Raw genomic sequence first — 230,686 nt, 5'->3', positions numbered from 1 at the left:
TTAAGAACATTTACTCATATTAATCTGCCATATTCCATTATCTGCTATAATTTTCATTGAACAGATTAATAACTTCATAATAATGTTTTTATTAATTATGCTTTAATATTTATAAATCATAATAAACAGTTTTTAAAAGGCAGGGGTAACGATGAAATATGTTAGTATTCGAAAAAAACTACTGTTCACACTCTTAAGCATTTCTTCTTTATTTAGCATTGCTCTTATTGTTATTCTTTCATTCGCTATGAACCAAGCAAGTGAAATTGAAACGTTAAAAAATGATGTATCAAAAAGAGCAACAATTTTAAAAGAACGTGGTGATTGGTTCCAAGCACAAGTTGCTGGTTTACAAGAATATTTACTATCACACGATCAAAAAGGATTGGATAAATTCAACCGAGAAGGAAAAAAACTAGCCGATACTAGAGAGAAAGTAACAAATGATAAAAAACTCCCAGAAGGAATGAAAGAAGCGATTTTAATGGGGGCAAAATGGCGAAGTGTCGTAGATAATGAAGTTCTTCCTCTCGCCCGCGAAGGAAAATGGGACGAAGCATCCAAAATCGCTTTAGCTCAAACCGATTATGTAAACGATCTTTTAAGTCGTTTTACGAAATATGCAAATGAAGAAAATGATAAGCGTGACGCATTAATTGCTGACGTAGAGTCTTCTTCAACTCTTATTCAATATATTATTTTCTTCTCACTCATTACATGTACAGTAACTTCGATTTTATTAGCATGGTGGTTCTCTGGTAAACTCGTTAGACCAATACGACAAATTGATGAGAAATTAAAAGAATTAGCTTCTCAAGATGGCGATTTAACTGCTAGATTACACGTAACGAGTAAAGATGAAATTGGTGATATCGCCAATTCCTTTAATCAAATGCTCACTAACTTACAACGTATAATAAAACAAGTGCAACAAACATCAATAAGTGTAAAAGAAGCGTCTGAAAATGTGTTTATCGAAACAACTGCGTCTATGGAAAACACCGCAAAAACCGAAGAAACTATGAATGCTCTTGAGCACAATATTCGTTCACAAGTTTCCAGCATCGAAGAAAGTTCAACTGCAATGGATGATATGGCAACGAGCGTTCAGCGTATTGCAGAATCTGCCTCTTCTGTTGCTAGCTTAGCTGTTACAGCTTCAGAAAAAGCAGATAGTGGGAATAAAGTCATTGAGAAATCTATTACACAAATGCATACCATTAACGAAGCTGTTAACGCTACATCACAAGTAGTAGAGCGACTTATTACACATACGAATCATATTGATACCGCACTTCAGTCCATTTCTAATATCGCGGAACAAACGAATTTACTCGCTTTAAATGCTTCAATTGAAGCTGCTCGTGCTGGTGAACATGGAAAAGGATTCGCTGTTGTTGCCGACGAAGTACGAAAACTTGCTGAACAATCTCAGCTAGCAGCAACTGACATTAACCATTTACTTCATCAAATTCAAGCAGATACAAAAATAGCAAATGAAATGATGACACAGGGGCAGTCAGAAGCGTCTGAAGGAATTACAGTTATTCGCACCGCTGGATCTTCATTCTCAGAAATTGTTAACCACATTAACAAAGTCTCTACACAAATGCAAGAAATGTCTGCAACTGCTGAAGAAATGGCAGCAAGTTCTGAAGAAATGAATGCAGCTTTAAATAACATCGCTTCTATTTCAAATGAGGTTGCCGCCGAAACATCACGCACAGCAACTTCAGCTGGTGACCAAGTAAACAAAATGAGTGTCGTTGCCAAAAAAGCGTCTGAAATGAAAAATACCGTACAAGAACTTGAAGTTCTCGTTTCTCATTTCAAAACAAACGTTTAAAGCGCAACTTGTATTTATACTTCTATGAGCTCTAAATTGTTAGAAAGAGAGATTTATAGTCTCTCTTTTTTCGCTTTAAAATATCTCTTTCTATCTCTCATTCAGTCTGCTATAATTCCTAATGGAAAGAAGAAAGCTTTATTCCAACTGGAGTAAAGCTTTCTTCCAATTTTTTTACATTTATTAATTCTAATACTAAGATTTTACCAAGGAGGCTTTTAATCATATGAATTTTGTAAGTATCAGGAAAAAACTTATGTTCATGATGGGAACAATCTGTGCTTTATTCGGAATTGCCTTAACTTTTATTTTATACTTCGCCATTGATCAATCACAGAAAGCTGAAGCACTACAAAAAGAAATCTCCCCACTTGCAACAGAATTAAAAAATCGTGGCGACGCTTATCAAGTACAGCTTTCTGCTTTAAGAGGTTATTTACTACAACATGATCAAGTCGAATTAGACAAGTTTAATGAGATGAGTAAACGTCTAGAGGATTCAAAAGATAAACTTCTTTCTAATCCAAATATTTCTCAATCCGTGAAAGATACAATGAATTTAGGGTCCACTTGGAGAAAATTTATTGAAGAGAAAGTTTTCACTCTTGCAAAAGAACAAAAGTGGGAAGAAGCTGTACAAGTAGCTTATGCGGAAAATGGTACTGTTTATAAAGTAATTGGTGATTTCGCAAATTACAGTAATGAACAAGCTAAATTACGTGAACAAGCAATCGAAAAGATCGATAAATCTTCACTACAAATTAAATATGTTATCTTCCTATCACTTGTTATTTGTATTATCGTAGCTATCATTCTTGCATGGTGGTTCTCTGGTAAACTTGTAAAACCAATTCAACAAATTGATAGTAAATTAAAAGAATTATCATCTCAAGAAGGTGACTTAACAGCCCGCCTACAAGTAAATAGTAATGATGAAATTGGTACGATCGCAACATCATTTAATAAAATGTTAGAAAACCTACAACATATTATTAATCGTGTTCAAAAAACATCTATGGAAGTACAAACCGCTTCTGAAAATATGCTAGAAAAAACAAATACATCACGTGAGGCGACAATAAGAGTCCAAAGCTCGATGTCCAACTTAAATGCGAGTATTCAATCTCAAGCCTCTAGCATGGAAGAAAGTTCAACGGCAATGGACGATATGGCAGTAAGTGTTCAGCGCATTGCTGAATCTGCTTCATCTATAACTGAACTTGCTGTAGCTACATCTGAACAAGCTAACGACGGAAGTACTGTTATTCAAAAATCCGTTTCACAAATGACAACGATACACGACGCTGTAAATGCTACGTCAGAAGTCGTCGAACGTCTAATCACTCATACGAAATATATTGATACAGCTGTACAATCTATTTCTAATATCGCAGAGCAAACAAACTTACTTGCTTTAAATGCATCTATCGAAGCAGCTCGTGCTGGCGAACAAGGAAAAGGCTTCGCTGTCGTAGCTGACGAAGTTCGAAAACTTGCTGAACAATCTAAAACAGCAGCAACAGATATTAACCAATTACTACATCAAATTCAACAAGACACTGAAACTGCGAGCTCTATGATGTCACAAGGCCGTTCTGAGGCATTTGAAGGCATTCATGTCATTCGTGAAGCTGGCAATTCTTTCACAACAATTGTGGAGCAAGTAAATAAAGTATCTACTCAAATGCAAGACATCTCAGCAACTGCTGAAGAAATGGCTGCAAGCGCTGAAGAAATGAACGCTTCACTGAATAACATCGCTTCTATTTCGACTGAAGTATCTAGTGAAACAGCAGCAACAGCACAATCTGCTGAGCAAAAGGTCATTACTATGAATGAGATGACTGTAACTGCTAGACAAATGAAGCAAACAGTTGAAGAATTAGATCAACTCGTATCTCATTTTAAAACGGAATAGCTTTCAAAAAATCCCTCTTTCAAAAGGGATTTTTTTGAGCTCATTTCCTGCACATTATACACATTTCCGTTATAATGAGAATCGATATCATTAATATGTAGGAGGTGCTACTGATGTCACAAGAAGCATTTGAAAATAAATTATATGCCAATTTAGAAGCTGTTATTGATCCTGAACTAGGTGTTGATATCGTTAATCTTGGATTAGTTTATGACGTTACAGCAGATGAAAATAATAATGCTGTCATTACGATGACGATGACTTCTATCGGTTGTCCAATGGCTGGGCAAATTGTATCAGACGTAAAAAAAGTATTATCAACGAACGTACCTGAAGTCAATGAAATAGAAGTAAATGTCGTTTGGAATCCACCATGGTCTAAAGAACGCATGTCACGTATGGCGAAAATCGCATTAGGTATTCGCGACTAAATAAGTAAAACTTTAATCATTCGCGAATAGCGAGATAAAGAAAAGACCTGACATTCTAGTCAGGTCTTTTCTCTAATTATTTTACGCCTACTGCATCATAAGCTTTCGTTACAGCTTGTACAGCTTTAGAATTTTTACCATATAAATCTTCAGCTGACTGAAGAGCAGCTTGACGCATCATCTTAAAGTCAGAGTTTGCAGTTAAATATTTTGTAAGAGCACGGTAATAAATTTTTTCTGTCGCTTCACGGCCTACTCCAGTTACTTTCACGCCATAATGCTCGCCGCCGTCAGATACTAAATATGCAGCTTTATTGTTAATACTACTGTTAATATGAACGCCGCCATTATCAGCTGTTCCAGTGTAGCGTTTATTGTAATGATCTGGGTAACCTTCACCTGGTTTTAATGGATTTGGAATAGATGCTGGATCTTTCAGAGAACGAAGTGCATCACCAGGTTTTCCAGGTGTATAAATGTCAGCACCTAAATCCCAGCTCTTCTTCTCAACCATAACACCCATAATATCAGATAACGATTCATTTAACGCACCTGATTCATTTTTATAAACAAGATTTGCTGTATGCTCAGTTACAGCATGCGTTAATTCGTGACCAATAACATCTAGTCCAGCAGATAATGGAATGAATGTTTTACCATCGCCATCACCATACATCATTTGCACACCATTCCAAGCTGCGTTATTCCAACTTTCTCCAACGTGAACAGTAGAAATAAGCTTCGCGCCTTTATCATCGAAAGAGTTACGATTAAATGTCTTTTTGTAGTAATCATATACTTTTCCTGCATTTACATGCGCATCAACCGCTGCTTTGTCATCAAAGAATTTATTTTTACTTTCTACTTCGACACCTGTATATCCGAACCATTGTGAGAATATATTAAACCAGTTTTCATCCATATTCTCTGCATCAAACGTATGAACACCTTGTCCACGCTTCCCATCGAATAAGTGGAACGCTCCGGTTTTCTCATTTTGAGCAATTTCAAATGATTGTCTAGCGCCTAATACTCCGTAACCAAATCCTGTAATGTGATCTACAGCGTTATATTTCTCAATCACATTTCCATTCGTTGCATCAACAAAATAATGCCAATAGCCTGGAGCTGGTTTTGAAATCGATGCTTTAACTAAATATGCAAGATAGTAGTTTCCATCTTTTTCATACACATATAAATCTTTTTTCACACCGTCATAACTCTTTACTTTACCAATTTCTTTCTCAATATCTGCCTTTGCAATTGTTTCTGCTTGTTCCGCACTAATGCTTGCAGCTGTAGGAATATTTTTATCATCTAACTTCGGAATAACTTGTCCGAAGAATGCTTTTACATTATTTTCTTTATCTAGTGTAACAGTTTGATCTGAACCATACACAGGAATGTTATTATGTTTTTCAACTAACTTCACGTGTGTTGTGCCAGATTCAGCATCTTTTTCTTCCCCAACGACATTGAAATGTTTATCAATATTTCCTGCTAATTTGAACATATCTTTCTTACTCTCTAAATATTGAAAGACCGTCTCTTTTTTATCTAGTCCTTCCGGTGCTTTCCATTCTTCACCTATGTATGCAGGTGTTTTAAATTCTTGATGATATTGAATTTTTTGTTCTTCCGCTTTCGTTGTCGTTGCCCCAAACGCTCCAAATCCCCCGGCGATAACAGTTAACGCTAATGCTGATGAAATGACTTGCTTTTTCACTATAACATTCCCCATTCCCATAAAGATTTTTGATACTTTTATAAAATTCTGATTTTTCAAACCAATACCTCTACCAAAAATTTGAGAAACATTTTTCAGACAATTCCAATCAAAAAAGAGGATATCCTATCGGATACCCTCTTTTCTTACGTATCTTATTGTTTTTTCAATTCAATTGCTAAATAGTGTGATTGCTCTTTCGCTTCAATATGAATTTCTTCTTCAATCGCTTCTGCTGCATCACGCATAACAAGTGTCTCACCATTTATTACACTACTTCCTTCAATTTGAACAAGATACAATTGACGACCTTCTTTCACTGGAAAATGAATTTCTTTTCCAGCATCTAACGATAAAGAATATAAATTCGCATCTTGGTGAATTTGAATTGGTGCCTCTCCTTCTAGTGCAGATACCATGTGAAACCATTCATTTTCACGCTTGCTCCAATCAAATTTAAACTCACCATAGTTTGGTTTATGATCCGCACGGTCTGGTAAAATCCAAATTTGTAATAAACGTAGTGTTTCATTTCCTAAATTATGCTCACTATGAAATACACCTGTGCCAGCACTCATATATTGAACATGTCCACGTTCAATTGTTCCTCGGTTCCCCATGCTATCCTCATGTGTTAAAGCACCATCTACAACGTACGAAATGATTTCCATATCGCGGTGCGGATGCATATCAAAACCAGTTTGTGCCGCTACTAGGTCATCGTTAATTACACGCAATGCTCCAAAGTTCATGTTATTTGGGTTATAGTAATTTGCAAAAGAAAAATGAAAATGTGTATTTAGCCAACCGTGATTTGCTCTTCCCATATTTTTATGATCAACTTTTCTAAACATATCCTTCACCTCATATTATCTCGAATTCAAGATTTATTTTAAAATTTTTTCTCACTGTAATTTTTTTAGTAATTGTAATAATTGTTGTTGTTCTTCTACATTTAAATTTTGAAACTGCTCTGCTTGGAATGTCTCTTGAGGCGGAACGATTTCTTCATATAAACCTTTTCCTTTTTCTGTTAACGAAATATATTTTGTAGTCCCCTCTTGTTCACGACGAATCCACTCAAGCTGCTCCATTTTATTTAAAAGCTGCGTGATATTTCCCTTCGTAACAAATAACTTATTTCCAAGCTCTTGCTGCGTTAAACGATCATGCACTCCAACTTGAGCTAGCACATCAAACTGAGCCGCAGATACATTCCATTCTTTCAAATGCTGATTCGTCTCACGAATACTTTTATTATAAAAACGTGATAAACGAAACCATAATAGTAATCCGAGTCTATCTTCTGTTTTCATTCTATCACCTCGCTCGTTTTATACCATTAGTTTAGAACTAAACTTCATAGAAGTCAATCACTTACTTTTAGTAATCAACAAAGAAAGCACAGCGCCATTTCTCCACTATGCTTTACATTAACTTTCTATTTTTATATTCATCTAACTTCCTCTCCGCGAACTTTCTTGCATCTTTCTCAATCCATCTATCTTCGTACAATTCACTTCCAACATACAATACTTCCCTCTTATGTTGCATCGCATGGCGAAATTCATGCAGTAGTGTTTTGAGCACTTGCTCATACTCTTCCCACATACAAACAAAAATTAATTGTTTTTCTTTATGATAAAAACCACCTACCGGAAATAGAAACTCTTCTTCCTCTTCCCCTAACGATAGAAGTACATGATTTGCATCACACGTATCACAAAAAATAACTGGCGTTTTACATACTTCAATAAGTGAAAACAAATCATCTCTTAGCCTTTTGACATCCCAAGGAAGCTCCGAATCCAACACATACCAATTCTCCACCTGTTGATATACATTTTGAAACTGGAGTTCCATTTCTCTTTATTCCCCTTTCCAAGCACCCTTTCCCTATATGTATGCCACAATATGGTAAATATTAAACATATTCTTTCATCCTTGAAAAAATGCCAATAAAAAAAGAATCTATATCGGCATAGATTCTTTTCCATAATCAATTTTTCATCAATATCTTTTACTTTTATTTTTAAAATTTAGCTAGCCTTCGTATCCCACTTAAAGATTTTATTTAAAAATTTATATACATTCTTTGACTCTTTCGTCAGAAGTGGACCTAAGATGGATAATATAAGCACGTATAGTGCTGAGAATGGTTTCAGTACTGACATTAAACCACCGGCGATACCGATATTGGCCATAATGATAGAGAATTCTCCTCTTGAAACGATTGTTAATCCAATATTTGTTGACGCTTTATGAGATAATCCAGCTTGTCGCCCTGCAATCATTCCTGCTACAAAGTTTCCGATGATTGTAAGAAGGACAGCACCTAACGTTAACCATATCGCTCCGCCCAATGAGAACGGATCAATACTTAATCCGAAACTGAAGAAGAAAATAGCTCCGAAAAAGATACTAAATGATGTAATGATAAAAAATATATTACTTCTCATTTTCAAACTCTCAAGACTTACTTTCCATAAAGTTTCTTCTTTCAAATCATCCCCTCTTTCTCGCTTTATATTTAGTTTTTTAAAATGTAAATAATTCTAAAAATATTATAATGTAACATAATACTAGCATAAAATACGTTTAAGTAACGTAATTTTTTAGAAAAATTGATTCTCGTATATTTTTTGCATATAATTTTCTTATTATGAAAAAAAGGAAGTGTATTATATGGTTGATATCTTTAGCAGATTCCTTGAGATAACGAATAATATTTTATGGTCATATATTCTTATTGTAATGCTAATCGGCTTCGGTCTTTATTTCTCTTTTAAATTGAAGTTTGTCCAAATTACTCATTTCAGTGAGATGATCGGTTTAATTAGTAAAGGATTTAATCGAAAAGAAAAAAAGAAAGATAGCATCTCCCCGTTTCAAGCATTTTGCTTAAGTGCAGCAGCACGTATCGGTATCGGAAACTTAGCTGGTGTAGCACTAGCCATTTCAATGGGTGGACCTGGCGCAGTATTTTGGATGTGGTTTATCGCTATCCTTGGGGCAGCTACTAGTTTCGTAGAGTGTACGCTCGCGCAAATTTATAAAGTAAAAGATGGAAGCAGGTTCCGTGGTGGTCCAGCATATTACATGGAAAAAGGATTAAATAAACGCTGGATGGGTGTTTGGTTTTCATTTCTTATTACAGTTGCGTACGGATTAATTTTCAATTCTGTACAAGCAAACACTGTAACAATAGCATTTGAAAATGCTTTTGGACTAGAGCGAATAATCGTAGGAGCTCTATTAGCTTTATTAGTTGCCGTTATTATTTTCGGTGGTATCAAGAGCATTTCACGTATTACAGAATTGATTGTTCCTCCAATGGCAATTATTTATATCGGTGTGGCAATTTTTGTCGTTATTAACAACTTCACCATGTTACCAAGCATTTTTCTGGAAATATTTAATGGTGCATTCGGTTTAGACCAAGCTATCGCTGGTGGTATTGGAGCAGCAATCAAGTTCGGAATTCAGCGCGGTTTATTCGCGACAGAAGCAGGTATGGGTAGCTCTCCTAACGCAGCTGCAACATCAGATGTATCTCACCCTGTCAAACAAGGACTTGTTCAAGCATTAGGTGTTTTCGTAGACACATTCTTAGTATGTACATCAACAGCATTTATCGTATTATGTTCTGGACTTTACAAAGGAACAAATTTACAAGGTATCGAATTAACACAAAATGCACTTAGTTCACAAATCGGACCGTGGGCAAGCACTTTCTTAGCGATTATTATTTTCCTATTCGCATTCAGTTCTTTACTAGGAAACTACTATTATGGTGAAACAAACATTGCATTCATTAAAGAAAGCAAAACATGGTTAATGATTTATCGTGTTGCAGTTGTCGGCATGGTATTCTTCGGATCAATCGCTGCCCTTCAAACAGTTTGGAGCTTAGCTGATTTATTCATGGGACTAATGGTATTCACAAACTTAATTGCCATCTCATTCCTAAGCAAGTTCGCCTACGCAGCATTAGTAGACTATATTAAGCAAAAGAAACAAGGAAAAGATCCTGTTTTCGTTGCAAGTTCTATCCCTGGCTTACAAAACACAGAATGCTGGGATGGACAAGATGTAGAAGAAAAACAGAAGGCTGTGTAATAATTAAAAGCAGAAGCGGCTCGTTCAGAATCGCAGGGCACTTTAAGCTCTCGACCTTGAAGCGCTTTTTGCTTCGAGCGAGAGAGCGAAATGGCCGGAGATTCTAGCCGCTGGAGCTGGATATCATTTAAAGCAGAAGCGGCTCGATTAGAACAAGAGCTATATATTTAAGAAAATTCCTATTACTCCACAGTAATAGGGATTTTTATTTACAACAGTTCATAATTTGTTTAAATTAATTCCAGTAAAAAGGTTGATTTATAAGAATTACTAGATTATAATAATTATAAATTAGTAACCCTTATAAAATACAAACTCAAAAGGAGATTGATCATAATGAACAAACAAGTAATCGAAGTATTAAACAAACAAGTAGCAGACTGGAGCGTTTTATTCACAAAATTACACAACTTCCATTGGTACGTAAAAGGACCTCAATTCTTCACATTACATGAGAAATTCGAAGAACTATACACAGAATCAGCTACTCACATCGACGAAATTGCAGAACGTATTTTAGCAATTGGTGGTAAACCAGTAGCAACAATGAAAGAATACCTAGAAATATCTTCCATTCAAGAAGCAGCTTACGGAGAAACTGCAGAAGGGATGGTCGAAGCAATTATGAAAGACTACGAAATGATGCTTGTCGAACTGAAAAAAGGCATGGAAATCGCTCAAGGCTCTGACGACGAAATGACATCTGACCTACTACTAGGCATCTACACAGAACTAGAAAAACATGCTTGGATGCTACGTGCGTTTTTGAATCAATAATAGATTTAAAAGCGGAGGTGGCTCGTTTAGCTCTAACTGGCTAAGGTTCTTTCACATAGAAGGCGCTTTTTGCCTTCTTATGTGGAAGGTTCTTAGACACGAAGAGCTAGCCACCGAAGCTGGATAATAAACTAAAAGCGGAGGTGGCTCGCTCAGAGTCGCAGGGCATTGGAGCTCTCGATCTTGAAGCGCTTTTTGCTTCGAGCGAGAGAGCGAAATGACCGGAGATTCTAGCTGCTGGAGCTAGATAATAAATTTAAAGCGGAAGCGGCTCATTCAGAGTTGCTTTTTTCTATGGGATAATCGCGCAGAAATTATATCAGCGCCTCTCTCCTCTACTTTTATCAATATATTACAATCCCTTTTATGTTAAAATATAGGAAACACCCTTTAGTAAAATAGATCCAAAAAGCTTTTCCATATTCATCATTTACTACTTAAATGGCGGGAGTGGTTCAGTTGAAAGACTACTTAATTAGAGCATTTTTTGCGTTAATAACGGTTGGGATTGTCTTACTTATAGCTAATATTTTCAATATACGTATCGAGGTTAAAGACTACGCTTTCCTCGTTGTTGTAGCAATTGGTGGCGGCTGGGGTGGCTGGTACCTGTATAAAAAACAAAGTAATCAAAGTGATAAAGGCATTCCAAAGTAATATGGAATGCCTCCTTTTATTGCCGTCTATAATAAATAATGAAATTCAAACCGCTAATACAGCCAATCAAAATAAACATACAAAACGATTGTACATCTCCACCTAGATTATACTCATCAACGATAAATCCAGACATAAACAACGTTATCGCTGAAAGACCGATACATAATATCGAAATAAACCAAAGCGAAAATTCATTAATTAGCTTTTTCTTCTGTCTTAAATCAATTAGTATAACAAGAATAGATGCTGCTAAAATACTTTTAAAAACAGGACGTAAATACACAAACTCCTCCATCTATTTCTCCTTTTCCAAAAACATTACATCTCAACATTAACATTTTCAACCAATTTAAAAACACATGCCTTTTCAAAGTAAAATGACATGTGTTTCCAAAAATATCTATAAAATTGCATTATGATAGTTGCTTCCACTTCGTTCCTAAAACAGGACGCTCGTAATTTTGTATCTTGTGAATGAGTGTATCTGCCGTCTCAGCGGCAACTATTAACTCTTTATTTGATGGGTTCATAAATCCTTCTTCAGCTGCACGTTCAACCATTTGCAGAATTGGCCCATAAAAGCCTTTTATGTTCAATAAACCAACCGGCTTATTATGTATACCAATTTGTGACCAACATACAACTTCAAATAGTTCTTCAAACGTTCCGTATCCGCCTGGCAGTGCAATAAAAGCATCCGCAAGCTCCGCCATTTTCGCTTTACGTTCATGCATCGTTTCTACTTCAATTAATTCTGTTAATCCTGTATGTACAATTTCTCCTCGGAATAGACCTCGCGGCATAACACCTGTTACACGCCCGCCTAAACGAAGAACTTCGTTTGCCACTTCTCCCATTAATCCAACGCATGAACCGCCATATACGAGCTCATACTCGTTCTCAACAAACATTCTTCCTAACTGAATTGCCTGCTCTTTAAACTCTGGTCTCTCCCCTAAGTTGGAACCTGCAAACACACAAATCTTTCTCATTCCTACACCCCAAAACTATATATTGTTATGATACAATGAACATTGTACAACATATTGAAGGGATGAGGAAGAAATGGATATCGTCGCATTTCAAAGATGGGTGGAGGAATTTTACGAAAAACGAAGCTGGTCACAGTATAATTCCTTTATTCGCTTAAATTTCTTAACAGAGGAAGTTGGGGAAGTTTCACGCGTTGTTCGCGCTATTGAAATCGGTCGTGATCGTCCTGATGAAGACGCTAAGACAGAAGAAGAGCTAAAACAAGAACTAAAAGAAGAACTTGGTGATGTACTATCTAATCTTATTATTCTTTCACAAAAATATGATTTAGATTTACAAGACATTATGGAAGCACACGTCACAAAGCTTTCGAAAAGGTTCGAAACATCTAAATGATAATATTATCAATTATGATATAATATTCTTGTCACAATACTAAGGGGGATTTTATGTTATCTAAAAAATTGCACGACGCACTAAACGATCAAATGAACTTTGAATTTTACTCTGCCCACGCTTATATGGCAATGGCTGCTTACTGTACAGCCGAGAGCTATGATGGATTCGCTAACTTTTTCCTTGTACAAGCTGAAGAAGAACGCTTCCACGCAATGAAGCTTTACAACTACATTAATGACCGCGGTGAGCGCGCTATTATTACTGGATTTGATAATCCGAATAACGAATATGAGTCTGTACTGAACGCTTTTGAAGTAGCACTTGAGCACGAGCGTGAAGTAACGAAGCGTATTTACAACTTATCTGATATCGCTTGGGATGAGCGTGAGCATGCAACAATTACATTCTTAAAATGGTTCGTCGATGAGCAAGTAGAAGAAGAAGCTTCATTCGATAGCATCATCCAAAAATTAAAACGTATTACAAGCGATTCAAACGCACTATTTATGCTAGATGCTGAATTGGAGAAACGTACATTTACGGCTCCAGCTGAGTAATATTTCAATCACCTTAATGAATGGATTAAGGTGATTTTTTAATTTGTTCTTCTCTAAGCTTAATAAGCTTAGCCACATCTTTCTTATATAGCCTTGAAATTTTTTCAACAAAGTCACTATTAGTAAAAGTCCCATCTCCTTCTTCTACTATGCTTAAATATCCATGTATAAATTTCAAAAACGCTCTAGCATCTTCTCCGGTTAAATGATCAATGTTCTCTATAATCTCATCAAACTCCCTTAAACTATCCCGTTCTTTCAACCTAATTCCCCCTCTCTACATTATTTATCATATCAAAATAAAAAAAGTCGTTTATCCCTCTAGGCGAGAGATAAACGACTTCTTTATTATTTACCCCGCATTAACGGGCAGTAAGACCCCATCCTCAAAATTCAGTGAGGGCAAAGGAGTTAGGTGGGGGATCAACTGCCCGTAAATGCCCGATTGGTGAAGGCTAATAATCCGTGCCCTCCACGGATTAAAGTTTCACTTTATTAAAGCATAACCCCAACGATAATCGCTGATAATATACTTACTAACGTTGCACCATATACAAGTTTTAGTCCGAATGATGATACAACGTTTGCTTGTTTTCCATCGATACTCTTCGTTGCACCTGCGATAATTCCGATAGATGAGAAGTTCGCAAATGACACAAGGAAGATAGATAAAATACCTACTGTACGAGCTGATAAATCGCCAGCTACTTTACCAAGGTCAAGCATTGCAACAAATTCGTTCGTTACTAATTTCGTTGCCATAATTTGTCCTGCTGTTAGCATCTCTGATGTTGGAATGCCCATTACGAATGCTAATGGTGAAAAGACATATCCTAAAATGCTTTGGAATGTGATTCCGAAAATTGAATCGAATACACCGTTAATTGCTGTAATTAATGCTACGAAACCGATTAACATCGCCGCTACTGTTACAGCAATAGAGAAACCAAGCATAATATATTCGCCTAACATTTCAAAGAATGTTTGTTTCTTATCTTCTTGTAATTCTAAAATATCGTCTTCTTCTTTTACTTCATATGGATTAATGATATGAACGATAATGAATCCACTGAATAAGTTTAGTACAAGTGCTGTTACTACATATTTTGGATCAATCATTTTCATATAAGAACCGACGATTGACATCGATACTGTCGACATGGAAGATGCACAAAGTGTGTATAAACGATTTTTCGGTAATTTGCTTAGTTGATCTTTTACTGTAATGAATACTTCACCTTGACCAACAATTGCAGCTGCTACTGCATTATATGATTCTAGTTTTCCTAAACCGTTAATTTTACTTAATAGGAAACCGACTGCACGAATGATAATCGGTAAAATTTTAATATGTTGCAGGATCCCAATTAGTACTGCTAAGAAAATAATCGGTAATAATACCGTTAAGAAGAATGGTGCTTGTCCATCATTTGCTAGACCACCAAATACGAAATTAACCCCTGCTTCCGCAAATTTTAAAATAGCGCCAAACCCATCTGCAATCCCTTTTACTAATACAAATCCGACCTTTGTATTTAGTAAGAAATATGCAAGTACCAATTGAATGACAAGCATAAGTGCAATTGGTTTATATTTAATTTTCTTACGATCTGAACTGATAAGGAATCCTAGTACAAATACTACAAGTAAACCGACTAGAAACATTACTATTTTCATATGTGAATCCTCCACTTTTCCCACGAGTTATTGGTCGTATAACGTATAACGAATGACGTCTGACCATTGATGTTAAAAAAATTTAAAACCCCTAAATACTATTCAACTGTTATCTAAAATCAGTAAGCGTTTACATAAATTGCAATTTATAAAAGGTAGCCTCTTCTCTCCTATCATACTTGAAAGTCTGAAATTGATACCACCTACAAATCAAATTGTAAGCGTTATCTAATCGAAATGCAATATAAATTTAAAAAGATTTTTATATGTTAATATATTCCTAATAAATTGGTTTTTTCATGAAAATTTACCATAAAAAATAGTCCTAACTATGAGCTAGGACCACCCTTTTTTCCCCCGCTTTAACGGGCAGTAAGACCGCCACCTCAAAATTCAGCGGAAACAAAAAAGTTAGGTGGGTGATTAGCTGCCCGTAAAAGCCCGATTGGTGAAGGCTAATAATCAGCGGGGGATAAAGCCCCCCACTGATTAAAGTTTCACTTTATAACATAACACCAACGATAATCGCTGATAGAATACTTACTAATGTCGCACCGTACACAAGGCGTAGACCGAATGATGATACAACATTTGATTGATTTTCATCGATACCTTTCGTTGCACCTGCGATAATTCCGATTGATGAGAAGTTCGCAAATGATACAAGGAATACAGAAAGAATACCAACTGTACGAGCTGATAAATCACCAGCTACTTTTCCAAGATCAAGCATTGCAACAAACTCGTTTGATACTAATTTTGTTGCCATAATTTGTCCCGCTGTTACCATCTCTGCTTGCGGGATACCCATTACGAATGCTAATGGTGAGAAAATATATCCTAAAATAGCTTGGAATGTAATACCGAATATTGAATCAAACAAGCTATTGATTGCTGTAATTAATGCTACGAAACCAAGTAACATCGCTGCTACCGTTATCGCAATTGTAAAACCAAGCATAATATATTCACTTAGCATTTCAAAGAATGATTGTTTTTTCTTATTTTCTAATTTCAGTGTATCTTCTTCTTCTGTAATATCGTACGGGTTAATAATATGAATAATAATGAAACCACTAAATAAATTTAATACAAGTGCCGTTACTACATATTTCGGCTCGATCATTTTCATATAAGAACCTACGATTGACATTGATACTGTCGACATGGAAGATGCACATAATGTATATAAACGATGTTTTGGGATTTTACTTAATTGATCTTTTACTGTAATAAATACTTCAGCCTGTCCAACAATAGCAGCTGCTACTGCGTTATATGATTCTAGTTTTCCTAGACCATTTACTTTACTTAACAAAGTACCAATAGCACGAATAAATATCGGTAAAATTTTAAAGTGTTGCAGAATTCCAATTAAAACGGCAAAGAATACGATTGGTAATAACGCTGTTAAGAAGAATGAAACCTCTCCTTTATTAACAAGGCCACCAAATACGAAAACGATTCCAGCTTCCGCATATCCAAGAAGCGCGCCAAATCCATCTGAAATTCCTTTTACTAAAATATAACCAACCTGTGTATTTAATAAGAAATAAGATAGTGCTAGCTGAATAACAAGCATAATTGCGATTGGTTTGTACTTAATCTTCTTTCGATCGGCACTTATAAGAAAACCGAGTACAAATACAACGAGCAATCCTACAAGAAACATAACAAACTTCATTAATAAAATCCTCCATTTAACTCTTCATTAACGTTGAACGTCTGACCACTCAAAATAAGAAATAATCCGAACTTTCCATTTCTCCTCCAAAACCTTAAACCGGGTAGGAAAGATCATAAAACCTCTTGTTTCAAAGGCATTTTCCATTCTAACATAAATCACAACTCATATCCGCACTTTTCTTTAAAAAATTACATTTTATTATAAAACATTCATGAATGTTCGTCTTTTACTACCTACAAATAGCTAAATAAAACAAAAAATGAGCATCAAGTTTCACTTGATGCTCACCTCATTATACTGCTTTTTCTTTATCTGCTATTTGCTCTTCCCAGCACTCTGTATTTTTCAGACCTGGAATTGCATTCGCATAGAAGACTGGATCTTTTCCTTGTTTTTTTTGCTTTACGTAATCTGATAATGCCGCAAAAGCATACTTAGAAAGGAATACGATTGCAACTAAGTTAATAACAGCCATAATACCCATGAATAAATCTGCTACATCCCAAACGATTTGAATTGTTGCTACAGACCCTAACATAACCATACCAAGTACAGCAATGCGGTATGCATTTAATAGCACTTTACTTCCATTTAAGAACTCAATATTTGTTTCACCATAGTAGTAGTTACCTACTAATGAACTAAATGCAAACAAGAAGATTGCAACCGCTACAAATATAGACGCCCACGGTCCGATATGCTGGCTTAATGCTTGCTGCGTTAATTGAATACCATTTAGATCAGCTGCATTATGCACATCTGATAAAAGAATGATAAATGCTGTACAACTACAAATTAATAATGTATCTGTAAATACCCCTAAAGTTTGAATGAAACCTTGTTTAACTGGGTGCGTTACGTTTGCAGTCGCAGCTGCGTTCGGCGCACTACCCATACCAGCTTCATTTGAGAATAATCCGCGTTTTACCCCTAGTAAAATCGCAGCTCCTAATCCTCCGCCCACTACTTCTTTAATTCCGAAAGCATGTAAGAAAATTTCTTTAAATACATACGGAATTGCCGTAATGTTTGTTACAACAACGAATAATGCTACTGCTACATAAATAATTGCCATTACCGGGACAATCATTTCAACCGCGCGTGCAATACGTTTTACTCCGCCGAAAATAATAACTGCAAGTAAACCAGCCATTACAAGACCCACTAATCTACTATCTGTTTTGAATGCCCCATCAAAAGCAGCCGCTACAGTATTAGACTGTACAGCGTTAAAAATTAATCCGAAACTTACTGTTATTAAAACAGAGAAAATAGCTCCAAGCCAGCGCTTATTTAATCCTTTTTCCATATAATAAGCTGGGCCACCACGGAACGCATTCCCATCTTTTACTTTATAAATTTGCGCTAATGTGCTCTCTACAAATGCAGAAGCCCCCCCAATTACCGCAATTAACCACATCCAAAATACTGCTCCTGGGCCACCTGCTGAAATTGCGATAGCTACACCAGCTAAGTTACCAGTACCTACACGAGAAGCTGTACTCATACAAAAAGCCTGGAACGATGATACACCGCTCTTCTCTTTTTGAGCCTTCCTCGTTTTCGAACTTGCCCCATCCCCAAGCAATCGAATCATTTCACCGAAGTAACGAACTTGGACAAATTTCACACGGAATGAAAAATAAAGCCCTAACCCAATTAACATCGCAATAATGATATATGACCAAAGGACATTATTTATATCTCCAATTACTTTAGCTAAAAAATCCATAATTGCATTGCCCCCTCTTCTTCACAATAAGAAAATTATATTTTAAAAACTCTTAGTAATCAAGAATTTTCGACAAAAACATGTAAGGTTTTCTAACATGTAATTGTTACCATATATGACATACTTATTTTTTCTATACTTAAAACGTGGAAAATAGCACAAACATCCCTACCTATTCAACTGGTTATTTCCAAACTACAAATAGCAAGAAAAACAAACCGAATTGCAATTCACATCATGTATTACAACAAAAAAGATGAGTATCGAATTCAGCTCGATACTCATCTTTTCATTACATTGCTTTTTCTTTATTCGTTACCACCGGCTTATCCCAACACTCTGTATTCGTTAAACCAGGAATAGAATCTGCACTGAAGACTGGATCTTTTCCTTGTTTCTTTTGCCTTACATAGTCTGCCAAAGCAGCATATGCAAATCGGCCAAGAAGTGTAATCGCAATTAAGTTTGTCATTACCATGAGGCCCATAAATAAATCTGCCATACTCCATACGACTTTAAGCGTCGCAACAGAACCGAATAATACCATTCCAACTACTGCAATACGGTAAATTGTTAACCACGTTTTACTTTGTTTAATGAATTCAATATTTGTTTCACCATAGTAGTAGTTTCCTAGAAGTGAACTAAATGCAAATAAGAAAATAATAATCGCTAAGAAACTGCTTGCCCATGGGCCAATTTGTGAACTTAATGCATTTTGCGTTAATTCAATACCTTCTAAATTTGTTGCTTTATATGCACCAGAACATAGTACGATAAATGCTGTTGATGTACATACTAAGAATGTATCTACTAATACGCCAATTGTTTGAATAAAACCTTGTTTCGCCGGATGCGTTACATCAGCTGTTGCTGCTGCGTTCGGCGCACTACCCATACCTGCTTCATTCGCAAATAATCCTCGCTGAATACCATATTTCATTGCAGCACCGATACCGCCACCTACAGCTGAATCTAAACCGAATGCACCTTTAAAGATTTCCGTAAACACATCTGGTATTAAATAGAAGTTTTTAATGACAACAAAAATAGCTACTGCAATATAAATAAGCGCCATTGGCGGAACAATCATTTCCGACATACGTGCGATACTTTTTACACCACCAAAAATAATAACCGCAACTAATGCAGCTAATGCAATTCCAACAATATAACGCTCTAAACCAAATGCATTTTCAAACGCCAATGTAACTGTATTTGCTTGTACTGAGTTAAAAATTAACCCGTAACTAATTGTAATAAGGATAGAGAACCAAATTCCCATCCAACGTTTATTTAAACCTTTTTCCATATAATAAGCAGGACCACCACGGAAGCCACTGCCATCTTTTATTTTATAAATTTGTGCAAGCGTACTTTCTACGAAACTTGAAGACGCTCCGATAATCGCAATAACCCACATCCAAAATACTGCTCCAGGTCCTCCCATAGAAATAGCTAATGCTACACCGGCTAAGTTCCCGATTCCAATACGAGCTGCTGAACTCATACAGAAAGCTTGGAAAGAAGATACACTACCTTTTTTACGTGTCTTTCCAGTTAATCCATCACTCATTAGTCGAACCATTTCCCCTAAATGAGTAATTTGTACGAATTTCAATTTAATAGAAAAATAAAGCCCTAAACCAATTAACATTGCAATAAGAATATATGACCAAAGAATTGTATTTGTTGACGAAACGAATTGTTCCAAAATATTCATACAATTAACCCTCCTTTTCTCCATAAATCGAATTATATTCAAAAAATATTAAAAAATCAACATTATTCGACAACTTTCGATTTCCAAATGTTAGATGTTTATAAATTAACAATCTTTTTATGACTCTCCTCCCTCTAACTGTACATACTAAAATAAAAAATAAATCTACAAACAACCCCATTGACAAAAACACCTACCTGTAACTATAATGATTACAACGGGTTGTAACAAACCTAATTACAATACATTCATTCACTTTCAGATATACACTTTAACAAAACACTTTGGAGGGATTTATTATGAAAATCGGAATTATCGGAGCAACTGGTAAAGCAGGAAGTCGTATTTTAAAAGAAGCATTAGATCGCGGACATGAAGTAACTGCAATCGTAAGAAACGCTACAAAAATTACAGAAGAAAATGTAACAGTTTTAGAGAAAGATGTATTCGCTCTTACATCTAACGACCTACAAGCATTCGACGTAGTTGTAAATGCATTCGGCGCTCCAGCAGGAGAAGAACACCTTCACGTAGATGCAGGAAATGTACTAATTGAAGCTATGAAAGGTGCACCAAATACAAAATTACTTGTAGTTGGCGGAGCTGGAAGCTTATTTGTAGACGAAGAGAAAACAACACGTGTATTTGAGACACCAGGTTTCCCTAATGAATACCTTGCAACTGCTCAAAATCAAGGTAAAAACTTAGAAATTTTGCAACAAACAAACGATATTACTTGGACATTCATCAGCCCTTCTGCATTATTCGCATTAGGAAAACGTACTGGTTCTTACAAAGCTGGAAAAGACAATCTTCTTGTTAACTCAAAAGGTGATAGCTACGTAAGTTACGAAGATTTCGCAGTAGCAGCACTTGATGAAATTGAAAATCCAAAACACGTAAACGAACGCTTCACAGTAGTTTCTGAAGCTGAATAATAAAAAATGCGCATAGATATTGTATCTATGCGCATTTTTATTATAACGTTCCCTTTACTTGTTCTAATCCACTTTGAGGAATGTTAAATGAAACCTCTGTTGAAGCGAATCGCTCTTCTAATTTACTCTTTTAGAATAATGTTACAATTTCGCGAATGAAATCCATTAATTTTAACATGTAAATTTCTTTATTTTTAAATGCCTTTTAAAACACAAAAACATTGTTTTCACCCTCATTAAAATCATCTTGATATAATTTTAAATTTCATATATAAAAAGCATTGGTTAACACCAATGCTTTCATCCTTACCTTTTATATTGACTCGGTTTATGCGGTTCGTTTGGAGTATGTGGTTTATTATTATCATGACCATTTCCTTTTTTCCAACTCACTGATAACTCCGGACTTGTTTCTTCTTCACTGCGCTCAAGTAATACGACTGCATTTTGAATTGTTGGTGTACCTTTATGTGCAATCCCTTGTAGCTTCGTTAATTTTCCTGATACTTTAAAGCTAAATCCACCAGCTGGTGTCTGTTTCGGAATTAAGATGCGGAATTTTTCTCCTACATTGAATTCCGTTTTTGCTTCGCCCTTTTCATTTACAAACTTCGCGCCCACTGGAGCACCTGTTGCTTGCACTTTATACGTTCCACTTTTCGCGTTTGTTTCTACTGTATATAAACCTGTTTCAAAGAAATCATTTTTCAATACTGCTTGTTGTTCTTCTGATGGTACTACACTCATTGTAATTTCTTGCAATTCCTCACTAGCACTTGCCTTCGCAACGATGTCTTTCGTTACTTTTTCTACATTTTTGTTACGGAACTCTAAATCGTTAATATCAATTTGCTTTAACGCATTCCACACCGCAAGCTGCGTTGCGTAATGCGCATCTCTCCAATCAGAAACACCTAATTCTTGTGGACTCTTTTGTGGATATCCATTTAGTAATACGCGGTACACATTAATATCCACTTTCCCCATTTCCGGTAAATCTTGACCGCTGGGAGATTTCAAATCTACATTTAAGCAAAAGGCAATTTTTCCATCTGCTGTTTTAATAAGTTCTGTTCGGATTGGTTTCTTCTTGGACTTGCTATAACTCCAATCCATTTGATACTTCGTATGGTCCATAACTTCTGCGAATGCTTTTTGAAGTGGAAATAATAAGTTCGCAAATACAAATAAAACACTCAAAAAAGCGGCCACTAGCTTGAACAATCGTTTTATATTCATGTTTACAACCCCTTATGAAATAACAAATTTACTACTGTTTATTATTTAGTTAGAAATTTTTTTTATGCATAAGCAAAACAAAAAAGAGTGCAAACTGTTTGCACTCTTTCTCTCCACTATAAGTTTAGAAATCAAAGTTATCAGGGTCTGGACCAACGCGATGATTTTCATTTAACGCATCAATTTTTTCCATATCTTCTTTCATTAATTCGAAATTAAATATATCGGCATTTGCAACGATGCGCTGTTCTTTCGTTGATTTTGGAATTGTGATTACTCCATTTTGAAGATCCCAACGTAAAATAACTTGAGCTGTCGTTTTACCGTGTTTCTCAGCAATTGCTTGTAATGTTTCGTTATCTAATAATTGACCTTGCATAAGTGGTGACCATGCTTCCATTTGAATACCTTGTTCTTTACAGAAAGCTTGTAATTCTTTTTGTGTTAAACGAGGGTGGTATTCTACTTGGTTAATCATTGGCTTGATTTCTGCATCTTTCATTACATCTTGTAAGTGATGGATTTGGAAGTTACTTACACCAATTGCACGTACGCGCTTTTCTTTATAAAGTGTTTCTAACGCTCTCCATGTATCTTTATATTTCCCTTCTACAGGCCAGTGAACAAGATATAGATCTAAATAATCTAGTTCTAATTTTTTTAAGCTCTCTTCGTATGCAGCAATTGTCGTTTCATATCCTTGATCTGCATTCCATACTTTTGAAGTGATGAATAAATCTTCTCTTGAAATACCAGTTGCTTCGATACCTGCACGAATTCCTTCTCCTACTGCTTTTTCATTTCCGTAAATTGCAGCTGTATCGATGCTGCGGTATCCTGCTTTAATTGCTGCTTTTACAGCTTCTACAAGTTCTGGTCCTTCTTCTACTTTAAATACACCTAAACCGAACCAAGGCATTTCCACACCATTATTTAATACTGCTTTACTTTGTAAGTTTTTCATTTTATTTTCTCTCCTTTTATTTTACCTGATCTCTTTTTTCTAATGTCATACTCCACGCTGTTAAAATAACAGCAGCTACTACCATAAGACCGCCTACCCAAGCAGTGTGGATTAATCCTAACGAATTCGTTACAAGGCCACCTATATAAGAACCTAAAGCGATCCCTCCGTTAAATGCGGCAATATTAATTGCTGAAGCAACATCAACCGCACTTGGAACAAAGCGCTCTGCCAATATAACTACATATACTTGTAGCCCCGGAACATTCATAAATGCGAATAGTCCCATGAAAATAATTGTGATTAATCCAGCTACTTTAAATGGCGCTGTAAATGTTAAAACAAATAATATAATCGCTTGGATAAAGAACATGTAAAATAGCGCTCGAATTGGATTATGATTCGATAATTTTCCGCCGACCATATTCCCTATCGCAATTGCAATTCCATAAACTAATAAAATGATGGTAACGGTACTTGCTTCAAATCCTGTTACTTCTTGTAATAGGGGTGATAAATACGTAAATGTTACGAATGTACCGCCGTATCCAAGTGCAGTAATAATGAAAACGAGTAACAGTCTTCCATTTTTAATTAGTTTGAATTGATCACGAAACGATACAGGTACACCATTTTTAAAATTGGATGGGACGAGTATGCTATTCGCGATAAAAGCAATAATTCCAATTACAACAATCGCCATAAACGACGCTCTCCAGCCAAATTGTTGACCGATAAACGTTCCAATTGGCACACCTGTAATAGTCGCAACTGTTAATCCAGTAAACATAATTGCAATGGCGCTAGCACGTTTATTCTCTGGTACAATTGCAGCCGCAATTGTAGATCCTATCGACATAAACACACCATGTGCAAATGCAGATACAATCCTTGCGATAATTAATATAGTGAAGCTTGTTGCTACTGCTGCAATGCTATTACCAATAATAAAAATAACCATAATCCACATTAATAATGTCTTTCTCGACATACTAGCCGTTAACGCTGTTAACACAGGAGCTCCAACCGCTGCCCCTAACGCATATAAGGAAACCGTTAAACCGGCTGTTGTAACCGAAACATTTAAATCTTTTGAAATAGATGGTAATAAACCGACACTAATAAACTCGGTTGTACCAATTCCAAATGCACTAATTGCTAATGCTAATAAAGCAAACATACTTCTTCGATTCGTCTGAACTTCCGAAGATGGTACTGTATATGAACTCAATTGAATTCCTCCTTATTACAAGAAATCCAATCATAATAGTGCGATAAAAAGGCCCTTTTATCTTCTAAAAAATATATTTAATCTCTACAAATGCTATTATGAATGGTTCCACTCTTTTTTTGAAGAACGCACTTTAAAGTACGATAGGCACCAAAAAGTAACATAGTCACTTTTCAGTACCGTACTACTCATTTGCCTCTTACATATGCTATTATGAAACATATTTAACATGATAAAAAGTACGTACTTTAAAGTGCTATAGGTACTAAAAAGTAACATTTGTATAATTTTGCTTACTTTACTCACAAAAGGAGGGTTTTATATGAAGAAATACAATATTCCTGTAGAAGCGACTTTAGAGGTTATCGGCGGCAAATGGAAGGTTGTTATCCTTTGTCACTTAACGAAAGGTACAAAGAGAACGAGTGAACTAAAACGTTTAATGCCTGGTATTACACAAAAAATGTTAACACAGCAATTACGTGAATTAGAAGACGACGGCGTTATTCAAAGAAAAGTATACAATCAAGTTCCACCAAAAGTAGAATATTCTCTTACAGACTACGGTTGGTCTTTAGAATCTATTCTTGATTCTCTTTGTACTTGGGGCGAATGCCATCTTGAAAAAGAGGGTAACACATCAATGCTAATCACAGAAGGTGAATAATAGAAAAAAAGGAAAAAACGAACGTAAATTTGTTCATTTTTTCCTTTTTTTCTTTATATATATGTACATTTCTAGCTGCAACAAAATATTTTATACGCTTTCATACCTTGTCAGTACTACGTTATACACTCAATATCAAATAATTAGGAATCATTTTTATGTTAACATAGGTGTATATAGTATATAATATAGGATATATATTATATACACTTTCCGGTAACGGAGCTTTTCCATTATGCGGACAAGCCATATATCGGACAGTTCATAAATAATAGGTAGGAAATTATGGTTTTGGATTTATGATTTCAGCTTACTTGCTGACATAAATTTAAAGGCATTTTATTGTGCTTTGTGAAACTTTGTATAATGTTTCGCAAGCGTTTACTATCTTACCTATCAAAAATAAGAGTATTGCTATCGTAAAGGAGAATTGGAGATGCCAGAAACTATGACTCAAACAAAGCCAGAACAAGAAACTGTACAAATTTCTGCTAGCCAAGGACAACTTGATGTACTTGATCAGTTGTTAAAACCTGAGGTACAAGAATCATTAACAACACTAGTAGAACAGCTTCCAAAATTAACTGAGCTTGTTAACATTTTAACTAAGTCTTATGACTTCGCTCAAACTGTTGCTACTGATGAAGTATTAAAAAGCGACACTGTTGGTGCAATTACAGAGCTTGTAGAACCTGTAAAAGATACAGTGAAAAGCATGGCTGCTACTGCAATCGAAGCGAAAGATCGTGCTGACGAAAGCAACGAAGTTATCGGCCTATTCGGTCTGTTAAAATTACTAAAAGATCCACAAGCACAAAAAATGTTCCGCTTTGTGAACGCATATCTTCAAATTAGTGCAGAACGTAACAATAAATAATTTAACTTATAACAACAATTAGTAAAGACGGGGGATATCATACTATGTCAAAACAAATTGTCATCTTAGGCGCTGGTTATGGCGGTCTTCTTGCCGCTTTAAACGTACGTAAATATTACAGCAAATCAGAAGCACAAGTTACAGTGATTAATCAATACCCAACACACCAAATCATCACTGAATTACACCGCCTTGCAGCTGGTAACGTGTCTGAGCAAGCAATTGCAATGCCACTTACAAAGCTTTTCAAAGGTAAAGACATCGATCTTAAAATTGCAACAGTTGAGTCATTCTCAGTTGATAGCAAAGAAATCAAACTAGCTGGCGGCACTACTTTATCTTACGATGCACTTGTAGTTGCTTTAGGAAGTAAAACTGCTTACTTCGGTATTCCAGGACTAGAAGAAAACAGCATGGTATTAAAATCTGCTGCTGATGCAAACAAAATCTACCAACACGTTGAAGACCGTATTCGTGAATACGCGAAAACGAAAAACGAAGCTGATGCTACAATCGTAATCGGTGGTGGCGGATTAACTGGCGTTGAGCTAGTTGGTGAGCTTGCTGACATTATGCCTAAACTTGCAAAAAGCCACGGCGTAAATCCAAAAGAAGTTAAACTTCTTCTTGTTGAAGCAGGTCCAAAAATCCTTCCAGTATTACCAGACCACTTAATCGAACGTGCAACTACTAGCCTAGAAGCACGCGGTGTTACATTCTTAACTGGTCTTCCTGTAACAAACGTTGCTGGCAATGAAATCGACTTAAAAGACGGTCAAAAACTTGTTGCTAACACATTCGTTTGGACAGGTGGCGTACAAGGTAACCCATTAATCGGTGAATCAGGTCTTGAAGTTAACCGTGGACGTGCAACAGTTGATGCATACCTACAATCTACTTCTCACAAAGACGTATTCGTTGCTGGAGACAGCGCTGTTGTCTTCTCTCCAGACGGACGTCCATACCCACCAACTGCACAAATCGCTTGGCAAATGGGTGAGTTAATTGGATACAACTTATACGCAGCACTAGAAGGCAAAGCATTCGAAGAGTTTGCACCTGTAAACTCTGGAACACTTGCTAGTCTAGGACGTAAAGATGCTGTTGCTACAATCGGAGCAAGCAATACTCCACTTAAAGGCTTACCAGCATCATTAATGAAAGAAGCAAGTAACGTTCGTTACTTATCACACATTAAAGGTCTATTCAGCTTAGCTTACTAATCTGAATATAAGCCCGAATCATGCCCTGCATGGTTCGGGCTATTTTTATCCGTAATTTTCTCTAACTTATTTATTCGGCAGAAGAATAATATAATCCTTTTAATTATCTAAATTTACTGATTATTTTATGTCTAAATTGTGTATACGAAAGAATGGAAGTATTCTTCCTACTCCCATCCTTTCACACAAACTATTCTCCTAACTTCACAAGGCTGTAGTTCTTCTTCCCTTTACGAATAATAATAAATCGTCCATCAAATGAATTCTCTACCGTAACATCCGTACCCACATCCGTTACTTTTTCGCCATTCATAGAAATAGCTCCATTATTAATATCTTCACGCGCCTGTCGTCTAGATGGCTCAATTCCTAAATCAACTAGCCATTCTACGATATTTTTCGTCTCTTTTGAAGACTGGAATGTTGGCATTTCTTTAAAGCCTTGTTCAATTTCATCGGCTGTTAACGATTTAATATCTCCGCTAAATAACGCTGCTGTAATTTTCACAGCTTGCAGGAATGCTTCTTCTCCATGAACGAATTTTGTCATTTCTTCCGCTAATACTTTTTGCGCTTCACGTTTATGAGGCTCTGTTTCTACCTTCACTGCCAATTCATCGATGCGCTCTTTCGTTAAGAACGTAAAGTATTTCAAGTATTTAACAACATCACGGTCATCTGTATTCACCCAGAACTGGTAAAATTCAAACGGTGTCGTTTTTTCAGGATCAAGCCAAACTGCACCACCTGCTGATTTACCAAACTTCGTACCATCTGATTTCAATAGTAACGGAATCGTCAATCCAAATACTTTTGCTTCGTGCCCTTCTAACTTACGAATTAAATCTAAACCACTCGTAATATTTCCCCATTGGTCACTACCGCCAATTTGCAGTTGAACATCTTCTTTCGTGTATAAATAATGGAAGTCCATCGCTTGCAAGATTTGGTACGTAAATTCTGTGAAAGAGATTCCTGTATCTAAACGACTTGCTACGATGTCCTTTGCTAACATGCTATTAATGCTAAAATTTTTCCCGTAATCACGTAAAAACTCAATAATATTTATTTCATGTGTCCAGTCGTAGTTATTTACCATCTTCACTTCGCTATTTCCGCCAAAATCAAATAGCTTTTTCATTTGTGCTGTTAACGCATCTACATTATGCTGAACTACTTCTAACGTTTGAAGTTGGCGTTCTGATTGACGTCCACTCGGATCACCAATTGTTCCTGTTGCTCCGCCAATTAAAATAACTGGATGATGGCCGGCTAACTGGAACCTCTTCATCATCATAAATGGAATCAAATGCCCGATATGCATACTATCACCAGTCGGATCCACTCCGCAGTAAAGTGAAATCTTTTTCTCTTCTACTAGCTTACGTAAACCTTCTTCGTCAGTCTGTTGATTAACGGCACCGCGCCATTCTAATTCATCAATAATGTTCACCTTTTGTCATCCCCTTTATTTTAAAAAAACAAAAAATCCCTATGTCTATGACATAGGGACGATTATTCACCGTGTTACCACCCAGTTTGTATAAATAGCATAGCCACTCATACCACTCTTAGCAATAATATCGATTGCCAATCCGCTTAGCATTACCTAAGATACTCCAGAGTGTAATTCACAAGTTTGTTTGTGCTAGGTTCCAGCATCCCCTAGCTCTCTCGTTAACAGTGACAAACTGCTACTGGGCTCTTTCAACGTATGTTATTTGTTAAATTATTAGCCATTATATTGAATTGAAAACAAATTGTCAACAATACCAAAATATTATTTTAAAATAATTCGCAATTTCATACGTATGTTTTATTCTTTATCTTCTCCAATAATCCTTACTTCGCGCTCTAACTTCACGCCAAATTTCTCTTCAACTGTCTTTTGTACGAAGTGAATTAAATCGATATAATCTTGTGCTGTTCCATTATCAACATTCACCATAAATCCAGCGTGTTTTAGAGAAACTTCCACTCCGCCAATCCGCTTACCTTGTAGTCCTGATTCTTGAATCAATTTACCAGCAAAGTTATTTGGTGGGCGTTTAAATACGCTACCACATGAAGGATATTCTAGAGGCTGTTTTGACTCACGTTTAAACGTTAAATCATCCATTTTTGCTTTAATTTCTTCACGTACACCTTCTTCAAGTTCAAATCTCGCTTCAAGAATAATATAATGGTTGTTCGCAAATACACTCTTACGATATCCAAATTCAAATGCTTCTTTCGTCAAAGTACGTAGCTCTCCATCACCTGTCATTACGACAGCTTCTGTTAATACAAACGAAATTTCACCGCCGTATGCACCTGCATTCATATATAATGCTCCGCCAACTGAACCTGGAATACCGCAAGCAAACTCAAGACCCGTTAAGTTATGGTCTAACGCAATACGTGATACGTCAATAATTGCAGCACCGCACTGTGCTACAATCGTCGTTCCTGTTACAGTAACACCTGTAATGTGAATTAAACTTACTGTAATCCCGCGAATTCCACCATCTTTAATAATGACATTCGATCCATTTCCTAAAAACGTAACTGGAATATTATATTCGTTAGCATATTTAATAACTTCTTGAATTTCATCATAATTTGTCGGTGCAACGAACACATCTGCTTTTCCACCAACTTTAATATGCGTATGATTCTTTAACATTTCATCTTGTTTCACATGACCTTCAGGCAATACCGTACTTAAATATTCATAAACCTCTTGCATATTCATTTTACGATTCCTCTATTTCTATATTCTTTTTATCCCGTTATACGGGCCCATAATATCCCCACATACATGAACGAACCTAAAGTGGTGGATACAGTGTACCCAAAATCAATTCGAGACACCTATAAACCCCTTAATTTATAAGAGGTGCCACTCATATTAAAATATATATTGCATAATAAAGCAACCCAAATGGGCTACTAAACTTGACATGTCATCAGAAAGACAACAATTTGTAAAATATATTACTTTTTCAAAACACTATCCTTCAGTATCTTACTATACCACACGAAAATAAAGTGGTATTTTTTTGAAATATTTTTTGTTTTCATCAACAAAAAAGATGCTTTTACCTATGTAAAAGCATCCCTTTCCTTACTTATTTTAAATTACTTTTCGTTCTCTTCTTTTTCTTTATCAAACCATAACAGTTCATCGTTATCAACTTCACCATTATAATTGATTAAGATTTCTTCTCCCGCTTTTATATCCTTATAAGCGAAGAAGTTAAACGTATGGTTCTCGAAGACAATATCATACGTTGCATTCGGTGTATATGAATGATTGAATAACATACCGTATCCTAAAAGGATTGCTGTATGATTAATCCCATACTCAAATGCGTAGTCAGCAAGTAATGTTTTCTCAATGTGTTCATGCTGTTCATTCGGATAAGAGATAACTGGTGCTGCGTGTATCAACTCACCTTTTTTAATATCACGAGTTGCAAATACACCTCTATTAAATTCTCCATCACTAAGTTCAGAAGTCTTAACTTCGATCATATGCGTCACCTATATAATTCTTTCTTTGAAGTATTTTATCTCGCTATCCGCGAGGTTCAACTAATAATCAGTAGCTATAGTTGAATTTTATCTCTTTAAGCTTGGCAGAAAACGCGCAGAAAAGCAATTAAATTCCTATCAAGTATTCGTTTAAATGAAAAAAGGCACACACGGTGTGCCCTTTTAAAGTGATATTACTTTTCTAAAATATCTTCTAGCAGCTTCACTTGCTCACTAACAGTATGTAACGTCTTCACTGATGTATCATTTCGATGTTTTTCTTCTTCCACACTTGCTAACACTTCTTCTGTAGCCACCGAAGTTTGCTGGATTACATTGGAAGCATGTGTAACACCCTTTACGATATTCGTCGTTTTAACTTGGAAATTTTCTTGATGATCAACAATTTCTCTCATTACATCATTAATTTCATCAATAAACTTCCCTAAATCCGTTACATTTGTTAAAACACTTACTAGCATTTCATTACATTCTTCTTGTACTCTTTCTGATTTCTCTACCTGTACTTCGACCTTACTTGCTTGATTACTAAACTCCTTCAAAATCCCTTGAATTCTTCCCGCAGAACGATTCGATTCCTCCGCAAGCTTTAATACTTCATTCGCTACAATAGCAAAGCCTTTTCCATGTTCTCCTGCTCTTGCAGCTTCAATATTTGCATTTAAAGCTAACAAACTCGTCTGACTTGAAATATTCGTTATTACATCTACAATTTCATTAATTTGTTTCGATTGCATCATTAAATCTCTAAATATAATTCCCGATTGTGAAACAACATCATTTAAACTTCTCATATTCGCTTCAAAATTTCGTAAAGTATGTACACTACTCTTTGAAATTTCTAAACTTTCATCAACACGAATCGATGCATTTCTTACTTGAGAAATGATTTGTTCAATATTCCCCTCCATATCATTCAATACTTCTACCGAACGATGCATCATCTCTGATTGTGATTGAGTGCCAACTGCCACCTCTTCAAAAGCGAAATTAATTTCACTCATCGACTCCATCGATGTATTCATATTTTGTCTTAAACAATTGAAATTACTATCTAGTTTCACAACCGTTTCCTCAATCAGTCTTTGCGTTTCTTCTAGCTCCTGAGCTTTCCTCATTACTTCTTGCTTCTCATCACTTAAACGCACTAACAGATTAGAGCCAATCTTCGTGACACCCCACATTGCAATCGTAACGATCGCTAACAAGCTTGCAAAGTTTGCCGCTTCAGATGCAGCTGTATAAGCAAAAAACTGCTCCGGCCAATAGCTACAAAGGATAAATGTGATCACAACAGCTATCCCGCCAAGAATTAAAATGAGACGTTCACTTAAATAAATAAGTGAAACCGCTAGTGTAAAGTAGACCATTTGAAATACAGCCGGGCTTTCATTAAAAGCCTGTACCATAATATAAGACATCATAAGCAACATAAATGTCATGATATATTTATACATCGCTTCCATGCTTTCTATAAAAGTAAGAAGCGTTCCAAATACAACGACAGAAATACCACAAACCCAAAACGCTATTGCTCTCTCTGTAAAAATATATCCGTAATACCCAATCGCGATTATTCCAAGGAAGAAACTACAAATCGTAATAAACAGCAATAAATGATTTTTCTGTGATCCTTTCTCAAGGTTAGAAAAACAAGTTTTCTTTAACCATTCCATATATAAAGTCCCACTTTCTACACTTAATTACTTCAACTTAAATACCGCACTCACTGGGTTATGATCACTATTCTCAAACTTTAAATCTTTCCCTTGTACATTTACAATCTCAACATTCGGTGAAACGATAAAGCCATCAATAATCGTAACAAAGTTTTCACCTTCCACATACTTCTTTACATCATCTCTCACCGTCATAACAGACGAATCTACAGCCCACTTAAAGCCACCATCAGTAAAGTCCTTTGGTAACTCTACTAACCACTCAGGACGCTCCTTCACAAACTTCGGATCACTTAATTGAACATCAGAAACTAATTGATTCCAATCTCCGCCCATTATTACGTAATCACCATTTTTATAATGCTTGTTCATATATTCTTTTAAATACTCTACTTGCTGTTTTCTAATTTTCCCGCCTTCATCGTATGCAGACAAATGTAAGTTGACAAGTCTAACATGTTTTCCATTATTAACTGGGATTGTATGTTCAACAATCGCTCGATCTAAATCGAATAAACGCTTCGGCCAAGGTTCCATTCCAGGAAGCTGGAATCTCTTCGCTGTTTGAACTGTATATTTAGAAAATGTACTTAATCCAGCCTCAGCATATCCCATTGGACTTGTAATTGGAACGGGAACCCATTTTGTATCATAGTTCTTTCCGAACGACGAAGCATAATCAAGTAATCCTTTTTTCAAAAATTCATGCCCATTCACATCAAATGATCGAAGTGATTTTATATCAACTTCTTGTAGTAGCGCAAAATCACTATTCTCATTTTGTAAAAACGAAAGCATATTCTTTAAGTTCACTTCAGTCTGTTCTTTACTACTTGAACCAGACCTCTTTCCCCCATCCATAAAGAAGTCTTGCTCCTTATCTAATCCACCATATCCAATATTAAATGTTGTAACTTTAAATTCATTTCCTGTCGCTAATACGCGCTCTTTATTATTTTCCACCTTCAAACTTATAACATCAGCAGGCTGTTCTTTTGTAAGTGTCATATATCCTAAAAAACCACCTACAACTCCCACTCCTACTAAAATACATATAAGTACTATTTTTAATAATTTCTTCAAATAAACGCCCCTTTTCTAAAACACCAAACTTAATTTTCTTTTTTTTCAGTTAACTAAACTGAATGCCAGACATACGAAATATTTTATCATATTAAAAATCTTATATCACTATATTTAGTTTATAAGTAATATTTCTTGCTCTTGAATCATCAAAAATACAAAATACCTCAACTCCTTCACTGGAAATCCAACGCAATGTTTAGTACACTATATGTAATAATCATAGGCGATGGAGTTCGCCATACACGCTGCTTAGCTAATGACTCCTACCAGTATAACTACTGGTAGGAGTCTATTTTTTTGAGCAAGCTATTTAAAGAGGTGAGAAAATTGATTTATATTATCGTGGGCATTTCCGGTATATTAGGAGCCCTTTCTCGTTATTATTTAGGTCTTACTATTCATGAATTTTGGCATCATGCATTTCCACTAGCTACATTACTGATTAACTTAGTCGGCTGCTTCTTATTAGCATGGCTGACTACGTATATCGCTAAGCTCAACATTTTACGTTCAGATGTAATCACAGGCATCGGGACTGGATTCATCGGTTCTTTTACGACGTTTTCAACATTTAGTGTAGAGACTATTCAATTGATACATCATTCTGAGTGGAGCATAGCCTTCTTATATGTATCATGCAGCATACTTGGTGGCCTCGTTATGTCTGGCCTCGGGTATACACTAGGTCATTTCTTAATTAAGAAACATCTTATGGAAGGTGATCACTTATGATAGAAGCTTTATTAGTGGCAACTGGAGGTTTCTTCGGTGCGATTACAAGATTTGCAGTTAGCAATTGGTTTAAAAAAAGAAATAAAACACCATTTCCAATTGCTACGTTTCTCATTAATATAACAGGGGCATTTTTACTCGGATATATAATTGGAAACGGAGTCACTACAGGCTGGCAATTATTATTAGGTACTGGATTTATGGGTGCGTTCACTACATTTTCGACATTTAAGCTAGAGTCCATTCAGCTCTTCAACCGTAAAAACTTTGGTGTACTATTTATATATATAAGCGCAACTTATATAATCGGTATCGCCTTTGCATTCCTTGGAATGAAACTAGGCGGAATATAAAAAAAGAAAGCGACTCTGATCAGTCGCTTTCTTTCATAAGAAGTATGTCCCGCCATATGGAATGGAAAATGAACTAACTGGATACACATTATAATGTACAATTTGCATAGGCGGCTGCGCATACGGCATATACTGACTTTGCATCATTTGCGCTACTTGTGCTTGTTGCTGCATTTGAATGGCCTGATACACAGCATGAATTGTCCCTTACGCTCCTGCCAGCGTAATAACTGCCCCTACTTGTCTACCATTGTAAAAATAATGATTCATCATTATTCAGCTCACTTATTATTTTTCTTCCATATAGTATGTTTCTATTTCATAGTGGGTGTTTTAGCTCATAAAATTCCATTTGTCGTGAGCTAATAATCTATGAGACCGGCCCCACAGATTAAAGTTCTATTTTATTTATTATTGTTTTTTCAACTTTGAAGTAATAAATCCAAATAGTAATACAGCAATACCACTAAATAACAATACGTAACTTACTGGTACTAGGAAAAAGAAAGGTTCTACAAGCAATCCATTATCCGCTACTTTACTAGTTGTGCCTTGTACTAATAAACAAGTAAATCCTAACGATAACAGTACGATAGCTAATAAAAATTTATTTTTCATAATATATTCTCCTTTAACTTCATAATTATTTTATTTATATCCCTTTGGCTAACATCATAATAAGCCCCACCACATTATAAGTCAACAATCTTTTATCGTTTAACAATAAATAATTATTTTGAAACGTAACAAAAAAGACTATAGATAATCATTATCTATAGCCTTTTCACTTCATTATTTCACTCTAAAATATTCCTTCTGAAACATACACATTCTTATCGCATTATGATAGTTACCATCCACGAAAAACTCGTCGAGAAGTTCACCTTCTACCATAAATCCAACCTTTTTATAAACATGTACTGCTTTTTCATTTTCCTTATCCACCACTAAATAAAGTTTATGCATATTTAATACAGAAAAAGCGTAATCCATCGCTAAACGCGTCGCTTCCGCTGCATAACCATGCCCTTGATAATTCGGATCAATAATAATTTGGAATTCAGTTCTTCGATGAATATAATCGATTTCCACTAACTCGACTAATCCAACCATCTCATTATCTTTCTCCAGGATAAAACGGCGTTCACTTTGATCATGGATATGTTTATCATATAAATCCTGCAGCTCCACAAATGCCTCATATGGCTCTTCAAACCAATACGACATAATATGTGCATTATTATTAAGTTCATGTACGAACTTTAAATCTTCTCGCTCTAATGGACGTAATTTCAATTCCTGACTCATTTCTATAACCTCCAAGTAAAAGAAACCTCTTCACTTAATTTCTCAATTTTTTTCAATTTCAAACGCCCTAATTTCATTGTAAACTTTCAAGCAACTTGAAGGTCAAGACATAAAAAGTAGTGCAAACCTATGTCTGCACTACTACTCTTTTCTCAAATCTCTCATGTTTGATATGTATAAAGCAATGACTAATACAAGAATGGATCCAGCATATAATAATGTCTCCATCGGTTCCTCATGGGATACAATAATTAATCGAATTAAAGCCGTAATTCCAATGTAAATAAAATAACGTAATGGGAAATGATAGTTCGATTTAAAATACTTAATGATTAAAGCGATAAACTCGAAGTATAAGAAATAGACGATGATACTTTCCACTAATTTATAAGATGTATACTCTTTTGCTGAAAAAATATACTGAACAAATGTGATTGTCTCATTCACTAAGAAAATTGATAACACAATCGACAATATAATTAAAGCTATATTTAATATCCATTGCAAAACACTAGCTATAAGATGATCAATATTAAATGACTTCATTTTATCTTTAGACTCCCCTTCGTTTAATTACGTATTTATTATAGCAAAATTATGATTGTAGGTGGGTTAAATCACAGGTTCGTCCTTTGTTGTTGCCAGTGTGGGAGATGTTCATTGTTTGGAGGAGTCTTTTAACCACAGAATTTGTAAGATGACGTCGACACATTATACAAACACCTTTCTCTCGATGATATACAACTCTTTTTACCCACTCATCTGTTTCCAAAAAAATTTAAAAGGGGCAAGTTTTGAACTATATATTTACTAGTAAAAGTAGATTACAGCACAATAGCCAATTTTTATTTGAGAAAACATCATCCATTTGTCGATAAAAAATAAAAATGTGAAGGAATTCATAATAAATGAATAGAAAATAGATGTGTTAGATTCAATTACTACTAGTAAAAAACATATTTCACCAATTGACAAAGAATTTTATGATTCTAAGCTAATAAAGACTAACTTATTTCCTCCTAATTTTAGCCTCTCATCTTAATTTAAACTGCTTATACAGTTAAACATTCTTATTGTCGTAGTCATTGTTTAACTTTCAACGTACTTGTACCACACTCACATAAAGACAAGCTTATGTGAATTGAAGTTCATGTAGGATTTTTCCTTATTTTCTAAAGTATAATTGTAATTTCTTTAATAATCTGCACAAAAATTAAATTCTATACGTATATTTAAATTAGAACGACTGTACTAATTATAGGGAGGAGGATTTATTTGAATAAAAGGCGTTATGATAGTGAGGTTACAAAAAAAGATATCATGGAGCATGCATCTCTTTTGTTTTCTCAAAAAGGATATAATCAAACATCAGTCGGAGATATTTCTAAAGCCTCTGGTTACAGCAAAGGACATATATATTATCATTTTAAAAACAAAGAAGAACTATTTGTCCTCTTAGCTCAAGAAACTATGAAAAATTGGTATGAAAAATGGGCAGCAAAAGAATTTACTTATTCAACAGCAACTGAAAAACTATACGGCATCGCAATTCATGTCCTTTATAATTACCAAACGCCTTTATTAAAATCAGGTCAAGAGCTCGCTTCAAATCCAAAATCTAGTCCTGAATCGATCAAGAAATTATTTGATTTAACAATTGTACCAATGAGTACTTATCGAACAATTTTAAAAGAGGGAGTAGAAAAAAAGGAGTTCAAAGATGGTAATCTAGACGAATGGACTATATTGCTAGGAACTTGGCTTGGGGGATTATGTCAGCTCACGAATACGCAAGAGTTAAAAACACTAGAACCTCTGTTTAACCAAGCGATTACAATCTTTTTAAGATCCATAAAAAAAGGGGGAAATAAAAATGAAGATTGGATTAATCGGTGACAGTTTAACTGAAGGTCGTCCAGGAGTGTCCTTTGTGAACATATTAAAGCAAAAATATCCAAGTTATACACTATTAAACTTTGGTAAACCTGGGGAAACGGTTAAAAGTTTGCATACACGATTATCGAAGACCAAGTTGGAGTCAAATTTTGATTTAATCTTCCTTTGGATTGGTGCTAATGATGTTTATTCAAAATTGTTAAAAGTGCAAGCTCAACCAATTGTTGAAGACCATCGAGAATTTAGTGATTATTTCAGTAAAATATTGAATATGGTCATTCCTTTTTCCAAGTACGTTGTTGTGGTTTCACCAGCAATAGTAGGAGAAAACTTAAAAAATCAATCAAATTGCGAGTTAAAGGATTTGTCTTCTATTATTAAAAATATCTCGAATCAATATTTAAATGTTAGTTTTCTGGATATTCAATCGGTATTTGAGAAACGGTTGGCTAACGTACACAGTTCAGACTACATCAGCACAAGTGTTATGACAGTGATGAAAGATGTATTTTTTTATAAGAATCCAATTCGAATCGATCGATTATCCAGTAAGCGAGGCCTTCATTTGACTTTAGATGGGGTTCATTTAAATAGCAATGGTGCTTTGTGTGTGGCAGACGAATATGCATCTATGATAGATCAACTTTTATTCGATAGCAATGGTACCATTCAATCACAATAATAGATTGATTTATGGAGGAAATGTAATGGGAGAAAATAAAAAGATTGCTATTGTCACGGGTGGTGCATCAGGAATTGGAAGAGCTATTTGTCATGAATTATCCTCTCAAAATATATTTGTAGTTATCGCCGATATTAATGAGAGGGATGGAAAGGCGTTCGAAGAAAAACTTAACCAAGAGATTTCAACTTCTAAATTTATGTATGTAGACGTCACTGATTACAACTGTGTGAAACGTGTATTCAAAGAAATATATGAAGAATTTGGAAGGATAGACTATCTATTTAATAATGCTGGAATTTCTATGTACGGTGAATTGTACGATATGTCGCTAGAAAATTGGAAAGAAATCGTTGATATCAATTTATGGGGAGTTATTTATGGTACTCAAATAGGGTATAAAATAATGAAGGAACAAGGGTTTGGACATATAGTTAACACAGCATCTGCGGCAGGGCTTGGTCCCTCTCCAATAGCTTCAGCCTATTCTACAACTAAACATGCTATTGTAGGTTTAACAACTTCTCTTCATTATGAAGCGGAAGAGTTTGGTATTAAAGTAAGTACACTTTGTCCCTCCTTCGTTGATACTCCAATATTTGATGCAGCAAAAGCAATTAATATTGATAAGTCTGCTATAACAAAACAAATGAAAAAACACAAGATGATGTCTCCTCAAAAACTTGCGAAAATTGCCATTAATGGAGTTCATAAAAATAAACCTATAATATGCCCTATGCCATTACGCAAAACAATGGATGTCATATTTACAATCTTTCCTTCAATGCATAATGCATTAGCGAGGTTTGTTTGTAAAGTGGTTAGAGAAGCCAAATATTCATCTAGCTAAATTTTATAATTCCCTTCAAAATAATCCAACAAAATAGGTTGCCCCTTCGTTATGTAGTTAAGAAATACATTCAAGTTGTAATATAAACCAATCAACCAAATATTATTCTAGTCCGTTGGTAAAATGAGACCATTAATAAGTTGGTTTCATTTTTTTGTCCAAAAATAATTATAAAAATAGAAGTATCCACTTTCTTATCTCATTACAATCAAGCTTTGTGCAACATCATCTGTAAGATCCATTCTCCACTTTTGAAAAAGGGATCAAACCAGACGGTTCGATCCCTTTTGTTTTATAATAAATCTCTCTTATTTTTCTACAATACCTTTTTCCTATAAATTTTATGTTAACATAGCTATTGGTTAACTTATCCTGATATATTATGAATTTCCGTTCAATTTATTTAAGATACTTTTATCTATTTTTGTTTGATCCACCTTAGCTATTTTAGAAACAATCCCACGGCGATCTTCCCAATCAATCAAATAATATTGATTTTTTTCCAATTTATTTTGTACGGAAATTTTCAGTTCTCTTTCTTTCCCTTTTTTATCGTACACCTTCTCATCGTAAACATGATACGTAAGAACTTCTCCATTACTCAATTTTTCGTTTTCTACTGTAGAATCCGTCATTACTTTTACATAATATTGTTTAGTTGAATAGTATCCATTCTCTGATTTCAGATAGTAGAAAGCACCTCCTACTATAACTAATAACACAAAAATTCTCATGATCCATTTCATATGATAATACCTAACCTTTCTATTCTACTTGTAGGATTTATATTCATTAACATATAAATCTTCCTTATCTTAAGTATGCTTTATCCATAAAGAGTGTACAATTCAGTTTCCTTACACCTACATTACACTTTTGTAATCCTATTATTTCGGATTACAACATTGTTATTGTTTTATAAAAGAAACGTAATTTTTCCGCAAATAAACAGAACCATCCCCGCGATTTCAGCCATCTTATGCTTCTTATTCTATGAAGGCTCAAAGGTAAATCCTAACAATCACTACAGTTCATCAATTACTTTCGTTCACTTTTGAAGTGCTGGTAAAAAATTTATTAATTCTTCAGGTGATAAACTTGCATAATATTTTTCTGAAACCTGTTGCATATATGATTAGAAGCCCTATTCCAACTTTAAAAATAATGGTTTTTTTGGTTTATTTTCGTTTAAAACTATTTCTTTTCCCATTTCAAAACCCCTGAATATAGTTTAGTTAACTAAACTATATTCAGGGGTTTTGAAAAAGTTGCTGCCTATAAAATATAGACAGCAACTTCAACTAGCGTAGCTATTATGATCTATGTAAGCTACATTATATAATTTGATTTTCTATTAGTTTTTTTGCATACTCATTTTTTGAGCTGCTTCTTTTTTAAATTCTGTAACTAATAAACAGCTATTGGCCCATAAGGACCATTAATAATCTCTATTTTTGTTTCAAAAATATCTGTCAAAAGTGTTGAGTCCATAACCTCTTCTACTGTTCCAAAAGCAGCAATTTGTCCATCTTTCATAGCACAAATTTTATCCGAGTATTTAGCTGCAAAATTTATGTCATGCATGACAGTCAAAATTGTTCTTCCAAATTCATTAGCTGCACGTCTCAAATGCTCCATCATTTGAACAGAACGAGCAACATCAAGGTTGTTCAGCGGCTCGTCCAAAAGTACATATTCAGTCTCTTGGCACAATACCATCGCTACATATGCTCTTTGTCTTTGACCACCAGAAAGCTCATCTAAATATCTATTCTCTAAACTAGTTAAATCTAAGAAATCGATATATTTAGAAATGATAACCTCATCTTCTTTAGTCAATCTTCCCTTTGAATAAGGAAAGCGCCCAAATCCAACTAATTGTCTCACAGTAAGCCTAGTTACAAAATGATTTTCTTGTCGCAATATAGTCAAAATTTTTGCTAAGTCTTTTGATTTGGATTCGGAAACATCCATATTCGCTACCTGAATTTGACCTTCATCCATATCTAAGAGTCTGCCAATCATCAATAGTGTCGTGGACTTTCCAGCGCCATTTGGTCCAATTAAAGAAGTAAAGCCTGCTTTTGGTATTTCAATATCCAAAGGTCCTATTTTTACCTTATCCGTATAGAACTTTTTAACGTTATCAATTTTTATCATAAAGCCCTCTTCCTTAAAACTATAGTTAAAAATATGATTCCACCAAATAATTCAATAATAACTGAAACTACACCTTGAGCATGGAATACATGATACATTAAAAAGTATGCACTCGTCATGATCAAAAATCCTATAGCGAAAGCCATTGGAAAAATATATCTATGATCATAAGTTGATGCCGCCTGATAACTCAAAGTCGCTACTAAAAAGCCGTAGAAAGTAAGTGGCCCAATTAGAGCTGTTGAGATGGACATTAAAATAGCTACTAATACAAGCGTATAAATGACACTAGGTTGATATTTAACCCCGAAAGAAGTAGCAACATCCTTTCCTAGTGACAAAACATTCAAATTCTTAGAATGAGCGAAAATTAATACCGCTACAATTACGATCATAGGAATTACAATAGGAAAATATGCAGGATCTGCATGATTAACAGAACCAAATAATCTTGCTTGTAAAATATCAAATTCTGAAGGCGCAAGTAGTTTTCTCATGAAAGTTGACACAGAATTTAGCCCGGTACCAATAATAATTCCAACTAAAAGCATAAGTTGTAAATTCCCGTATTTACCGGAAAGTAACCATCCATAAAGTATCAAACTCATGAAGACCATAACAACAACTTGGAATAAAAATGATCCAATTCCAGTAAAATTTATTAATGCACTAGCACCAAAGAAGAATATTGTACTCGTTTGAATTGCTGAATAAAGTGATTCGAAACCTAAAAGCGAAGGAGTAATAATTTTATTATTCGTAATAGATTGGAAAGCAACTGTTGACAAGCTATGGCAAACTGCAGCAATAATCATTGCAACAATAGCTACTATCCTTCTCTTAACAACTGGGATAAAAGAAGGTGAATCTATCGGAACTGGATTGTTATAAACTAAAAGTCCATATGAAGAAAGGAGACCTAAAGCAATCAATGTGATCAGTAAAATCCAGTAACGTCTTGCTTCCTTCTTAGAACGAAAAGCACTAGCTGATCTACTTTCATTATGAAGGCTAGAATCGATTTCGACATTTTTTTTATTTCTATATTCTAATGTGATCATCGCAGCCTCCTTGGTTTTCTTTGTCTCAATAAAATAGTAATAAACACGACTGCTCCCACTGTTGCAAGTATTAAAGAAACAGGTACTTCAAAAGGCTGTATAATTGTTCGAGAAATGATGTCACAGGCAGTTATTGACCCCATTCCGATCACACAAACCCAAGGTAAATTACTCCTAAGATCATCACCTCTAAACATGGAAACGATATTTGGCACAATTAATCCTAAGAAAGGTAAGTGTCCAATAACAGCTGCAACAATTCCAACTGCAACAGAAATAAGAGCAGTTCCAAAAAGAACAATTCTATTGTAATTAACTCCAAGGCTTGTTGCGACATCTTCCCCTAGTCCAGCTAAAGTCAATCTATTAGCATACATAAAAATAAGCAAAGTAATGATAACAATTAACCATAAATATTCATATCTTCCTACCTGAACGTTAGCAAATGAACCTACAAACCAAGTTTCAATACTTTGCGTCTTTTGAAAAAGGAGTCCCAAAAAAGTAGACACTGCAGAAATAACTGCTCCAAGCATCAATCCAATAATCGGGACAATTAAAGACGAACGAAGCTTAACTCTTCTTAAAAATAGAAAGAAAATCATAGTTCCTATAAAAGAAAAAATGATTGCACCAGTCATTCTTTGAACTAAAGTCGGTGCAGGAAATAATAAATATACAAAAAGCAGGCCTAAGCCTGACCATTCAATAGTCCCCGTTGTAGTTGGTTCAACAAATCGATTTTGTGTAATGAGTTGCATTACGAGCCCTGCCATCGCCATTGCAGCTCCAGTAAGCATTAATGCAACTGTTCTCGGAACACGAGTTATGAAAAACATCTCCATTCCGTCCTCTTGTCCACGTATATCATAAACTCCAGTAAACAGTGATATAATCCCTAAAATTATAACAACTACAATCGCTATTATAAAAGGTTTTGTCCATAATTTATTGTGATTATAAAACTGGGGTTGAGAAATATTCTCAACCCTAGAAATTATATTTTTTGACACTGTTTCGTACTCCTTTACACTACTTAGCTAAAGTTTTTGCAATATTTCCAAATAACTCTATATAAGTTTGAATTGATTCATTTGTGTAAGTATCTTCTGGTGCATAAATAACTTGTTTTTTAGAAACAGCAGTTGTGTTTTGAAGAGCAGGTGCTTTAGAGATAACATCCTTAGCAGGTGTTGAAGTAGCTGCATCAGATATTGCGGCATCACGATCTAATACGAAAATCCAATCAGGATTTGTTTGTGCAATAGCTTCAACAGAAACGTCATCACCTTTATGACCTGCAGTAGAATTAGAAACTTCTAATGCTGGAACCCAACCGAAAATTTCATACATTGGTCCCCAAACACGACCAGAATGTGGAGCAGCAAAACCAATATTACCACCAGTAACGATAACACTCATAACTTTATCTTTCCCGTTATAAGCAGATTTTGCATTTTCAATAGATTTATCAAAATCAGCCACTAATTTTTTAGCTTCTTTATCTTTATCAAAGATTTTCCCTAAAGCAATTGTAGAATCTTTAAGTCCTTTTACTAAGTTTTCGCCAGGCTTAGTAGCTTTCTCAGAAACATCAACATTAAGATCAATAACAGCTGCATTTGGCACTAATTTTTTGATCTCTTCGTAATGACTAGCGAATCTTTGACCAACGATTACAAGTTCAGGGTTTGCCGCTGCAATAATTTCAAGATTTGGTTCGCGGTGATTCCCAATATTTTGAACTGAATTATCCTTTTTATATGCTGAATCTGCAGGCATGATATCCTTTGGAGCAGCCGCTAATTTAATTCCCCAATCAGCTAAAGTTTCAAAAGTTCTATTATCCAATGCGACTACATTCTTTGGATTTACAGGGACTTTAACAGTTCCATGTGCATCAGTGATTTCAACAGTCTTTGGCTTATCACTGCTATTATCTTTATTAGCCTTTGACGCTTTAGTGTCATTACTTGAATTTGAGCAAGCTACTAACATTAAAGTGAAAATTGCTAGAATACTTACTAATTTTAAAAGCATAGTTTTTTTCATACGTATACTCCTTATAATGTAATTTAGTTTGAAAATGATGACATCCATAGATTGAATTAGATAATAACTGCTATTCACCTAAATCAATATTGATAATCATTTTCATTTGAACTTCCTGTTAATTAGTATAATCATTAATTCTGTGAAAATCTTGTGAATGGTGTGAGTTAATAGAATTAAGCATAATTTGTATACCAAAAGTAATATGTGCCGTCAGGCGTGTTGAGTAACCTTTATTTTACAGAGAATACATGCGAAAGTGTTGATTTTCTTTTCAAGTAGGTACTTTCAGTAGATACGGTCGCGCTAGAGTTGTCCCCTCCACACTAACCAAATAGATGAGCACCTTATAAACCATTTTCATGACCCATTGCCTGATAGAAATATTCTACTTCCGTCTTTTTATATTTCTCAGAAACTATTTGACTATCGGATTTAATAGAAAAAAACGAGTAAAACTGAATGAAACAGTTTTACTCGTTTTTTTCTATTATGACAAACTGCATTTTACCTATTATCTTATTTTTATCATTCAATCATTGAATAGCCCCTGCCATGTATCGTTTTAATATATCTGTCTTTCTTCTCGCACTTTAACTTTTTTCTTACATATCCAATATATAAGTCTACTACATTTGGATTTACTACTACGTTATATCCCCAAACCTGATTCAAAAGCATTTCACGGCTCAATATTGTGTTTTTATTCTTGATTAAAAATACAAGTAAATCGTACTCGCGCTTAGTAAGGGAGAGAGTCTCGCCACCTTTTTTCACAATATGGCTAGATGCATCAACAAAGAGATCTTTAAACTGAAAAAAGTTTGTCCCATTTTGCTCGTTACAGTCACTTCTCCTTAAAATAGCTTGAACCCTTGCTACTAATTCTTCTTTCGCAAATGGTTTTCTTATATAATCATCAGCTCCTGCTTGTAACCCTGTTACGCAATCTTTGCTAGAAATATTGTCAGTCACAATAATGATCGGTGTCATTTTAACAAGTCGTATTTGTCTGCAAATTTCTGGTCCGGATATACTTAATGAATCCCACTCCAATATGATAATATCCCAATCTTGTTCATATATTATATTTAAACCTTGGTTTTCATTGTGAAGTTTTAAAATGAAATGGCCTTCTTGCGTTAGAGCGCTTACGATTTTCTTTGCTGAAGACCGTTCATTTTTAATTACTAACACCTGCCTCACCGATGGTTCACCTCTAATTCAATATAACTTAGTTAAACAAAAAACTATCTTCAAAAAATAATTTAAGATTTATAAATATTAAACCCCTAAAAAATCCATTAAAACAGCTTATTAGGAGAACTCTATATAATCTTACAATAGATATAGATAAAAACACAAAGCATATAAATATTTGAATAAGGTGAAACCTTAATTAACTCTCACCAATTGGGCGTTTACGAGCATCTATAGTATCTACCTGCTTATCATCAATTACCATTTCTTCATTTTCTGTTTCAGGGGTACTGGCTCATTCCCATCAACTTAAGCATTTTATAAAACTACAAAACAAAAAGAACCATAACCTCACCGAAACGGCAAAGTTATGGTTCAAATCATACAATGTCATTTAAAGAATATAATGTTCCTTTATTTAATCATAACTTGTCTATATTTTATGTAACCTGGGCATAAATATAAACTTATGTTTACAGGTAAATAAATCATAACTTGTCTATAATAATAAAAGTTAATCATATAATGCCTTTTATTTCTTTAATAATCCCCCCTTTACTTCTTCTAAAATGAGACTAACGTATCATATTATTTCTTTTGCATAGAGATATAATAGATGAATAATCCCCCTAAAAAATATCAAGTATATGGTAATATAGTAGATATTGGGAGGAGATTTAAATGAATATTATAAATGATTATAAAGTAATCAAGACACTTGGTTCAGGAGCATTTGGTACAACATATCTAGTTGAAAAAGGTAATAACACTTATGCTCTTAAATTAATTAGAGAAAACATAATGATATTAGAAAAAGATGACCTACGTAGAATTGAACGAGAAATAAACATACTCAAGAAGGTGTCTGGTAATGGAACGGTAAAATATGTTGATGATGGTTTATATGAAGATGGACCTGATAAATATCGATATATCGTTATGGAATATATCGAAGGAGAAAATTTAGAAAGCTTTATAAAAAAATCTGGTTCCTTAGCTGTACATATAGCATCAAAAATTATATTTAATGTTTTTAAAGCAATTAATAGTATTCATCTTGCTGGAGTTTTACATAGAGATTTAAAGCCCGCTAATATTATTTTAACTGACGAAAAAGAATATAACGTTACAATACTTGATTTTGGTATCTCAAAACTAATTGATGCAAGCACATTAACAACTACTGGCCAAGGCATGGGAACTTATGCTTATATGCCACCTGAGCAATTAAAATCAGCAGCAGATATTGATTACCGAGCAGATTACTATTCTGTAGGGGCTATTTTTTATGAGCTTCTCACTAATGAAAAACCTCTTCAGATGACAAATCAGCTTGAAGCTATGTATAAAATAATGAATGAGCAACCAATACCTGTTGTGAATAAAGTTCAAAATATACCCATCGAATTATCTCAACTAATTGAAACTTTACTCTTAAAAGAACCATTTCAAAGGAAGTATACTTATAATGAAGTAATGCTCATTTTGGAAGGTCTAATTAAAAGAAAACAAGGAAAAGACTTTACCTATAACCATAAACCTAATTCTCTTGAATTTCTTGTGCTACCACAAAATAACGATGCAAAAACAGTGATACACCTGGACAATCTTGATGGCGCAGTTTTTAATGCACCTTCATTAGTTCGTTCAGATAAAAATTATTTAGAGTTACAAAAGAATGATAATTCTAGGCTAATCGTAGACCCTTACGTACAAACATTAGGATACTCAGCTTTCACAGCTAAAGAAACATACAAAAAATTACCTTATGTGATCAGCAAGTTAAGAAAAGAGACCCCAAAAGACTTCACCTTAGCATCTGATATATTTCAAAGAGCTAAGCAAGTAATGGATTTTCAGCTATTTTACAATAGCGATATCTTATTATCACCAGTTCACTTATATACTTCTGTAAAAGATCCTTGGATTACAACAGATTATAATCTATATAAAGCATCTAAATCTTATTTGGAATCTTTAAATATTAGAAAACCATTATATTATGGGGTATTCCTTAACATTGAAAAATTTGAGGACATTAACGATATTGATCAATTAGTTAATTATATTTCAGCCGCGCAACCTGATGGATACTACCTACAAATTGCTGGAGATTTCGGGACATTAAATAGTAATCATTATTACGCTTATGCCCATTTAGTAAAAATTCTTTCATACAGTAATAAAGAAGTTATAGTCTCAAGAATAAATGATTTTTCATTAGGATTGCTCTCCATTGGTGCAAACACTATCGCTACCAGCTTGGGGCAAGGAGACAGTTTTAAAGAAGAATTCCTGAATAAACATGAAAGTGGAGGGGCAAAGCGCAGATATTATATACCAGAACTAATGGGACTTTATAATGAAAATATCTTGTCAGACATTTTATCCACTAAAATAGGAAAACAATTAATATGTAACTGTTTATACTGTGAAGGTTCTACAGAAATAGATAAACTAACAAGCTTTCACAATACTATCCAACATCACTACACAGTAAAAAAACAACAAATTGATGAATACTCTATACTTTCTAATGAAGAAAGGTTAAGAAAATTTAGCGCTTCAATAGATCTTGCACAACATTACATTAAGGAGATTCTTAAAGAAAAGAAGATTAAAAATCTTAACTATAAACATCTTGGTATATGGAAAGATGTTATTGTAGAGGTATCAAATATGGATCTTCCTCAACCGTCCAGTATTTAAGCTACTGGAAGCCTGTATAATATTTTCTGCAATTCTATATCTCATTACTGGGTCTAAAGGTTGTTTTATATGAGGCTTATTTAAAACTTGTACTTTAGACCCCACTGAGATTAAACCTACATTATATTTTTTAAATTCATTTAGATCTACTCTATGGATATAATCTACATCTAAAGCAACATATGTACTCCGAGCAAACCTTTGGTATCTAATAGCTTGAGCAAGACCTGATTGCCAATTACTTAGTTTCCCTTCAATTGCAACCATATCTGCAGAAAAAATATTAAACGACTTATTCCGAAAATATTTCCCCTCTCTTAAAGTCACTGCTTCAATACTCACTAGATATTTTAGTATTTTATATTTTAACTTCTCAGCAGGTATATAATGATTAGACAATATTTCCTCAAAACTTACACCTTTTCTCTTTTTCCATAAATACATAAAAATTTTAATTTGTTCATTACTTTGGAAATGAACACCATTTCTACTTTCTAAAAATCGTAGAAATTCAGTTTTATTCTTAATGACAATAAGATCTGCAATTCCATAACCACCACCAATTTCTTCAAAAAATAGTTTCTTTTTATATTCATGCTTTAGTCTCTTAATTAAAGCTTCTTCTGTGACAAACATAAAATCCTCCCTATAAATTCACCGCTAATTAACATTTAAATTATATATTACACATACCTTAAATTCCAATAAGTGATTTTATTTGTTTTTCAAACCCTAATTAATTACACACTGTCTTACATTTCATTTTTTGATATATTTTATAAGTCATAACCCAATTCTTTTCTCACCTCATTCCTAAAATCTCGATAATATTTCTGCTTAAAGATAATAGCACGGGGAAATACTTTGCAAATTAATGTGTCAGAAGGATAAACACCCCTATTATGGTAACTATAAATTATCTCCTTTATATCCGTTTTATCTCTTTTGATACGTTCATTCTTAACCTTCGTCTTATAGATCTTATGTCTTTTGATAATTTCATCGCATAATTCAGGATATAACCTTCTCGCTACTTTGTAGCTAACTTCAAGCAGCATCAAAGTTTTCTTCAAACTAATCTTATTCATGAAAGGATCCTTTAGTATATTTTCTAATTTTAATTTTATCCTCTCTTGATTAAAATCCCTTTCATTATCTCTATATAATTTATTCCTTTCAACAATAATAGATATTAATTCTGGAAAATGATATTCAACACTCTTTCTGTTCAATCCTAAAGACTCTGCTACCTCGGTAAAATTCAAACTATTATTATCTTTCTTAATGTAATCTAACAATATTTGTTGAGTGTTCTCGATATCCGGCCAAGGCTCTACTTTCTTTCTAGTTTTCCTTTGAAGATAGGGCATTAACACATCATAATTGTTTTTTTCCATAAGAAGAGAATGAATAGGTATATTTGTTATTTCAGATATCCTACTCCAAAATTCTAATGGTGGCAGATGTTGATTAGCAAACCAAGTTCCAATTCTCTTATTATTAAATGCATTTAAATTATCGGAAAATGCTTTAAAAGAGATTTTATGATTATTTTCTTTAAGATACTTAAAGAACTTCCTTACAGAATGAGTAGTAGGAAAACCATTAATGGAATGGTTCATAGTAAGAAGTTCAGAGTATCCACTCAAGAAATATTTTTCTCTGTTAGTAAGTGATTCCTTATTCCTCTTAATATGTTCCTGCCCCAAAAATGCATTACAGTATGAACAAAATCCAAGTTTGATTTTAGCAGTAAAATATGGAGATGTTCTTCCACATTCATCACATTCATCTTGTAAAGGCATTTTGTGAATTGAACATATCTTTAATTCTTTTAAGTGCCATAATAGTGGTTCATAAATAGGTTTATGATTCAAAGCCCATTCACTAATACAATTAGGGCACCATCGTTTCTTAGAATTAATAATAGCTGAACGCTTGTTCAAAATACCATTCCAATTCAATAAGGAGATTTCATCTAATCTTTTTATATCGGTAAGTGACTCAATGATATCTATTAGATTTTGTGCAATAGTTCCTATGTGATTAACTGTACTCCCATCTAAAAGTTTTTGATGATTAATATTTTTTTTAAAATATGAATAACTTTGCATTCTCGGATAAATATATTCTGTAAATAATGCTCCAACACTAATATTATGAGCACATGCTAGCCGGCAGATATAACTACTTAAACATTCTACCTGTACATTTCCTCTTTCTAACGGTTCCAATCCATACAGTAAACTTCTTTGTGAAAGAATAATCTCATCTGCTTTTTCCTTTATAATACTATGCTTCATTGTAGTTCCCTGCCTACTTTATCACGAATTGGTTTCCTTACACCAACTCCTCTTGCCCTAGTACCTTTGTTAACGGATGAAGGTTCCACTGCTATACCCAATTTATTTCTAATCTCTTTTATTGTTTCTTTTCTTTCAATAAAAAGAGATTCACCCAACATGATTTCATCTAGCAACTTGGAAATTTTATTAATTGATAGAGCTGTTCTTTCCAAGTGCTGTAATGTGAATACATCACTGTTTTCCTCTAAAGAAATTTTTAATGCGCGTACTAACCAATCCTTTAGTATGCCCACACAACCTAACGTTCTTTCATATAAATATTCATACTCATTAATTATCTCATTCGATACTTGAATAGGGATTCTACCCAAAAGACCATTGATGATTCCAATATAATTATTAAGGTCATTATCAATATTTATATCATATCTTGAAAAGTGTACATCCATAGTTCTTCTAGCAAGTTGACCATTCAAATTTACAAAATCTTTTAATTCATAAGTTCCCACCAATAATTGTGGTATCTGTGTTAAGTTCGATAGGGATTTCAAAGTATCTAATTGATCTTTAAAACGCTTTCCAGAGGCCATCTTGGTAAAATGTTGAGCTTCATCAATTATAAATACTTTTGGTTCTCTATAATAAAATGCATTTTCAATCGATTTTCGCAACTCAGGTGCTGTACGAGGACTATGACTACGAACTAATCGCTTATTGGAATTTTGTTCTTCGTTTGTTTTATATAGTATTTTATTGTGAATTAATGGCTCATGCATTACTTCTAAAGTTCGAATATAAAAGTCTTTCCAATTGAATAAACCACTATCTGGAGAAACCAACTCAACTGTTACCAACGGTAATTTCGATTTATTTTCTTCCAGCTCCTTAATAAGGCTCTTGATGATCCTCTTTTGTAATTCCTCTATTAAAGTTGATTTCCCTACACCGGAAGGCCCCATAAGAATAATAATTTCATTTCCTCCTGGTAATTCAATTAATGTTTTTAGTTTAATAAGTAACTCTTCCATCTTAGGATGTAAAATCCGAAGATTTTTAAACCTTTCCAACTCTTCCTTAATTGATATATTGAATTCGTTGTTTTGATACATCTTGCTCACCCCCTTAATCACTATTTTTCATATACTTCAAAATTTGGAATATTACCAAGGTCAATTTCGTTTTGTACGGTCATATCGGTTCGACATTGTTGCGTTTGACTTGTAATTATTTGCTCAACTCTCAAATTTTCCTTATCTTTCATTGATTGTTTTATAATTTTTTCATGTTCTTCGATATTGTTCATAAAAGATGCTATATCCCTAACTGTTATACTCTTTTTATTTTTATATTTGCACCTAATTTCTTCTGTAATAACTTGCAATTCTTTATGAGTTTTTCCATTTAACAAATAGTAATATTCCGAAATGCATTTTATCCATTTGTTATTAACATAAGCATAAAGAATACCTACATTAAACGGGTCATATTTAAGTTCTATCTTTTCTCTCTCACATGAACGAAGCTCATCATTCCAATACCAAATGTTATTGAATACAATCCCTCTTCCCACCTGTACTAGTCCTTTTCCACGAGGGGTAGATGGTAATGTTGCTAAAATAAAACTCTCATCATAATCAATAAAATTTAATTTCCTACTCCCACCTATAGACATTCCATGTTCAAATTGTTCTTGTGGTGTCATATTCAAACTTGAATGTAGCTGGGACTGATAATAATCAATCCACTTATGAAACATCTTTTCTAATGTTGGCAATGTCCAGATTGCATGTTCTTTTGGATTCACGCTCTTAGTAACTCTCCTTACCTCTTTAGTAAGCTGTGTGTTACCTTGAAGGTTGTGTATAAATTTTGTATTTGTTGTACCAAACAATCTCTCAATTATCGATCCGAATCTCGCCTGTGCCGGCGGCCTGTTCTTTTTTGTTATTTCAAATTGAGCACATAACAAGTCAAAATATTTACTATGAAATTCTTTCCCACCGTCAACAACCAGGGTTCTAGGTAATTGATTATGCTTCCTAACACATTCTCTTAAAATCATCATATTTGAGCGGAAACTTGGAAAATCAAATGTTAAATAATGCGCAAGTATTGTTCTTGAATATGCGTCAATTAAGAGCGTCAAATATGGCCTCAATGTATATTTGTTATTTGAATTAGCAAGGACTAATTCAATATCTAATTCCGTATGATCAATATGAGCAATCTCAAACGGGACATCTCCATGCCTCGGTGTATGCTGCTCCAAATACCAATGTTTTACCTGATAGGCTGATCGTTTTCCTTTTCTTTCATTTTCTTTTGTAATACTAGGCAATTTACCAATTCGTTTAGTAAAAGTAACATAGCTAGGGCATGACAATCCAAGTTTTCTACATTCATCTTCTAATAAGTTATACACCGATCTCATATTAACTTGTTTATATGAGAGATAATAATTAGTAATTAACTCTTCAAGTAATTCATCAACCCTCAAATCAATCTTTTTATTTCTATTCCCTCTATTTTTCTTATTGGATATTAACCCCAAGAAGCCATTTCCATAAATTTTTTTCCCTTCTTCAAAAGCTTTTTCCCATCGTTGAATCGTTTTCGCACTGTAATCATGGTCAATTTCCCCCATAATTATCCGATATCTTTTATAGGCTTCTTCTACGTCAGCAATTGACGCGCATTCCAAAATTGATCGTTTACATTCAATCAACTTATTATCAATTATTAGTTCTTCTATATTAGCTAACTTAACAATCTTTTTCTCTAAGAGCTTTCTCATATTTTCTACAGTAATATTAACCATTCGGTTTTCTTCGTCTACCGCTGAAATTGTAAATCCTCCAAAGTTATCGATTCTATATAACCGATTATCCCACCAGAATTTGTCACCTTCCGTTAAACCCAAAGACCTACTGTTAGTATGTTTTGTCTTCACTTGATCTTCAGTAAACATTTCATTGTATATACGCGACATACTTTCATCTATGAAGATATGCACCTTTTCTTGCTCTATCAAGTTAACTTGTCGAAGATTAACATACAAAATACCTTCAGCAATCAAAATGTGCAAATGTTCAGAATTAAACAAGGTGTTGTTCTCTAATAATTCTTTAAACGTTATTCCAAAATTTTGTTTAACTTGTTCCTTCGCAACTTGTATTTTCTCTTTAGATATTAATCCTATATAAGAGTTCTTTAGATACTCTTCAATTAATTTGATATTTCTCTGAAATACCCAATTAATTTCTTTAGAACTTCTAACATTGAAACTTAGCCCGAATCTCGCAGCGTAGCTTTCTCCAGGTGGGCACCGCCATTTATTACACTCATCTTTTACATACCTATTAGGAGATTTTGTGGATAACTTTATTAATTCTTCTTCTGTTTTCCATTCTTCCCAACCAACTTGTTGTTCCTTTATAACAAAAAAGTCCGGGGTATAATTATGACTAATTTTTCTCCCGGACTTCGATTTATATTCCATATAAATTTGATTTGGTTGATCATAATATTCCAGTACAGACGGATCGTATTCCATTTCATAAATAGCTGGTAATTCAACAGTATGACTTTCAAATTGCACAGTAAAGCCCATTTTTCTACTCGGATAAGAACCTGACACATTCCCTCGACCACCTTGAACCTTCCTAAACGGTTCTGATAACCTTATTTCATTTATCAGTTCTTGCGCTTGACTTGATATACTATTCGCTTTAAACCATTCTATCAACTGTTCTTCATCCATCATTTAGATTGCACTCCCTTTCTTATGAAAGAGTAATCTGTACATAACTTGAAATAGTAACTTCTATACGTCCTATTTTTAAAAATACATCGCATTTTTAAAGCTTCTTCAATTTTTTTTCTAGTAGGCATATAACCGTTAACTATTTCTTTTTTAAACTGTTCCTCAATTCTATCTTTGTTTTCCTGAATAAGTAATTTTTCTTTATCATCTTTTATTCGCCTATTATTGGCAGAAATCCTTTCACAATGGTCTGGGAAGTTTGTATATAGATATTTAGTACTACAATTTAATTTTTTAGCTATTTCAACAATTGATCTGTAAGTATCCTTTTCCTTTTCAACCCTAGATAAATAAACCTTAACATAATTTGCACTTAGTTTATGTTTTTGTCTTATTATCTTTACTTGTTTATATTCTCCTTGATTATTTGATATTTTAATTCTATTAGTATCAATATTTCTATAAAAATCAATTACACTAATTCCTAGCTTAAAGCTTATGTCTAGTAATTGATTTAAAGAGGGTTTACTCTTACTATTACACCAATCCCACATTGTGGTTTTGGGTATTCCAACGTATTTTGCAAAATGATTGATCGTATTCCCAAATTGATTTTTTATGATTTTCTTAATACTATCTACCACAATTATTTTCCCATCAAACACTTGATCATGATTTACATGTAGAAACACTCTTTCCAAATCTTTAGAGATGTATATTTCTTTTTCAGATGGCTGCTTAATATTTTGTTCTCCGAAATGTTTCTTTTGACAATACGGACATATTCCTACTTTGCTTTTCCTATGTAAATAAGGAATAGTTTTATTACACGACTCACATTTATCCTGTAATGCAATTGAATGAATAGTACAGGTAGTATATATTGACACACACCATATCAAAGGATAATAATCTTTAAACTGTAAGCATTTTGAACACCAAGACAAACTCTTTTTCACTAAAATTTTTGTACTTAACATCTTTGAAAGGGGAGATAATGTCAAACTATCTATACATTCTTGTCCAGTAAGAACAAGTAAGCAATTAGATACATCCGCTGAACTTTTATCTATACTATTAATAGAATGGGAGCCATCATAAAATCTGTTTCCACCTCTGGCTATTCCATTATTTAAATACGCTTTATTTAAGTTAGGTGCTACTATATACGATATTAAATCTCCTACGTCTATCCTATGCGCCTCCGCTAGCCTTATTATATAGCTTGTCAATGATTCTTGATAAACAAAGCAGGGCGTTCTTGGAATCAAACTATATAGAGTCGTCCTCGGTGATAAGTTCATTTTCCCCCTCCTTAATTTCCAATATTCAAATTATTGTCTCTATATACAATGGATATACTCATCAAATAGCCTTAATTATAAAAAAACGTTAGAATCAAAATTGATTCTAACATTTTTTATAATTTATTATCTTAACTTATCATAAAGGAGCTCAGCCTTTTCTCTGACTGCTCTTTTACGATTGTTAGAACTCGCTTGCAACAATTGACTGACATGATGGTCTTTTATATTTTTGTTATGTAAATCATACATTTGTACAAAATCACACCATCTTTCAATTACATCATTATCCCTAAGTTTTAATAATATAGTTTCATCACCCATAAAGATTTTATTGAAGTAATATTCCCATCTATCATCAGTCAAGTTACCTAAGATTGAATCAATGTATGTTTGGGCATCCCAAGATACACCCCAACTATTTCCTATTTTACATGCTATAGTAGCTGTCATACATTTCCCTAATGCCGGAACAGGAATTGAACTACCTAAATTGAAAAGTAAGTTTGCTGCTGCTGGTTCATTATAAAAATTATTCATTCCTTGATGCACTTCTAGCAAATGATTTGCAGCTTCAATAAATGTATTAGATCTTAAACTTTCTGGTACATAGTCGAAACCTTTAACCTTTAACAAAACAGATTTCAGCGCTCTTACCAATTGTAAGTTTCCTGCATTAGTAACCTCTGCATATGCAAAACCAATTGGATAACGATCATCTGTTAACAAATCTCCCCAAATTCGCGGAATAATACTTACCATATTAGCAAGAACAATTTCTAGTTCTGCTGCCTTTTGGGATTTTGATAAACTTAGCAAAGTTCTCATTGTTGTTCTTTTATAAAAATAAGGACTATTCATTAAAGACTTAAATATCTCATGACTTTCTGATAAAATTTCTCTTCTAAGAGTGTCTCTAAAATTGGTAAAGGATATACTAAAACCATCGTCACTCATTGCTAATACATATTTAATACAATTTTTTATGCATGCTTGTGCCTGTGTTATATCAAGCTCATCTTCAACATCTCTTCTTAAATAATGCTTAAGTAACTCACTACTTTGTAAAAATAAAATTTTAGCGGTCTTATTAATTAAGCCTAAATCAGCACTTAAATTTATAATGTCTACATCCGATAGAAAATCATTTGAATCGGATAAGCTATCCTCATTACGTCCTAGCATTTCAAGTACAAATTCTTTTCCAAATGACATAATTCTATCCCTTAATACCGCTATTGTCCTATTCCATGTATACTCAGTTGCCATATCAAATAGTCCAGCATCAAAAGACACATTTATTCGACCTATTTCTTTTGGAGACAACATATTTATATATCCTGATAATTCATTCACATTAGAAATAGTAGCAGGTATGCTGGCACCATTAGGTGAATCCCATAATACAATTTCATTAGCCAAGTAAATCACCCATCCTTTTGTAGAAGGTATTACCATCCTGTGATAAAAAATATACTCCCTTAATCTTTGGATCTTGTGATGCTAGGACAGTGTGGGCAGCTCTCTTTCTTGCTCCACCTTCTGCTGGTATATCATCTTGAGTTAACGGCTGCTTTTTCACAAAAATATTAAATCCCCTTACCCTAGCAGAACTATCTATTATAGTAATCCCATCCACATTTAACATCTCAAGAAATAATCCTGAAAGACCATAATACGCTTCTGATGATGCAATATCCTTAATATTCATTGCAGTATCTATTATTTTCTCTCCTAGGTCAATAGGATTAGTAAACCAAGTCCCATCTGAAAGAAAATCATTTGGAAATATGTAATCTGAATCAACAACAACACAGATAGTTCCATGAACTTTATATGGTATTATAGATAATAAGTTAGTAATTGCCTTTTCTATAAATCCTTTGTTTAAGGATGGTATATCTGCAGTAATATCATCAATCATGTTATTAAAAATTGCATTAGTTTCTTGACCATGGTCTACTAGTCTAAAGTCGATCATCAAATTATGTTTTCTAATTCCACAAATATTCAACTCAAAGTTACTAATAACTTCTATATCAATGACTCCAAAATCTATAAAATCAGTATCTTCAATACTCAATAAATTTCGCGAAAAGGAAACACCTATAGGTCCAGAAAAAGATCTAATTATACCATATTGTATTTCATGTTCCTCAATATTCACAAAAACATGCCACCCATTATTGCAAAAAGGTATTAAAGATTTTAAAATCTTTTCCATATCAATACCATCTAAACTACCAGTTTTTGTTTTTACAATATATGAATTAGGTACCGTTTCTATTGCCTCATCAATATTGTTTGTTATTATAATTCGAGGGCGAATTTTTTTTCCTTCTTCTTCATAATTACACAATCTTGATAATATATTCAGAAAATTAGTGAGAAACCTCTCACTTACTAAAATATTTTCTAGTTTAAATATTGTCTCTACCTTTTCTCGAACGGAATCATAATGTAGGCGTGTTTCAATCATTAAATTATTCACTCCTAGGACTAATTCAATATACTTGTTTTAGCAAACAATCAAATATATTATATCACCACATTATAGATTATTTAACATATTTTCATTTATTGTGGTAAATTAAGGCTTAATATCTAATCTTAAGAAGGTATATATATTTGAGTAACTTTCTCCTCATTTAACAGGTTTAATCCAACTTCATAGCTTTTAAAAATAGCATTTATTATCCGACATATAAATTAAGATTGAAACATTATGGATATCCATTTATAGATACAGTTATTACAATGAATTAACTTGGTTTCAAATTTAAAAAGTAAGGATTTAGCTTATCAGCCAAATAGGCGAATTGATATATCTTATATGCTAAAAAGAGCTTATATATCCGTTTCATATCTTGATTCAATTAATTTTACATTCCCACAAACCTAAAAAAACACTATTTAATTTCAAAACGGAAAGAATACTAAAATTATTCCACGCTAAGCTAAAAGACATATTTTTGATATCATGATGAGTGATGTAATTTATTATGTAATAGAGGATTCTAAAGGTCCAAAAGGTTATGAGGAATATACTATAGCCACAATCTAAAAATTGGTTTGTATATACATTTAATAGTGATTGAAAATCAAATTTCTCTGCGGATGATATTATAAGGACCTTTAACACATTAGAGGATTTAGCGTATAGCTACTTTGCAAGAAATCTATCTTTAAACACCTGAATAATTAATAATATTAAGCATAAATTGTCTATTAAAAAAATTAAGCATAAGCTGTCCAAATGGACAATTTATGCTTAATTTTACATACAAAAATAAAAAAACCACCAAATATGTATTGGTGGAGACGGTGGGAGTCGAACCCACGTCCAAAAATATCGGCACTTAAGCTTCTACGAGTGTAGTCGATATATTAGCATTTCGCGAACTCTTCAGCCTATCGACAGGCTTCCAAGTTGCTAGTCTGGTTGTTCTCTTCCTTTGTCCTCAGACGGCGAACTCCGGCGTAGTCCACTTAGTTTGAGTCCCTTACCCTACCACATGGACGATGGAGGGAGGAACCTTTAGTGCAATTAAGCAGCTAAAGAAAGATTGTTTTGTTTGCCAATTATAGGCTTTGACGTTTTAACGAGGCCGATCCCCTCGACTCGCAACCTAAGCTCGAACTATCCCTGTCGAATCCGTAACGTCCCCATGATAAAAATGGAGCATACGAAGAAAATATCGTGATAGCTACTAAGAGCTGTTTTTCAATGTGCAACAATCTTACATAAGTTATTATAACATACGCGCTCCATTTTACAAATGTAAATATCTGTATTACATCTTTTGGCGATCACGGAACGCGCGTGCAATTTCACGTTTAGCTTCTTTCTCTTTTAAATCGTGACGCTTATCATATTGTTTCTTACCTTTTGCTAAACCAAGTGCCATTTTCGCAAATCCATTTTTCAAATAGATTCTAACTGGAACTAATGCATATCCTGTCTCTTTTGAAGCACCCGTTAACTTCTCAATTTCTTTCTTATGAAGAAGTAACTTTCTCGTGCGAAGCGGATCATGGTTAAAACGATTCCCTTGCTCATATGTACTAATATGCATATTATGAACCCATACTTCACCATTATGTACACGAGCAAACGCATCTTTCAAGTTCACGCGTCCAGCGCGAATCGACTTAATTTCCGTTCCTTGAAGGACAAGCCCTGCTTCGTATGTTTCTTCAATGAAATAATCATGAAAAGCTTTTTTATTTTGTGCAATAACCTTACCTGTACCCTTTGGCATATAACGTCCCTCCTCTATTTTTACTATTGTAACAAATGTTAATAAAAAGCGAAAGTGGCTCGCTTAGAATCTTTGGACATTGGAACTCCCGACAGAGAAGCGCTTTTTGCTTCGTCCGAGGGAGTGAAATGGCCAACAGATTCTAGCCACTGTAGCTGGATTATACAAAAAGCGAAAGTGGCTCGCTCAGAATGTGAGGTGGATGGAGCTTCTGACCTTGAGGCGCTCTTTGCCCCTCGGGAGGAAGCGAAGCCGCCGAACATTCTAGCCGCTGTAGCTGGATTCCATAAAAAGCGAAAGTGGCTCGCTCTCAAGCCACCAAGAAAAAAGAAAAAGCCCCGCTTTTCATCAAAGCGAAGCCATCCTTTTCTTACTTACGCTTTTTCTTTTTCTTCTTGAATCCTGGTACGTTTTCGAAGAATGCTTTTTTCTTCTTGCCGTTACCATCTTTTTTCCCTGACTGGCTAGCGGACGCGGAAGCTAATCCTCTTCCTTTTCCTGTTCCTTTACCACCACGGTCAAATTTTCTTCCTGTGCCACGTTCTCCGCCGCGCTCGCTACGTCCACCGCGTTTCTTTCTGCCTGTTCTTGGCTGTTCGATAACGACTGGGCGATCTTTGAACTTACGACGAGGCGTACCTTTCATGCCAACGATTTCAAAGTCGATTGCACGCTCGTCTTTGTTTACGTTAATAACGCGAATTGTAATTTCGTCACCGATGCGGAATACGTTACCTGTACGTTCTCCAATCATTGCGAAATGCTGCTCATCGTAACGATAGTAATCATCTGTTAAGTAGCTAACATGTACAAGACCTTCAATCGTATTTGGAAGCTCTACGAATAAACCGAAGTTTGTTACAGAGCTAATCATACCATCATACTCTTCGCCGATTTTATCAACCATATACTCTGCTTTTTTCATTTCGTCTGTTTCACGCTCAGCTTCAACAGCACGACGTTCCATATTAGAAGAGTGTTCTGCAATCTCAGGTAATTTTTCACGCCATTTTGCTTGCGTTTCATTGTCGACTTTTCCGTTAATAATATATTCACGAATTAATCTATGAACAATTGTATCTGGGTAACGACGAATTGGTGATGTGAAATGCGTGTAGAACTCAGTTGATAAGCCGAAATGTCCTAAGCTATCCGCATCGTAACGCGCTTGCTTCATAGAACGAAGCATTACTGTTGAAATAACTACTTCTTCAGGCTGCCCTTGAACCATTTCAAGAATTTGTTGCAGCGCACGAGGATGTACTTCATTCGCACGTCCTTTTACTGCATATCCGAAGTTCGTTACAAACTCGAAGAAACGCTCTAGCTTATCTTCTTTCGGATCTTCATGGACACGGTACATGAATGGTACGTTCATCCAGTGGAAGTGCTCTGCCACTGTTTCGTTCGCAACAAGCATAAATTCTTCAATTAGCTTCTCTGATACAGAACGATCACGCATAACAACATCGGTCGGTTTTCCTTCTTCATCTACTAATACTTTCGCTTCTTTAAAGTCAAAATCAATTGCACCGCGGCGCATACGTTTTTCACGTAAAATTTGTGCCAATTGGCCCATCTCTTTAAACATTGGTACTAGCGGCTCATAGCGTTTAATTAATTCTTCGTCCTCATCTTCTAAAATGCTTCTTACATCAGCATACGTCATACGCTCTGTCGTTTTAATTACACTTTGGAAAATCTCGTGTTTGACAACATCACCTAAGTTGTTGATTTCCATTTCACAAGATAACGTCAGACGGTCTACTTTCGGATTTAACGAACAAATACCGTTAGATAGACGATGCGGAATCATCGGAATTACACGGTCAACAAGATATACACTCGTCGCTCTCTCCGCTGCTTCTACATCAATTGGAGAACCTTCTTGAACGTAATGACTTACATCCGCAATATGAACGCCAAGCTTGTAGTTACCGTTCTCGAGCTTCGTTACTGTAACAGCGTCATCTAAATCTTTCGCGTCTGCACCGTCAATTGTTACGATCATTTGGTCACGCAGGTCACGGCGATCTTTTAAATCTTCTTCTGAAATCGTTTCTGGTACACTGTTTGCATGCTCCATCACTTCTTCAGGGAATGCTAAAGGTAAGTGATGTTTATGGATGACAGATAAAATATCTACTCCTGGATCATTTTTATGACCTAGAATTTGAATAACTTCACCTTCTGCACTTAAACGATTCTCTGGATAGCTCGTAATTTTCACAACTACTTTATGACCTTCTACAGCACCCATTGATGCACTTTTCAAGATAAAGATATCACTCGTCCAGCGCTTATTGTCAGGTATAACAAACCCAAAGTTTTTCGATTCTGTATATGTACCAACTAATTCTTTCGTACCACGCTCTAAAATGCGTACAATTGAACCTTCTTGACGCGAACCACTCGATTGGGAACTAAGGCGTGCTAATACTGTATCACCATGAAGTGCACCGTTTAACTCTGTAGGCGGGATGAAAAGATCATCGTCTCCTGTTTTCTTCTCGTCCGGTACAACGAATGCAAAACCACGTGCATGTCCAATTAACTTACCACGTACTAAATTCATCTTTTCAGGAAGACCGTAACGGTTACTACGAGTACGAATAACAAGTCCCTTCTCTTCCATCGTTACAAGTGCCTTTACAAAATCTTTAAAGCCCTCAGAACCTTCAATCCCAAATGCCTCTTCTAACTCTTGTATCGTTAGCGGTTTATACGCTTCTTCTCTCATAAATAATAACAACTTATCAATATGTTCTTGTATGATTTCTTCCAAGCAAAAATACCTCCTTTAAAACCTTATATTATTTAGTGTATCCGAAAGATAGGAGATGTATAAAGCAAAACTTCAATACTCCCCTCATGATTTTTACAGTTTTCACAAAAAATTCCTTATGAAAAAAAGAGGCAACTAGATCTTACCAATCTAGTTGCTCCAAGAAGTTATATACATCCTCATGTAGCTCGTCACGCTCTTTATCAAGTGTAATGACATGCGTAGAGTCTTCATACCATTTAATGTCTTTTAACGTAGATTCTACACCGTTATAAATAATGTTAGCACTATCTGTATTAATCATTTCATCATGACGCGCTTGTACAACAAATGTTGGTGCATAAATCATGTCCACATTGTTACGTACGTCAGCAATTAATTGTTGTAATGCTTTTAATGTATTCATCGGTGTCTTTTGGAATTCCAACATTTCTTGTTCGATTTGTTCTGGTGATTTTTGCTCACGTTTTTTATATTCGCGGGCGTATGCCAATATACCTTGGTACATTGTTTCTTCACTCTTAATATACATTGGTGCACACATTGGTACTACACCTAAAACCGGTACTGTATAACCTAATTTTAAAGAAAATACGCCACCAAGTGATAATCCAACGACAGCAATTTTCTCGAAGCCTTTATCTTTTAAAAGCTGATATGCCTCCGTTACGTCTTGCCACCAATCTTCAGGACCTGTAAGAACAAGCTCTTCTGGTGGTACACCGTGCCCTTTATAAATTGGCGCATGACAAGTGTAGCCTTTCTTTTCTAAGAAACGCCCTAACATACGTACATCAGCTGAGTTCCCTGTGAATCCATGTAATAATAAAACAGCGCGGTCTCCACCCTCAAATGTAAATGGTTTCGGAGATGCTAATTTCATCATGTACTTCTCCTCTTTCTCTTCTGTAATCTAGTCGTATTCTTTCTATATCTTAGTGTACCATATTTATATTTCTATAATCTAATTAGAAACATCTTTCAAATGACAAATTAAAAAAAGAAGAACCATTAGTACAACTTACTAACGCTTCTTCTTTCAATTCTATAAATTTAAGTACGTAACAGCAATTGTTAATACGAAGAATAGAACAGCTAAAACAATTGTAATACGGTTTAATACCGCTTCGATTCCACGTGCTTTTTGCTTACCAAATAATTGCTCTGCACCGCCTGAAATTGCACCTGAAAGGCCTGAGCTATTACTAGACTGCATAAGTACCATAACAATCATTAAAATCGATACAATAATAAGTAAAACGGATAATAACGTATGCACTTGGCGTACCTCCTACAAAGATTCAGTTATTGTAACTGTAGCATAAATTCTATAGAAAAGCGAGAGCTATAGAGTCACTCTCGCTTTTCTTCTATTACATAAACATCATTGCAAATAACGGTCCGAGCAAACATGTTAAAATGGCTGTTAATGTCATTGTTACCGATCCAATAACACCTTCATGTTCGTTATTTTTCATCGCTCTCATAACACCCATAATATGAGAAGCACATCCAAAGCCAATCCCTTTACCAACCGAGTTTGTAACACGGCTCCATTTTAATAAAAGCGGGCCTGTAATCGTTCCAGTAATACCTGCAATAACAACGAAAGCTGCCGTTAAGGAAGGGACGCCACCAACTTGTTCCGATACGCTCATTGCAACTGGCATTGTCACCGATTTTGGTAAAGAAGATAAAATTAAGCTTTTATCTGTTCCCATAAGTGATGCAATGGCAAAATCACTCGCGATGGCAACTGTTGTACCTACTAATACGCCACCAGCAATCGGTACAACATATTTTTGCAACACGTGACGTTGTTTATAAAGAGGAATTGCAAATGCTACAACACCGGGTCCCAGCAGTTTTGCAATCCAGCCACCACCACTCTCCATATAATGTTGATATGGTATATCAAGCACGATAAATAAGAAAGCCATTAATCCTGTTGCTACAAGCATTGGAATGGTGAATGGGGTTGGAAATAATTTATAGATTTTTTTAGATAATTGGTATAATAGCACCGTAAAAAGAACCCAACCAATTCCGATCAATATTTGGCTCATCGCGACTCTCTTTCCTTTCTATTCGCAAGATATTGTCCTGTATGTCCTGCGACAATAATAATTAAAAATGTACTCGCTACAATTGTAATGAAAAGAGAAATCCCCTTACTCATAAAAAAAGCACCGTAATTCATTAAGCCAAGCGTTGGCGGAATTAATAAAAACGGCATAATAGCAACGAGTGTTTCTGCTCCTAAATCGAACCATTTCACTGGAAGAACTTTTAAGCTAAGTAAAACAAGTAAGAGGAACATCCCAATCAAACTTCCTGGAATCGGAATATTTAACATTTCTTGCACCCAAGTTCCAACCATATAAAACACGTAAAGAGCAGCAATTTGGACAAGAATCTTTGTAAATTTCATCTTCATCATCCCTCATGTTTATACGATCTTCTGTTAATATCTTTATCATAGTATAAATTGTAAAAAGCTGCAATTTATCAACTTGACAGCAAAAACAGCCTATGTAATACGCTTACAACCTTGATATGACTGTGTTTCCAAGCGAAAAATAAGTCAAAAACCTTGACCTAATGTAAGAAGTTTTTATTTTCTGAATTTAAAGTGTTGTTATTTCAATAAAATAATATTTTTATCCTTAAGCTTACATATATATAGAATGAAACTTTAATCAGCCCTCACCAATTGGGTTTTTACGGGACAAACAAGATAGGTGGTGAACATATGCCAAAAAAAGTTCTTATTTTTTGCGATCCTGGGATTGATGATGCGATGGCCCTCCTCTTAGCATTCTTTATCGATGAAATAGAAATCATCGGTATTGTCGCTGATTACGGTAATGTTCCAAAAGAAATGGCTATACAAAATGCCCATTTTCTTAAGAATGAAACAAAGAATAGGAATATCAAGATATTCGGTGGCTCAGAACGTCCGCTTACTGGTGCCCCTCCTGCTTTCTTTACGGATGTACATGGGAAACAGGGGCTCGGTCCAATTATTCCGAAGGGGAATGTACCTAACGGAGAAATGGAGAATTTTTTTGAGGTTATTCCTCTTATTGAACAATATAAAGATGAATTAATCATTGTCAGTTTAGGAAGACTTACCTCCCTAGCAATTTTATTCATTGTATGTAAACAGCTAATGAAGCAAATTAAATCTTACTACGTAATGGGCGGTGCCTTTTTACATCCCGGTAATGTTACTCCTATTTCGGAAGCAAACTTTTATGGCGACCCTACTGCCGCTAATATCGTTCTTCAATCCGCGGCTAACATGTACATCTACCCATTAAACGTCACCCAGTATTCCATCATTACACCAGAAATGGCTGAATACATTGAAGTAAAAGGAAAAGCCCCACTCGTCAAACCGTTATTCGATCATTATTACTACGGATATTATAAAGATGCCCTACCGCATTTAAAGGGTAGCCCCTTCCATGACACAATGCCAATACTCGCTTTACTTGATAATTCTATGTTTACATATCACAAATCACCTATCGTTGTCATGACAGAATCTTATGCACAAGGAGCAAGCATTGGAGAATTTCGCTCTTTAGGAGACCCTAAGCCATTTATTGATTGGCCGAGTCATCAAATCGCCATTGATTTTGATTATAACCGCTTCTTTAAACATTTCATGTCACTTATGACGGGTGAGCAATTTTAACATAAAAAAAAACAGACCGTGATTTCTCACGGTCTGTCGTTATTTTCTACAATTATCGTTTGATATTATAGAAAGATTTTACACCATCGTAAACAGCGATTTCGCCTAGTTCGTCTTCGATGCGTAATAATTGGTTGTACTTAGCAATACGGTCAGTACGGCTCATAGAACCAGTTTTGATTTGGCCAGCGTTAGTTGCAACTGCGATGTCAGCGATTGTAGCATCTTCAGTTTCACCAGAACGGTGAGATACAACTGCTGTGTAACCAGCACGTTTAGCCATTTCGATAGCTTCGAAAGTCTCAGTTAAAGTACCGATTTGGTTAACTTTAATTAAGATTGAGTTAGAGATACCTTTTTCGATACCTTCAGCAAGTTTTTGAGTGTTAGTTACGAATAAGTCGTCACCAACTAATTGTACTTTATCACCGATACGATCAGTTAATAATTTGTGACCATCCCAGTCGTTTTCGTCTAAACCATCTTCAATAGAGATGATTGGGAAGTCTTTGCAAAGCTCTTCGTAGAAATCAACCATTTCTGCAGAAGTTAAGCCAGTACGGCCTTCGCCTGCAAGGTCATATTTACCAGTTTCTTTGTTGTAGAACTCAGAAGAAGCAACGTCCATTCCTAAGAATACGTTCTCGCCAGCTTTATAACCAGCTTTTTCGATAGCTTCGATGATTACTTCTAGAGCTTCACGGTTAGAACCAAGGTTTGGAGCGAATCCACCTTCGTCACCTACTGCAGTGTTAAGACCTTTGTCATGTAATACTGCTTTAAGTGCATGGAATACTTCAGCACCCATACGGATTGATTCTTTGAATGTTGGAGCACCAACTGGTAAGATCATGAACTCTTGGAAGTCTACGTTGTTATCAGCGTGAGAACCACCGTTGATGATGTTCATCATTGGAGTTGGTAATTGTTTTGCATTGAATCCACCAAGGTAACGGTATAATGGAAGACCTACGAAGTCAGCTGCTGCGTGAGCTACTGCCATAGATACACCAAGGATAGCGTTAGCGCCTAGTTTACCTTTGTTTGGAGTGCCATCTAATTCGATCATAGCACGGTCGATACCAGCTTGGTCAGTTACGTCGAAACCAACGATTTCTGGAGCGATTGCTTCGTTAACGTTGTTTACTGCGTTCATAACACCTTTACCAAGGTAACGAGATTTGTCACCGTCACGTAATTCTACTGCTTCGTGTTCACCAGTAGATGCACCACTTGGTACGATAGCGCGTCCGAAAGCGCCGCTTTCTGTGTAAACTTCTACTTCTACAGTTGGGTTACCACGAGAGTCAAGGACTTCGCGAGCATAAACATCAATAATTGTTGACATAATAAATTCTCTCCTTTTTATATAAGCAAATTATTTAATAATTGTTTTACCTGTCATTTCTTTCGGTTGTTCCACATTTAAAAGCGTAAGCATTGTTGGGGCGATATCTCCTAAAATACCACCTTCACGAAGCTCTACATCATTTTTTGTAACGATGAAAGGAACCGGGTTAGTTGTATGAGCTGTCATTGGTCCACCATCAGCAGTTAACTCCTGATCAGCATTACCATGGTCAGCAGTAATAAGTGCTACACCATCTTTTGCAAGAATCGCTTCCACAACTTTTCCTAAACATTCGTCAGTTGCTTCTACTGCTTTAATTGTCGGTTCCATCATCCCAGAATGGCCAACCATATCACAGTTCGCAAAGTTAAGAATGATAACATCATGTTTATCATTTTCGATTTCATTTACTAAAGCGTCCGTTACTTCGTAAATGCTCATTTCAGGTTTCAAGTCATACGTTGCAACCTTCGGTGAGTTAATTAAGATACGCTCTTCTCCTGGGAATTCAGCCTCACGACCACCGCTAAAGAAGAATGTAACGTGCGGATACTTTTCAGTTTCCGCGATGCGAAGTTGCTTTAATCCCGCTTGCGCAACAACTTCACCTAAAGTGTTATCAAGGTTCATTGGCTTGAATGCCACGTAACCATCTACAGTTTCACTGAAGTGTGTCATACAAACGAATTCAGGAATGTGAGGTACTTTTTCACCACGATCGAACTCACGGAAGTCTTCGTTTGTAAATACACGAGCAATTTGAATTGCACGGTCTGGACGGAAGTTGTAGAAGATAACTGCATCATCATCATTGATTGTTGCAACTGGCGTGTTATCTTCGTTAACAATTACAGACGGCAATACGAATTCATCGTAGATACCATTTGCATAAGAGTCTTCTACACACTCTTCTGCTGATTTATAAGTAGGGCCTTCACCATTCACCATAGCACGGTAACATTTTTCAACGCGATCCCAACGCTTGTCACGGTCCATAGAGTAATAACGACCAGAGATAGTCGCGAATTGTCCTACTCCTGTTTCTTTAATTACTTCATTTGTTGCATCAATATAACCTTTTGCTGTTTGTGGTCCAACATCGCGGCCATCTAAGAACGCATGGATATAAACTTTCTCCACGCCTTCTTTTGCTGCTAATCGAAGAAGAGCAAACATGTGATTCATGTGACTGTGCACACCACCGTCAGAAAGTAAACCGAATAAATGAAGTGCAGTACCTTTTTCTTTTACGCTTTTAATTGCATTTTGGAACGTTTCGTTCTTATCGAACTCACCTTCACGAATTGCAACGTTTACGCGTGTTAAGCTTTGATATACTACGCGGCCAGCACCGATATTTAAGTGACCAACCTCAGAGTTACCCATTTGACCTTCTGGAAGACCTACTGCCTCGCCACAAGCTGTAAGTGTTGTGTGAGGGAATTTGTTCCAGTAACCATCAAAATTAGGTTTCTTAGCTTGTGCTACAGCATTCCCGTAAGTTTCTTCACGAAGTCCGAAACCGTCAAGGATGATTAAAGCTGTTGGCTTTCTCATTTTACCGCCCCCAGAAGACCTAAGAACGAAGCAGGCTCTAAGCTAGCACCGCCGACTAAAGCGCCGTCGATGTCAGATTGTGCCATGTACTCTTTAATGTTTTCTGGTTTTACGCTACCGCCGTATTGGATACGAACAGCTTCTGCAGCTTCTGGAGAAACAGCTTCTGCAACAACTTTACGGATGTGCGCACATACTTCATTTGCATCTGCAGAAGAAGAAGATTTACCTGTACCGATAGCCCAGATTGGCTCATAAGCGATAACAGTTGCTTTAACTTGCTCTTCTGTTAAACCTGCAAGTGCTTTTGTCACTTGACCTGCTACTAGATCAAATGTTTTTCCGCTTTCGCGCTCTTCTAAAGTCTCACCACAACATACGATTGGTGTTAAACCATGTTCAAATGCTGCGATAGTCTTTTTGTTTACTGACTCGTCTGTTTCAGCAAACATTTCACGACGCTCAGAGTGACCAAGTACTACGTAGCCTACTTTTAAGTCGCTAAGTGCTACTGGGCTAATTTCGCCAGTGAATGCACCATTTTTTTCGAAGTGCATGTTTTGTGCACCTACTTGTAAATCAGTTCCTTCAGTCGCTGCTACTAAGCGCTCTAAGAATAGAGCTGGAGAGCAAACTACTGCATCAACAGCTGAAGCTGCTGGGATTTGACCTTTAACTTCCTCTACGAAGCTAACTGCTTCAGATAGAGTTTTATTCATTTTCCAGTTACCTGCGATAATTGGTTTACGCATGCTTTGCACCGTCCTTTTTCTTTGGCTGCTACTTATTTGTCGTTAAGACAAACTACACCTGGAAGTTCTTTACCTTCCATGAATTCTAATGACGCACCGCCGCCAGTAGAAATGTGGCTCATTTTATCAGCCATACCGAATTTTTCAACAGCTGCTGCAGAGTCACCACCGCCGATAACAGAGTATGTACCTTCTGCATCTGCTAATGCTTGTCCTACTGCTTTTGTACCTTCTGCGAATGGAGTCATTTCGAATACACCCATTGGTCCATTCCATACAACAAGCTTAGAGTTTTTAATTACATCTGCATAAATTTCACGTGTTTTAGGACCGATGTCCACGCCTTCCCAGTTAGAAGGGATAGAGTCGATACCAACGATTTTAGTTGTTGCAGTTTCAGAGAATTCCTCAGTGATTACAACATCAACTGGCATGTAGAAGTTTACGCCTTTTTCTTTTGCAAGTTGCATAAATTCTTTAGCTAGTTCAATCTTGTCATCTTCACATAGAGATAGACCAATTTCATGACCTAAAGCTTTAACGAATGTATAAGCAAGTCCGCCACCGATGATTAAGTTATCTACTTTGTCTAATAGATGACGAATTACACCGATTTTATCTTTTACTTTCGCACCACCAATAATAGCTGTGAATGGGCGTTCTGGGTTAGAAAGTGCTTTACCTAATACTTCTAACTCTTTTTCCATTAATAAGCCAGATACTGCTGGTAGGTAATCTGCGATACCTGCTGTAGAAGCGTGAGCACGGTGAGCTGCACCGAATGCATCGTTTACGAAGATGTCAGCAAGTGCTGCAAATTCTTTCGCAAGTTCTGCATCGTTCTTTTCTTCGCCCGCATAGAAACGTACGTTTTCAAGAACTAATACGTCGCCTTCGTTCATTGCTGCAACCATTTCTTGTGCAACTGGTCCGAATGCTTCGTCTGCTTTTTTAACATCTTTACCAAGAAGCTCGCCTAAACGTGCTGCCACTGGAGTAAGACGTAATTCTTCTACTGCTTGACCTTTTGGACGGCCTAAGTGGCTTGCTAAAATAACTTTCGCACCTTGCTCTACTAAATATTGAATTGTAGGAAGAGCTGCACGGATACGAGTTTCATCTGTAATTTTGCCTTCTTTCATAGGTACGTTGAAGTCAACGCGGCAAAATACACGCTTACCTTTTAAATCTACGTCACGAATTGATTTTTTGTTCATTGGATTTCCCTCCGACTACTAGTTAGGATTGACAAAACCCACTCAAAAGCTTAACACATTTGCTTTTAAAACGAAAGAAGAGAGAGAGGGAACAAACCCTCTCCCTCGTTTTGTCATTGATAGCTTATATAATTAAGAATTAAAGACCTTTTGAAGTCATGTAAGCTGCTAAGTCTACTACGCGGTTAGAGTAACCAGTTTCGTTATCGTACCAAGAAAGTACTTTAACCATGTTACCTTCCATTACCATTGTAGATAATGCATCGATTGTAGAAGAAGCTGTACATCCGTTATAGTCGATAGATACTAATGGCTCTTCGCTGTATCCAAGGATACCTTTTAATTCGCCTTCAGCTGCTGCTTTGAATGCTGCATTTACTTCTTCAACTGTTACTTCTTTGTCAAGTTCAACAACTAAGTCAACTAGAGAAACGTTAGCAGTTGGAACACGTACAGCGCCACCGTTTAATTTACCTTTAAGTTCTGGTAATACTAATGCTACTGCTTTAGCTGCACCAGTAGATGTTGGGATCATGTTTTCAGCTGCTGCACGAGCACGACGTAAATCTTTGTGTGGTAAGTCTAAGATTTGTTGGTCGTTAGTGTAAGAGTGAATTGTTGTCATCATTCCGCGTTTTACGCCGAATTTTTCGTTTAATACTTTAGCAAATGGAGCTAGACAGTTTGTAGTACAAGAAGCGTTAGATACTACGTTGTGGTTAGCTGCATCGTATTGTTCGTGGTTAACACCCATAACTACAGTGATATCTTCGTCAGAAGCTGGAGCTGAGATGATAACTTTCTTAACTGATCCACCTAAGTGTTTTTCAGCGTCTGATTTTTTAGTGAAACGGCCAGTAGATTCTACTACTACTTCTACTCCGTAGTCGCTCCATGGTAATTGAGCTGGGTCACGCTCAGCGATAACTTTAATTTCTTTACCGTTAACAACGATGCTGTTTTCGTTAGCAGATACTTCTGCATTTAAAGTTCCGTGAACTGTGTCATATTTTAAAAGGTGAGCTAATGTTTTAGCATCTGTTAAGTCGTTGATTGCTACTACTTCTACCTCAGAGTTGTTAAGAGCTGCGCGGAATACGTTACGTCCGATACGTCCAAATCCATTAATACCAATTTTAGTCATTTGAATTTCCTCCTTGGGGGATTATATTAAAGGGTAATACCCTTTGTTAACTGCTTTGCTGCACCTTCATCTGTAATTAGAATTGAAGTGTGCCCTTGTTTAATTACAGCCTGTATTGCCTTTGCCTTTGAAGAACCACCAGCGACTGCAACAACGTGAGATACATTTTGTAAATCCTCAAGTTGCATACCAACTGTTCTTACTTTATGAACAACATTTCCTTGTTCATTAAAGTAGTAACCGAAAGCTTCGCCAACTGCTTCGCTTGCTTGAATCTTTAACCAATCTGCTTCTGAAGTATTTCTGCGACGTGCCATTGTTAACGCATCACCTATTCCATGAATAACGATATTGGAAGATCGAATCAACTCAAGAACTTCTTTCACGGAAGGCTCTGTCACAATAGACGCATATGCTTCGCTACTAACATGGTCTGGAACATACAATAAGCGATAATTACTCATCGTATTTTGCGCCATTTTGGCACAAATGGTATTGGCTTCTAATTCGACACCTTCTCCAATTCCACCACGTGCTGGGACAAATAGCATATGTAAATCTTTGCAATCAAGCTGCATCATGTCCGCAGCAGCAGCTAGCGTAGTTCCTCCAGCCACAGCAACGATATTATTCGCTGTCAAACGGTCTTTTATACAAGTCACACAAGCACGGCCCATCTCCAGTTTGACCCAAGGTGATTCATCACTATCACCAGGGACAACGAAAACTTCATCCAAGTCTAATGTTTCCTTAAGTTGCTTTTCTAAAACCTTTAACCCGGAAATTTCTTTCATAAAGTCTTCCAAAGCAAGAACTAAAGCTGTTCCTTCTTCTGTCAAAGTCATTCCAGAAGAAGCGACGTGAACTAAGTTTTGTTCTTTCAAAACTTGAACTTCACTTCGCAATACTCGTTCTGTCATACCGAGACTTGCTGATAAGTTTCTTCTTCCAATCGGCTGCATGAGCCTAATGTATTGAAGAATTTGCATTCTCGTTTGCATAACAGGTAGCAGATCAGGTAATAATTTTTTTGTGTTCTGAATCCATGAGCGCATATCTTTTCTCCTCACTACATCGGTTCATTTTTCCTCCGTGGTCACTTTACGTCCCGTAGTGACATTTTGTGTCCCACATAGGTTAAAAAAATAATCCCTGCTACGTGTATTATTGTAACAGGAGATAGAAACTTATTCAACTCTTAACTGCATTCTTTATATAGTTTATTATCACACCTTTGTGAATGTTACCATATTCTACTTGTTTTCCGTCTATTTCTACAACCGGAATCATTAAGTGATATTTTTCTAAAAGGTCATTTTCTTCATATATATCTATTTCCTCGATTTGAAAAGAATATTCACATTGTACTTCCTGTAAAACTTGTTTCGCCTTCACGCAAAGGCCACAATCTTTTTTTGTATACAGTACAACCTGCATCTATCTTCACCTATCCGATCGTTTTTCGTAATGACGACGCTGGGATGTGCATTTGCTCTCTATACTTCGCCACTGTTCTTCGAGAAATAACGATTTCATGCTTTTCTTCTAATAATTTTGAAATCTTTTGGTCTGAAAGTGGCTTTTTCTTATTCTCCGCCTCAACAAGCGTTTGAATAAATTGTTTTACACGCTTTGTAGAAACTGCTTCATCTTCAGTAGTCGAAACGGCATTACTAAAGAACGATTTCATCTCAAATAAACCATGTGGTGTTTGCACATATTTATTTCGCGTTGCACGACTAATTGTCGATTCATGCACGCTTAACTCTTCTGCTACTTCTTTTAAAGCAAGTGGCTTTAAATACGCTGGACCTTTCCAGAAGAAATCACGTTGTTTTTCCATAATAATGGTCATCACTTGCAGAAGCGTTTGTTTTCTCTGTTTCAAACTACGCATAATCCACTGCACATGCTGATACTTTTCTGATACGTAAGATGCTACTTCACTTTCACTATTATTAAGAAGCGCACTATACTCAGAATGAATTTCAATTCTTGGCATATTTCTCTCATTCATCTGTAAAACGAGACGATCACCATCTTTTTTCACTGCCATATCAGGCACAATATAAAGTGGTTTATCAGAAGAAAACGCAAGACCTGGCTTTGGTTGTAATGACGTTATACAATTTACCGCATCCTGTAATTCTTCATTACTACACTTCAGCACTTGAACGAGCTTTCGCCAATCTTTCTTCACGAAATAAGCGAAATGATCTTCAACAACCTCTTCTGCTAATCCATTCCGCCTTTGTAAGCGCTTCAATTGCAAGGTTAGACATTCCTGAATATTACGTGCCCCTACCCCTGCTGGCTCTAGTGATTGGACAAGCTCTACAGAGCGGTCGACTACATGAAGCGGTGCGGAAAGAAGATTTGCTAACTCTTCGTTCGTTTCTTGTAAATACCCATTTCCATCCATGTTCATAATAATGAAAGAAGCTACTTTTCGCTCTTCTTCCTCTATTTTATAATACTGTATTTGATTTAATAAATGTTGCTGAATCGTTGTAGAATCCACACTGTAGATTTCCATCTGATTCTCGACTTGTTTGCTGGTACTTTTACTGTTGTTAGAGCTCTTTTTCTTCTCCCTCTCAAAACCACCTAACTCAATAAGGGGATTCTCTAACGATTGCTCATACAAAAACTCCGATAATTCTTGTACATTATACTGGAGCATTGTAATCGCTTGCCTTAACTCTTGTGTCATTGCCAAACGTAAGCTTTGTTCTTGTAAAAGACTTGCCTTCAAACTAATCTCCCCCTTGTTTCTATTGTACAATAAGTTTGGTAAAAGGAGAATCCTCACGCAGACACCCATTCCAAAATATTATTAATTTATATGTATTAATGAGACTTACAACTTACAACCAAAATTTGAATAATATTGAAAGAAAATAATAAGGTAAATATTTATTACCAAGTACTAATAGTAAATCTTATTATCAGATATAACAAGAGGGAAATAAAAAAAGTCCTAACCTACAAAACGTAAGTTAGGACTTTTTGACGCGCCCAGAGGGATTCGAACCCCCGGCAGACGTGGTACCGGAAACCACCGCTCTATCCGACTGAGCTATGGGCGCATGATTATAAAATCACTTCATTTTCTTCTCATAATAATAGCAATAAAATCCATCTAAATCAATAAAAATATCCCCATAATCCTTTATACACCTTAGTTAGGAGTCTATTAGCAAAGCGATATTCCTAAATTTCCCAATCATAAGTTCACCCCAACTCACAAATTATAACCTTTGAATTGATATTCCAAAGGGGGCTTCATTCAATGACCGTAATTACGAAACTAAAGCAAACTGTTTCTGGATTAAAAAGTGCACAAGCTAGCTTAGAGGGATTCGCTCTTGATACGGATAACCAACAAGCTAAGCAACTTTTCCAAACAGCTGCAGAGCAAATACAAACAATTATCGATTCTTTAAACCCACGCGTTGAAGAAGTCCAACAAGAAGAACCACAATACTCACAGCAATAACGAATCCGTCATGCTGTGAAATAGAAAAAGGATGATATGCAGTCATCCTTTTTCTATCACATTACATATTGCAATAGAAATGGAATGATGATTATGCGAAAGATCGGACTCATTACCGCGTTATTTATACTTCTATTTAGTTCTTTTACCGGTTGTGATCATAGCCCATTAGATAAAAAGGTAAAAAAAGAAGAAGCAAAACGAACAGAGAAAGAGAAAGGTCCCAAATTAACAAAGACGAGTACGGAATCCTTTAATCAATCTATATCGCAAGGAGCTAAGAAAAAGGCCCTCGCTATGGATGAAATTATAAAAAGTGCAGCAGTGAATTCAAATTTAGATCTCTACATAGCAGTTAAGCCTGAGCATCATGAACGATTTGGGCTAAAACCTTTACGCAAGAAACTTCAAAAGCAGCTAAGTGATGAACATCCTACTTTCGATGTTCGTGTAAGTACAGATAAAAAAATCTTTATGTTACTTGAAAAGCTTGAAAACAGAATCAAGAAAAAGGAAATATCTAAAGATGAAATCAAAAAACAGTTAAAACTTATCGGATCAGAAATGGAATCTAACACTTAACGCTTTCGAATAGAAAAGGAAGGATTGAAATGTCTAGTAAAGATAAAAACTTAACCCCTGTACAACAGGAATATAAAAAATTTGAGCAAGAACGAGAACCGAAACGCCCTGTCTTAAAAAATTGTATAAAAGCTTTTTTCGTTGGTGGTTCCATTTGCCTAATCGGGCAACTTATTTCTACTTTTTATATTACGTATTTCGATTTCACTGAACGATCGGCAGGGAATCCAACTGTGGCAACTCTTATTTTCATCTCCATGTTACTGACCGGATTCGGCGTATACGATCGCCTCGGACAATTTGCTGGAGCCGGCACAGCTGTACCTGTTACTGGATTTGGCAACTCTGTTATTGCCGCATGTATCGAACACCGAACAGAGGGATTTGTCCTTGGTGTTGGAGGTAACATGTTTAAGCTAGCTGGTTCCGTTATTTTATTTGGTGTATTTTCCGCTTTCGTCATCGCACTTATTAAAACGATTCTTGTTCAATGGGGAGGGCTATAAATGTTACAAGGACACCGAACATGGGTATTCGAAAACAAACCAGTTATTATCTCAACCGGGGTAGTTGGCGGACCATTTGAAGCGAACGGAAATATCCCTGAAGACTTCGACACCCTCCATGAAGATTTATGGCTTGGCCAAGATTCTTACGAAAAAGCACATAAAATTTTATTTGAAGAAGCTTGTAGCCGTGCTACTGAAAAAGCCAAGCTCCGTAAAGACGATATTCAATTTGTACTCGCAGGAGATTTAATTAATCAAATCACTCCTACAAGCTTTGCTTGCCGTACACTCGGAACACCTTATCTCGGATTATTCGGGGCTTGCTCTACTTCTATGGAAGGATTAGCACTTGGGGCAAGTATCGTAAATGCAAAAGGGGCCAAATATTTATTAACTGGTGCATCAAGCCATAATGCCGCTGTAGAAAAACAATTCCGCTACCCTACCGAATATGGTGGACAAAAACCACCTACTGCACAGTGGACAGTAACTGGTGCTGGTGCAGCTATTTTAAGCGATACTGGACACGGTCCTAGGGTAACCTCTGCAACAATCGGAAGAGTAATTGATATGGGATTAACAGATCCTTTTAATATGGGTGGTGCGATGGCCCCAGCGGCTGTCGATACAATTGAAGCTCATTTACGCGAACGACAAATTGATGCTTCTTATTACGACTTAATCGTAACAGGTGATCTCGGACATGTTGGACGCGAAATTGCCTACGACCTACTACATAAGCACGGAACAAAAGTAACGAGCGAACAATTCCAAGATTGCGGAATCATCATTTATAGAGAAGGACAACCTGTCATCGCTGGCGCTAGTGGACCCGGATGCTCTGCAACAGTCGTGTACGGTCATTTATTAAACCGAATGAAAAGAGGAGAGTTCAAAAAAATACTTGTCGTTGCGACAGGCGCTTTACTATCTCCACTTACATTCCAACAAGAAGAAACGATTCCGTGTATCGCTCACGCCGTTTCGATTGAATTTGGAGGTGCAACGCAATGATTTTTTTCTGGGCTTTCGTCATTGGTGGACTCATATGTGTAATCGGCCAACTTATGTTTGATGTCGGCAAGTTAACACCAGCTCATACAATGGCAACACTCGTTGTTGCCGGAGCTATATTAGATGGATTCAATTTGTATGAACCATTAATTGATTTCGCTGGAGCTGGGGCAACAGTACCCATTACAAGCTTCGGTAATGCCCTCGTTCATGGTGCAATGGAAGAAGCTGCAAAACATGGCATCGTCGGTGTCATCACCGGTATGTTTAAAGTAACGAGCGCTGGCGTATCCGCAGCTATTATTTTCGGCTTCATTGGAGCATTGCTATTCAAACCGAAAGGATAAGAGGTGTTTGTATGACTGTTATCGCTAGCGTTAAAACCTGCCTTGCTAGTGTAAGGGGCGCTCAAGCAAGTTTAAGCTCCCTTTCACTAAATTCACAGGATGCGGAATCAAAACGCGTATTTCATGAATGTATGTTAGAAATGGACAGCATCATCGCTGATTTACAAAATAGAGTTTCAGTATTAGAACGTGAAGAACCTCAATATAAAGGGTTTTAAGTAGACTGGAGGAAATGACTATGTCTCACCTGCCGGAATGGACACTTGTCATTCTTCGCTCTGTATTCATATTAATTATTTTATTCGCTATTACGAAATGGTTAGGGAAAAGACAAATCTCGCAGCTCTCCTTTTTTGAATACATAGCCGGAATGACAATCGGTGACATCGCTGCCCAAGTATCTACAGGGCTCGATTCAAAATTTTTCCACGGCGTCTTTGCGATACTTATTTTCGCTTCCGTACCTTTTTTTGTCGGCATTCTTTCCTTAAAAAACAAAGCCGCTAGAGATTTCTTTGAAGGGAAATCTACCGTATTAATAAAAGATGGAAAAATACTCGAAGATAATTTAAAGAAAGAGAAATACACAAGTGATGAGTTACTTGAACTTCTTAGAGGAAATGGTGCATTCAGTATAGCTGAAGTCGAATTTGCTGTCTTAGAACCAAGCGGAGAATTAAATGTACTATTAAAGAAAGATTCTCAGCCACTTACAGCAAAAGACATCGGTTTAAAGGTACCGAATGAAAAAGAACCACAAACTGTTATTATGGATGGAAATGTACTAGATGAACCTCTATCCGCAAGTGGACATAACCGCGCTTGGCTACATTCTGAACTAGAAAAGCTCGGTGTTGTCATTGAAAATGTCTTTCTCGGTCAAGTGGATTCATACGGACAACTGACTATCGACATTTATAATGATAAACTACAAATGCCTTCTCCTCAAAACAAACCTTTGTTATTGGCATCTTTAAAAAAATGTCATGCTGATCTTGAACTATTTTCTTTAGAAACAAAGTCGAAATCAGCGAGCGAAATGTATAGTAAAAACGCAAAACAAATCGAAAAGATTTTAAATAAAGTAACCTACCTTTTAAAAGAATAACTCTCGAAAGAACGCTTCAGTAAAAAGGCGTTCTTTTCTTTTTTTCTCCAGCTCTCATAACGTTTAAATTTATGTAATTCGGTTATGATGTTTAAGATACATAAGCAGGGAATTTCAAAAACATAGCGAATATTTCATGGTACAACTACATATTTTTTTGATTTAAAGTGGTTTTGTTTGACCTTTATTGACCATAATTGTATTATAAGACTAAGAAAGCTTTAGAAGGAGGAAATAACAGATGAATTTAATTCCTACAGTAATTGAACAAACAAATCGTGGAGAACGCGCTTACGATATTTACTCTCGACTATTAAAAGACCGCATCATTATGCTTGGTAGCGCAATTGATGACAACGTAGCTAACTCAATCGTTTCCCAGCTTTTATTCTTGGAATCTCAAGATCCAGAAAAAGATATTCACATCTACATTAACAGCCCTGGTGGTTCTATCACAGCAGGTATGGCAATTTACGATACAATGCAGTTTATTAAACCACAAGTATCAACAATCTGTATCGGTATGGCTGCATCTATGGGTGCATTCTTACTTGCAGCAGGTGAAAAAGGAAAACGTTATGCACTTCCAAACAGTGAAGTAATGATTCACCAACCACTTGGTGGGGCACAAGGTCAGGCGACTGAAATCGAAATCGCAGCTAAACGCATCCTATTCTTACGTGAAAAACTAAACCAAATTCTTGCTGACCGCACAGGTCAACCACTTGAAGTACTACAACGCGACACAGACCGCGATAACTTCATGACAGCAGAAAAAGCTTTAGAATACGGTTTAATCGATAAGATCTTTACAAATCGTTAATAACTAAAAGCGGAAGCGGCTCGTTCAACTCTGACTGGCTAAGGTTCTTTCGCATAAAAGGCGCTTTTTGCCTTCTTATGCGGAAGGTTCTTAGACACGAAGAGCTAGCCGCTGGAGCTGGATATACTGAAAAGCGAAAGCGCCCTATTATAGGGCGCTTTTTTTATGGTCAAACCTCTGTCAATGCATACCCCATCCAGTATCCACTTAAATATATCAGCGATTTTTCAAATATATTGACGTTTCGACAAAACTTACCGACAATCCTCGACAAGCACGCACCCTCTACATACCCGCCCCCACCAAAAACAACAAAAACAAAAAGCTATCGCACATTCGCGATAGCTTTTTTACTGTACATATGCAACTAATGCTTCTAAAGCCTCTTCTGCATCTGAACCTTCTGTTGTAATTGTTATCATGCTACCAGTTCCAATTGCTAAGCTCATAATCCCCATTATGCTCTTTGCATTTACCGTCTTTCCATCTTTCTCGATGAAGATATCGGCATGAAAGCGATTAGCCTCTTGTACAAACAACGCAGCCGGACGTGCTTGTAAACCGTTTTTTAATGAAACCTGAACTCGTTTTTGAACCACAGCTCCATTTCCCCTTTAACCTCTTATTTTTTTGCTATCGTTTCCCCCGCGCGTAATTTCTCTGCAATATCATCGATTTTACGCAAACGATGATTAATACCTGATTTACTAATTTTCCCCCCGGATACCATCTCACCTAACTCTTTCAATGTTACATCTTGATAATCTCTTCGCAGTTGCGCAATTTCTCGTAGCTTATCTGGCAATATATCAAGACCTACCGTCTCATCAATATAGCGGATATTTTCAATCTGCCTTAGCGCTGCACCAATTGTTTTATTTAAATTAGCTGTTTCGCAGTTCACTAAACGATTTACGGAATTACGCATATCACGTACGATTCGAATGTCTTCAAACCTTAAAAGTGCATTATGGGCACCTATAATGTTTAAAAACTCTGTAATTTTTTCCGCTTCTTTCAAATACGTAATGTAACCTTTTCTTCTTTCCAACGTCTTACTATTTAAATCAAATCCGTTCATCAGTTCACATATAGCATCATTATGTTCCTTATATAACGAAAAGATCTCTAAATGATAAGATGATGTTTCTGGGTTATTTACTGAACCACCTGCTAAAAATGCACCGCGTAAATACGATCGTTTACAACATTTCTTCTCAATCAATTCTTGTGATATATTTCGAATAAATGAAAAGTCATCTCGAACGATATGAAGATCAGCTAATATTTCGCGAGACTTCTCAACAAGCCGTACGATATATACATTATTTTTCTTCAATCGCATTTTTTTACGAACAAGTAATTCTACCGTCACGTCATACCCTTTTTTCAAAAGCGTATAAATCCTTCTTGCAATTGCCGCATTTTCCGTTTGAATATCGATAGATAGACGACGGTTTGAAAAAGAAAGCGATCCATTCATTCGAAGTAACGCTGATAATTCTGCTTTCTCACAGCATTCCTTCATCTCAAGGTTCGTCAACTCTTTCTTTGTTTCTGATGCAAATGACACAGTCAACACCTCCTTATACGATTATTGTGGAACAAAAATCTTGTCCTATATGAAATGAGGAGCGTTACCTCAAACGAGGCAACGCGCATCTACAACAGTGAATATAAAATAGAAGCTAATTTTAATGTATCGTGCCTTACAACACGGTCATCATACTTCGCTAATTGATCTTGAATGAGATCAATATTGTTTTTAGTAAAACGCTCTTCATCTACTACAACTGGCGCCGACATTTCTTCCTCATATAACTGACGTAATTCACAAGGAATATCACGGTTATTTACAATTGCAGTATCGATAAATGGTTTACCTAAATGATCATGTAACGCCTGCACATGGTCAAACGCAGTATATCCCATCGTTTCACCAGCTTGCGTCATAACATTACACACATATGCCTTCTTCGCTTTTGCAGCAAGAACAGCGTCCCCGATTTTGTTAACAACTAAATTCGGTAATATACTCGTATACAAACTTCCTGGACCAAAGACAAGTAAATCAGCTCGTTTAATCTCAGTCAAAGTTTCATGTAACGGCTCCACATCTTCTGGTGTTAAAAAGACACGGTTAATCTTCTTTCCGAAATAAGGAATCTTTGATTCACCTGTTACAATTTCTCCATCTTCTAGTTCCGCATGCAGTACTGCACTTTGGTTTGCTGCCGGCAATACACGTCCTCTAACATTTAACACTTTACTCGTTTCCGTAATTGCATGGAAGAAGTCTCCTGTAATCGAGGTCATACCCGCCAATAATAAATTTCCTAACGCATGACCTTTCAGCCCATCTCCCGTTGTGAAACGATGCTGAAATAAAGCTTCCACCAGTGGCTCTACATCTGATAACGCCACAAGTACGTTACGAATGTCACCTGGGGGTGGAATTTCTAGCTCATCACGTAATCTACCTGAACTGCCACCATCATCAGCGATTGTAACAACCGCTGTAATATCAACCGGATATTGTTTTAATCCTCGTAATAAAACAGAGAGTCCCGTACCGCCTCCCATGATAACAATTTTAGGTTTTCTCTCTTTTTTCATCCCTTAATGGCCCTTTCTCTTCTCCACATCACGATGAGATACATGAACGCTATACTCTGGTTTCAAATGTTTCCCAAGGTATTCTGTAAGCGTAACAGAACGATGCTGTCCACCTGTACATCCAATTGCAATTACAAGTTGACTCTTGCCTTCTCTTTTATAATGAGGCAGCATGAAAGTGATAAGATCCGTCAATTTCTCTAAGAACTTATGCGTCTCATTAAATTTCAGTACATACGATGAAACTTCTTCATCTAGTCCTGTTAATGGCTTCATATGTGGAATGTAGTATGGATTTGGTAAAAAACGAACATCAAATACTAAATCTGCATCAATTGGAATACCGTACTTAAATCCAAATGACATAACATTTACACGAAATGCTTGCTCAGTTTCAGTTGAAAACAGATGAACAATTTTTTCACGTAATTCTTTCGGTTTTAAGTCCGATGTATCAAGCACAATATTCGCTCGTGCTTTCATATCAGTTAATAAGCTACGCTCCATTTCGATTCCCTTTAACGGCAAACCAGTTGGTGCAAGCGGATGCGAACGTCTCGTTTCTTTATAGCGCGTTACAAGTGTGCTATCTTTCGCATCTAAGAATAAAATATGAGGAATAATCCATGTACGTTCTGATAAATCATCAAGCGCTCCCCATAAATGTTCGAAAAACTCTCGGCCACGTAAATCAACACCAAGTGCTACTTTATTCATTTTTCCTTTTGAATCCGCCATAAGCTCAATAAACTTCGGCAATAGCATCGGTGGTAAATTATCTACACAGAAATATCCTAAATCTTCAAAACTTTGTAAAGCTACTGTCTTTCCAGCTCCAGACATTCCTGTAATAATTACCATTTTTATATCATTATTCTCTGTCATCGTATCCTCTCCTTGACGGTTTAACTCGGATCTAATCGATATGAAAGCAATTCAAAATCTGGGGTATATACAAATGTACCGTAGATTATGCCATTTCCTTTAATTAAATAATCAATAATGTGATAATCTCCTGGCGCCATTGCTAAATCATCAATTTTGTCAAATGTATGCCAACCAATGATGCCTTCTTCGCTCTCTAGTTTGTTTTCTCCTGCAAAATCTGTCGCTAAAAAGGAGAACATCATCCATTCAGAAACAACTTTATCACCTTCTTGGATAACAAAGGTGAAGACCCCCTTTAACGCTGGGTTCTTTAAATAAATACCTGTTTCTTCACGATACTCGCGAACAACGGAATCTCTTACAGTCTCACCACGCTCCATTTTTCCGCCTGGTGCAACCCACCAATTTCGGCGAGGTTTTTGGAGTAAGAGTACTTCATTATCTCTAATTAACACACAGTTTGTCACTCTTTGCATGTTTCTTCACCTCAGCTACTTGCAGCAAATTTCTCACTGCATACTCATTTCATTATACTATCAAAAACAATTTGCTACAACGAAGGAGCCGGTCCTCTTTCCCTAAGCTATGCTACTCAACAATTTTAAAAAAGCTTTGGAGAACAAGCAATGTAAATGCCTAGACTTTCAATAAATAGCATGAAAAATCCCCTTAACGATTTTTATCGTCAAGGGGATTAAAGCCCTTATTTCTTACCGAAATAAGTAACAATCGCAAATCCTAAAATAAAGGTAAGAATTGAACTTATAATTGAAAATCCACCAGTTGGAATGCCAGGGAATACAATTACAATCGAGCCGATAACAAGTCCAATAATTGCCGCAAATGTCATACTTTTATAACGATCTAATAAGAAACTAATTCCTTTACTACTTACAACAAACCCTACCATAACACCAGCACCGATAACTGCGATTAAAGGTAAGTTCAGTGTAGTTAAAGCATTAATTGCTGTCGGATACACACCAATAATTAATAAAATAAATGATCCACTAATTCCAGGAAGCAACATAGCCATACTAGCCATCCATCCTGCGAAAAATAAACCAATTGCATTTAAAATTGTTAACGTCATAATTGGATCTGCTGCCTTATCTGGTTTAAAGAAAGCTGTGATCGCAACAAGAATTGCCGCAACTATTAGTAAAACAATGTGCTTCCCTTTAAACGACGACTTTGCATCAGCTTCCCTCATTAACATCGGTAATATACTAATAATTAAACCGAGGAAGAAAAATTGAGTCGGTTCATAATGATTTGCAAGTAAATATTTAATAACGTGACTTAACGTTAAAAACGCTACTGCCACACCAGCTGCAAGGGGAATTAAAAACCCTAAATGTTTTTTCCATTCACGACTAAAGAATCCACTAATTGCCGCAAGCAATTGTTCATAAATCCCTAACACAACAGCGATTGTACCACCGCTAACACCAGGAATTAAATCACTAACGCCCATACAAAATCCACGATATATATTACGCCATTCCATACTGAATAAATTCCTCATTTCTTATAGTGATTTTTCCGTAAAGTCCAGTATATCAATAAGAAAGCTTATAATCTTAATATTTTTTGACAAAACTTTGACATTTTCACAAAAAAAGAAGAAAGCTCCTATCGGTAGCTTTCTTCTCAAAAGGTATATGATCCCTTATTTTTCTGATACAGTTTTTAGTTCTTCTAATAATTCTTCTACATAATGTTGCGCACTTTGTGCTGCAATACTACCATCACCTGTTGCAGTTACAATTTGACGTAGCATTTTTTCACGAACATCACCAGCTGCGAAAATACCAGGAACTTTCGTTTCCATACGCTCGTTCGTTTCAAGGTAACCATTTTCATTTGTAATACCTAGTTCAACAAATGGTTTTGATAGTGGTAACATACCGATGTATACGAATACGCCGTCAGTTTTGACTTCTTTCTCTTCTCCACTGTTTACGTCTACAAGTGTTACGCTTCCTACTTTACCACTTGCTTCGTTAATTTCTTTTATAGTGTGGTTCCAAATGAAATCTACTTTCTCGTTATTGAAAGCACGATCTTGTAAAATTTTCTGTGCACGAAGCGTGTCACGACGGTGAACAATTGTTACCTTTGATGCGAAGCGTGTTAAGAACACACCCTCTTCAACAGCAGAATCACCGCCACCAATTACAATAAGTTCTTTTCCTTTAAAGAATGCCCCGTCACATACTGCGCAATATGATACACCGCGGCCGCCAAGTTCTGTTTCACCTGGTACACCAATCTTTTTATATTCTGCACCGCTTGCAACGATAATTGCACGTGCTTTATATTCTTTTTTACCAGCAATAATTGTTTTGTATTCTTTACCATCGATGACTTCTTTCACATCACCGTATGCATATTCAGCACCAAATTTCTTCGCATGCTCGAACATTTTATTTGATAAGTCTGGTCCTAAAATAGACTCATAACCTGGGTAGTTTTCTACATCTTCTGTGTTTGCCATTTGGCCACCTGGAATACCACGCTCAAGCATTAATGTGCTTAAATTCGCACGAGATGTATATACTGCAGCTGTCATACCAGCTGGTCCTGCACCAATAATAATGACATCATAAATTTTTTCTTCTGACACACCACTCACTCCTATTCATTCCTACACAATTAAGTTACCCTCATTATAACTGTTAGCATCATTTTTTTCCCAATGATTTGCTTACCTATGTGTGCGTACGCTTAACAGCCTGCACATACTTTCGAACAGTCGCTACAGATACATTATATACATCTCCGAGCTCCGACTGTGTCATCTTATTTCCTTGTTCACTGCGTACGATATATTCAACTGCAGCTGACCAACCGTATACATTTGTAAAAACTGCCCCAGACGTATATAAGCGTATGAACGTACAAAACCAAAATTGTAAACACTCTTCGATTAATTCATCATCTTTTTTCGTATAATTGTATAAAGCATCCGCGATTCGCGCGCATTGTTCAAATTGCTGTAAATCAGCTGGAATGCTCTTATGGCTATTAAGTAAAAAGAAATACTTTGCTAGTTGCGATACGATTGGAACACCGTTCCTCGCTTGCGTTACATCAAAGAAGAATCCCACCTTCTCCGGCATTGATAATTCATTCATTAAATATAAAGCTAGCATTTGTTCCTCTAGCGTCGCACTTTGCTGAAATGATTTTCTTAATTCTTCAAATAACACGTTTTGTTCTTCATCTGCTAAATTCAACGCATTCCACGGCTCTTTCCCCTTTTTATCAGGCTGCAATTCTACAACATGTTGCCACATTTTTTCAGCTACTTGCTGATCTTTCACCATATAAGCAGAATATGCAAACCAATAATAAAAACTAACGTCTCCTTCGTATCCTTGACGTTTTAATACTTTGAACCATTTATATGCATGCTCGAAATGACCAATTGTTGCAAGTGTCGTTCCAAGTTTCAAACGATGTTCAAATGAAATTGGATATACTGCAACTAACTGAGCAGCTAACGCTTCTACTTGTTTATGCTCTCCAATTGAATATAGAAAAATAAGCGTATTACAAAGCGCATGTATATTCCCTGGGTTTTTCTCTAAAATCATTTCCGTTAACTTCAGCGCCTTATCTACATTGCCAGATTGAAAATGCGCAATGGCCAAATTATTATGCCCTGACCAAAATTCCGGATAATCTTTCGTAACAATTTCTAATGTAGTAATTGCTTCTTCCAATTGTCCGTTACGAATATAACGATTCGCTTCTTCCTGCATAACAATTAAATCATCTTCATCTTCAATTTCTTCTGCACCCATCGCTTCTTCTTCCATAATTTCAAGTAATTCTAATGTCTCTTCAACGAATTCCTTCTCTTCCGTAACCTCTAAATAGCGCTCCGCATACTTCTTCGCCTGCTGAAATAGCCCCATATATGCATAGTTATTTGCAATAAAATAATAGCATTGTTCAAGTTCCGGGTTAGCTCTAACTAGCTTTAAGAAGGTTTGATTCGACTCTTGATATTCACCAGCTTCAGATAATACTGTTGCTAATTGACATAAAATAAACGGCTCCTTCTCACTTTGTGCCGCTCTTCGAAAATATTTAATTGCATCTTGTAATTTTTGCCCTTTGTAAGCCCTCATCCCTTTTTTATAAAAAAAGTCCGCTAATTGATTAAAAGAGATAACTTGTCCGTTCTCCTTATATATTCTTTGATTTTTCCCCATATATCCTCCAGTTTTTTGTTTTCTTCGTTCACACATTCTTCTATCTATAAGTATAAACGATTCCGTAAAAAACAAAACAGTATATTATACTCAATTATTTCCTTTTTATTCATAAAAAAAGAAAAGAAATGTTACATTTTTAACATCCACCTTCTCTAGCATCCATTTCTTCTTTCGTATAAATAACACGCATTGGATTTCCACCCACGAAAGCACCACTTGGTACATCCCTATGAACAAGTGTGCCAGCTGAAACAATCGCGCCATCTCCAATTTTCACACCTGGTAATATCGTTGTATTCGCTCCAATCATCACTTCATTTCCTATGATGATCTCTCCAAGTCGATATTCACGAATTAAATATTCATGTGCTAAAAGCGTTGTATTATATCCAACAATTGAATTTTCTCCCACAGTTATCTTTTCTGGAAACATAATGTCCGGCATTACCATAAGCGCAAACGATGTTTTCTTTCCGACTTTCATCCGTAAAAATGTGCGGTACAACCAATTCTTGACGGATAAAAATGGTGTGTAACGCGCAATTTGAATAATAATAAAGTTTTTCATTACCTTCCAAAAAGATACTGTTTTATACACATTCCATAATGAATTTTCTCCTGAAACAGGATAGCGCGTTGTCCGTCGCACTTAACTCTCTCCTCTACTGATCTTTACGAACGATTCATGTCGGACAAAATCGGCAATAAATCACTCATTTTATCTAGCATAAAGTCTGGCTTATAAGCCTCTAAATACGCTCTACCTTTCAATGTCCATGAAACCGCAGCTGTTTTCGTACCCGCATTTTGTCCGCCAACAATATCATGATGATTATCCCCCACCATCAATGCTTCTTCTGGTTTCGCATCTAATAACTCGAGCGCTTTTTGAAGTGGTTCTGGATGTGGTTTCACATGCTCTACATCGTCAATTGTTACGACAACATCAAAGAACTCATCAAGCTTTGATAACTTTAATCCCATCTCAACGGTTTGTCGTGCTTTCGTTGTAACAATACCAACTTTATAACCTTGCTTCTTCAACTCTTGAACTGTTTCATATACAGTTTCATATTCTTCTACTAATTCATCATGATGATCATGGTTAAATTGACGATAACTCGTAATTAACTCTTCAACCTTACTTTCATCAATCTTACTGAAAGTATCATGCAAAGATGGACCGATAAACGGCAATACATCTTCACGCTTATATTGATCTGGATAATATGTATGTAACGTATGTAAAAAAGAAGAAATAATAAGTTCGTTTGTATTAATTAACGTTCCATCTAAATCAAATAACACTGTATTTATTCTCATTGCCTTAGTCCTTTCGCTTTCCTGAATATGAAAGAAGCAGCACCTTATAATAAGATGCTACTTTTCTCTAATTTTCTAAATATCTTTTATCAGCTTGCCCCATTTTTCGTCTCACAATAATGAAAATAATAGAAATAACAACAAGTCCAATTGACATTACTTGTGCGATACGAAGTGGTCCTAACATTAAACTATCTGTACGTAAGCCTTCTACGAAGAAACGCCCTACTGAATACCAAATTAAATATGTGAAGAATAATTCCCCGCGTCGTAAATTCACTTTTCGTAATGCAAGTAATAAAATGACACCTGCAAAATTCCATAATGATTCATATAAAAACGTCGGATGATAGTACACGCCATCAATGTACATTTGATTAATAATGAAATCCGGTAAATGAAGACTTTCTAAAAACTGTCTCGTTACTTCATCACCGTGTGCCTCTTGATTCATAAAGTTTCCCCATCGGCCAATTGCTTGTCCTAGTAAAATACTTGGCGCAGCAATATCAGCCAACTTCCAGAATGAAACCCCGCGGCGTTTCGCAAAAAGAATCCCTGTAATAACAGCCCCGATTAAACCACCATGAATCGCCAAGCCACCTTGACGAATATTAATAATTTGACTCGGATTTTGCGCGTAATATTCCCATTCAAAAATAACGTAGTACATTCTCGCAAATAGAATAGCAATCGGTACTGCAATTAATACAAGGTCAACAAATGTATCTTTTGGAATACCTATCCTTTCTCCCTCGCGAGTTGCTAGCCAAAGACCTAATAACACACCTGTACCGATAATGATCCCGTACCAATAAACAGGAAACGGTCCAAGTTGGATAGCTACGCGGTCAAGCTGTGGTACAGAACCTAACAGCATATGTATGACCTCCCTCTCCAATGTTTACTCCTGATTTCCTAACTCAATCGCACTCATTAATCGTTCTGAGAACTGCTGTGCTGCATTGACTCCCATACGTTTTAAACGGAAGTTCATCGCTGCCACTTCAATAATAACAGCTAAGTTTCGACCAGGACGAACTGGAAGTGTAATCTTCGTAAGTTCTGTATCAATAATCTTCATCTTCTCTTCATCAAGACCTAAGCGATCATAATTTTTCTTTTGATCCCAAATTTCAAGATTAATAACAAGCGTAATACGCTTATAATTTCGAACTGCCCCTGCACCGAATAACGTCATAACGTTAATAATTCCTAGACCACGAATTTCTAATAAATGCTCAATTAAATCTGGCGAGCTTCCTACTAATGTGTCTTCATCTTCTTGGCGAATTTCTACACTATCATCCGCAACAAGGCGGTGACCACGTTTTACAAGCTCAAGAGCTGTCTCACTTTTACCGACACCACTTTGACCTGTAATTAAAACACCAACGCCGTAAATATCTACTAACACACCATGAACGGCAGTTGTTGGCGCTAACTTACCTTCTAAATAGTTTGTTAAACGACTTGATAATCTTGTTGTCGTTTGAGAAGAACGTAATAAAGGCATGCCGGATTCACGTGATGCTTGCAGTAACTCATCTGGTACATCTTGATTACGAGTTATAATAATACATGGCGTCTCCTCAGTACAAAGCGCTTTCATTCTCTCTTGTTTTTGCTCTAACGTTAACGTGTCAAAGAACGTCAGCTCCGTCTTTCCAAGAAGCTGCACGCGATCAGCTGGATAATATGTAAAAAATCCTGCCATTTCAATTCCAGGTCGTGATAAATCACTTGTATCAATCGGACGATGAATTCCTTCTTCACCACTTATTAACTCCAATTGAAATTGTTCAATTAAATCTTTTGTCCTTACTTTCGGCATATGTATAAACCTCCACTCCGCTGCGGGTTCAGTCTCATTTGATGTAAAATTCCATTCTACCGGATATTGTACCATTTTTTTCTGAAAACAAGAAATACGGTTTCTAATAAATAGAAAAAAACATTTCATACACATCATGAAATGTTTTTCTTTTTGTCATTTTCTCTTTTTTTCATATAAAGGTTCCACAATTGCCTTTTCAATAATCATATTAAAAATTGAAATACAAATTGCCGCAACAATCGCTACACCGAATCCTGATATATTAAATGCATCTCCTAATAATGAATCTGCTATTTTTAACGTAATTGCATTAATCACAATTAAGAAGAACCCGAAAGTTACAACAGTAATTGGTAGCGTAATTAAAATTAAAAACGGTTTTACGAACACATTTAAAACAGCCAAGATAATACTCGCAATAATTGCAGTTTGTATATTTGCTACGTAAAACGCGTCTGGTGCAATCCCTTTTAAAAGTCCCGATACAGCGATTAACACAACGCTATTTACAAGAAGTGATACAATCCATCTCATTTTCTTACACATCCTTTTAAACATATATATTTCATCATACGCTAATAGATAATAAACGCAAGTATGATACGAACACTTATATCAACTTATTCTATCTTTCATGCGTGTATACCTACTAACATTTCCTTGTGAAATAAGGGCCACACCATCTATGTTCATGAGTTTTCACAAAAGTCCAAGTGAAATCTCTGTCTACAACATAGATATCGCCTCTATACATATCATCTGTTTCACGTAATATATCATCCATACTTAATAAACTCGCATCTTTTATTAGTAGTACATCATTACAGTGTTGATAGAAGATACAGCACTCCTTTTTCACTTCATTATGAAACGCGCTCTCTGCTTCTTTCCCCTCTAAACACTTCTTTTTCTCATAACTAAATATGTGCCATAGATAACCACATGCATACTTATCTCCGTAAAGGAAAATGTCTTCTTTTTCTTCATTACTTAAATGATTTGCAAAGCTATCCTCCCAGCGTTTCCGAAAACATACACCCCACTTTTGGAACTCTTTTACCTTCATATTTTTTCTCAAAGCATTTAAAAACTCCATCGTCTCCCCCTATACAATAAAAACCGAGTGTCATTTCCACTCGGTTTTTAATAATACATTTATTGTGATAACTCTACTTCTTTTATTTTCTCTTTCATTCTTGCTTTATCACGATTTAAAATCTCTTTTAAATACTTACCTGTATACGAACGCTCTTCTTTCACTACTTGCTCTGGCGTGCCGGAAGCAACGATTTGTCCACCTTTGTCTCCGCCCTCTGGCCCAAGGTCAACAATATAATCCGCTGTTTTAATTACATCTAAATTATGTTCAATTACAAGCACTGTCTCACCGCTCTCAACAAGACGTTGCAGCACTTCTAGAAGACGTGCGATATCATGTGCATGTAAACCAGTCGTTGGCTCGTCTAAAATGTATAGTGTACGTCCTGTAGAACGACGGTGTAATTCAGAAGCTAATTTCACACGCTGCGCTTCACCACCAGATAACGTCGTAGCTGGTTGCCCTAATTTCATATAACCAAGCCCTACATCTACAAGCGTTTGAAGTTTACGCTTAATTTTTGGGATATTAGCGAAGAACTCTACTCCATCTTCAATTGTCATCCCTAACACTTCCGAAATGTTTTTATCTTTATACTTCACTTCTAACGTTTCACGGTTGTAACGTTTACCGTGACAAACTTCACACGGAACGTATACGTCTGGTAAGAAGTGCATTTCGATTTTAATAATTCCATCACCACGGCACGCTTCACAACGTCCACCTTTTACATTAAAGCTGAAACGTCCTTTTTGATATCCGCGCACTTTCGCTTCATTCGTTTGGGCAAACACATCACGAATATCATCGAACACACCTGTATACGTTGCTGGGTTGGAACGTGGTGTACGCCCGATTGGCGATTGATCAATATCGATTACTTTATCTAAATGTTCAAGACCTTTAATTTCTTTATGAGTACCTGGCTTCGCTTTCGCTTTATATAACTTTTGAGCTAACGATTTATATAGTACTTCATTAATCATCGTACTTTTACCTGATCCAGATACACCCGTTACCGCTACAAACGTACCGAGCGGGAATGACATTTTCGCGTTCTTTAAGTTATTCTCTTTTGCACCGACAATTTCCACTTTACGTCCGTCACCTTTACGTCTTTCAAGTGGAACCGGAATAAACTCTTTACCGCTTAAATACTTCCCTGTTAGCGAATTCTCATCTTGCATCACTTCAGCTGGTGTACCTGCTGATACAACTTGTCCACCGTGAATACCTGCGCCAGGTCCGATATCAAGTAAATAGTCAGCTGCCATCATCGTATCTTCATCATGCTCAACAACAATTAACGTATTACCTAAATCACGCATTTCTTGCAATGTACGAATAAGACGATCATTATCGCGTTGATGCAAACCGATAGAAGGCTCGTCAAGAATGTAAAGTACGCCAGTAAGACGCGAACCAATTTGTGTCGCTAAACGAATACGCTGCGCCTCACCACCTGATAAAGTTCCTGCAGCACGACTTAACGTTAAATAATCTAAACCAACGTTTACTAAGAACCCAACGCGCTCCTGAATTTCTCTTAAAATTAAATGAGCAATTTTTTGTTGTTTCTCTGTTAGCTCCACATTTGAGAAGAATTCCTGTACTTCTTGCACAGAATATTTCGTTACATCAGCAATCGTTTTATCCCCAACGAAAACAGCTAAACTCTCAGGTTTTAAACGTCCGCCTTTACACTTCGGACAAGCTTGCTCTGCCATATACTTTTCCATTTGCTCACGAATGTAATCGGAACTCGTTTCACGATAACGACGTTCAATATTCGGAATAACACCTTCAAATAAAATCTCATTTTCCTTTACTTGGCCAAATTCATTTACATAGCGGAAATAAACTTTCTCTTCACCGCTTCCATACAACACTTTATCAAATAAATCTTTCGGTATATCTTTCACAGGTATATCCATATCAACGCCGTAGTGATTACATACAGATTGTAAAAGCTGTGGGTAGTATTGTGAGCTTGTCGGTTCCCAAGGGGCAATCGCATGTTCATTTAATGATAAATCCCAGTTCGGAATAACAAGTTCTAAATCTACCTCTAACTTTGAACCGAGCCCATCACAAGAAGGACATGCACCGAACGGACTATTGAATGAGAACATACGCGGTTCTAATTCTCCGATTGAAAAACCACAATGCGGACAAGCGTGATGTTCACTAAACAGAAGTTCCTCTTCTCCCATAACATCAATTAACACTCGACCCCCGCCAAGTTTTAATGCACTTTCAAGTGAATCAGCAAGGCGGCTTGCGATTCCTTCTTTTACAACAATACGGTCAATTACAACTTCAATAGAATGCTTCTTATTTTTATCTAACGTAATCTCATCAGACACATCAAGCATTTCACCATCAACACGTACACGAACATAACCTTGCTTCTTAATATCTTCAAGCACTTTCACATGTGCACCTTTACGTCCTGACACGATAGGGGCTAACACTTGTAATTTCGTACGTTCCGGATATTCAAGAACGCGGTCTACCATCTGCTCTACTGTTTGTGATGTAATTTCAATTCCATGATTCGGACAAATTGGCGTACCAATTCGCGCAAATAATAAACGTAAGTAATCATAAATCTCCGTCACCGTTCCAACAGTTGAACGTGGGTTACGACTCGTCGTTTTTTGATCGATTGAAATTGCTGGAGATAAACCTTCAATCGTATCCACATCCGGTTTATCCATTTGCCCTAAAAACTGACGTGCATACGCAGATAACGATTCTACGTATCTGCGCTGCCCTTCTGCATAAATCGTATCAAATGCTAATGATGATTTCCCTGAACCAGACAATCCCGTCACAACAACAAGCTGATTTCTCGGAATGGTTACATCAATATTTTTTAAGTTATGTGCTCTAGCACCTTTTACAACAATAAAATCCTTGCTCTTACTCACTCTTTTCACCCTTCCGCTTTTAATTCTAATAGTAAATCTCTTAATTCAGCTGCACGCTCGAAATCTAACGCTTTTGCTGCTTCTTTCATCTCTGCTTCCATCTTCGCGATTGTCTTTTCACGCTCTTTTTTCGTCATCTTCTTAGCTGGAGTTGCTTCATATGTTTCTGTCTCTTCAGCAGCTGTCGTTGCACGGATGACATCACGCACACCTTTTTGAATTGTTTTCGGTGTAATACCATGCTCTTCATTGTAAGCTTCTTGTATAGTACGACGACGCTGCGTTTCTTCAATTGCAATTCCCATCGATCTCGTTATGCGATCTGCGTACATAATAACGCGGCCGTTTTCATTACGGGCTGCACGACCGATTGTTTGAATTAATGAACGCTCTGAACGCAAGAATCCTTCTTTATCAGCATCTAAAATAGCTACAAGTGATACTTCTGGAATATCTAATCCTTCTCTTAATAAGTTAATACCAACAAGTACATCAAACTTACCGAGGCGAAGATCACGGATAATTTCAATACGTTCTAACGTTTTAATTTCAGAGTGAAGATAGTTCACTTTAATTCCTACATCTTTTAAGTAGTCCGTTAAATCCTCTGACATCTTCTTCGTTAAAGTCGTAATTAATACACGTTCATTTTTTGCAATGCGATCTTGAATCTCTCCTAATAGATCGTCAATTTGCCCTTCAATTGGTCGTATATCAATTGGCGGATCTAAAAGCCCTGTTGGACGAATAATTTGTTCTATTACTTCTGGCGACTGCTCTAACTCATACGGTCCTGGCGTTGCTGAAACGTAAATAACTTGATTCGTTTTCTCTTCAAACTCATCGAATGTGAGCGGTCTATTATCTAAAGCTGATGGCAGACGGAATCCATGATCCACAAGCACTTGCTTACGCGCTTGGTCCCCGTTATACATCGCTCTTACTTGCGGTACTGATACATGCGACTCATCCATAACGATTAAGAAATCTTTCGGGAAATAGTCTAATAGCGTATACGGCGTTGCCCCCGCCGGACGAAGTGTTAAATGACGGGAATAGTTTTCAATCCCTGAACAAAAGCCCATCTCGCGCATCATTTCTAAATCATAACGCGTACGTTGCTCTATACGCTGCGCTTCTAACAACTTACCGTTATCATTTAACTCCTTTAAACGCTCTTCTAATTCTTTTTCGATATTTTCAATAGCGACCTTCATTTTTTCCTCACGTGTAACGAAGTGAGATGCTGGGAAGATTGCTACATGATCACGTTCTGCTAATACTTCACCTGTTAACGCATTTACTTCGCGAATACGATCGATTTCATCGCCGAAAAACTCAATTCGAATACAATGCTCGTCAAGTGATGCCGGGAAGATTTCAACTACATCTCCGCGCACACGGAATGTACCACGCTTGAAATCAATATCATTACGTCCATACTGTACATCAACAAGTTCACGAAGCAATTGATTGCGGTCCTTTTCCATACCAACTCGAAGTGAAACAACTAACTCGCGGTATTCTTCTGGAGAACCTAAACCATATATACACGAAACACTCGCAACGATAATTACATCGTCCCGTTCAAATAATGCTGACGTTGCTGAGTGACGCAATTTATCAATTTCATCATTAATCTGCGCATCTTTTTCAATAAAAGTATCTGTTTGAGGCACATACGCTTCTGGCTGATAATAATCGTAATAACTAACAAAATATTCAACTGCATTATTCGGAAAAAAGTCTTTCAACTCACTATATAACTGTCCTGCTAACGTTTTATTGTGAGCCATGACAAGTGTTGGCTTTTGCACTTCTTTAATAACATTTGAAATCGTAAATGTCTTACCCGTTCCTGTCGCACCAAGCAACACTTGCTTTTTCTTTCCACTATTAATTCCCTCTACAAGCTTCTCTATAGCTACCGGCTGATCACCTTGCGGGGAATACGCTGAGACAATTTCAAATTGACGTTCCAAGAAAATCCGACCTCCTCATAAAAATCTGTATTATTATTTTACCACGAATGCCCATAAAAAACCTAAAAAAACGAACAGATATTCGGTAAAGTTTTCGACAATATATACATAGAAAAAGGAAGGAGTAAATACTTCCTTCCTCTACTAACTCTATTTTTTAGGTACATATACTAAGTCATATCCATTGCGCCCAGCTTCATTCATACAATCTATTAACCGATAAGTACTTTCTAATTCACGCTGCTCTTTAACAATACTTTTACAACTATCTTTATGTAACCCTTTATGGTCATCAGCAAACTTGTCTTGTCTACTATCTAACACATAAAGTATATCTTTCCCGCTATGCTCTAACGTTTGAAAAACCGGGTCACCTTCATCGGTATACTGTGCAATTCTTATTTTATCAACTTTCCCTTGATCAACGTTCATAACGAACTGCTCAAATTTATCTAGATTGGAAATCCTGGTTCCCTTTACAATGACATCGTTCTTCTTATCAATTGTAGTGTTAGATGGTGAACATGCTACTAAACTAAAAAGAAATAGACATATAAAACTGGTTCTTTTTCCTATTGTCATCCTCTCCTATAAAAATTATTTGTATACCCAAAAGCTACTTTCAACTATGAAAGTAGCTTTTCTTTTCCTTTCTCCTTCTTCGGAAAAAGAACATATGAAAATGAAATAACTGTATCCACTAAAAGTATAATCGCCCAAACTTGGCTAACACGACTTGCTTTTTCATTTAAAACAATCCCCGTTTCTAACCAATTATGCCATTGTTCAAACGGGACAAAACCGTACAGAAAGAAAAAGAAAATATGCACAACAACGAATAAAACAAGATGTAATACCCAATTTTTTATTTCCTGCTTCGCATAAGCCATACCTGTTAATTCTACATGTTCTTCCATAATCGGTGCTGGTTCATTCCGCCATTTCGCAACTAGCTTTTGCGCAAATATATCAAGCTTCTTCAAATCCTTTTTCCCATAGAAAACTGCATACAATAAAATAATTACAGTAATGATTTGAAAATTAGAGAACTTTCCTGTTTGATAATAGTCCACTGCCCCTAATGTTAAAATAAACACTTCATTTACTAGGAGTACAATCCCCATAATAAAGCTCGCCTTCTTCAAACGGAATCCATAGCGAAGTAAAAAGAAACCAATAGCCGATAACCAAAATACAATCTCTGCTCCAATTAAAAAATACCAACGATATTCTGCGAGTATACTCATTTACCCTTCTCCTTTTCATCATATATACGAAAAGCTTCATCCATATATAATAAAAATTCTTCTTCGATTGGATACATGCTCATTTTCTGTGAATCTTCCTTCGATTTTCTAACTTCCCATAACTTATCTAAAAACGCTTCGTCACCATTGGCCATTTCTAAACACTTCTGCATTAATTTCTTCATTGCCCCTTGTACCTCATCACTCGCTGCTTCCTTACCTTCTTTCATAAAATGACGTAATTGCTTTAATAAATCTACCCATTCTAAAACATTCGGATCTTCTTCACTCATATTTGGCAAATTGTAAAGCAATTTTTGCTCTTCCTTTGAAAATACTTCATTTTGAAATATTTCACGTATACGAGGAGACTGTTTCGAAAGCTGAATAAGTTCAAACATAACTTTCCAATCAAGTTCTCCCTCCACATCTACTGAATAAACAACTGCTTGTAAAACACGCTCCATTCGATTAAGTTTCTTTTGTTCTTCCTGTACAAACCGAAGTTGTTTTTCAAGCGAATCCTTTAAGTTAAGCTCCCCTTTTACTAACATATTCGCAGACTCTTTTAATGAAAATCCCATTTCTTTTAAGAATAAAATTTGTTGCAGTCGTATTACGTCAGCTTCACTATATAACCGATGTCCACCCTCTGTTTTACCACTTGGCTTTAATAACTCTATTTGATCATAATAACGTAATGTACGTACTGTTACCCCTGTTTCTCTCGTCAATTGTTGTATTGAAATCACTGCCATCACCTCTTCCACTTCATTATAAAAGATGACGTTACGTAACTTTCAAGTGTTTTGTAAAAAAAATACAAAAAGCTGTTTATACTATTTGTATAAACAGCTTTTATGGAAATAACCCCTTTTGTACAGCACGACCACAAAATAAAATAAGTGCTCCAACGACAACACTCGTTGCTGTTTTATGATAATGGGCTAATAATAATAAATAATACGATAAACCTACAGTACCAATCATAATACAAATGCTTGGCACTGGATTACGAGAAAAATTTTGTATTCCCCAAAGAAGCGCAAATATGACTGTAGCGACAGATAATACCGGTAATCCCATCCCAGTTCCCCTTTTCTATCTATTCCTTGTTGCGAAAATACTCGTCGATGCCATACTTATTAATAAACCCAAAATAGTAATATACAATAACTCATTCACATGCATTACTTGTCTATCTACATACTTATTTACACAAAGATACATAATGAACAAAAAACGAAGCTTGTAATACAAATCGTAAAATATGATTTCATCTTGTTCACAACTCTCTCATCAATCGACGGTACTCCCTCTTCTTTCAAACGCTTCTGTTCTCTATATTCGGAAATTCCATATAAAATGACTAGCGCTACATTCGATATGAAAATGGTTCCCCCAAGAAATACTTAAAATCATTAAACTCACATTTAAAACAAACTTCCTATAAACCGTATAATATCTTGCTTACTCATACATGATCAGCCTCTTTTTGATTTCTATATTTCCACTTCGGCCAATAGTTCACAAGAAAATACACCCACTGCCCTAGTACAAATAAAACAAACGGCATACCGGCATTTCCGTCAACAATTAAATTATATAAACTCCATATCGCTAAACTAATCGTAAAAAATAACCCTACATATTTAAACGCTTTATCTGACTGAAATCTCTCAAACTCATCTTGCATTTTTCATTCCCCCTATCGCTATGCTCGTTTCCCCGCCATAACTCCTATGACGAGACTACCCGCAAATAAGAAACTACATACAATGAACATTTCTGTAATAGGTATAGTAATTCGTCCTATTGCTTTGCTCGCAACAATATAAACAATAAGCAACAGAAATGCGAATACAAATGAGACGTTTACATGCTTTTTTATATTTTCATTTACTCGCTCATCTATATCTGGAAGTTCTTCTTCTTTGTACTTACGCTTTTTGTAATACACATACACTGTCAAAAATACAATTGCTAAAACGTTACTCACTACGAGCGGTAAAATTGGTATAGCCGGATTCATAATATGAACTATAATGTCTCCCAAAAACAATCCAAAGGTTGCACCGACAAATAACTTTGTAGTATCGTTCATTTTTCTCCCCTTACTCTAGCGTAAATATTTCCTCCACCTTCATCCCAAAATATTTGGCGATTTTTAAGGATAACTCTAGACTCGGGTTGTAATGATGATTTTCAATCGCCACAATTGTCTGCCGCGTCACCTGCATCGCCTTTGCCATTTCAACTTGCGTTATATGATGTTGCTTTCTTAACTCTTTTATTGTATTTTTCACACCCATAGGCTCCACCTTTAAAAGTAAAGATATCTTTACTTAAATTATAAATATTTTCCAGTTATAAGTAAAGATATCTTTACAAATTTCAGAAAAATGTTTCACTGAATATTTTCTCTAGCCAAGTACAAGAGTAATTAAATTTATATCAGCGATTTTTCAAATATATCGACTTACCGACAAATATCGACATCCATGGCACCATAAACATAAGAAAGAAGCTGTCCCAAAATATCTTTCGGAACAGCTTCTTCGTCCTACTACATAAATCCTAACGCATATACAAGAACGTATCCAAGAATAGAAAGGCAAACCGAGCCAATCAGCCCCGCCACAAATGCTTTGCTTCCTAACTTACGGAACGTTTTAAACTCTACATTTAAGCCAAGACCCGCCATCGCCATTGCGATAAGCATATAAGCAATGACAACAATATATCCAGCAACAACTTCTGGAATAATCCCGAGCGAATGCACTGCACTCATCGCTAAAAATCCGAAGATGAACCATGGAATCGGAAGGTCGCGCCACGATCTTTTTTCCTCGCTTCCTTCACTCTTACCAAACCATAATCCAATTAAAATCGCTACTGGCACAAGCATTGCAACGCGCGTTAACTTCACGATAACTGCGATGTCTACAGCCGTACTTCCTCCTGGCGCCGCAGCTGCGATAACATGGGCGATTTCATGCAGCGTCGCACCTGAGAATACACCGTAACCATACGGTGAGAAGCCAAGCACTGGGTATAATAGCGTATAAATAAGTGTAAATATTGTACCTAAAATTGCAATAATCGCTGCCCCAACTGCCGTTTCTTCATCCTTCGTTTTCACTTGCGGTGCAATTGCCACGACCGCTGCCGCGCCGCAAATTGCTGTTCCGCACGCTGTTAAAATTCCAAGCTTTTTTTCTACCTTAAACACTTTCGTTAGTCCATATACAACGAAAATCGTAAATGTAATAACAACGGCAGCGATGACCAATACTTTCGGCCCTGCCTTCGCAATATCAACAAGATTTAACCGCATTCCAAGTAAGATGATCCCAAAACGAAGCAACTTCTTACTCGCAAAGTTCGTCCCTGCAATCGCATCATGAGGAACTCCAATTGCCGCACGCCAAACCATCCCAATTAGAATAGCAATTACTAATTGTCCCATAATATTTAAAAATGGAAGCTCTGCTAAATATTTCGCCGCAATTGCGATTAATAGTGTAATCCCAATCCCTTGTGAAAATCCAAAGCCCTTCTTCTTTTGTCTAACAAGTGTTTGTTCCACTTCAAACCACCCCAATAATCGTATTGAAACATGCATGTTCTTTATACTTAGATTATAAGAGAGTTTCTATAATAAGTTTAATATCAATATTGAATCTCTATCATCAGAAATACTTATGATAAGATGAAAGAAAAACGAAAGGAGCCCCTTACATGAACGTAGATATTTTAAAAATTTTTGTTACGGTCGTTGAACAGAAACATTTCTCCCGTGCAGCAGAATTATTAAACCTTTCACAGCCTGGCGTAAGTATGCACATTCGCAACTTAGAAAACGAATTTGGAACTACACTCATTCAGCGCTCCCCTAAGCACGTTCAAGTGACAGAGGCTGGAAACATTTTATATATACACGCAAAGCAAATGCTCTCTCTTTACGAAGATGCTAAGCAAGAAATTAATGAGCTACATAACGTTGTAACAGGAACTCTCCGCATCGGTGCTAGTTTTACAATTGGCGAATACTTACTTCCAAAAATACTCGCTAACTTTGCAAATGAAAATCCACACGTCGAGGTTCATACCTTTATCTCAAATACAGAAGACGTTTTGCAAAGCCTTCGCTCTAATCAAATTGATATAGGCTTAGTAGAAGGGCAAGTCGTATACGCCGACGTTGACGTTGAAACATTTATGCAAGATGAAATGAAGCTCGTCGTCCCGCCAAATCATCCACTGCTTCGCACAAATGAAATAAATGAAAACACACTCCAAGATCAAGTATGGGTATTAAGAGAAAGTGGTTCTGGTACACGCGCTTATAGTGATCGCTTTATTCATCAACACCATTTAAAAATGAAACGATTCTTTACATTCAGTAGTATCCAAAGCGTGAAGGAAGCTGTCGCTGCCGGGCTTGGCATCGCCATCCTTTCTGATTGGACTGTACGGAAAGAGTTACTGGCAAAAGAACTATTCCACGTCGAAGTTCCAAATGAACAACTCATCCGTCCATTCTCCATCGTGCGCGGCAAATATTTTATTCCGTCTAAGGCCATTCAAGTATTTTTAAATCATGTAAATTCTTTTACGAAAAAACAGCATTGACCTTCACATTAGTGTGAAGGTTTACAATACATGTAAAAGGAGTGAAATACATTGCGAATTGGAGAGTTATCAAAAGAAACTGGCGTTAGCGAAAGATCACTAAGACATTACGAAGAAAAGGGATTACTCCCTTCGAAGCGCCTCGTAAATGGCTATCGTGATTTTGATGAAAGTGCCATCGAAAAAATGGAGCTTATTCAAATGTACTTACAAATTGGCTTAAATTTAGAAGAGACGGCAAGGATGCTGCGCTGCCTTGAAATTGAACCGCATCTGTACGAAAATCCTTGCAGCAGTATCCTTGCGCTTTATGAAGATAAACTTAATGAAGTAACAAAGCAAATCTCATTACTTTCCAGCATTCAAATGAATTTGCAAAAACACGTTTCACTCCTAAAATAAGCAAAAGAAAAGGAATGATTACATGTTTGTTATACACGGCAGTTCAAGACAAAACGGAAATACGGAAGCTCTAACACATATGGTGATCGATGGAATTGAAACAGAACAAATTTACTTACGAGATTATATAGTTCATCCTATTACAGACCAACGTCATGATGCAGAAGGATTCCAACCTGTAAATGATGACTACGAGCAGTTAACCAAACGCATGTTAGAGCACGACACAATTATCTTTGCTACACCATTATATTGGTACGGAATGAGTGGACATATGAAAAACTTTGTTGATCGTTGGTCACAAAGCTTGCGTGATACATCTCTTCATTTCAAAGAGAAAATGAAAGGCAAAAAAATGTATGTTGTCATCGTTGGTGGGGATAATCCAAAGCTAAAAGCATTACCTCTTATCTCCCAGTTTCAATACATCTTTGATTTTGTTGGTTCATCATTTGAAGGGTATATTATTGGGGATGCGAATGGACTAGATGAAATCAAAAACGATGCCGAGGCGCTGGCAAAAGCACAATTGTATAATAATGAATTCAAAAATAGCAAATAGAAATAAGTTTGACAAACTATTTAGACTTAGCGACGCAAGAAGAATTAGAAATCATGTTACAAGAGTATCCTGGCACAATACTTTTCATTAGCCATGACCGTGCCTTTATTCGCTCTGTTGCAGACCATATTCTACAAGTAGATGAGGGTGAACCAAGAGTATTCCACGGTAATTACGAGCAATATACAAAAAGGACAACCGGGGATTCTGTAAACGTTACTGAACAAGAATTATTACGATTACAAACGAAATTAACAGAAATCATCGGCCGAATTTCCATTCCAAATCATCACGATGATATCACATCTCTCGAGCAAGAATACGAAACATTATTAGTTCAAATCCGGAAATGTAAAGAAGCGCTCTAATGTCTTCCCTATATATCGACGGGACCTTCCGCATTTCCCAAGAAATATTGGAACTTCGACATAGAATAGCATCAATAAAAGTAAAAAACCGTGCATCAGCACGGCTTTTTACTTTATATACGGACAGCAGTCCCGCTCACTGCAACCATTAGCATCCCTTCGCGAACTACTTCGTAATCCACGTCGATACCTACAATTGCATTTGCATTTTTTTGTCTTGCGAAAGTTTTCATCTCTTCCATTGCGATGTCGCGCGCTTCTTTTAATTTACTTTCATAAGCGCCAGCACGACCGCCGACAACGTCACGAACAGAGGCAAAAAGGTCACGAACGATATTCGCGCCCATAATCGCTTCTCCATTGACGATATCGATATACTCAATAATCTCTTTTCCTTGAATTGTAGACGTTGTTGTTACAATCATACTTTATAGCCTCCCATATGAGATTTTCATCTACTTATAGGATGTGCTAATTCAGTAGAAATTATATTTACGAACTGAACTGCGCTTCGTATAACCTGCTGTATCCTCCGCCTTGTTCAATTAATTCATCATGTGAACCTTGTTCTGCAATACCATCTTTATTTACAACAACGATGCGATCTGCATTTTTAATCGTTGCAAGTCTGTGGGCAATAACTAATGTTGTACGGCCGACAGATAGCTCAGCAAGTGACTTTTGAATCGCTAATTCCGTCTCTGTATCTAATGCAGACGTTGCTTCATCCAATATTAAAATTGGCGGGTTTTTCAAGAACATACGTGCAATCGCTAGACGCTGCTTCTGTCCCCCTGAAAGTTTCACGCCGCGCTCACCGATAACAGTATCTAAACCGTCTGGTTGTGAGTAAATTAAGTCTTCTAACTGCGCACGTTTTACTGCCTGCCAAATTTCAGTTTCTGACGCCTTTAAATTTCCGTAAGCAATATTTTCACGAATCGTTCCTGAGAATAAGAACACATCTTGCTGCACGATTCCGATTTGCTTACGAAGTGAAGATAACATCATATCTTTCGTATCAATACCATCAATTTGGATAGAACCAGATGATTGCTCATAAAAACGCGGGAGTAAACTACATAACGTTGTTTTCCCTGCTCCTGATGGTCCAACGAATGCAACTGTTTCGCCTGCATGTATTTTCAAGCTAATGTCATTTAAAATCGGTTCTTTATTTTCATATCCGAACGTGATGTTGTTATATTGAATATCACCGTGTACATATTTAACTTCCATCGCATCTTTAGAGTCTACAATATCTGGCTCTGTTTCAAGAAGCTCTACATATCTCTTAAAACCAGCGATCCCTTTCGGATAGCTTTCGATTACCGCATTAATTTTTTCAATTGGGCGGAAGAAAATATTCGTTAATAGAACGAATCCAATAAATCCACCGTACGTTAATTCACCTTGCAGAACAAACCATGTACCACATATTAAGACGAAGAGTGTTACGAGACGCATGAGCATATAACTAATCGATGAATTTAACGCCATAATTTTATACGCCATTAATTTCGTTGTACGGAAACGAGCGTTGTTAACAGCAAATTGCTCTTTCTCAAACTTTTCATTTCCGAATGCTTGTACAACGCGGATACCACCAACATTATTCTCAATACACGCATTGAAATCAGCAACATCTGAGAATAAACGTCTAAACGTACCTGTCATTTTTTTGTTGAAGTAAAGTGCTAACCATAATAAGAATGGAATAACGAAGAACGTTAATAGCGCTAACTTCCAGTTGATCATCATCATAAATGAGAATGCCCCAACCAAAGTCATTACGGCGATAAATAAATCTTCTGGCCCGTGGTGAGCAATTTCCCCAATTTCCATTAAGTCGTTTGTAAGACGTGAAATTAAATGACCTGTTTTATTATTGTCAAAAAATCTGAATGATAGCTTTTGAATATGATCAAATAATTTCTGCCTCATATCTGTTTCAATGTTAACGCCAAGCATATGTCCCCAATATGTAACGACGTATTGTAAGCCTGCATTTAACATATACACTGCAAGTAAACCGAAACATGCCCATAAAATAAGTGTCCAGTTTTGCCCTGGCAATAACTTATCAATAAATTGATTTACGATAAGCGGGAAGCCAAGTTCTAATAATCCTGCGATAACTGCACAAGAAAAGTCGAGTATAAATAAACCTTTATACGGTCTATAGTAAGAAAAAAATTTACGTAGCATATCTTCCCTCCATTTTCCAAAATTAAAAAGACTCCCTAAATGATAACCATTATCAAATAATTATTCAAGTTATCCGTCTATGAAACTAAAAAAACCTTCATCTATTTCGGATGAAGGTTTCCCATTTATTACATAGCTTCCGAATCCCACTCATGTTCTTGCTGAACAAACACAATTCCTAATTCGTGATGTCCACCGGCGTATAATGCCGTTTGAGCAAGACGTAGCTCTCCATTTGTATCTAATACTTCTAACTTACAAAATGCTCCTGTCGTCTTCGTTTGAAGCGCATCATAAAATTCCTCAGCGCTTCTTGGAATGACTCCATTTACTTTCGTAATCATTTCTCCAGGTAATAAATTCAGCTCTGCCCCAATTGTATTCGGGATTGTATCTAATACAACGAGTCCATCATTACGTGCAGCGAAGTACGCTGGTCTTGTCTCATCGGAAATTTTTTCTTGCATGGAAATCGTAAAACGTCCAAGCATTGCAACTCCCATTGCGATAATTGCAAGCACGTGCCACCAATAACTTGCAATTCCTAAAACAAGCACAAGTCCTGCTAATCCGTACACACGTCTTCCTGTAAATAATAAAGCTTCCGTCGGCTCATAACTTCTAATCCTTCTCATAAATCCAATTAAAAATGGAACGAGGAATAGAGAATATGTATCTGAACCTATTGAAACGACAGGCCACCATGAAATAAACTGCGTTACCGCGTCACCTGGTATAAGAATAAAAATAGGAACGATCCACAAACGCTTTGATTCGTGTAAACCAATCTTTAACCCACGCTTCCCCTTCCTAATCTTCGGCGTCGAATATCCTACTGCATTTTTAGAAATCAATAAGCCCTCTACAACGAGCATGACGCCTAGCAAAATAGCAAGAGACACAATCGTACCCTCTTCACCTTCTCCAAGCTGTAAGAAGGAAACTGGTAGCTTAGAAGATAATAGAACACATACAATCGCGATACTAAACGTATAAGCTGCTGATAAATATCGATACATAGCAGTTAATCCAAATAGTAACGTCCAAAGTAAGATGGCCCATAAGCTCGCTTTAGAAACAACAAGTCCAAGCCCAATCGTAATAATAGATACCACGAATCCATATCCAATCCCCGCAAATAGAGATGTTCGCAGTTCAAACCAAATATCATAAACTTTAAAAGAAAAGTCTTTTCGTTCTCGTAACATACGTAAGTAACCAACGAAGATACTACTTATTAAAAATACATAGACAGCAGGGTGTAAGAAAAAACGTCCAACTGCCCGCATTATCTCAAAAATCCACGCCTCCACGAACCCATTCACCACCATTTATATCATTCTTTCTTTTTATATTATCATAACTGGACAAACGTTTGTTTAACACAAAAAAATACAGGCAGCAAACTGCCTGTATTTTTTTTATCCCGCTTTAATGGGCAGTAAGACCCCCACCTCAAAATTCAGCGAAAGCAAAGAATTTAGGTGGGGGGCGGGCTGCCCATTAAAGTCCGATTGGTGAGGGCTGATAACCCCCCACTGATTAAAGATTCACTTTATTTCGCTATTAATTTTAATGCTGACTGTAATTGTAGATCATTTTCTCCAGAACGGATTTTTTCAATAATTTTCGTTTGAATCGCCTCAGCTGTCTTTTTATCAAGCTGCCCTGTCGCTTCCATCTTATTCGCATTTTGGAATGCTTTCAGCGCTGACTCTGTCTCTTTACTAAAGTATCCATCCTCACGCCCTGTTACATAGCCTAAGCTTTTTAGCATTTCTTGTGCATGCTTTACTTGCTCATCATTTGAATTGTATGAAAGTGTCTTTTCAATTTGAATTGGCGTGGCATGATAATAATCTGGTTGTTTCACTTCTACAGTTGGCTTGATTCCTTTTTTATGAATCCAATTTCCATCTGGAGTTAACCATTTAAACATCGTTAATTTAATGTTACTACCATCTTTAAATGGAACGGCTTGCTGAACAGTTCCTTTACCAAACGTTGTTTCACCAATTAAATCGTAGCCTTCTCCTTCTTTCAGCGCACCAGCTAAAATTTCCGAAGCGGAGGCACTTCCTTTATCAATCAATACTGAAATTGGATATGATTTTCTCTCTTTCAACTCTGTAGAGAATTTCTTCTTCTCACCATTTCGCTGCTCTACTTGCAGCATCGGCTTTTTATCCGTCATAATTTCCCCTAGTATCTCTTCTACACTATTTAAATAGCCACCAGGATTACCACGCACGTCAATAACTAAGCCTTTTATATTTTTCTTCTCTAACTCTTTTAACTGATCCTTAAATTCTTTCGCTGTATTTTCGGCGAAGGAAGTGATTTGCATATAACCGATATCTTTTCCGTTCTCTTGTTTCACAGAACTAAATACTGTGAAGATCGGAATTTTTTCACGCTTAATTTTAAATACAATCGGATCAGTCACTCCTGCACGTTTAATTTCAACCGCGACAGTCGTTCCCTTTTTACCACGAATTTTTAATACAGCTTCTTCACGTGATAAGTCTTTCACACTGTTTCCATCTACAGATAAAATTTGGTCATTCGGTTTAATTCCTATCTTTTCTGCTGGTGAACCTTTAATTGGCGATACGATAATAAGCTTACCGTCCGTCTTGTTCACCTCAGCCCCAATCCCCTCTAACTCAGGATCAAGCGATTCACTAAACTGTTTGGCTGTTTCTTTATCCATATACGTGGAATAAGGGTCCTTCAGCGTAGACAACATACCTTGTATTGCACCTTCGACTAACTTGTCATCTTTCACGTCTTCCACATAACGTGAATCAATTAGTGCATACGCCTCATTAATTTTTGCCAAATTCCCTTGCGCAGTGCTAGCGTTTCCACTCGAAATTGTTTGCGTTACTTCTGCTGGGTTAACCCCAAATAAAGACATACCTGCAAACATTCCGCCAGCACCAATTAAAAATGCAACAACCATTCCAATAATTGCAACTCTACGTTTCAATGCGGAATTCCCCTTTCCAAAACACACAGGTGGTGTAGCAAAAGGCATCACACAGTGTGTGATGCCTTTACCTATTTCTACTATATGATAAGCTTGTACGAATTATGTTTGCAACTTTTTATACTTTTAAGAAGCGACGAATTGACATTACACTTCCCCACATACCGATTAAAGCCCCGATTAACACTAGTAAACCAGCTAATTGGAATACAAAAGGACTGTATGGTAGAAGTTCGAAAATTGTTCCGCCAAGTTTTTCATTAAACACACCTTGTAGTGAATTATACGTAACAAGAATTAAACCAATTGGAATAATTGATCCTAATACTCCTAGGAATAATCCCTCTAACAAGAACGGCCAACGAATAAACCAGTTTGTTGCACCTACAAGTTTCATAATTTCGATTTCTGTACTACGAGCATAAATTGTAATTTTAATTGTATTAGAGATTAAGAACATCGCTGTGAATAAAAGACCAGCAATTAACACAATCCCGATGTTACGACCAGTTTTTACAGTATCAAATAATCGTTCAACTTGCCCTTTTCCGTACTGAACATTACTTACAAACTGCATTTTTTCAATCTTTTTCGCGATTGTCGCTGTATCTGTTGGTTCTTTTGCTTTTACAATGAATACGTTTTTAAGTGGGTTATCTTGTTCAAATAACTCAAACGTTTTTCCGCTATCGCCTAAGCTTTTAATTAAACGTTTTAACTCTTCTTCTTTAGAAGAATATTTAATAGAGTCTACTTTTGCAACCTTACTCATATCATCTTCTAATTTCTTTTGATCAGCTTCTTTTGCTGCTGGATCAATGTGTACACGAATCTCTACATCTTGCTCTACTTTCGTCGCAAAATGGTTCATATTCATAATCGCTGTTAAAAAGACACCTACAAGTAATAATGTAACTGTTACTGCACTAACAGAAGCAAACGTCATCCATCCGTTACGTGATAGATTCTTTACACCTTCTCGCAAATGTCGACTAAGGGTCTTAGCCTTCATATCCGTATCCTCCCTCAATCTCATCTCGAACAATTTTTCCGCCTTCAATCGCGATTACGCGATGACGGATTGTATTTACGATATCCGAGTTATGTGTCGCCATAACAATCGTTGTACCACGCTCATTAATGCGCGTGAAAATCTTCATAATATCAAGAGCTGTTTCAATATCCAAGTTTCCTGTTGGCTCATCGGCAATTACAACCTTTGGTCTATTAACAATTGCTCTCGCAATCGCAACACGTTGCTGCTCCCCGCCCGAAAGTTCACTTGGAAGTGCGTCTGCACGATCTTCAAGACCTACGAGACCTAAAACTTCTGTTACACGCTCAAGAATTGCTTCTTTTTCTTCTTCAATTACTTCTAAGGCAAACGCAACATTCTCATATACCGTTAACTTAGGTAACAATTTAAAATCTTGGAAAATTACGCCTAATTGACGACGGAAATATGGAACATCTCTTTCTGCTAATGTTTCAATAACAAGTCCATTTACATTAATTGATCCTGTAGATGGCTTCTCTTCACGATACATCATTTTAATAAATGTAGATTTTCCGGCTCCACTCGGTCCAACTACGTATACAAACTCACCTTGTTTAATGTTAACTGTGAGACCAGCAATGGCTTTCATACCATTCGGGTACTCCTTATAAACATTCGTCATTTTTATCATTATTTATCACCCAATGCTTAATGATTTTTTTCGAAATACTTTTCTGTACATTTGAAAATAAAAGACACCCTTTATTTTCATCTGGTCTTTCTTGTTGAAGGCAGTTTACTTATGCTTTTTCATAAGCAATACTACTCTATGTAATATATTTCAGCAAAATTCTACAAACCTCATTGTAACATCAAACCGTTTCCAGTTTGGATACAATTTTGTTACAGTTATGTTACACACCCAAAAAAGGAAACGAGTTGTCATAGTTCTTACCCAAAATCATTTTTGGATAAGATTATATAATCAACTCGTCCATTTCCCTCTTTTTATTTATGTTCAGCTAACCACTCAGATACTTTTTTCGCATCTTCACCTTGAATAAGTCCTGGCGACATGGAACCGCGACCTTTTTTAATAATTTCTTCGATATCTGCAGCGTCATACTTACCGCCTACTTTTCTTAAATCAGGTCCAGTTGCCCCTGATAAATCTGTTGCGTGACATCCAGCACAACTTTTTTGGAAAATTTGTTCTGCACTGTCTGTACTTGCAGACTGATTTGAAGACTTACTCTCTTCTTTATTTCCACATGCTCCTAAAGCAAAAACGACTGATGTTCCTAGCGCAATAGCCAACAATTTCTTTTTCACTTCTATCGCTCCCCATTGTTGATATTCTTTTCATTCCTAACACACTCATTTTCATTATAAGCATTATCTTTATATAGAAAAACTAAGGTATATTTCATATTCTCCAAAAATACAGCAAGAACCCTAATAATATAAAGCTTTTATAAGTTGTTTCAATTCTGTGAACAACATAAAAACTTCTATAAAGCATTCTTTTTGAGCGGGAAATTAGAAAAATTCTGTATAAAGTCTTACTCTATTGCCGCTCTGTTTTACTATTCTCTACTTTTTACAAAACAATATACAACATTGTATGCTACCTATAATCCCATCAAAAAGAGAAGTTGTCGTTTCCAACTTCTCTTCCTCTGTAATTCATCTATAGAAATAAAATAACACTCTTTATATCCTCTATATCCTCAGTATGCGCCAACAATTTTGTTGGCTTTTTTTCGCTTATTAAATGCGAGAACGTAAGTAAGCATCAATAAATGGATCAATTTCTCCATCCATAACTGCTTGTACGTTACCGACCTCTGTATTTGTACGATGGTCTTTCACAAGAGAATATGGGTGGAATACGTAAGAACGGATTTGGCTACCCCATCCGATTTCTTTTTGTTCACCGCGAATTTCATCTAACTCCGCTTGTTGCTCTTCTAATTTCTTTTGATATAATTTCGCTTTTAACATCTTCATCGCATGCTCACGGTTTTTAATTTGAGAACGCTCTGACTGACACGTTACAACCGTATTTGTCGGTGTATGCGTAATACGAACTGCTGAATCTGTCGTATTAACGTGCTGTCCACCCGCTCCACTTGCACGGTACGTATCAATTTTTAAGTCTTCTGTACGCACTTCAATTTCAACTTCATCATTGAACTCAGGTACAACTTCACAAGATACGAACGATGTATGGCGACGGCCTGAAGAATCGAATGGAGAAATACGTACAAGACGATGTACACCTTTCTCTGCCTTTAAGTAACCGTAAGCGTTATGACCTTTAATTAATAAAGTAACACTCTTAATTCCAGCTTCATCACCTGGTAAGTAGTCAACCGTTTCTACTTTAAATCCACGTTTTTCAGCCCAACGTGTGTACATACGTAGTAACATAGAACCCCAGTCTTGTGACTCTGTTCCACCAGCACCTGGGTGTAATTCTAAAATGGCGTTATTTTTATCATAAGGATCGCTAAGTAGTAACTGAAGCTCATACTCATTCATTTCTTGAATTAAGCCTTTTACTTCTGATTCAAGTTCCTCATGTAAATCTTCATCATACTCTTCTTTTAAAAGCTCATGCGTGATTTCTAGATTTTCGAATGTCTCATCTAGCTGACGGAACTTTCCAACCATATCTTTCAGTGCATTTGCTTCGTTAATTACAGCTTGTGCGCCTTGTTGGTCATCCCAAAATCCTGCGCCCATCATTTTCTCTTCTAATTCTGCAATTTGTTTTTCCTTAGTAGGGAGGTCAAAGAGACCCCCTAAAAGCCGCTAATCTCTTAGCCATTTTCTCTAATTCCTGTCTAATTTCTACTAATTCCATTTCCTTCACCTCTATGTAATTGCTGTTACTTTCGTATGAAAACAAGGGAAACTCTCTCCACTTATGACGGAGAGAGTTTAATCCTTCTTAATTATACATTTTTGATGTAAAAGTTTGCAAAGTAGCCTGAACTACTGCCCTATATTACTTCCCGATACCACAGCAGTTTTTATATTTTTTACCGCTACCGCATTTACATAAATCGTTGCGTCCCACTTGGTCACCTTTTACAACTGGCTTTTTCTTAGCTTCTTCGCCATCACTAGATGGGTGAACAGCTTCACCTTGAACAACTTCTTGACGCTCTAGGTTTTGTTCAATTTCAGCTTTCATAATGTAACGAGCGATTTCCTCTTCAATAGAAGCAATCATTGACTCAAACATTGCGAATCCTTCCATTTGATACTCACGAAGTGGATCAATTTGACCGTAAGCACGTAAATGAATACCTTCACGAAGGTGATCCATCGCATCAATATGCTCTGTCCATTTCGTATCTACAACACGGAATACAACAACTTTTTCGAACTCACGCATTTGCTCTTCTGGCATAAGCTTTTCTTTGTCATTGTAACGCTCTATTAATTTCGCGATAATTGGCTCGCTCATTTCCTCTGGAGCAAGGCGACGTAATTCTTCTTCTTTCACATCTCCTTCTTGCAGAAGGTTTGTATTTAAGTAATCAACAAGACCTTTAATGTTCCAATCTTCTTCAATTTCCTCTTGTGTATGAAGCGCAACAGCACGTTCTACTGTAGATTTCATCATACCTTCAATAATATCGCGTAAGTTATCCGATTCCATTACCTCTTGACGCTGTTTGTAAATAACTTCACGTTGCTGACGAAGTACATCATCGTATTGTAGTAGCTGCTTACGTGCATCATAGTTATTACCTTCTACACGTTTTTGCGCAGATTCTACTGCACGAGAAACCATTTTACTTTCGATTGGCTGAGAATCATCCATACCGAGACGATCCATCATCGCTTTCATATTATCAGAACCGAAACGGCGCATTAGTTCATCTTCCATTGATAAGTAGAATTGCGTAACACCAGGGTCTCCTTGACGACCAGCACGACCACGTAACTGATTATCAATACGACGACTTTCGTGACGCTCTGTACCGATAACTGCTAAACCAACGTTTTTAATATCTTCTCCAAGCTTAATATCCGTACCACGACCCGCCATGTTCGTCGCAATCGTTACAGCGCCTTTCATACCAGCTTCTGCAATGATATCTGCTTCACGCGCATGGTTTTTCGCATTTAAAATGTTATGACGTACACCTTTACGCGTTAACATTTTTGAAATAAGCTCTGATGTTTCAATTGCAACTGTACCGACAAGAACAGGTTGTCCTTGTTTATGACGATTTACAATATCCTCAACAACAGCATTAAATTTACCTTCCATTGATTTGAAGATTAAATCAGCACGGTCATCACGGACAATCGGTTTATTTGTTGGAATTACGATAACGTTCATATTGTAAATGTTACGGAATTCCTCTTCCTCAGTTTTCGCTGTACCAGTCATACCAGATAACTTTTCGTACATACGGAAGTAGTTCTGGAACGTAATTGTCGCAAGCGTCATACTTTCATTTTGAATTTCTACGCCTTCTTTTGCCTCGATTGCTTGGTGTAAACCTTCGCTATAACGACGACCTTTCATAAGACGACCAGTAAATTGGTCTACAATTACGATTTCGCCTTCTTGTACAACATAATCTGTATCACGGTGCATAACAACGTGCGCACGAAGTGCCTGATTAATATGGTGAAGAAGTGCTACATGTTTTAAATCGAATAAGTTTTCAATATGGAAAGCTTTCTCCGCTTTCGTAATACCATCTTCTGTTAACATTACATTTTTCGTCTTCACATCAAATGAATATTCTTTTTCATTTTCTAACGTACGAACGAATGCATTTGCAAACATATATAGCTCTGTTGATTTTTGAGCTTGTCCAGAAATAATAAGCGGCGTACGCGCTTCATCGACTAAGATAGAATCGACTTCATCGATAATAGCAAAGTGAAGCGGGCGTTGAACGCACTGCTCTTTATATAAAACCATATTGTCACGTAAGTAATCGAATCCAAGTTCATTATTTGTGCTATACGTAATATCAGCAGCATAAGCCTCTTGTTTTTCTTCGCGTGACATACTGTTTAAGTTAATTCCTACTGTTAAGCCTAGGAACTCATGAAGTTGTCCCATTTCGCTCGCATCACGTTGTGCCAAGTATTCATTGACTGTAACAACATGAACACCTTTTCCTGTTAAAGCATTTAAATATACAGGTAATGTAGACGTTAACGTTTTACCTTCACCCGTTTTCATCTCAGAGATATTCCCTTCATGTAAGGCAATACCACCCATTAACTGTACGCCATACGGACGCATTCCAAGAACACGAGTCGCAGCTTCACGAACAACCGCAAAAGCTTCAGGTAGTAGATCATCTACTGTTTCACCTTTTGTTAGGCGTTCTTTAAATTCAAGCGTCTTCCCTTTTAATTGTTCATCAGTTAGTGGCTTAATAGATGGTTCTAATGCATCAATTTGCTCAACTGTCTTCTGCATACGTTTAATTTGGCGTTGATTTACATCAAACACCTTTTTTAAAATACCGATCATAGGAAATACGCTCCTCTTTTTATTAAAATAAAACTTCCGATTGTTTTTTCTTTTTCTCTATTACAATCAGTCGTTATAAAAATCAAATGTATGTTATGCCAATTTTTCTCCTAATTAAAAAAACTAAAATGTATATACCTAATGATAATTGTAACACTTGTCTTATAACTATGACAACAATCGGCCGAATGTCTCGTTCTAAATTAAGAAAACTTTTTTTAGAAATCTATTTTCAGCAAAAAAAGCGCAGCCATTTCGGCTGCGCTTTTGAATTATTATTTAGTTTCGATTAAACCGTATTTCCCATCTTTACGGCCATATACAACATTAGTTTCATTTGTATCAGCATTTGTGAAGACGAAGAAATTATGTCCTAGCATATCCATTTGTAGGATCGCCTCTTCAACGTCCATCGGTTTTAAATCGAATCGTTTTGTACGTACAAGTTCTAGTTCATCCTCTTCTACCTCATCCAGAACAGCTACTGCTTCTGGAAGGATAAAGTTCGTTTTCATAGAACCTTTCTCACGTAACTTACGATTTACTTTTGTTTTATGTTTACGAATTTGTCGCTCAAGTTTATCAACTACTAAATCGATAGCAGCGTACATATCGCTATTAGTTTCTTCTGCACGAAGTAATAAATCAGTAAATGGAATTGTTACCTCGACACGTTGCTTGTCAGAGTATACTTTTAAATTAACTTTAATCTCTGGGAATGTATCAAAATAACGCTCTAACTTACTTAGTTTTTTCTCTACATATTCCTTTAATGCTGGAGTTACTTCAATATTTTCACCACGAATGTTGAATTTCATAGATGAATTCCTCCTTTCAAGCCTATGTATTATAATTTCGACACTGGCTTAAAAACTCCTTCTAACTTTTTTAAAAAAATTAGTGGAATTGCGATTTTTTTATCGTTTTTTGTTGAAATGAAAAGATGCATCGTTTCTATCTTTATTTTATCCTATTAACATCGTATATAACGAATATAACTGTGGACAATTCGTTACAGAAAAGAAACAACTTTTTGACAACTTAATTCATAACAAAAACCTCTTGTAAAAAACAAGAGGTTCTACTACATATATATAACGTTGCCACAAACGCAGCTTTCTCTTCCCAAAAACAATATCCCTACAGTTTTACAACATTAGCTGCTTGTGGTCCACGTGCTCCATCTACAATATCAAACTCAACTTGTTGCCCTTCTTCTAATGACTTATATCCATCTTGTTGAATAGCAGAAAAATGAACAAACACATCATCACCATCTTCACGCTCAATAAACCCAAATCCCTTTTCTGTATTGAACCATTTCACTCTTCCTTGCATGTTCATTCCATTCCCTTCACTCTAAAAATCAGGGCATCCGCCCCATAATTTGACTATAACGAATGACAACATACGAAGTCAAAGAAGACTTATCGCCTTTTTATTATCCCTTTCGACAGTTACAGATCAACTTCTACAGAGCGTCAAACTAGAAACTTCCCTTGCTCCTCTATCGTATAAAAGACTTCCAATTTGTCTAACTGTAATTCCTGTCGTATATACATCATCAACGAGTAAAATGTGTTGACCATGAAACATCTCTTCTCCCTGAAAATAAAAAGGACTACTTCCCGAAAGCCTTTCTTTACGTGTCTTCTTACTTTGCTTTTCTGTTTCTCTTCTTCTTAATGATGGATAAGAAATTTTGACAGGTAAACAAGTTGCTAATAACTCTGCCTGATTAAAACCACGTTCATATTCCCGTTCCCTACTAAGCGGAACAGCAATAACAGTTGAAACGGCCGTAAAATACTTTTGAAATAGCTCCCGAAAAGATCGATGAAAAATATGAACTAATTCCGCATCCCCCCGAAACTTAAACTGTGCTACTATTTCTTTCACCTCATCATCGTATACGTACAACGAACGATTTTTAAAAGGTCGATACTCTTCATCGTCCATCCATCTTATACAATCCATACAAATATCATCTTTTTTAAACGAATTAGAAATAAGTTCTAAAGGTCGCCCACACTCCATGCAAATCTCTCCTATAATATAGGAAAGTTTCCGCTCACATCTATCACATATATATTTTTTATGAGACTTTACAAAGAAAGTGTACCAACTAACTGTTTCCAAAATACATTCATCACAAAGTAGACAATGCATTAATCAATCCTTGTTCTTTCGCACTTTTGTTCATACTTTGAATATGTTTTTTCGCACGTACCATCGACTCTGTCTTACCGTAATGAAAATAAATAACCTCACCATAAGGTTCTTCAAAACTACGACCTGCCCGGCCTGCAATTTGTACGAGCGCACTTTCCGAAAAGACCTCTTCTTCCGCCCCTAGCACCGCCACTTGTAAGTTCCTCACAGTTACTCCTCTCTCTAAAATCGTCGTTGTAACTAATAACGGAATGTCTCCTTTTCTAAAAGATGCCACTTTTTCTTTTCTCATCGGATCTTCTGCATGTACACCATTGATTCTATTATCCAACCCTTGCAATAACAACCTTATTTCTTCTATATATTGCACATGAGGAACAAACAAAAAAATAGGATACTTTTTATTTAAGTACATTTTTAACCACTGTAGTAACACTCGAGGAATTTTTTTATGATGGAGGCTTTTCTTCCAATTTCCGCACCAACTAAATAGAGGAACTGGCAACGGATGACGATGGTATCGTCCTGAGACAATGATACCTTTTTGTTTCCCCCTTCTGAAATTACGCTCCCACTTTTCATCGGGAGTTGCTGTTAAATAAATACGCGCTGCTTTCTCTTTCATCGCTTGTTGCACCGCATACTGTAACATTTGATCCGCATAATACGGGAAAGCATCAATCTCATCTACAATCATGACATGAAACGCTCTATAGTAACGTAACAATTGATGCGTAGTTGCAACGACTAACGCTGCATCTTTTTCACGATCTACACTCCCCCCGTATAAAGCAGCTACATTTATATTAGGAAACACTTCTTGTAATCTCGGCGCTAATTCCAGTACAACGTCTGTTCTTGGCGTTGCGATACAAACTCTTTCTCCTTTTTGAAGTGCCTCTGCAATACCGTAAAATAACATTTCTGTTTTTCCAGCCCCGCACACAGCCCAAATAAAAAAAGATTCTTTCTGCTTAATCGCTTCTATAACACCTTGCGCCGCTAACTCCTGACCAGTAGACAAAGTCCCTTTCCACTGCAACGGATTTAACTCCCTTTCTTCTTTTCTTTCCTGAATCCCACGAACGAGTACAGTACATTCACTAACTCTCCCCATCGTGATGCACTTCCGGCAATACGCGCATCTTTTACTGCATCTTTTACATAAAAATGATGCAAATAGTCGCTGCTCTATATTTCCGCAGCGTTGACATATATATTTAGAAGCTTTCTTTGTGACGCCTTGTACACATACGACCTCTCCCTTCTTTTTCAAATCATTTAATTCTCTCCGTAGATCTGAAGAAAGTTCTTCTAATAGCAACTGCTTTCCAGCAAGCATCAGCAACCACCTCCAGCACTACTATAAACCTTTCTCATAATCTCGTAAAAACTCAAAAAAGCCGATAACCTACTTATAAAATAGTAAGCTATCGACTTTATACACATGTTTTATTCGATTATAAATCCTAGAATCTACCGTATCCTAAGAAATGTTTTTGGTTGTAGCTACTGCTTAAGCTAGAGTAAGCAATCCCTTTATCACCAGCATGAATCATTTGGCCATTACCAACGTAAATACCGATGTGAGATGGACCTGGTTTATAAGTACCTTGGAAGAATACTAAGTCTCCAGGTTGTGGGCTACTTACTTTAGAAACTGAATTCCAGTAACCTGCAACGTCTTGACGACCTACACCAAAGATGTAAGAAATGAATCCACTACAGTCAAAACCACCGTTTGATGGAGATGCACTTCCCCAAACATACGGTAAGCCTAAGTAGCCTTGCGCTTTACCAATTACGCCACCCGCATTTGGAGTTGGTGCTGGCTCTGGTTTTTTCGTTTCTTGCTTAGGTGCTTCTTTTTTAGGCTCTTCTTTTTTAGCTTGTCCACCGTTGTTTGCTGGTGCAGCTTGCTCTGCTGGTGCTTGTTGAGCTTGCGTAGCTTTAGCAGCTTGCTCTGCTTGTTTTTGAGCAGCAGCTTCTTGTGCAGCTTTTTCTTGCGCTTCTTGTTCAGCAATACGTTGTAATTGTAATGCTTGTTTTTCAAGATCTTTCAATTGACTTTCCGTACTTGTCATTGAAGTTACAACTGTATCCATTTTACCGCTTAAATCATTTACTGCTGTTGCCTTTTTCGCTTTTTCAGCGTCAAGTTCTTTCTTAGCAGTTTCAATTTGAGCTTGTGCTTCTTTTAATTCTTTTTGCTTTGTTTTTACCGTTTCAACATCTTTTTTCACGTTCACTTGATCTTCTTGTTGTGTTTTCATGATATCTTCGTCAGACTCAAGAATTTTAGAAACAGAAGTTAAACGATCAACTAAATCTGCAACGTTTTTAGAGTTTACAAGAACTTCTGTTACAACGTTCGTATTTGGTTGTTCTTGAAGTGCAACTAAACGTTTTCTTAATAACTCTTCACGTTTTGCAATTTTCGTTTGTAGTTCTGCAATATCTTTATTTTTCTTTTCGATTAATTGCTCAGTATCAGCAACTTTTTTCGTTGTTTCATCAAGTTTTGCAGCATTCTCTTGAACAGACTTATCTAAACCTTGAATTGTTTTGTTCAAGTCATTCATTTGTTTTTGTAATTCATCACGTTCTTGTTGTTGTTTATGTAAAGTGTCATTTTGTGTATTAATTTGTGATTTCACGTCAGAAATTTTATCTTCTGCAAATACATTTGGTGTTAGTCCTGAAAACATTAACCCTGCAACTAATGCGCAAGATGCCATTTTTAGCTTTTTCATTTTATTTTTTACACCGCTTTCTTTTTTCTTTTTCCGTATATAACCTATAAAATTTATACCATAATTCGGGATTTTTTTTGCTAATGTTACGCTTTTGTAAAACAAATGTAATATTATATGTAACTCTATCGCAAAATATGCATATTTTTGTATGTATGTGTAGAATTTTAAAAACTTTTTATAAATAAAGAAAAAACGCAAGGTTTCCCTTACGTTTTGCTAAATATACCAATTCGAATGAAATCAAAACGTTATTTCATCCACTTCTCAGCCCAATTTTGGACTTCATCCATAACACTTTCTAATGCTTTCCCTTTGTCAGTTAAGCCGTACTCGATGCGAACGGGTACTTCTGGATAAACATTACGAACTACAATACCTTCGCTTTCCAATTCCTTTAAACGCTCTGACAACATACGATCGCTCATATTCGGTATAATATCTGCGATTTCTCTAAAACGTTTTGACTCTTCAAGCAAAGATTTAATAATTAAGCCAGTCCATTTTTTACTAAGTAAAGTAAATGCTGACTCAAACTTTGGACATAAACAAGAATTATGCTCCATATGTTTCACCTCTATCCTATTATAATATAGTTTCTTGTAAAAAGTAAGTTATAAAACTTTCCTCGTTATTTTATTTTACGTACATTTTATCATTTCCAAATATTAACTTGTCAACTACACGTAAAATATCCGTAAAAAAACCCTCTTCCAAAAGAGAGCTTTTTATATCTTTATTACTTCGTATACCATCCAAGACCTAGTGCGCCTTCACCTAAATGCGTACCAATTACAGCACCGAAATAACCTGTGCGGATTGTAACATGAGGATATTTTGCTTCTAATTCTTTCTTCCATTCATTTGCTTCCTCTTCACGTTGTGCATGAATGATAACCGCTTCCATAGGTACCCCTTTACTTGCTTGCTCATCAAAAATTTCGATGATACGTTTTAACGCTTTTTTACGCGTACGGATTTTTTCAAACGGGATAATGACTTTATCTCTAAAATATAAAACCGGCTTCACTTGTAACAGACTACCGATGAAAGCTTGTGCGCTATTTAATCGTCCTCCACGTTGTAAATGGTGTAAATCATCTACTACAAAATAAGCGTCCATCGTTTTCTTCATTTCATCAAAACGGGCGATAATCTCTTTTGGATCCTTTCCTTCGCTTGCTAGCTTTGCACCTTCACGCACATAGAATCCTTGTACTTCACAACTAATTTCAGAGTCGTACGTATATACATCAATACCCTCTACCATCTGTCCAGCTGTCGTTGCCGTTTGATATGTACCACTAATTCCACTTGAAAGATGAATGCTAATAACTGCATCATAATCCTTAGATAATTCTTCATATAGCTCAACAAACTTTCCGATTGCTGGTTGAGAAGTTTTCGGAAGTTCTTCTTGCTCACGTACTTTTACATAAAAATCATCTGCTGGAATTTCAGCTTCTTCTTGATAAGATTCCGTTCCAAACACAACGTTTAATGGAATCATATATATATTGAGTTCATCACGAATATGCTTCGGTATATATGCTGTACTATCAGTAACAATAGCTGTTTTCATTTGCGTACCTGCCTTATAAAAAAGTTTTTATTCCCTAATTTTACACGAAAACTAAAAATGGTGCATCCATACATGAAAATGCTGGTTTGAAATTATACTCATCATCTCGACAAATTACAACAAAAAGGTAAAATACTCCCCCAAAATTTCAACTTATTTATAAAAAATGTTTGAATATAAAAACGCTCGCTTTTAAAATGTAAAGTACTAGTCATTTTGGTAGATAGGGGCGTATACGAGTGTTATTACAATATTTAACAATCAAAGACTACGGTGAGCACGAAATTGTCATTCAAAAATCAAGATTTATCTGTTACATTAGCCGAGCTACAACCGAGGAAGAAGCTCAAGAATTTATCCAAAAAATAAAAAAACAAAATTGGAATGCCACACATAATTGCTCTGCGTATTTGATTGGCGAACAAGATCAAATACAAAAAGCAAATGATGATGGTGAACCTAGTGGTACAGCTGGTGTACCTATGTTAGAAGTACTAAAAAAACGCGGTTTAAAAGATACCGTCGTTGTCGTTACCCGCTATTTTGGTGGCATCAAACTTGGCGCAGGTGGATTAATTCGTGCATATGGAAAATGTACAAGCGAAGGCATTAATCATGTCGGTGTTGTCGAGCGAAAACTAATGCGTGTTATGCAGACCGAAATTGATTACACATTACTTGGCAAAATTGAAAATGAACTACGTAATTCAAAATATGCCATTAAAGATATACATTATCTCGAAAATGTCACATTTGATACGTATGTAGAAGAAGATGGAAAACAAGCATTCACAGATTGGATGATTGAATTAACAAATGGGAAATGTACAATTACAGAAGGAGATATGTTGTACTTAGAACAAGATGTTATCTAAGAATAACTACTTTATCATCTTTAAAGATTAATGTAGTGAATTACTTCCCTACAAATGAACTAAGGAGATTATATATGGAAGAACGTTATTATCATCTCCAAAATAGCAGAATAAAAAAGAAACGAAGAAGAAAGTTTTTCTTCTTCCTTATTTTCTTATTTTTATTTGGAGGTGTAGGATTTTATATATTAAATTCCTACTCTTCTCTCATGGGGATGTATAGTGGGTTTACTCGTGAAAAATCAGATTTGAGAACCAAAGATGTAGAAATTACAAAGGAGCCTTTTACACTCCTTATTATGGGTATAGAAGATTATGCAACAGACGGTCAAAACGGTCGTACAGATTCATTAATGTTTGCGACAGTCAATCCGAAAACTAAAAAGATTTCGCTTATGAGTATCCCTCGTGATAGCCGCGTTCCAATTATCGGAAAGAATAAAGAGGACAAAATTAACGCTGCGCACGCTTACGGCGGAGAAGAAATGGCAATCAAAACGGTCGAAGGTTTTCTAAAGGTTCCTGTAGACCATTATCTTAAAATTGATTTCCAAGGCTTTAAAGGTATTGTTGATGCTGTTGGCGGTGTTACCGTTGATGTCCCCTTCAATTTTTGGGAGCGTTCAGACATGGATTACTACAAAAAAATTGAATTTAAGCAAGGACAACAAGAATTAAACGGTGAAGAAGCACTCGCTTACGTTCGCATGCGAAAACAAGATCCAAATGGAGATTATGGTCGGGCGGCTAGACAAAGACAATTACTAGCTGCTGTTGCTCAAAAACTAAATTCCACCTCTACCGTATTTAAAATTAAAGATTTAACGGCAGTCGTTGGAAAATATATAAAAACTGACATTCCTATTTCAGACGGTCTTGCTCTTTACAATAAACTCTCTGGATTTGATCCTTCTACAATACAAACGTTAAAACTTGAAGGAGAAGATAAAAAAATAGGTGGTATTTATTACTTCCTTCCAGATCCAATCGGTATAGAGACCGTACGTAACGAAATAAAAAAAGAATTAGGAGAAACAGCAAACACTCAAGACACTCAAGACAATCCAACAAAAAAAACCGAATCAAATCCTTCTTCAAATTCTAACTCTAACGAAAAAGCGAAGAAAGAAACGAACCAGAACCAAAATCAGAACAAAACACCAACTGAGCCCCCTCCTTCTACAAATGCTCATGCAGAGTGGATTATGAGAAATCAGCAATAACAAAAAGAGCCAAATCGCACATGATTTGGCTCTTTTTATTTACTTATTAAAGTGTTGTAAAATTGCTTCTACAATACGCTCTGATGCACGGCCATCACCGTACGGGTTAGATGCTTTTGACATCTTATCATGAGCTTCTTTGTCTGATAACAACTCATCAGCAAGACTAAAGATTGTCTCTTCGTCTGTTCCTGCTAATTTCAATGTGCCTGCTTCAATACCTTCTGGGCGCTCTGTTGTATCACGAAGAACAAGAACCGGTACGCCTAATGACGGCGCTTCCTCTTGTACCCCACCAGAATCAGTTAACATTAAGTATGAACGAGCTGCCACATTGTGGAAATCAATTACATCTAGCGGCTCAATTAAATGAATGCGGTCATGATCGCCTAAAATATCATTTGCTGTTTCACGAACAACAGGGTTCATATGAACAGGGTATACAACCTGTACGTCTTCATGCTTATCAACAAGACGCTTAATTGCACGGAACATATTACGCATTGGCTCTCCTAAGTTTTCACGACGGTGAGCCGTCATAAGTACAAGACGATCACTTCCAAGTTTCTCTAGTACAGGATGACTATATGTTTCTTTTACAGTCGTTTTTAGTGCGTCAATCGCTGTATTTCCTGTTATGAAAATGCGTGACTCATCTTTATTTTCTTTCTGTAAGTTCGTTGCTGATTTCGCTGTAGGTGAGAAGTGAAGATCTGCCATTACGCCTGTTAGTTGGCGATTCATCTCTTCTGGGTATGGAGAATATTTATCCCATGTACGAAGTCCTGCTTCGACATGACCTACTGGAATTTGATTATAGAAAGCAGCTAAACTGGCAATAAATGTTGTCGTTGTATCACCATGTACAAGTACAATATCCGGCTTTGCTTCTTTCATTACTTTATCCAAACCTTCTAAACCACGCGTTGTAATATCAATTAAAGTTTGGCGGTCCTTCATAATATTCAAATCGAAATCTGGCGTAATTCCAAAGATACTTAATACTTGGTCTAACATTTGACGATGTTGTGCTGTTACAGTCACAATCGATTCAATTTTCTCTGGATGCTTTTGCAACTCTAATACAAGAGGTGCCATTTTGATTGCTTCTGGACGTGTCCCGAAAATTGTCATTACTTTTAAACGTTCAGTCATTTCATTGCCTCTTTTCTTTCACTAGTTACAAATTCTATTATGACATATAAGAATATACATGAACACATGCCTTTTTAACGAATAACGGAAAAGTCCCTCATACAAATACTTTCTCTTCCAACAGAATAATAATCTATCCCTTGCTTCTTCACATCCTCATTAGTATAACAATTTCTTCCATCAAATAAAATAGGTTCTCTCATAAGTTGTACGTACCTTTCTAACGGGTAATTTCGGATAGTCCCCCATTCTGTCATGATAAAAGCCGCACTCGCTTCTCTAATCGATTCATCTATACATTCGCTATATTGTATAGTCTCCCCAAAGATATTTTTCATATTTTGAATCGCCTTCGGGTCATATAGAACTACATCCGCACCTATATTCATTAATTCTTCTATTATAATAAGAGATGGCGCGTCTCTTATATCATCAGTATTCGGTTTAAATGCCGCCCCCAGCACCGCAATCCGCTTCTTGTCCATGTTTATTACTTTCTTTGCTTTCTCAATCAATAACAACTGTTGTTTATTATTCACTTCAATAACTGCTTTTAACAAGCGAAAATCATGCTCCACATTCCCAGCAATTTGTACAAGAGCTTTCGTATCTTTCGGAAAACACGATCCCCCGTAACCAATGCCCGCATTTAAAAAAGACGTACCAATTCTCTTATCCATTCCCATCCCTTGTGCAACGTCTAATACATTCGCTCCTACCTTCTCACATATATTTGAAATTTCATTGATAAAACTAATTTTTGTTGCTAAAAAGGCATTCGATGCATATTTAATCATCTCTGCACTTTTTATATCTGTAACATACGTTTTTAAGTGTAATTCACTATATAAATTCTCAACTTTTCTTGCCGCTTCCTCATTATTTGCTCCAATTACAATACGATCTCCCCGAAAAAAATCGTAAATCCCTGAACCTTCCCGTAAAAATTCTGGATTCGATACGATATGTAATTCATGCCTCCCCTGTAACTTCTCCTTAATCCATCCTCTAATAGCAACATTCGTCCCTACAGGAACAGTACTTTTTGTAACAACAATAATGTCGTTAGTCGCATATGTTCCAATATCAACACATGCACGTTGAACATATGTTAAATCCGCTGTCCCATCTAATAAAGACGGTGTTCCAACTGCAATAAATATAAATTCTGCATCGGTAAATGCTTCTTCTTTACTTGTTGTAAAAGTTAAACGATTATTCTCATATGCATCATTTATTAATTCATATAAGCCCGCTTCATAAATAGGCAAATCCCCTTGTTTTATTCGTTCAATTTTCTCATCATTTATATCAAAACATGTGACCGAATGTCCTAATATTGCCAACCCTACTCCTGTAATCAATCCAACGTATCCGGTACCTATTATCGTAATTTTCATTTCCTTTTCGCACAGGAATATGCAATAGAAAATATACGAATACATACAATCCTCCCTGTGCTTCCCCCTCTCACATTAAAAATGAGAAAACTCTTTTACTTCTTTATTATATGAATTACCTTTTTCATTCTTTTTTAAGTTTTTGTAAAATTAAATATCCTTTATTAATTATTAGTTAAACCAATCGGAATTTTATAGGAATTAAAACTCCCTGTTCATGCGGGATAAATTCCCACATTTTAACACGGAACTTACTTATTTCTACGTGTAACACTTATAATACTGAAATAAAAGTATTCACTATCAAAGAAAAAGAGAAAATGTCATATTCCAAAGCGCAATACGATTAACCTTCTCAATTGGTTCAACATTCTATATACAATTGTCATATATTCTATCTGCTTCCATTTACCGTAAAAAGAAAAAAAGATTGAATTCTAATCTTTTTGTGATACCATATGTTATGAGCCTGCAAATAAACATCATAATTTTCAGATAAATATATTTTAAAAAAATTACGTTAGACTATAAAAGGGTGGGGTATTAATGGACTCACAAGTGATTTATGCCATTTTGGCATCTTTCATCACTGTACTCGTCGTTACTCCTTTAGTTATTAAGTTAGCTTTTAAAATAGGAGCAACAGATAAGCCAAACGCGCGTAAAGTGCACCAAAAGATCATGCCTCGTCTTGGCGGGTTAGCGATATTTATCGGTGTAGCTGTAGGATTTGTTGTCGGTGGCTTATATGAACAAAGAATGTTATCGATAACGCTAGGTGCGATTATCATTGTAATCATCGGTATTTTAGATGATATGTACGAGTTATCTGCGAAGGTAAAATTCGGTGGACAACTATTAGTTGCCATTATGATTGTAAAAAGTGGATTATTAGTACAAATATTATATATTCCAATCCTCGGGGATACTGAACTTGGATGGCTTGCTTACCCAATTACAGTATTTTGGATTGTAGGTATTACAAATGCCATCAACTTAATTGATGGCTTAGATGGATTATCTGCTGGTATTTCATCTATCGTACTGGCAACGCTAGCATATATGGCCTTCACTAGCCCATGGGGTACTGGAACAGCTATCATTTTACCTCTAGCACTCATTGCACTTGCAAGTACACTTGGATTTTTATTCTACAACTTCCATCCAGCAAAAATTTTCATGGGAGATACAGGCGCACTATTTTTAGGATACTGTATTTCTGTTATATCGTTACTTGGATTATACAAAAGTGTAACGTTATTCAGTTTTATCGTTCCAGTTATCATTTTAGGCGTACCTGTATTTGATACGACATTTGCAATTATTCGTCGTATCGTAAATAAAAAACCTATTTCAGCGCCAGACAAATCGCATTTACATCACCGTTTACTTGCAATGGGCTTCTCTCATCGTAAAACGGTACTAATTATATACGCATTCGGTATTTTCTTTAGTGTAAATGCAATCATTTTCTCTAGTGCAACATTATGGTTATCCATTACTCTTCTTTTCGTTTTAATCTTCTTTACAGAAATCCTTGCTGAAGTAATCGGACTTGTACATGAACGTTACAAACCACTTATTTCCTTTTATAAAAAAGTGAAAAAACGCGAAGACTAATTGTAGTATAGCCTTTAATATGATGAAATATTCGAATAGCATCCTCTTTTTTATAAGGGGATGCTATTTTTTATTCATTATTTTACATTTCCAAAATATAGCTTGTTTGAGAGTTCCACTATTGGAGAAAGATATACATAATAAGAAAAGGCTTATATTTTCTTTTTTACATCTTGATTGTCAAACTGAGGGTGAATGTTATGATCAAGCGAGTATTTCAATACATTATTTTATTTTTAACGATTACTATGTACGCGTCATCTCATGCAGGAGCAACTACAATTACCCCTGCTGAACATCATCCAAATACCGAAACTACCTCTTCTACCCAAAAAATCGCGTACTTAACATTTGATGACGGACCAAACAAATATACTACGCAAATTTTAGACATCTTAAAAGAAAAGAACGGAAAAGCCACTTTCTTTGTTATTGGTGGAAAAGTGCCACATTATAAAAAGACAATGCAGCGATTAATTAAAGACGGACATTATATCGGACTTCACAGTATGTCACACGATGTAAAACGCCTTTACAACGGGGATCCATACGCTTTAATTACAGAAATGGAACAAACCCAAAACATTGTTCAGCAAATTACAAAATTAAACACACATCTCGTTCGTGTTCCGTATGGTAGTATGCCTTACTTAAAAAAGAATTACCGTGATGCACTTGTATCAGCCCAGTATAAAATGTGGGATTGGACAATCGATACATACGACTGGAAAAGCTATGACAATCCTTCTGCCATACTAGAGAGAGTACGTAATCAGAGCGATGAACAAGTCGAAGTGATTTTAATGCATGATTCGAGTGTAACCGTACAAATACTGCCAAAAGTAATTGATTACTTACAGTCACAAGGATACAAACTTCTTCCCTATAATCCATCTTCCCACCTCGAAGTGAACTTTTGGAAAGACACAAGATTGTAACAGCTTTAGTGCCTATGTGCTAAAGCTGTTTTATTTTTCTCTTCCCACCCTTCCCATTTTTGTGTAAAATTTTAAATAGTGATGAAGTTTCGAGGTGAATAGAAATGAAACGAATAGATCTCATTTTTAACGCAATACAAAAAGGCAATTATACAGAAGGTGTAACCGCATCAGAACTCGCTATCCTGTTGCAACTAGATCGCGCCAATGTAAGTAGCGACTTAAACAAACTTGTAAAAGATAAACGTTTATTAAAAACAAATACGCGTCCTGTTCGTTTTTATATAGAAACGAACACTTCGTTGGAAACGCATTCAAAAAAAGCAACTTCATTAGATACATTTGCAATTGAAAATACAAGCCTTAAAATCGCAATCGAAAAAGCGAAAGCTTCCATTCTCTATCCTCCAAACGGTATGCATACTTTACTGCTCGGAGAAACAGGAGTCGGAAAATCTATGTTCGCTTCTTTAATGCACGAATATGCAATTGAAGTTGAACAGCTTCCTAAAAATGCACCATTTATCGTCTTTAACTGTGCTGATTACGCAAATAATCCACAGCTACTACTAGGGCAGTTATTTGGAATTAAAAAAGGAGCTTATACAGGGGCAAGTGATCAAAAAGGGTTAATTGAAAAAGCACATGAAGGGATCCTTTTCTTAGATGAAGTACATCGCCTTCCTCCAGAGGGACAAGAAATGCTTTTCACCTTTATTGATCGCGGAGTATACCGCCGCCTTGGAGAAACAGAAAACGAACGTAAAGCACAAGTATTAATCATTACTGCAACAACAGAAGAACCAAATTCATTTTTATTAAAAACATTTACAAGACGTATACCTATGACTGTCACGCTGCCACCACTTCGTGAACGTACACATAAAGAACGCTTTGCTTTACTACAACTATTTTTCACAAATGAAGCAATTCGTCTGCGAAAAGAAATTCACGTTAGTCCGAATGCAATGCGTGCTTTCGTCTTTTACAATTGCCCCAATAACATCGGTCAATTAAAAACGGATGTACAAATTGCCTGTGCGAAAGCCTACTCTGACTTCGTGACAAAGAAACGTGATTCTGTCTATGTTTCAAGTACAGATTTACCTTGGTATATGAAAGAAGGGCTATTCATTGAAAGAAAAAGCCGTCATCTATACCAGATACCAAATGAAACATTTATATTTACAGGTGATGAAGGTTGGAGTAACCATAAAATAGAGAATGAAAAACAGTCTTCTATTTACGATTATATTGATTATAAATATGAAGAACTTCAAGCTCGCGGTATTGAAGAGGAAGAATTAGAATTACTAATAGAAAATGATATTCAAAGCTTTTTCGTACAATATTTTAACCAAATGTCAAAAAAGACAAATCATGAAAATGTTTTTAAAATTGTGGATCGTAATATCGTTTCCGTTTGTGAAAAAATTGCGGAACTTGCTGAAAAGCATTTATCTAAGACGTTTGATGAAAAAGTATTTCTCGCTTTAAGTTTACATGTACAGACAACTCTACAACGTTTACAAGCTGGAAAACAAATTCATCACCCACAATTAAATCAAATTCGTACGAAATATAAAGAAGCTTTTTCCGTAGCTATGCAATGCATTCAACTACTGGAAGACGAATTACAAATAACAATGCCTATCGATGAAGCAGGCTTTTTAACAATGTTCTTCGTTGTTGATCCAATTCCTGCCTCACAAACAGAAGTAAAAGTATTAATATTAGCGCACGGAAACGGCATTGCAACAGAAATGGCAAACGTCGCAAATGAACTTCTCGGCATTGAGGAAGTAACCGGTATTGATATGCCGTTACATGAATCGCCGAAAGATTTCTTAGAGCGTGTGAAAGTGTATATGAAAACACTCCAAAATGTAAATGGACTTCTCTTACTCGTTGATATGGGATCGCTCGCTTATATTGGTGATATATTAGAAACTGAGTTCAAAATTCCGGTACGTGTTCTTTCCATGACAAGCACTCCACATGCACTAGAAGCAGCTCGAAAAGCTCAGCTTGGCTACTCATTAGATGCATTATATGAAACGGTGAAGAACTTAACACCGTTTTACTTAAACGTACAAGAAGAAAAGAAAAAGCCACTATCACCAATGAAATCAGTTATTTTAACAGCTTGTTTAACTGGAGAAGGCAGTGCGTTAGCTATTCAAAAAATGTTAGAGAACTATTTGCGATTTGACAAAGACTTAATTGAAATTATTCCGATTAGTATCGTCCATGAAAAAGATTTAACGAAAATGATTGAGAACATAAAAAAAGAGCGGAATATCATTTGTATCGTCACGAATTTCGATGTGCAAGTTCCATGCTTAACATATCATTTTCAAGATATCGTAAACTACACAGCGATTCAGCCAATTCAAGAATTAATTACGTATGAAGAAACATATGCAAAAATGGCTGATATTCTTGAACAACAAATGCAGCGTAACGACGGAGCACTACTTATTAAAACGATTCGTTATGCATTAAATACAATTCAAGAATTAATTTCCTTGCAGCTAACTCCTGATAGCTTAATGGGTGTTATTTTGCATATGAGCTGTATGGTTGACCGTCTTCAAAAAGGAGAAAGCCTCCTTCCTCATCCAGATAAAGAGAAACGAAGACAAGATGAATACTGGATGTACATGAAAGTAAAAAAAGCATTGCAACCCATTGAAAATACATTTGAAATACAAATACCTGATGACGAAGTGTTTTATGTTATGGACTTCTTCATTAAAAATCAGCCTGTAAAAAATTAATCGAGGCATTTTTTTAAATATATCGACCGTAACACGAATTATATCAGCGATTTTTCAAACATGTCGGTGTAACCCGGATTATATCAGCGATTTTCAATATATATCGACTTACCGACAATAATCGCTAAAATTTGCAACTTATAGCAGAAAAGGCTGTTCCAATATATGAACAGCCTTTTTTCTACTTCTTTACTTTCCTGATTCTCCCCCTGATTTCACCCTTCTTATTGGGCTTCGTATAAACATTTACATATACATTCTCCTGAATGATTTCTTGAAGTAAGCTATCAAACGCTCTCCCCTGTAAAGGCCCTTCAAAATCCTCCACATTGACTACACCAGTCACGACTCCTTCATTTAAACTAATTCCTTGCTTTAGCGGACCAAACAAATTTAAAACAACTGGACCAATTTGATCCGCTTTCCCTAAATGAATTTGGCATGATGTAACCTTTTCGATATTTTTCAATATGACCCGATATTGCAACTTCTTTACATCCTCACTAAATATAAACTCTGCTACGCCATAAGCTTCTGTATTTACAGGAGGTATTTCCCTCTTACCTGTTAACCTCGCAAAGAAATGTGTTGTCATACGGGCATTCTCCTTATATAAATTTCCCATCACTACTTCTACTACTTTATGGTTTATACATAATCATTTATGACTTTTTCAACTTTTAATTACGAAGAAAAGATTCACACAATCTTTACATTAGAATTGTTTCCTTTGCTTTACTACCTCTTGTATAATGCACATAGAAAAGCATTCTAGGAGGTTGTTTTGGAAAATAACAAATACACTTTTCACACATTATTAGAGATTTTTCTCGTCTCATTTAAATTAGGACTTACTTCATTTGGTGGTCCTGTCGCCCACCTCGGCTATTTCCACCACGAATATATACAAAAAAGAAAATGGATAGATGAACGAAGTTACGGAGATTTAGTAGCGCTATGTCAATTCCTTCCTGGCCCTGCTAGCAGTCAAGTTGGTATGGGGGTTGGTTTATTAAGAGGTGGGTTATTAGGAGCTATCATTTCATGGATTGGATTCACACTACCGTCTGTGCTTGTTTTAGTTTTCTTCGCCTCATTCCTTAATCAGTTCAATCTTGGAAGTGCTGGCTGGATTCATGGACTAAAACTTGTAGCAGTTGCTATTGTGGCTCATGCCATATGGGGAATGGCGCAAAAATTAACGCCAGACCGAAATCGTGCGACAATTGTGATTGTAACTGCCGCAATCGCCTTACTATGGCCAAGTAGCTGGACACAAGTTATTCTTATTATAGTATCTGGCTTTATCGGCTGGTTTTTATATCGCAACCAATCAATTAGCCAGTCTCAAAATATAAAAGTACCTATTTCAAAAAAGATAGCAGTTTCTTGTCTCGTCTTATTCTTCGGACTATTACTACTGCTACCAATATTAAGACCGTTCTCTTATTACATCGCTTTATTTGATAGTTTCTATCGCTCTGGCGCACTTGTATTTGGAGGCGGACACGTCGTGCTGCCCCTTCTTGAAGGTGAGTTCGTACAAAACGGAATGATGACGAAAGAACAATTTCTAGCTGGATACGGATTAACACAAGCCGTACCAGGCCCACTATTTACATTCGCTTCTTATATAGGAGCTGTGTTAAACGGGACACTTGGGGCAATACTCGCAACAATTGCGATCTTTCTTCCTGCTTTCTTACTCGTTATTGGTGTTTTACCATTTTGGAACAGTGTGAGAAAAATATCTTACATACAAGGCGCACTACTTGGAGTCAATGCAGCCGTTGTCGGTATTTTACTAGCAGCTTTTTATGACCCTATTTGGACAAGCACAATTATGAACGCTGTAGATTTTGTTTTTGCATCTCTTCTATTTTGCTTGCTCGCTTTTTGGAAAACACCACCTTGGGTTATCGTTATACTTGGAGCCTTTGGCGGATATATTTTATCCATTTTGTAAATAAAAAACGACGGCATTCTATAGCCGTCGTTTTTCTATGAAAATTTCACAAGCTCTATTCCTTCAGGCAACTCGCTCTCTGTTAAAATACGTAATTCTTTCACACGATCCATTACGTAAGAAGAACGCTTCACAAGCTCTGGATCAATATAAGCTGGATGAACCATAATTTCTACCGTTTGTTCACCTTGTACTCTTCCTTTTAACTTCACGAAGTAATCTTCCGTCACACCATCTGCGTAAAAATCACTGTAAAATACGTCAGAAAATGGGCGTACTGCTCGCTCTTTCTCACAACGACGAATCGGAACATTATATGTAGCCGCTAATCTCTCCAGAACATCGTGCAAAATCGGTAAGCTGTGCACATGATGATGACTATCTAAATGAGTTGGTGTTAATCCGTAAGATAGGAATTTCTCAATTTGAGCAGTCCATTCTCTCTCAACTTCTTCGGGACTTAGCTTCCCTTCCCATACGACGCTTTGTTTATGAAACAATCCATCGCTACTTACAAGTGATGGAACATCTCCAAGAAGCGGTTTCCCTGCCGTTAATACGAGATGTACTCCTACCCCTAACGTTTTATACTCTTTTGCTAAGCGTACCGCATGCTCTGTTCCCGGCATATTCATCATCATCGTCGTTGAATTTACAAGTCCATTTATATGCCCATCAATAATGCCGTAATTTGTACCTTCTGTAAGACCGAAATCATCTGCATTTACAATTAGTTTAATCATCGTAATACCTCCTAATAGAATAAAAAAAGCGGGCTAAATAGCGCCGCTTTTATTTCTCTACCTTTTTGAAGAACTGCGGAAGATATTCTTTATGCGCTTCCAACATTTCATCTAAAATTTGTTTTGCAACTTTATCTGATGGTACAAGTGGATTAATTGTCATAGCAAGCAGCGCTTTATGATAATCCCCTGTAACAGCAGCTTCAATTGTTGTGCGCTCAAATGATTTAATTTGTTGTACTAAACCGCGAACTGGTACCGGAAGATCTCCAACTGCAATTGGTTTTGGACCTTCTTTCGTAATAATACAGTTCACTTCAACAGCAGAATCATGTGGTAAGCTTGCAATTGTTCCGTTATTTCGTGTATTAACAGGTTGGATATCACCTTTATTATTGTAAATAGAAGTAATTAAACTACATGCTGCGTCACTATAATAAGCGCCGCCACGTTTTTCTAATTGTGGTGGTTTAATATCTAAATTCGGGTCTTTATATAACTCGAATAAATCATCTTCTAATTGTTTTACTACTTCTGCACGTGTACCTTTTTCAACCGAAGCTTCTTTCTCTTCTTCTAACATTTCACGTGTTTTGTAGTAATAACGATGGTATGGACATGGAATTGCACGAAGACCGCGAATAAAGTCTGGCTCCCAGTTAAGCGCAGCGATATTTTCCATCGTAATTTGCTTTTCTGGATCTGTTACAAGCTCTAACACACGATCCATTACACTTACGCCATCTAAATATACGTCTAGTCCGTATACCATATGGTTTAAACCTGCGAAGTCAACATGTACACGACTTGCATCTACTTCAAGTAATCTCGCAAGACCCATGCGAATTCCGATTGGAACGTTACATAGACCAACTACTCTTTGAATATTTGTATAACGAAGAACAGCTTCTGTTACCATACCAGCTGGGTTTGCAAAGTTAATTAACCATGCATTCGGACAAAGCTCCTCCATATCCTTACAAATATCTAAAATAACAGGAATCGTTCTCAATGCTTTGAATAAACCACCAGGACCATTCGTTTCCTGACCGATTACATCATATTTTAATGGGATTGCTTCATCTTTTGCACGTGCTTCTAATAAACCTACGCGAAGCTGCGTCGTTACGAAATCAGCATCCTTTAATGCCTCGCGGCGATCAAGCGTTAAATGTACCTCGATTGGTAAACCAGATTTTTTCACCATACGTTTCGCTAAGTTACCAACGATTTCTAACTTTTCTTTTCCTGCCTCAATATCTACTAACCAAATTTCACGAACAGGAAGTTCATCATAACGTTTAATAAATCCTTCAATTAACTCTGGTGTATAACTAGATCCACCGCCGATTGTAGCAATTTTAATTCCATTCATGCTTTATTCCCCTTTCGCTTCTAACTTTTTATAAAGGTCAATAAATTCTGCTGCTAATTCTTTTACTGTAATCGCATTCATTAAATGATCTTGTGCGTGAATTAAAAGAACACTAATCTCTGTTTTTTCTCCTCTTGCTTCTGATTGTATGAGCTCTGTTTGGAAATGATGCGCTTCATTAATCGCTTCTTTCGCCTTTACCATCGCTTCATCAGCCTCTGCCATTTTCCCCTGTTTGGCAAATTGAAGTGCCTCCATCGCAAAGCTTCGTGCGTTACCACTATTTAAAATTAATTGAAATGGAATTTGTTCTGCTGTAGTCATCATAATTACCGCCCTCTCTATAAAGTTCAACCGATTTAAATACCCCTTCAGTTTGAACATTTCTATTAAATTATTATTTTATGAATGATAGTTTAGTGTTCTTGTAGATGGATTTCATCTTTTTGAACATGATATAAAGGTAGTTGTTCTCACAGATCATGTTATCTGTGAGAACAATTACTATGTTACATAGGTAAAGAATTATTGTTTCCTTGTGCTGCTTTTTCATTGCGAATAACTGAGCGATCGCATGCGACAACGAATGGGAAATAAATCGCCATTGCAACAACAAAGTTGAATAATTGTAAAATCGCACCAGAAGGATGTAATCCTGTTACAAGGTATCCACTAATAATCGGTGGAACGTTCCATGGAACCATCGCTACTGTTTTTGGTACCCACCCTAAATAAATTGCTGTATAAGATGTGATAACTAACACAACAGGTGTTAATACGAACGGGATGAATAAAATTGGATTTAAAACAATTGGTGTACCAAAGATTACTGGTTCGTTAATGTTAAATGCACCAGGTCCAATTGATAGACGAGATACACCGCGTAATTGTGCGCTTTTCGCTACAATTAATACAACGACTAAGAATGCTAATGTTGCACCAGAACCACCAAGATATACGAAAGTATCAAAGAATGGTTTTGTAATAATATTAGGAACATCAAATGCAGATGTACCATCTTGGAATAACTTAATATTTTTCTCTAATGCTGGTAAGTATAATGGTTCGATAATACCACCAACAATATTCGGTCCATGTAAGCCGAAGAACCAAAGTACATGTACTAATAACGCGATGAAGATTGCACTTGGTAACGTACCTGCTAACCCTTGTAATGGAACTTGTAATGTATTAAAGATATACTCATGAACACTTGTACCTGCTAGTTTTACTGCTAATTGAATACCTGCAACACCTGTTAAAATCACAAATGCTGGAACTAACGCAGCGAAAGATTTCATTACTGCTGGTGGTACACCGTCTGGCATTTTAATTGTAATGTTTCTTTGAACAAAGAAGCGGAATATCTCCGTTACGAGTATGGAGACAATAAGTGAAACGAACAAACCCTGTGCGCCTGTCCAAAGCATATTTATTCCAGCTTCTTTTGGTGTTGTTGGTGTAAGAATAATTAATGCACCAAACGAAATAATACCTGCTGACAATCCATCAACACCGTAAGATTTTGCTAAGTTATAACTTATGGTAACCGCCACCATCAGAGCTAATACCCCGAAGGACCCTGTCCACATACCAGCACCAATTTGTGTCCAAGTTTCACCGAATAAATCTTTCATAAAATTTTGGAATGCTGGAATTGGTAAACCATTAACTAGTACTGCCATCGAACCAACTAAAATAAGTGGCATAACTGCAATAAATCCATCTCGGATCGCAGCTAAGTGACGTTGCGATCCGATTTTACCAGCAATCGGAACCATGTACTTCTCCATAAATGCAATAAACTTTTGCATTTTACTTCCCCCCTAATTATTTTTTAAGTGTTAATGCGTGATCTAAAACTGCTTCTCCATTCATCATGCCGTAGTGCATTGGATTGATAACGTCGATTCCAACGTTTCTCTCATCAGCAAGCGTTTTCATTGAAGAAAGCATGTAACGAACTTGTGGTCCTAGTAATAATACATCTGCTTGATCGATATTCGTTTTTACTGCATCCCCAGATACAGCCCAAATCTTTCCTTCTAGACCGCGAGCTTTTGCAGCCGCTTCCATTTTTGTAACTAGTAAACTTGTAGACATCCCTGCTGAGCAACATAATAAAATATTCATTTGAAAATCCCCCTTGTGTAGTATAAAAAGTTTATGTTTATTTATTTTTCTTTACGCTATTTATTAATGCAATTAGCGTGCCAACTTTTTAAAACCACTAAAATCAGCACTTTTTCGACTGTTTTCTTTGTGTGTTAACGCTTTCGATTAGTGTGTCACTCAAAAAACACACAGTGTGTTATAAAACAACACGGTTTTAACACATAACTGTATGAAAATAGATTAGTGTTTAGTTGTCTAGCTCTATTTAAAACAAAAAAACACTAAAAAATTTTTTTAGCGTGAAAATCCAGTAAAAAAATAAACCTCTCTTGAGCATACCTTTCTATCACTTATCAAAACAAAAATTACACAGAATAAAAGAAAGTAAAACATTAATCAGTGAGGGTTTTGTTCATCCCCCACTGATAGTACGGACACATACATAATTTTTTTCACCGTAATTGATGATTTAATTTTTCTATTTTCCGCTTCCAATACAGCGTCATCATACACCATATAATAAAGTAAATAACAATAAAGATTCCTATACAAATAAGAATTGGACCGAAACGATTTGGAACCCATCCAACCCAAATTGCTGTAGGCAAAAATGTTCCTAGCAAAACAATAAAGTGAATCATCGTTTGTTTTAATATACTCCATTCTTCTTTTTCAAAAATAAATGAAGCGAAAGAAAAGATAAGTCCTACTATATTGGCTGTAACTAAATACGTAATTAAGATTTTCGTTTCTACTGTTTCTACCCCTTTCACATAACCGATCCATAAAAACAATAGACTATATATCATCGCCATCCCTAAACCAAAAGCAATTTTATTTATAACTCTATCAAACATCTTTTAACCTCCTCCTATATTTAAAACCTCTTTAATAAGCGGTACGTACTTCCTCGAAACATATTCTTTCATTCCATTAGAAAATTGAGCACACATACTACCGCTAAAAGACATTTCAAAACTTTTTACATGCCCTAAATTTGCAAGTATTGACTTAGAAAATCTAGCAAAACGCTTTCCGGCTAACTGTTCCTCTAATTCATATAAGCGAGCCTTCACTTCAAGACTCCCTTTCTTCGTTTGCGCCATAACTTTTCTTTCTTCTGTATAAAACCAATAAATATCATGTAAATCCAATAAATGATACTGATGATCCAATACACCAACAATTTGATTTACAGTTCCCCCCTCTATTATTTTTAAAAGTTGCTGAATATCATCTGTTATTTCCTTCGTTTTTATAATTATTTCTACTTCTTCTTGTGATGGGTCTAATTCGATGTGAACTTTCATCTATTTCCCACCTCCTTTACACTTTCATTTTTACATAAAGTTGGAAATAATAAATACAATCTTGCGTAAGTGGTCTTCGTTTCGTCATAACAGTATCTTTTCAACATATAAAAAAACCTTGCATAAGCAAGGTTCATTCATTCACTGACATTTTCTTATATAATTCTACAAACTCACTCGCTAATTCCTTTACTGTAATAGCATTCATTAAATGATCTTGCGCATGCACCATCAGAAGGGTAACTTCGGTCTTTTCACCACCAGCTTCTTTCTGTATGAGATCCGTTTGTACACGGTGCGCCTCTTTTAATTCCTCTAACGCTTCTTGTAATTTCGCTTCTGCTTCTGTAAATTCTCCACGCTTTGCGCAATCAATTGCTTCCATTGAACAACTTCTCGCATTTCCCCCATGCAAAATTAAATGAAAAGCCTTCGTTTCTATCGTATCCATTTTAGTTCTTTACTCCCCCTTTTCTTCCGCCAACTTTTGTTTATCCCATATTTTTAAGAACGGTAAATAAATGGCGAACGCTAGTGCAAAGTTAACGAGTTGCAAAATAACACCTGAAATTCTCCCACCCGATCCTAAATATCCACTAAATAGAATTGGTGTCGTCCATGTTACAGCAGCACCACTTGGGCGAGCTACCAATCCCCATTCCATTGCGAAATAAGAAACAATCGTTAACACAACTGGAACTAATATAAATGGAATCAGTAACAGTGGATTCATGACAATTGGCATACCGAAAGTTACCATTTCATTAATGTTAAAAATACCAGGTGCAATTGACAATCGTCCTAAACTTTTTAATTGCTGACTTCGTGCAAACAATAACATTCCGACAACTAAGGCTAGTGTTGCACCAGAACCACCCATATAAATCCATAAATCAAAAAACTGTGCGGTAATTGTATTCGGTACGTCTTGACCAGCCTGAAAAGCAATTCGATTTTGATCCATTAATGATAACCAAATTGGACTCATTACGCCGCCCACAATTGTAGCCCCATGAATTCCACACGCCCAAAGGACATGAACGAGAATAACCGCTATGACTGCTCCCCAAAGACTAGCACCAAGTATACTAAGTGGTTCTTGCAGTAGCTTCCCTACAACATTATGAATGCTTCCGAAAGTTGTGTGTTCAAAAATCAATCTAATGATCCAAACAACTGTCACAACAATAAATCCCGGAATAAGTGCTGCAAATGAACGTGTTACTGCTGGTGGAACGGTCTCAGGCATCTTTATAATCATCTTTTTTTGTACAAGAAATCGGTATATTTCAGTAGATATAATTGCAATAATCATCGCTACAAATAAACCTTGGCTTCCCATTAATGCCGCTGGAATTACTCCATCTACCAGTATACTTTCTTTCGTACCCGGTACAATATATGCAACTTGAAATGGAGTTGCAAGTAAAAACGTCACAAGCGACAATGCCCCAGATGCTAAAGCATCTACTTTATAATACTCCCCAAGCCTGTAAGCGATTCCAAAAACAGCTATTAAAGCCATTATATTAAAAGTTGCACTAACTGGATACCCTAATGCTACGTTCCATTTTTCCCCAAACAAACTTGCCATAAATTCATTGTACCCTGGTATTGGTAACGTACTAATAATAAGAAAAATTGATCCTATAATTAAGAAAGGCATCGTCAATACAAGTCCATCACGAATTGCTAGCAAGTGCCTCTGCTCTGCAATCTTCCCTGCTAGTGGCATTACATATTTCTCTAAAAACCGTATCATCTATCCCACTCTCCTCATGGTTTCATTGACAAAGCTGCTTGCAAGATAGCTTCTCCATTACAAAGTCCGTAATGGACGGATTGAATGACATCAACAGGTATCCCTTTCTCCTTACATAATTCTTTCATTTTCGGTAATAAATAACGTACTTGCGGTCCAAGTAAAAGTACATCAGCTTTATCAATATGACTATTCACTTCTGAACCTGATACAGCCCAAATCTTTACCTCTATTCCTCTTGCCTCTGCTGCTTTCTCCATTTTTGTTACAATCAAACTGGAAGACATTCCCGCTGCACAGCAAAGCAAAATATTCATCCCTTTTCCCTCCCCCTTTTTCCAAACCTAAGTTACGGCGCATCCTTTGCCACCACTAGGTTACAAATATATATGTCTAGATTTCCTGCTGTATGCCGAGCTTAAAAACAAAAAATTCTTAATTTTCACTCTGTTACATTGATCAGTATTCTTCTAGTAAAGGGGATTCTAACTCGCTATAATAATTCAGTAGGATTTTTTAATTGATAGGAGGATATATTTATGAAGGCATATCGCTTTCCACTTATTTTATTATCTTCTATCCTAATTGGTGGTTTCATTGGTTATTTCATGGGTGCCGATGCAGTGGCTTTAAAGCCACTTGGTGACATTTTCTTAAACTTAATGTTTACGATTGTTGTACCGTTAGTGTTCTTTAGCATCGCATCATCTATTGCTAATATGGATGGATTAAAACGTTTCGGTAAAATTATGTCTAGCATGGCTGGTACTTTTTTATTTACAAGTATTTTAGCTGCTATTTTTATGATTATTGTCGTGAAAGTATTCCCGCCAGCACAAGGTGTTGTATTGGAATTAACACAACCTGATAAAGCTGAAAAAGCTGTTAGTGTTGCAGATCAAATCGTCGGTATTCTAACAGTATCTGACTTCTCGAAGTTACTATCTCGTGAAAATATGTTAGCTCTTATTTTCTTCTCTATTTTAATGGGGGTTGCAACTTCAGCAGTTGGTGAAAAAGGAAAACCATTCGCTACATTCTTACAAGCTGGTGCAGAAATTTCAATGAAAGTTGTATCTTTCATTATGTACTACGCTCCAATCGGACTTGCTGCTTACTTCGCAGCGTTAGTTGGTGAATTCGGACCACAACTTCTTGGAACTTACTTCCGAGCGGCAATGGTATACTATCCAGCGTCTCTCATTTATTTCTTTGTATTCTTCACGTTCTATGCATACCTTGCAGGTCGCAAACAAGGTGTACAAGTATTTTGGAAGAACATGGTCTCTCCTACAGTTACATCACTTGCAACTTGTAGTAGTGCTGCTAGTATTCCAGCGAACTTGGAAGCAACGAAGAAAATGGGTATCTCGGCTGACATTCGTGAAACAGTTGTCCTTCTTGGATCTACACTTCATAAAGACGGATCTGTTTTAGGCGGCGTATTAAAAGTTTCTTTCTTATTCGGTATTTTCAACATGGAATTTGAAGGACCGAAAACATTAGCGATCGCACTTGTTGTTTCTCTATTAGTCGGAACAGTAATGGGCGCAATTCCAGGCGGCGGTATGATTGGTGAAATGTTAATCGTTTCTCTATACGGATTCCCGCCAGAAGCATTGCCTATTATTGCGGCAATTAGTACAATCATTGATCCTCCTGCAACGATGTTAAACGTAACAGCAGATAACGCTTGTGCCGTAATGACAGCTCGCCTTGTAGAAGGTAAGAACTGGATCAAAAACAAATTTGCTTAATAAATAGAAAGAGGATGCTCCAAACGAGCATCCTCTTTTTGTTGTGATTTTACAGCAAATCGATATATTAGAAAAATCGTTGATATATTTGAAGTTGTGATAAATATATTTCGAAATAATCCATTCCGCCACAAATTTGTTATAACCTTCACAAATATTCCACATCTATTATCCGTTATCCGTACTATAATCATGTATGGAAAAGGAGATGGGCACAATGGCACAAAGCGCACCAGAATTTAAAGTTTTGCAAAGCATTGCATTCCTTGCTGTCGTTTTGCAAAGTTCCCTATTATATACAATGAATCAAGGAAATGTCTTACTTGAGCAATCCCTCATTATGGGCATGCTATTTAACCTTGCAAAATTTTCAGCACCTGCATTCATATTTATCGTCGGCTTTCACTTAATTCGGCAATATACAAAGCAACTAACCTACACAGAATATATTTATGAAAAAGCCGCACATTTACTCATTCCTTATTTCTTCTGGTCTATTCTTTACTTATTAACAACAAACGATATGATTACACTGCAAAGCGGAATAAAAAGTTTATTACTCGGAACAGCCGCACCCCATCTTTGGTACGTGATTATGATGTTCCAAATTCACTTATTGTTCCCTTTGCTGTGCACACTCTTTTATTGGTTTCAAAAACGAACAGAAAATAAAAAAGACATATATAAATATATGACCATCTTTGCTTGTCTATATTTCCTCTTAATGTGGTATTCTTCTCACTACATTTTTAATGGAGAGAAATTGACTAACTCAACCATTTTACATTATACAGATCGTTCCTTCTTCTTCTACTCATTCTATTTTGTCATGGGGGGAATCGCTGCTGTAGCACTAAAAACGTGGCGTATATTTGTCATGAAACATATCCCGCTTATCACAATATTATTTTTCATCTTATTTCTATTCATCAATTATGAGTTATTTAGTTTTTACGGAGCAAACTCTATTCATTTAACCGTTTCGACTTATTTAAAACCGTCTATGTTTTTATATATCGTATGCGAAATTATCATACTTTACGTGCTGTCTATTACAATCGTACAACGACGCGGTTTCTTATATAAATCTTTACGATTTATCGGGAATTACACGTATGGTGCTTATTTAGCTCACTTTTTCTTCTTACAACTATGTACAAAATTTCTTTCTTTATTCACACTGCAAGAAAATACAATATTATATAGCCTATTATTATTTACAATAACGGCCACAATCTCGATTTCAGCAATGGTCATTTGCAGTACACTACCATTTCATACGTGGATTACAGGACCTTCTCCTACGACAAATGTGAAATGGGCTAAGATTGTACTTCGGAAAAATCACGAAAAGGTATTCAAACCATATCTTTGATATAATAAAATTCCATACAAGAAAAGAAAGTAGGACACACCTATGATTAATCAAATTGGGCAAATTATGTTATATGTAAATAATCAAGATGAAGCAGTACACTTTTGGACTGAAACAGTAGGATTCCACATTATTGCGGAAGAAAATAACGGACAAGGGTTTCGCTGGATTGAAATTGCACCAACGAAAGAAGCAGGCACAAGCATCGTCCTTCACGATAAAGCGTTAATTGCGAAGATGCAACCTGAATTAAACTTACATACGCCTTCACTTATGTTCTTCTCTAATAACTTAGATCAACTGTATGAAGATCTTTCTGAGAAAAACGTTACAGTTGGACAAGTTGTAGATTTACCTACAGGTAGAGCATTCAACTTTGCTGATAATGAAAACAATTACTTTGCGGTAATGGAACGCAAATAAAAAAAAGGTATCCGAAAAAAAGAGGCCACTGAAAAAGTCCACATAATAAGAAAAAGGAGTCCATCACCTACTATATACAGGTGATGGACTCCTTTGTTTTTTCTATATATTGATAAAATACACGTTATTTTTTCAAAGCAATCACTTTTTCAGTGCCTTCGAAAAAAACGGATACCTTTTTTCATTTTAAGAAACTTGTTCCGCATTCGTTTCCCTATGTTGTATATGACTCGTGATCCAAGCAATTCCACCAGCAACAACGAGGTAGCATAACAATATTAAAATTTGCGTTTGTAATTGCGACCAATCTCCTAAAGAGATCACATCTTGTAATCCTCTAAGAGAATGAGACATTGGGAGAAACTGTCCAATTTTGCTAAGAACAGCTATGTTTAACTCTCCTGGGAAAGTCCCCCCGCTTGTAGCTAATTGCAATACGAGCAGCGTTACCGCTGCGAACTTCCCAACAAGACCAAATACCGTTACTAACATAAGGATAAATGTCATGAACGTAAAAGAAATAACAATACTTGATAAAACAAAGAGTGGCACACTTGCAACTTCTAATTTCATAACTCCTAGCACAACCACATCCACAAGTAATGCTTGAATAAGTCCAATTAAATATACCAATCCTAGTTTATTAATAAAATGTACCGTTCCGCTTACCTTCATATTTTGTCTACGGCCAAGCGGTAAAATATTCGAAGCCATAATTCCGCCAACATAAAATGCAAGTGATAAGAAGTATGGTGCAATACCTGAACCGTAGTTAGGCACGTCAGAAACTGTTGACTTTACTAATTGAACCGGTTCTGAGAACATCGTATTGCGTGCATCATCATTGCGAACATCCGCTATCTTCTCTGCGCCCTCTCCTAATTTCGTAGAAAGTTCTTTCGCACCATCGTCAAGTTTAACAAGTCCGTTCGTTAACTGATCAGCCCCGTGATTCAGCTCTGTTCCGCCACTTGCAAGATGATTTACACCTTCTTGCAGGGATGTAAATCCATTTCCCCACTTCGTAAGTCCATCTGCTACATTTGCTGCACCATCTGCTATCTTTTTCGTTCCGTCAGTAGCTTCATTTAACTTAACTCCGAATGTATTCATGCCTTCTTCAACCTTATATTGACCGTCAGCGAGCCTCTTCGCTCCTTGTGTCAATTGTTGTTGGCTATTATTTAAAGTATTTGTTGCTTTAGCTAATCCATTAGAAGTAGCAATGATCTTTTGAAAAGCAGGATCTTGCTGCGCCTCTGGATGACTTTTCACGTACTCTTCTAATTGTTGTTTTATACTACTTGCTGCATTGTCCGCTTTCACTTGCCCTTCAGCAAGTTTCTCACTTCCGCTCACCCATTCACTTGTACCAGCACTTAATTCATTAACTCCTGATTGTAAAGTTTTTTCACCTTGTGCTAATAACTCCATACCACTATGAAGTGATGTCGCCCCTTGACTCAGCTCGTTTGCTCCCCCCGTTAAGGCAGATTGGCTGGATGCAAGCTTGTCACTTCCCTCTTTCACTTTTGATGTCCCGTCACTTAAACGATGAATACCACCTGCAAGCTCATTTGCTCCATTTCTTGCATCTACCATTCCTTCATGTAACTTCTCCGCACCATTACTTGCATCACCCAATCCTTGTGCTAAGTCTTGAAACTTTGAAAAGACACCTTCTGTATAAGATTTCGTAATACTATTTGAGATTTTTGTTTTCATATTTTCCACAGCTGTCGTTCCAATTTGAGCTGCTACAAAGTTTTTACCTGGATTTACTTTGTACTGCAATTGTGCCGGCTCTGGTTTCTCATCCATAAGCGTACTTACCTTTTTAGAGAAATCCTCTGGAATCGTAACAACCATATAATACTTATCTTCTTTTAACCCTTCATCAGCATTTTTTGCTGATACGAAATGAAAAGCTAATTCCTTGTTCTCTTTTAAATTTTTAACAAAATCGTCTCCTGCATGAATTGTTTTCTCATCCATTGCAGCACCCTTATCTAAATTCACAACCGCAACCGGTAATTTATCTAACCGTCCATATGGATCCCAATATCCAGCTAAAAAGAATCCTGAATAAATTAAAGGAACGATTAACAAAAAAATTAAAGCGATACGCCCATGTTTATGGTGCCACATCGCTTTCCAATCTTTAAATACAAGCTGAATTCCCATCATGAAACATACTCCTTCTCCTAATTTAACACCATTAGAATGGTTTAACAGATTTACTATACACGTCACTTTCCATACTGTATAATACATCTTTAATTATTAATTCATTCCTTCCGGTCTATAGAAAAGAGGTTCAAAATGGAACTGCTCCAATTAAAATACTTTCAGACAGTCGCACGATTAGAACATATGACAAAAGCCGCGAAAGAATTGCATATCGCGCAACCTTCGCTCAGCAAAACAATTGCTAGATTAGAAAAGGACTTAGGCGTCCCATTATTTGATCGTCAAGGTCGACAGATTACATTAAACTCTTTTGGGAAAGTATTTTTAAAACGAGTAGAGCGCATTTTTCATGAATTAAGTGAAGGCGAACGAGAAATTAAAGATTTAGCTGAATTACAACAAAGCTCTATTACACTGGCAGTTTCTATCCCGAGAATATTACCAGAACTACTCGGTTCTTTTTTACTAGAACATCCTAACGTTCGATTCCAACAGTTTCTCGCATCTACTCCTTCTATGAAACGACAACTAGATAATATAGAAATCGACTTTTGCATTTCTTCTGTGCCAATCGAAGGCGAGGAGATTATTTGGGAACCACTTATTACAGAAGAAATTTTCTTAGTCGTCCCTTCAGGTCATCGTTTATCAGGCCGCGAAAGTATCCATCTACATGAAGTAAAAGACGAACCATTTATTAGTATGAACACTGGTTACGGATTTCGGCACTTAACAGATGAATTTTGTAAAGAAGCTGGTTTCACTCCACACATCGCTTTTGAAGTAGATGAACCAACCGTGATTAGCGATCTCATCAAGCAAGGTCTCGGCATCGCTTTTGTCCCAAGTTTAACTTTATTAAAAAACTCTACTTTAGCATCAAACAAGTTGCGTATTATTGAACCCGTTTGTAAGCGAACGATTGGCTTAAGCTGGTCAAAAAAACGTTACTTATCAAAAACCGCCCAGCAATTCCGTGAATTCGTGATTGATTACTTCTCCAATATTAGAACATAAAATTATATCGACGATTTTTCAAATATATCGACGTTTCGACAAGAAATATCAATATATTGAAAAATAACGACACAAATAGAAGGTGCCATCCTTTTTGGATGGCACCTTCTATTTCTTACTCTTCTCCAATTCCATTTCCGCTAAAAGCGGCAATACGTTATCGAAAATATGCGTATTATTATTTTCACCTGTTACATATCCACCGTAATATCTACTAAATACATTATCATTCCGGAACGTGACCATATGATTATATAATTCTTTCGCAAACTTTGTATCACCTGTTTGTAGTACGTACAAAATCGTTAGTCCGTAAGCGGCTGGTGATTCATAATTCACAGTTTGTTTTCCCGTTTCTAAATTGTAACGACCGTATAGCTTTCCATCCTCCTGGAATTTTTTCTTTATAAATTCCAAATAAGCATCCGATGAAAGGCCACCTAAACTACGATGATATGCAACGTATGATTGGTCAATAAGATTCGCTTCTTTATCGTACGTAAATGTACCATCTTCTTTATACTCTTTCGGGAATGCCCAGCCATGCCTTGGATAATCCGCTAAAAACTGAACGACTTCCTGATATTGCTGAGCAGAAACTTTTCCGTACTTTTTCATGTAGGAGAATGCACGCGGATTTATATATGATGTAGTTGCAAAATTATTTTGTTTGCCTGTATCTGCATCATAATAATCAACGTAATAATTATTTTTCTTATTATAACGAAGTACGGCATCACTCAATTGATCTGCAAGGTTTTTATAACGATCTTCCTTATACATTTCATAAGCACGATATAATTGTTCTATAATACGAAGATCATCTATAAGTGCATTTGTAGCTGACTGCATTTCTCCCTTTTCAGAGATTTTCCATAAAACGATACGATCCTTATGTACAAAGTTATTTTGAACGACCTTTACTTGTTCATCAAATAACGCTTGATCATCTTTATCCAATGTATATTGTAGCCATAGCCCTGCCGATTCTGATAAAGCTTCACGGCCTTTTGCTTCACCCGTACCTGCCTTTGTATCCCCTAAACGATATGTGGCAAGCGTCCCATTTTCATTAAACATATGCCGTAAAATAAAATGTTCAGTACGGTTTCCTTGTATCGCTGACCAAAATACAATTCCACCTAAAGCGATTAAGAGAATAACTCCAATCCCTATATATATACGTTTCCGCAAACTTTTCACCTCCCTAATAAGGCTATCCTTAATTTTACCAGAACATACGTAAATGTAAAAAAGACAATCTATTAGATTGTCCCACGTGTTTCTATCCCTCACAAGCCTCTTTAGAAGGTCTATATAGCGATTCCACAAGTCGATCATATTCACGACGCGTAATCTCTTTATTATACAACTTCAATAATAAATCTCTATGCTCTTTTGAAAATGCCATCTTTTTAATGACTTCAGGATACATAAAACATCCTCTCCATTTCACATAAACTTCTTCATTCTGAAAACAGAACTTATGTTCGCGTAAAAGATTATAAAATATTCCTTACTAAAAAACAAACAAAATATTATAAAACATTAACTTATTTCTCTTCAGAATATTCAAACATTATATTACCATATCCACTTTTTAAATACATATATATTTTTGGTAGTTTTTTTGAATAAATCTTCCAATTTAATCAGAAAATAATGGCAAAAAAGAAGAGGAGTTTACATATGGATACGGTAACATTAGCAAGAGCATTTTTTGGTTCTTCATTAGCATTCCACATTATATTTGCAACACTTGGCGTCGGACTTTCATTGATGATTTTTATAAGCGAAATACTCTATCACTGGAAGAAAGATTCCGACTACGCCATTATGGCGAAAAGATGGACAAAGGCGTTTGCTATTCTTCTCGGTGTAGCAATTCCAACTGGAACAATTGTTGGTGTGCAAATCTCACTTCTTTGGCCTGGCTTCGCCAAAATTGTTGGGCAAGTTATTTCTGTTCCCTTTCAAATTGAGATTTTCGCCTTCTTTTTAGAGGCTTTGTTCATGTCTATTTATGTATATGCAGCTGATAAATTACCTCCATTCATGAGATTAATCTCACTATTCTTCGTCATGATTGGTGCCACGGCATCCGCCGTGCTTATTACATCAGCAAATACATGGATGAATACACCAGCAGGCTTTTCAATGGGGCCAGATGGATCAGTTTTTAACGTTGATCCGTGGAAAGCTTTCTTTAATCCGAGTTTTGGCACAAGCGCATTCCACGTTGTAATTACTGCCTATGCAACTGGAGCTGCGGTCATTGCCTCTATCGCTGGATTTAAATTATTAAAGAAGAATTTAAGTAAACGTGAGATTGCTTATCATAAAAAAGGACTACTGTTAGGGCTCGTCGTGACATTTATTACAGGTGCTACAATGTGGCTTTCGGGACACGAATCGGCAATTGCCTTACATAAGCATTCCCCTGAAAAACTTGCATCTGCTGAAGCTTTATTTGAAACGACATCACATGCACCGTTATCAATTGGCGGAGTTGTAGATCCTAACACACTTGAACTAAACTATGCATTAGAAATTCCGAACATGCTTAGCCTACTAGTGGGACTAGACCCTAGCACCGTCGTAAAAGGGCTAAAGGAATTCCCACAAGAAACATGGCCACCCTTTTACACACATACACTATTCAACTTAATGGTCGGCACCGCTGCCTTCACTTTTGCAGTTGCAGCAATCGCCCTCCTATATTGGTACTTTGTTTACCGAAAAAAAGGAGCAGAATTACCGAAGTGGCTTCTTTGGGGCGCTGCCGCGTGCGGACCAGTTATGATGCTCGGTATTGAATTCGGCTGGATTTTCAGTTGTAGCGGTCGTCAGCCTTGGACCATTTATGGTATGCAACGTACAGTCGATGCTTCTACACGCGCTGATTTCGTCGGTCCCTTATTTATTCTATTCATCATTTTATATATTGGACTCGGTATTTTAACAGTTTTTGTACTACGGACATTCTTTAAGAAACATCCGCTTACAAATGATTTACATCACGAAGGAGGTGATTCTCGTGCATGAGGAAAGTATTGCAATCATCATCTTATGGGCTCTTATTTTCGTATACAGTATATTAGGGTCCATCGATTTTGGAGCAGGTTTTTGGGGCATGGTATACGCAAAACATCCAACGCTCGCTGCCAAGCTTGCCAATCGATACTTATCACCAACCTGGGAAGTAACAAATACGTTTCTCGTCTTTGTCGTTGTTGCATTTCTTGGCTTCTTTCCAAAAGCAGCCTTTACCCTTGCGACAGTAATGTTCGTACCAGTTATGTTAATTTTAGTACTCGTGGCAATTCGCAGTACATTTATGGTATTTGCTTATTCTCTTCCTAAATATCAACACCTTCTTCGTATTATTTCAGGTATTACAGGGCTCTTAATTCCCGCTCTATTAATTACCGTTTTACCTGTTACAGAAGGTGCCTATATTACAATGTCTGAAGGAAAAGAAGTACTCCTGTATGGAAAACTTCTTTCTAGTCCTGTTATTTATTGTTATATGCTCTTCGGACTAACTTCGGAACTATTTCTATCCTCTCTCTTTCTTGCTGATTTTGCGAGAGAACAAGGTTCAGAAGATGCATATAAGATTTATAGAAGAAACGCCATCATCCTTGGTCCTGCAACGCTCGTTACGGCGATTATCGCCCTCGTTGTAATGGACCCGGAAACACACTGGCTTATGCAAGGACTAATAAAGCAATTCACATGGTTTACAGTTTCCATCGTTTTATTCGTTATCGGGTACTCTTCTCTTTGGTGGACAAACAAAAAGTATGGCACACTAGGATACCCTCGCATTGCCGTTTTAGCAGTCGTCGCTCAATATGCATTTGCAAGTTACGCTTACGGTGTCGCGCATTTACCATATATTATTTATCCTGATGTAACTGTATTTACAAGCTTTACAACGACAGAAACATTTTATGCATTGCTTATTCTATACGCAATTGGAATTGCAATTTTATTACCAGGATTTATTTTCTTCTGGAATTTATTCTTGAAAGATCGAACTTTTTTGAAAGAGAAATAATATTGTGGGAGTCTGTTCCAAAAAGTATTTTGGAACAGACTCCTTTTGTCATGTTTTGTCGATAAGTCGATATATTTTAAAAATCGCTCATATATTTTGAGTTGCACCGATATATTTCAATAATCGCTCATATAAATTTCATTTACTATCTTACTGCCCAAACAATTTATAGACTCCTCTCACAATAGTTATTTCACTATTCGTGACACTTGTCCTTTAGCTTGAAAAACACATATTCACTTTATTCCATCATACGCCTAGTTCTTCCTATTTTTTGCTGAATATACTACCAATACAAACTTGAGACAAGCTACATTTGTTCAAAGGAAATAGAAAGGTAGGCAAAATATGAGCATTGAAATATGGATTACTATTATTGTGTTCTTCTTAACGATGATTGTTATATTTTGGCGACCTCGTGGTTTAAATGAGGCATGGCCGGCAGCAATTGGCGCGGGTATTATCCTAATTACTGGACTTGTATCCAAACCAGACGTCATAGACATTATTAGTAAGATTGGTGGTGCCTCTATAACAATATTGGCGACCATCGTTATGGCGGTTATATTAGAAAGCTTCGGCTTCTTCCACTGGTCCGCGGCGAAACTTGCAAATTTAGCAAAAGGTTCTGGTCGCCGTTTATACTGGTATATTCAATTATTATGTTTTCTTATGACTCTTTTATTTAATAATGACGGTAGTATTTTAATTACAACTCCAATTTTAATTCTTCTCCTAAAAAATCTCCAATTAAAACCGCATCAACAAATCCCTTATTTATTAAGCGGTGCTTTAATCGCTACTGCATCTAGTGCACCAATTGGTGTAAGTAATATCGTAAATTTAATCGCATTAAATATCGTTCATATGACTCTTTATATGCACACCGCGATGATGTTTGTACCAGCAACATTAGGACTATTATTTATGTCATGGCTTATGTATACAGTTTTAAAGAAAAAGCTACCAGAAAGATTACCTGTTTCTTCATATGATATCGAAGAAATATTCTTCACAAAAAACTTCCATCCGTTAAAGGGAAAAAGTTCTGTTGATACGAAACAAAAACGTACAAAATTCATGTTAAAGGTATTAAGTTTCGTCTTCCTTATGCGCTGTCTTCTATTCGTTGCATCCTTCTTATCCATCCCAATCGAAATTGTTGCAGTACTCGGTTCACTCGTCCTTCTCATCTGGAGATGGTACTACTTACGAACGAATCCTATCGATATTTTGAAAAAGACACCGTGGCACATTTTAATTTTCGCTTTCTCTATGTACGTCATTATTTACGGACTTCACAATGCAGGTTTAACAGCTGCCCTTGTACAATGGCTTGAGCCAGTTGTAAATCAGCATCTACTTTATGCTAGCTTTGCAATGGGCGGACTCGTTTCTCTCCTCTCTAACGTCTTCAATAATCACCCTGCACTTATGATTGGTACAATCACATTAACAGAAATGGGACTAGACCCGATTACATTAAAAACTATCTATCTCGCAAACATTATTGGTAGTGACATCGGTTCACTATTACTACCAATCGGTACGCTAGCTTCCCTCATTTGGATGTATATCCTGAGACAAAATAAAATTAAAGTAAAATGGAAAGACTATTTAAGTGTATCCCTTATCGTTATTCCGCTCACAACAGTCGTCACATTATTCCTCTTATACTACTGGGTACACCTCTTCTTCGCCTTATAAAGTGAAACTTTAATCAGTGGGGGTTTTCTTCATCCCCCACTGATTATTAGTTGAACCAATCGGACTTTTATGGGCAGTTGATCCCCCACCTAAATTCTTTGCTTTCGCTGAATTTTGAGGTGGGGGTCTTACTGCCCATTAAAGCGGGATAAACGACAGAAGCCCGCTTTGCTACCGTCTTAGCAAAGCGGGCTTCTTCTATATTTAAATTAGGTACTACAGTGTGATCAATCAAGTAAAGAGGTGTAACGTGTTATTGGTATAAATGACTACCAGTGTCTTTAAATTCTTTCGCTTTCATCCCTTTTTCAATTGCTTCTGTCGTTTCTAAATCATTTTCTTTCGCATAGTCACGAATGTCATGTGAAATTCTCATACTACAAAACTTCGGTCCACACATGGAACAGAAATGAGCCGTTTTCGCGCCTTCTGCTGGTAATGTTTCATCGTGATATTCCATCGCACGTTCAGGATCTAAAGATAAATTAAATTGATCGCGCCAACGGAATTCAAAGCGAGCTTTTGAAAGTGCATCATCACGCTGATGAGCCGTTTTGTGCCCTTTCGCAAGATCAGCTGCATGCGCAGCGATTTTGTACGTAATAACCCCCGTACGAACATCATCTTTATTCGGTAAACCTAAATGTTCTTTCGGCGTTACATAACAAAGCATCGCCGTTCCAAACCAGCCAATCATTGCAGCTCCAATCGCTGATGTAATATGGTCATAACCTGGTGCAATATCTGTCGTTAACGGTCCCAGTGTATAGAACGGCGCGCCCTGACAAATATCAAGCTCTTTCTCCATATTCTCTTTAATTAAATGCATCGGTACATGCCCAGGTCCTTCAATCATCACTTGCACATCGTGTTTCCAAGCAATCTTCGTTAATTCACCAAGTGTTTCAAGCTCTGAGAATTGCGCTTCGTCATTTGCATCTGCAATCGAACCTGGACGCAATCCATCTCCAAGAGAGAACGAAACGTCGTACTGTTTCATAATTTCACAAATCTCTTCAAAATGAGTGTATAGGAAGTTTTCTTTATGATGGAATAAACACCACTGTGCCATAATTGAACCACCACGTGAAACGATACCTGTCGTACGCTTTGCAGTAATCGGTATGTAACGAAGTAATACGCCAGCATGAATCGTAAAGTAATCAACGCCTTGCTCCGCCTGCTCAATTAACGTATCACGATACACTTCCCACGTTAAATCTTCTGCAATTCCATTTACCTTTTCCAGTGCTTGATAGATTGGCACAGTTCCAACTGGTACAGGCGCGTTACGAATAATCCACTCACGCGTCGTATGAATATTTTTACCTGTAGATAAATCCATAATCGTATCTGCACCCCAGCGCGTTGCCCATGTCATCTTCTCTACTTCTTCTGCAATAGAAGACGATACAGCAGAGTTTCCGATATTTGCATTGACCTTCACGTGGAAGTTACGTCCGATAATCATCGGTTCTGCTTCCGGATGGTTAATATTCGCTGGTAAAATAGCGCGGCCTTCTGCGATTTCCTTACGAACAAACTCAGGCTCTACCCCTTCACGAATCGCAACATATTCCATCTCAGATGTAATGATGCCATTACGCGCATAGTGCATTTGCGTAACGTTTGCTCCTTGCTTCGCTTTAAGCGGTTTGCGATCCATTTGCGGGAACACAGGTGTATGCTTCGAAGCCACTTTTACACCGTCATCCTCTGGTTTCACTTCGCGCCCTTCGTATGCTTCTACATCTCCGCGCTCTAGGATCCAAGAGTGGCGCGGCGCCTGCAACCCCTTTTCCAGCTCCACTTTATACTTAGGATCCGTATAAGGACCGCTCGTATCATACACACGAATTGGCGGATTCGGAACGCCGTTTGTGTCGCTTTGTTCAATCTCACGCATCGGCACTTTCATACCTTCTCGTGGTCCATCCACATACACTTTCTTACTTCCTGGTAAACTCGATTTCAATTCAATTTGCTCAGCTGAAACAGACTGTTTCATAACCTTTGTTGCCCCCCTGTACGTGACAAGGACGAGATATGGCCAGCGTATGCCAAAATAAAAAGAGCCAGGTCCATAAAAAAATAAGGACCTGGCTCATAAAGACATCATTATGTAAAGCCGTTAACTTCCCTACGCTGGTACGAGCCAGATCAGGTCCAAAGGGTTAAGAAGTTCACGCGCTTCTCTCTCAGCCTACGCATACGTTAGGCACCCCTAGTTTATCACTGATTTAATTTTCAATACTTTCCCATCATACACGATAATCTGAAAAATGCAAAGTTTATTTCTTTTGCTCTTTATGGAATCATCCACGTTAAATAATATGCCTGTACATACGTCATAATACCAACAATAATTACAAAGAATAAACTATGCTTCACTGTGAATCGGAATAAATCGGATTCTTTTCCAGCAAGTCCAACTGCCGCACAAGCAATCGCAATCGATTGCGGAGAAATCATTTTTCCTGTTACACCGCCTGTTGTATTTGCTGCAACGAGAAGTACTTCAGATACACCGACTTGCTGCGCTGTAATCGCTTGTAAATTCGAGAACAGTGCATTTGCTGACGTATCAGATCCTGTTAAGAACACCCCAATCCAACCTAAGAATGGTGAGAAGAACGGGAATAGTCCGCCAGTTCCAGCAAGCGCTAACGCTAATGTAGATGATAAACCAGAATAGTTTGCAATAAATGCAAATCCTAATACGAATCCGATAGATAGAATTGGCATCTTAAGCTCATTTAACGTTTCTTTAAATGTCGCTACTGCATCTTTTGCACTCATTTTTAAAATAAAGATAGAAATGATACAAGCAATTAAGATTGCTGTTCCTGTTGCTGATAATACGTCAAATTTCAAAATTGCCTCGTAAGGCGTCGGTTTATTTACAATTGGTTCTGCTTTCATTACTAAATTGTGTAATCCTGGCACTTCAAACTTAAACACAAGACTTTCCAATGCGCCACCTGGAGCAAACAACGCTTTAAAGAAACTTTGGCTCCAAATGACTACCATGACAGTTAAAATAATGAATGGAGACCATGCTTTTATTACTTTTCCTACTGTTAGTTTTGGCATAGCTGTCGCCGTTGTTGTCGCAGCTACTTCACTATTTGCTTGCCCCGATTGATAAATTTCTTTCGGCTGCCAAACTTTTAAGAATAGCGATAAACTCACTAAACTTACAAGTGCTGACGTAATATCCGGGAGTTCTGGTCCTAAGAATGTCGCTGTAATGAACTGCGTAATTGCAAATGAGCTACCCGCTACAAATAGAGCAGGCCAAGTCTGTCTTACTCCTTTAAATCCATCCATTAAAAATACGATAAAGAACGGAACGAATAATGATAAGAACGGTAATTGATGTCCAGCCATTTGTCCAATTTTATGTGGATCAATACCTGTTACTTGTCCAGCAACTGTAATTGGAATTCCCATAGCCCCGAACGCTACCGGTGCCGTATTTGCGATTAAACAAAGACCCGCTGCATATAAAGGGTTTAACCCAAGACCAGCAAGAAGTGCTGCCGTAATCGCTACCGGTGCCCCAAATCCAGCTGCCCCTTCCAAAAATGCTCCGAATGAAAAACCGATTAAAATAACGAGTAAACGATGGTCATTCGTAATGGATAATACAGATGCACGAATCACATCAAATTGACCTGTTTTCACAGATATTTTATATAAAAATACCGACATAATGATAATCCAAGCAATTGGCCATAGTCCGTATAAGAAACCATATCCTGTTGCTGCCATTGCCATCGTGAACGGCATTTTATAAGCGAATAACGCCACTAAAATTGTAAGTACAACTGTAATAAATCCTGCCACATACCCCTTCATACGGAAAACTGCTAAAGCTAAGAAAAAAAAGATAATCGGAATAAGTGCGACCGCTGCCGAAATCCAAATGTTTCCGAACGGATCATAAACTTGTGTCCATGTGTTCATTGTTCTCTCCCCCTAAAGAATCCCCTTTTAAATAGAATAACCTCATCAATAGACTATCAGGTCATCATACCTTTAAGTCTAAAAATAAAAAACGTTTAAGAAAACGTTTTCAACAACTTTCATTTATACTGTACCATAACAATTTCTATTACAAAAGATTTTTTTGAAAATTTTATTATTTGATATAAAAATCTTACAAAATCGTCATGTTCCTGTAATGTTCATCGATAGTAAGCTTGCCAAAACTATTGCATAATAATAGTATAACAACGGACATTATTTATGAGGTGGTATATATGAACGGAAACAAAATATTAGCAGCTTTATCTTACTTTAGTGTACTATTTGCCCCTATCTTATTCCCTATTATCGTTTGGATTGTTGGGGATGCTGAAACAAAACCACATGCAAAACGGGCTCTATGGACACACATTATTCCAAGTATCGCTACATTCATTGGCGTAACTATTTTAGGAATTATGGGTCTTGGATCTGATCAACCGGATGTAACACTTGGGATCGGTACAATGATTGTCTTATGCATTTGCGGAATTATTAGCTTATACTACTTCATTTGGAATATCGTAAAAGGTATTAAAGTACTGAAAGCTTAATTTCCTTTTTAAACAAACGTTTGATTAATAAGAAAAAACCGTCCCAAAATAAATTTTGGGACGGTTTTTTTATCTTCTGCGTTTCTTCTTTTTTCTCATCATTTTCTTGCGGCGCGTATTCACTTTATCCGCTATAATGTGAAGCGTACTTGCCACAACAATTCCCATTACGAACGTTGTAATTTCAACCTCATGTTCCTTCGCAATTTCTATTAAATTCCCATCAAGGGCGATTACATTTAATAGGAATAAAAATGGGGAAAACACAATTAACATGTATGCAATACGAATTACATCACCGAGTATAATTGTATGTGTAAAGAAGGAGCGATGCGGCATGACCTTCTTATACGGATACCAAAATATACGCAGGAATCCCCATTTATTATACGCATTACTATACGTATCTAAATCCGGCGTTAAAAATGAAGTCCCTACTAAAAAGCCAATTGCAAAAGTTAATAAAAAATTAAAATTTGTTAATCCATACGAAAAGAGCAGAAACAAAACAACCGGAAGGGATATTAAGTTTATTTTCGTATGCGTTCTTCCTGATGGCATAATGCACTTCCTCGCTTACGTTCGCCCTGTCACCATATGACAGTTCTCACCTATTGATCTAGTTTCTGATCGATAAAGGATGTGTCTATATCCGAACCAAACCATTCTGCCAACTTCACTCGTGCCTTATCTTTCACATCTTCATTGACGTATAACGACGCTTGTAATAGTGCAGCCATTAACGCCCCTAAATCATCCGTATACCCAATTCCAGCAACGAAATCTGGAATCGCATCAATCGGTGCAATAAAATAAGCAAGCGCTCCAATTACAATAATTTTCACTCGTTTTGGAACATCCGGTTTCTGCAAAACGTAAAACAATAATAAACTGGCATAAATGACCGACTGCCCTGCTTGCTTTGCAACATGTTTTACTTTCTTCCAAAACGCTTCAACTGAAAATTTTTGTTCCATGTAAAAGCCTCCCTATTTTTAAAAAAATAAGCTACAATATGTTATCAGTAAAAGTTCATCAAAATTACACATAATCTATCAATGAACTCTCATTGTAACAAACAAAACAAAAAAGAACAAGTGTTCGTTAATTTTTACATACTTCCCTTCATATAATGGGTTTCTATATAACCACTTACCCATCGTCATTTCTTATTTCTCAACCAAAGAAATTTTCACTTTCACTTAACATTCTGCTCTACCTTTGTTATATTTTCTAGTTGACGGACATATAAACGAATGTTAAAGTTTTCTCTGGTAGTGACAAACCTCATACAAAAAATGTAAAATGTTATAGTGTTTCTCAGAAATGAATTTTGTTGTATAATACAGAAATGACGTTATGCTTATGAGCAACACAAGAAACCAAAAGGGTATGCATAGTTATAGTCGTATATGGGTGAATATAGAACCTCTAATTATGGCCAAGAAAACTATGTATTTTTTATTTTAGCATCTTTCGCTCCAAAATCGACCAAGCCTGATAGAGAAAGGGTGGAAATGAATGAAAGAAACCTTGAAATCACAATTTCAAAATGTGCGTTTCACTGTATTCGTAGCTTTAGCCTTATGGTTGAAGACATATATTATTACACGCACAAGCTTTGATTTAAAACTTGAATCTTTCATGCAAGAATTCATTTTATTCCTTAGCCCATTAGCAGCATCATTACTGCTTGTTGGTCTTGCATTATTTGCAAAAGGGAAAAAACGTAACTATATAGCACTTGGAATTAATTTTGTTTTAACAATCGTTCTTGTTGGTAACGTAATGTTCTACGGATTCTACAATGACTTCGTTACTTTACCAGTACTAGGACAAACATCTAACTTCGGAAGTTTAGGTTCTAGTGTGAAAGAATTGTTTAACTACAAAATCATCCTTGCATTTGCTGATATTATCGTATTCTTCATTTTATTGAAGAAGATGAAGAATTTTGCACCGACAGAGCGTGTAGCACGCCCAATGCGTTCCCTATACTTCGTGTCAACAGTTGCTATTTTCTTCGCAAACTTAGGACTGGCAGAAGCCGAGCGTCCTGAACTATTAACACGTTCATTCGACCGCGTTATGCTTGTTAAAAACTTAGGTTTATATGTACACCAAGTATACGATCTTGGCTTACAAGCAAAATCAAGTTCACAAAAAGCATTTGCCGACGGTAGTAAATTGCAAGAAACAGAGAATTACGTAAAAACAACACAAAGTAAACCAGATCAAAGTATGTTTGGTACTGCAAAAGGGAAAAACGTAATTGTTGTCTCTCTTGAGTCATTACAAACATTCTTAATTGGTGCAAAAGTTAACGGACAAGAAGTTACCCCATTCTTAAACCAATTTACGAAAGAAAGTTATTACTTTGATAACTTCTTCCATCAAACTGGACAAGGAAAAACATCTGATGCTGAATTCTTAGTAGATACTTCAATGTATCCACTAGACCGTGGTGCGGTATTCTTCACACACGGTAACAACGAATATACAGCAACTCCAGAAATTTTACGTCAGCAAGGATATCACACATCGGTATTCCACGCGAACAACGCAACGTTCTGGAACCGTAACATTATGTATCCGGCACTTGGTTATGACCGTTACTACAACGAGCTTGACTACAAGATTACGCCAGAAACAAAATTAAATTGGGGATTAAAAGATATCGAATACTTCGATCAATCTATCGATATGTTAAAAGAAGTGAAGCAACCGTTCTACACTCGCTTCCTTACGTTAACAAACCATTACCCATTCACTTATGATGAAAGCACAAAATTAATTGATGAATACAATTCTGGTGATGGCGTATTTGACCGTTACATGGTAACTGCTCGCTATTTAGACGAAGCAATGAAACACTTTATTGAGCGTCTAAAAGCAGAAGGTATTTACGACAACTCAGTTATCGTATTCTACGGTGACCACTACGGTATTTCTGAAAACCATAACCGTGCAATGGCACAGTTCTTAGGAAAAGAAGAAATCACTGCGTTTGACCATATGAACTTACAAAAAACACCGATGTTTATTCACGTTCCAGGTCAAAAAGAAGGTAAAACAATTTCAAAACCAACTGGTGAAATTGACATTAAACCAACAATTCTAAACTTACTTGGTGTAGATTCTACGAACCAAATTCAATTCGGTCATGATGTATTCTCACCAGAAAATAAAGGATTCGTTGTTCTTCGTGATGGTAGCTTCGTTACAGATAAGTACATGTACACGAACAATACATTCTACGACCGTGCTACTGGCGAAGTTGTACAACTACCAAAAGAAGAATCTCAACCACTCATTGATCGTGCCCAAAATGAATTGAACATGTCTGACAAAATCATTGAAGGTGACTTACTTCGCTTCTCTGAAAGTAACAAGATCAAAACTGGTGAAGTAAAGACAGCTATTAAAGAAGAAAAGAAGAGCGCTGAGTAATCTCAGCCTCTTTTTTTTATATTTCTCCATACAATCACTTATATTCATTAACTTTAACATTACATAACCTTTACCAAATATTCACATAGAATTAATGAAACATCTCTATAATAAAATTTGTAAACGAGGTTCTATATATTTCTTATCTCTCATCTGTAATAAGATCCCTTAAAGAAATATGCGAATCGTTTATTTATACTTTCTTATAATTGTCTTTTAATATGTTTTGTTTCCATACACAAAACATTCAATAAGACGATGTCCCTATCAAAGATAGCTACCCTCCTTGTGCAGCATTCCATAAGAATGTTGCTTTTTTTTATTTAAAAGCAGGATTCTTATTTCTTATTTTCGAATTTGTATATACAAAATGCTCTAAAACACCACTACTTCTCTACCATTTACAAATACATATACGTCATATGTAAAGAATGACTCACGTAAAAATTACTATAGTGATTTTTATTCCGAATGGATTACAGTTTCACTTTACTTATGCACTTACGAAAGGATGGGACGGAAATTGGCATATGAAAGATTTGTAATTTGGAATGATGCAGTTATTGATACAACGAAACAAAAAACGTACATAGGACTTGAAGAAAGAGGCTTACAGTTTGGAGATGGTGTCTACGAGGTTATTCGCCTATATAAAGGGAACTTTCACTTATTAGATCCGCACATCACAAGATTATATCGCTCCATGGAAGAAATAGAATTAACACTTCCTTTCTCAAAAGCAGAACTTATTATCCTACTTTACAAACTAATTGAAAGTAATCATTTCCACGAAGATGGAACGATTTATTTGCAAGTATCTCGTGGTGTACAAGCTCGTACCCATACGTTCTCATATGACGTCCCTCCGACAATCTATGCCTATATTACAAAGAAAGAAAGACCAGCATTATGGATTGAATATGGTGTACGTGCCATATCAGAACCGGATACGCGCTGGCTACGCTGTGATATCAAATCATTAAATTTATTACCCAACATATTAGCTGCTACAAAAGCGGAACGAAAAGGTTGTAAAGAGGCACTTTTCGTACGAAATGGTACTGTAACTGAGGGAAGCTGTTCTAACTTCTTTCTAATCAAAAACGGAACTCTTTACACACATCCAGCTAATCACCTAATTTTAAATGGAATTATTCGCCAATATGTTCTTTCTTTAGCGAAAACCCTCCGCATTCCAGTACAAGAAGAACTATTTAGTATTCGTGATGTTTATCAAGCGGATGAATGCTTTTTTACAGGAACGACGATTGAAATTTTGCCGATGACTCATCTGGATGGAACCGCAATCCAAGATGGTCAAGTTGGCCCTATCACTAAAATGCTACAAAGATCCTTTTCTCAAAGTTTGTTACAATCCAATATGTCATCTTCTTAAACACGAATAATTTCTATCCTTTCTACATCCAATATATGTATTTAATTGAAAATCAAGGCGTGAAATTCATGCCTTGATTTTTCTTGTAATCTTTTTGTCATATTCAGATTCCCGCATAAGTCTTGACAGTAATCGACATGCTCTTTAGAATTTTTAACAGTTGGTAAATATTTCTTCACTACATTACAGACAGAAAGGAATCGACAAATTATGAAAAAATACCTTGCCGGTCTTGCGGCAGTGTCTGTAGCAGGAGGAGCAGCACCTACACTTGATAGTGTTCAAGCTGCCCCAGAACAAAACACACAAAAAGCTGCTACAACTGTCCAAGCTTCTGCATCAAACAGCTCATCTTATACGGTAAACGCTAGCGTATTACATGTTCGTGCAGGATCAAGTACTTCACACGACATCATCTCACGCGTTTATAACGGTCAATCCTTAAACGTGATTGGCCAAGAAAATGGTTGGTTCAAAATTAGCATTAATGGACAAACCGGCTTTGTTAGCAGCGAATTTGTATCAAAAAATGGAGCAAGCAATTCTAATGTAAGTACAACAGGTGGAAACAATAAAGTTACTGCTGATGTATTACGTGTACGTACAGCTCCAAACACTTCTAGTTCTGTTTCAGGACGTGTATATGAAGGACAAACATTAAACGTAATTGGCCAAGAAAATGGTTGGGTGAAAATCAACCATAATGGACAAGTAGGTTATGTAAGTAGCGAATTCGTATCTGGCGTTTCTTCAAATGCGGGTTCTTCAAACAACAATACGAATAATAACAACCAAGAATCTGTAAAACCAGCAAGCGGAAACTATACAGTAAATGTATCTTCCCTTCGTGTTCGTACAGGTCCTAGCACTTCTCACACAACTGTAGGTTCTGTTACAAAAGGACAAGTAGTACAAGTTGTTGGCGAAGTTCAAGATTGGTTCAAAATCAATTATGCAGGACAAACAGCTTACGTAAGCAAAGACTACGTAACAAAAGGCGGTTCTAACGACAACGTTACACAAGGAAACAACCAAGATAATAAACAAGAACAAAATAATAATGTAACCGTTCAAACTGGTGGTACTTACGTTGTTAACGCAACATCTCTACGCGTTCGTACAGGCCCTGCTGCTTACCATAGTGTAATTGGTGGTGTGTTAAATGGTACTACATTAAACGTAGTTGGCTCTGAAAACGGTTGGTTTAAAGTAAACTATCAAGGAAAAACAGGCTTCGTTAGTAGCGAATTTGTAAAATTCGTTAAAGGTGGCACTGCTACTCCTGAACAACCGAAGCAGCCTGAGCAGCCAAAGCAACCTGATCAAGGTGCAATTGGCGACTACTACATTAATGCTTCTGCCTTAAACGTACGTAGCGGCGAAGGTACAAATTATAGAATCATAGGCGCACTTCCACAAGGACAGAAGGTTCAAGTAATCTCTGAAAACTCTGGATGGAGCAAAATTAACTACAACGGTCAAACCGGTTATATCGGAACACGTTACCTTTCTAAAACACCAGTTGGTGGCGCAGTAGATAATAAGCCTAACAACAACCAAAATAACAATCAAAACAATAATCAAAACAATAACAACAATAATACAGGCAATAATAGCGGTGACAGTTCTTCCATACTTGCATATGCAAAAGGAATGCAAGGCGTACCATACGTTTGGGGCGGTACTTCTGCTAACGGTGTTGACTGTAGTGGCTACATTTACCACGTATTTAAGAAATTTGGTCATAACATTAGTCGTCAAAGTGTGGCGGGATATTGGGGTAGCCTACCACAAACTTCAAATCCACAGCCAGGTGACTTAATTTATTTCAAAGACACTTATAAAGCTGGTCCTTCTCATATGGGTATTTACCTTGGAGGCGGATCGTTTATCCAAGCTGGAGATAAAGGTGTGGCAATCGCTTCATTAAGTAACTCTTATTGGAAGAGCCATTTCTTAGGATACACAAAAGCACCTTAAGTTATATTTTTAGAGCCTTCTAGATTACTAGAAGGCTCTTTTTAGTATGTGTCACCTATATCCCCGAAAAAATAATATATCTATTTCCCTATTTCATACACTATATTCTACAAAAACAATCCATAACGTTATCATAATGTATATTTTTACATAAAAAACATAACCTATTTCATGTCTATTCATTTTATATGTGTTTTTTTGAAGAATTTTCTTTTTATTTAAACTTTTCGTTAGACGTTTGACCTCTGATGTCCATTATGATAAGTTACTTAAGATGTTATATTTGCAGAAGTATAGACAACTGTTTTATACATTTTTTTACTATGAGGAAGGAGCACACACTGCATGAATCTTTTATGGGGAATTGGCGGCGTGATTGGAGTATTAGCAATCGCTTTCTTACTATCTTCCAACCGCAAAGCTATTAATTGGCGCACAATTTTAATCGCGCTAGCATTACAAATGTCATTTTCATTTATCGTATTACGATGGGATGCCGGAAAAGCAGGTTTAAAACACGCTGCAGATGGCGTTCAAGGATTAATTAATTTTTCTTACGAGGGAATCAAGTTCGTTGCTGGGGATTTAGTCAACGCAAAAGGCCCTTGGGGATTTGTATTCTTTATTCAAGCACTACTTCCAATCGTATTTATTAGTTCATTAGTAGCAATCTTATATCATTTCGGTATTATGCAAAGATTTGTTAGTGTCGTTGGTGGCGCATTAAGCAAACTTCTTGGAACTTCTAAAGCAGAAAGTTTAAACTCAGTAACAACTGTATTTTTAGGACAAACTGAAGCTCCAATCTTAATCAAACCTTACTTAGCACGTTTAACAAATAGTGAATTCTTCGCTATTATGGTAAGCGGTATGACAGCTGTTGCCGGATCAGTTCTTGTCGGCTATGCAGCAATGGGTATTCCGTTAGAACACTTATTAGCAGCAGCAATTATGGCAGCTCCATCAAGTTTATTAATTGCGAAACTAATTATGCCAGAGACAGAACAAGTAGATAATAACGTTGAACTTTCTACAGAACGTGAAGACGCAAACGTTATTGACGCAGCGGCACGTGGTGCATCTGAAGGTATGCAACTTGTTATTAACGTAGCAGCAATGTTAATGGCTTTCATCGCATTAATTGCTTTATTAAACGGTTTATTAGGATTAATTGGCTCTCTATTCGATATTAAACTTAGCCTTGATTTAATCTTCGGTTACTTACTATCACCATTTGCAATTTTAATCGGGGTTTCTCCTGGTGAAGCTGTACAAGCAGCAAGCTTTATCGGTCAAAAACTTGCAATCAACGAATTCGTTGCATACGCGAACTTAGGACCACACATGGCAGATTTCTCTGATAAAACAAATCTAATTTTAACATTCGCAATCTGTGGATTCGCAAACTTCTCTTCTATCGCAATTCAATTAGGTGTAACAGGAACTTTAGCTCCTACTCGCCGTAAACAAATTGCACAATTAGGGATTAAAGCAGTTATCGCTGGTACATTAGCAAACTTCTTAAATGCAGCAGTTGCCGGTATGATGTTCCTATAAAATAAAGCAAAGTCCCCTCTTTAGAAAGAGGGGACTTTTTATCATGTTCTTTACCTTTTCGGTATATATTAAATACCCTATGTCTAAATATAAAAACATTATGATACAATAATTAGTAAGTTTTTTTATTTTTTCTTACAGAAGAGGAATACTACTTATTGTTGCTCTCTCAAAAAGAATCTAGTCATCCGGTCTATTTCTTAATAATTGCGCATACTACAAGTATCCTTGCATGAATTATCTTTAAGGAGGAAAGTTTTGTGAAAGATAACTTCTATAAAGTCCTCTCTATGTGGATTTTACAAATTTTATTTTATTTTACAACTGTACATGTAACGCAATATGAGCATGCTCTCATTTTTACAATTATATATGTAATTGTTAATGTACTATTTCTATTTTTGGCTGATAAAACTGCATTTGTTCTCTTCATATTAGGAACCATTATTTCGGTGTTCTACCTATTCTACCAAGCATGGCTTTACTTATGGAGCACATCAGATCAATGGGAATATATTATTACTCATTTCCTAATGGCAGCAAACTTCTTCATTATATATATATCAACTCATTTATTAAAGAAGGTTATTCATGAAAATAAAGAATTAACCGAACGTGTGAGAACGTTAGAACAGTACATTGGAGAATCAAAATTATTAACAAGGCAAGAATTCGAAAGACGACAAGCATTATTAATAAATGCAATGAATCGTCGTAATGAAACAGGCGTTATGATTTATTTTGACTTCACTTCCTTTAGTAAATATACGAAGGAAAGTGTTATGGACCGTGTAGCTTCATTATTAGTTGAAACGGTAAGAGCTGACTTTGACCTTGTTGCTGAATATGATAACAACACATTAGTCATTTTATTACAAAACACAAATGAAGCTGGTGCCGATATTGTAATGAACCGTCTACAGCCCAAAATGGAAAAATGGCTTGCAGCTGAGGCAATTCAAGACATTAAGATTAAACGAGAACAAATCGCTACAAAAGGACCGACAGTATTATGATGACACTCGTTATACTTCTTTTATTCCTCCTGTTTTGCTTACTCGTTTTTTGGATCAGCATCACATTTTCAATTAAATATGTACTTATTTTTACAGCCTTTCTGTTCTCTGGCTTACTCGTTTACTATTCTTTCTTAACACTCGCAGGTTTAGTTCACCGAAATAGGAAACAAAAAGATCGTACGTTAGAACATTATCCAAGTGTCGACATTTTAATACCTGCCCACAATGAAGGCGTAGTTATTAAGGATACTTTAGAGGCGATGGCGAAGATTGAATATCCAGGCAAACTAACTGTTTATTTATTAAACGATAACTCTCAAGACGAAACACCGGAAATTGGTGACGATTTTGACAAAGCTTATGCTCATATTCGTCACATTCGTGTTCCGGCGGGTGAACCAAAAGGGAAATCGCGTGTACTAAACTATGGTCTTAGTATTTCAGATGGTGAATATTTCTGTGTTTATGATGCAGATAATCAACCTGAACCACACGCTTTGCGAATGCTTGTAGAATACGCTGAAACAACTGAGGATGCTGTTGGAGCTGTTGGACATGTTCGTACTGTAAATGAAAAAAGAAACTGGCTAACAAGAATGATTTCATTAGAATTTCAAATCTTCCAGCTCCTTATGCAATCCGGACGCTGGTTATTATTCCAAACAGGTTCACTAACAGGAACAAATATGCTTCTTCGCCGCTCTGCATTAGAAGAGCTTGGTGGCTATGACCCTTATGCCATTGCAGAAGATGCTGAATTAACATTACGTATTACACAAAAAGGCTATCTCTTACCGATTGTTCCAGAATCGGTTACATGGGAACAAGAACCTGAGCATTTAAAAATCCTTATTAAGCAGCGTACACGTTGGCTCCAAGGGAACTTGTACATTTTAGAAAAAATGTTTTCCTCATTAAGCTTCTTTAAAGGAAAGCTTCTCGTCCATTCCTTACAACAAGTTTTAGTGTATGTTGTATTTTGGCTATTCTTAATCATTTCAAACGTTTGGTTTGTAATTGGATTACTCGGGATATTCCAAATTCAATATAGCATTCCGCTACTATTTATGTGGTATGTCGCATATATTACATATGTTTCTCAATTATTTAGTGCCCAGAGTGTGGAACGAACCTTTACACCAACTAATATTTTTATTAGTGTTATCATGTACTTTACGTACGCACAGCTCTTTACGTACTTATTCATTCGTAGCTTAATTTTATACTTACGTGCAAAGAGCAAGAAACAAGTCATTGGCTGGGATAAAACAGTTCGATTTAAAAAAGATAAATAATAAAAATAAGCACAGAGCGCCGTATGCTCTGTGCTTATTTATTGCCGTATAAATTATATATCAGACAATACCCCTTAGCTGAAAGTAATTTCACGTCCATCCCCCAACGAACGATCGACCTTCATTTATATACGAAAAAGTGATTGCTATTTTTGTAGAACCAATTGCTTCTCTTGCTGTTCTTTGCGCGTTTCAGTCTTAGGTTCCGTGCTTTCTTGGACACTACGATGCGCCACACGTTTCAAACAAATATGCTTCCACTTTCTTTCGTAACGTTTCATTATTCTAGATGTCCCCCTTGAATACGCTTTAAAACTATTTGAAATCGCTTACAGGAAATAATATAGCACATATACATAAACGTGACAACACATTTCCGACAATTTTTTGTCAAAAATATGAATAGAATTTTTAAATTATCGAATATTGTCGAAATATATCGTTTTTTCTTCATATAAAGGGCATACTACTTATAATAGTAAAGTATTTTATTTCCCTTGCTTGTATGTAAAATCCCTTCTATATAAAGTGAAACTTTAATCAGGTTTGGTTTTGTCCATCCCCCACTGAATATTAGCTCGCAAATAGCGGGATAAAAAAAGAGCTGATACAAAATCAGCTCTTTTTCCTTCTATTATTTATGACGCTTCATATGCCCTTCTTTTTGTAACTCTTTAAATAATGCTGCCATCATAAAGAAAATAACAAATACGAACGGGAATGCCGCAATAATAGCAGCCGTTTGCAGTGCTTCTAATCCGCCAACATATAATAGAGTAGAAGCTATCGCTGCTAAAACGATACCCCAAACCATTTTAATGCGGTTTGGCGGATTTAAACTACCATGCGTCGTTAACATTCCTAGAACGAATGTCGCAGAATCTGCTGATGTAATAAAGAATGTTGCAATGAGTAGAATGCCTAATACTGATAAAGCTGATCCAAAGCTTCCCATCTGATCGAACATAGCAAATAATCCTACTTCTGTTCCCAGCTCTTTAACTTTTTCAAAGATATGTGCATCACCAAATAGCTCCATATGAATACCTGTTCCGCCAAAAACAGAGAACCAAAGTGCACCAATTACGGTCGGTACGAGTAAAACGCCAATAACAAACTCACGAATCGTACGTCCTCGTGAAACACGAGCAATAAATGTACCTACGAATGGTGACCATGCAATCCACCATGCCCAATAGAAAATTGTCCATGACTGAATCCACTGATTTCCGCCTTCATCTAATGGACTTAAACGGAAACTCATGCTTGGCAATTCCTGAATGTAAGAACCAATTGTTGAAGTAAAGTAATTCATAATAAAGTTTGTTGGACCCGCAAATAATACAATGATCATAAGTGCAAACGCAAAAATAATGTTCGTATTACTTAAATATTTAATTCCTTTATCAAGACCTGTTTGCGCAGATAACATAAATAACACTGTTACGATTGCAATAATAACTAACTGAGTCGTTAATGAGTTCGGGATAGATGTTAAATAACTAACACCACCGGCAATTTGTTTTGCACCAAGTCCTAATGACGTCGCAACACCAAACACAGTTGCGAAAACAGCTAGCACATCAAATGAATGAGCAATACGCCCATGTTCCCCGCTTTTAAATAACGGACCTACTGTCGCACTAATCGTACTTGCTTTCCCTTTTCTAAAAGTAAAGTAAGCAATACACAGCGCTACAAATGCATATAATCCCCAAGGATGTAATCCCCAATGGAAAAATGAAAAGCGTAGTGCAAGGCGCGCACTTTCCTCAGTTGCACCTTCTCCAAACGGAGGTGCATACAAATGGTTTAATGGTTCGGCAACGCCCCAGAAAACTAAACCGATACCCATACCAGCGCTAAATAGCATAGCAAACCATGTCATATAACTATAATCAGGTTCGTCATCATCTTTACCTAAACGAATAGAACCGTATTTCGACACAATTAAAAAGATAGACACACCTAAAATAATAGAAACAGAAATAATATAAAACCATCCAAACTTACTAACTAATGCAGTTTGAATTGCGGTTGTTACATTTCCTAGGCTACCTTTTCCAATAATAGATTCGGGAATAATCCCCCAAAGTGTAAATGCAATACATAATGTTAATGAAACGATGAATGTTTTTGTCAGTTTCCTCATCAAATCCCCCTTCTTAGGTTTCACTTTTGTAAATAACATAAATTCCGATATGTAAAATCGGATAGAAAACTATGATTTTTGCGGTGATTTTCTTACTTTCACCTTCACCAATTCGAATTCTTATGGACAGCCTTACCTTCCGTATAACCTTTTCACTCTGCAAGAGCTACGAGATCGAAATACTGCTGTCAAATTGTGCGAGAAAAATGCGGATGGGAATGTATTTTCCCAAAAAAGGATGTGTTACAGATGTAAAAAAGGGCAAATTTCTTCCTTGCAACCCTTTCTTTTTGTAACAATTATGCGGTTTTTTTGCTAGTATATAGCACGTGTTTATAGTTTCACAAACGAAATGTTTATGTTTATATAACTATATTACCCATAAAACGGTAAAATACTCAAGGAATGTAATCGTTTAGTAAACATTACGTAACACTCTTGTAATATTTTTATTTACGCCGAAAACAATATGTTGTATTAAATATTTTGAATATAAGTAGAAACCTACTAATCACATAGAATGAAAAACGCTTTCCTATATTTTTTGTTATATTACAGGATATTAACGACTTATTACGAATGGTTTGTAATTGTGTGTTTTCCCCAAATCCGAAAAAATCTGTTGCTATAATGAGGACACGAAAACAAACGCAATGGAGGCTATCATGAAAAAATTAATTGGAATAGCAACAGCAGCAGTTTTTGGTCTTGGGATTTTCACATCATCTGCTAATGCAGAAACTGTTGTAACAACAGACGTACTAAATGTACGCGAAAACCCTACTACGGAATCAAAAGTTGTCGGTAAATTACTAAACGGTAATAAAATAGATGTTCAAAATACAGAGAACGGATGGTCAAAAATCACTTTAGATGGTAAAGACGCATTCGTAAGTACAGAGTTTACAAAAAGCATCTACTACGTAACAGCTAACGTATTAAACGTACGTGCTGAAGCGAACACAGACTCAGAAATTCTTGGAACGCTTAAGAAAGACGATATGATTGAAACAACGAACCAAGTACAAAACGAGTGGTTACAATTTGAATATAACGGGAAAACAGCTTATGTTCACGTTCCTTTCTTAACAGGTACAGCACCTGTTATCGAGAAACAAGAACAACCTGCTCCTGCTAAAACTGTAGCACCAGCTAAAGCGCCTGCAGCACAAGCAAAACCAGCTGCTAAGCCTGCTGTTAAAGCTGCTGAAACTAGCGAACCTTCTAATGGTCGTGAGTTAACAGTTGTAGCTACAGCATATACAGCTCATCCGAGCGAAAACGGTGGCACATATGGCGGCCGTGTATTAACTGCAATGGGTCATGACTTAACAGCGAACCCAAACATGAAAATGATCGCTGTTGACCCGAAAGTAATCCCATTAGGATCTAAAGTATGGGTAGAAGGTTACGGAGAAGCTATCGCTGGAGATACTGGCGGTGCAATTAAAGGTAACCGTATCGACATCCTACTTGGATCAGATAGCGCTGCCCAAAAATGGGGACGCAAAACTGTTAAAGTGAAAATTTTAAAATAACCAATGACTGCTAAAGCCGGTTCTCTTTGTTGAGAGCTGGCTTTTATTTTTTTATAATAACTATTAAGGAGGCTATGTCCATGAATGTACAAGCAAAAGTAGACTGGATCGGTACACCAAAACCGTATATATATAAAGATGAAGTAACATACGATGCTACTTCCATTGACTTTTCACTCGCCGGTGATGACAATCGATATAAATTAATTGTGCTCAATTTTGAAGAAAATACCCATTACAAATTTGTCCAATATGGAATCAAACCCGGCTCACAAAAGCCATTTCCTATCGACATTCCATTCGAACAAAACATGTTACCAATTATAGAACAAATATTACATGACCCATATGTACAAGTTGTATTAAAAGAAACGCGTTCATAATGGTAAAAAGGGATATCACCTCGCCGGATTTTTTCAGCGAAGTCATATCCTTTTTATTTTCCCTTCGTGAACACGAGTAGAGAAAAATATATTAACGGTTCGACACAAAATATCGATTTACTAGCAAAGAGTTACAAGAAAAATAAACTACAAAAAAAGAGGCTGTTCAACAATATTGAACAACCTCTCTCCTTTATTAGCGAGTCGGACCAGATACTTCCTCTGACTTAAGCGTATTATTCGCTCCAAGAGAATGGTACAATATTTTTCCGTTTCCATTCACAGTTACAATATGTTCGTTATTAAAACTTTTGAACTTCACAGATCCATCAACGTAACGAATATGGTACTCTTCATATGTCGTTACTTTATATTTCGTCTCACTTTGACGCTCTACATTACGAACTTCCATCGTTAATAAGTCTTCTGTAATTCCTTTTTTGTGTAAATACTGTATATAATCACGGTCTTCCTTGTACGATTTCCCGCTCTTATCATAGTTATTTTCAATTAGACTAAAATCATTTAATGAAATCGCACGTACATTATCATAAATATGATTTCGTACAAAGTCACCAACAGCCGAACTTGATGTTTCTTTCGGGAATTTTAAGTAATACGTGCTTTGGTCTCCAATTTTAATACTTTCAGATTTCATTACACCAAAATCAGTAGTTTTCTCTAAATATACTTCTACTGTTTCATCTGTCGATACAGGACCAAGATTATAACTTCCATAAGTTAATTTCCCACGTTTTTTACCGTTCACAAACACAGTTGCATCATTTTCATCAGAAGAAATCTTTACATACTTTCCTTCAAGTGATAAATCAACTTCTACTTTCGCACTCTGTTCATCTGCTAAATCTACTTCTTTCACTGTTTCTAATTCAGTCAGTTCGGTCTTCGCAGTCGCCTTTACAACATACGTACCTGGGAAGTATGGTCCTAATTCTTTGGAAGTTTTATCACTAGAAAGCTCGGTTTCTTTTTTGTCATTCACATATATTTCAGCTTTTTTTGCAGTTGTATTAACGCTCATGTAATAAGATTTCATGCTGAACTTATACTTCGGATATAAGAACCACTCTTTTCCGTCTTCGACAATTTGTCCATCTTTAAAGGATGCTTTATCTTTTACTAAATTTTGATTTATAGTCTCTTTCTGTAAATAAGATAATAATTCTTTATTATACGAAGGATTCTCCTTTAAATAACGTATGTACGCTTTAATATCTTCTGTCTTAACCTTTAAGCTTGGATCATCTGCTTTCACAAACTCATCAATTGCGTTGATTTCTTTCTTTTGGAATGCTTCAATCATTACATTCACTTGCTTTTCTTTTGAAAACTTATTTGCTCCAAATTTATATGCTCCAAATAATACAGCAGCAATGATGAGGCAACCGATGATTAAAAATAAATTTTTCTTACTTTTCACTGGTTTTATCTCATTTTGTACTTCTGTGTATGAAGCAGCAGTGTTATCAACAATTACTTCAACTTTGCTTCCGCATTCAGGACAAAAGTTCAAATGGTCTGCAACGTTCTTTTTACATGTTCCACAAAACTTCAACATGTTCTCCCCCTATTTTTTAGCTAATTTCATTCCAGCAAATGCCGCCACATATGTCACGATAAAACTAAACATAGTTAAATATACAAATGAATTTTGCATAGATAGTACAGTACCGCCCGCTCCAAATAAATTCATTACATTTCCAGATACATCAATTTGGAACTTAGAAATGATGTTCATTACAACCATCATAATTGTATAAGAACCGCTACAAACAGCTAGTGTGATATACATGTTCGCAGTTGGTAATTTCGCTAATTTCCTCCCAGCCATGAACATAAAGAGTGCTGGAATAATAAGTAGTAATAAACCGTAATGGAATGCACCATTTACTTCTTCTACTTCAGCAAGATCCTCTTGGTTTCCGCCTTGTGCAATTATAATATCCTTTATTCCGATACCATTTACGGAAATACCTGACACCAATGAAAATGTTAATTTGTTATCAGATGCTTTCTTACTAAATTTTTTAAATTCATGATCCAATGCTGGACTTGCTACTTCTACCGGAGAAAAATGAGTCATACTCCATAATTGAGGTGTTAATTCTAGCGCTAATAATACACCTTGTGCTTTAGATTCTTTCATTTCTTTTAACGGTGCAGCACTGTCTACGTTACTTACTAACGATACAGCTAAGATGCACATTACTACCGCTGTCACTAAAAAACCTTTTATCATCGATGAAATTCCATAATAAATAGACGCTCCATATGGTATTAACTCTTGAAGGGCTACTGCCATATTGTTTTTACTTGTATGAGCAATAAATCCTACTAAAGTAAATAACGTTCCGCATACAAATCCACTCAAGAAGCTCTTAATCGCTGAATATCCAACTGTAATCTTCCCTGCATCCGAGAATGGAATTGTAACAGATTGTGATGCTATAAAGCTTATAATGAATAAGAAGACCCCGTAAATAATACCAACTGTTGTCGCTACAAAAATTTGATCCTTAATCGTTTTTGCAACATGCTGTTTTCCTAACCATATTCCTGTTCCAGCGAAAATAATAAATGGAATGATTAATAATAATGTAAATGGAGTATGCCAAGATAAAGATAATATCAATCCACTATCATCACCTGCTGTAAAACCAAGTAAATGGTAATTTAACAACGTAGCAGTTGCGCTTGCATAAAAACTCGGCAGCATTTCTAACTCTTTCGCAAATTTACTAAGCATCTCACTTAATATAGACGCAAATAATACACTACCAATCCATCCTGCAATTAACATGAGAATACTTGCAACAGCTCCACCAATAAAACCTGTTTTTAACACGGCTTTATTTGCTTTAAATTCAACTTTAGGAGCACCATCTATTGTAGGAAATTTTACAGCTTGTTCTTTTTTCTTTACAACAAATAACGAATGCCCACAATTTTGACAATATAAATTTTGCTGAGCATTTTCATTACCACAGCCTTTGCAATATTTCGCAGTATCTTGTTCTAACGTTACTGCATCCGTAGCTCCCGTAATCTCCATACTACCTTCATTTGGGCAATAATTTACTTCTTCACCATGTTGCTTTCCGCACGTGCGACAATACATCTTATTCACTCCCCACTTTGCTTAATTCCACAAACCGGACAGTAAGTAGAGTTTTTATCGATATGCTCATCACATGAAATACAATTTGCCGTTTCACCGTCATTTTCTACCGCTAACATCGGGTTAGGATTTCCGCATGAGCCACAAAACTTATCATTCATCGATAAAGGTCCACCACATTCACATGTAGCTTTCTCACCTTGTTGTTTTTGCAATTCAACAATGCGTTTTCTCGCTTGATAAATAGCCACATCAAATTCTTGGACTGGAGCAATCATTTCTTTTAAACTGGATTCATTTACTCCGTGCCCTCTTAATTGAACATACACTTGTTGTCCAACCTCTAATAGAACTTCTGCCTTTTTCTGCATTTGCACTTGCATTCCCTTTTTCAATTGAGCGATTTCTTGCGCAACTTGTAACTTCATCTTCCCTTGCTCAATTCCTTCTTGTAACTTATTCATTCCACTACCTAATTTCGTCTGTAAATCTGACAAATGCTTTTTCCTCCTATAAAAATATAGTAATATATAAAATTAACATTTTATATATTACCATGATTTTCAATTTATGTAATCCGAATTTCATTTTTTCTGTTTTGAGCATTTTTTGTTTATAATGGTAAAGGAAAGAAATATGTGTACGGAGGAATATTATGCTGCAACACTCAATTACGAAAGATGAAATTATGATGATTGCGAATGAGTTCGTTCAAGGACTAGATCCACAGCAAACAGCTGATCAGGAACATGTCGCTACAGCTCGGCACCTATATCGTAGTGGTGTTGTCTACAACGTTGACTTTGATGGTTATACGCTATCAGGAACTGTAGATGCTGAAGGCAGTGTATATAGCGTCCATATACCGATTCGTAACGTCGCTGAAAGCTATTGCGATTGCTTCGCACCAACGCAATGTGAGCATATGCTCGCTGTGTTACTATCTGCAGCGTCTAGTTTCGGGCAAGTAGGAGATGTATTAACTTTATTCAAAAATAATACGAAACCTTCCCTTCCTCCTATTCGAACTGCAAGACAAGTATTGCAATCATCAGCTTTTGAAGAAACGGATTATAAAAGTTGGCAATCCTATTTTGATAACGAATATGAATCATTTAAGAAAGAACAAGCTCGGCTTACTTATAAACAAATGTATTTTCTTATGAGTATTTTTACGGACTTCTATACGAAACTCGAGCGGAAAGCTCCGCGTATCGTTGCGATACATGAACTGTTCAGGCTACATGCAGCGCTTTATTGCTTTCAAAAATTATTAGAAGAAATTCAGGACTTTGAAGCAAATAAAACATATTCTTATCATCAGCCTGTTAACGTCGTTCGCCTATTTGTAGATAAAGTGGAATCCATCGTTCGGGACTTACAATCAGAAGCGATTCCTTCAGAGTCTGAATCAATTTTGCAAGAAACAGCTCGTCTCGTTCATGAAGTATTCTTCTCCACTGACGCTTATACGCAAGAGAGATATTTTATTTATCGTCACATATGGAGTGAACTCTTACACAATAAAGAGCAACTGCAAGAAGAAGAAAAACGAATCGATACGAAAATCAATCCACTTTCCAAAGCATTAGCATCTTCTCATCTACTCTTTTTAAATGACGAAGACCTATTAGCGATGGACTTACTACAGAAACAGCCTGCTTCTGTTGTGAGTCTATACTTCTATTGGTTAGAAGAGCTATTAAATGCAATGAAGTGGGATCGTGCGAAAAATTGGCTTTCCTTTACGTATAAACAAGTGAAGAAAACGATACATGAGCACGAAAATACGATTTTCATAAAAGATATCGTTCGCTTATTTGTCATCATGTATGAAACGTATGCAACCCATACAAATGAACAAGCCGGATTCGAAATGATTTTGCAAGAGCTATTACCATATAGTTTCGCAAACTATGAGCAATACGTACTCGCGAAAAAGCAATATCGCACATGGGCAGAACTTCATCTCTTACATGGATTTGAAGCAATTGAACTTTTGAAAGAGCCGCTGAAAGATATCGAAAAGGAAGCACCAGAAGCAGCACTTCCTCTTTATCACCTTGCTGCTACCGAGGCCATTGAAGAGCGAAATCGCAAATCATATAGACGTGCAGTTCGTTACTTAAAAAAATTACGTACATTATATAAACGATTAAAGCGTACCGATGAATGGGATGCTTTCATTATTCACATCGCAAACTTACATTCACGTCTGCGTGCACTACAAGAGGAATTACGGAAAGGAAAATTAATCGATGATCAATCAAACTGAGGTAACAATTAGGCTCCAGCACGTTAGTCACGGTTGGTTCCTTTGGGGAGAAGATGACAGCGGTACTCCATTATCCGTAGCAAGCTGGAAACGAAATGCATTTACATGGCACTCCACTTCCTTCTACGGCACGTTTCTTAAAGAAGCAACCTTTGAAGGAAAACAAGGTGTTATGCTAACAAACGCACAAGCATTTGAATACATCGCTAATAAACCGATGAACTCCTTTGCACACATTCAAATGAACGGCCCTATTACAGCACTTACGGAAGATGCGAACGAATTATGGGATGCCTTCACAAGCGGTAGCTTTGTACCTGATATGGAGCGTTGGCCCAAACAACCATCTTGGAAAGTACAACATACACCGATTGAAGATGATACATTAGCATCTCTTTTCTCGTCCGCGGTAAATGAAAGCATATTACAAGATAACCGCTCGAACGACGGATGGGAAGATGCAAAGAGACTTTATGAACATTACGAATTTACGAAAAGACAATTGGATGCAGCACTACATGAGGAAGATTGGCTTCGAAAAATTGGTTACATTGAAGATGACCTTCCCTTTACAATCGGACTACGGCTACAAGAGCCGCAAGAAGAGTTTGAAATGTGGAAGCTTGAAACAATTGTTACACCAAAGCGTGGTGCTCATCGCATATATGTATATGAAAACATCGATTCTTTACCAAAACGCTGGCACGATTATGAAGAGCGTATTCTTGAAACACAAGAAGGTTTCAGTAAGCTCGTGCCATGGTTAAAAGAAGGGGATACATTCCGAAGTGAGCTCTTTGAAACGGAAGCGTGGAACTTCTTAACAGAAGCAAGTAACGAATTACTCGCCGCAGGTATTACGATTTTACTACCATCATGGTGGCAAAATTTAAAAGCGACAAAACCAAAATTACGTGTACAGCTGAAGCAAAATGCGACGCAAACGCAATCTTTCTTCGGCATGAATACGCTCGTTAATTTTGACTGGCGCATTTCAACGAACGGGATTGATTTATCAGAAAGCGAATTTTTCGAACTCGTTGAACAAAACAAACGGTTATTCAATATAAATGGTCAATGGATGCGACTGGATCCAGCCTTTATTGAAGAAGTACGAAAGCTAATGAACCGTGCCGATAAGTATGGACTCGAAATGAAAGATGTCCTTCAGCAACATTTATCAAACACGGCTGAAACAGAAATTGTCGAAGAAGATAGTCCGTTTACCGATATTGAAATCGAACTAGATGGATATTATGAAGAGCTATTCCAAAAACTATTACACATTGGAGATATTCCAAAAGTAGATGTCCCTTCTTCATTAAACGCCACACTCCGTCCGTATCAACAACATGGCATTGAGTGGTTATTATATTTAAGAAAGCTTGGATTCGGCGCATTGTTAGCTGACGACATGGGACTTGGAAAAAGTATTCAAACGATCACTTACTTACTACATATAAAAGAGAACAATCTCCAAACAGGCCCTGCTTTAATCGTGGCACCGACATCTGTTCTTGGAAATTGGCAAAAAGAATTTGAGCGTTTCGCACCAAATTTACGTGTTCAGTTACATTATGGAAGTAACCGAGCGAAAGGCGAATCATTTAAAGACTTCCTTCAATCAGCAGATGTTGTATTAACATCTTATGCATTAGCTCAGCTTGATGAAGAAGAACTTAGTACGTTATGCTGGGATGCTGTTATTTTGGATGAAGCACAAAATATTAAAAACCCACATACGAAACAGTCAAAAGCAGTCCGAAACTTGCAAGCCAATCACAAAATCGCTTTAACCGGTACACCGATGGAAAACCGACTTGCCGAGCTTTGGTCTATTTTCGACTTCATTAATCATGGATACCTTGGCAGCTTAGGACAATTCCAGCGCCGCTTCGTCTCACCAATTGAAAAGGACCGTGACGAAGGAAAAATCCAACAAGTTCAACGTTTTATCTCACCATTTTTACTGCGCCGAACGAAAAAAGATCAAACAGTCGCATTAAACTTACCAGATAAACAAGAACAGAAAGCTTACTGTCCACTGACTGGTGAACAAGCTTCCTTATATGAACAACTTGTTCAAGATACACTGCAAAATGTAGAAGGATTAAGCGGGATTGAAAGACGTGGATTTATATTACTAATGCTGAACAAACTTAAACAAATTTGTAATCACCCTGCTCTTTACTTAAAAGAAACAGAACCAAAAGACATCATCGAACGTTCCATGAAAACGAGCACGCTAATGGAACTAATCGAAAATATAAAAGATCAAAATGAAAGTTGCTTAATCTTCACACAATACATTGGTATGGGAAACATGCTAAAAAATGTGCTAGAAGAACATTTCGGTCAGCGCGTTCTCTTCTTAAACGGTAGTGTACCGAAGAAAGAACGTGACAAAATGATCGAGCAGTTCCAAAACGGAACATATGACATTTTCATCTTATCGTTAAAAGCAGGTGGAACAGGCTTAAACTTAACTGCTGCCAACCATGTCATTCACTATGACCGTTGGTGGAATCCAGCTGTAGAAAACCAAGCAACAGACCGCGCATATCGTATTGGTCAAAAACGCTTCGTTCACGTTCATAAACTTATTACAACGGGGACACTCGAAGAGAAAATTGATGAAATGTTAGAAAGAAAACAATCACTAAACAACGCCGTCATTACAAGCGATAGTTGGATGACCGAACTATCTACAGATGAACTAAAAGAATTGCTTGGTGTATAAAGTGAAACTTTAATCAGTGGGGGTTTCGTTCATCCCCCACTGATTATTAGCCCTCACCAATCGGGCTTTTACGGGCAGTTGTCCCCCACCTAACTTCTGTGCTTTCGCTGAATTTTGAGGTAGGGGTCTTACTGCCCGTTAATGCGGGATAAACAAAAAGAGCTAACCCCAAAAGGTTAGCTCTTTTTTCTATTCCAAAACCAATTACTTATTATAATCCCTGTTAATCCGCCGCACGTATCCAGCAATGAATCTTGCCACATCGGTGTACGATCTCCCGTAAACCATTGATGAATTTCATCAAATGTTGCGTATCCCGCAACGAAAAGGAGAGCGTATATGAAACATCTTTTTCTCGAATAACCCGATCGATGAAATGCATAATACGTCAATGAACCAAGCATAAAGAACACCATAAAATGAGCACCTTTACGAAGGAAAAACTCAATAAATCCGGCTACACCTTTATTTGCAATGCTAACAGGTGTACCACCGCCATAATCGATAGATACCCATGAAAAATGCTCTTTCACAAACTCAACATTTACATATTGTTCAATATCCGAACGCATATCCTGCTTTTTATATGGTTGTGCCGAAGAATAGAAAATCAACCCCATCCATAGTAAAACAGGAATCCAAAATAACCATTTACGATTCATTCTTCCGAAACCCCTCTCTTAGTCTTTTAAGAGTACCAAAAAAAAGAAAAAATTTCACGCCAAAACATGACATTCACGCCCTATTTATATAGTGAAAGGGGGTGATAAACATGGCAGTCGAAACAATCGTAATGGACTTAACTTTACGTCTTGTCTTAAATAATGGATTAGATAAGAACGGAAAAACAGTTTTCAAGAACAAACAATTTAAACGCGTAAAAACAAACGCAAACTTAGAGCAAGTACAAAACGTAGCACGTGCTCTTGCTTCCTTACAAGCATCACCACTGCACGCTGTACAACTTGTTAGCACATCAGATCTTTCTAGCCTATAAGATGAAACTTTAATTAGCGGGGGTGTTCATCCCCCTCTGATTGTTAGCCAACACCAATAGCTGGATAAATAAAAAGGAGGAATTAAAGCATGCAAGTACTAGAATTAATTTTCGCGAAAGAAGATGGAAAAACAGTTGTTTTTTCTATCGAAAAACCCATCACACCCGTCGATGCACAAGTTGTAAATCAAGTAATGGATACCATCCTTGCCTCATCTGTATTTTCATCAATGAATGAAAATACCCGAAAAAAAGGCGCTCGTCTCGTAGAGAAAAACGTATCTGAAGTTCCAATTATCCTATAAATCAGCCCTCACCAATCGAGCTTTTATGGGCAGTTGATTCCCCACCTAACTTCTTTTGTTTGCGCTGAATTTTAAGGTGGGGTCTTACTGCCCGGCAAATAGCGTGATAAACGAAAAGACGAATCTGCATCATTTTGCAGATTCGTCTTTTTTCTTTGGCATTTCAATTGGAATAAAGATTTTTGAAAAACCGACGCATACATATTTATAATGTTCTCCGCCTATATCAAATTCCGTCTTATATGTTGAGAAGAATATATAATCATCTCGCTTCGTATAATGATCAATTAATAACCCAACTTGCGGCTCAACATATTTCTTCGCCAACTTCTTACCAGCCGATGCTAAATCGCCAAGGAGACCCTCTTCATTTTCTTTTTGAACTTCGTCTAGCTTCTTACTTACATCATTACGTTTCATAAACTGCTTTGCTGCCCAGTCCGTATATTCACCTTTACTCGGATTACTATTTGCTAAATATACTAGAAGAACAACAACTAAAGCCATAATAATATACTTTTTCTTCATACTATCTCACCGCCTACTCTTTTCTATTTTCATATATATGTACAAGCGATGCAAATTAGAAAGACTATCATCTATTGATTGTAAACGAATGACCAAAATTTACAATACGAAACAAAAGATTAACAATTATTTTACTTAATTTGTATATAATGATATTAATGATACTTTATAAGGGAGGAATCGGAGTTATGAACGAGGAAAATGATATTTTTATTTCTAATTCTACAATGATGTTAGAGCCTTACAAACACCCTTATTATCGCACAAAGATTATCGACAGTAGCAGGAACCATTTTTACTCCTGCCAAACTGCTCTTCAACTCATCAAGCAATCTTGTTTAGCCAATGTTCATTCTACTTACCAAGGCAGACGTAATGCAGTCCAAACAAACTTTAAATTCAAGCAAAATGTCCCAATTCCAATTAATCATCGAGAATATATTTGTGCTTTCCCGACAGAATCTCCTTCTTCTCCAAACTGTATATGGCTATTTTATAACCATATAGATGACATAGAATTTTTCAAAAAGAGTAAGAAAGCTAACATTCATTTTTCAAATGGCACTACTACAACCATACACATTAGTCCCCATAAGTTAAAACAACAATTATTAAAAGCCGGATATGTATTATCACGTATGAACATGCAAGATTCAATGCAATTTAAAAAACTCTTATTACATTTACTACCTTAACAAAATAAGTAGAATGGAAAGCAATATCCCTTGCCTTCCATTCTTATGAAAATATTTATCCTCTTAAGCTATTTCGCATTTTCTCGAGTGCTTGCCGATACACCCACCTTACTTGATAATAGGTCATCTCTGTCTCTAAAGCGATTTCCCCCATCGTCTTCCCTACAAAGAAACGTTCAAAAATAATATACTTCTCCTTCTCATCTAACACACTCATAAAATCCTTCACTCTTGTTCCCACATCTTCAAAACGAAAGATATCCTCATACTCTCCTACACATACACACTTTTCTTGCACTGCAAACTCTTTCTTCAATCTTTCTAATATATAACCACGTACCGTTACAACTGCATATGCAGGAAAGCTTCCTTTCTCCGCATCAAATCTTTCATACGCATGCCAAAGGCCGATTAAACCACATTGATAATACTCTTCATAATCTTGACGAATACCTAGCTTCTTTATTTGATTTACAATCATCCCTTCATACAAAACAACTGCCTCTTTAAAAGTTGCTGGTTTCACACAGTACCCACTTCTAAAAGGTATACCTCTTTGTTATTCCGCCGGTACCTCCACAATATAAAAATAAAGAAGATAATTCACTGTGAGTAATTTCAAATACTACCGCTGAAATTTGAAATTACATGAAGTAGAATTTGAAATTCTGCTGGTGATATTTGAAATAAGGGTAAAAATAAAAAAGTTCCTTCTATACATTCGAAGGAACCTTTTGTTTATAAAGTGAAACTTTAATCAGTGGGGGTTTTCTTCATCCCCCACCTAACTTCTTTGCTTTCGCTGCATTTTGAGTTGGGGGTCTTACTGCCCATTAAAGCGGGATAAATTTTCAATTTATACTATTCTGTAGTTATACCTTTGAAAAGTCTATCAATTGCATATAGACCTGTAGCTAAAATACAGCTTATAACACCAACATATATATAAGGATTATTATTCAGCATATATTCTACAGCTAACAATAATGCAACTAACATGAACAAAAAATTTGCTGAGAATTTCTTAAACTATGTATCTTCTTCTTTTAACAAAAATGCAGCAATTAATTTTATAATTGCTGCTTTTCTTTCTAGTGACATGAAATATCAAGCTTATTGCACTAGTCCTCGTAGCGCACCAAAGCCAATTGTTAAGACGAAGAAGATAACCATAAGAATCGTTGCTTTCTTTTTGCTTAAACCAGCTGTAATTTGAAGACCTAACCATGTAATCACAAATCCCCAAATTGTAAATACTTCAATGCTATTTGCAATACCCTTTACAGCACCGCTGCTTGAAGCGAAAATCGGACCTAAACCAGTGTAAAATTCTTTCCCTGAACCACCTAGAATAAGCGCTAAAACTGTATTTATTAATAAGCCAAGTAATGAAATAATGTTTGAATATACAGTAATTGTTAATAATTTCTTATAAGAAGTATCATTGCTCATTAACATCATTAACACTTTGTATACTGCTGCGCTAATAAAGAAACCTATTATCATACCAATAACACCAAATACAAAACCAGCACCGAAAGTCATCACAGGTGTAACATTAACCCCTAATTCTTGATTGAGCTTAATTGATTCAGGTGTTAAAGAATATACATAAGTACTAATACCTCCAGTAATCCCCGATAGTAAAGAAAGTATCCAAAACGCACCCCAAACCGCATTACTGTTCTTCATTCTCTCAAACTGTTCACCTGGAGAAGTAATCATCCCTAATAATGACGGCTTTTTTCCACCTACATCTTGCGTATTAATATTCGCTTCCATTATAACGCCTCCTTCTATTTATATAACCCGTTCTAACGGGCGGTTCACTTCCTCATATAGAGGCTACGAACCGCCCACTAGAACGGTAATTTGTAGTAGAGAGCCCCCTCTCTACTACACTATTACTTATTCATAACGTAATGCTTCAATCGGATCTAATTTCGCAGCTTTATTTGCTGGAATTAATCCGAAAATAATACCAAGTGTCATCGAGAATAGTACGCCTCCCACGACAACTTCCCATGAAACGAGTGGTGGCCATTTCGCAAATGTGGAAACGATATATGCTCCGCCGTATCCAAGACCAATTCCGATCAAACCACCTAGAAGCGTTAACATAACTGCTTCAATTAAAAACTGTAATAAAATTTTACTGCGCGTTGCTCCAAGCGCTTTACGTATCCCAATTTCGCGCGTACGCTCCGTTACAGATACGAGCATGATATTCATAACACCGATACCGCCAACAACTAATGAAATACCAGCAATACCACCGATAATCATCGTCATAATACCAGTTACTTTAGAAACATTTTCTTGGAATTCTTTTAAATTCACCAGTTCATATTTACCTGGAATTTCACTTGGCTTACGACTATTTAATACATCAACAGCTTGTTTCCCAGCTGCTTCTAAATTGTCTACATTTTTAGCTTGAATTGCGATATTTTGAATATTATCTGTTCCGTATAAAACAGGCCATAACGTAAGTGGGATTAATGCTTCTTCCATTTCAAATCCCATAAACTCATTATCAGATGTATACACACCAATAATTTGCATCGGTTGTCCTTTCATCTCAATAATTTGTCCTACCGGATTTACGTCCTTAAATAACGTTTTTTCTGTTTTTGTACTAATCATCACAACGTTATTTGCATGAGTAATATCTGATTCACTTAAAGTACGTCCCTTTACGACCTTTACTTTATTAACCGCAAAATATTCATTATCAAGACCAATAACATTCAGATTTGCTTTTTTATCATTTACATCAAGTATCTCCATCCCCTGATTTGTTGTAATAACGTGGGATACATCCTTCACTTGTCTTACTTCCATAATATCTTCTTCCGTTAACTTCGGTATTTCATGCCCGCCCATATTAAACTCATCATTAATATCTGCTTTAAATTGAATTGGCATAAGGTTATTACCACCAGAACCTGCGAATTTCGACTTCAGCATCGCTTCCCCGCCTTGCCCAATTGCAACGACAGTAATAATAGAACCAACGCCAATAATAATCCCGAGCATCGTAAGAGCTGAACGCAGTTTATGAGCTAAAATAGAAGATAGGGCAATTTTTATACTATCTAGTAAACTCATACCGCACACCTTCTATCTTCTGTAATTTTCCCATCTCGCAGTACAATGCGGCGGGAAGAATACGCTGCTACTTCCTCTTCATGCGTAACCATAACAATTGTTGTACCTTCTGCATTAAGCTTCGTGAAAATATCCATAACTTGCTCACCAGACTTCGTATCAAGCGCACCAGTCGGCTCATCGGCCATAATGAACGTTGGATTATTCGCGATCGCTCTTGCAATTGCGACACGCTGCTTCTGCCCGCCTGACAATTCATTCGGTAAATGATGCACGCGATCCGCTAATCCGACTTTACCTAACGCTTCTAAGGCACGCTTGCGACGCTCTGCCTTCTTCACGCCTCCGTATACGAGCGGAAGTTCAACATTTTCTACTGCCGAAAGACGCGGAAGTAAATTAAAATGCTGAAACACAAAACCGATATATTCATTACGAATTAAAGCAAGCTTTGACTCGTCTGCTGTTAAGATATTCACATCATTCAGCATATATTCGCCTTCTGTTGGACGATCTAAACAACCGATAATATTCATAAGCGTTGATTTACCAGAACCAGACGGTCCCATAATCGAAACGAACTCACCGCCCTGAATTGTTAAACTAATACCGTGCAAAATCGGCACTGCCAATTTTCCTTGATAATACGTTTTAGCAATATTATTTAACGTAATCATTTCTCTTTCACTTCCATTCCGTCATACACGTCGTCGGAAGGATTTTTAACCACCTTTTGCCCCACTTTTGCGCCTTCAACAATCTCTGTCCAGTCTCCATCAGTAGAACCTTTTTTCACATTTTGTTTACGAAGCTTTCCTTTATCCTCAACATAAACAAATGCATCATCACCTTTTTCTACAATGCTCTTACTTGGAACAGCAACCATCGTCTTATTCTCTAAATTTACTTGCAATGAAACGTGATAACCTGGAGATAAACCATCTTGACTATCAAGACTTGCTTTATATGTATATTGGGACATATTTTGAGTCGCTTCGCCCATACCGCCTGCTTGAGCCATCTCTGCACTCGTTGGGAATTCACTTACCTCTGTAATCTTACCTGTCCACTTCTTCTTATTATTTGCTTTCGCAGTTACAGTAAAGGTTTGATCCTTTTGAATTTGTGACTTTTGAAGCTCAGTTAACGTCCCTTGAATTTGGAACGGATCTTTAGAAGCAACTTGTAAGAATGCTTTCCCTTGACCACCTAACGCTTGAGATGAACTTTGCGCCGCATCTTTATCTAACTTTTGAACAACACCAGCAAAATTACTATAAATCGTAAGCTCTTTCTGCTTTTTACTTAACTCTTCTTTCTGCAACTTCCCTTTTTCTTTCTCAAGATCAGTTGTCTTTTGCGCTATCTCTAACTCACTTACTTGCTCTTCCATCGGATCTGTTACTTCTTTCCCAGCTCCGCTATCTTTCGCTTTCTTAATTTCTTTCTTCAACGAATCAATCTTCTTTTTCCCTTGATCATGACGCATATCTGCCATCTTCTGATCAAGCTCAGCTTGCTTCATTTGCAAATTAATCTCTTCATTATCATAAGAGAATAACTTCGTACCTTTCTCTACCTCTTGTCCTTCTTTCACTGCAATATCTTTCACTTTTCCTTTAGTCGGATCAGCATAGAAACTTTCAATATTCCCAGGCTTCACCTGACCAGAAATTAACTTCGTATTATTCAGCTTTCGCTCCGTTACCTTCTCAAAGCTTACAGCATCAGCAGATGTTGATGCTCCCTTCTTCTTGCCTTGCATAATAAAAATATTAACTGCTGCTACAATAACAATTAGTGCAATAACCCCAATAATAATCCATTTCTTCTTCTTGTTTGGAGTACGAACCGTATTTGGTAACATATTCTCTCTCCTTTTTATAACTTAATAGTTTAATATAAAAATAGTATAAAACTTTCTGAAAATGAATTACATATTATTACATTCTTTTTACAAAGTTTTACACATCCACTTATATTGTAACAAAAATTCCAATGATTAGAAATATGACATATTGTCTTTTAAGATAGATTTAAGGAAAGGAAAAAGGAGAATTTAAATTGAATGAAAGCCATCCTTTATTAGTAAACTCCTTACTAAGATAAATTATTAAAACCATTTTCCTAATTGCAAAATCGTCATTTTTGTCATATATATTTGACATTTCATCTATTCAATTATAAAATGTCACATATAAATGACATTCCGGTGCACGGGGTCTAAAACCATCAATGGGAGGTTTATATTTGAATAACGTTAAACAATATCGAAAATCTGAAGGTCTATCGCAGCTAGAATTAGCTAAAAAAGTTAACGTAGCGAGACAGACAATAAACTTAATTGAAAATAATAAATATAACCCTTCTTTAGCCTTATGTATCGAATTAGCAAAAGCACTAAAAACAGATTTAAATAGTCTATTTTGGGAGGGAGATTAAATGATGAAAATTGAATGGAAAGAAAGAGTTTATAATAGTTTCGTTGGAACAATGAGTGAGAGAGATGAATATCAAAAGCAAGAAATCAATAAAGAATTAGCTGTGGCTGGAATTGGTTTATGGTGGTTAAATATGTTGGTAATGCTTATTATGTTACTTGTTGATACTATGAACCACACAATATCTATAGGAACTATATTAGTTTTTCTATCTAATATGATTTACGCTAATTATTTAACCTTTAAGTTTAAGAAAAAAGGTTTAAATGATACTGAATGTGCAACAAAAGAAGAATATTTACAACATAAGAAAAAATTAAGAAAAGCTTGCTTAAAAGCAGGTGTACTTTTTGGCTTTCAAATGTTTATTTTTATGAATTATATCCTTCCTTATGTAAGTTCAGAAGAAATCTCTATTTCTTTATTTAAGGTTGTAATTTTCGTCTGTGGCGGCGGATTTTTTGGTCTAACTACGTATCTATTCGGTTTATGGAACCTAAAAAGATTATATTAAGGGACAAAACTCATTTACACATAAAACTGCTATTTTACATACTGTTTGTTTTTCCTATATAAAAATATGAAAAGCTATCCAATATAAAAATCGGATAGCTTTTCGAACAAATATTATGCCGCTTTAGGAGCTTTTCTCTCATGTCCCATTTGAACAATCAGTAAGAATATTGTTGATAACACACCACCTGCTAACAGTAACATGAAGCAACCATCCCAGCCAGAACGATCAACAATAATACCAATCGCTGCGTTTGCTATGAAACTTCCTCCAACATAACCGAACAGACCACACATACCAACGGTTGTACCTACTGCAAATTTCGGTACTAATTCCATCGCACTTAAACCGATTAAGAACTGTGGTACATAAATTAAACAACCGATAATAGAAACTGCAACACTCACAACAATAATATTAGTTGCTTGCCAATAGACGATTGTTCCAACAACAACCCCAGCCATACTCATAACACATAATGGCATACGTTTTCCTTTGAATAATTTATCGCTTAAAAGGCCGACAATTAAAGAGCTTGGAATCGCTGCTGTTTCAAATATTGAATACGCAAAATGCGCTTCTGTTTTTGTAAAACCTTTAACCGTTGTTAAATAAATTGGTACCCAGTTAATAACACCGAAACGAATTAAATAAACAAATGCATTCGCAATACATAAGAACCAAACAAATTTATTTTTCACTACATATTTCATTAAAATTTCTTTTGGTGACATCTTGTTAGCATGATCTGCTTTTTCAAGGTCTTCATAGTCATTACGATATTCATCAATTGGCGGAAGACCTTCAGATTCTGGTGTATCCTTCGCATTAATCCAAACAAGAACTGAAATTACCATTGCAATAATCGCTGGGAAAATAAATACGCCGCCTTGCCAATGATTTTCACCAAAAATACCTACACCAATTCCAATGAATGGTGGAACAAGTAGTGCACCAACGTTATGTGAAATATTCCAAAGACCTGTTTTCGTGCCACGTTCTTTCTTTGAAAACCATTTCGTCATAACAATACTACAAGGTGGTGCTCCCATACCTTGTACAATACCGTTTAGAACAAGTAATGTTAAAATCATCCCAAAGGAAGATGCATAACCGAAACAAATATTAACAAGCCCAGATAAAAATAAACCTACTGCAATAAATCGTTGAGCAAATGCCTTATCCGATAAATTACCCATAAAGAATTTACTAAGTCCGTAAACAACAGCCATTACTGCGCCTAATAATCCAATTTGTGTCGTGCTAAATCCGAACTCATCTACTAAATACGTAGTAGATAAATTAAAGTTACTACGAACTAAATAATAAGCAGCGTACCCAACTGAAATCCCGATTAATACACGAATACGTAGTAATTTATATACTCGATCAATCATATCCGCTGGCAATCTTTCAATTGCAGGTGCTGGCTTAAGCCATTTAAACATATATTTCCGTCTCCTTTTCTCACTTCTGAGAGAGACGCTGTCTATTCCATATCTCGATTATTCCGCTATTTGATATATTTTTGTTTGTTCTTCTAACTGGCTGTCCTTCTATTTCTTGTTCATTCTTCGCAAACATCGTTGGTACGCCAAACGAAACTTTTTCTAAAATATGCCCCGCTTCTTCTGATAAACAATAATCAATAAATAAATCTGCAATAATACCACTCGGTGCACGTTTTAGTTTCGAAATCGCATTAACAGATAACCCGGTTTGCTCAGGTTCATTACTTAAAATAGAAAAGCCTCGCTTTTGAAGCATTCTCTGGTCTCCCATGAAATTGATGCCTATCATATACTCACCGCTCGCAACAAGTTCCACTGGTATGTAACCATTCACTGTTACTTCACCAACTTGTCCTGCCAAGTTCTTAACATATGCCTTCGCTTCCTCTTCACCTAAAGTATCAATAAGTGATTGAAAAAACGTATATGCTGTTCCTGAAACATTTGGATCTGGCATCACAATCTTTCCCTTATATACTGGATTTAATAAATCTTGCCACCTTGATGGATAAGGAAGTCCGAGCGAGGCTATTTCTTCATTCCACCGCTCTTTATTGATCGCAATTGCCAGTTTCTCCACCTCATAACCGTACCAATAACCGTCTTTATCTTTAACAGTTTTTGAAATACGGTTCGCATGCTGGCTCGTAACAGGAATAGATAGATTTTTTTGCTTCATCATTTGATGCGCATCTACCGTACCGCCAATAATAATATCGGCTTTCGGATTTCCAGCTTCCTCTTCTACCCTTCGAAGAAGCTCCTCTGTCGAAAGACGAATAAATTCATACGTACAGCCGCGTGGTTTACAAAATGATGAAAGCAAAGCTTCCCCAACTTCCTCGCGAGCTGCCACATACGCAACGAGATGACGATCATCCAAAATAGGGAGACCACTTTTATTATATTTAATAGAGGTTGTATCTCGAGAGCAACTAGACATCGCTCCTCCAATTACTAGCAAAAAGAAGAAAAAGGCTATCTTTCTCATGACACATTCTCCTTTACAAATAAATTTGCGAGGGAGCTTTTCATATACATGACATTCCCGTTATTATCACCGAGATATTGCACAACAAAATACGATGGATACACAGAAATAGTAAGAATGTCTTCACGCTCATTCTTTATACGCTTACCTGTTTTATAAGCAGTAATATAAGCAATCGGTTCATTCTGTGATTGTAATAATTTCTGTATTTCTCCGTAATCTGTAATTTGCTTTGCGTACCGAATCGAATCAAGTATGTGCGTAAGATTCATTGTACGTTCTACATCACCTTGCCGTACTATGACATCCTGTGCTGATGCAAAGAAATCACGAATACGCTCTGGTGTGTAATACAGGCTTAATAAATACGTTTGAAATGCTGAAATCATTGGATCCGTACCATTCTTTCCATACATATCAGCCCCGTACTGGAACAAGTCACCTACTGCAAAAGTACGTTTATGTCCATTCAAGTACGTTACTTCTCCAGTAAATACTTGTTCTTGATTCTTAGCTTCTCTCGGTTCTATTCTAATTCGGTCAAAGAATGAAACAATCGTATGCAAACGAACTTCATCCGTTATAACAATTTCTCCCCACTTTTCATGCCTAACTTTCATTTCAGTAGGCAGGGATTCATTCACCCTTTGTAAAACAGTTTGTTTGTCATTCACTATTGTGATTCGATTATATATTTGCTTCTCCATTACATAAAACAAAATAAGAGAAACGATTATACAAAGGACAAACATAAGAATTTGAAATGATAGCCTTTTCATTTCTGCCTACCTCCAAGATAAAAAAACGTTGTTTCGAAAATACCGCATAATTGTTTCATAAATGTATCATTTAACCGCTTTCAAGTTTTTTATGTCTTCCATCCGTCTCGGAAGCAAGAATGTAATACATATTGTAGTGCCTATTTCTTCACTACTCTCAATCCGCATACTTCCGCCCTGCTTATTCATAATCTCCTGACAAATATATAAACCGTAACCATTCCCGTAACTAGAAGGAAGTACCTTACCTCCCGGCGATTCATTCCACTCTGCAAGCACACCTTCATCTATACCGATACCATCATCATGAACAAAAACCTTTGCCTCACGTTCATTTACAATTACATTCATACGAATTTGCGTAGCATCACTATATTTTATCGCATTATCCAGCACGTTTAAGAAGATCTGTTTCGTCTTATCAAAATCCGCAACAACATGTACATCTGTTAACTCATTGATAACTTCAATCTCAAATTTCTGCAGGCGAGGTTTCACAATTGAAACTGCTTCTTCTGCTAATCCCTTTATATTCACAACTGTAGGCGACACTTCAAACGTACTCGTCCCGTACTTTGAAGACTTAAGTAACTCCTCTACAAGTGATAATAAACGCTCACTTTCTACAGCCACATAACGCAGGCTCTCCTGTATATCTTCCTGCGCCTTTAACTTCGGAATTAAATCCACATAGCCAATAATCGCCGTTAGCGGTGTTTTTAGCTCATGCGTAATGCGGTCTAAGAAATCTTTCTGCTTCTCTTTCTCCTCTTTCAATTGCTTAATATGCAGTTCAATTCCATCGGCCATCGCATTAAAAGATGCGGAAAGCTGAGCAATTTCCACATATTCATTTAGCTCAATCTTACTTTTATAATCACCATTCGCAAGCCGGTGCGCCATTTGCCTTAACTGATCAATCGGCTTATGAAGAGACTTTGCCAAACGAATTGCAAAGAAAATACCCGCAGCTACTAGACAAAAAGACGTCATTAAAAACGTCCAACCGACATTTGTTAAAACTTCCTTCTCACCCGTTAACTCATTTATAAAACGAACACTTCCAATGACATCGTTTCCATAATACACTGGGCTTGAAAACAAAAGAATTGGAGCTGGGTCTCCCTCTTCGAAAACATAAGATTTCTTCCCCTTCAAAGAACTCTCAATATCAATATTTCGATGAAGAAGTGCTCCTTTTTGCGTATCCGCAACAACATCTCCATTCTTTCCGATCATCTGCACACGGACATCCATGCGCTTCGCTAAATACGAAGCAATTAAAAGTGAATTAGGACCGAGCGTCTCGACCTCTGCTTCCTTCTCTAAATAATTCATCGTATAAATTTGCGCTTCTACACTTAACTTTTCTAAAGAATTTGCCGCGTTATGATACATATTCTTTTCTAACGTAATATAAACAACTGCGTACAAAAGAACAAATATCGGGATTAACAGTCCAACTATTCCAAACACCATATTTCTCTTTAAAGACATACCATCACCACTTAACAATCCAGTTTATAGCCAACGCCATAAATTGTCTTAATATATTCCCCGCTATTCCCTAGCTTCTTCCGCAGTCTTTGCACCATAATATCAACCGCTCTCGTATTCCCGATATACTCAAATCCCCATACTTTCTCAAGCAACTCATCTCTCATAAATACACGCTGCGGATTTGAAACAAACAACTGACATAAATTAAACTCTCGGTACGTTAACTGAATCTCTTGTCCACTAACATGCACTTTTCTTTCCTTAGGATAAATTATTAACTCTCCAGCTCGAATGATCTCGTGCCTTACAGCTTCCCCCTCTTTCTTCACACGCCTGCTCATATTCTTTACACGAAGAATAAGCTCCGCATAATTGAAAGGTTTCGTCACATAATCATCCGCCCCAAGCTGCAAACCAAGCAATTTATCATTCATCTGACTCTTCGCAGTTAACATGAGGACGGGAATATCCCTATCCTTCTCACGGAACAGACGAAGTAATTCATACCCATCTGTATCTGGAAGCATAACATCCAAAATCAATACATCCGGCCCTTCCTTCCATCTCTCTAAAGCTTCTCTCCCGTCAGCCGCAGTCAACACTTCGTATCCTTCCATCTCAAGCTGCATCCGAATCAAATTACGAATACTCGATTCATCATCCACTACAAGTATTTTCATTATTCTCCTCCTTCCACCCTGTATTATAGTACAGTTTAGTATAGCAAAAATCTTATAAAAAAAGAGAGGGTATTGTCGAACATATTTTGTCGACGATACTCTCTCTTTCACTGATTAAAGTTTCACTTTATTTATCATACCCATTAGGTTTCTTCTGATGCCAATTCCAAGCATGCTCAATGATTGTCTTCACATTTACATACTGAGGATCCCATCCTAACTTCGCTTTCGCTTTCTGAGAAGAAGCAACTAAACGTGCTGGATCTCCCGCACGACGTGGTGCTACTTCAGCTGGGATTTCATGATTTGTAACTTCACGAACTGCATCAACGATTTCTTTTACACTGAAACCATTACCATTTCCTAAGTTATAGAAATCACTCTCTCCGCCGTTCTGTAGGTCTTTAAGCCCTAAGAAGTGAGCTGCCACTAAATCTTCAACATGAATATAATCACGGATACAAGTACCATCTGGTGTATTATAGTCATCACCAAACATCATAATCTTCTCACGTTGACCTAACGCCACTTGCAATACAAGAGGAATTAAATGCGTCTCTGGACGGTGATCTTCCCCAATAATACCATTTGGAGTTGCACCAGCCACGTTAAAGTATCTGAAAATCTTATAACGTAAATTAGAAGCTTGGCTATACCAATGAAGCATCTTCTCGATTGCTAACTTCGTTTCTCCATACGTATTCGTTGGATTTGTCATCGTTTCCTCAGTAATAAGGTCCACATCTACCTCACCATACGTTGCCGCAGTAGAAGAGAAAATAAACTTATCTACCTTAAACTCATCCATTACCTCTAATAAACAAAGTGCACCATACACATTATTATTATAATATTGAAGAGGCTTCTCCATACTAACTCCAACTAAAGAATCAGCTGCGAAATGCATAACCGCCTCAATATTTTCTTGTGTAAAAACATCTCTTAAAAACGCTTTATCACGAAGGTCGCCATTATAAAACTTCGCACCTTCCGTAATTGCATCCTCATGACCAGTTTGTAAGTTATCTACTACTACTACAGATAAGCCTTCGTCTACTAATTTTTTCACAGCGTGAGAACCGATATAACCAGCTCCGCCGCAGATTAGAATTGAATTCATTGTCTTCCTCCTATATATTAGGATTTCTTATTCACTCTCTTATTATAAAAGGTATACGATTACTCGTATACCTTTTGTGTACCTTTATTACTTAGCAACGAAATAATCCGTTACATATTGTGCCCAAACCTCGTGGCCTTTAGCACTTGGGAAACCGAACTCTTCTGTTAAGTATGGCAGGATAGCCTTTGTTGTTGCATCAGGCCATACTCCCCAATGATCTACATATGTATAGCCATTTTGCGTCGCAAATTGCTTTAACGCCTCAATTGCCTTCGGATAATTCTTCGCACCATACACTGGGTTTGGTGGTTGAATCATAATCGTAGCACCCTTTGCACTAGTAGAAAGTGCTTGTACAAATTTCTGTGTACTCGCTACAGAGTTTCCATTACCAGTTTTACCATTGTCAGTAATAAACGGTGGTTCGAATAAAATCACATCTGGATTATCTTTCGCAATCTCTTTATCACGCTTATTTGCGATTAACTCTTCTGTGCTTTCACCCTTATATTCCTTTACCGTCACATTCCATAAACCTTTACCGTAAGCAGTCTCTAAATTAGCCGTTAACTTAGCTGCCCAAGCATCTTTTTCAGATGAAGAAGCTTCATCACCAACAATAACAAGATTTACTGCCTTTTTATCCTCAGCAGCTTTCTTTAGCTTCTCTTTCACTGCATCTGGTAAATTCTTCGCATATGCTTCATTAAAAGATGACTTCTCATCTTGTTTTTTCTCTGTCTTCTTCGCTCCGCTATCTTTCACTTCAGACTTTGTTTTCGTTATTTCACTCGTCTGTCCTGTCGCATTCGCAATCTTCTTATTCCAGTATAATTTACCACTCACAACCGAAGCGACAAACAATACAAAAATAAATAGGACAAGTACTGCTTTCTTATTCATCGATTCACCTCATCTATTAATCTCACAACATATAATACTAATATAAATCCATGCAAAAATAAACCCAACTCTTACCAAAGGAGTTGGGTTATTACACATTACTTAGTCAATTCAAGATGCGCTCTTAATTTGTTCGTTAAATCTTGTTTTGCAGCATCTGGAACATAATAGTACCAAATACCATCAGCGGCTTTGTGGCCATCGCCTGGGATTTGGATTTCTTCACTGTTCTGCATGCAATCTTTATAGTTCTTTTGAATATCAAACATTTGCTCTTGAGTTAAACTTGTTTTAACATTTTTCTCAATTGCTTTTAATACATCACCGTAACTTGCTAGAGAAGATACACTTGCACCTTTTTTAATTACCGCTTGGATAACTTGACGTTGACGCATTTGACGACCAAAATCACCGCGTGGGTCTTGATATCTCATTCTAGAATATAGTAATGCTTTATCTCCCTTTAAATGTAAGTCACCTTTTGCATAATGAACGCCATCAATTGTAAAGTCCATATCATTATTAATATCCACTCCACCAACAGCATCCACAATATCTTTAAAACCAGCCATATTTACTTCAATATAATGATCAACTGGTACATTAAGAAAATTCTCAACTGTTTTCACAGCCATATCGATACCACCAAATGCATAAGCATGGTTAATCTTATCTTTTTTACCTTTCCCAACAATTTCTGTATAAGAGTCACGTGGTATACTTGTGATTTTCATAGACTTTGTCTTTGGATTTAAGGTAAACAACATTAAAGAATCTGATCGTCCTATCTCATCTTTTCGTTGATCACTTCCCATTAACAAAATCGAGATCGGTTTTTTATCTGCTACATCTACTTTTTCTGATCGCTTATCTGACTTTTCACGATTTAACGGTTTATGCACAGCATCTAACGTATTAGATACATTAGAATAAACATGGTAAGCATACGCTCCACCACCAATAATGAGCACTCCAATTATACCGAGAATCCAAAATAAAATTTTCTTTTTCATTTCTATACCCTCTTTGCTTATAATTACAAATAAAATACTAAGACTTCTTCATTATATTATAGCAATAATACTAAATGATAAAGTGAAATCACAAAATTAATGTGACCTATCCTAAGGATGAGAGACAATTAAAGTCACATTTCCTTTTACAACAAAACTTTCAACTCCGCCAGGAAGAATAAAGTGATCTCCTTTTTTTATACGAAATTCTCCACTTACAGTTATTAAAATTGCTTCACCTTCAATTACACTTATTAATTGAAATGGTTGATTCTGTTGAAAAGATGATTCTATTTGAATTTCCCATTTATAAACTGAAAAATACTTTTCTTGTACATATTTAGTAACAATGACGCCATTCTCTTTTTCAATCTCAGGATAGACTTTATAATCTTCATGAGGAATCATTGATACGGCAATTGATTTTTCGACATGTAATTCTCGCTTGTTCCCATCAGCATCAACACGACCATAATCATACACACGATATGTCGTATCTGAACTTTGCTGTGTTTCCAATACTAATGTACCTTCACATAACGCATGGATAGTTCCGCTTGGTACATAAAAAAATTCACCCGGTTGGATTTTTTTTCGCTGAAGTAATTGATCCCATTTCCCCCGCTCAACCATTTCCTTAAATTCTTCCTTGGTTTGAGCAGTATGCCCATATACTATTTCAGCATCTTCTTTACAATCAATAATATACCAGCACTCTGTCTTCCCTAATTCACCATGCTCATATATGTTAGCAAACTCATCATTAGGATGTACTTGTACGGATAAGTCTTTTTTTGCATCTAAGATTTTAGTTAATAAAGGGAACTGCTCAGCTTGATAGTTCCCGAATAATGCTCTATGTTCATCCCATAGCTGCTTCAATGTTAAACCTTTATATTTACCGCTCTTTACGATACTCGGTCCATTTAAATGAGCAGAAATTCCCCAGCATTCACCAGTAGTTTGTGAAGGTAACTCATAATTAAATTCTTTTAAAGATTCCCCTCCCCAAATCCGCTCCTGTAATACTGGTTGAAAAAATAATGGTTCTTTATACAAAATGACTCCACCTCTAGTTGCACTTACTACTAATTTTTACTTTTTAAATAACAAGCTTCCTCTATCTCGTTCCATTGCATATAAATCCGGACAATATCTTCCTCAATTAATTCACTTCCTGATTGCACTTCAATAAATTCTAAGTCTGTAACAGCTTTAATTGCATGCTTCTGTCCAGGTTGAATTTCCAGCACATCCCCAGGGCGAACAACTCGTATTTCTTCATCTAATACAAAAATACCTTCACCTTTTACAACTGTCCAAACTTCACTTCTATTATTATGATATTGATAGCTTAAATTTTTACTAGCTGTAATACCAATACGCTTCGTTAATACTTCGTTTCCATCATCATATTTAGTGTGATCTAGTACACGGTACCAACCCCAGCGACGCTCTTCATACATTGGTCTTTGATCCCAATCCCCTACTAATTCTTTTACTCGAGGGCTGGCATCTTTTTCTGAAACTAAAATACCATCTGGGCTAGCAGCTACAATTATGTTAGAAAGACCTAATACAGAAACTGGGATATCCAGCTCATTAATAATATGGTTTTGCTCACACTCACCCCCCATATTTCCTTTACCAAGGATGTTCGTTCCCATTTCTTCTGTAAGAGTATTCCAAGTTCCAAGATCTTTCCATGAACCATTATAAGGAAGTGCAACAATATTTTCTGTTTTCTCTACTACTTCATAGTCAAAACTTATCTTTGGTAAACTTGCATATTGTTGAACTAACACATCATATTGGACAGGAAGTCCTTTCTGATCTAATAGGGAGATAATTTTATCTAATTTAAATGCAAATACACCGCTGTTCCAAAGTGCATTTTGTTTTAGTAGTTCTTCCGCCTCTGCTGTAGCTGGCTTTTCTTTAAAATGACTTACTTGAATAAGTTCCTGTGTGCTTTTCTCTACATTTGGAACAATATAACCGTATTTTTCAGATGGATATGTAGGAGTAATCCCCATTAAACCTAGATCCGCATTTGAAGAGTTTAGTGTCTTTTCCAAATCTAATAGCCTTTCAAAGAAACTATTTTCTACGTATGGATCTACCGGTAATACACCTACAATCTCATCCAAATCAACATGCTCTTTAGAGTATAGATATGAAGCAGCAAGAGCAATTGCCGGGAATGTATCACGGCGTTCTGGCTCGGTGATAATAGGTACATTATTTCCTAGCTGACTATTAATCATATCTACTTGAGATTTACTTGTAGCAATAACTGCATCATTTTCAACCCCTAGGCTTGTTAATTGTCCCCATACCCTTTGAACCATAGATTGCATTTCATCATTCTCATTTTTAAGTACTTTTAAAAATTGCTTAGAACGTGAATCATTTGATAATGGCCATAGACGTTTGCCTGAACCACCAGATAATAGTATTAATTTCATATTTCCACTCCCTTACAAGAAATAAAAAAGGGGAAGATCTTATCTCCTCACCCTAGAAATTTTTCTTTATATTTTTCCTCCACAATACTTCTAATCTCTTCTCTAAATCTCTCTGGAGAAAATCTTATAGCATTTTCCCTACAGTTAGATGGAGTAAACTTATTATAACTTCTTTCAAATTCATTAATCTTCTCAACAATACTTTCAACAGTCTGCTCTTTAAAGAATAGACCAGTCGGTTTCTCATGATTTAAATCCAAAACAGTTTCTGTAGCGCCACCCTTACCATATGTAATAACAGGTGTACCACAAGCCTGTGCCTCTACTGGTGTAATGCCAAAATCCTCTTCTGCAGCAAATACAAAGCCTTTTGCACGTTGCATATGATCTTTAAGTACCTCAAATGATTGATAACCTAAAATTTGAATATTACCTTTAGCCTTAGCTTTCACCTTTTCAAAATCTGGCCCATCTCCAATAACAACCAACTTTTTATCTGGCATATTTGCAAAGGCCTCTACAATTAAATCAATTTTTTTATATGGGACCATACGTGATGCTGTTAAATAAAAATCTTCTTTTTGTTCATGTAACGTAAATGCAGAAATATCAACAGGCGGATATATTACCTCTGATTTTCTTCTATATACCTTCCATATTCTACGCCCAATAAAATTTGAATTACCAATGAAATAATCAACACCATTTGCAGTACGGTAATCCCAATTTCTAACCTTATGCAAAATGGATTTTGTTATTAACCCTTTTATTCCTTTGTCTAATTTAGATTCTCTCAAATACTGATGTTGCAAATCCCAAGCATAACGGATAGGCGAATGTACATATGAAATATGTATCTGATCTGGACCAGTTAAGACACCTTTTGCTACAGCATGTGAGCTGGAAAGAATTACATCGTATTGGGATAAATCTAATTGTTCAATTGCCAACGGCATTAATGGTAAATAATTTCTATATTTTTTCTTCGAGAAAGGTAATTTTTGGATAAAAGTGGTTTTCACTTCCTTATTTTTTATAAACCCCCTATTTTCTCCTAGATGATCTACAACACTAAATAAATCCGCTTCTGGAAAAACATCTAGCATTTGTTCTACAACTTTTTCAGCTCCCGCATATGTCACAAACCAATCATGTACAATTGCTATCTTCATTTAGAAACACCACTAATCTTAGAATATATTTGTTTTGTACCTTTTACCATTTGTTGCACACTATATTTACTAACAACCTTTTCTCTTGCTTTAGTCGACATATAATTCCATTTTTCATCTTTTAATTGAACTATCAAGTCAACTATTTTATCCGTATCATCTAATTCGTATAAATAACCATCCTTACCATGTTCTACAATATCACGGTTTCCAACTACATTAGACAAGACCGCAGGTAATCCCAATGACATTGCCTCTAATACCGCTAAAGGCATACCTTCCCACTTTGCGGATGACAAGTACATATTATACTTCTGCATTTCTTCTATTACATTTTGAGTAGGGCCAAAAAAGATAATATTCCTCTCCAACTTCCTCATATTCACATAATCTTGTAATTCGCTTACTTGAGGTCCTTGACCTATAAAAGTTAAAGTAGATTCTTCATATCCATGCCTTTTAATGAGGTTTTCCATTATTTCTATAGATTTTCTTGAGTTTTTTTGATTATCAAACCTTGTAACTGAAACGATGTTAAAAATTTGATTATTATTAACTACATGATCTTTTGGAATCTCCACACCATTTACAATAACATTGAGTTTATTATTTTGAACTAATTTCACATTATTTACTTTATCTCGTTCCCCATCTGACACACAAATAAAAGCATCTGTGAAATAAGATAAAAATCTCTCTATAAAAATATAAATTTGATTTATAAGATTCTTATAATCTAAATGTATACCATGAAAAGTATGTACTATCTTTATATTTTTTGGAGCAAAAACTTTTAATAATCGACTGTAAATACCTGCTCCCTTTCCATGTGAATGAATAATATCAATATTATTTTTCTTTACAAATCTTAGTATTTCCAAATAATATTTCAATGTAAATTTTCTATGCGGAATTTTTATTAACTTCTCTTCACCCAATAGTTGTATATATTTATCCCAATATGGTTCTTCTTCTGGACAAGCGACATAATACTCTATATTGGTATCCATATTTTTTATCAACCGATATACATGTTCAGGTCCTCCACCATAATCTGCTCTAACTGTTATTAATAGCACCTTTTTTTTCACAATTAATCACCTATTCTAATACTTCTGCTAGCAAATTATCTACCCTACTAGTCCAGCTATGTTGTTTTGCAAAGCTAATATATTTTTCTTTATCCATATCTCTCGCCGCTTCTTTAATGGCGTCTATAAATTGATCTAGGTTTTCAGCTAATTGCGCTGGACTATTTATTAACTCCAACTCTTTCCATTTGCTACTAACTACTGGAATACCTGAAACCATATATTCATACAACTTTAACGGATTTACATAATCTAACAAATGAGCGTACTCTTTAACATTAAAAGGTATAATCCCTACGTTAGCATATTGAAGATATGCTGGGAGTTGATCATAACTCCTTCTACCTAAAATATGAACATTCTCAATTTCATTAATATACTGCTTAGCTAATTTATCAGGACCTATTACTACAAAAGCAAAGTCTGGCATTCTTTTAGCCATCTCATTAAATAAGTTAAAATCAAACCATTCTTCTATAGCACCTACATAAACAATAATTGGTTTATCAATAGATTTATATTCAACAGGTTGCTCTTTTTTTTCTAAAAAGTGAGCTAAGTTAACACCGTTTGGGAAATATAATGTATCTTTAGGTTTTAAACTATTTACATGATCCTCTAACGTATGTGCAGTATATAAAACTCGATCTACACTTTGAGATAACTTTGTTTCTGCTTTCTCTAGTGCTTTTGTACTATTAGAAAAACCAGAGTTTTTATCTGCCATCCTAAAAACTGATTTTTTATAACTTATAAAATCTAACAAGTAATTTTGGAGACCATTATCAAAATAAAGTAAGTCCACTTCCTTAAAATTTTTAAGTTCTATTAACCTTTTTATATTAGGATACCCGAGTTTATTCCAATGATTGTATATAATTTCACTTCTTAAAATAGGTTTATTATTTGGTGTCAATAAGGCCCCAGGCACGTACGACCAGACCTTTCCGTCCTCAAAAGTTTCCCCACCTTTTTTATAAATCTCATATCGGTCATAGAATTCCTTAGTAGGTGAGAACATTCGATGAATAGGAGAGATTGGTGCTGAAATATAAGCAATTTCCCACCCTTTTCTCACTAATTCTTTAGCAATATGATGAGTACCTACTTGGAATGGTGAATTCCAATAGTTACTAGTTGCAAATAATGCTTTTTTCTTCATTTAAATTTCCCCTCGATAAACTTTTATTATCAACTGTATTTTCTTCTTTATTTAAACTGTATAGAATACCAGCAAAAAATATTAACCAATATCCTAATGAGAAGTCGAAAGGCCTTTGATACAAAGACATAAAATAAAACATGGTAAAAACAAATGCTATTTTACACCTTTCTTTAAGGCCAATATATAAAAAGAACAAGGAATGGACTATTAAAAGAAAATAACCGTTGATAACGGTAAAAGTCTTCCAAGATAATGCCTCTGATTTATAATTTAGAGCTTTTTGGAAGTATTCCTTTTCTCCCATTCCAAATAACTGTTCTTTTATACCTCCTGCCTTAAAATCTTTATATAGATACTCAAATCCTTCGTTTGTTCGGTTATTTCCCGCTACACCATCTGAATTTATTTCAAAGCGATAAAGTATTCTATTATATAAATATGAATCCTTTGGCGTGAGTGCAAAAATTAAAATGTATGCAATGAAACATAGGACAAAATATTTTTTATTTTTTGCTATAATATACAAACCTATTAGCAAATAAAAAGCCATGGATAAAGAAAGAATTCCCGCCACTAAAATTATTTTTTCGTATAACCTATCCAATTTGAATTTCTTGGAGATTAAAATCAAAGCACTTACTGTTCCAACTACACCAGGTTCATTAAACATCGCACATATTCTATCAATACTCCCTCCATAAGAAAAAAAGTATTGCTCAGAAAATCCATAATATACTGCGTAGTTAGCACTCCATAAATATTGTCGATAATGAGATTTACTTGTAGAGTAACTAATTAAATTATCCCAACTCAAGTCAATCCCCAATAGTAGTAAAAAGGCAACAATTATTGCAGGAATATACGAAACAGCTATTATTTTAATAAAAAAATCATAAATTTTTAACTTCATTTTGTTTGTTATTAATACAAACGGTATAAGTACAGCGCATAAAAATAAAAAGCTATACAAAATTTTATATATTTCCTCATACCTAAAACTATATAACAACACTAAAAAAATTGTATAAAATGCTAATTTTATATTTTCTCTTGAAATAATCTTATATTTAACGGAAATCAACAGAAAATAAGCGACATAAAAACACCCTACTACCTCTTTTAATTTATTTCCCCATACAAAAAAAGGTTCTAGCGTTAAAAAAGCTAAAAAAGCAGCTAAGAATATGTAGATTTTTAAAGCCAGTTTATTTGTAATAACTTTATGGTTTTGCAAATTAATCATCCTAACTACAATTAAATTATTTAAATTCTTATCCTGATAAACAATAGTCACCTATACTTATTGCCTTTTTCAATAAAATATTGAGCTATGGATGTGATAAATAATGAATCTGTTTATGACAAATACCATAAATATAACTTCCCTTTCCTAAAAATATACTTTTACATAATAGAAAGAAGCATATTTAAAACATACATGTATACAATTACTTGATAATCATTACTTTAGATCCCATCTATTTCTACTCTATAAACAATCTAATTATTGATCTTTATCATATTATCTCCAGTTAGGCAAATTATTTTCCCATAACCACTCGAATAATAATTAAAATACTTAATCCTTTGATTAGAACCATAATCAGAAATAACTACTCTATCATGCAAAATGTCTATAACTCTATATACTTTCTCTCCAAATCCACTATGGCATCCTATAAATCTTGTTAAATCAAACCCTAAACATTTGCTTTCTGTATTTTCTTTTAACATAAATAATCCTGGTAACCCATGATAATAATCATTTTGCTCTTTATTATCCATTTGAATTGTGAAATGTGCACTTGTAGATCTGAATAAGTTTCTTTTTTCAGGAATAGCTGTATATAAATACGTTCCAGGATCTTTTATAATTTCTTTCCCATCAATTGTCAATTCAATACTAAGCTGGTCATTATGATCATGACTACCTTTCCCATCACTTCCAAGAGGTCCACATTTAATTGCTAAATACAAATTATTTGAAGTGTAAATGTACATACCAAACTCGGGATAAGAAATAATTTTCATGTTATCTATCAGGTTCAAATTTGCTGGATATACATATTCAACAAATTGTGATTTTTCTTTAAACAAACTTATATTTTTCTCATCTACTTTATTTAATAGATTTATCGACATATTTTTATAGTTTATATGTTGGCTTTGTTTATTTTTCTCTTTAACTCTTCCTTGTATTAAATCTTTTACTATCTTGTATTCTATCGATTCCCCATTGACATACTGATAAAAATCAGCTCTTTCAAAAAAAGCATTAATTCCAGCTACTAAATAGCGATGGTCTAAAAATTTCTCATCCCAATAGATTTTATCATCATCAAGTGCATTATAATTTTTTAAATTTAAATATAACTCTTTAGCATTTTTTACATACATTTTCTGGTATATTGGTTGTATCTTAAAAAAACGGCCGCTATCATTATCACCAAATTGGATAATTTCTTTATTAGGCTTAGTTATATCCATAGTAAATTCTGCAATTTTTTCTAATCTATCTATATACCAATCAGGAAACAATATATCTTCTTGCACTTTCCAAAAACCTTTTGTATCATGATTAAAACCTTTCTTCTTACAAATTGAAAGGTGTTTCTCTATACTATATTTTCTTAAAATATCTTTTTTAGTTTCTGACAATGCATATCCTAAAGAAGTCGCATATAGTGCTAATTCCCCTGATAAGCGATGATATGCTGTTGACTGCTCAAAATTTGCTCCATCTTTATAAAATTGTGCCTGCATCTCTTGAATATTTTCTTGAAATGCGAAACACAGCCATTCTTTTGTTTCCCCTGTTACCGGTAAATATGCTGCAATAAAAAATAGCCCTACAATATTGGAATAGTAATGATTATTGCGTACCTCACCATCACGTTCTAAATGATTATAGATAAATTTTCCGTGATCATATATAGAGAGACAAAATACTTTTTGGAATTCTTGAGAAAAAGTCACACCATGTACCCTAAATAAATCATAAACCAGTAGCCAATTTGCCGCTCGGATTGCAACGTCCATAGTACAAACCCAATTCACACCAAATTTAGGAGGATTCATAGAGATAAAATCTAGTACTTCATCCTGAAATTCTTTCACATATACTTCAGGTTCTTTGAAACCCTTTTTTCCTTGCTTTGCTAGTAAATATGCCCAAACATATTGAACTAGATGCTGCATACGTGATAATTCCCACGGGATTTTAACATCTACTCCTACATGCTTTCCATAGGAAACTTTCGAATAATGTATATGTGAATCCCAATAATAACCTGACTTAAAATCTAAGCGCCAATCAATTGGAATATATTGAGTTGATATCATATTCCTCAAACGTTTACTATATTGCCTATTTTTTTCATTAATAAGGCCTGTAATATTATTATTTAAATCTACTACAGGCGCGTTATATTTAAATTCTTCTATTCCTTTGCAGTCCATGTTATATTTTATATTCTCCCAACCAGACCCTAATAAATCAAAGTAATGATTAAGATATAATGATGATATTTCTTGGACTTGTAAGATTTCTGCATCAGAGAAATCATATATTACGTACTCGGATAATAGACTTTCAATTTCATAACCATTAATGTTTTGGGAATACGTAGAAGTATGCCTATCTACTAACTCCTCTGTTTTTTTTAGTATTTTATTTTTCACTTTCTTGCTAACTTTATCTACTACTTCTTTAGGGGTTAATTCCTTAACCTTTTTTAAATAATAAGGCATAAAAGATTCTTCTCCTATTTATATGATCTCTCTAAATTTTAAAAGTTCTTTTTACTTATCTAATCTCTTAAACACACGGATTACTATTGTATATTGTAAAGTCAACATAATGACACCATTAGCTATTTGCGCCCACGCAACTCCTATAATGCCAAAGTATTGTGAAGCTGCATAATTAATTAACAAGGCAATAGGTGCTGAGATAAGTGTCACATAAAAATTTTCTTTCATCTTACCCATTGCTAATAATGTAACACCCATAATAGCATAAGATGAATACAACACATATTTAATCATAAGTATTCCTGTATATGTGATTGTACTTTTGTATGATTCCCCATAAAAGAAAGGAACAAATACTAAAGAACCAATATACACTGCTAATCCTGCAATTATACTTAAAATAATAGCTTTCTTTTGAAGATTAAAGGCCATCTCTTTTAAGCCTTTATAATCATTGCTTTTTTCTGTTAAATAAGGTGTATATATATTTTGTAAAGTTGCTGTAATTTGAGTAGCACCTAGAAGAAATATTGTGGCGATTGAATAATATCCCATTTCAACACGATCAGTTATAAAGTTATCCATAACAATAATATCTGCATAGTTACCTATGTTATTTACAAAATTAGCCAAAAAACTAAAAAAAGCAATTCCCCAAAATTGCTTAGGTATATCTATGTTTGAATTATCTAATCTCTTCACAAGATTCGCCTCTTTAAATAGAGGGTATAAACCAATAGCCAATCCTAAAACCGTAGAGATAATAAAACCTTTTACACCAAATAACCAAGTACCAATAATTATAAACAATGCACCCTGCACTTTTATAATCGCTTGTATACTAGCCATTTTATTTACCTTTTTTAAAGCCAGGAGATAATTAATTAATATATTTGTTAAAACTAATATTGGTACACATAAAGTATATATGCCCCAATAAATCGAATATTGTTTAGAGGTAAGTATTAAAAACAAATTAAATAACAGAATGGATAAAAAAGAAAACAACAAACTATTCCGAATAGAATGCGAAAGGATTTTCTCTTTTTGGTTGTCTTCTCTTTTCTCAGCACAAAACTTTAATATAGCGGTATCTAGGCCGAAAGTTCCTATTATAACAGCTAGTGTTAAATATGTTTGTAAGCTTCTTATTTGTGCCATACTTTCAGGATTAATAAATTTAGCAACTAATATAATACTCCCGAATCCTAAGAATTGGATCAAGAATTTAGTAAGTAACAAACTAAAAAAACCCTTTTTACCCAACTGTACTAGGTTATTACGTATTTTGTTAATAAGGGTTATTAAACGATGCTTCATATTATACTTTCTCCTTCGATACCCCATTCATCTGGCCTATGCTATTTTCTACTTTAGTTATAAAATCATCTAAATCTCTATTTTTAAACAGTACTGTTCCTTCCGGTCTCTGACACACATCACTAGCAACTGCTGGACATTCCAAATATAACGCTTCTTCTATACTAATTCCATATCCATCACTATATGTTGGGCGCACCATTAAATTTGCATGTTTAAAAAGTGGCCATAATTCTTTTTGTCCTGTAATGAAATGAATATTATTTTCAAGCCCACTTAAATTTATCTCTTTTTTAATTTCATTAAAATAATCCTCGTCACCAATTTCAGCAAGAGCAAAAATCAATCCAATATCTTTATACTTTTCTTTTAATTTATCAATCATTTTAATACTTATATCTAAACCATATAAATCAAAACCGTTATGAAATGTAATTACAGAAGCATTGCCTACTATAAGAGGATTTGCTTGTGCTATAAATTTTTTGGTTTCATATGAATAGGTATCCATAATTTTTTGTTCATCTTCCATTGGGGGTGGTACAAAGGGTGATTGAATAGTTATTTTCTTTGGTAATTGAAGGTTATTTTTTACATAACCATCCTTCAAATGAGCTCCTACCATAATACATTCATCTATTTTTTTTACGAATATTCTAGCAATCCATTTTTGAATTCTACCTAAGTTATCTAATCTTCGAATTGAGTGATGATGTAAAATGATATGGGATTTAAATGGCCTAAAAATTAACATTAACATTAAAGGAAATTTAAATCCATCCAAATGAAATGTATGATATGACGGTGATAAAAAACTCGTGACTAACAAAAATTTAATCTTCTCATAACGTGACATCCTCGAAAAATCTATTACTTCAGCCTCAACACCCATCGATTCCAATCTTTTTTTTGAACGATAAATATAGACACTTACCCCTCCTAAAGGGGGGGGATAAGGGCCAATTAAAAAATATTTATTCTTTTTCATCTCCATACGCCTCTAGTATCAATAACAACTTTTTCATTTAATATCAAACGATCAATATCTTTATATGCGTCATGATCTACTAATAACACAATTATATCTGCCTTTGAAATAGTTGAAACTGTTGAATCTAATTCAATTCCTAATTTGCTTAATTTCTCAGGTAGTTGTTGAATATTGGGTTCAGATACAATAATTTTTCCAAATTGCTGACTAGCTAAATATTCCACAATTTCAACAGACGGACTTTCACGCAAATCATCAATATTAGCCTTAAACGCTAGACCTAAACAAGCAATAATAGGATTTTTAAATTTGTCTGCTTTTTCACGAATCTTATCTATAACATAACCTGGCTTATAATCATTTACTTGTCGAGCTGTATGTATAAGTTTAGCTTGTTCTGGCGCTGCATCTACAATAAACCAAGGATCTACAGCAATACAATGTCCACCTACTCCTGGTCCTGGTTGTAAAATATTCACACGAGGATGTCTATTTGCTAGACTTATTAATTCCCAAACATTAATATTAAGTTCATCACAAATCATAGATAATTCATTAGCAAATGCAATGTTTACATCTCGGAATGAGTTTTCTGTTAGCTTTGCCATTTCTGCTGTTCTAGCATTTGTTTCAAGTATTTTACCTTTGACAAATTTCTTATAAAAATCTACAGTTTTCTTCGTAGATCTTTGGTTAATACCGCCTATTATTCGATCATTTTCTACTAATTCCCTTAAAATATGTCCTGGTAATACTCTTTCAGGGCAGTGTGCTACAAAGAAAATTCCTTTATTTGAATTAACTTCTTCTGTCACAGTTAAATCTTCACGCTCTTCTAAAATCCATTCTGTCACTTTTTCCGTTGTTCCTACTGGGCTTGTAGATTCTAAAATAACTAAATCACCTGGTTTTATGTATGGTGCTATTGTTTTTGTTGCTTGTTCAACATAAGTTAAATCTGGCTTGTGATCACCCTTAAACGGTGTTGGAACAGCTAATATGAAAATATCCGAAGTTTCCGGTACAATTCCTGCCTTTAAATTTCCACTTTGCACAGCGGCTTTTACCATAATATCTAAGTCCGGCTCATAAATATGTACTTTTCCGCTATTAATCATTTCTACAGCAGATTCATTGACATCTATACCATATACCTGAAATCCTTTAGTGGCCAATAAACTTGCTGTTGGCAATCCAATATAACCTAATCCTACTACACAAACTTTTTCATTCATCTGTAACATCCTTTCTATTTTACAACAATGAAGTTAATTAATAAGCGCCTCTTCTTAATACCACATTTACTACAGTTAAAAATAAAATTTTTATATCGAAAAATAATGATGCATTGTATACATAATGCAATTCTAAATCTACTCTTTCGGGGTATCCAACGTCACTTCTTCCACTAACCTGCCAGTATCCTGTAATTCCTGGTTTTACAGATAAAAATTCATCTTTTCTTCCCCCGTATTCCAGTAGTTCTTCTTGAACTACCGGTCTTGGCCCAACTAAACTCATGTCGCCCTTAAGAACGTTGATAAACTGAGGTAATTCATCTAAACTCGTTTTTCTCAAAAAACGCCCTACACTCGTAATACGAGGATCTTCTTCCGGCTCGAGTTTATAGTTATTATCTATATACTTTTTATAAAGCATTTCATTTTGCTTTAGCTTTCCTTCAGCATCAATTACCATGGAACGAAATTTATATATACCAAAAGATTCACCATTTTGACCTATTCTAGATTGTCTAAAAAATACCGGTCCTTTTCCCTCTCCACACATATAAAGAATGGGAATTATAATAAAAAATGGGGAGAATATAATTAAACCTATAATTGCACCTGCAATATCTATTGCTCTTTTCAAGAATAAATACAAAACATTTTGCTTTCTAACGGTATTGATAGTTGTAGATTTACTTATCAAATTTCTTTCTTCCAAATTTTCCCCTCCTCTCTTTTATACAAATACTTTCTCTTTGCTGACTATTGTATTCATATATTTCACTAACTCTTCTTTCAATTCTTCATGCTGAAGTGCCATCTCAATAGTAGTCTTAATAAAACCAAACTTCTCACCAACATCATAACGAGTTCCTTCAAAGTCATAAGCAAATACACGCTGAATTTCATTTAATCGTTGAATCGCATCTGTTAACTGAATTTCTCCACCAGCACCTGTTTGTTGGTCTTCAAGAAACATAAAGATTTCTGGTGTTAACACGTAACGACCCATAATTGCTAAATTAGATGGTGCTGTGCCTTCTGCTGGCTTTTCAACAAACTGACGCACTTGATAACGACGTTCATTTTGTTCAACAGGATCAATAATGCCGTAACGATGTGTCTCATGTTCTGGTACTGTCTGTACACCAATTACAGCTGATTGTGCAACTTCATACTGATCCATTAATTGACGTAAACATGGCGTTTCTGCTTGTACAATATCGTCACCAAGTAATACTGCAAATGGCTCATTTCCAATAAACTTACGCGCACACCATACTGCATGCCCAAGTCCTTTTGGTTCTTTTTGTCTTATGTAATGAATGTTAATCTTCGATGAAGCTTGTACCTTTTCGAGTACTTCCAATTTTCCTTTTTCAAGTAAATTTTGTTCTAACTCAAAAGAGTGATCAAAGTGATCCTCAATGGCACGCTTTCCTTTCCCAGTCACAATAATAATATCTTCAATTCCTGATTCTATCGCTTCTTCTACTATGTATTGAATTGTCGGTTTATCGACGATTGGTAACATTTCTTTCGGCATCGCTTTCGTTGCTGGTAAAAATCTCGTCCCAAGACCAGCTGCTGGGATAATTGCTTTTCTCACTTTTTTCAATTGTAGCCCTCCAATATCGTTTTATTTATATGTAACAATAACAAAAACCCTACCTACAGAGTCATTTGTATAACTCCATAGGTAGAGTTTCTATTAGAAATAAATTATGGGCATCTAACCCATCCTCACGCCATACTCCCGACGACAAGCGTCTAAGGTAGGTTGAAATGTAATTTCTACCCACAGCACGACCGAGTGCCTCCGTTGATAACGGTTAGGAGGCATCACCTGTTCTTTATTTAAAAAATACCAAACAATTTTTTACGACGAATTTGTTCTGGATCTTCTTTATAAATTGCTTTCCCGCTAATTATTAAATACGGATTCTCTCTTAAATCATTCATAACACTTGCGCCGAATTCTTTCTCTATTAGTTCGTAGCTCTCTGCTAGATGAAATCCTCTTGATGTTGTGTTATGTGCATCTGATGCGATCATATGGGTTAAATTATGTTCCACAAGCTGCAATGAAAACTTTTTAATTTTTTTACCGAATTTACCCAGCAAACTACCTGCCGTCACTTGTGTTAATGCACCTTTATTAACAAGGTTATATAACTTATCTGGCCGCTCGATTAACTCGGCATTACGTTCGGGATGAACGATAATTGGGATCATTCCTTTTACACGTAGTTCATAGAATAGTTGTTCTGCATAACGAGGTACATGATTAGACGGAAATTCAATGAATATGTATTTGTTTGTTTCATTTAAAGTAACAATTTTACCAGCTTCGTAGTCTTCTAATAAATCACCATATAACCTGACCTCTTGCCCCGGTAAAATGGTAAGTGGAATATTATGTTGTTGTAGTTCATCATTTAGTTGTTTTACTCCATGAATAATTGAGGTACGTTCGTTTATATATTTTCCATTTTGATGATGTGGCGTTGCGACAATTGTATGAATGCCTTCTTCTACTGCCTTTTGTGCCATCGCTAAACTATCTGTTACTGTCTGTGCACCGTCATCGATACCAGGTAAAATGTGACAATGTAAATCTATCATTTGTTTCATCCTCCCTCTCTCATATAAATCTTTTTTCCCTTGAATATGAGAGATTTCTCTTATTCAAGGGAAAAAAGGAGATATGTTCTTCTCATATCTCACTCTTTCAATTAATTTGCACCGTAGTAATAATATAAGCTTTGTTCACGTTCACGATCGTTCAGAACAACGCCTAACAGTTTACCTTTAGCAGATTCTAACAATCCTTTTGCTTTTACTGCTGATTCCTTTTCTGTCGATTCACTACGAACGACAAGAATGGACGCATCACATACATTTGCCATAATTTGTGCATCGGTTACAGCCAAAATTGGTGGCATATCAAAAATAACTAAATCGTACATACTATATGCTTGTGCAAGAAGTTCTTGCATCGACTTTGAACCTAACAATTCTGCCGGGTTTGGCGGGATTGGACCACAAGCTAAGAAAGATAGATTATCAACTAATGTTGTTTGTACACATTTCTCTAAACGCTCACTATGTGTTAATACGTTCGTTAATCCGAAAATATTATCTACTTGGAACATTTGATGCATCGCTGGTTTACGCATGTCTGCATCAATTAATAGCACTTTCTTTCCTTGCTGAGCAAACACGACAGCCATATTTGCTGTTGTCGTTGTTTTCCCTTCACTTGGGTTTGCAGACGTAACCATTAATGAATGTAAGTTTGTATCAATAGCTGCAAATTCGATATTCGTTCGAATATTACGATATTGTTCTGAAATTGGTGATTTCGGTTGTTGATGAGCAATTAATTGACGACGTTGACGATGATTTTTTTTCTTTTTAAATAAATTAAGAGCCAATTGTTTGTCCCCTCACTTTTCTTGATGATGGAGCGTGTGATTTCACGTTCATTGTTTCTTCATCCATGCGTGCTACAATACCTAACACTGGTAAACCAAGTAAGTTTTCGACATCTTCTTCTTTTTTTACTGTGTTATCTAAGTATTCTAGTAAGAACGCAAGACCAACTGCAGCCATTAAACCAACAACGAAGGCGATTGCTACATTTAACATTGGACGTGGTTTAATCGGAGATTGATTTTCTGCAACTTCTGCTTTTGATAATACTGTTACGTTATCCACGCTCATAATTTTTGCAACTTCACCTTTAAATACATCCGCAGTTGCATTAGCAATATCACGAGCTAATTTTGGATCTTTATCCTCAGCTGTTACAGAAATGACTTGTGAATCTTTTTCATTCGCAACATTAATCTTTTCTGTTAAAGCTTGCGGTGTCATATTTAAATTTAATTTTTCATTCACTTGATCTAAGATTACTGGACTTTTAATAATAACCTTATATGTATTCGTTAATTGAATATTCGTTTGAACTTCACCTGCTTGAATCATTGCACCCTCTTGCTTCTTCTGGTTAACAAGAATTTGCGTCGAAGATTGATAGATTGGTGTCATAAAGAAGAAGCTAATGATAGCACTTACAATAGCTGCACCAAAGGCGATTACGAGGATCATTGCTAAACGTTTTTTTAAAATATGAAATAACTCTTTTAAACTAATTGTTTCTTCCATAAGTTCCTCCAACTTTCTAAAATTTGCACATAAGAAAAATTATAACATATAAATCTTACATTTTTTTATTTAAGTAATATCTATGTACGTTTCTTATTTAAAAACATATATAATCTTACAAAATAATCTTAAATATGACAACACATTACATCAATTTGCCAAAAATTCTATTATATCATTTTTTTCGTATAATACGATACGTAATTTTAAAACAATTCAAAAAAGCTAGTAAAAAAATTACTAGCTTTAAAAAATACTATTTCATACATTATTTTCTAATAATATCCATATCGCTCTTGTTCTTCTCTTTTATCGTTTAATATAACACCAAGTAGCTTTCCGGATGCTTTATCTAATATTTGTTTTGCTTTTATTAGTTTATCTTTTTCTGTTTTTTCACTGCGTGCTACTAATACAACTCCATCACATTTATTAGCGAGTATTTGTGCATCTGTAACAGCCAGTACAGGTGGTGTATCAATCAAAACGATGTCAAACATCTTATATGCCTCTAAAAGTACTTCGTCCATTTTACGATATCCAAGTAGCTCTGCTGGGTTTGGGGGGATTGGACCTGCTGACATAACATATACGTTCTCTATGTCTGTTTTTTGAATACATTGCACAAACGATGCTTGTCCTGATAATAAATTCGTTAATCCATTTGGATTGTGTGCAGCGAATAAATTTTGCAATGTTGGTTTACGTAGGTCAGCTCCAATTAACAATACTTTTTTACCTTGTTGTCCAAAAACAACTGCTAGATTAGAAATGGTCGTTGTTTTCCCATCACCTGGATCTGCTGAAGTGACAATGATGGAACGGATATGGTTATCTACTGATGTAAATTCAATATTTGTACGGATATTACGGTATTGTTCCGCAATGCGTGATTTAGGCTCTTTATTTGTAATTAATTGTCTTAATGGCTTTCTTTTCTTTCTCCCGAACATGTTATGATCTCCTTTTTCAGAATACGACATTTTCCCTTTTTCTCTTTTATGCTCGATATGCTAGGCCAATTTTTCATTTACTTCTACCGTTAAATTTCTCCATTACTTTCCTCTACTCTTCATCATAACGAATCAGAATAACCTTTGTCCTATCCCACACCTTCTATAATGTGACAACGACATCTCTATTTTTATCGCGCTATCATTTATCTTAATTTCAAGATATTTATAGCGTCATTATATACGAACTTCCATTCATTTACAATAAAAATTCTGATTAATCTGTATCTTAATATTTCGAATCAAAAATACATTAATCAAAAAAATTCTTCTGTAACATACAGAAGAATTTTTTTAATTAACATCTATTCTTTTTTATCACCAATCGCAAATGTAATTTCAGCTTCACATGCAACTTCACCATCTACTGTTGCGATTGCTTTTCCTTTTCCGATTGGACCACGTACACGTGTCATTTCTACTTCTAGGCGAAGTTGATCACCTGGACGTACTTGTTTTTTAAAACGACAATTGTCGATACCTGCGAAGAAAGCAAGTCTTCCGCGGTTTTCTTCTTTCTTTAATACAGCAACTGCTCCGACTTGTGCTAATGCTTCCACGATAAGTACACCAGGCATAACTGCATAGTCTGGGAAGTGTCCGTTAAAGAATTCTTCGTTTGCGGATACATTTTTAATTCCAACCGCTCTTTTTCCTTCATCTACTTCTAATATTTTATCAACAAGTAAAAATGGATAGCGGTGAGGAATGATTTCTTTAATTTGTTCTATATTTAGCATATAACAATCGCCCCTTTTGTAATATTGGTCTTACCACTTGGACATATTGTTTATTATCCCATTTTGTTTATTATTTGTCATTATAAAGTGAAACTTTAATCAGTGGGTGCCATTTCCCGCTGATTATTAGCCTTCACCAATCGGGCTTTTACGGGCAGTTGATCTCCCACCTAGCTCCCTTGTATTCGCGGAATTTTGAGGCGGGAGTCTTACTGCCCGTTAATGCGGGGTAAAGTGAAACTTTAATATCTTTTCAACTCTATATATAAAAAAATGCACACACTCTATTCTCTTAAAATAGCTGCATATACTTGCAACTGACACGGAGGTAGAAAAGAGTGTATGCCCAGATTAGGGAAAGGCAATATGTATTAAAACATGATTTGCCTTAATGTCGTATTCGACTCATTATATTATAAACGTTTTCGAATAAGGAAATATTAAATTTAACCATATATATCAATATTTTACCTATATTCTTCGTTTTACTTTATTTTTCTTCCATTTTCTCAAAAAATCAAAATAAAAAAATAGAAAAATAAAAAAAGACTACGATTAAAACCGTAGTCCTTTCACTTTATCTCAAAGCACGACGTGGTAATTTATCGATATTCTCTAACATAATACCTGTACCAACCGCAACGCAGTGCATTGGGTTTTCAGCAATTAATACTGGTACTTTTAGTTCTTCTGCTAGAAGCATGTCGATACCGTGTAGTAAAGCTCCACCGCCTGTTAGAATAACACCGCGGTCGATGATGTCCGCTGATAATTCTGGTGGTGTGCGCTCTAGTACGCCTTTTGCAGCTTGTACAATAACAGCTGCATTTTCTTTTAATGCTTCTGTAATTTCTTCAGAGCATACTGTAATTGTGCGTGGTAAACCTGTTACCATGTCACGTCCGCGAATTTCAAGTTCCTCGCTACGTGCACCTGGGAATACTGTACCAACTTTAATTTTAATATCTTCTGAAGTACGTTCTCCGATTAATAGCTTATACTTACGTTTAATGTAGTTTAAGATCTCCATATCAAACTTATCGCCAGCCATTTTGATAGAGGAAGAGGTAACAATATCACCCATAGATAGTACAGCGATATCTGTTGTACCTCCACCAATATCAACAACCATGTTACCGCTTGGTTGGAAGATTTCCATACCAGCACCAACTGCGGCTACTTTTGGTTCTTCTTCTAAAAATACTGTTTTACCACCTGAACGTTCAGCAGCCTCACGAATTGCTTTTTGTTCTACTGATGTGATATTTGTTGGACAACAAATTAAAATGCGAGGTTTTGAAAAGAAGCTCTTTACGTCCAATTTGTTAATGAAATACTTTAACATTGCTTCTGTAATTTCGAAATCTGCGATTACACCATCTTTAAGTGGACGAATGGCTACAATATTACCAGGCGTACGTCCCACCATACTTCTTGCTTCTTCACCTACTGCTAATACTTTACCTGTGTTACGATCAATAGCAACAACAGATGGCTCATTTAATACAATACCCTTACCTTTAACATGGATTAATACGTTAGCCGTACCTAGGTCAATTCCGATATCTCGCGCAAACATTCCCGTTTTTTCCTCCTCGATATTCAAAATCAGGTTACACCCGAATTCTTTTACACCTAATTTCTGATTTTATCATAAATTTAACAGAAACGTAATATTCGCAAAAAGAATTCTTCTGAAAAATATTACCGAATTGAAACGGAATGTTCACGATTGTACCTTTATTGACGTACCGGCTTTTCTACATCTTCTTTTCTATACTTTTGTTTTGTTGCTTCTCCGCCTCTTAAATGACGAATAGACTTATGATAATCAAGAATTTCTTTCACTTCATTTGCGAGCTCTGGATTAATTTCTGGTAGACGTTCCGTTAAATCTTTATGGACTGTACTCTTTGATACCCCAAATTCCTTTGCAATGACACGCACTGTCTTTCTTGTCTCCACGATATACTTACCAATCTTGATAGTTCTCTCTTTGATGTAATCGTGCACACCACTCGCCTCCCTAATTTGGATGTGAGAAGTGTGAAATGAGCCTCGCTGCATACGACTAAGAAGTAAGTGTGAGTGCTGTTTGTAAGCGTTAAACATTCTTGGATTTATAATGAAATGATTCACGATTTCTCACCTCAAACACTCTCTTTGCTTTGGTTTATACCATTGTATTGCCCGCACTACTGATATATGCTACATGTTCACTATTTTTGCGGACTAAGTTAAGAAAAATTACGTTTTTTTGTGAGAAATATGTTAACAATGACTATTTTGGCGAAAAAAATGACACCTTGTATATAAGGTGTCATTCTTCTCGTTCAAACTCTTCTTCTAACAACTGATGGTGGGGAACCTCTTTCTTACCGGCAATATAATAATATAAGGTGAATAAAACAAACAATAAAATAATAGCAGTCGACAGAACAAATAAAAATGACACAGTATCCCCTCCCTTTTGTAATATATATTCGAGAATCTCGTCATTTTTCCTTGTTATTGCAACTTTTTTCTCGAAATTGAGTATTTTCATATGAAAGTAAAAAAATCAGCTCTCCTAGTGAGAACTGATTTTTCCACTTTTTTATTCTTGTGAAGAAGAACTATTAGATGATTCTGTAGAACCATTTGTTGATTTTTCTTCTTTCTTCGGTTCTTCTTTTTTGTCACTAGTCGAACCGCTTGTTGATTTCTCTTCTTTTTGAGACTTATCTTCTGTTTTACTTTCTGGTTTCGTGCTCGTTGACTTTTCTTCTTTTTGAGATTTCTCATCAGCTTTTTTACCAGAAGCATTCGTTGCTTTTGCAGCACCTGCATCAGCTTTAATTTCTGCTACTGACTTATTTAAGTAGCGCTCAGGGTTCACAGCCACATTGTCTTTACGTACTTCAAAGTGAACGTGAGAACCTGCTTCTTTATTCATTGCACTTAGACCGGATTTTCCTAATACTTCACCTTGTACAACTCGTGCACCTTTTTCTACTTTTACACTGCCTAAGCTTTGATAAGAAGCTGCTACACCATTTCCGCTATCAACTGTTACAACATAACCAAGAAGTGAATCTTTTTCAGCTTTCGTTACTGTACCACTTAAAGCAGCTGTAACATTGAACTCTTTTCCATTCTTCGCAGCAATGTCAATTCCTTTATTTGGGGAATATGTGTTGTTATAAAAGACAAGTGCTTTTTCTTGTTCCGCCTCAGTTGCTGCATCTTCATAGAACTTCTTCTGTACGACTACTTCCACACTCGCGGCAGCTGGCATTTTCACTACTTCTGAAGATTTCGTTACTGGTACTGCTGGATCTTCCGATTGTGTATACGGTGTTGCTTGATCTTGGTTCGGAGTCTTCTTCGGATTAGCTCCTTGGAACCATAACGCAACCATTAAAATTACCGCTGCACAAGCAATGTACAGTGCCGGAAACACCCATCTTTTTTGAAATAAATGTACTACCTTTTGCGACTTTTTATTATTTCTTCCTCGCATTCCATCATCACCTCAGCAATCATTTTGAACAATATTCACGTATCCTATACAACGTATAACTAATTACTTTTCGACAAAATCTGTAAAAATATGTATAGAAATTGAAAAATTTCCGAGGAAATGATAGAAAAAAGAAAAAACTGAGCGTTTCAGCTCAGTTTTTAGTCCAATTGTTTCTTTTTATATACGATTAAACATGCAATAAGTGAAATAATAAGCCACACTCCAACATTTAGCATATGCCCAATAATACTACTAAACCCTGCACCCTCTACTAAGCTTTTAATTGCCTTTTCAAGATGAGATGTTGGAAGATAACTAATCATTGTCTTAATTACTTTATTTTCAACCATTGGCTCAAATTGCACTGCTAAATACATCGTCATTAATATCGGCATTCCAATTAGTGATGTTTGCGGGACAGACTCAGCAAGTAATCCAATTACTGTTCCAATTAAAGTAAATAGAATTGTTCCACATAAGAAAATAAATGCTAGCAATAAGAGATTTCCACTTAATTGATCTAAAATGAATAAGTTCACAATACAAATACCCAACGTCAAACATGCTGTTAATATACTTTTTCCAAGCAGAACTTCAACAGAAGAAGCTGGTGATAACATTAACACACGTAACGTATGTTTTTCTTTCTCTTCTGCAATTACCATTGATTGAACAAAACCTGCTACAAATATAAAGGCCATTAAAGTAATAATGCCGACCCCTGCCTGCCCTCCTCCAAATCGGCTAAATATAAATGCAAATATAATTGGTAAAGATGCCATTAGCAACACTTGTGAATTTGTCTTAAAATCTTGTACTTCTTTTCTAAAAATAGCTGATACACGTCTCATTGAAAATGTCATTATAATCCCCTCCCAGTAACTTCAATAAAGATATCGCCTAGCGTTGGTTCGTGTGAATGAATCGATAGTAATTCGCCTTTTTTCATCCATTCTGAAATGCGTTTTGCACCTAATTCATCTTTTTTTACGATTTCTTTCTTCTTGTCTTTTAGTATGACTTGTATTTGATCTTTCGCATATTGTAAGCGTAGGTTTTCCGGTGTATCAAGTGCTACAATTTCTCCGCCGCATAGAAAGGCAATGCGGTTACAAAGTGTTTCTGCTTCGTCCATATTATGAGTCGTTAAGAAAATCGTCGTTCCTTCTTTATTTAAGTCTTTTAAGATTTTATGAATGTTTTGTACGTTTACTGGATCAAGCGCAGATGTTGGTTCGTCTAAGAAGAGGATATCTGGTTTATGTAGGACTGCTCTTGCTAGTGTAACGCGTTGCTTCATCCCTTTTGATAGTTTCTTTACTAATGTTTTTTTATCATCTAATAGATTCACTTGTGCTAGCACTTCATCGATTCGTTCTTTTTTGCACTCGTATAAGTCACAAAATAATAGTAAGTTATCATAGATGCTAAGTCGTTCATATAAGCCACTGTTGTCTGTTAAAATACCAATTCGTTTGTAATCGATGTTGCTTGGTCCTGTAATATCTTTCCCTAATACTCTTACCGTTCCAACGCTATGCAGTAATTGAGAAGTTAAAATCTTTACTGTTGTCGTTTTCCCAGATCCACTTGGTCCGAGGAATCCGAAAATTTCGCCTTGTTTCACCTCAATATTCACATTTCGAAGTGCCGTTTTTTCATTGAAACTTTTCATTACATCTTTCATTTCAATTGCCAATGTCATCTCGTCATCCCCTTTGTTTTTCTCTTTTATAAATGAAAGTCGCTTTAGCGCTTTTCGTTTTTTGTTTTGCTTTTCTTGACTCAATCATATGAAAAACAAAGGGTAGGCGCAGTAAAATACCGGTAAAAGGAGTATTTTTACCGGTGAATAGATCGTATTTCGAACTTATTGGAGCACTTTTTATAGCCCAATCACGCCTTTTAATTCATCCATTCGTCCTTTCGAAAGCGGAATTGAACTTTTTCTTTCGTCATCCAAAATTAAACTAAAACTATTACGAGTCCACGTAATCACTTCTCGCACTCTTTGTAAGTTCACAAGGTACGAGCGATGACATCTAAAGAAACCAAAACCTGTTAATCTCGCTTCTAGTTCACTTAATGTTAATGCACATACGAAATCACCTTCACGAACATGAATATGTGTCACGCCGTTTTGCGTTTCAATGAAATGGATCTCCATTGGATCAAGTAAAATGATTTTATCGTTCACTTTCGCTGGTATTCTTTCTACCTTCATTTGCGGGATCATTTGAACGACTTTTTCTTCATCAACTTCTTCCACTTCCTCTTGTCCGATTTCTACTTTTTTCACACCATAGTTGTTTAATATGTATACATCTTCTGTTAACGAAAGGGCGTCCGATAGAAATGATGACGTAATAAAGATTGCCTTTCCTTGCTCTTTCATTTTCACAATTGCTTTTCGAATAATAATCGTGCTTTCTGTATCTACATTTTGCTCCGGCTCTTCCAAAATAACTAGATCCGGATTATGAATCATCACTCGCCCGATATGAAGACGACGTTTCTCTGAAAATGATAGTTTTTCTATTTTAACGTTTAATTTATCTAAGAGGCCGACATATTGTACAACTTCTTCTATACTCATATTCGATTCATACAGCCCTATTAAAAACTTAAAGTATTCCTTCACCTTCAAACGATCATATGCCTCATCTTTCAAAAAACAAAAGCCAATGCGAGAATAGTTTTTCTTTCCAATCGACTCTCCCTCAAATAGTACATTGCCAGTTGAAGCTTCTTCCTCACCAATAATGATGCGGTACAACACTTTAGCTGTATGGTTATTACATTGCAAAACAACACACTGCCCCTTCTCAACCTTCAGTTCAACTGCCGGTAACTGGTTCGTCTTTCCTAATTGTTTCAACTCCAGTAGCGCCATTCTGTCTCCCCCAAATACTTTTTACCCTATTGTATCAAACAATTAATGGGAAATTTAGATATTTTATGAAACACCATAAAAAGAAGGCTATCCAAATGAAAGGATGCCTTCTTTTCTAGTTTTTTTCTACCATATACGTCTTAAGCTGATCACGCAGCGCTCTCTTTAAGAACTTCCCTACAGATATTTTCGGAATCTCGTTTACAAATAAAATATCATCTGGCATCCACCATTTTGGAAATTCTGCTTCTAGTAAAGCATACAGCTCTTCTCTTTCTACTGCTTGTCCCTCTTTTAATACAACAAAAGCAACGGGGCGTTCTTGCCATTTTTCATGCGGCACCGCCACGACAGATGCTTCTAATACTTTATCGTGTGACATTAAAGCATTCTCTAAATCTACGGAAGAAATTCATTCGCCTCCGCTTTTAATTAAATCTTTCGTCCGATCAGCAATTTTAATAAATCCTTCCGAATCAACCGTAACAATATCGCCTGTATGGAGCCAACCGTCTTTCATTGATTCTTCTGTACGCTCATCCTTATAGTAGCTACCAGCGATCCACAGACCCCTTAAACAGAGTTCTCCCATCTCTTCTCCATCCCACTTAATTTCACCATCTTGTCCATTCACTTTCATTTGTTTTCTACAAATAATGACAAAAGGAGCTAATTAAAATTAGCTCCTTTTACCCCTACTTCTTCACCATCAACTTTCCTTCATAATCGTTCATCGTCTTTATTTCAACGCCTTTATAGTAATGGGCGACGATATCTGTATATTTCTTACCTTCCGCTGCCATACCGTTCGCTCCGTATTGGCTCATACCAACGCCGTGACCGAAGCCTTTCGTTGTAACGATGATTTTATCCCCTTGTTGTTTCCATGTGAAGTCAGAAGAGCGTAAATCTAATTTGTCACGCACATCTCTTCCTGTTAATGTTTTACCTTGAAACGCTACATCTTTTACACGCTTTCCTTCTGTGCGCTCTTTAATATCGCCAACTTTTCCGTCCGCTAGCACTTTCACGCCGAGACGCTTTTGAAAGTCAGCTACTGTAAATGTTTGCTCACTCGTAAATTTCGGAGATGCTTCATCCCACGGACTATCTACGCTCTTTAAGTACGGATAATCATTTCCCCAATAATCAGCCGCATTTTCTGTCCGGCCATTACTCGTTGAGAAGAAGGATGCTGAGATTGGCTTTCCATCATACGTTAAAACTTGTCCTGCGGTTTTCGAAACAGCTTCCTCGATTTTCTTCAAATTATTTTCGTAGTTATTACCCCATTGTTTCTTTAATTCTTCTTTGCTTTTGTACACTTGATCTTTCACCGTATCTGTCACGTCCGCATTGTTTTTCTTTCCTCCGCTTAGCATACGCTGGACTACAAATGTTCTCGCTGCTAATGCCTGCGCCTTTAGCGCCTCTATTTCAAAACTGGCATTCATCTCAGAAGCTACTACACCGGTCACATACTCCTCCATAGGTAATGTCTCTACCTTCTTCTGTTTCTCACGATATACAGCAACTTGAACCGCTGTATCCACTTTCCCTGGAGCTGGTATACTTTCTATCGCTGGAGGAGTTTTAGAAGCTGCTTCTTCCCCTACTTTTGCTTTCGCAAACGGAATAACAAGAGCAGCAGGTACAATGATAACGAGCGCTATGAGAAGCGCTACTGTGATGAAAAGTGGCTTTGAAAATTTCATCTTATTTCCCCCAATATGAAAAAGCTTTACTCCCTTCATTCTTATGGAACAACTCTTTCTTTTAGAACATACTTAAGGGGAACCCTATAAAACAAAAATTTTCTAAATATTTTTACTGGTACGTGCATAAGTATAGAATTTATTGACTATAACAGTAATAACCCAAAAAAAATAGCCCCTACGTCAAAAGACATAGAGACTATTTCAATTAAGCGTGAAGATCAGAAACTTCTTGTTCTTTCACTTCTTCTACTTTTTCGTTTACACGTTCGATAGTTGCACCTAATGCAGCTAATTTCTTATGGAAATCTACATAACCACGGTCAAGATGCTTTAACTCAGTTACACGAGTGTAACCTTCTGATACTAAACCAGCTAAAATTAATGCAGCAGCAGCACGTAAGTCAGTTGCGCCTACTTCAGCACCCTGTAAGCTGTTTGGACCGTTCATAATAACAGAACGACCTTCGATTTTAATATCAGCATTCATACGACGGAATTCTTCAACGTGCATAAAGCGGTTTTCGAATACCGTTTCTGTAATCATACTTGTTCCATCAGCTTGTAGTAATAATGCCATCATTTGTGATTGCATGTCTGTTGGGAAACCTGGATGAGGCATAGTTTTAATATCAACCGCTTTTAACTTATCTGGGCCGATAACACGTACACCTTCATTTTCCTCAATAACTTTAACACCCATTTCTTCCATTTTCGCTGTAATTGAGCGTAAATGTTCAGGAACAGCATTTTCAATTAAGATGTCTCCACCAGTAATTGCCGCTGCAACCATGAATGTTCCCGCTTCAATACGGTCAGGAATAATAGAGTGGTTTGCGCCATATAATTTATCAACGCCTTCGATACGAATCGTTCCAGTTCCAGCTCCGCGTACTTTCGCTCCCATCGCATTTAAGAAGTTAGCTAAGTCAACGATTTCTGGTTCTTTCGCTGCGTTTTCAAGGATTGTTGTCCCTTTTGCTAATGTAGCTGCAGACATAATGTTCTCTGTCGCGCCCACGCTTGGGAAGTCTAAATAAATTTTAGCTCCTTTTAGTTCTCCCTCAACGTATGCCTCAACAAAACCGTTACCAACCTGTACTTTTGCTCCCATTGCTTCGAAGCCTTTTAAATGTTGGTCAATTGGACGTGAACCAATTGCACATCCACCAGGAAGTGCAATACGAGCACGACCGTTACGTGCTAATAATGGTCCCATTACTTGAACAGATGCACGCATTTTACGTACATATTCAAATGGAGCTTCAATGTTTAGTTCTTTAGAAGCATCGATTGTTACTTGGTTATTTTCAAATACGACTTCAGCATTTAAATGACGTAATACCTCATTAATTGTGTATACATCAGACAAAACTGGTACTTCAGATAGTACATTCTTTCCATCACTCGCTAATAGGGCTGCAGCGATTATAGGTAATACAGCATTTTTTGCGCCCTCAACACGCACTGTGCCGTTTAACCGCTTTCCGCCACGGACGATGATCTTTTCCAAATTATTCCCCTCCGTGTCCTTTTTTCAGTATCTATTCACTCAATACTCAGAAGTTATGATCGGTGTGCCAACCACAATTGTATCTTTGTTGTCTGTAGAACGTATTGCTATTTGCACATTTATTTTCTCTCTATTTGTTGAAAGAGCGTCATCCCACTTTTTATTGTATGCGGAGACTGAAACAAATGCTCTTTCTTCTATCTGTTCGATCGCTCTTGCTGAAAGATCTTTCAAAACCTGATTGGTTTTATTTTGCAAAACACCTTCAATCTTATCATTCAGTACACCTTGAACACAAGTGTAAATTATAGGTTTTTCACTAAAAATTTTATTCATATTTTGAATGTACTTCGGGTCCCATTTCGCCCCACTTACTTCAACAATAATGAAAGTGTTTTCTTTAGTATTTTCCTTACTCCAAGTTACTACTACTCGTTCTTCATAAGAAGAAAACTTTTTATAGGATGTAGCTTTATATCCATCTGGAGATTGCTCTAATTCCCACTTTTGAACATTCGCCTTATCCCTCACGTCGTTTAACAACCTTTGAAACGTATGTATATTAGAAATTGTTTTTGTTTCTCGCGCTAACCATGACCATTTCTCTACTTTAGCATCATTTTTCTCTAAAGCTGCGATCATGCTCTCCATTTTCTGTTCATCGCCGATTGGTTTCATCTCTCTATATCCAACCAAAAATAAAACAACACTAAGTGCAACAATAAGAATGGCTTTAAGCTTCAATTTCATCCCCTCCTATCCCCATTGTTAACGGAGATATGAGGTTCTATACACTTACTTTACTAAATACGTTAAACTCTTTGAATAGCCTAAATAATCAAGGAAAAAGTTACTTACAGATGTCCCAATTGCAATTGTAATTAGGATGAGCAGTACTCGCGTCTGCATCACCTTTCCAGGCTTCATTAAACGCTCAATGTGAATACCTTGTAAGGCCCACCACGTAATGGTAATAAACAATAAATGCGAAACAATGGCAATCAGTGCTTGTTGCCCTAAAAGATGTGCCAAAAAATCGACCCCTTTTTACCCAGCTATTACTTACGAAATCACATAAAAACGATACCATAATAAGTAAGAGCCACACTTTTTCAAATGCAAATAAGTATCTTACATTTTACATCGTAATTTCCTCTTAAAAAACGTATACTTATATGCATTTTTAATTGTAGTTCACACAAAATAAAAAGCGCAGAGTAACGACTCCACACCTTTTATTTTCACTATTGTACCACGTTCCCTAGGAAGAAGAAATCCTTCATTAATGGAAAATATTCATAAAAAAAATTGTATCCAATCATCGGCATAATCCCTAGTATTACAATCGAAATTGCACAAAGGCTCATCACAACCTTTATATTGAATGGCAAACGAATTTTCTCTTCTACTTCTCCCGTCCGGAAAAACATTTGCTGTAAAATACGGAAATAATATACGAATGAAATGACGGTCGTACCCATCATAATAGAAGCTAGTACGTAATGAGCTGGCTCTACATGAAGTGCACCTAAAAAGATGTTAATTTTCCCGATGAAACCAGCTGTTCCTGGTATCCCCGCTAGCGATAAAATAAAAATCGTCATCACGATCGCTGTAAATGGCGACCTTTTATATAATCCGGTGAAAATGGTGATATTTTCTTTGTCACTTTGTAAGATTAAGCCGTGGATAATTGCAAACGCGCCTATATTCATAAGCATATACGCCAGCATATAAAACCACATGCTATCCATCGTAAATGGTGATAACGCTACAAGCGGAACGAGTAAATACCCCGCATGCGCGATTCCTGAATAGGCGAATAGACGTTTTACGTTATATTGCTTTAACGCGACTACGTTTCCGATAATCATCGTAATACTAGCTAGCACCGCAATGTATATGCTCATACGTCCGTATAAAGATTGCATGTCTCCTTGCACCGATACACTTGCAAAAACCATGAGAAACAAACGAATAATGAGCAAGAACCCCGCAATTTTAGAAATCGTTCCAAGAAAAGCAGTAACAGGTGTAGCAGCCCCTTCATACACATCAGGTGCCCACATATGAAATGGTACTGTCGCAATTTTAAACGAGAGCCCAACGAGCAATAGTAGAAATGCGAGAGCTAACAATAACTGAATACCACTAGCCAGTTCCCCAGCAAATACTTTTTGCATATCCACGATATTAGTTGAACCTGTAATACCGTACAAATAACTCATTCCAAAGAGTGTAATTGCCGTGCCAATTCCTCCATTAATGACACATTTCATTGCCGCTTCGTTTGATGCACGGTTCTTTTTTCGTATTCCTACTAAAATATACGAAGAAAGTGAAAGCAATTCTAAACCAACGAAAAGTGTGATGAAATCAACGCTAGAAGCCATAAACATAGCTCCAAGAAGCGCCATTAAAAATAAGTAATAATATTCTCCCTTATCTTCAATTGGATTCTTCTTATCATCGCTCACTGCGGTGCATAAAATGAG

The 230,686-nt window shown here is 36.1% G+C and carries 218 protein-coding genes, 1 tRNA gene, 1 other RNA gene, 6 pseudogenes, 2 riboswitches and 1 other annotated feature (1 of these 229 running past the window's edge); of the genes and pseudogenes, 60 read left to right on the top strand and 166 right to left on the bottom strand.

What is annotated here, in order from left to right:
* Positions 1–151 precede the first annotated feature (151 nt).
* The 3 genes from CO726_RS10035 (at position 152) to CO726_RS10025 (ending at position 4,195) form a co-directional block, all read left to right on the top strand.
* Entirely contained in the window at positions 152–1,846 is a 1,695-nt protein-coding gene (locus tag CO726_RS10035) for a methyl-accepting chemotaxis protein (RefSeq protein WP_099684145.1), read from the top strand.
* 226 nt (positions 1,847–2,072) lie between these two features.
* Positions 2,073–3,764, top strand: coding sequence for a methyl-accepting chemotaxis protein (locus CO726_RS10030; protein ID WP_099684144.1), 1,692 nt, complete (start codon positions 2,073–2,075; stop codon positions 3,762–3,764).
* A gap of 113 nt (positions 3,765–3,877) precedes the next feature.
* Positions 3,878–4,195, top strand: coding sequence for a metal-sulfur cluster assembly factor (locus CO726_RS10025; protein ID WP_000076427.1), 318 nt, complete (start codon positions 3,878–3,880; stop codon positions 4,193–4,195).
* Positions 4,196–4,271: 76 nt separating this feature from the next.
* Here CO726_RS10025 and nprB read toward each other — a convergent pair whose 3' ends face one another.
* The 5 genes and pseudogenes from nprB to CO726_RS10000 all read right to left on the bottom strand — a co-directional run.
* Positions 4,272–5,921, bottom strand: coding sequence for a neutral protease NprB (nprB, locus tag CO726_RS10020; RefSeq protein WP_136699516.1), 1,650 nt, complete (start codon positions 5,919–5,921; stop codon positions 4,272–4,274).
* A 155-nt stretch (positions 5,922–6,076) separates the two neighbouring features.
* Positions 6,077–6,775 (bottom strand): pirin family protein, encoded by a 699-nt coding sequence (locus tag CO726_RS10015; RefSeq protein WP_098759673.1) that lies wholly within the window; start codon positions 6,773–6,775, stop codon positions 6,077–6,079.
* A 51-nt stretch (positions 6,776–6,826) separates the two neighbouring features.
* A complete protein-coding gene (locus CO726_RS10010) occupies positions 6,827–7,237 on the bottom strand; it encodes a MarR family winged helix-turn-helix transcriptional regulator (protein WP_099684143.1) in 411 nt (136 codons plus the stop codon).
* A gap of 112 nt (positions 7,238–7,349) precedes the next feature.
* Positions 7,350–7,784, bottom strand: coding sequence for a DUF3920 family protein (locus tag CO726_RS10005; RefSeq protein ID WP_046960033.1), 435 nt, complete (start codon positions 7,782–7,784; stop codon positions 7,350–7,352).
* Between the two features lie 176 nt (positions 7,785–7,960).
* Positions 7,961–8,347: pseudogene (locus CO726_RS10000) on the bottom strand (cation:proton antiporter domain-containing protein); the annotation flags it as partial.
* 259 nt (positions 8,348–8,606) lie between these two features.
* Between CO726_RS10000 and CO726_RS09995 the strand changes: the two are divergent.
* The 3 genes from CO726_RS09995 to CO726_RS09985 all read left to right on the top strand — a co-directional run bounded on the left by CO726_RS09995 (position 8,607) and on the right by CO726_RS09985 (position 11,474).
* Positions 8,607–10,040 carry an alanine/glycine:cation symporter family protein gene (locus CO726_RS09995; protein ID WP_099684142.1) on the top strand — a complete coding sequence of 478 codons (1,434 nt, stop codon included), beginning with the start codon at positions 8,607–8,609 and terminating at the stop codon, positions 10,038–10,040.
* A 336-nt stretch (positions 10,041–10,376) separates the two neighbouring features.
* Positions 10,377–10,817, top strand: a complete 441-nt coding sequence (locus CO726_RS09990) for a Dps family protein (RefSeq protein ID WP_099684141.1) — start codon at positions 10,377–10,379, stop codon at positions 10,815–10,817.
* A 459-nt stretch (positions 10,818–11,276) separates the two neighbouring features.
* Entirely contained in the window at positions 11,277–11,474 is a 198-nt protein-coding gene (locus CO726_RS09985; RefSeq protein WP_000656323.1) for a hypothetical protein, read from the top strand.
* A gap of 16 nt (positions 11,475–11,490) precedes the next feature.
* Here the strand turns inward: CO726_RS09985 and CO726_RS09980 are convergent, their stop codons facing one another.
* Complete coding sequence (locus tag CO726_RS09980; protein ID WP_099684140.1) at positions 11,491–11,772, bottom strand: hypothetical protein; 282 nt, start codon at positions 11,770–11,772, stop codon at positions 11,491–11,493.
* 118 nt (positions 11,773–11,890) lie between these two features.
* On the bottom strand, positions 11,891–12,469 hold the full coding sequence (locus CO726_RS09975) for an LOG family protein (RefSeq protein WP_098759666.1): 579 nt from the start codon (positions 12,467–12,469) through the stop codon (positions 11,891–11,893).
* 73 nt (positions 12,470–12,542) lie between these two features.
* Between CO726_RS09975 and CO726_RS09970 the strand changes: the two genes are divergently transcribed.
* On the top strand, positions 12,543–12,866 hold the full coding sequence (locus CO726_RS09970) for a MazG nucleotide pyrophosphohydrolase domain-containing protein (RefSeq protein ID WP_000355762.1): 324 nt from the start codon (positions 12,543–12,545) through the stop codon (positions 12,864–12,866).
* A gap of 53 nt (positions 12,867–12,919) precedes the next feature.
* Positions 12,920–13,426: a ferritin gene (locus CO726_RS09965; protein ID WP_048553125.1), complete on the top strand. Its 507-nt coding sequence runs from the start codon at positions 12,920–12,922 to the stop codon at positions 13,424–13,426.
* Between the two features lie 25 nt (positions 13,427–13,451).
* On the opposite strand, the gene CO726_RS09960 is transcribed toward CO726_RS09965, so the two are convergent.
* The 5 genes from CO726_RS09960 to CO726_RS09935 all read right to left on the bottom strand — a co-directional run bounded on the left by CO726_RS09960 (position 13,452) and on the right by CO726_RS09935 (position 20,245).
* Positions 13,452–13,688 carry a hypothetical protein gene (locus tag CO726_RS09960; protein ID WP_099684139.1) on the bottom strand — a complete coding sequence of 79 codons (237 nt, stop codon included), beginning with the start codon at positions 13,686–13,688 and terminating at the stop codon, positions 13,452–13,454.
* A 233-nt stretch (positions 13,689–13,921) separates the two neighbouring features.
* Positions 13,922–15,103 carry a NupC/NupG family nucleoside CNT transporter gene (locus CO726_RS09950; protein ID WP_046198730.1) on the bottom strand — a complete coding sequence of 394 codons (1,182 nt, stop codon included), beginning with the start codon at positions 15,101–15,103 and terminating at the stop codon, positions 13,922–13,924.
* 502 nt (positions 15,104–15,605) lie between these two features.
* Positions 15,606–16,787, bottom strand: a complete 1,182-nt coding sequence (locus CO726_RS09945) for a NupC/NupG family nucleoside CNT transporter (RefSeq protein ID WP_099684137.1) — start codon at positions 16,785–16,787, stop codon at positions 15,606–15,608.
* Between the two features lie 295 nt (positions 16,788–17,082).
* Positions 17,083–18,522 carry an alanine/glycine:cation symporter family protein gene (locus CO726_RS09940; protein ID WP_099684136.1) on the bottom strand — a complete coding sequence of 480 codons (1,440 nt, stop codon included), beginning with the start codon at positions 18,520–18,522 and terminating at the stop codon, positions 17,083–17,085.
* Between the two features lie 292 nt (positions 18,523–18,814).
* On the bottom strand, positions 18,815–20,245 hold the full coding sequence (locus CO726_RS09935; RefSeq protein WP_099684135.1) for an alanine/glycine:cation symporter family protein: 1,431 nt from the start codon (positions 20,243–20,245) through the stop codon (positions 18,815–18,817).
* Between the two features lie 299 nt (positions 20,246–20,544).
* Between CO726_RS09935 and CO726_RS09930 the strand changes: the two genes are divergently transcribed.
* Entirely contained in the window at positions 20,545–21,183 is a 639-nt protein-coding gene (locus CO726_RS09930; RefSeq protein WP_099684134.1) for an NAD(P)-dependent oxidoreductase, read from the top strand.
* Positions 21,184–21,489: 306 nt separating this feature from the next.
* Here the strand turns inward: CO726_RS09930 and CO726_RS09925 are convergent, their stop codons facing one another.
* The 3 genes from CO726_RS09925 to CO726_RS09915 all read right to left on the bottom strand — a co-directional run bounded on the left by CO726_RS09925 (position 21,490) and on the right by CO726_RS09915 (position 24,566).
* Positions 21,490–22,422, bottom strand: a complete 933-nt coding sequence (locus CO726_RS09925; RefSeq protein WP_099684133.1) for a thioester domain-containing protein — start codon at positions 22,420–22,422, stop codon at positions 21,490–21,492.
* Positions 22,423–22,546: 124 nt separating this feature from the next.
* Positions 22,547–23,386, bottom strand: coding sequence for an aldo/keto reductase (locus CO726_RS09920; RefSeq protein WP_099684132.1), 840 nt, complete (start codon positions 23,384–23,386; stop codon positions 22,547–22,549).
* A 16-nt stretch (positions 23,387–23,402) separates the two neighbouring features.
* The gene (locus tag CO726_RS09915) at positions 23,403–24,566 is read right to left on the bottom strand and encodes an MFS transporter (RefSeq protein WP_169513029.1); all 1,164 of its coding nucleotides are present in this window, start codon (positions 24,564–24,566) and stop codon (positions 23,403–23,405) included.
* 373 nt (positions 24,567–24,939) lie between these two features.
* On the opposite strand from CO726_RS09915, the gene CO726_RS09905 reads away from it, so the two are divergent.
* From CO726_RS09905 to CO726_RS09895, 3 genes are all read left to right on the top strand, one after another.
* Positions 24,940–25,284, top strand: coding sequence for a winged helix-turn-helix transcriptional regulator (locus tag CO726_RS09905; protein ID WP_098759654.1), 345 nt, complete (start codon positions 24,940–24,942; stop codon positions 25,282–25,284).
* Between the two features lie 436 nt (positions 25,285–25,720).
* A complete protein-coding gene (locus CO726_RS09900; protein WP_001115309.1) occupies positions 25,721–26,161 on the top strand; it encodes a DUF1641 domain-containing protein in 441 nt (146 codons plus the stop codon).
* Between the two features lie 44 nt (positions 26,162–26,205).
* Positions 26,206–27,384: an NAD(P)/FAD-dependent oxidoreductase gene (locus tag CO726_RS09895; protein ID WP_099684130.1), complete on the top strand. Its 1,179-nt coding sequence runs from the start codon at positions 26,206–26,208 to the stop codon at positions 27,382–27,384.
* A 190-nt stretch (positions 27,385–27,574) separates the two neighbouring features.
* Here the strand turns inward: CO726_RS09895 and tyrS are convergent, their stop codons facing one another.
* The 5 genes from tyrS to CO726_RS09870 form a co-directional block, all read right to left on the bottom strand.
* A complete protein-coding gene (gene tyrS, locus CO726_RS09890) occupies positions 27,575–28,837 on the bottom strand; it encodes a tyrosine--tRNA ligase (protein WP_099684129.1) in 1,263 nt (420 codons plus the stop codon).
* A gap of 51 nt (positions 28,838–28,888) precedes the next feature.
* Positions 28,889–29,104: a binding site (T-box leader), on the bottom strand.
* Between the two features lie 96 nt (positions 29,105–29,200).
* Entirely contained in the window at positions 29,201–30,118 is a 918-nt protein-coding gene (gene murB, locus CO726_RS09885) for a UDP-N-acetylmuramate dehydrogenase (RefSeq protein ID WP_099684128.1), read from the bottom strand.
* Between the two features lie 386 nt (positions 30,119–30,504).
* A complete protein-coding gene (locus CO726_RS09880; RefSeq protein WP_025148250.1) occupies positions 30,505–30,900 on the bottom strand; it encodes an SET domain-containing protein in 396 nt (131 codons plus the stop codon).
* 194 nt (positions 30,901–31,094) lie between these two features.
* Positions 31,095–32,597 carry a DUF4077 domain-containing protein gene (locus CO726_RS09875; RefSeq protein ID WP_099684127.1) on the bottom strand — a complete coding sequence of 501 codons (1,503 nt, stop codon included), beginning with the start codon at positions 32,595–32,597 and terminating at the stop codon, positions 31,095–31,097.
* A gap of 27 nt (positions 32,598–32,624) precedes the next feature.
* Entirely contained in the window at positions 32,625–33,683 is a 1,059-nt protein-coding gene (locus CO726_RS09870; RefSeq protein ID WP_099684126.1) for an endonuclease/exonuclease/phosphatase family protein, read from the bottom strand.
* A 216-nt stretch (positions 33,684–33,899) separates the two neighbouring features.
* A riboswitch (Fluoride riboswitch) is annotated at positions 33,900–33,959 on the top strand.
* A 54-nt stretch (positions 33,960–34,013) separates the two neighbouring features.
* Here CO726_RS09870 and crcB (CO726_RS09865) point away from each other — a divergent pair.
* Together crcB (CO726_RS09865) and crcB (CO726_RS09860) are read left to right on the top strand one after the other, a co-directional pair.
* Positions 34,014–34,418: a fluoride efflux transporter CrcB gene (gene crcB, locus CO726_RS09865; RefSeq protein WP_169513028.1), complete on the top strand. Its 405-nt coding sequence runs from the start codon at positions 34,014–34,016 to the stop codon at positions 34,416–34,418.
* Positions 34,415–34,771: a fluoride efflux transporter CrcB gene (gene crcB, locus CO726_RS09860; RefSeq protein ID WP_099684125.1), complete on the top strand. Its 357-nt coding sequence runs from the start codon at positions 34,415–34,417 to the stop codon at positions 34,769–34,771. The genes crcB (CO726_RS09865) and crcB (CO726_RS09860) overlap by 4 nt, the downstream gene beginning before the upstream one ends.
* 33 nt (positions 34,772–34,804) lie before the next feature.
* Here the strand turns inward: crcB (CO726_RS09860) and CO726_RS09855 are convergent.
* The 5 genes and pseudogenes from CO726_RS09855 to CO726_RS31450 all read right to left on the bottom strand — a co-directional run.
* Positions 34,805–35,044 (bottom strand): annotated as a pseudogene (locus tag CO726_RS09855) (DUF3947 family protein).
* A 138-nt stretch (positions 35,045–35,182) separates the two neighbouring features.
* A complete protein-coding gene (locus CO726_RS09850) occupies positions 35,183–35,389 on the bottom strand; it encodes a DUF3955 domain-containing protein (protein WP_099684124.1) in 207 nt (68 codons plus the stop codon).
* A 174-nt stretch (positions 35,390–35,563) separates the two neighbouring features.
* Entirely contained in the window at positions 35,564–36,079 is a 516-nt protein-coding gene (gene speG, locus CO726_RS09845; RefSeq protein WP_097832319.1) for a spermidine N1-acetyltransferase, read from the bottom strand.
* 141 nt (positions 36,080–36,220) lie between these two features.
* On the bottom strand, positions 36,221–36,625 hold the full coding sequence (gene psiE, locus CO726_RS09840) for a phosphate-starvation-inducible protein PsiE (protein ID WP_098759645.1): 405 nt from the start codon (positions 36,623–36,625) through the stop codon (positions 36,221–36,223).
* A 49-nt stretch (positions 36,626–36,674) separates the two neighbouring features.
* A pseudogene (locus CO726_RS31450) lies at positions 36,675–36,773 on the bottom strand (nuclease-related domain-containing protein); the annotation flags it as partial.
* A 581-nt stretch (positions 36,774–37,354) separates the two neighbouring features.
* Here CO726_RS31450 and CO726_RS09835 point away from each other — a divergent pair.
* From CO726_RS09835 to CO726_RS09825, 3 genes are read left to right on the top strand one after another with little or no spacing between them, the layout of a single operon-like run.
* On the top strand, positions 37,355–37,975 hold the full coding sequence (locus tag CO726_RS09835) for a TetR/AcrR family transcriptional regulator (RefSeq protein ID WP_099684123.1): 621 nt from the start codon (positions 37,355–37,357) through the stop codon (positions 37,973–37,975).
* Positions 37,953–38,657, top strand: a complete 705-nt coding sequence (locus CO726_RS09830) for an SGNH/GDSL hydrolase family protein (RefSeq protein ID WP_099684122.1) — start codon at positions 37,953–37,955, stop codon at positions 38,655–38,657. Before CO726_RS09835 ends, CO726_RS09830 begins: the two co-directional genes overlap by 23 nt.
* Positions 38,658–38,682: 25 nt before the next feature.
* Positions 38,683–39,507, top strand: coding sequence for an SDR family NAD(P)-dependent oxidoreductase (locus CO726_RS09825; protein ID WP_099684121.1), 825 nt, complete (start codon positions 38,683–38,685; stop codon positions 39,505–39,507).
* Positions 39,508–39,887: 380 nt separating this feature from the next.
* Here CO726_RS09825 and CO726_RS09820 read toward each other — a convergent pair whose 3' ends face one another.
* The 7 genes and pseudogenes from CO726_RS09820 to CO726_RS09790 all read right to left on the bottom strand — a co-directional run bounded on the left by CO726_RS09820 (position 39,888) and on the right by CO726_RS09790 (position 45,986).
* Entirely contained in the window at positions 39,888–40,253 is a 366-nt protein-coding gene (locus CO726_RS09820; RefSeq protein WP_099684120.1) for a YxeA family protein, read from the bottom strand.
* Between the two features lie 302 nt (positions 40,254–40,555).
* Positions 40,556–40,642: pseudogene (locus CO726_RS32955) on the bottom strand (MarR family transcriptional regulator); the annotation flags it as partial.
* A 272-nt stretch (positions 40,643–40,914) separates the two neighbouring features.
* Positions 40,915–41,667, bottom strand: a complete 753-nt coding sequence (locus CO726_RS09810; RefSeq protein ID WP_099684119.1) for an iron ABC transporter ATP-binding protein — start codon at positions 41,665–41,667, stop codon at positions 40,915–40,917.
* Positions 41,664–42,728: an iron chelate uptake ABC transporter family permease subunit gene (locus CO726_RS09805; RefSeq protein WP_099684118.1), complete on the bottom strand. Its 1,065-nt coding sequence runs from the start codon at positions 42,726–42,728 to the stop codon at positions 41,664–41,666. The genes CO726_RS09810 and CO726_RS09805 overlap by 4 nt, the downstream gene beginning before the upstream one ends.
* Positions 42,725–43,741, bottom strand: a complete 1,017-nt coding sequence (locus CO726_RS09800) for an ABC transporter permease (protein ID WP_099684117.1) — start codon at positions 43,739–43,741, stop codon at positions 42,725–42,727. The genes CO726_RS09805 and CO726_RS09800 overlap by 4 nt, the downstream gene beginning before the upstream one ends.
* A gap of 19 nt (positions 43,742–43,760) precedes the next feature.
* The gene (locus CO726_RS09795; RefSeq protein ID WP_099684116.1) at positions 43,761–44,780 is read right to left on the bottom strand and encodes a siderophore ABC transporter substrate-binding protein; all 1,020 of its coding nucleotides are present in this window, start codon (positions 44,778–44,780) and stop codon (positions 43,761–43,763) included.
* Between the two features lie 528 nt (positions 44,781–45,308).
* Positions 45,309–45,986: a response regulator transcription factor gene (locus CO726_RS09790; protein WP_099684115.1), complete on the bottom strand. Its 678-nt coding sequence runs from the start codon at positions 45,984–45,986 to the stop codon at positions 45,309–45,311.
* A gap of 675 nt (positions 45,987–46,661) precedes the next feature.
* On the opposite strand from CO726_RS09790, the gene CO726_RS09785 reads away from it, so the two are divergent.
* Positions 46,662–48,689 (top strand): serine/threonine protein kinase, encoded by a 2,028-nt coding sequence (locus CO726_RS09785; RefSeq protein ID WP_099684114.1) that lies wholly within the window; start codon positions 46,662–46,664, stop codon positions 48,687–48,689.
* Here CO726_RS09785 and CO726_RS09780 read toward each other — a convergent pair.
* From CO726_RS09780 to CO726_RS09710, 14 genes are all read right to left on the bottom strand, one after another.
* Positions 48,654–49,325, bottom strand: a complete 672-nt coding sequence (locus tag CO726_RS09780; RefSeq protein ID WP_099684113.1) for a hypothetical protein — start codon at positions 49,323–49,325, stop codon at positions 48,654–48,656. The genes CO726_RS09785 and CO726_RS09780 overlap by 36 nt on opposite strands.
* Positions 49,326–49,465: 140 nt before the next feature.
* A complete protein-coding gene (locus CO726_RS09775) occupies positions 49,466–50,992 on the bottom strand; it encodes a TniQ family protein (protein WP_099684112.1) in 1,527 nt (508 codons plus the stop codon).
* On the bottom strand, positions 50,989–52,104 hold the full coding sequence (locus tag CO726_RS09770; protein WP_099684111.1) for an AAA family ATPase: 1,116 nt from the start codon (positions 52,102–52,104) through the stop codon (positions 50,989–50,991). The genes CO726_RS09775 and CO726_RS09770 overlap by 4 nt, the downstream gene beginning before the upstream one ends.
* Before the next feature lie 20 nt (positions 52,105–52,124).
* Positions 52,125–54,758 (bottom strand): TnsA endonuclease N-terminal domain-containing protein, encoded by a 2,634-nt coding sequence (locus CO726_RS09765; protein WP_099684110.1) that lies wholly within the window; start codon positions 54,756–54,758, stop codon positions 52,125–52,127.
* A complete protein-coding gene (locus CO726_RS09760) occupies positions 54,755–56,062 on the bottom strand; it encodes a TniQ family protein (RefSeq protein ID WP_099684109.1) in 1,308 nt (435 codons plus the stop codon). The genes CO726_RS09765 and CO726_RS09760 overlap by 4 nt, the downstream gene beginning before the upstream one ends.
* Before the next feature lie 126 nt (positions 56,063–56,188).
* Complete coding sequence (locus CO726_RS09755) at positions 56,189–57,484, bottom strand: hypothetical protein (protein WP_099684108.1); 1,296 nt, start codon at positions 57,482–57,484, stop codon at positions 56,189–56,191.
* On the bottom strand, positions 57,477–58,541 hold the full coding sequence (locus CO726_RS09750; protein WP_099684107.1) for a hypothetical protein: 1,065 nt from the start codon (positions 58,539–58,541) through the stop codon (positions 57,477–57,479). The genes CO726_RS09755 and CO726_RS09750 overlap by 8 nt, the downstream gene beginning before the upstream one ends.
* An 834-nt stretch (positions 58,542–59,375) precedes the next feature.
* Positions 59,376–59,730, bottom strand: a transfer-messenger RNA (tmRNA) gene (gene ssrA, locus CO726_RS09745).
* Between the two features lie 126 nt (positions 59,731–59,856).
* Positions 59,857–60,324 (bottom strand): SsrA-binding protein, encoded by a 468-nt coding sequence (smpB, locus tag CO726_RS09740; protein WP_048528182.1) that lies wholly within the window; start codon positions 60,322–60,324, stop codon positions 59,857–59,859.
* Between the two features lie 370 nt (positions 60,325–60,694).
* On the bottom strand, positions 60,695–63,109 hold the full coding sequence (gene rnr, locus CO726_RS09730) for a ribonuclease R (protein WP_099684106.1): 2,415 nt from the start codon (positions 63,107–63,109) through the stop codon (positions 60,695–60,697).
* Between the two features lie 142 nt (positions 63,110–63,251).
* Positions 63,252–63,992, bottom strand: a complete 741-nt coding sequence (estA, locus tag CO726_RS09725; RefSeq protein ID WP_169513025.1) for a carboxylesterase — start codon at positions 63,990–63,992, stop codon at positions 63,252–63,254.
* 162 nt (positions 63,993–64,154) lie between these two features.
* Positions 64,155–64,388 (bottom strand): preprotein translocase subunit SecG, encoded by a 234-nt coding sequence (secG, locus tag CO726_RS09720; RefSeq protein WP_000557263.1) that lies wholly within the window; start codon positions 64,386–64,388, stop codon positions 64,155–64,157.
* A 94-nt stretch (positions 64,389–64,482) separates the two neighbouring features.
* Positions 64,483–65,175 carry an LrgB family protein gene (locus tag CO726_RS09715; protein ID WP_000078304.1) on the bottom strand — a complete coding sequence of 231 codons (693 nt, stop codon included), beginning with the start codon at positions 65,173–65,175 and terminating at the stop codon, positions 64,483–64,485.
* On the bottom strand, positions 65,172–65,540 hold the full coding sequence (locus CO726_RS09710) for a CidA/LrgA family holin-like protein (RefSeq protein ID WP_000673220.1): 369 nt from the start codon (positions 65,538–65,540) through the stop codon (positions 65,172–65,174). The genes CO726_RS09715 and CO726_RS09710 overlap by 4 nt, the downstream gene beginning before the upstream one ends.
* Before the next feature lie 321 nt (positions 65,541–65,861).
* On the opposite strand from CO726_RS09710, the gene CO726_RS09705 reads away from it, so the two are divergent.
* On the top strand, positions 65,862–66,812 hold the full coding sequence (locus CO726_RS09705) for a nucleoside hydrolase (RefSeq protein WP_099684105.1): 951 nt from the start codon (positions 65,862–65,864) through the stop codon (positions 66,810–66,812).
* Positions 66,813–66,864: 52 nt separating this feature from the next.
* On the opposite strand, the gene eno is transcribed toward CO726_RS09705, so the two are convergent.
* The 9 genes from eno to CO726_RS09660 form a co-directional block, all read right to left on the bottom strand.
* Positions 66,865–68,160, bottom strand: coding sequence for a phosphopyruvate hydratase (gene eno / locus CO726_RS09700; protein ID WP_016085606.1), 1,296 nt, complete (start codon positions 68,158–68,160; stop codon positions 66,865–66,867).
* Between the two features lie 30 nt (positions 68,161–68,190).
* On the bottom strand, positions 68,191–69,720 hold the full coding sequence (gpmI, locus tag CO726_RS09695; RefSeq protein WP_086411357.1) for a 2,3-bisphosphoglycerate-independent phosphoglycerate mutase: 1,530 nt from the start codon (positions 69,718–69,720) through the stop codon (positions 68,191–68,193).
* Positions 69,717–70,472 (bottom strand): triose-phosphate isomerase, encoded by a 756-nt coding sequence (tpiA, locus tag CO726_RS09690; protein WP_001231038.1) that lies wholly within the window; start codon positions 70,470–70,472, stop codon positions 69,717–69,719. Before tpiA ends, gpmI begins: the two co-directional genes overlap by 4 nt.
* Before the next feature lie 32 nt (positions 70,473–70,504).
* Positions 70,505–71,689, bottom strand: a complete 1,185-nt coding sequence (locus tag CO726_RS09685) for a phosphoglycerate kinase (RefSeq protein ID WP_001036338.1) — start codon at positions 71,687–71,689, stop codon at positions 70,505–70,507.
* A 139-nt stretch (positions 71,690–71,828) separates the two neighbouring features.
* The gene (gene gap / locus CO726_RS09680) at positions 71,829–72,833 is read right to left on the bottom strand and encodes a type I glyceraldehyde-3-phosphate dehydrogenase (RefSeq protein WP_000161236.1); all 1,005 of its coding nucleotides are present in this window, start codon (positions 72,831–72,833) and stop codon (positions 71,829–71,831) included.
* A 26-nt stretch (positions 72,834–72,859) separates the two neighbouring features.
* Complete coding sequence (cggR, locus tag CO726_RS09675) at positions 72,860–73,888, bottom strand: gapA transcriptional regulator CggR (RefSeq protein WP_048528176.1); 1,029 nt, start codon at positions 73,886–73,888, stop codon at positions 72,860–72,862.
* 136 nt (positions 73,889–74,024) lie between these two features.
* Complete coding sequence (locus tag CO726_RS09670) at positions 74,025–74,270, bottom strand: glutaredoxin family protein (RefSeq protein WP_099684104.1); 246 nt, start codon at positions 74,268–74,270, stop codon at positions 74,025–74,027.
* Positions 74,271–74,280: 10 nt separating this feature from the next.
* On the bottom strand, positions 74,281–75,588 hold the full coding sequence (gene rpoN / locus CO726_RS09665) for an RNA polymerase factor sigma-54 (protein ID WP_099684103.1): 1,308 nt from the start codon (positions 75,586–75,588) through the stop codon (positions 74,281–74,283).
* 258 nt (positions 75,589–75,846) lie between these two features.
* A tRNA-Arg gene (locus CO726_RS09660) sits at positions 75,847–75,922 on the bottom strand.
* 203 nt (positions 75,923–76,125) lie between these two features.
* Here CO726_RS09660 and CO726_RS09655 point away from each other — a divergent pair.
* From CO726_RS09655 to clpP, 8 genes are all read left to right on the top strand, one after another.
* Positions 76,126–76,332: a DUF1657 domain-containing protein gene (locus CO726_RS09655; protein ID WP_099684102.1), complete on the top strand. Its 207-nt coding sequence runs from the start codon at positions 76,126–76,128 to the stop codon at positions 76,330–76,332.
* 93 nt (positions 76,333–76,425) lie between these two features.
* The gene (locus CO726_RS09650; RefSeq protein ID WP_099684101.1) at positions 76,426–76,914 is read left to right on the top strand and encodes a YhcN/YlaJ family sporulation lipoprotein; all 489 of its coding nucleotides are present in this window, start codon (positions 76,426–76,428) and stop codon (positions 76,912–76,914) included.
* Between the two features lie 29 nt (positions 76,915–76,943).
* Positions 76,944–77,420, top strand: coding sequence for a stage V sporulation protein AC (spoVAC, locus tag CO726_RS09645; protein ID WP_098758976.1), 477 nt, complete (start codon positions 76,944–76,946; stop codon positions 77,418–77,420).
* Complete coding sequence (gene spoVAD, locus CO726_RS09640; protein WP_098758975.1) at positions 77,421–78,437, top strand: stage V sporulation protein AD; 1,017 nt, start codon at positions 77,421–77,423, stop codon at positions 78,435–78,437. It begins immediately after the preceding gene.
* The gene (gene spoVAE / locus CO726_RS09635) at positions 78,434–78,784 is read left to right on the top strand and encodes a stage V sporulation protein AE (protein ID WP_000575919.1); all 351 of its coding nucleotides are present in this window, start codon (positions 78,434–78,436) and stop codon (positions 78,782–78,784) included. The genes spoVAD and spoVAE overlap by 4 nt, the downstream gene beginning before the upstream one ends.
* A gap of 11 nt (positions 78,785–78,795) precedes the next feature.
* Complete coding sequence (locus CO726_RS09630) at positions 78,796–79,002, top strand: DUF1657 domain-containing protein (RefSeq protein WP_002167398.1); 207 nt, start codon at positions 78,796–78,798, stop codon at positions 79,000–79,002.
* A gap of 20 nt (positions 79,003–79,022) precedes the next feature.
* Positions 79,023–79,892 (top strand): DUF421 domain-containing protein, encoded by an 870-nt coding sequence (locus CO726_RS09625; protein WP_099684100.1) that lies wholly within the window; start codon positions 79,023–79,025, stop codon positions 79,890–79,892.
* Positions 79,893–80,133: 241 nt separating this feature from the next.
* Positions 80,134–80,715, top strand: a complete 582-nt coding sequence (gene clpP, locus CO726_RS09620; protein WP_001049162.1) for an ATP-dependent Clp endopeptidase proteolytic subunit ClpP — start codon at positions 80,134–80,136, stop codon at positions 80,713–80,715.
* Between the two features lie 350 nt (positions 80,716–81,065).
* Here clpP and CO726_RS09615 read toward each other — a convergent pair whose 3' ends face one another.
* The 25 genes and pseudogenes from CO726_RS09615 to CO726_RS09495 form a co-directional block, all read right to left on the bottom strand.
* On the bottom strand, positions 81,066–81,314 hold the full coding sequence (locus CO726_RS09615) for an HPr family phosphocarrier protein (RefSeq protein ID WP_098329401.1): 249 nt from the start codon (positions 81,312–81,314) through the stop codon (positions 81,066–81,068).
* Between the two features lie 23 nt (positions 81,315–81,337).
* Positions 81,338–82,288: a DNA-binding protein WhiA gene (gene whiA, locus CO726_RS09610; RefSeq protein WP_098758972.1), complete on the bottom strand. Its 951-nt coding sequence runs from the start codon at positions 82,286–82,288 to the stop codon at positions 81,338–81,340.
* An 89-nt stretch (positions 82,289–82,377) separates the two neighbouring features.
* Positions 82,378–83,331: a gluconeogenesis factor YvcK family protein gene (locus tag CO726_RS09605; protein ID WP_098758971.1), complete on the bottom strand. Its 954-nt coding sequence runs from the start codon at positions 83,329–83,331 to the stop codon at positions 82,378–82,380.
* Between the two features lie 3 nt (positions 83,332–83,334).
* Positions 83,335–84,216, bottom strand: coding sequence for an RNase adapter RapZ (rapZ, locus tag CO726_RS09600; RefSeq protein WP_000138465.1), 882 nt, complete (start codon positions 84,214–84,216; stop codon positions 83,335–83,337).
* Between the two features lie 20 nt (positions 84,217–84,236).
* On the bottom strand, positions 84,237–84,695 hold the full coding sequence (locus CO726_RS09595) for an NUDIX hydrolase (protein ID WP_001190080.1): 459 nt from the start codon (positions 84,693–84,695) through the stop codon (positions 84,237–84,239).
* Between the two features lie 227 nt (positions 84,696–84,922).
* A complete protein-coding gene (locus tag CO726_RS09590) occupies positions 84,923–85,729 on the bottom strand; it encodes a DUF368 domain-containing protein (RefSeq protein ID WP_099684099.1) in 807 nt (268 codons plus the stop codon).
* Positions 85,730–85,891: 162 nt separating this feature from the next.
* Complete coding sequence (trxB, locus tag CO726_RS09585; protein WP_136699504.1) at positions 85,892–86,848, bottom strand: thioredoxin-disulfide reductase; 957 nt, start codon at positions 86,846–86,848, stop codon at positions 85,892–85,894.
* 85 nt (positions 86,849–86,933) lie between these two features.
* Positions 86,934–88,445: a tetratricopeptide repeat protein gene (locus CO726_RS09580; protein WP_099684097.1), complete on the bottom strand. Its 1,512-nt coding sequence runs from the start codon at positions 88,443–88,445 to the stop codon at positions 86,934–86,936.
* 139 nt (positions 88,446–88,584) lie between these two features.
* A complete protein-coding gene (locus CO726_RS09575) occupies positions 88,585–89,097 on the bottom strand; it encodes an acyltransferase (RefSeq protein ID WP_099684096.1) in 513 nt (170 codons plus the stop codon).
* 23 nt (positions 89,098–89,120) lie between these two features.
* The gene (ppaX, locus tag CO726_RS09570; protein ID WP_098758966.1) at positions 89,121–89,771 is read right to left on the bottom strand and encodes a pyrophosphatase PpaX; all 651 of its coding nucleotides are present in this window, start codon (positions 89,769–89,771) and stop codon (positions 89,121–89,123) included.
* 67 nt (positions 89,772–89,838) lie between these two features.
* Entirely contained in the window at positions 89,839–90,651 is an 813-nt protein-coding gene (lgt, locus tag CO726_RS09565) for a prolipoprotein diacylglyceryl transferase (RefSeq protein ID WP_099684095.1), read from the bottom strand.
* Positions 90,652–90,675: 24 nt separating this feature from the next.
* Positions 90,676–91,605, bottom strand: coding sequence for an HPr(Ser) kinase/phosphatase (hprK, locus tag CO726_RS09560; protein ID WP_099684094.1), 930 nt, complete (start codon positions 91,603–91,605; stop codon positions 90,676–90,678).
* A 156-nt stretch (positions 91,606–91,761) separates the two neighbouring features.
* Positions 91,762–92,142, bottom strand: a complete 381-nt coding sequence (locus CO726_RS09555) for a phage holin family protein (RefSeq protein WP_001267308.1) — start codon at positions 92,140–92,142, stop codon at positions 91,762–91,764.
* Positions 92,143–92,257: 115 nt separating this feature from the next.
* Positions 92,258–92,704: a DUF4275 family protein gene (locus tag CO726_RS09550; protein WP_099684093.1), complete on the bottom strand. Its 447-nt coding sequence runs from the start codon at positions 92,702–92,704 to the stop codon at positions 92,258–92,260.
* A gap of 59 nt (positions 92,705–92,763) precedes the next feature.
* Positions 92,764–95,640, bottom strand: a complete 2,877-nt coding sequence (gene uvrA / locus CO726_RS09545) for an excinuclease ABC subunit UvrA (RefSeq protein ID WP_099684092.1) — start codon at positions 95,638–95,640, stop codon at positions 92,764–92,766.
* A 5-nt stretch (positions 95,641–95,645) separates the two neighbouring features.
* Entirely contained in the window at positions 95,646–97,622 is a 1,977-nt protein-coding gene (gene uvrB / locus CO726_RS09540; protein WP_099684091.1) for an excinuclease ABC subunit B, read from the bottom strand.
* A gap of 150 nt (positions 97,623–97,772) precedes the next feature.
* Positions 97,773–98,204 carry a DUF4362 domain-containing protein gene (locus tag CO726_RS09535; protein ID WP_099684090.1) on the bottom strand — a complete coding sequence of 144 codons (432 nt, stop codon included), beginning with the start codon at positions 98,202–98,204 and terminating at the stop codon, positions 97,773–97,775.
* Positions 98,205–98,248: 44 nt separating this feature from the next.
* On the bottom strand, positions 98,249–98,869 hold the full coding sequence (locus tag CO726_RS09530; RefSeq protein WP_099684089.1) for a hypothetical protein: 621 nt from the start codon (positions 98,867–98,869) through the stop codon (positions 98,249–98,251).
* Positions 98,866–99,627, bottom strand: a complete 762-nt coding sequence (locus tag CO726_RS09525; RefSeq protein WP_136699502.1) for a MerR family transcriptional regulator — start codon at positions 99,625–99,627, stop codon at positions 98,866–98,868. Before CO726_RS09525 ends, CO726_RS09530 begins: the two co-directional genes overlap by 4 nt.
* A 100-nt stretch (positions 99,628–99,727) precedes the next feature.
* Positions 99,728–99,955 carry a hypothetical protein gene (locus CO726_RS09520; protein WP_098758958.1) on the bottom strand — a complete coding sequence of 76 codons (228 nt, stop codon included), beginning with the start codon at positions 99,953–99,955 and terminating at the stop codon, positions 99,728–99,730.
* 15 nt (positions 99,956–99,970) lie between these two features.
* Positions 99,971–100,347: pseudogene (locus CO726_RS09515) on the bottom strand (ATPase).
* Positions 100,344–100,565, bottom strand: coding sequence for a hypothetical protein (locus CO726_RS09510; protein ID WP_016118885.1), 222 nt, complete (start codon positions 100,563–100,565; stop codon positions 100,344–100,346). Before CO726_RS09510 ends, CO726_RS09515 begins: the two are co-directional and overlap by 4 nt.
* Positions 100,566–100,583: 18 nt before the next feature.
* Entirely contained in the window at positions 100,584–100,973 is a 390-nt protein-coding gene (locus CO726_RS09505; RefSeq protein ID WP_098758957.1) for a hypothetical protein, read from the bottom strand.
* Positions 100,974–100,983: 10 nt separating this feature from the next.
* Complete coding sequence (locus CO726_RS09500) at positions 100,984–101,181, bottom strand: helix-turn-helix transcriptional regulator (protein WP_099684088.1); 198 nt, start codon at positions 101,179–101,181, stop codon at positions 100,984–100,986.
* A 254-nt stretch (positions 101,182–101,435) separates the two neighbouring features.
* Positions 101,436–102,458, bottom strand: a complete 1,023-nt coding sequence (locus tag CO726_RS09495; RefSeq protein ID WP_136699499.1) for a YeiH family protein — start codon at positions 102,456–102,458, stop codon at positions 101,436–101,438.
* 152 nt (positions 102,459–102,610) lie between these two features.
* On the opposite strand from CO726_RS09495, the gene CO726_RS09490 reads away from it, so the two are divergent.
* From CO726_RS09490 to CO726_RS09475, 4 genes are read left to right on the top strand one after another with little or no spacing between them, the layout of a single operon-like run.
* Positions 102,611–103,504, top strand: a complete 894-nt coding sequence (locus tag CO726_RS09490; RefSeq protein WP_098758954.1) for a LysR family transcriptional regulator — start codon at positions 102,611–102,613, stop codon at positions 103,502–103,504.
* A 51-nt stretch (positions 103,505–103,555) separates the two neighbouring features.
* The gene (locus CO726_RS09485) at positions 103,556–103,906 is read left to right on the top strand and encodes a MerR family transcriptional regulator (protein ID WP_099684086.1); all 351 of its coding nucleotides are present in this window, start codon (positions 103,556–103,558) and stop codon (positions 103,904–103,906) included.
* Positions 103,907–103,928: 22 nt separating this feature from the next.
* A complete protein-coding gene (locus CO726_RS09480; RefSeq protein WP_099684085.1) occupies positions 103,929–104,468 on the top strand; it encodes a flavodoxin family protein in 540 nt (179 codons plus the stop codon).
* An 8-nt stretch (positions 104,469–104,476) separates the two neighbouring features.
* The gene (locus CO726_RS09475) at positions 104,477–104,836 is read left to right on the top strand and encodes a macrolide transporter (protein ID WP_099684084.1); all 360 of its coding nucleotides are present in this window, start codon (positions 104,477–104,479) and stop codon (positions 104,834–104,836) included.
* A 113-nt stretch (positions 104,837–104,949) separates the two neighbouring features.
* Here CO726_RS09475 and CO726_RS09470 read toward each other — a convergent pair whose 3' ends face one another.
* The 16 genes from CO726_RS09470 to CO726_RS09375 form a co-directional block, all read right to left on the bottom strand.
* Positions 104,950–105,261 carry a heavy metal-binding domain-containing protein gene (locus tag CO726_RS09470; protein ID WP_000637523.1) on the bottom strand — a complete coding sequence of 104 codons (312 nt, stop codon included), beginning with the start codon at positions 105,259–105,261 and terminating at the stop codon, positions 104,950–104,952.
* 67 nt (positions 105,262–105,328) lie between these two features.
* The gene (locus CO726_RS09465; protein ID WP_099684083.1) at positions 105,329–107,044 is read right to left on the bottom strand and encodes an ABC transporter ATP-binding protein; all 1,716 of its coding nucleotides are present in this window, start codon (positions 107,042–107,044) and stop codon (positions 105,329–105,331) included.
* A gap of 128 nt (positions 107,045–107,172) precedes the next feature.
* On the bottom strand, positions 107,173–108,357 hold the full coding sequence (locus CO726_RS09460; RefSeq protein ID WP_136699514.1) for a PDZ domain-containing protein: 1,185 nt from the start codon (positions 108,355–108,357) through the stop codon (positions 107,173–107,175).
* A gap of 242 nt (positions 108,358–108,599) precedes the next feature.
* Positions 108,600–110,036, bottom strand: a complete 1,437-nt coding sequence (locus CO726_RS09455) for a S41 family peptidase (RefSeq protein WP_098758947.1) — start codon at positions 110,034–110,036, stop codon at positions 108,600–108,602.
* Positions 110,037–110,154: 118 nt separating this feature from the next.
* Complete coding sequence (gene ftsX, locus CO726_RS09450; protein WP_098758946.1) at positions 110,155–111,048, bottom strand: permease-like cell division protein FtsX; 894 nt, start codon at positions 111,046–111,048, stop codon at positions 110,155–110,157.
* Positions 111,038–111,724, bottom strand: coding sequence for a cell division ATP-binding protein FtsE (ftsE, locus tag CO726_RS09445; RefSeq protein WP_098758945.1), 687 nt, complete (start codon positions 111,722–111,724; stop codon positions 111,038–111,040). Before ftsE ends, ftsX begins: the two co-directional genes overlap by 11 nt.
* A gap of 317 nt (positions 111,725–112,041) precedes the next feature.
* Positions 112,042–112,365, bottom strand: a complete 324-nt coding sequence (cccB, locus tag CO726_RS09435; RefSeq protein ID WP_098758944.1) for a cytochrome c551 — start codon at positions 112,363–112,365, stop codon at positions 112,042–112,044.
* Between the two features lie 438 nt (positions 112,366–112,803).
* Positions 112,804–113,902 (bottom strand): peptide chain release factor 2 gene (prfB, locus tag CO726_RS09425; protein ID WP_096001716.1). Its coding sequence is split into 2 segments (ribosomal slippage): positions 112,804–113,829 and positions 113,831–113,902, totalling 1,098 coding nucleotides; the frame shifts between segments, so codons are not numbered across the junction.
* Positions 113,903–114,046: 144 nt separating this feature from the next.
* Positions 114,047–116,554 (bottom strand): preprotein translocase subunit SecA, encoded by a 2,508-nt coding sequence (gene secA / locus CO726_RS09420; RefSeq protein WP_099684079.1) that lies wholly within the window; start codon positions 116,552–116,554, stop codon positions 114,047–114,049.
* A 275-nt stretch (positions 116,555–116,829) separates the two neighbouring features.
* Positions 116,830–117,372 (bottom strand): ribosome hibernation-promoting factor, HPF/YfiA family, encoded by a 543-nt coding sequence (gene hpf / locus CO726_RS09410; RefSeq protein WP_000671190.1) that lies wholly within the window; start codon positions 117,370–117,372, stop codon positions 116,830–116,832.
* A gap of 322 nt (positions 117,373–117,694) precedes the next feature.
* The gene (gene cspC / locus CO726_RS09405; RefSeq protein ID WP_099684176.1) at positions 117,695–117,892 is read right to left on the bottom strand and encodes a cold shock protein CspC; all 198 of its coding nucleotides are present in this window, start codon (positions 117,890–117,892) and stop codon (positions 117,695–117,697) included.
* Positions 117,893–118,018: 126 nt separating this feature from the next.
* The gene (locus CO726_RS09400) at positions 118,019–118,723 is read right to left on the bottom strand and encodes a ComFC family protein (protein WP_099684078.1); all 705 of its coding nucleotides are present in this window, start codon (positions 118,721–118,723) and stop codon (positions 118,019–118,021) included.
* Positions 118,704–120,068, bottom strand: a complete 1,365-nt coding sequence (gene comFA, locus CO726_RS09395; RefSeq protein WP_099684077.1) for an ATP-dependent helicase ComFA — start codon at positions 120,066–120,068, stop codon at positions 118,704–118,706. The genes CO726_RS09400 and comFA overlap by 20 nt, the downstream gene beginning before the upstream one ends.
* Positions 120,069–120,195: 127 nt before the next feature.
* Complete coding sequence (locus tag CO726_RS09390) at positions 120,196–121,584, bottom strand: C40 family peptidase (RefSeq protein ID WP_136699493.1); 1,389 nt, start codon at positions 121,582–121,584, stop codon at positions 120,196–120,198.
* Positions 121,585–121,730: 146 nt separating this feature from the next.
* Positions 121,731–122,045 (bottom strand): winged helix-turn-helix transcriptional regulator, encoded by a 315-nt coding sequence (locus tag CO726_RS09385; RefSeq protein ID WP_000400857.1) that lies wholly within the window; start codon positions 122,043–122,045, stop codon positions 121,731–121,733.
* 173 nt (positions 122,046–122,218) lie between these two features.
* Positions 122,219–123,061: a DegV family protein gene (locus tag CO726_RS09375; RefSeq protein WP_099684075.1), complete on the bottom strand. Its 843-nt coding sequence runs from the start codon at positions 123,059–123,061 to the stop codon at positions 122,219–122,221.
* Between the two features lie 239 nt (positions 123,062–123,300).
* Between CO726_RS09375 and CO726_RS09370 the strand changes: the two genes are divergently transcribed.
* Both CO726_RS09370 and CO726_RS09365 read left to right on the top strand, forming a co-directional pair.
* Entirely contained in the window at positions 123,301–123,936 is a 636-nt protein-coding gene (locus tag CO726_RS09370; protein WP_087959287.1) for a YigZ family protein, read from the top strand.
* Between the two features lie 74 nt (positions 123,937–124,010).
* Entirely contained in the window at positions 124,011–125,159 is a 1,149-nt protein-coding gene (locus CO726_RS09365) for an LCP family protein (protein ID WP_099684074.1), read from the top strand.
* Positions 125,160–125,198: 39 nt separating this feature from the next.
* Here CO726_RS09365 and wecB read toward each other — a convergent pair whose 3' ends face one another.
* Positions 125,199–126,314: a non-hydrolyzing UDP-N-acetylglucosamine 2-epimerase gene (gene wecB, locus CO726_RS09360; protein WP_099684073.1), complete on the bottom strand. Its 1,116-nt coding sequence runs from the start codon at positions 126,312–126,314 to the stop codon at positions 125,199–125,201.
* Between the two features lie 74 nt (positions 126,315–126,388).
* Positions 126,389–127,759 carry a UDP-glucose dehydrogenase family protein gene (locus CO726_RS09355; protein WP_136699491.1) on the bottom strand — a complete coding sequence of 457 codons (1,371 nt, stop codon included), beginning with the start codon at positions 127,757–127,759 and terminating at the stop codon, positions 126,389–126,391.
* 501 nt (positions 127,760–128,260) lie between these two features.
* On the opposite strand from CO726_RS09355, the gene CO726_RS09350 reads away from it, so the two are divergent.
* The 3 genes from CO726_RS09350 to CO726_RS09340 all read left to right on the top strand — a co-directional run bounded on the left by CO726_RS09350 (position 128,261) and on the right by CO726_RS09340 (position 133,052).
* Positions 128,261–129,334 carry a glycosyltransferase family 4 protein gene (locus tag CO726_RS09350; protein ID WP_099684072.1) on the top strand — a complete coding sequence of 358 codons (1,074 nt, stop codon included), beginning with the start codon at positions 128,261–128,263 and terminating at the stop codon, positions 129,332–129,334.
* 200 nt (positions 129,335–129,534) lie between these two features.
* Positions 129,535–130,272: a polysaccharide deacetylase family protein gene (locus CO726_RS09345; protein WP_099684071.1), complete on the top strand. Its 738-nt coding sequence runs from the start codon at positions 129,535–129,537 to the stop codon at positions 130,270–130,272.
* Between the two features lie 104 nt (positions 130,273–130,376).
* Positions 130,377–133,052, top strand: coding sequence for a sigma-54-dependent transcriptional regulator (locus CO726_RS09340; protein ID WP_099684070.1), 2,676 nt, complete (start codon positions 130,377–130,379; stop codon positions 133,050–133,052).
* A 181-nt stretch (positions 133,053–133,233) separates the two neighbouring features.
* Here the strand turns inward: CO726_RS09340 and exsM are convergent, their stop codons facing one another.
* The gene (exsM, locus tag CO726_RS09335; RefSeq protein ID WP_098758929.1) at positions 133,234–133,647 is read right to left on the bottom strand and encodes an exosporium regulatory protein ExsM; all 414 of its coding nucleotides are present in this window, start codon (positions 133,645–133,647) and stop codon (positions 133,234–133,236) included.
* A gap of 189 nt (positions 133,648–133,836) precedes the next feature.
* Between exsM and CO726_RS09330 the strand changes: the two genes are divergently transcribed.
* Positions 133,837–135,018, top strand: a complete 1,182-nt coding sequence (locus CO726_RS09330; RefSeq protein WP_099684069.1) for a chromate transporter — start codon at positions 133,837–133,839, stop codon at positions 135,016–135,018.
* Positions 135,019–135,053: 35 nt separating this feature from the next.
* Here CO726_RS09330 and chbG read toward each other — a convergent pair whose 3' ends face one another.
* From chbG to CO726_RS09280, 10 genes are all read right to left on the bottom strand, one after another.
* Positions 135,054–135,761, bottom strand: coding sequence for a chitin disaccharide deacetylase (gene chbG / locus CO726_RS09325; RefSeq protein WP_099684068.1), 708 nt, complete (start codon positions 135,759–135,761; stop codon positions 135,054–135,056).
* Between the two features lie 49 nt (positions 135,762–135,810).
* Complete coding sequence (gene celF / locus CO726_RS09320; RefSeq protein WP_076541566.1) at positions 135,811–137,136, bottom strand: 6-phospho-beta-glucosidase; 1,326 nt, start codon at positions 137,134–137,136, stop codon at positions 135,811–135,813.
* A 3-nt stretch (positions 137,137–137,139) separates the two neighbouring features.
* Positions 137,140–137,463 (bottom strand): PTS lactose/cellobiose transporter subunit IIA, encoded by a 324-nt coding sequence (locus CO726_RS09315; RefSeq protein ID WP_000989050.1) that lies wholly within the window; start codon positions 137,461–137,463, stop codon positions 137,140–137,142.
* A gap of 182 nt (positions 137,464–137,645) precedes the next feature.
* Positions 137,646–138,950: a PTS cellobiose transporter subunit IIC gene (gene celB, locus CO726_RS09310; RefSeq protein WP_099684067.1), complete on the bottom strand. Its 1,305-nt coding sequence runs from the start codon at positions 138,948–138,950 to the stop codon at positions 137,646–137,648.
* A 16-nt stretch (positions 138,951–138,966) separates the two neighbouring features.
* Positions 138,967–139,269: a PTS sugar transporter subunit IIB gene (locus tag CO726_RS09305; RefSeq protein ID WP_001023569.1), complete on the bottom strand. Its 303-nt coding sequence runs from the start codon at positions 139,267–139,269 to the stop codon at positions 138,967–138,969.
* 434 nt (positions 139,270–139,703) lie between these two features.
* Complete coding sequence (locus CO726_RS09300) at positions 139,704–140,108, bottom strand: DUF3021 domain-containing protein (RefSeq protein ID WP_099684066.1); 405 nt, start codon at positions 140,106–140,108, stop codon at positions 139,704–139,706.
* Between the two features lie 3 nt (positions 140,109–140,111).
* The gene (locus CO726_RS09295) at positions 140,112–140,561 is read right to left on the bottom strand and encodes a LytTR family DNA-binding domain-containing protein (protein ID WP_099684065.1); all 450 of its coding nucleotides are present in this window, start codon (positions 140,559–140,561) and stop codon (positions 140,112–140,114) included.
* 133 nt (positions 140,562–140,694) lie between these two features.
* A complete protein-coding gene (locus tag CO726_RS09290) occupies positions 140,695–141,012 on the bottom strand; it encodes a PTS sugar transporter subunit IIA (protein WP_098758925.1) in 318 nt (105 codons plus the stop codon).
* A 9-nt stretch (positions 141,013–141,021) separates the two neighbouring features.
* Positions 141,022–142,323, bottom strand: coding sequence for a PTS cellobiose transporter subunit IIC (celB, locus tag CO726_RS09285; RefSeq protein ID WP_099684064.1), 1,302 nt, complete (start codon positions 142,321–142,323; stop codon positions 141,022–141,024).
* A 14-nt stretch (positions 142,324–142,337) separates the two neighbouring features.
* The gene (locus tag CO726_RS09280; RefSeq protein ID WP_016079717.1) at positions 142,338–142,640 is read right to left on the bottom strand and encodes a PTS sugar transporter subunit IIB; all 303 of its coding nucleotides are present in this window, start codon (positions 142,638–142,640) and stop codon (positions 142,338–142,340) included.
* Positions 142,641–142,862: 222 nt separating this feature from the next.
* Between CO726_RS09280 and CO726_RS09275 the strand changes: the two genes are divergently transcribed.
* The 3 genes from CO726_RS09275 (at position 142,863) to CO726_RS09265 (ending at position 145,878) form a co-directional block, all read left to right on the top strand.
* Positions 142,863–144,080: a dicarboxylate/amino acid:cation symporter gene (locus tag CO726_RS09275; protein WP_099684063.1), complete on the top strand. Its 1,218-nt coding sequence runs from the start codon at positions 142,863–142,865 to the stop codon at positions 144,078–144,080.
* 217 nt (positions 144,081–144,297) lie between these two features.
* Entirely contained in the window at positions 144,298–145,455 is a 1,158-nt protein-coding gene (locus CO726_RS09270; protein WP_099684062.1) for an acyltransferase, read from the top strand.
* Between the two features lie 42 nt (positions 145,456–145,497).
* Positions 145,498–145,878 carry a VOC family protein gene (locus tag CO726_RS09265; protein WP_099684061.1) on the top strand — a complete coding sequence of 127 codons (381 nt, stop codon included), beginning with the start codon at positions 145,498–145,500 and terminating at the stop codon, positions 145,876–145,878.
* Between the two features lie 186 nt (positions 145,879–146,064).
* Here the strand turns inward: CO726_RS09265 and CO726_RS09260 are convergent, their stop codons facing one another.
* Positions 146,065–148,065 carry a YhgE/Pip domain-containing protein gene (locus CO726_RS09260; protein ID WP_099684060.1) on the bottom strand — a complete coding sequence of 667 codons (2,001 nt, stop codon included), beginning with the start codon at positions 148,063–148,065 and terminating at the stop codon, positions 146,065–146,067.
* A gap of 135 nt (positions 148,066–148,200) precedes the next feature.
* Here CO726_RS09260 and CO726_RS09255 point away from each other — a divergent pair, with 135 nt between their 5' ends.
* Positions 148,201–149,085 carry a LysR family transcriptional regulator gene (locus tag CO726_RS09255; protein ID WP_099684059.1) on the top strand — a complete coding sequence of 295 codons (885 nt, stop codon included), beginning with the start codon at positions 148,201–148,203 and terminating at the stop codon, positions 149,083–149,085.
* 108 nt (positions 149,086–149,193) lie between these two features.
* Here CO726_RS09255 and CO726_RS09250 read toward each other — a convergent pair whose 3' ends face one another.
* A complete protein-coding gene (locus CO726_RS09250; protein ID WP_136699489.1) occupies positions 149,194–150,279 on the bottom strand; it encodes a transcriptional regulator in 1,086 nt (361 codons plus the stop codon).
* A 91-nt stretch (positions 150,280–150,370) separates the two neighbouring features.
* Positions 150,371–150,520, bottom strand: a complete 150-nt coding sequence (locus CO726_RS31730; protein WP_002174240.1) for a hypothetical protein — start codon at positions 150,518–150,520, stop codon at positions 150,371–150,373.
* A gap of 254 nt (positions 150,521–150,774) precedes the next feature.
* On the opposite strand from CO726_RS31730, the gene cydA reads away from it, so the two are divergent.
* The 3 genes from cydA (at position 150,775) to CO726_RS09230 (ending at position 154,855) form a co-directional block, all read left to right on the top strand.
* Entirely contained in the window at positions 150,775–152,130 is a 1,356-nt protein-coding gene (gene cydA / locus CO726_RS09240) for a cytochrome ubiquinol oxidase subunit I (protein ID WP_099684057.1), read from the top strand.
* A complete protein-coding gene (locus CO726_RS09235; protein WP_099684056.1) occupies positions 152,123–153,148 on the top strand; it encodes a cytochrome d ubiquinol oxidase subunit II in 1,026 nt (341 codons plus the stop codon). The genes cydA and CO726_RS09235 overlap by 8 nt, the downstream gene beginning before the upstream one ends.
* Before the next feature lie 348 nt (positions 153,149–153,496).
* Positions 153,497–154,855, top strand: a complete 1,359-nt coding sequence (locus CO726_RS09230; protein ID WP_099684055.1) for an arsenic transporter — start codon at positions 153,497–153,499, stop codon at positions 154,853–154,855.
* A gap of 253 nt (positions 154,856–155,108) precedes the next feature.
* On the opposite strand, the gene thiC is transcribed toward CO726_RS09230, so the two are convergent.
* Together thiC and lldP are read right to left on the bottom strand one after the other, a co-directional pair.
* Positions 155,109–156,863: a phosphomethylpyrimidine synthase ThiC gene (thiC, locus tag CO726_RS09220; protein WP_099684054.1), complete on the bottom strand. Its 1,755-nt coding sequence runs from the start codon at positions 156,861–156,863 to the stop codon at positions 155,109–155,111.
* A gap of 112 nt (positions 156,864–156,975) precedes the next feature.
* Positions 156,976–157,091: riboswitch (TPP riboswitch) on the bottom strand.
* A 71-nt stretch (positions 157,092–157,162) separates the two neighbouring features.
* Positions 157,163–158,824, bottom strand: a complete 1,662-nt coding sequence (gene lldP / locus CO726_RS09215; RefSeq protein WP_099684053.1) for an L-lactate permease — start codon at positions 158,822–158,824, stop codon at positions 157,163–157,165.
* A gap of 296 nt (positions 158,825–159,120) precedes the next feature.
* Between lldP and CO726_RS09210 the strand changes: the two genes are divergently transcribed.
* Entirely contained in the window at positions 159,121–159,438 is a 318-nt protein-coding gene (locus CO726_RS09210; protein WP_001014100.1) for a magnetosome magnetite crystal formation protein family, read from the top strand.
* 69 nt (positions 159,439–159,507) lie between these two features.
* On the opposite strand, the gene CO726_RS09205 is transcribed toward CO726_RS09210, so the two are convergent.
* Positions 159,508–159,999, bottom strand: a complete 492-nt coding sequence (locus CO726_RS09205) for a metal-binding protein (protein WP_099684052.1) — start codon at positions 159,997–159,999, stop codon at positions 159,508–159,510.
* A 50-nt stretch (positions 160,000–160,049) separates the two neighbouring features.
* Positions 160,050–160,415, bottom strand: a complete 366-nt coding sequence (locus tag CO726_RS09200; protein ID WP_000435504.1) for a YkvA family protein — start codon at positions 160,413–160,415, stop codon at positions 160,050–160,052.
* A 544-nt stretch (positions 160,416–160,959) separates the two neighbouring features.
* On the opposite strand from CO726_RS09200, the gene CO726_RS09190 reads away from it, so the two are divergent.
* From CO726_RS09190 to CO726_RS09165, 6 genes are all read left to right on the top strand, one after another.
* Positions 160,960–162,888 carry an LTA synthase family protein gene (locus CO726_RS09190; RefSeq protein ID WP_099684051.1) on the top strand — a complete coding sequence of 643 codons (1,929 nt, stop codon included), beginning with the start codon at positions 160,960–160,962 and terminating at the stop codon, positions 162,886–162,888.
* A gap of 511 nt (positions 162,889–163,399) precedes the next feature.
* A complete protein-coding gene (locus tag CO726_RS09185; RefSeq protein WP_098758909.1) occupies positions 163,400–164,284 on the top strand; it encodes a D-amino-acid transaminase in 885 nt (294 codons plus the stop codon).
* 210 nt (positions 164,285–164,494) lie between these two features.
* Positions 164,495–166,264, top strand: a complete 1,770-nt coding sequence (locus CO726_RS09180) for a C40 family peptidase (protein ID WP_099684050.1) — start codon at positions 164,495–164,497, stop codon at positions 166,262–166,264.
* A gap of 345 nt (positions 166,265–166,609) precedes the next feature.
* Entirely contained in the window at positions 166,610–167,821 is a 1,212-nt protein-coding gene (locus CO726_RS09175) for a NupC/NupG family nucleoside CNT transporter (RefSeq protein ID WP_099684049.1), read from the top strand.
* Positions 167,822–168,081: 260 nt separating this feature from the next.
* Complete coding sequence (locus tag CO726_RS09170; protein WP_136699485.1) at positions 168,082–168,837, top strand: GGDEF domain-containing protein; 756 nt, start codon at positions 168,082–168,084, stop codon at positions 168,835–168,837.
* Entirely contained in the window at positions 168,834–170,135 is a 1,302-nt protein-coding gene (locus CO726_RS09165; RefSeq protein ID WP_099684048.1) for a glycosyltransferase family 2 protein, read from the top strand. The genes CO726_RS09170 and CO726_RS09165 overlap by 4 nt, the downstream gene beginning before the upstream one ends.
* A 146-nt stretch (positions 170,136–170,281) precedes the next feature.
* On the opposite strand, the gene CO726_RS32800 is transcribed toward CO726_RS09165, so the two are convergent.
* Positions 170,282–170,416, bottom strand: coding sequence for a hypothetical protein (locus CO726_RS32800; protein ID WP_000833067.1), 135 nt, complete (start codon positions 170,414–170,416; stop codon positions 170,282–170,284).
* Positions 170,417–170,769: 353 nt separating this feature from the next.
* On the bottom strand, positions 170,770–172,287 hold the full coding sequence (gene opuD / locus CO726_RS09155) for a glycine betaine transporter OpuD (RefSeq protein WP_099684047.1): 1,518 nt from the start codon (positions 172,285–172,287) through the stop codon (positions 170,770–170,772).
* 665 nt (positions 172,288–172,952) lie between these two features.
* Here opuD and CO726_RS09145 point away from each other — a divergent pair.
* Both CO726_RS09145 and CO726_RS09140 read left to right on the top strand, forming a co-directional pair.
* Positions 172,953–173,825 (top strand): cell wall-binding protein EntA, encoded by an 873-nt coding sequence (locus CO726_RS09145; RefSeq protein ID WP_098758902.1) that lies wholly within the window; start codon positions 172,953–172,955, stop codon positions 173,823–173,825.
* Positions 173,826–173,905: 80 nt separating this feature from the next.
* On the top strand, positions 173,906–174,208 hold the full coding sequence (locus CO726_RS09140; RefSeq protein ID WP_099684046.1) for a DUF3910 family protein: 303 nt from the start codon (positions 173,906–173,908) through the stop codon (positions 174,206–174,208).
* 196 nt (positions 174,209–174,404) lie between these two features.
* On the opposite strand, the gene CO726_RS09135 is transcribed toward CO726_RS09140, so the two are convergent.
* From CO726_RS09135 to CO726_RS09125, 3 genes are read right to left on the bottom strand one after another with little or no spacing between them, the layout of a single operon-like run.
* Complete coding sequence (locus tag CO726_RS09135) at positions 174,405–175,784, bottom strand: zinc ribbon domain-containing protein (protein WP_099684173.1); 1,380 nt, start codon at positions 175,782–175,784, stop codon at positions 174,405–174,407.
* Between the two features lie 12 nt (positions 175,785–175,796).
* Complete coding sequence (locus tag CO726_RS09130) at positions 175,797–177,347, bottom strand: zinc ribbon domain-containing protein (RefSeq protein WP_099684045.1); 1,551 nt, start codon at positions 177,345–177,347, stop codon at positions 175,797–175,799.
* Positions 177,348–177,352: 5 nt separating this feature from the next.
* On the bottom strand, positions 177,353–177,844 hold the full coding sequence (locus tag CO726_RS09125) for a zinc ribbon domain-containing protein (RefSeq protein WP_099684044.1): 492 nt from the start codon (positions 177,842–177,844) through the stop codon (positions 177,353–177,355).
* 158 nt (positions 177,845–178,002) lie between these two features.
* Between CO726_RS09125 and CO726_RS09120 the strand changes: the two genes are divergently transcribed.
* Positions 178,003–179,622, top strand: a complete 1,620-nt coding sequence (locus CO726_RS09120; RefSeq protein WP_099684043.1) for an SWIM zinc finger family protein — start codon at positions 178,003–178,005, stop codon at positions 179,620–179,622.
* Positions 179,606–182,362, top strand: a complete 2,757-nt coding sequence (locus tag CO726_RS09115) for a DEAD/DEAH box helicase (RefSeq protein WP_099684042.1) — start codon at positions 179,606–179,608, stop codon at positions 182,360–182,362. Before CO726_RS09120 ends, CO726_RS09115 begins: the two co-directional genes overlap by 17 nt.
* 176 nt (positions 182,363–182,538) lie before the next feature.
* Here the strand turns inward: CO726_RS09115 and CO726_RS09110 are convergent, their stop codons facing one another.
* Positions 182,539–183,024: a VanZ family protein gene (locus CO726_RS09110; protein WP_099684041.1), complete on the bottom strand. Its 486-nt coding sequence runs from the start codon at positions 183,022–183,024 to the stop codon at positions 182,539–182,541.
* Positions 183,025–183,134: 110 nt separating this feature from the next.
* Here CO726_RS09110 and CO726_RS09105 point away from each other — a divergent pair, with 110 nt between their 5' ends.
* On the top strand, positions 183,135–183,359 hold the full coding sequence (locus CO726_RS09105; protein ID WP_000257706.1) for a DUF1659 domain-containing protein: 225 nt from the start codon (positions 183,135–183,137) through the stop codon (positions 183,357–183,359).
* 89 nt (positions 183,360–183,448) lie between these two features.
* Positions 183,449–183,664, top strand: coding sequence for a DUF2922 domain-containing protein (locus CO726_RS09100; RefSeq protein WP_099684040.1), 216 nt, complete (start codon positions 183,449–183,451; stop codon positions 183,662–183,664).
* Positions 183,665–183,793: 129 nt separating this feature from the next.
* Here the strand turns inward: CO726_RS09100 and CO726_RS09095 are convergent, their stop codons facing one another.
* Positions 183,794–184,192 carry a DUF4359 domain-containing protein gene (locus tag CO726_RS09095; protein ID WP_029441035.1) on the bottom strand — a complete coding sequence of 133 codons (399 nt, stop codon included), beginning with the start codon at positions 184,190–184,192 and terminating at the stop codon, positions 183,794–183,796.
* A gap of 188 nt (positions 184,193–184,380) precedes the next feature.
* Here CO726_RS09095 and CO726_RS09090 point away from each other — a divergent pair, with 188 nt between their 5' ends.
* Complete coding sequence (locus CO726_RS09090; RefSeq protein ID WP_099684039.1) at positions 184,381–184,887, top strand: competence protein ComK; 507 nt, start codon at positions 184,381–184,383, stop codon at positions 184,885–184,887.
* Between the two features lie 55 nt (positions 184,888–184,942).
* On the opposite strand, the gene CO726_RS09085 is transcribed toward CO726_RS09090, so the two are convergent.
* From CO726_RS09085 to CO726_RS09065, 5 genes are all read right to left on the bottom strand, one after another.
* The gene (locus CO726_RS09085) at positions 184,943–185,413 is read right to left on the bottom strand and encodes a sigma-70 family RNA polymerase sigma factor (RefSeq protein ID WP_099684038.1); all 471 of its coding nucleotides are present in this window, start codon (positions 185,411–185,413) and stop codon (positions 184,943–184,945) included.
* Positions 185,414–186,000: 587 nt separating this feature from the next.
* Complete coding sequence (yknW, locus tag CO726_RS09080) at positions 186,001–186,669, bottom strand: YknW family membrane protein (protein ID WP_099684037.1); 669 nt, start codon at positions 186,667–186,669, stop codon at positions 186,001–186,003.
* Positions 186,670–186,795: 126 nt separating this feature from the next.
* Positions 186,796–187,998: an ABC transporter permease gene (locus CO726_RS09075; RefSeq protein ID WP_099684036.1), complete on the bottom strand. Its 1,203-nt coding sequence runs from the start codon at positions 187,996–187,998 to the stop codon at positions 186,796–186,798.
* Positions 187,995–188,675, bottom strand: coding sequence for an ABC transporter ATP-binding protein (locus CO726_RS09070; RefSeq protein ID WP_016085521.1), 681 nt, complete (start codon positions 188,673–188,675; stop codon positions 187,995–187,997). The genes CO726_RS09075 and CO726_RS09070 overlap by 4 nt, the downstream gene beginning before the upstream one ends.
* Complete coding sequence (locus CO726_RS09065) at positions 188,672–189,865, bottom strand: efflux RND transporter periplasmic adaptor subunit (RefSeq protein ID WP_099684035.1); 1,194 nt, start codon at positions 189,863–189,865, stop codon at positions 188,672–188,674. The genes CO726_RS09070 and CO726_RS09065 overlap by 4 nt, the downstream gene beginning before the upstream one ends.
* 383 nt (positions 189,866–190,248) lie before the next feature.
* Here CO726_RS09065 and CO726_RS09060 point away from each other — a divergent pair, with 383 nt between their 5' ends.
* Both CO726_RS09060 and CO726_RS09055 read left to right on the top strand, forming a co-directional pair.
* A complete protein-coding gene (locus CO726_RS09060; RefSeq protein WP_001067016.1) occupies positions 190,249–190,440 on the top strand; it encodes a helix-turn-helix transcriptional regulator in 192 nt (63 codons plus the stop codon).
* Positions 190,441–190,953, top strand: coding sequence for a DUF3278 domain-containing protein (locus tag CO726_RS09055; protein ID WP_099684034.1), 513 nt, complete (start codon positions 190,441–190,443; stop codon positions 190,951–190,953).
* Between the two features lie 113 nt (positions 190,954–191,066).
* On the opposite strand, the gene pgtP is transcribed toward CO726_RS09055, so the two are convergent.
* From pgtP to nuoN, 38 genes and pseudogenes are all read right to left on the bottom strand, one after another.
* Complete coding sequence (gene pgtP, locus CO726_RS09050; RefSeq protein ID WP_099684033.1) at positions 191,067–192,401, bottom strand: MFS transporter; 1,335 nt, start codon at positions 192,399–192,401, stop codon at positions 191,067–191,069.
* Between the two features lie 19 nt (positions 192,402–192,420).
* Positions 192,421–193,455: an ABC transporter substrate-binding protein gene (locus tag CO726_RS09045; RefSeq protein ID WP_099684032.1), complete on the bottom strand. Its 1,035-nt coding sequence runs from the start codon at positions 193,453–193,455 to the stop codon at positions 192,421–192,423.
* Positions 193,452–194,234 carry a DUF3919 family protein gene (locus CO726_RS09040; protein ID WP_098761354.1) on the bottom strand — a complete coding sequence of 261 codons (783 nt, stop codon included), beginning with the start codon at positions 194,232–194,234 and terminating at the stop codon, positions 193,452–193,454. The genes CO726_RS09045 and CO726_RS09040 overlap by 4 nt, the downstream gene beginning before the upstream one ends.
* Before the next feature lie 66 nt (positions 194,235–194,300).
* Positions 194,301–195,731, bottom strand: a complete 1,431-nt coding sequence (locus CO726_RS09035) for a sensor histidine kinase (RefSeq protein WP_099684031.1) — start codon at positions 195,729–195,731, stop codon at positions 194,301–194,303.
* An 11-nt stretch (positions 195,732–195,742) separates the two neighbouring features.
* Entirely contained in the window at positions 195,743–196,414 is a 672-nt protein-coding gene (locus CO726_RS09030; RefSeq protein ID WP_099684030.1) for a response regulator transcription factor, read from the bottom strand.
* 127 nt (positions 196,415–196,541) lie between these two features.
* Positions 196,542–197,534, bottom strand: coding sequence for a UDP-glucose 4-epimerase GalE (gene galE / locus CO726_RS09025; protein ID WP_099684029.1), 993 nt, complete (start codon positions 197,532–197,534; stop codon positions 196,542–196,544).
* Between the two features lie 87 nt (positions 197,535–197,621).
* Positions 197,622–198,440 carry an SGNH/GDSL hydrolase family protein gene (locus CO726_RS09020; protein ID WP_099684028.1) on the bottom strand — a complete coding sequence of 273 codons (819 nt, stop codon included), beginning with the start codon at positions 198,438–198,440 and terminating at the stop codon, positions 197,622–197,624.
* Positions 198,441–198,538: 98 nt separating this feature from the next.
* On the bottom strand, positions 198,539–199,453 hold the full coding sequence (gene tagU, locus CO726_RS09015; protein WP_099684027.1) for a polyisoprenyl-teichoic acid--peptidoglycan teichoic acid transferase TagU: 915 nt from the start codon (positions 199,451–199,453) through the stop codon (positions 198,539–198,541).
* A 111-nt stretch (positions 199,454–199,564) separates the two neighbouring features.
* Positions 199,565–200,512 (bottom strand): mannose-6-phosphate isomerase, class I, encoded by a 948-nt coding sequence (gene manA / locus CO726_RS09010; RefSeq protein ID WP_099684026.1) that lies wholly within the window; start codon positions 200,510–200,512, stop codon positions 199,565–199,567.
* Positions 200,513–200,541: 29 nt separating this feature from the next.
* Positions 200,542–201,921, bottom strand: a complete 1,380-nt coding sequence (locus CO726_RS09005) for a sugar phosphate nucleotidyltransferase (RefSeq protein ID WP_099684025.1) — start codon at positions 201,919–201,921, stop codon at positions 200,542–200,544.
* 47 nt (positions 201,922–201,968) lie between these two features.
* Positions 201,969–203,093, bottom strand: coding sequence for a glycosyltransferase family 4 protein (locus tag CO726_RS09000; protein WP_099684024.1), 1,125 nt, complete (start codon positions 203,091–203,093; stop codon positions 201,969–201,971).
* Positions 203,090–204,184, bottom strand: coding sequence for a glycosyltransferase (locus CO726_RS08995; RefSeq protein ID WP_099684023.1), 1,095 nt, complete (start codon positions 204,182–204,184; stop codon positions 203,090–203,092). Before CO726_RS08995 ends, CO726_RS09000 begins: the two co-directional genes overlap by 4 nt.
* A gap of 10 nt (positions 204,185–204,194) precedes the next feature.
* Entirely contained in the window at positions 204,195–205,346 is a 1,152-nt protein-coding gene (locus CO726_RS08990; RefSeq protein ID WP_099684022.1) for a GumK N-terminal domain-containing glycosyltransferase, read from the bottom strand.
* Entirely contained in the window at positions 205,318–206,592 is a 1,275-nt protein-coding gene (locus CO726_RS08985) for a polymerase (protein ID WP_099684172.1), read from the bottom strand. Before CO726_RS08985 ends, CO726_RS08990 begins: the two co-directional genes overlap by 29 nt.
* Before the next feature lie 257 nt (positions 206,593–206,849).
* Positions 206,850–209,099: an alginate lyase family protein gene (locus tag CO726_RS08980; RefSeq protein WP_099684021.1), complete on the bottom strand. Its 2,250-nt coding sequence runs from the start codon at positions 209,097–209,099 to the stop codon at positions 206,850–206,852.
* A 51-nt stretch (positions 209,100–209,150) separates the two neighbouring features.
* Positions 209,151–210,422, bottom strand: coding sequence for a lipopolysaccharide biosynthesis protein (locus CO726_RS08975; RefSeq protein ID WP_099684020.1), 1,272 nt, complete (start codon positions 210,420–210,422; stop codon positions 209,151–209,153).
* A gap of 1 nt (position 210,423) precedes the next feature.
* The gene (locus CO726_RS08970) at positions 210,424–211,410 is read right to left on the bottom strand and encodes a glycosyltransferase family 4 protein (RefSeq protein ID WP_099684019.1); all 987 of its coding nucleotides are present in this window, start codon (positions 211,408–211,410) and stop codon (positions 210,424–210,426) included.
* On the bottom strand, positions 211,407–212,648 hold the full coding sequence (gene wecC / locus CO726_RS08965) for a UDP-N-acetyl-D-mannosamine dehydrogenase (protein ID WP_099684018.1): 1,242 nt from the start codon (positions 212,646–212,648) through the stop codon (positions 211,407–211,409). Before wecC ends, CO726_RS08970 begins: the two co-directional genes overlap by 4 nt.
* A gap of 37 nt (positions 212,649–212,685) precedes the next feature.
* A complete protein-coding gene (locus CO726_RS08960) occupies positions 212,686–213,360 on the bottom strand; it encodes a sugar transferase (protein ID WP_099684017.1) in 675 nt (224 codons plus the stop codon).
* Positions 213,361–213,378: 18 nt separating this feature from the next.
* A complete protein-coding gene (gene bpsC, locus CO726_RS08955) occupies positions 213,379–214,260 on the bottom strand; it encodes a UTP--glucose-1-phosphate uridylyltransferase BpsC (RefSeq protein ID WP_099684016.1) in 882 nt (293 codons plus the stop codon).
* 239 nt (positions 214,261–214,499) lie between these two features.
* The gene (locus CO726_RS08950) at positions 214,500–215,267 is read right to left on the bottom strand and encodes a tyrosine-protein phosphatase (protein ID WP_099684015.1); all 768 of its coding nucleotides are present in this window, start codon (positions 215,265–215,267) and stop codon (positions 214,500–214,502) included.
* A 110-nt stretch (positions 215,268–215,377) separates the two neighbouring features.
* Positions 215,378–216,079 (bottom strand): CpsD/CapB family tyrosine-protein kinase, encoded by a 702-nt coding sequence (locus CO726_RS08945; protein WP_099684014.1) that lies wholly within the window; start codon positions 216,077–216,079, stop codon positions 215,378–215,380.
* Positions 216,069–216,812, bottom strand: coding sequence for a YveK family protein (locus CO726_RS08940; protein ID WP_099684013.1), 744 nt, complete (start codon positions 216,810–216,812; stop codon positions 216,069–216,071). The genes CO726_RS08945 and CO726_RS08940 overlap by 11 nt, the downstream gene beginning before the upstream one ends.
* 275 nt (positions 216,813–217,087) lie before the next feature.
* Positions 217,088–217,765, bottom strand: coding sequence for a CpsD/CapB family tyrosine-protein kinase (locus CO726_RS08935; protein ID WP_099684012.1), 678 nt, complete (start codon positions 217,763–217,765; stop codon positions 217,088–217,090).
* 365 nt (positions 217,766–218,130) lie between these two features.
* On the bottom strand, positions 218,131–218,565 hold the full coding sequence (gene fabZ / locus CO726_RS08930) for a 3-hydroxyacyl-ACP dehydratase FabZ (RefSeq protein WP_000931959.1): 435 nt from the start codon (positions 218,563–218,565) through the stop codon (positions 218,131–218,133).
* A 577-nt stretch (positions 218,566–219,142) separates the two neighbouring features.
* Complete coding sequence (gene mreB / locus CO726_RS08925; protein ID WP_000457986.1) at positions 219,143–220,144, bottom strand: rod shape-determining protein; 1,002 nt, start codon at positions 220,142–220,144, stop codon at positions 219,143–219,145.
* A 161-nt stretch (positions 220,145–220,305) separates the two neighbouring features.
* Positions 220,306–220,578 carry a sporulation transcriptional regulator SpoIIID gene (spoIIID, locus tag CO726_RS08920; RefSeq protein ID WP_000544012.1) on the bottom strand — a complete coding sequence of 91 codons (273 nt, stop codon included), beginning with the start codon at positions 220,576–220,578 and terminating at the stop codon, positions 220,306–220,308.
* A 307-nt stretch (positions 220,579–220,885) separates the two neighbouring features.
* Positions 220,886–221,020 carry a hypothetical protein gene (locus CO726_RS08915; protein WP_000008901.1) on the bottom strand — a complete coding sequence of 45 codons (135 nt, stop codon included), beginning with the start codon at positions 221,018–221,020 and terminating at the stop codon, positions 220,886–220,888.
* A 141-nt stretch (positions 221,021–221,161) separates the two neighbouring features.
* Positions 221,162–222,067 (bottom strand): stage II sporulation protein SpoIIQ, encoded by a 906-nt coding sequence (gene spoIIQ, locus CO726_RS08910; RefSeq protein ID WP_099684010.1) that lies wholly within the window; start codon positions 222,065–222,067, stop codon positions 221,162–221,164.
* 161 nt (positions 222,068–222,228) lie between these two features.
* The gene (locus CO726_RS08905) at positions 222,229–222,933 is read right to left on the bottom strand and encodes an ABC transporter permease (RefSeq protein ID WP_098761394.1); all 705 of its coding nucleotides are present in this window, start codon (positions 222,931–222,933) and stop codon (positions 222,229–222,231) included.
* Positions 222,933–223,775 carry an ABC transporter ATP-binding protein gene (locus tag CO726_RS08900; protein ID WP_099684009.1) on the bottom strand — a complete coding sequence of 281 codons (843 nt, stop codon included), beginning with the start codon at positions 223,773–223,775 and terminating at the stop codon, positions 222,933–222,935. Before CO726_RS08900 ends, CO726_RS08905 begins: the two co-directional genes overlap by 1 nt.
* A gap of 180 nt (positions 223,776–223,955) precedes the next feature.
* Positions 223,956–224,963: a LytTR family transcriptional regulator DNA-binding domain-containing protein gene (locus CO726_RS08895; RefSeq protein WP_099684008.1), complete on the bottom strand. Its 1,008-nt coding sequence runs from the start codon at positions 224,961–224,963 to the stop codon at positions 223,956–223,958.
* Between the two features lie 115 nt (positions 224,964–225,078).
* Positions 225,079–225,606: pseudogene (locus tag CO726_RS08890) on the bottom strand (AMP-binding enzyme); the annotation flags it as partial.
* A gap of 52 nt (positions 225,607–225,658) precedes the next feature.
* Positions 225,659–226,678, bottom strand: a complete 1,020-nt coding sequence (gene spoIID, locus CO726_RS08885) for a stage II sporulation protein D (protein WP_099684007.1) — start codon at positions 226,676–226,678, stop codon at positions 225,659–225,661.
* Between the two features lie 208 nt (positions 226,679–226,886).
* The gene (gene murA / locus CO726_RS08880) at positions 226,887–228,191 is read right to left on the bottom strand and encodes a UDP-N-acetylglucosamine 1-carboxyvinyltransferase (RefSeq protein ID WP_060632944.1); all 1,305 of its coding nucleotides are present in this window, start codon (positions 228,189–228,191) and stop codon (positions 226,887–226,889) included.
* A gap of 39 nt (positions 228,192–228,230) precedes the next feature.
* A complete protein-coding gene (locus CO726_RS08875; protein WP_425427777.1) occupies positions 228,231–228,935 on the bottom strand; it encodes a YwmB family TATA-box binding protein in 705 nt (234 codons plus the stop codon).
* Between the two features lie 51 nt (positions 228,936–228,986).
* The gene (locus tag CO726_RS08870; protein WP_000940742.1) at positions 228,987–229,223 is read right to left on the bottom strand and encodes a DUF1146 family protein; all 237 of its coding nucleotides are present in this window, start codon (positions 229,221–229,223) and stop codon (positions 228,987–228,989) included.
* A 212-nt stretch (positions 229,224–229,435) separates the two neighbouring features.
* Positions 229,436–230,686 carry the 3' portion of an NADH-quinone oxidoreductase subunit NuoN gene (gene nuoN, locus CO726_RS08865; RefSeq protein ID WP_342750524.1) on the bottom strand. Its footprint extends 264 nt past the window's final position, so the window shows 1,251 of its 1,515 coding nt (coding positions 265–1,515); the start codon falls outside the window, past its right edge; its stop codon occupies positions 229,436–229,438.

This window comes from Bacillus fungorum, from assembly GCF_002746455.1.
Classification (GTDB): Bacteria; Bacillota; Bacilli; order Bacillales; family Bacillaceae_G; genus Bacillus_A; species Bacillus_A fungorum.
This window is presented reverse-complemented; position numbering and strand designations above follow the sequence as displayed.

Bases quoted from the DNA above. Each gene is read 5' to 3' on its own strand.
- CO726_RS10035 (WP_099684145.1), top strand. From the start codon at position 152: ATGAAATATGTTAGTATTCGAAAAAAACTACTGTTCACACTCTTAAGC.
- CO726_RS10030 (WP_099684144.1), top strand. From the start codon at position 2,073: ATGAATTTTGTAAGTATCAGGAAAAAACTTATGTTCATGATGGGAACA.
- CO726_RS10025 (WP_000076427.1), top strand. From the start codon at position 3,878: ATGTCACAAGAAGCATTTGAAAATAAATTATATGCCAATTTAGAAGCT.
- CO726_RS10015 (WP_098759673.1), bottom strand. From the start codon at position 6,775: ATGTTTAGAAAAGTTGATCATAAAAATATGGGAAGAGCAAATCACGGT.
- CO726_RS10010 (WP_099684143.1), bottom strand. From the start codon at position 7,237: ATGAAAACAGAAGATAGACTCGGATTACTATTATGGTTTCGTTTATCA.
- CO726_RS10005 (WP_046960033.1), bottom strand. From the start codon at position 7,784: ATGGAACTCCAGTTTCAAAATGTATATCAACAGGTGGAGAATTGGTAT.
- CO726_RS09995 (WP_099684142.1), top strand. From the start codon at position 8,607: ATGGTTGATATCTTTAGCAGATTCCTTGAGATAACGAATAATATTTTA.
- CO726_RS09990 (WP_099684141.1), top strand. From the start codon at position 10,377: ATGAACAAACAAGTAATCGAAGTATTAAACAAACAAGTAGCAGACTGG.
- CO726_RS09980 (WP_099684140.1), bottom strand. From the start codon at position 11,772: ATGGAGGAGTTTGTGTATTTACGTCCTGTTTTTAAAAGTATTTTAGCA.
- CO726_RS09975 (WP_098759666.1), bottom strand. From the start codon at position 12,469: ATGAGAAAGATTTGTGTGTTTGCAGGTTCCAACTTAGGGGAGAGACCA.
- CO726_RS09970 (WP_000355762.1), top strand. From the start codon at position 12,543: ATGGATATCGTCGCATTTCAAAGATGGGTGGAGGAATTTTACGAAAAA.
- CO726_RS09965 (WP_048553125.1), top strand. From the start codon at position 12,920: ATGTTATCTAAAAAATTGCACGACGCACTAAACGATCAAATGAACTTT.
- CO726_RS09950 (WP_046198730.1), bottom strand. From the start codon at position 15,103: ATGAAAATAGTAATGTTTCTAGTCGGTTTACTTGTAGTATTTGTACTA.
- CO726_RS09945 (WP_099684137.1), bottom strand. From the start codon at position 16,787: ATGAAGTTTGTTATGTTTCTTGTAGGATTGCTCGTTGTATTTGTACTC.
- CO726_RS09940 (WP_099684136.1), bottom strand. From the start codon at position 18,522: ATGGATTTTTTAGCTAAAGTAATTGGAGATATAAATAATGTCCTTTGG.
- CO726_RS09935 (WP_099684135.1), bottom strand. From the start codon at position 20,245: ATGAATATTTTGGAACAATTCGTTTCGTCAACAAATACAATTCTTTGG.
- CO726_RS09930 (WP_099684134.1), top strand. From the start codon at position 20,545: ATGAAAATCGGAATTATCGGAGCAACTGGTAAAGCAGGAAGTCGTATT.
- CO726_RS09925 (WP_099684133.1), bottom strand. From the start codon at position 22,422: ATGAATATAAAACGATTGTTCAAGCTAGTGGCCGCTTTTTTGAGTGTT.
- CO726_RS09920 (WP_099684132.1), bottom strand. From the start codon at position 23,386: ATGAAAAACTTACAAAGTAAAGCAGTATTAAATAATGGTGTGGAAATG.
- CO726_RS09915 (WP_169513029.1), bottom strand. From the start codon at position 24,566: ATGTTTGCTTTATTAGCATTAGCAATTAGTGCATTTGGAATTGGTACA.
- CO726_RS09905 (WP_098759654.1), top strand. From the start codon at position 24,940: ATGAAGAAATACAATATTCCTGTAGAAGCGACTTTAGAGGTTATCGGC.
- CO726_RS09900 (WP_001115309.1), top strand. From the start codon at position 25,721: ATGCCAGAAACTATGACTCAAACAAAGCCAGAACAAGAAACTGTACAA.
- CO726_RS09895 (WP_099684130.1), top strand. From the start codon at position 26,206: ATGTCAAAACAAATTGTCATCTTAGGCGCTGGTTATGGCGGTCTTCTT.
- murB (WP_099684128.1), bottom strand. From the start codon at position 30,118: ATGAATATGCAAGAGGTTTATGAATATTTAAGTACGGTATTGCCTGAA.
- CO726_RS09880 (WP_025148250.1), bottom strand. From the start codon at position 30,900: ATGATCGAAGTTAAGACTTCTGAACTTAGTGATGGAGAATTTAATAGA.
- CO726_RS09875 (WP_099684127.1), bottom strand. From the start codon at position 32,597: ATGGAATGGTTAAAGAAAACTTGTTTTTCTAACCTTGAGAAAGGATCA.
- crcB (WP_099684125.1), top strand. From the start codon at position 34,415: ATGATAGAAGCTTTATTAGTGGCAACTGGAGGTTTCTTCGGTGCGATT.
- CO726_RS09850 (WP_099684124.1), bottom strand. From the start codon at position 35,389: ATGAAAAATAAATTTTTATTAGCTATCGTACTGTTATCGTTAGGATTT.
- speG (WP_097832319.1), bottom strand. From the start codon at position 36,079: ATGAGTCAGGAATTGAAATTACGTCCATTAGAGCGAGAAGATTTAAAG.
- psiE (WP_098759645.1), bottom strand. From the start codon at position 36,625: ATGAAGTCATTTAATATTGATCATCTTATAGCTAGTGTTTTGCAATGG.
- CO726_RS09830 (WP_099684122.1), top strand. From the start codon at position 37,953: ATGAAGATTGGATTAATCGGTGACAGTTTAACTGAAGGTCGTCCAGGA.
- CO726_RS09825 (WP_099684121.1), top strand. From the start codon at position 38,683: ATGGGAGAAAATAAAAAGATTGCTATTGTCACGGGTGGTGCATCAGGA.
- CO726_RS09820 (WP_099684120.1), bottom strand. From the start codon at position 40,253: ATGAAATGGATCATGAGAATTTTTGTGTTATTAGTTATAGTAGGAGGT.
- CO726_RS09810 (WP_099684119.1), bottom strand. From the start codon at position 41,667: ATGATAAAAATTGATAACGTTAAAAAGTTCTATACGGATAAGGTAAAA.
- CO726_RS09805 (WP_099684118.1), bottom strand. From the start codon at position 42,728: ATGATCACATTAGAATATAGAAATAAAAAAAATGTCGAAATCGATTCT.
- CO726_RS09795 (WP_099684116.1), bottom strand. From the start codon at position 44,780: ATGAAAAAAACTATGCTTTTAAAATTAGTAAGTATTCTAGCAATTTTC.
- CO726_RS09785 (WP_099684114.1), top strand. From the start codon at position 46,662: ATGAATATTATAAATGATTATAAAGTAATCAAGACACTTGGTTCAGGA.
- CO726_RS09780 (WP_099684113.1), bottom strand. From the start codon at position 49,325: ATGTTTGTCACAGAAGAAGCTTTAATTAAGAGACTAAAGCATGAATAT.
- CO726_RS09775 (WP_099684112.1), bottom strand. From the start codon at position 50,992: ATGAAGCATAGTATTATAAAGGAAAAAGCAGATGAGATTATTCTTTCA.
- CO726_RS09770 (WP_099684111.1), bottom strand. From the start codon at position 52,104: ATGTATCAAAACAACGAATTCAATATATCAATTAAGGAAGAGTTGGAA.
- CO726_RS09765 (WP_099684110.1), bottom strand. From the start codon at position 54,758: ATGATGGATGAAGAACAGTTGATAGAATGGTTTAAAGCGAATAGTATA.
- CO726_RS09760 (WP_099684109.1), bottom strand. From the start codon at position 56,062: ATGAACTTATCACCGAGGACGACTCTATATAGTTTGATTCCAAGAACG.
- CO726_RS09750 (WP_099684107.1), bottom strand. From the start codon at position 58,541: ATGATTGAAACACGCCTACATTATGATTCCGTTCGAGAAAAGGTAGAG.
- smpB (WP_048528182.1), bottom strand. From the start codon at position 60,324: ATGCCAAAGGGTACAGGTAAGGTTATTGCACAAAATAAAAAAGCTTTT.
- estA (WP_169513025.1), bottom strand. From the start codon at position 63,992: ATGAAATTAGCATCTCCGAAACCATTTACATTTGAGGGTGGAGACCGC.
- CO726_RS09715 (WP_000078304.1), bottom strand. From the start codon at position 65,175: ATGAGCCAAATATTGATCGGAATTGGTTGGGTTCTTTTTACGGTGCTA.
- CO726_RS09710 (WP_000673220.1), bottom strand. From the start codon at position 65,540: ATGAAATTTACAAAGATTCTTGTCCAAATTGCTGCTCTTTACGTGTTT.
- CO726_RS09705 (WP_099684105.1), top strand. From the start codon at position 65,862: ATGCCAAAAAAAGTTCTTATTTTTTGCGATCCTGGGATTGATGATGCG.
- eno (WP_016085606.1), bottom strand. From the start codon at position 68,160: ATGTCAACAATTATTGATGTTTATGCTCGCGAAGTCCTTGACTCTCGT.
- gpmI (WP_086411357.1), bottom strand. From the start codon at position 69,720: ATGAGAAAGCCAACAGCTTTAATCATCCTTGACGGTTTCGGACTTCGT.
- tpiA (WP_001231038.1), bottom strand. From the start codon at position 70,472: ATGCGTAAACCAATTATCGCAGGTAACTGGAAAATGAATAAAACTCTA.
- CO726_RS09685 (WP_001036338.1), bottom strand. From the start codon at position 71,689: ATGAACAAAAAATCAATTCGTGACGTAGATTTAAAAGGTAAGCGTGTA.
- gap (WP_000161236.1), bottom strand. From the start codon at position 72,833: ATGACTAAAATTGGTATTAATGGATTTGGACGTATCGGACGTAACGTA.
- cggR (WP_048528176.1), bottom strand. From the start codon at position 73,888: ATGCGCTCATGGATTCAGAACACAAAAAAATTATTACCTGATCTGCTA.
- CO726_RS09670 (WP_099684104.1), bottom strand. From the start codon at position 74,270: ATGCAGGTTGTACTGTATACAAAAAAAGATTGTGGCCTTTGCGTGAAG.
- CO726_RS09655 (WP_099684102.1), top strand. From the start codon at position 76,126: ATGACCGTAATTACGAAACTAAAGCAAACTGTTTCTGGATTAAAAAGT.
- CO726_RS09650 (WP_099684101.1), top strand. From the start codon at position 76,426: ATGCGAAAGATCGGACTCATTACCGCGTTATTTATACTTCTATTTAGT.
- spoVAC (WP_098758976.1), top strand. From the start codon at position 76,944: ATGTCTAGTAAAGATAAAAACTTAACCCCTGTACAACAGGAATATAAA.
- spoVAD (WP_098758975.1), top strand. From the start codon at position 77,421: ATGTTACAAGGACACCGAACATGGGTATTCGAAAACAAACCAGTTATT.
- spoVAE (WP_000575919.1), top strand. From the start codon at position 78,434: ATGATTTTTTTCTGGGCTTTCGTCATTGGTGGACTCATATGTGTAATC.
- CO726_RS09630 (WP_002167398.1), top strand. From the start codon at position 78,796: ATGACTGTTATCGCTAGCGTTAAAACCTGCCTTGCTAGTGTAAGGGGC.
- CO726_RS09625 (WP_099684100.1), top strand. From the start codon at position 79,023: ATGTCTCACCTGCCGGAATGGACACTTGTCATTCTTCGCTCTGTATTC.
- clpP (WP_001049162.1), top strand. From the start codon at position 80,134: ATGAATTTAATTCCTACAGTAATTGAACAAACAAATCGTGGAGAACGC.
- CO726_RS09605 (WP_098758971.1), bottom strand. From the start codon at position 83,331: ATGAAAAAAGAGAGAAAACCTAAAATTGTTATCATGGGAGGCGGTACG.
- rapZ (WP_000138465.1), bottom strand. From the start codon at position 84,216: ATGACAGAGAATAATGATATAAAAATGGTAATTATTACAGGAATGTCT.
- CO726_RS09595 (WP_001190080.1), bottom strand. From the start codon at position 84,695: ATGCAAAGAGTGACAAACTGTGTGTTAATTAGAGATAATGAAGTACTC.
- CO726_RS09590 (WP_099684099.1), bottom strand. From the start codon at position 85,729: ATGGAATGGCGTAATATATATCGTGGATTTTGTATGGGCGTTAGTGAT.
- CO726_RS09580 (WP_099684097.1), bottom strand. From the start codon at position 88,445: ATGGGGAAAAATCAAAGAATATATAAGGAGAACGGACAAGTTATCTCT.
- ppaX (WP_098758966.1), bottom strand. From the start codon at position 89,771: ATGAGAATAAATACAGTGTTATTTGATTTAGATGGAACGTTAATTAAT.
- lgt (WP_099684095.1), bottom strand. From the start codon at position 90,651: ATGCTGTTAGGTTCTGTACCACAGCTTGACCGCGTAGCTATCCAACTT.
- hprK (WP_099684094.1), bottom strand. From the start codon at position 91,605: ATGCCGAAAGTAAGGACAAAAGATTTAATTGAACAATTTCAATTGGAG.
- CO726_RS09555 (WP_001267308.1), bottom strand. From the start codon at position 92,142: ATGAGATGGATTGTATCACTTCTTGTAAATAGCGTTGTGTTAATCGCT.
- CO726_RS09550 (WP_099684093.1), bottom strand. From the start codon at position 92,704: ATGGAGTTTTTAAATGCTTTGAGAAAAAATATGAAGGTAAAAGAGTTC.
- CO726_RS09535 (WP_099684090.1), bottom strand. From the start codon at position 98,204: ATGACAATAGGAAAAAGAACCAGTTTTATATGTCTATTTCTTTTTAGT.
- CO726_RS09530 (WP_099684089.1), bottom strand. From the start codon at position 98,869: ATGAGTATACTCGCAGAATATCGTTGGTATTTTTTAATTGGAGCAGAG.
- CO726_RS09525 (WP_136699502.1), bottom strand. From the start codon at position 99,627: ATGGCAGTGATTTCAATACAACAATTGACGAGAGAAACAGGGGTAACA.
- CO726_RS09520 (WP_098758958.1), bottom strand. From the start codon at position 99,955: ATGGGATTACCGGTATTATCTGTCGCTACAGTCATATTTGCGCTTCTT.
- CO726_RS09510 (WP_016118885.1), bottom strand. From the start codon at position 100,565: ATGCAAGATGAGTTTGAGAGATTTCAGTCAGATAAAGCGTTTAAATAT.
- CO726_RS09505 (WP_098758957.1), bottom strand. From the start codon at position 100,973: ATGAACGATACTACAAAGTTATTTGTCGGTGCAACCTTTGGATTGTTT.
- CO726_RS09500 (WP_099684088.1), bottom strand. From the start codon at position 101,181: ATGGGTGTGAAAAATACAATAAAAGAGTTAAGAAAGCAACATCATATA.
- CO726_RS09490 (WP_098758954.1), top strand. From the start codon at position 102,611: ATGAACGTAGATATTTTAAAAATTTTTGTTACGGTCGTTGAACAGAAA.
- CO726_RS09480 (WP_099684085.1), top strand. From the start codon at position 103,929: ATGTTTGTTATACACGGCAGTTCAAGACAAAACGGAAATACGGAAGCT.
- CO726_RS09470 (WP_000637523.1), bottom strand. From the start codon at position 105,261: ATGATTGTAACAACAACGTCTACAATTCAAGGAAAAGAGATTATTGAG.
- CO726_RS09465 (WP_099684083.1), bottom strand. From the start codon at position 107,044: ATGCTACGTAAATTTTTTTCTTACTATAGACCGTATAAAGGTTTATTT.
- ftsX (WP_098758946.1), bottom strand. From the start codon at position 111,048: ATGAAGGCTAAGACCCTTAGTCGACATTTGCGAGAAGGTGTAAAGAAT.
- ftsE (WP_098758945.1), bottom strand. From the start codon at position 111,724: ATGATAAAAATGACGAATGTTTATAAGGAGTACCCGAATGGTATGAAA.
- secA (WP_099684079.1), bottom strand. From the start codon at position 116,554: ATGATCGGTATTTTAAAAAAGGTGTTTGATGTAAATCAACGCCAAATT.
- hpf (WP_000671190.1), bottom strand. From the start codon at position 117,372: ATGAAATTCAACATTCGTGGTGAAAATATTGAAGTAACTCCAGCATTA.
- cspC (WP_099684176.1), bottom strand. From the start codon at position 117,892: ATGCAAGGAAGAGTGAAATGGTTCAATACAGAAAAGGGATTTGGGTTT.
- CO726_RS09400 (WP_099684078.1), bottom strand. From the start codon at position 118,723: ATGCATTGTCTACTTTGTGATGAATGTATTTTGGAAACAGTTAGTTGG.
- comFA (WP_099684077.1), bottom strand. From the start codon at position 120,068: ATGCTTGCTGGAAAGCAGTTGCTATTAGAAGAACTTTCTTCAGATCTA.
- CO726_RS09385 (WP_000400857.1), bottom strand. From the start codon at position 122,045: ATGGAGCATAATTCTTGTTTATGTCCAAAGTTTGAGTCAGCATTTACT.
- CO726_RS09375 (WP_099684075.1), bottom strand. From the start codon at position 123,061: ATGAAAACAGCTATTGTTACTGATAGTACAGCATATATACCGAAGCAT.
- CO726_RS09365 (WP_099684074.1), top strand. From the start codon at position 124,011: ATGGAAGAACGTTATTATCATCTCCAAAATAGCAGAATAAAAAAGAAA.
- wecB (WP_099684073.1), bottom strand. From the start codon at position 126,314: ATGACTGAACGTTTAAAAGTAATGACAATTTTCGGGACACGTCCAGAA.
- CO726_RS09355 (WP_136699491.1), bottom strand. From the start codon at position 127,759: ATGTATTCGTATATTTTCTATTGCATATTCCTGTGCGAAAAGGAAATG.
- CO726_RS09350 (WP_099684072.1), top strand. From the start codon at position 128,261: ATGGACTCACAAGTGATTTATGCCATTTTGGCATCTTTCATCACTGTA.
- CO726_RS09345 (WP_099684071.1), top strand. From the start codon at position 129,535: ATGATCAAGCGAGTATTTCAATACATTATTTTATTTTTAACGATTACT.
- CO726_RS09340 (WP_099684070.1), top strand. From the start codon at position 130,377: ATGAAACGAATAGATCTCATTTTTAACGCAATACAAAAAGGCAATTAT.
- exsM (WP_098758929.1), bottom strand. From the start codon at position 133,647: ATGACAACACATTTCTTTGCGAGGTTAACAGGTAAGAGGGAAATACCT.
- chbG (WP_099684068.1), bottom strand. From the start codon at position 135,761: ATGATTAAACTAATTGTAAATGCAGATGATTTCGGTCTTACAGAAGGT.
- celF (WP_076541566.1), bottom strand. From the start codon at position 137,136: ATGAATGGAATTAAAATTGCTACAATCGGCGGTGGATCTAGTTATACA.
- CO726_RS09315 (WP_000989050.1), bottom strand. From the start codon at position 137,463: ATGATGACTACAGCAGAACAAATTCCATTTCAATTAATTTTAAATAGT.
- celB (WP_099684067.1), bottom strand. From the start codon at position 138,950: ATGCAAAAGTTTATTGCATTTATGGAGAAGTACATGGTTCCGATTGCT.
- CO726_RS09305 (WP_001023569.1), bottom strand. From the start codon at position 139,269: ATGAATATTTTATTATGTTGCTCAGCAGGGATGTCTACAAGTTTACTA.
- CO726_RS09300 (WP_099684066.1), bottom strand. From the start codon at position 140,108: ATGTTTGATAGAGTTATAAATAAAATTGCTTTTGGTTTAGGGATGGCG.
- CO726_RS09295 (WP_099684065.1), bottom strand. From the start codon at position 140,561: ATGAAAGTTCACATCGAATTAGACCCATCACAAGAAGAAGTAGAAATA.
- CO726_RS09290 (WP_098758925.1), bottom strand. From the start codon at position 141,012: ATGGATACGATAGAAACGAAGGCTTTTCATTTAATTTTGCATGGGGGA.
- celB (WP_099684064.1), bottom strand. From the start codon at position 142,323: ATGATACGGTTTTTAGAGAAATATGTAATGCCACTAGCAGGGAAGATT.
- CO726_RS09280 (WP_016079717.1), bottom strand. From the start codon at position 142,640: ATGAATATTTTGCTTTGCTGTGCAGCGGGAATGTCTTCCAGTTTGATT.
- CO726_RS09275 (WP_099684063.1), top strand. From the start codon at position 142,863: ATGAAGGCATATCGCTTTCCACTTATTTTATTATCTTCTATCCTAATT.
- CO726_RS09270 (WP_099684062.1), top strand. From the start codon at position 144,298: ATGGCACAAAGCGCACCAGAATTTAAAGTTTTGCAAAGCATTGCATTC.
- CO726_RS09265 (WP_099684061.1), top strand. From the start codon at position 145,498: ATGATTAATCAAATTGGGCAAATTATGTTATATGTAAATAATCAAGAT.
- CO726_RS09260 (WP_099684060.1), bottom strand. From the start codon at position 148,065: ATGATGGGAATTCAGCTTGTATTTAAAGATTGGAAAGCGATGTGGCAC.
- CO726_RS09255 (WP_099684059.1), top strand. From the start codon at position 148,201: ATGGAACTGCTCCAATTAAAATACTTTCAGACAGTCGCACGATTAGAA.
- CO726_RS31730 (WP_002174240.1), bottom strand. From the start codon at position 150,520: ATGTATCCTGAAGTCATTAAAAAGATGGCATTTTCAAAAGAGCATAGA.
- cydA (WP_099684057.1), top strand. From the start codon at position 150,775: ATGGATACGGTAACATTAGCAAGAGCATTTTTTGGTTCTTCATTAGCA.
- CO726_RS09230 (WP_099684055.1), top strand. From the start codon at position 153,497: ATGAGCATTGAAATATGGATTACTATTATTGTGTTCTTCTTAACGATG.
- thiC (WP_099684054.1), bottom strand. From the start codon at position 156,863: ATGAAACAGTCTGTTTCAGCTGAGCAAATTGAATTGAAATCGAGTTTA.
- lldP (WP_099684053.1), bottom strand. From the start codon at position 158,824: ATGAACACATGGACACAAGTTTATGATCCGTTCGGAAACATTTGGATT.
- CO726_RS09210 (WP_001014100.1), top strand. From the start codon at position 159,121: ATGAACGGAAACAAAATATTAGCAGCTTTATCTTACTTTAGTGTACTA.
- CO726_RS09205 (WP_099684052.1), bottom strand. From the start codon at position 159,999: ATGCCATCAGGAAGAACGCATACGAAAATAAACTTAATATCCCTTCCG.
- CO726_RS09200 (WP_000435504.1), bottom strand. From the start codon at position 160,415: ATGGAACAAAAATTTTCAGTTGAAGCGTTTTGGAAGAAAGTAAAACAT.
- CO726_RS09190 (WP_099684051.1), top strand. From the start codon at position 160,960: ATGAAAGAAACCTTGAAATCACAATTTCAAAATGTGCGTTTCACTGTA.
- CO726_RS09185 (WP_098758909.1), top strand. From the start codon at position 163,400: ATGGGACGGAAATTGGCATATGAAAGATTTGTAATTTGGAATGATGCA.
- CO726_RS09180 (WP_099684050.1), top strand. From the start codon at position 164,495: ATGAAAAAATACCTTGCCGGTCTTGCGGCAGTGTCTGTAGCAGGAGGA.
- CO726_RS09175 (WP_099684049.1), top strand. From the start codon at position 166,610: ATGAATCTTTTATGGGGAATTGGCGGCGTGATTGGAGTATTAGCAATC.
- CO726_RS09165 (WP_099684048.1), top strand. From the start codon at position 168,834: ATGATGACACTCGTTATACTTCTTTTATTCCTCCTGTTTTGCTTACTC.
- CO726_RS32800 (WP_000833067.1), bottom strand. From the start codon at position 170,416: ATGAAACGTTACGAAAGAAAGTGGAAGCATATTTGTTTGAAACGTGTG.
- opuD (WP_099684047.1), bottom strand. From the start codon at position 172,287: ATGAGGAAACTGACAAAAACATTCATCGTTTCATTAACATTATGTATT.
- CO726_RS09145 (WP_098758902.1), top strand. From the start codon at position 172,953: ATGAAAAAATTAATTGGAATAGCAACAGCAGCAGTTTTTGGTCTTGGG.
- CO726_RS09140 (WP_099684046.1), top strand. From the start codon at position 173,906: ATGAATGTACAAGCAAAAGTAGACTGGATCGGTACACCAAAACCGTAT.
- CO726_RS09130 (WP_099684045.1), bottom strand. From the start codon at position 177,347: ATGTATTGTCGCACGTGCGGAAAGCAACATGGTGAAGAAGTAAATTAT.
- CO726_RS09120 (WP_099684043.1), top strand. From the start codon at position 178,003: ATGCTGCAACACTCAATTACGAAAGATGAAATTATGATGATTGCGAAT.
- CO726_RS09115 (WP_099684042.1), top strand. From the start codon at position 179,606: ATGATCAATCAAACTGAGGTAACAATTAGGCTCCAGCACGTTAGTCAC.
- CO726_RS09110 (WP_099684041.1), bottom strand. From the start codon at position 183,024: ATGAATCGTAAATGGTTATTTTGGATTCCTGTTTTACTATGGATGGGG.
- CO726_RS09105 (WP_000257706.1), top strand. From the start codon at position 183,135: ATGGCAGTCGAAACAATCGTAATGGACTTAACTTTACGTCTTGTCTTA.
- CO726_RS09100 (WP_099684040.1), top strand. From the start codon at position 183,449: ATGCAAGTACTAGAATTAATTTTCGCGAAAGAAGATGGAAAAACAGTT.
- CO726_RS09095 (WP_029441035.1), bottom strand. From the start codon at position 184,192: ATGAAGAAAAAGTATATTATTATGGCTTTAGTTGTTGTTCTTCTAGTA.
- CO726_RS09090 (WP_099684039.1), top strand. From the start codon at position 184,381: ATGAACGAGGAAAATGATATTTTTATTTCTAATTCTACAATGATGTTA.
- yknW (WP_099684037.1), bottom strand. From the start codon at position 186,669: ATGGAAGCGAATATTAATACGCAAGATGTAGGTGGAAAAAAGCCGTCA.
- CO726_RS09075 (WP_099684036.1), bottom strand. From the start codon at position 187,998: ATGAGTTTACTAGATAGTATAAAAATTGCCCTATCTTCTATTTTAGCT.
- CO726_RS09070 (WP_016085521.1), bottom strand. From the start codon at position 188,675: ATGATTACGTTAAATAATATTGCTAAAACGTATTATCAAGGAAAATTG.
- CO726_RS09065 (WP_099684035.1), bottom strand. From the start codon at position 189,865: ATGTTACCAAATACGGTTCGTACTCCAAACAAGAAGAAGAAATGGATT.
- CO726_RS09055 (WP_099684034.1), top strand. From the start codon at position 190,441: ATGATGAAAATTGAATGGAAAGAAAGAGTTTATAATAGTTTCGTTGGA.
- pgtP (WP_099684033.1), bottom strand. From the start codon at position 192,401: ATGTTTAAATGGCTTAAGCCAGCACCTGCAATTGAAAGATTGCCAGCG.
- CO726_RS09045 (WP_099684032.1), bottom strand. From the start codon at position 193,455: ATGAGAAAGATAGCCTTTTTCTTCTTTTTGCTAGTAATTGGAGGAGCG.
- CO726_RS09040 (WP_098761354.1), bottom strand. From the start codon at position 194,234: ATGAAAAGGCTATCATTTCAAATTCTTATGTTTGTCCTTTGTATAATC.
- CO726_RS09035 (WP_099684031.1), bottom strand. From the start codon at position 195,731: ATGTCTTTAAAGAGAAATATGGTGTTTGGAATAGTTGGACTGTTAATC.
- CO726_RS09030 (WP_099684030.1), bottom strand. From the start codon at position 196,414: ATGAAAATACTTGTAGTGGATGATGAATCGAGTATTCGTAATTTGATT.
- galE (WP_099684029.1), bottom strand. From the start codon at position 197,534: ATGAATTCAATTCTAATCTGCGGCGGAGCTGGTTATATCGGTTCTCAC.
- CO726_RS09020 (WP_099684028.1), bottom strand. From the start codon at position 198,440: ATGAATAAGAAAGCAGTACTTGTCCTATTTATTTTTGTATTGTTTGTC.
- tagU (WP_099684027.1), bottom strand. From the start codon at position 199,453: ATGAAAAAGAAAATTTTATTTTGGATTCTCGGTATAATTGGAGTGCTC.
- CO726_RS09005 (WP_099684025.1), bottom strand. From the start codon at position 201,921: ATGAAATTAATACTATTATCTGGTGGTTCAGGCAAACGTCTATGGCCA.
- CO726_RS09000 (WP_099684024.1), bottom strand. From the start codon at position 203,093: ATGAAGATAGCAATTGTACATGATTGGTTTGTGACATATGCGGGAGCT.
- CO726_RS08990 (WP_099684022.1), bottom strand. From the start codon at position 205,346: ATGAAGAAAAAAGCATTATTTGCAACTAGTAACTATTGGAATTCACCA.
- CO726_RS08985 (WP_099684172.1), bottom strand. From the start codon at position 206,592: ATGATTAATTTGCAAAACCATAAAGTTATTACAAATAAACTGGCTTTA.
- CO726_RS08980 (WP_099684021.1), bottom strand. From the start codon at position 209,099: ATGCCTTATTATTTAAAAAAGGTTAAGGAATTAACCCCTAAAGAAGTA.
- CO726_RS08975 (WP_099684020.1), bottom strand. From the start codon at position 210,422: ATGAAGCATCGTTTAATAACCCTTATTAACAAAATACGTAATAACCTA.
- CO726_RS08970 (WP_099684019.1), bottom strand. From the start codon at position 211,410: ATGAAAAAGAATAAATATTTTTTAATTGGCCCTTATCCCCCCCCTTTA.
- wecC (WP_099684018.1), bottom strand. From the start codon at position 212,648: ATGAATGAAAAAGTTTGTGTAGTAGGATTAGGTTATATTGGATTGCCA.
- CO726_RS08950 (WP_099684015.1), bottom strand. From the start codon at position 215,267: ATGATAGATTTACATTGTCACATTTTACCTGGTATCGATGACGGTGCA.
- CO726_RS08940 (WP_099684013.1), bottom strand. From the start codon at position 216,812: ATGGAAGAAACAATTAGTTTAAAAGAGTTATTTCATATTTTAAAAAAA.
- CO726_RS08935 (WP_099684012.1), bottom strand. From the start codon at position 217,765: ATGTTCGGGAGAAAGAAAAGAAAGCCATTAAGACAATTAATTACAAAT.
- fabZ (WP_000931959.1), bottom strand. From the start codon at position 218,565: ATGCTAAATATAGAACAAATTAAAGAAATCATTCCTCACCGCTATCCA.
- mreB (WP_000457986.1), bottom strand. From the start codon at position 220,144: ATGTTTGCGCGAGATATCGGAATTGACCTAGGTACGGCTAACGTATTA.
- spoIIQ (WP_099684010.1), bottom strand. From the start codon at position 222,067: ATGCGAGGAAGAAATAATAAAAAGTCGCAAAAGGTAGTACATTTATTT.
- CO726_RS08905 (WP_098761394.1), bottom strand. From the start codon at position 222,933: ATGACATTTTCAATGAGACGTGTATCAGCTATTTTTAGAAAAGAAGTA.
- CO726_RS08900 (WP_099684009.1), bottom strand. From the start codon at position 223,775: ATGACATTGGCAATTGAAATGAAAGATGTAATGAAAAGTTTCAATGAA.
- CO726_RS08895 (WP_099684008.1), bottom strand. From the start codon at position 224,963: ATGGCGCTACTGGAGTTGAAACAATTAGGAAAGACGAACCAGTTACCG.
- spoIID (WP_099684007.1), bottom strand. From the start codon at position 226,678: ATGAAATTTTCAAAGCCACTTTTCATCACAGTAGCGCTTCTCATAGCG.